Genomic DNA, 224,955 nt, shown 5'->3' on the forward strand with positions numbered 1-224,955 from the left:
CAGCTCGTTCACCGACTTGTCGAAATAGACCAGCGAAGCGGCCGCGATGCCGTAGGCGCCGAGGCCGAGATAGATCTCGTTCAGATACAGCTCGAGGATCTTGTCCTTCGAGTAGGTCTTCTCGATCCGCATCGCCAGCAAGGCTTCCTTGATCTTGCGGGCGAAGGAGACCTCGTTGGTGAGCAGGAAGTTCTTGGCGACCTGCTGGGTGATCGTGGAGGCGCCCTGCGGACGGCGGTTCGAGCCGTAATTCTGGATGTAGACCACGCCGGCGCGCGCCATGCCGGTGTAGTCGATGCCGCCATGCTCGTAGAAATTCTTGTCCTCGGCCGCGAGGAACGCGTTGATCACGAGCTTCGGCACCGCCTGGATCGGCAGATACAGCCGCCGCTCCTTGGCGTATTCGCCGAGCAGCGAGCCGTCGACCGCGTGCACGCGGGTCATCACCGGCGGCTCGTAATCCTGAAGCTGAGAGTAGTCCGGCAAGTCCTTGGAGAAATGCCAGATCAGGCCTGCTATGGCCCCGACACCGACAAGGAACACCACCGTTCCCGCGGCGAACAGGAAGCCCATGAACCGCACCAGCAAGCGCATTATCTGTTTATCCGTTCAAACTCTGGATCAGCCCCTTGGCACCCGAACCAAAACAGGCGCCAACCTCACGTCGCGAATTCACCGGCCGACTCAATACCATCCGTGCCGGACCTAAAGACGCTTGCCGAACGGGGATTCTCGTCGATTCCGGAACCCCCTGAGGCGTTTTTATAAAGCGTCCGCTGTGGCCAAACTAGGGCTTTTGCGGCGGGACGGAAAAACCCTTGATCAATTCGACGGTCCGGCCGTCGCCAGGCGCTTGGCGAGGAACCCGTCGATCGCCTGCGCCATCGAGCCGACGGCTTTCGACCGCCAGCCATCGGACACCAAATGCTCGAGGTCGCCCTTGTTGGAGACGTAGCCGATCTCGACCAGCACCGACGGTACGTCAGGCGCCTTCAGCACCCGGAAGCCGGCTGATTTCAGGGGATGCTTGTGCATCCGCACGGTCGACTTCATTTCGCCCATCAAGAGGCGGGCAAAACGGTTTGAAAAGGTGCGGGTTTCCCGTTGGGTGAGGTCGATCAGGATGTCGGCGACATCGGTCGGCTCCTCCGCGAGGTTGAAACCCGCGATTGCGTCCGCCCGGTTTTCCGCATCCGCCAGACGCTGCGCCTCGGCGTCGGAGGCCTTGTCGGACAGCGTGTAGATCGTGGCGCCCTGCGCATCGCCTTCCGCGCGCGGCAGCGCGTCGGCGTGAATGGAGACGAACAGCGCGGCCTTGAGGTTGCGGGCGACCTTGGTCCGGTCATTGAGGGGGATGAAGGTGTCGTCGTCTCGCGTCATCACCACACGGTATTTGCCGGCCTTTTCGAGCTTGTCGCGGAGCGCCAGGCCGAAGGCCAGAACCAGGTTCTTCTCGCTCTCGCCGCTCGACTGGGTGCCGTTGTCGATGCCGCCATGACCGGGATCGATCACGACGATGGGGCGGCCATCGGCTTTCTGCTGCGCCGCTTCGGCGGAGGCGGCGGGAACCGTCGCCGGCGGCGCGTCGGCGATGGCGGGCCTCAATTCGGGGCGGCTGTCCGGAGGCAGCGACTGCACGAAGGCGGCGCGATCGACCTCCTCGAGCTCGAGCACGAGCCGGGCCGGCTGGCCGTTGGCCGCCTCCAGCACGTATGAATTGGCGATCTTGGCCGGCCCGGTCAGGTCGAACACGATTCGGGATCCGCCGGGCATGACCAGCCCGTAGCGGAAGGCCTTGACCAGTCCCCGCCCCCCGGCCCCGGTGCCGGCGGGAAGCTGAAAATTGACCTGGGGAACGTCGATCACCACCCGGTACGGGTCGGCGAGCATCACCGCGCGGAAGGTGACGGCCTGATCGATGTCGAGAATGAACCGGGTCTGCTTGCCGTCGCCGGCCAGCCGGGCAGCTGAGGCGACGGGAAAATTGACTGCCGCAACAGAGGGTTGCGCCTGACTCTCCGCTGCCTTCAGGCGCGAAGAATCAGCACATGGCAATGCCGCGGCGCAGAGAAGCGCGCATCCCAGCAAAACCCTTTGATTTGCGCGGCTCGCCACCGATTCCGTGCCTCCGAGCAGCCCTTTTAAGGCAATAGAACCACAGGGTTAATCGATCCTTAATGACGGAGACGCGAAACTTGCCGACTGTGACCGTCGTGCGACGCTCCTTGCACGGATGGTCTATTCCACGTATGTACGGAGTGCTGACGGCCGATATTTCCGGTTGTGTCGCATTCAGCCTCCCGGTGCAGCGCCGGAACTCTCAAGGTTTGGGAATTCCAGCGTTTTCCGTTTCTCTCAAAGACCAGCGCGGTGCGCGGCAGCGAGATGGAGCGGGGCAAGTACCGGCGGTGGACGGTCCCCGGCTACCACTGTGTGTCCGGGACGGTTCTGACAGCGGCGTAACCCGTTACCCGGTCCCTTAATCCCAAGGGGGCGGTTCGTAATCCCAAGGCGAGCGCGCTCGCGCCATGCCTGGCCAGCAGCAACTGATTGAAGGGCGGCCTCGCCGCCCAGTGTTTCATACGGGCCGACGCTTGATGCGCCAGACTGTGCCGACGAATTCTGAAGGACCATTCGCGACGCTGCGGAGAGACAATCCCGCGCGCCGCTTCGGCCCTTCGGCTTCCGGTCCGGCAAGGCGCGAGAGACGGCGTTTCGGCCTTCCCCTCACCCCCGAATCAGGTGGACCGTCGCGTCACCCGGCAGCGCACATCATGGCGCCCACGGTGAATCGCGCCCGCCGCCGCCAAGAGCTAAGACATGCCCAACAAGATGTTGATCGATGCCACCCACCCGGAAGAGACCCGGGTCGTCGTGGTCCGCGGCAATCGCGTCGAAGAGTTTGATTTCGAGACCGCGCAACGCAAGCAACTGCGCGGGAACATTTACCTCGCCAAGGTCACGCGGGTCGAACCCTCGCTACAGGCAGCCTTCGTCGAGTATGGCGGCAACCGCCACGGCTTCCTCGCCTTCAGCGAAATCCATCCCGACTACTACCAGATCCCGGTTGCCGACCGGCAGGCGCTGATCGAGGCCGAAGAACAGGCCCATCGCGAAGCCGAGGAAGAGAGCGAGAACCGCTCCCACGGCCGCCGCCGCTCACGCCACCGCAACTCCCGCCGTCGCAGCCAGGGCGAACGCGTCCGCAGCGACATCGTCGAAGGCGCCGATCTGGCGGCCCAGCCGGTCGACGGCGAGGCCCGGCTGGAGCACGCCGAGGGCGCTTCGCACGAAGGCGAGCATCTGCACGCCGATGCGGAGCATCACGGCGAGCACGAAGGACACGATCATCACGACCACGACCATGGCGAACATGATCACGACCATCATCATCATGCCCATGATGACGATCACCATCACGCCCACGATCATGATGATCATGGTCATGACGGCGAGCACGATCATCACGACCATGATCATACCGACGAGACCCCCGCGCCTGTCGCAGCCTTTGGCGCCGAGCCCGTGGTTGCGACCGAGACCGCCGCCGAGCCGCGCGAAGCTGCCGCCTCCGAGGCGCACGCCGAGGCCCTGGCCGAAGCCGTGACCGCCGCGGCGGAACCGGCCGATACGGTGTACGCCGCCGGCGAGAGCAATGAGGCCCCTCATCACGACTCCGAAGAGGAGGATGATGACGAGGACGAGGATGACGAGGACGCCGAAGAGGAAGTCGTCGAATCCGTCGGCGGTGACGACGTGCTCGAAGAGGTGCCGGCACGCACCTTCCGCCCGCGCCGCCAGTACAAGATTCAGGAAGTCATCAAGCGCCGCCAGGTGATGCTGGTGCAGGTGGTCAAGGAAGAGCGCGGCAACAAGGGCGCAGCGCTGACGACCTATCTCTCGCTCGCCGGCCGCTATGCCGTGTTGATGCCCAACACCGCGCGCGGCGGCGGCATCAGCCGCAAGATCACCAGCGCGCAGGACCGTTCCCGCCTGAAGGAAGTGGTGCAGGACCTCGACGTGCCCGAGGGTATGGGCATCATCCTGCGCACCGCAGGCGCCGCCCGCACCAAGCCCGAGATCAAGCGCGACTTCGAATATCTGATCCGGATGTGGGAGACGGTGCGCGACCTGACGCTGAAGTCGCAGGCCCCGACCCTCGTCTACGAGGAAGGCTCGCTGATCAAGCGGTCGTTGCGCGACCTCTACAACAAGGAAATCGACGAGATCTCGGTTGCCGGCGAAGCCGGTTACCGCGAGGCGCGCGACTTCATGAAGATGCTGATGCCCGCCAATGTCAGCGCGGTGAAGCAGTATCGCGACGGCCAGCCGCTGTTCTCGCGGATGGGCGTCGAGAGTCAGCTGGACGCGATGTTCTCGCCGACGGTGCAGCTGCGCTCCGGCGGCTATATCGTGATCAACCAGACCGAGGCGCTGGTCTCGATCGACGTCAACTCCGGCCGATCGACCCGAGAGCATCACATCGAGGACACCGCGCTCAAGACCAATCTGGAGGCGTCCGAAGAGGTCGCCCGCCAGCTTCGCCTGCGTGACCTCGCCGGCCTGATCGTCATCGACTTCATCGACATGGACGAGAAGCGCAACAACCGCGCGGTCGAGCGCAAGCTGTCCGATTGCCTCAGGCAGGACCGCGCGCGCATCCAGGTCGGCCGCATCTCGCATTTCGGCCTGCTCGAGATGTCGCGCCAGCGCATCCGTGCCAGCATGCTCGAGAGTTCGACTGATCCCTGCCCGCATTGCGGCGGCACCGGCCATTTGCGATCGGTGTCCTCGGTCGCGCTCCAGCTCCTGCGCGGCCTTGAAGAAATCCTGATGAAGGGCGCGACCCATAATCTGGTGGTCCGCACCCGCACCGACGTCGCGCTCTATGTGCTCAACCACAAGCGCGGTCATCTGCGCGATCTCGAAAACGGCTTCAAGGTCTCTTTGTCGGTCATCGCCGACCCCAGCGTGAGCGGCCCGCAGGCCTATCTCATTGACCGCGGCGAGCAGGTGCACACGCTCGAAGCCGCCAAGGCGCTGCTCGTGGCGCAGGCGGCCGTTAGCCCGCCGCTGGCCGTTGAAGAGGCCTATGACGACGAGGAATTCGATCCAGAGACCGAATCCGAGGTCGAGACCGAGGAGACCGAAGGTCTCACCGAAGAGCAGGCTGCCGGCGACGCCGCGACCGAGCAGGACGGCCAGCGCCGCAAGCGCCGCCGCCGCCGCCGCGGCCGTGGCCAGCGCGACGGTGAGCTTCGCGAGGACAGCCCGCCCACCCTTCCCGAACCGGCCATTGCGGCCGGCGAAGGCGAGGAGGATACCGAATCCGAGCAGGATGGCGGCGAGGACGGCGAGGAGCAGGCAGCCCGTGGCGAGCAGCAGGGTAGCGGCGATCGCCGCCGCCGGCGCGGTCGCCGTGGCGGACGCCGTCGGCGCGGTGGCAACGAGGAAGGTCTCGCCGGCTCTATCGGCGACGAACTCGGCGGCAATGCGCCTCCGGAAGCGAGCGACGCCGTCGCCGATTTCGACGGGGCGAGCGGCGAGGCTGCGCCCTCGATCGCGCATTCCGAGCACGTCAACATTGTCGAGCCGCAGGTCGCTCAGCCTGAGCCACGCGTCGAGCCGCAAGCCGAAGCGCCGGCCCAGCCCCAGCTCCTGGTTGCAGACGAAGAGCCCGCCGACGATAAGGCCGCGCGGCGCCGCTCCACGGTCCGTGAAAAGGTGAGCTTCCTGTCGGGCAGCTCGAGCGAGCCCGCAGCACCGGTTGCATCGGCGCCGGAGCCGGTTGCTCCGCCTCCGCCTGCGCCTGAACCCGGACCGGAAGCGGCGACCGAAACATCGAGCGCACCGCGGCGCGCCGGCTGGTGGTCGCGCCGGTTCGGCGGCGGCGAATAAAAAGGGAATCCAGACGAAACCGCCCGGCCAAGCCGGGCGGTTTTGATTTGGCGAGGTCATTCGAATGAAAAGTGCGATCGTTCTCGGTGGCGGTATGGTGGGCGTGGGGGCCGCGCTCCATTTGCAACGGCGCGGCTGGTCGGTGATGCTGGTCGATCGCAGGGAGCCGGGCCGCGAGACCAGTTACGGCAATGCCGGCATGATCCAGGCGGAAGCCGTACGGCCCTATCCGATGCCGCGCGACCTCGCCACGCTGATGAAGATCGCGACCGGCCGCACCAACGACGTACGCTACAGCCTGTCCTCGCTTCACCTCCATATCGAGCCCCTGCTCCGCTATTGGTGGCATTCGGCGCCGAAGCGGCATCGCGAAGCGATCGCGGCGTGGGCGCGCCTGATCTCCTATGCGACCGGCGAGCACGACGTTCTCATTCGCGAAGCCCATGCCGACAATCTCATCCGGCGCGCCGGCTACCGCATGCTGCATCGCGACCCCGCAGCATTCGATCTCGCGATCCAGACGGCGGAGGAAAACCGCCGCGATTTCGGCGTGAATTTTCGCGTGCTCTCGGGCAGCGAACTGACAAAGGCCGAGCCGATCCTGCGCGACGATCTCCCCGGCGCCATTCACTGGCTCGACACCTGGACCGTGTCCGATCCCGGCGCGCTGGTCACGGCCTATGCCGATCTGTTCGAGCGCCTCGGCGGCACCATCCTGGTCGGCGATGCCCAGACCTTGCAGCAGACCGCGACCGGCTGGTCCGTCGACACGGACAGGGGCCGCATCGATGCCGCCGCAGCCGTCGTGACGCTCGGGCCGTGGTCGCCTGATCTGTTGCAGAAGTTCGGCTACCGCATTCCGCTGGTGCGCAAGCGCGGCTACCACATGCATTACAGCGGCGGCAATTCGCTCGACCTGCCACTGGTCGACACCGCACGCGGCTACGCCATGGGCCCGATGGCCAAGGGCATCCGCATCACCACCGGCGCCGAGTTGACCGGGCCGGACGCGCTCGCAACACCCGTGCAGCTCACCAGCGCCGAAGCCTCCGGCCGCGAGCTGATCGACCTTGGCATGCGCGTCGAGCCTGATCCGTGGTTCGGCACGCGCCCCTGCACGCCCGACATGCTCCCCGTGCTCGGCCCCGCCCCGCGCCACCCCGGCCTCTGGATGAATTTCGGCCACGGCCACCAGGGCTTTACGCTCGGGCCGGCAACGGGACGCCTGCTCGCGGAGATGATGAACGGCGAGACGCCGGCGATCGATCCGGCGCCATACCGGCCGGACCGGTTCTAGCGCTCGGCCATGAGCTTTTTGATCCGCTCGGCGTCCTCCGGCGTCGCCGGGTTGTAGACGATCATGCTGAGGTCGGAGCGGCCCTCGACGTTGAAGCTCGAATATTCGAACGACATGGTGCCGTGGACGGGGTGCCTCAGCCGCTTGGTGCCGTCGCCATGATGGCGCACGTCGTTGTCGCGCCAGAGCGCGGCGAATTCCGGGCTGGTGCGGCAGAGCTCGTCGACGAAATCGGCGACATGCGAGACGGCGCCTGCCCGCGCCGCGTCCGCCCTGAAGGCCGCCACCACGAAGCGGGCGACACTGTCCCAATCATATTGCGCAGCACGCACGCGCGGATCGCAGAAGATGAAGCGCAGGATGTTGCGCTGTCCCGGCGGGATCGCGCCATAGTCCGTCAGCACGACGCTCGCCGCCCGGTTCCAGGCGACGACGTCCCAGGTCGCGGTCCGCACCAGCGCCGGGCTGAAGGCGAGCGCATCGAGCACGCGCTGCAGCCGTGGCGAGACGCCTTCCGTGGCCTGGTAACGCACCTCGGGCGGGCGACCGAGCCCAATCAGGAACAGATGCTCGCGCTCGACGTCGGTCAGCATCAGCGCACGGGCGATGCGGTCGAGCACGTCCGCCGACGGCGCCCCGCCGCGTCCCTGCTCCAGCCACGTGTACCAGGTCGCGCTGATATTGGCGCGCTGGGCCACCTCCTCGCGGCGCAGCCCGGGCGTGCGCCTCCGGCTGCCGGCCAAGCCGAACGCGGCGGCATCGAGCCGGGTGCGGCGGTCCTTCAGGTAGGTCCCGAGCAGGTTTTCGGCGGTCGTGGTCTCGCTCATCCTGTTAGCTATTATACCCTGATAATATCACTACTTTACCCGGATAATCGTAGCGCAGATGGTTGCCGCCACCAACCCTCTGGAGATTGCCTCATGCGTGTATTCGTCACCGGCGCCACCGGCTTCGTCGGCTCCGCCGTCGTGCGGGACCTGATCGCCGCCGGCCACAGCGTCACCGGCCTGGCCCGCTCGGACGCGGGGGCCGCGACGCTCGCGGCCATGGGCGCCGGCGTCCATCGCGGCTCGCTGGAAGATCATGCGTCGCTGCGCAGCGGCGCGGCCGCCTCCGACGGTGTCCTGCACCTCGGCTTCAATCATGACTTCTCGAAATTCCTCGACAATTGCGAGCTGGACCATCGCGCCATCCTGGCGCTCGGCGAGGAGTTGAAGGGCTCCGAACGGCCGCTCATCGTCACCTCAGGCGTCGCCCTGCTCGCGCCCGGACGGCTCGCGACCGAGGACGACGATGCCGCCAAACACTTCCCGCGCGTGTCGGAATCGGCCGCGTTGTCGCTGGCCGGCGTCCGCGCCGCCGCGGTCCGGCTTCCACCGTCCACGCATGGTGAAGGCGATCACGGCTTCGTTCCGATCCTCATCAATCTCGCGCGCGAGAAAGGCGTGGCCGCCTATATCGGCGACGGCAGCAACCGCTGGCCGGCCGCGCATCGCATCGATGCCGCGCGCGTCTACCGCCTCGCGCTGGAGCAAGGTGCCACCGCGAAGCACTATCATGCGATCGCCGAGGAAGGCGTGCCGTTCAAGGCGATTGTGGAAGTGATCGGCCGGCGGCTCGGCGTGCCCGTGGTCTCGAAATCCGCGGATGAAGCCGAAGCGCATTTCGGCTGGTTCGCGCGGTTCGCATCCGTCGACGTTCCGACCTCGAGTGCGAAGACGCGCGCTTTGCTCGGCTGGGAGCCCAAGGAAAAAGGGCTGATCGAGGATCTCGACCAGCCCTATTACTTCAAGGTCTGACGGCGCGTTGCGCCGTCCAAGACAGCAGACATTCCCGTCACTCTGAGGTGGCCGCGCCAGCGGCCCTCGAAGGGCGACGGCCCGGCCGCATCTCGGCCGTGCATCCTTCGAGGCTCGCTCCGCTCGCGCCTCAGGATGACGGATCGAACAAGATCAGTCCGTCGTGATCGCGGTTTCCATGTCGGTCGGATCGATCTGCCTGGCGAGGGCAGCATTGAGCTTGTCGCGATCGAGCTCGCCCTCCCACCAGGCGACGATCACGCAGGCTACGCCGTTGCCGCAGAGGTTGGTCAGCGCGCGGCACTCGCTCATGAACTTGTCGATGCCGAGCACGATCGCCATGCCCGGCACGAGCCGCGGATCGACCACGGCCAGCGTGGCGGCGAGCGTGATGAAGCCGGCGCCGGTGATGCCGGAAGCGCCCTTCGAGGTCAGCATCGCCACGACCAGGATCGTGAGCTGCTGGGCGAAGGTGAGGTCGAAACCAAGTGCCTGCGCGATGAAGAGCGTCGCCAGCGTCATGTAGATGTTGGTGCCGTCAAGGTTGAACGAATAGCCCGTGGGCACCACGAGGCCGACCACCGACTTGGAGCAGCCGAGCCGCTCGAGCTTTTCCATCAGCGACGGCAGCGCGCTTTCCGACGACGAGGTGCCGAGCACGATCAGCAGTTCGTCCTTGATGTAGGCCAGGAACTTGAAGATCGAGAATCCGGCGAACCGCGCGATGATGCCGAGCACGACGAAGATGAACAGCGCGGCGGTGACGTAGAACGTGGCGATCAGCCCGATCAGGTTGAGGATCGCGCCGGTGCCGAACTTGCCGATCGTGTAGGCCATCGCGCCGAACGCGCCGATAGGCGCCGCACGCATCACGATGGAGATGACGCCGAACACCGCGTGCGCGGCGTCGTCGATGAAGCTGCGGATGGTGTGGCCGCGCTCGCCGAGGCTCATGATCGCGAAGCCGAACAGCACCGAGAACAGCAGCACCTGCAGGATCTCGCCCTGCGCGAAGGCGCCGACCACGGTGTCCGGAATGATATGCAGCACGAAGTCGACAGACTTCTGACCGGCGGCCTGCTTGGCGTAATTTGCAACCGCCGCCTCGTTGGCCGCCGCATTGCCGAAGCCTGCGCCCGGCTTCACCAGATTGCCGATGATGAGTCCGATCACCAGGGCGAATGTCGAGACGACCTCGAAATAGACCAGCGCCTTGACGCCGATGCGTCCGACCTTCTTGGCGTCCTGGATGTGGGCGATGCCCGAGACCACGGTGCAGAAGATGATCGGGGCGATCACCATCTTGATCAGCTTGATGAAGCCGTCGCCGAGCGCCTTGATCCACTCATTGGTGGCGACCGAGGGCCAGAGCCAGCCGACGATGGCGCCGAGCACGATGGCGATCAGCACCTGGACATAGAGGACCTTGTACCACGGCTTGGCCGCGCTTGGCGCGACCGGCGTTCCCGCCGTCATCGTTGTCGTCGTCATCGTCTCACTCCCCCCTCAAACTCAGAGGCCAGCCAAGATCAACTTGGCCGGCCCTGTCAATTGGAACTGGTCGGAATCGACGCCTTACCGGCGATCGACGATCCGGCGCGCCGCCGGCATCAGTGTCGCGCCAAGCGCGTTCTTGACCAGCGAGCCGGCGATGAACGGCAACAAGCCGACCTGCCAGGCCTTGGCCACGCCAAGACCGAGACCAAAGGCCAGCCAGCCGAAGCCCGCGGCCAGAATGACGACGTGGCCGACCGCCATCGCCGCAAACAGCCGCACGACGCTGCGATCCCAGCCGCGCTCGGCGAGCCAGCCGGTGACGAAGGCAGCACCAATGAAGCCGAACAGATAGCCGGCGGTCGGGCCGACCAGCGGTGCAATCCCACCGACCGGGCCGGCGAACACCGGCAGCCCCATCGCGCCTTCGGCGAGGTAGGCGATCATGGTTGCGCTGCCGAGGCGCCAGCCATAGGCGGCGCCGATCATCAGCACCACCAGCGTCTGCAACGTCATGGGCACATACGGCAGCGGCAGGTTCACCTTGGCCGACAACGTCATCAAGGCGGTGCCGAGCGCGATCAGCACCACGGCGCGCAAGGCGCCTACGCTTTCGCCCGGACGGGTCGGCCACATCATTGCGGCGAGAGGAGAATGAGGGACGACGGTGGGCGCGGAACGGTCAGACAAGATGCACTCCAGAAGGCTGTCGAAACTGGCGGCTATTTAAGCCAGTGAGCGATCCGGTCAACCGCCTCCCGCATCTCATCAGCCGAGCGTGCATAGGAGAGCCGTACGAATGAGCGGCCGTGGATGGGGTCGAAATCGAGCCCTGGCGTTGCCGCAACATGGGCCTGCTCGAGCATCTGCTTGGCGAACTCGAAACTGTCGGAGGTGAAGTCGGAGACGTCGGCGTAGAGATAGAAGGCGCCATCGGCAGGCAGGAACTTGCTGAGGCCAGCCTTGGGCAGTCCCTCGATCAGAATCCGCCGGTTTTCCTGATAGCCGTGCTTGATCTCCTCCATCTCGGCCGCACCGTCGAAGGCCGCTTCGGCCGCGATCTGCGACAGCGACGGCACCGAGATCGACAGGTTCTGCTGGAGCCGTTCGATCGGCCGCACCAGCACGTCAGGCACGACCATCCAGCCGACGCGCCAGCCGGTCATGCAAAAATACTTCGAGAACGAGTTGATCACGAGTGCGTGCTCGGACAGCGAGGCTGCTGTCACCGCCGGAAATGCGTAATCGAGCCCGTGATAGATCTCGTCGGAGATGAAGCGGATGCCGGCGTCCTCTGACGCCGCGATCAGGCCGGCGAGCGCCTCGCGGGACATCATCGTGCCCGTCGGGTTGGCCGGGCTTCCGACCAGCACGCCCTTCAGCGGCGCCTTGCGATGAGCGGCCAGCAGCGCCTCGCCGGTCAGCGCGTGGCGCGTCTCGTTGGTGGTCTCGATCAGCACCGGCTCGCAGCCGAGCGCGGTCAGGATATGACGGTAAGGCGGATAGCCCGGCACAGTCACGGCGACGCGATCGCCGGGCTCGAACATCGACAGGAAAGCGAGGATGAACCCGCCGGACGAGCCTGTGGTCACCACGATCCGCTCGGGGCTGACGTCGCAGCCATAGGCATCACGATAATGCTGCGCGATGCGTGCGCGCAGGCTGGGGATGCCGAGCGCAGAGGTATAATCGATCCGCCCCGCCTCAAGCGCCGCATGGGCGGCCGCAACCGCGGTCTTCGGAGCGCCCGTCGCGGGCTGGCCGACCTCCATATGGATGACATGGCCTCCGGCCGCCTCGATTCGGGCTGCCGCGGCCATTACGTCCATCACCATGAACGGGGGGACGTCGCTGCGGCGGGAGGGCTCGAGCCACTGCCCCAACCGGTTCCTCAATGTCGCATCGTGCATCGAATTCTGCTATTTCGCTGGCGAACCGGTCGGTTCCGGTCCGGGAAACGGGGCGCTTGCGCCCCAGACTGGCCGCATTGTACGGCTCATAAGGATACGGCTTGGAAGGGCATATCGCGTATCCGGTCCGCCGCCAATCGCCAAAACCAAACACCAAACCGCTTTTCAAGACCGTTTGACCAAGCCCCTTGTTGACCAAGCCCCTTGTTGACCATGTCCGCCTGATGTTGCTCCAGATCGCTTTGCGCAAGACGGCCACTGCCCTCACCGCCCTCGTCACCGCGGCGGCGATCGCGCTGTTACCGATGCCGGCGGCGCATGCGCAGGGCAAGGGGCCACCGGTCTTGCGCGACACCGAGACCGAGCAGTTACTGCGCGAATATACCCGACCGATCCTGCGCGCCGCCGGCCTGGAGAAGCAGAACATCCAGATGGTGATCGTCAACGATGGCTCGTTCAACGCCTTCGTCGCCGACGGCCGCCGCATCTTCGTCAATTACGGCGCGATCCTGCAGTCGGAGACGCCGAACCAGATCATCGGGGTGCTCGCGCACGAGACCGGGCATCTGGCCGGCGGCCATCTGTCCAAGCTGCGCGAGCAGCTCGCCAACGCCCAGACCCAGATGATCATCGCGATGCTGCTCGGCGCCGGCGCGATGGTCGCCGGCACCACACGTGGCAGCAGCGCCGGCAACAACGGGCTTGCCAATGCCGGCGCCGCCGCGATCGCGGGCCCCCAGGAGATGATCCGCCGGACGCTGCTGTCCTACCAGCGCCAGCAGGAGGAGAATGCCGACCGCGCCGGCGTCAAGTTCCTGACCGCGACCCAGCAATCGCCGAAGGGCATGTACGAGACCTTCAAGCGCTTCACCAGCGAGAGCCTGTTCGCCGCGCGCGGCGCTGATCCCTATCTGCAGTCGCACCCGATGCCCGCCGAGCGCGTCGCCTCGCTTCAGGAGTTCGCCAGCTCGAGCCCCTATTGGGACAAGAAGGACGATCCGGCGCTGCAGCTCCGCCACGACATGGTGCGCGCCAAGATCTCGGCCTTCATGGAACGGCCGGAGACCGTGTATCGCCGCTATCCGCAGACCAACGACAGCATGCCGGCACGCTATGCCCGTGCCATCAGCACCTATCTGCACGGTGATCTGCGCAGCGCGCTCGCCCAGATCGACGCGCTGATCCAGGTCCAGCCCAACAACGCGTATTTCTACGAGGTCCGCGGCCAGGCCCTGCTGGAGAGCGGCAAGCCTGCCGAGGCGATTCCTGCCCTGCGCAAGGCAGTGCAGCTCTCGAACAATTCGCCCCTCATCGAGATGTTACTTGGGCAGGCTCTGGTTGGAACTGATAATAAGGCCTACACGGACGACGCCGTTCGGATTCTCCGCGCCGCGGTGGCACGGGAGCCCGAGGCTGTGCTCGGCTATACCCAGCTTGCGATGGCCTATGGCCGGAAGGGCGACTATGCCGAGGCCGATCTGGCGTCCGCGCAGGCCGCTTACTTGCGCGGCGACAACAAGACCGCCCGCGAGCTCGCCACGCGCGCAAAAACCCGTTTCGCCGTCGGCACGCCCGGATGGGTCAAGGCCGACGACATCGTGGCGGCCAAGCCGTCCCGAAACTAGCTCGACCCGAACGACGCCTGACACCACGACGTCACGACCCAAGCTTAAGTCCCCCGGGACGTTTTCCGAAACCTGCTTTGGATAAGAGGATTTGCCTATGCCTTCGCTGCGCCTGCTTGCTCCCGCGCTGTTTGCGCTCGCCATGTTCGGTGCGACCGTGCCCGCGTCGGCCGACAGCTTCTCCGATACCCAGCGCACTGACATCGAGGCAATCGTCAAGAACTACCTCGTCACCCATCCCGAGGTGCTCGAGGAAGCGATGGCCGAGCTCACCAAGCGCCAGGCCGCGGCCGAGACGCAGAAGCACGAGGCCAGCATCGCGCAGAACTCGGATGCAATCTTCAACTCGACGCATCAGGTCGTGCTCGGCAACAAGGACGGCGACGTCACCTTCGTCGAGTTCTTCGATTACAATTGCGGCTACTGCAAGCGCGCGATGGACGACATGCTCAACCTCATGAAGGGCGATCCCAAGCTGAAGGTCGTGCTCAAGGAGTTTCCGGTGCTGAGCCAGGGCTCGGTCGAAGCCGCGCAGGTCGCCGTCGCCGTCCGCATGCAGGATCCCTCCGGCAAGAAATATCTCGACTTCCACCAGAAGCTGCTCGGCGGCCGCGGTGCCGCCGACAAGGCGCGCGCGCTTCAGGCGGCCAAGGAAGCCGGCCTCGACACCGCGAAGATCGAGAAGGACCTCGGCAGTCCCGAGGTGCGCGCCACCATCGAGGAGAACTTCAAGCTCGCCGAGGCGATGGGCATGAACGGCACGCCGAGCTACGTGATCGGCAAGCAGATCGTGATCGGCGCCGTCGGCCTCGAGGGCCTTAGGGAAAAGATCGGCGTCGCCCGCTGCGGCAAGGCGACCTGCTAACACGGCGGCGACCTGCTGATCGCATTCACGACATCGACCATCACAAAAGGCCGGCTGAGAAGCCGGCCTTTTCATTGCGCCGAAATCGGACGCGCGCATTCATCTGGCGTTCAAGAAACAAATGCCGCGGAACCGCAGATGTTCCGGAACTCCTGATACCTCCTTTCGTTGTTGGCGCGGGCAATGACGCAAAGAAACACGTGAGGAGAAATTTATGTCGAACCGCTTTATGATCTCGGTCGCCGCGCTCGCGCTCTTCGCCGGCACCGGTCTGGCGAACGCTCAGGGCACCATGAACCGCGACGGCGGCGGCGCCGCTGCGCAGCCGACGCAACATTCGCAGCCCGCCGGCGGCGCGGCTGAACGTGGCGCGATGGGCAAGGAATCCGCCGCTCCCGCCGAGAAGGGCACGGTCGGCCAGGCCGGCGGCGCCATGAAGCCCGGCGGAGCTGCCGAGGAGAAGTCGTCTGGTGCGATGGAGAAATCCGGCGCCATGGAGAAGTCCGGCGGGATGGAAAAGTCCGGCCCGATGAACAAGAACGCGGCTGACGAGAAGGCCGGCGCGGCGAAGGGCGAGCACGCTCAGGGCGCGCAGGACAAGTCCATGCAGGACAAGTCGAAGAGCACGATGGACAAGTCCCAGATGGACAAGTCCAACAGCACTCAGAAGAGCACCGAGACCGACACCAAGAGCGGCAACATGAACGCCCAGACCAAGGGCGCGGACAGCAAGGCTGCTGCCGACACCAAGGCTGGTGACACGAAGTCCCAGACCACGACCGGCACCGCCTCGGCGACCGCTTCCGCTCCGCCGCCCGAGAAGCGGACCGAAATCACCACCGCGATCAAGTCGACCAAGATCGAAGAGACCACCAACGTCAACTTCAACATCTCGGTCGGTGCCGCCATCCCGGCGTCCGTTCGCTTCCACCCGCTCCCGCCCCGGATCGTCGAGATCTATCCGGAATGGCGCGGCTATGACGTGATCTACGTTCGCGGCCAGTACATCATCGTTCGTCCGCAGACGCGCGAGATCGTGTACATCATCGAAGGCTAAGCCGCCTGGCTGACGCACCAATGAGCCCTTGCCGAGAGATCGGCAGGGGCTTTTGGCGTATTGGACGGCTCACCCGCCCGACAGCCATGCTTCGGACTGGTTAACAAGCAATTTCCGTAGCTTGCGCACAGGTTTTTGCACCCAGGATGAGGTGCCTGAAGGCCTCCGGGAGGCCCTTCAAGGCTTCCCCTCACGCGCTTTGTTACCTATAACCCCGCCACGCCGAAGCACCTCCGCCGGGATTTGAATGGCTGAACCTGCAACCGACACGATCCTCGTTCTCAACGGGCCGAACCTCAACATGCTGGGGACGCGCGAGCCCGAGAAGTACGGCCATGCCACGCTGGCCGACGTCGAGACGCTGTGCCGGGAGACGGCCGCGGCGTTCGGCCTCAAGGCCGACTGCCGGCAGTCCAACCGCGAGGGCGAGCTGATCGACTTCATCCACGAGGCGCATGCCCGCAGGATGAAGGGCATCATCATCAATGCCGGCGGTTATTCGCACACCTCGATCGCGCTGCACGACGCGCTGCTCGCGGTGCAGATTCCGACCGTCGAAGTGCACGTGACCAATATCCATGCCCGCGAAAGTTTCCGCCATCACTCCTACACCGCACGCGCGGCGTTCGCCTCGCTCTGCGGTTTCGGTATCGAGGGCTACCGCCTCGCCATTCAGGGCCTTGCCGCCAAGCTCGGCATCAAGCCCAAAGCCTGACGCTCCCTCTTCACACAGAACATTCGGATAAAGAACATGGCGCGCCAGCCAGACGACAAAGCAGCCGCAAAGTTTTCCAGCGAGGATTCCGCGCTCGTCCGCGAGCTCGCACTCCTGCTCGACGAGACCAGCCTCACCGAGATCGAGATCGAACGCGCCGGCCTGCGCCTGCGCGTCGCCCGCAACATCAGCGTCGCCGCGACGATGCCGGCGCCGATGGCGCACGCAGCGCCCGTGGCGATCGCCACAGCCGCCGCACCTGCGGCTGCCGCGCCCGACCTGTCGAAGCATCCGGGCGCCGTGACATCCCCGATGGTCGGCACCGCCTATTGGGCGCCGGAGCCCGGCGCAAAACCGTTCATCGAGGTCGGCAGCAAGGTCTCGGTCGGCCAGACGCTGCTGATCATCGAAGCCATGAAGACCATGAACCAGATCCCCTCGCCGCGCGCCGGCACGGTGACGCAGATCCTGGTCGAGGACGGCCAACCCGTCGAGTTCGGTGAGCCGCTCGTTATTATTGAGTGAGGGAGTGGCGAAGTGCGAGTAGCGAATAGCTGCTCCGCCCCATTCGCCATTCGCTATTCCCTATTCGCCCCCTGAGGCAAAATGTTCGACAAGATCCTCATAGCCAATCGCGGCGAGATCGCCCTTCGCATCCTGCGCGCCTGCAAGGAGCTCGGGATCGCCACCGTCGCCGTGCACTCGACCGCCGACGCCGACGCCATGCATGTGCGCCTGTCGGACGAAAGCGTGTGCATCGGACCGCCGCCGTCCAAGGATAGCTATCTCAACGTGCCCGCGCTGCTCGCGGCCTGCGAGATCACCGGCGCGGACGCCGTGCATCCCGGCTACGGCTTCCTGTCCGAGAACGCGCGCTTCGCGGAGATCCTCGGCGAGCACAATCTGCATTTCATCGGCCCCAAGGCCGAGCATATCCGCCTGATGGGCGACAAGATCGAGGCCAAGAAGACCGCCAGGAAGCTCGGCATTCCCGTGGTACCCGGCTCCGACGGCGCGGTCGGCCCCGAGGACGACGCGATGGCGATCGCCCGGAAGATCGGCTTTCCCGTGCTGGTGAAAGCGGCGGCCGGCGGCGGCGGACGCGGCATGAAGGTCGCGCAGAGCGAGGCCGACCTTCAGGTGGCATTGTCGACGGCGGCCAACGAGGCCAAATCCGCCTTTGGCGATGCATCCGTCTATCTCGAAAAATATCTCCAGAAGCCGCGCCACATCGAAATCCAGATCCTCGGCGACGGCCGCGGCGGCGCGATCCATCTCGGCGAGCGCGATTGCTCGCTGCAGCGCCGTCACCAGAAGGTCTGGGAGGAAGGCCCCTCGCCCGTGCTGGCCGCGGCGGCGCGCGCCAAGATCGGCGAGACCTGCGCCAAGGCGATGCGCGAGATGAAATATCTCGGCGTCGGCACCATCGAATTCCTGTTCGAGGACGGCGAGTTCTACTTCATCGAAATGAACACCCGCATCCAGGTCGAGCATCCCGTTACCGAGAGCATCACCGACATCGACCTCGTGCTGGAGCAGATCCGCATCGCCGCCGGCGGCGATCTGCCGGCCAAGCAGAACGAGATCCAGATCATCGGCCACGCGATCGAGTGCCGCATCAACGCCGAGAACCCGCAGACCTTCCGGCCTTCGCCGGGCCGCATCACGCAATACCACCCGCCGGGCGGGCTCGGTGTCCGCATCGATTCCGCGGTCTATCAGGGCTACACCATCCCGCCCTATTACGACTCCCTCGTCGGCAAGCTGATCGTGCACGGCAAGACCCGCGCCGAATGCCTGATGCGGCTGCGCCGGGCGCTGGACGAGATGGTGGTCGAGGGCATCGAGACGACGCTGCCGCTGTTCCGCGACCTGGTGCGCGAAGGCGACATCATCAACGGCGACTACCACATCCACTGGCTGGAGCAGTATCTCGCCGGCAAGGCAGCCCCCGCCGCGAAATAATTCTTCCCACGCATGGAACCCCTGGTCCCCGGCCGCGTTCTGGACGGTTGGGGACAGTTCCAAGGGGCTAGTTTGCACTTCACTCAGCGTTACAAGGTTGAACAATCGTGACGGCCGACGCACAGCGGCGGCGCACCGTGATGCAAATCCTGCTGCTTTCGGCGGGGTTTTTGGTGCTGGTCGCGATCAGCGTCGCGTCGATCCTGCTGGTCAACAAGGCGCGGGAAGACAATTCCTGGGTCGTGCATACGGTCGAGTCGGAGAACCAGATCTCGACCGTCCTGCTGGAAATTCGCCGGGCGGAAAGTGCCACCCGGGCCTATCTGCTGTCCGGCGGGCCCCAGTTCCTTGCGGAATACCAAACGGCGGCCGCCAACGTTCTGCCGGCCCTCGATCAGCTCGGCCGGCTCACGCGCGACAATGCGGCGCAGATCCAGAACATGGCCAAGCTGCGCAAGGCCGTCGAGCAGCGGCTGTCGGAATTCGCCCGCAGCATCGAGCGTGTCACCAACAACGATGTCGCGACCGCCGTGACCGCGCTGCGCAACGGCACCTCGACCGGAGCGGTCGAGACCATCGCCCAGGTCGGCCGCGAGATGCGGAGCGAAGAGGACCGTCTGTTCAGGGAGCGGACCGAGACCGCCGACCGGACCCAGAAGCTCGCCTCCTCCGTGACCATTGCCGGCTCGGGGATGGTCCTGGCCCTCGCCTTCGGGTCGGTCCTGCTGGTGCGCCAGTCCTCGCGCGCCCGCGACCGGGCCGAGTCACGCCTGCGCGACGCCAATCTCAACCTGGAGGCCACCGTCGACGAGCGCACGGCTGACCTGCGCGAGGCCAACAACGAGATCCAGCGCTTTGCCTATATCGTCAGCCACGATCTGCGCTCGCCTCTGGTCAACATCATGGGCTTTACCAGCGAACTCGAGGAGCTCAGCGGCGACATCTTCCGCCGCATCGGCGGCCTCACCCAGGCCGCGAACGGCGGGCCGCCGCCGGCCGCCGGCGAGATCGCGCTCGAAGGCCCCGACAAGCAGCTTTCGGCGGATTTCTCCGAAGCGCTCGGCTTCATCAAGTCGTCGATCGCCAAGATGGACCGCCTGATCTCGGCGATCCTCAATCTCACCCGCGAGGGCCGGCGCGAATTCGAGCCGGTGAAGATCGACACGCGGGATCTGATCGAGGCGATCGTGTCGACGCTGGCGCATCAGGCCTCCGAGGCGCAGGCCGAGATCCACGTCGAACCGCTGCCCAATATCGTCAGCGACCGCCTTGCGCTGGAGCAGATCTTCTCCAACCTGATCGACAACGGGATTAAGTATCTCAACAACGGCGTTCCCGGCGAGATCAGAATCCGGGGGCGCACCAAGCTCGGATACGCTATCTTCGAGATCAGCGATAACGGCCGCGGCATCGACCCGAAGGATCATCAGCGGATCTTCGATCTGTTCCGGCGTGCGGGAACCCAGGACAAACCCGGTCAGGGCATCGGTCTTGCGCATGTGCGTGCACTTGTACGCCGCCTCGGGGGCACCATGTCGGTATCGTCGGAACTGAATACGGGCAGCACCTTCACCATTACGCTGCCCATCAACTGGAACGCCAGCAACCGGAACTCGGACCAATGACTCTGCCTGTCAGCATCATCATGATCGAGGACGACGAGGGACATGCGCGGCTGATCGAGCGCAACATCCGCCGTTCCGGCGTCAACAACGAGATCATCCCCTTCACCAACGGCACCGATGCGATGAAGCACCTGTTCGGCGCCGACGGCAGCGGGCTTGCGCAGAAGGGCAACGCGCTGCTGATCCTGCTCGACCTCAATCTCCCCGACATGACCGGGATCGATATCCTCAAGCAGATCAAGGAAAACAAATATCTGAAGGCCTCGCCCGTGGTGGTGCTGACCACCACCGACGACTCCCAGGAAATCAAGCGCTGCTACGAGCTCGGCTGCAACGTCTACATCACCAAGCCCGTCAACTACGAGAATTTCGCCAACGCCATCCGGCAACTCGGTCTGTTCTTCTCGGTCATCCAGGTCCCGCCCGCCGCCTCATGAACCAGCGCACGCCCACATTGCTCTACATCGACGACGACGCGGCGCTGGCGCGCCTGGTCGATCGCGGCCTGACGCGGCGCGGCTACAAGGTCGTCCATGCCGCCAGCGGCGAGGAAGGCCTCGAGCGCATCCGTCGCGCGCTGATCGAGGGCGGCATCGACGTCGTGGCGCTCGACCAGTACATGCCCGGCCTCGATGGGCTGGAGACGCTCGAGCAGATCATGGCGATCGCCGGCGCGCCGCCCGTGGTGTTCGTCACCGCGTCGCAGGATTCCAGCATCGCGGTTACCGCGCTGAAGGCGGGCGCGGCCGACTATCTCGTCAAGGACGTCAAGGGCGACTTCATCCCGCTGCTCCACGTCGCCGCCGACGGCGCGCTGCGCCAGGCCGAATTGCAGAAGGCGCGCGAGGAAGCCGAAGCCGAGATCCACGCCTCGCGCGACCGCTACGCGGCGCTCGCCGCCGAACGCGAGCTGTTGCTGCGCGAGGTCAACCACCGCGTCGGCAACTCGCTCCAGATCATCGCCTCGCTGCTGCATCTTCAGGCAAGCTCCGCCGGCCAGGACGAGGTCAAGGCGGCGCTCACCAATGCGATGGGCCGCGTCGCCGCGGTGGCGCAGGTGCATCGCCGCCTATACACCTCCCAAGATCTGAAGAGCGTCGTCCTCAATCAATATCTGGACTCCCTGCTCGAGGATTTGCGCCGCTCGGCCGAAGGCAACCGGATGTCGCGCCTGACGGTGAAGGCCGAGGCGATCGAGATCGATCCGGACCGCGCGGTCGCCGTCGGCATCATCGTCAACGAGCTGGTGATGAACGCGGTGAAATACGCCTATCCCGACGGCGCCGGCCCGATCCATGTCGAGCTGACCTCGCAGGGCGACGATCTCCTGCTGTCGATCGCCGATGACGGCGTCGGCGACAAGGTCAAGGCCGATCCGCGCTCCACCGGCATGGGCCAGCGCATCGTCGCGGCGATGGCCACCAAGCTGGATGCCACCGTCGAGCGCGACCCCGCCCATTCCGGCACCCGCATTCTCCTCAAGTTCCGCCGCGTGCCAACGACGCTCGACCGGGCGAGCAGCGCCGCGGCGAGCTGACCCGCGATTGCACGGGGTTTCTCACCATCGCAACCCCACCGCGATCCTGCTATTGTTGCGAACCATGACTTCGCGCGACTCCGCTTCGTCTGAAATCACGCCGGCCGTGCTGCTGCGGGCCTATGCCTGCGGCATCTTTCCGATGGCCGAAAGCGCCGATGATCCGACCCTGTTCTGGGTCGAGCCTGAATTGCGCGGCGTGATCCCGCTCGCGGGATTTCGCGTCGCCTCGCGGCTCGCGCGCTCCGTGCGTTCGGATTTGTTTCGCGTGACCGTCAACACCGCGTTCAAGGCGACCATCGCCGGCTGCGCCGCGCCGCAGGCCGGACGCGAAGACACCTGGATCAACAAGCGCATCCGTGACCTCTATGGCGGCCTCTACGACCTCGGCCATTGCCACAGCGTCGAGGCCTGGCAGGGCGACGATCTCGTCGGCGGCCTCTACGGCGTCAGCCTCGGACGCGCTTTCTTCGGCGAGAGCATGTTTCACACCGCGCGCGATGCCTCGAAGGTCGCGCTGGTGCACCTGGTCGCGCGGCTCATCCATGGCGGCTTCGAGCTGCTCGACACGCAATACGTCACTGAGCATTTGAAGAGTTTTGGCGCGGTCGAGATTCCGCGGCGGCGCTACACCGTGCTGCTCGACAAGGCGCTCGCCGGCGAGCCCGGCGATTTCCTCAGGCTCGCCGACGGCGCCGCGATCCCGGGCGCACGCGCGCTCGAGATCATCGCTTCACGGCAATAATCGGCGACGGGACTCTGTTCACCTCTCCCCGTCGGGGAGAGGTTGACCAAGGGCAGCTTGCCGAACCCAATAAGGTGAGCCTTACCGGCCAAACCCGGGAATACCGAACAGACCCGGACGCTGCTCCGGCGGCGGAGGCGGTGGCGGCGCCGGTTGCTGCTGCTGGATCGGCGGCAAGGGCTGCGGCGGGCGCTGCTGCACGGCCTGCTTGGGCGCGGCCTTCTTCTGCGCGGGCGGCGGCGGTGGCGTGGCCGGCTTGTTCGCGGGATCGGGCGCCGCGGTCGCGATGGTTTGCTGCGGCTCTTTGCAGTCGGTCAGCCAGATGTCGTAGATCGGATGCTCGACGCCGTGCAGGCCCGGGCTTGCCGCATACATCCAGCCCGAGAAGATGCGCTTCACCTCGCCCTGCAAGGTGATCTCGTCGACCTCGACGAAGGCGTCGGTGTTGGTGGCCTCCGTCGCCGGCCGTGTGTAGCAGGCGTTGGTCTTGACCCTGAGCGCGCCGAACTGGACGGTCTCGCCGATATCCTCGTCGAAATTGATGATGCGCCCGGTGATCTTGTCGAGGCCCGAGAAGGTCGCCTTCTTGTTCACGATCTTCTGGGCCGGCGGCTCGGTCACGACCTCGTCGCCCGGCTGCAGGCTCGCCGGCGTCTGCGGCACCGGCCCGCCCTTCTGCTGGGGCTGGCGCTGACCGGGCGCACCCGGGGCGCCCTGCGGATTGGACGGCGCGACCGCGACGGGCGGCACCTGGTTTGGCGGCGCGGCGGTGGAGCCCGGCGGCGGCGCCAGCGGCTGGGTCTCGACCGGCCCCGGCATCACGTTACCCTGCCGTCCCGGCGGCGGCGCCATCGGGCGCGACGGCAGCACACGGCCCTGCGGCGGCAGTTCGGGGACCTCTTCGTCGTCGTCGGGGATCTGCGGCTGCGGCTGGCCACGCGGGATCGCGCCGGGCGGCCGCGGCGGCGGATCGGAGAAGATCGTGCCGATCTGCGCCTGCGCGGGAGTCGCAACCGTCAATGCGGTGGCGGCCAGAAGCGCCGCAAGACCTGTCAGGGTAAAGGTTCGAACCATTGTCTCGCGCGGCTTCAACAGCGAATCGGGCTTGCTGGACATTCTACAGGGGATACCGCCGCTCGCAGGCCATCCGGTTAACACGGCGAATACGGCGGGGAAAGGGCGGCATTCCTGCCCTGCCCGGTGCCATCTGGCCAGAGCGGCGGCCGAATGGGATAGTCGAGACGCTCCTCCCCGGGGCCGAGGCGGGCATCGCCCCCGAAGATTGCGTCCAACCATAACCAGAACCTCAAGGGTCCCCCGCCATGCCCGTCGTGCTCGATCCCGATGCCGCCGCCGTCTACAAGGCCTTCCAGGAGGCCGGCCGCCCCGCCTACGAGAGCCTGACCGCGGACGAAGCGCGCGCCTATTACGCGCAGGCGCGCTTTGCCACCAATCCTGACGCGCCGGAGTTGGCGCGCGTGGCGCCGCTTGCGATCCCGGCGCCGCACGGCACGATCCCGGCACGCATCTATGTGCCGAAGCAGCCACGTCTGCAGAACGGCCTGTCGCCCGCGCTGGTGTTCTTCCACGGCGGCGGCTGGGTGATCGGCGACCTCGACTCCCACGACGTCGTCTGCCGCCAGCTCGCCGTTTCAGGCGCGCTGATCGTGATCTCGGTCGACTATCGCCTCGCGCCCGAGCACAAATTTCCGGCCGCCGCCGATGACGCGATCGCCGCCACGACATGGATCGCCGCGAACGCGCGCGAGCTCGGCATCGACGCCGCGCGCCTCTCGATCGGCGGCGACAGCGCCGGCGGCAACCTTGCGGCCGTGGTCGCGCTCGCGGCGCGTGACGGCGATGGTCCGAAAATCGCCGGCCAGGTCCTGATCTACCCGGCGACCGATTTCGCCATGACGCACGGCTCGCACAGCGAGCCCGAGACCAGCGTGCTGCTGACCCATTCGGTGATCCGCTGGTTCCGCGATCATTATCTGAACGGCGTCGCCGATATCCACGACTGGCGGGCCTCGCCGGCGCGCGCGCAGAACCTTGCCGGCCTGCCGCCGGCCTATGTGCTGACCGCCGGCGCCGATCCCTTGCGCGACGAAGGCGACGAATATGCCGCGCGCCTCAAGCAGGCCGGCGTGCCCGTCACGACCAAGCACTATCCCGGCCAGTTCCATGGCTTCTTCACGATGGGCAAATTGCTGCAACAGGCCAATGTCGCCGTCAGCGAGATTGGCGCGTGGCTGAAGGGATTGGGCTAGATGCGTGATGGTCCGCGGGCGTTGGCCTGTCCCTTGACGAAGCCACCGGCGAGCTGCATATTTTAGCTAGAATTTCTAGCCAGAAAGACCAAGCATGTCCAAGCGAGTCTGGTCCGTGCAGGACGCAAAAAACCGCTTCAGCGAGGTGGTCAATGCGGCGCAGCGCGCGCCGCAGACGGTGACGCGGCATGGCAAACCCACTGTGGTCATCCTGAATGCCGCGGAGTTTGAACGCTTGCAGGAACTGCAACGCGCGCGGGCGCCCTCTCTTTCCGATCTGCTTCTTGAAATGCCGCAAGACGACGAGGAATTTCCACGCGCACGCATCGCAAATCGTGACATCGGCCTCTGATGTTTCTGCTCGACACCGTCACGCTGTCCGAACTGCGTCGGACCAGACGCAACCCGTCCGTGGTCGCCTGGATGGAGCGGCAGCGAACGCCCGATCTTTTCCTGAGTGTCGTCAGCATCGGCGAAATCGAACGCGGAATCGCGCGTCAACGCGCTGCGGATCCGAGCTTTGCAGATGCGCTCGCCGCCTGGCTGGATCGCCTTCTCGCTCTCTACGGCGCACAAATCTTGCCGTTTGATCTCCAGACCGCACGCCGCTGGGGGACTCTCAGTGCCGCGCTCGGCAACGAAAGCGCCGACCTCATGATCGCCGCCACGGCCCTCGAACACGGGCTGACCGTCGTGACGCGCAATGTGTCGGACTTCAAGCCGGCCGGAGTCCGCATCGTCAATCCATTTGAAGGCAAGTAGCCAGCCTCGCCCTCGCGTCGCTATCCCGGACACTCCAGAATGAACTCTGCTGTTTTGCGCGCCTTCCCCCTGCGCGCACTGACCTGGCTCGGCGGCCAGGGCACCCGCGCGGTCGCCGCCGTCGTGTTCGTCGCAGTCGCGGTGCCGCCACTGGGCGTGCTGCTGCGGCCCTACATCACCGAAGCGATCTTCGTTCTGCTCAGCATCTCCTTCATGCGGGTCGATCTCGCCGCGCTCCACCACCATCTGCGCCGGCCGGCGCTGGTCGCGACCGCGACGGTCTGGACCACGATCGGCGTGCCGCTGATCGTCGGGCTGATCGCCCATGCCACCGGGCTCACCAGCCGCTCGCCCGGCCTGTTCCTCGCGCTGATGCTGCAGGGCATGGCCTCGCCGATGATGGCAGCGCCCGCGCTGGCCGCGCTGATGGGCCTCGATGCCACGCTCGTGCTGGTCACGCTGGTGGCTTCGACCGCGCTGGTGCCATTCACGGCCTCGCTGTTCGCCGGCCTCTTCCTCGGCGACATGCTTAGCATCTCGCCGCCGGCACTGGGCTTGAAGCTATCAGGCATCCTCGCGGCATCGCTGTTGGCCGCGACCTTGATCCGATGGACCTTCGGCGCGGAGGCGATCCAGCGTCACAAGAAGCCAATCGACGGCTTCAACATCATCATCCTGCTGGTCTTCGCGGCCGCGATCATGGGTGATGTCGTGACCGACCTCTTGACTCAGCCGCTGTTCACGATCGGCCTCGCGGCGCTGTCCTTCGCGATCTATTTCACGCTGCTCGCAGTGACCACGCTGCTGTTCCGCCGCATCGGCTATGAGCGCGCGCTGGCGCTCGGCCTGATGGTGTCACAGCGCAATCTGGGCCTGATGCTGGCCGCGACCGCCGGCGCGCTGCCGCCCACCACCTGGCTCTATTTCGCGATGACGCAGTTTCCGATCCATCTGGCACCCTACATGCTGACGCCGATCGCGCGGCGGCTGACGGCACGGGCGGAGACGGCTAGAGCGTTTTCGAGCGAAGTGGATACCGGTTCGCGTGAAGAAAACGCGTCAAAACAAGAATCTAGAGCTTCAGTTCTGATTCAATCAGAACCGAAGCTCTAGCGCAGCCGCCGCGGGCAGTTCGCCGTAGGCTCTCTCGAGCCTGCCTACTTTTGAGGCGACGTACGAAAAATGGATCGTCCGAGGCTTGGGCTCGCCCCGCTACCTTAGACTGTAAATTCACAGGTGTGGCGAGCGCACAACAGCAAAGCCCAACGTCCCGTGATTTAATGTCCACGGCGATTCCATCAAGCCGTCGGCACGCCGTACCTACATTGGAATTATTCATATGAAGCTTGCTGGCTTCTCTACAGCGATTTTGCTCGCATCCTGTTGCGCAGCGTCTGCCGCCGACCTCCCCGTAAAATACAAGGCCCCGCCGCCGGCTCTCTGGAGCTGGAGCGGCCTCTATGGCGGCGTCAACGCAGGCTACAGCTTCGGACGGGATACGGTTCGGGAATATCCCGACCTCGCTCTGCCACCGGCGCAGGGGCGCGTCCTGCCATCGGGCGCCATCTTCGGCGCGCAACTCGGCTACAACTGGCAGATGGGCCGTTTCGTATGGGGTCTCGAAGGGGACTTGCAATGGAGCGGTCAGCGCGACACCGCCTGCGGAGGCGTGGAGTGCTTCCAGAACTGGAACCAGGAGAACGCCGCCAATCTGTATCAACACGACGTTCAATGGTTCTCGACGGCGCGAGGCCGGGTCGGTCTGGCGAATGCTGACACCTTGCTGTACCTGACCGGCGGTGCGGCTTGGGCTGGCGTCCGTGAGACGACAACCGTGGTGCGTGATGATCTTCCCTCGTCACTGATTCAACGGCATGTCCTGGGTGGCTGGGCGCTCGGCGGCGGCATAGAAGGACGCTTGTCCCAGGCATGGACTGTCAAATTTGAATATCTTCATCTCGAATTCAAACCCAGCACAGTGGCGGGACGCGTTTCCGCTTCCAGCGGCAACTTCGGCTTCGACTTCGTCGATCGTGTCGATAGCCGCGTCACCGACAACATCGTTCGCATCGGTCTGAACTACCGTCTGCTGGATGGATCTGGCACAGGCTTGCCTCAGCCCGATCCGGCCATGACGGCTTGGCGCTGGAGCGGACTTTACGCTGGCCTCAACGGCGGCTACGGCGCCGGCAACACATCGTTCAAGCAATTCTACTATTTCGACCCAGCCGCTGCTCCGCTTCCCGGCGAGCTCACGCATTACACCTCGTCTTATGCGCGAGATAAGGCCTCACTGCAGGGCGCGCTCGCAGGAGGCCAGATTGGCTATGCCTGGCAACTTGATCACATCGTGTTCGGCCTCGAGGGCGATGCGGCCTGGAGCGGACAGAAGGACACCGTTGCCTACGACACTCTTTCCCAGAAGTTCAACTGGTTCGCAACGGCGCGCGCACGAGTGGGCTGGGCGCAACGCGGCTATCTGCTGTATGTCACCGGGGGCGCTGCTTTCGCCGAGATCGGCGAGACCGACGTTGGACTGGGAACGGACGTCGCGAACTTCAAGCTGACCAAGACCGGTTGGGTGGCAGGCGCAGGCTTGGAAGCGTGGCTGACCGGACGGTGGACCGGCAAGATCGAATATCTGCACGCCGATCTCGGCAACATGAACAACACCTTCAATTATCAGGCCGTCGTGTTCGGGACCGCCGCGCAAGGAACGCAGTCCACTGTTCGCAACGATCTCATTCGCATCGGCCTGAACTACAAGCTGATGGACTGAGCTGTCGCTCCGCGAGCGCGAGCAGGCCCAGCCTGCGCCGGGACTAACGCACGACCTGCATTCTCCTACCCCGCCCGCGCCGCACGCCGCAGCGCCTGCGGCGGCTGGCCGAACGCGCGGATGAAGGCGCGGCGCATGCGCTCGGGGTCGCGGAAGCCGGTCGCTTCCGCAACCAGTTCAATCGCTTCGCGCGAGGACTGCACGCGCTCGCGCGCAACCTCGATCCGCAACCGTTCGATCGCCTTGGATGGCGTCGTGCCGGTCTCGGCGGCGAAGGCTCGGGCAAAATGCCGTGCGCTCATGCCGGCGCGGTCGGCGAGATCTTCCACGGTCAATCGCGCATCCAGATTCTCGCGCGCCCAGGACAGCAGCGCGCCGAAGCGGCCGTTCGGCGTCTTCAATTCCAGCAGCGAGGAGAATTGCGACTGGCCACCGCTGCGGCGATGATACAGCACGAGTTGCCGCGCGACCTGCTGCGCGATCTCCTCGCCATGGTCCTCAGTGACCATCGCGAGCGCCAGATCGATGCCCGCGGAGATGCCCGCCGACGTCCAGACGTTGCCGTCGTGCGTGAAGATCTGGTCCGGCTCGAACTTCACCTTGGGATAGCGTGCGACGAAGTCCCGCGTGCGTCCCCAATGCGTGGTGGCGCGGCGGCCGTCGAGCAATCCGGCCTCGGCCAGCACATAGGCGCCCGAGCAGACGCTGGCGACCCGCACGCCGCGCCTGGCCAGCCGCTGCACGAAAGCGCGCGTGACCTCGCAGCGGGCCGCATCCGCCACGCCCGCGCCGCCCGCGATGACGAGTGTCGTGATCGCATTCGCCGACTTGAAGTCCCGCGCCATCATCTCGACGCCGGACGAGCTGCGCACCAGTCCCGCGTTCAGCGCCAGCACCTTGATCCCGGTCGTCGTCTTGCCGCTGGCGCGCGCCGCGATCTCGAACACCGAGATGGGACCTGCCGCATCGAGCAACTGGAAATCGGGGAAGATCAGGATGCCGATCATGGTGATGTCCGAAAGTGAGGGAATTACGCCATTTCGGACAGAAGGGCATCATGCCAGGCTGCGTCCGTCAAGCTCATAGTTGGAGGCTCTCATGTCGTCACCGCTCCAGATCGGACTTCTGGTGTTTCCGCGCGTCACCCAGCTCGACTTCACCGGCCCCTTGCAGGTTTTCGCGATGGTTCCGGGTGCCAAGCTGCATCTGATCTGGAAACGGATCGAGCCGGTGCCAAGCGATTCCGTGATGACGCTAATGCCGACCACGACGTTCGCCGACTGCCCGCAACTCGACGTGATCTGCGTGCCCGGCGGCGGCCGCACCAACGATCTGCTCAATGACGAGGAGGTGCTGGATTTCCTGCGCAAGCAGGCCGAAGGCGCGAAGTACGTCACCTCGGTCTGCACGGGATCGCTGGCGCTCGGGGCCGCCGGTCTCTTGAAGGGCTATCGCGCCGCGACCCATTGGAGCGCGATGGAGATGCTGAGCCAGTTCGGCGCGACGCCGACCAAGACGCGCGTCTGCGTCGACCGCAACCGCATCACCGGCGGCGGCGTCACTGCGGGAATCGATTTCGCGCTGACGCTGGTGTCGATCCTGGTCGACCGCACCACGGCGGAAGCGATCCAGCTCCAGATCGAATACAACCCCGCACCGCCGTTCAACTCGGGCTCGCCCGACACAGCGCCGGCCGAAGTGCTGGCGCTGCTCAGGGAACGCGGCGCGCAAAACCAGGCGCGTCGCCTCGAGGCGGTGAAGCGCGCGGCCGAGCGGGTGAAGTAGTTTCTGCTCTCGTGTCCCGGACGCGGTGCAGCGTGTAACGCTGCTCCGCTGGGCCGGGACCCAGAACGCGGCCCCTGGGCCCCGGCTCTGCAGCGCAACGCTTTGGCGGCGCACTGCGTCCGGGGCACGTGACTCAACACAAAAGAAAAAGGCCGCCCGGTTTCCCGAGCGGCCTTTCCTGTCTTACGGCGGCTGCACATTTCATCGGACGATTTCGGAGCTTCCAGACCGGGGGCCTATCTCCCGATCGAGTCCTGGTCGGCGGCCGCTGCATCTCGGGACAGTCGCGAACTGTTGCCCGAACCGAACGCAATGGTCTCCCATCTCCGTAAGATCGGGCCATTGAGCCGCATCGCCTGCGGGGCGGCAATGGGCGCGCAGGCGCCATCCCCGCTGTTCCCGTTGTCCACAGCGGCGTGAGGCGGATGCTGGTGCATCCAGTCGGACGGTGAAGATTCGGCGGAGACCGGCAGCCTAGCCGGGCGTCCAGGGCTGGTAGTCGCCGGTCGCCTTCGGGCGCTTGCCGCTGGCGAGGGTCGAGCCCGAGGGCCGGTAGGCGTTGGCGGTGCCAGTGAGATTCGGCTGGTGCGGCTTTTCCCACTCGCGCGGCTGATAGTTGTCTTGCGTCGGCGGCACATCGACGACGTGATGCATCCAGCCGTGCCAGGACGGGGGGATTCGGCTCGCTTCGGCGTAGCCGTTGTAGATCACCCAGCGCCGCTCGAAGCCGAGCGTCGGATCGATCACCCCGCCGCGGGTGCGATAGTAGAGGTTGCCCTGCTCGTCCTGGCCGACCAGCTCTCCGTACCGCTTGGTCCAGAGCTGGGTGCCAAACGTCTGGCCACTCCACCAGGTGAAGAACTTGAGAAAGAACTGTTTCATGCGGCAAGGGCCCTGCTTCGTCTGGCCCTGATGCCATCCGGGCGGCGAAATGTCCAGTTCGGCCGCAGCGGCCTTGCCCCACGCAAACGCGTGCCCGCCCCAAATCGGACGCGATCCGTTCATGCCGGGTACAGCGACGACGTGAAAATCTGCCCCTTACACGCGCACAGCCGCGTGAACCCAGGAACTACAGCCCATTCGATGGGTTTGCTTCCGGGAAAAGGAGTTTGAATATGAACAGTCTGAAGGTTTTAAGCGCCGCTGCAGCGCTGGCGCTGGTTCTTCCGTTGGCGACGCCGAGCTTCGCCCAGGGCCCCGGCCATGGCGGCCGTGGCGGTGGTGGCGGCGCTCATTTCGGCGGTGGCGGCGGTGGCGCCCACTTCGGCGGCGGCGGCCCGCGCATTGGCGGGGGCGGCTTCGGTGGCGGTGCGCGGATCGGTGGCGGTGGCAATTTCGCGGCCGGCCCGGCGATGCGTCCGAGCGCCGGACCCGGCTTCGGTGGCGGTGGCCGTCCGGTCGCGACCGCGGGCAACAATTGGCATGGCGGCGGCGGTAACTGGCACGGCGGCGGCTGGCGTCGCCATGGCGGCGGTGGCTTCTGGCCCGGCTTCGCGGCGGGTGCCGCGATCGGCGGCATCGGCTCGTACGCCTATTACGGCGGCGGCTACTACAACGACCCCTACTACTACGGCGAAGACAGCTATTATGACGAGCCGACAGTTGCGGTGGTCCCCGACAGCGGCGGAGATTCGTCGGCCTATTGCGCGCAGCGCTACAGGTCCTACGACCCGGCCTCGGGCACGTATCTCGGCTATGACGGCCTGCGCCATCCCTGTCCGTAAGCTGATCGACAACATCTAGAGGAAGAGGCGTCGCATTCAAGCGACGCCTCTTTCGTTTGTCGCGCGCGCATCGCCCGTTACGCGCGTCGCGCGCGCATCATCCTTGCGACGTTCTCTACATTTTTATCGTCGATGGACCCGTATTCACGACACCGTGCATATCGACAATGATCCAATCCCAAATTGACCCATTGCTTGATTCGCCTATATCACCGACAGGTATGGGGACTTCGATCTACTGGGAAATGTCATGCCGCGTATCCTCGTGGTAGATGACGATCCGATGGTCGGCGCGACCATCGAGGTCCTGCTCCAACGTCAGGGCTTCGACGTCACGCTGGCCGACGGCGGAGAAACGGGGCTGGCTGCGCTCGAAGCGCAGACGTTCGATGTGATGCTGGTCGACATTTTCATGCCGCATATGCGCGGCTTCGAATCCATCCGCATCTTTCACGAGCGCGCGCCCGCAATTCCGCTGATCGCGATGTCAGGCTACGCGTTCGCATCATCCGCCTCGCCCTCTCCCGACTTCCTCCGCATGGCGCTGGAGCTCGGGGCTGCGCGCTGCCTGCGCAAGCCCTTCACACCGGACGCGCTGCTGGCCACGATCCGGGAATGCCTCGGCGGCTCCGGCGAGGCCGCACAGCCGAAGGACAAGAAAGAAGCACCTTGATCCCCTCGCAGCGTGTCATTCTCGGTGCTGGACTTGCAATCCTCCTGATCATCACCGCCGCCTCGATCGGACTCGACGTCAAGTCGCGGTCGGACGCTGCCCGCGTCAACCGCACCGTCGAGGTGTTGAAGAAGATTTCGGATGTGCACCTGCTGGTTCGCCGCGCCGAGAGTGCGGTGCGCGGCTACGACATCTACCGCACGGCCGGCTTTGCCGATGAATTCCAGGCGACCCGCAGCCGGATCGCACCGGCGCTCGGCGACCTCAAGCTCGCGGTCCGCGACAATTCCGATCAGTTGACGCTGTTCGAAGCCACCGAGCCCCTCATCCTCCGCCGCATCGAGGTCGCGGCCGAGGCGCTGCGGCTGCGCACGAATGGCGATGCCGACGGCTTCAATGCGCTGAGAGACCGCGCCGAGGGCCGCGGCCTGATGGAAGCGCTGACAGCAAATCTGGAGCGGCTTGCCGCAGGCGAGCAGAAGCTGCTTGCCGACCGCGAGGCCGACTCGCGCCGGACCGGCATCGTGCTGCTCGGGATCGACGTCATCGGTGCGCTGGTGATCCTGCTGCTGGTCGTCATGCTGCTGCGCGAGAGCCGGCGCACGACGGTTCAGCTCCAGAGCTGGCTGCACGCGACGCAGGCCGCCAAGGAGGCGCTCGAGGCGGCGGTCGCCGAGCGGACCGCGCACCTCGTCACCGCACATGACGAGCTGCGCCTGTCGGTCAACGTGCTGCAGAGCACGTTCCACAGCATGGCGGAGGCGGTGCTGGTGATCGACGCCGACAGCACCATCCTGTTGTCCAATCCGGCGGCGGAGCGCATGCTGTTGCATCGCACCGGCATGGGCCTCGGCAGTTTGCGCGCGATGTCGGACGTCTATCATGGCGACGGCGTCACGCCGCTCAAGCCCGACGAACTGCCGTCGGCGCGCGTGCTGCGCGGCGAGCAGTTCGAAGAGCTGGAGATGATCGTCCGCCCGCACAGCGGCAATGGCGTGCGCCATCTCATGATCAGCGGTCGTCCGATGCGTGACGGGCAAGGCAAGGTCACCGGCGCCGTGCTGGTCTATCACGATGCGACGACCTCGCGCGAGATCGAGCGGCAACTGCACCAGTCGCAGAAGCTCGATGCCATCGGCAAGCTGACCGGCGGCGTCGCGCACGACTTCAACAACATGCTGACCGTGATCTCCGGCAACACCGAGACGCTGGTCGCGAGCTTGAAGCAGCAGCCCGAGCTGCAGCGCGTGGCGCGCCTGATCGACGATGCCACCGAGCGCTGCGCCGAGCTGATCCAGCACCTGCTCGCCTTCGCGCGCCGGCAGCCGCTGCAGCCGCGTGATGTCGAGATCAACGGCGCGATCGCCGACATCGCAAAACTGCTGCGCCCCACCCTCGGCGAGCAGATCCAGATCGAGACCGTGCTCGAACAGGGGCCGATGACGGCGCATATCGATCCGTCGCGGCTGACCAATGCCGTGCTCAACATGGCGATCAACGCCCGCGACGCGATGCCGAACGGCGGCAAGCTGCTGCTGGAGACCCACCGCGTCGTGCTGGACGAGGCCTATGCGCAGGCCAATGCGGAGGTGCGGCCCGGCCCCTACGTGATGCTCGCGGTCAGCGACACCGGCAGCGGCATGTCGGCGGACATCCAGCAGAAGGCCTTCGAGCCGTTCTTCACCACCAAGGAGGTCGGCAAGGGAAGCGGCCTCGGCCTCTCCATGGTCTACGGCTTCGTCAAGCAGTCCGGCGGCCACATCAAGATCTACAGCGAGCAAGGCCACGGCACCACGATCAAGCTCTATCTGCCGCCGGGCGAAGGCATGATCGAAGCAGCCGCCGCCACGACGACGCCGGCCGAAGGCGGCGCCGAGACCATCTTCGTGGTCGAGGACGATGCCATGGTGCGCAACTTCGTCACCACGCAATTGCAGAGCCTCGGCTACAAGACGGTCGCCGCCGCCGACGGCCACGCCGCGCTGCAACTGATCGAGGCCGGCCAGGCCTTCGATCTCCTGTTCACCGACGTCGTCATCCCCGGCGGCATGAGCGGACGCGAGCTCGCCGACGAAGTGGCCAAGCGCCGGCCGGGCGTGAAGGTGCTCTACACCTCCGGCTACACCGACAACGCCATCGTCCATCACGGCAAGCTCGACGACGGCGTGATGCTGCTGACAAAACCGTATCGCCGCAACCAGCTCGCCGAGATGATCAGGAAGGCACTGGGCGGCGGGGGGATGGCGGCGGGCTGACGCACCTGCTTGCGTTGCGTCAAGGCGGCTCGCGACGTGCAGGCCTAGGGTCGTTTCCGCAAAAAGGGGCAAAGGGAAAGACCAGTCATTTTCATTTCGCCAGACGATTTCAGAATCAAAGCAGAGAATTTCGACCTCACGCGCATGGAGAACATCGTTCGCATCGCGTGCGGCGCCTTCTACCTTCCGCACGTCGCGGGAAAATTCGCCGGCTTCGGCGTTCTCAATCCGCCCATCGTCAAGTTCTTCGCCGCCGCCGGCCTGTCGCCGCCCGAAGCCTGGGTCTACATCGCCGCTGCCGCCGAACTGTCGGTCGCCATCACGTTGACGCTCGGCATCTGCACGCGTTTCGCCGCGCTCGGCTCGGCTGCGCTGATGGTCGTGGCGGTCTACTCGCTGCAGGTCGTGAAGGGTTTCGGCTGGACCTGGAACACGGGCGGATACGAATACCCGGTGTTCTGGGGCATCTGCTCGCTCGCCGTGGCCGTGCAGGCCTGGAGGGTCTGGCTGAACGCACGCCAGAGCGCCGTGCAGGCCGGCAGCGGCGCGGTGCGGATTGTGCCCGCGACATAGCGGCCTACCGCGTCGCCAGCACCACGGCCACCAGCGTGAACATCAGCGCCGCGATCTGCCCGGGCCCGAGTGGCTCGTGCAGCGCGATCGCGGAGGCCGCGACGCCGATCACCGGCACCGCCATGGTGCCGATCGCCGCCACCGAGGCCGGCAGGCGCGACAGCGCGGCGAACCAGCTGACATAGGCGATGCAGAACTGCACCACGGTCGAATAGACCAGCAGCCACCAGCCGACCGGCGTCACCAGCTCGATATGCGAGGTCTCGAAGGCGAGGCCGACGATCGCGATCGGAAAGCAGCCGAGCCCGATCTGCCAGGCCGCCGCCGTCACCGGCGGCAGGCGGATCGGGTATTTCTTCAGCAGCACCGTGCCGAGCGCAAAGCCCGCCGCGCCACACAGCGCCATGATGATGCCGGGCAGCTTCGCCGCGCTGGCGGCGATGCCGTTGCCGCCCATGATCGAGGCCAGCCCGACAAAGGCCATCAGCAGCGACAGCGTGCGCAACAGGGTCGGCCGCTCGCCCAGCACCGGCCAGGCGATGATCGAGGCCCAGACCGGCATGGTGTAGGCGATCAGCGCCGCCTCGCTGGCCGGCAGCCAGAGCAGCGCCAGCCCCATCAGCACCATCCAGCCGGTGACGTTGAGAAGCCCGGCCAGCACCAGCCGCGGCCAGATCTCGCGCGCGACCCTCAGGCTGTCGCCGCGGACCAAGGCGAGCGCGGCCAGCAGCAACGCGCCGAGCACGCCGGTGACCCCACGCAGGGTCAGCGGCGGCAGCTCGGAGAGCAGGAACTTCGTCACCGGCCAGTTGAAGCCCCAGCCGATCGAGGTGATGGCGAGGAACATCAGGCCGGCCGGGGCGATGCGCGGTCGCGCATCCCGGCGAGTCGAATCAAGCATGTGGGGACCCCGGCGGAAAACGGCGCCAGCTTGGCGCGGATTCGCCGGCACCACCACCACCTCGGCGGGCATGCCTGCCCTCACCGTCCGTAGCCCTACGTGAGTCCCCCCTGCGCAACCCCGTCGGCCAAAAATATACCTGCCCTGTGAAGAGCGGGAGGAAGCGTCCGGAACACCACGGGATGAAAATTTTTTCGGTTGGGAATCCCTGAGGACTCACTGATACTTGCTTCAACAACAGGCGCGGGCTTGCCCCCTGTTATCCCCCACAATCCACCATATTTAGTATTTGATTCAGGAACTCGCACTAGTTCTTGACGGGCTCAACGGAGAGTCCTAGCTTTCGAACCGTTCGGCGCGAGTGAGTTTGCGTCCCGCCGGCACTCCCCAAAGGGTCTCGCAAATCGCCACTCCGCCAGGCCAGCCAAAGGCAGCGGGATAAGGGCTTGTCTGCCCGGCGAAGCAGACTTTTCGGGCGCCAGAACGGGCCGGCAACAGGCTCGAATGGCACGGTAGACGTTGTGATGTTGTGGGGCGTTGAACGCATGTCACGCACATCCCCTTGGGGGCGGATGGGTGTGGGCATGCCGGCCGATGAAAGGTGCACGCACCGACCCATCGCGCCGGGAGAAACTGGGCCGGAACCACCGGCTGAACTGCGAAGCCTTTGGGCCGGCACGGCCGCTGGAGGACTCGCCAACCGAAATATCGACCCGGTCGCCTTGCGGAGGCGCGCCGGTTAAAAATAAGGACGGGGCAATACGATGCGGATTGAGCGGCGCCACACCACTTCGGGACAATCACCTTACGCCGGGATCGAATTCCGGCACACCACGTCGGAGATCAGGAATCCCGACGGCTCGGTCGTGTTCAAGCTGGAGAACGTCGAGGTGCCGACCGCGTGGTCGCAGGTCGCCTCCGACGTGCTGGCCCAGAAGTATTTCCGCAAAGCCGGCGTTGCCGCGCGCCTGAAGAAGGTCGAGGAGGAATCCGTCCCCTCCTTCCTGTGGCGCTCCGTGCCCGACACCGAAGCGCTCGCGGCCCTGCCCGAGAAGGAGCGCTATGTCAGCGAGCTCTCGGCCAAGCAGGTGTTCGACCGCCTCGCCGGCTGCTGGACCTATTGGGGCTGGAAGGGCGGCTACTTCACCTCCGACGCGGACGCCCAGACCTTCTACGACGAGCTCCGCTACATGCTGACCATGCAAATGGTCGCGCCGAACTCGCCGCAATGGTTCAACACCGGCCTGCACTGGGCCTATGGCATCGACGGCCCCGGCCAGGGCCATTATTACGTCGACCCCTTCAGCGGCAAGCTGACCAAGTCCAAGTCGGCCTACGAGCACCCGCAGCCGCACGCCTGCTTCATCCAGGGCGTCGGTGACGACCTCGTCAACGAGGGCGGCATCATGGACCTCTGGGTCCGCGAGGCCCGCCTGTTCAAGTACGGCTCCGGCACCGGCTCCAACTTCTCGCGCCTGCGCGGGGAAGGCGAAAAGCTCTCCGGCGGTGGCCGCTCGAGCGGCCTGATGAGCTTCCTCAAGATCGGCGACCGCGCCGCGGGCGCGATCAAGTCGGGCGGCACCACGCGCCGCGCCGCCAAGATGGTCGTCGTCGACGTCGATCACCCTGACATCGAGACCTATATCGACTGGAAGGTGAAGGAGGAGCAGAAGGTCGCCGCGCTGGTCACCGGCTCCAAGATCAACCAGAAGCACCTCAAGGCGGTGCTGAAGGCCTGCGTCAACTGCGAAGGCTCGGGCGACGATTGCTTCGACCCCGAGAAGAACCCTGCGCTCCGCCGCGAGATCAAGCTGGCGCGCCGCAGCCTCGTGCCTGACAATTACATCAAGCGCGTCATCCAGTTCGCCAAGCAAGGCTACAAGGACATCCAGTTCGACGTCTACGACACCGACTGGGATTCGGAAGCCTATCTCACCGTCTCCGGCCAGAACTCCAACAACTCGGTGTCGCTGAAGGACGACTTCCTGCGCGCGGTCGAGACCGACGGCGACTGGAATCTCGTCGGACGCACCACCAAGAAGATCACCAAGACGCTGAAGGCGCGCGACCTCTGGGAAAAAATTGGTTACGCCGCCTGGGCGTCGGCCGACCCGGGCCTGCACTTCAACACCACCATGAACGACTGGCACACCTGCAAGGCGTCCGGCGACATCCGCGCCTCCAATCCGTGCTCGGAATACATGTTCCTGGACGACACGGCGTGCAACCTCGCATCGGCGAACCTGCTGACGTTCTATGACATCGAGGCCAAGCGCTTCGACGTCGAGGGCTACGAGCATCTCTGCCGGCTCTGGACCATCGTGCTCGAAATCTCGGTGATGATGGCGCAGTTCCCGTCCAAGGCGATCGCCGAGCTCTCCTACGAGTTCCGCACCCTCGGCCTCGGCTATGCCAACATCGGCGGCCTCCTGATGACCATGGGCCTGCCCTATGACAGCAAGGAAGGCCGTGCCATCGCCGGCGCGCTGACCGCGATCATGACCGGCATCACCTACAAGACCTCGGCGGAGATGGCTGGCGAGCTCGGCACCTTCCCCGGCTACAAGAAGAACGCCGCGCACATGCTGCGCGTGATCCGCAACCACCGCCGCGCCGCCCACGGCCAGTCCAACGGCTATGAGGCGCTCTCGGTCAACCCGGTGCCGATGGACCTCGTGTCCTGCCCGCAGACCGATCTGGTCACCCACGCCCAGGCCGCCTGGGATGCGGCGCTCGAGCTCGGCGAGAAGCACGGCTATCGCAACGCCCAGACCACGGTGATCGCGCCCACGGGCACGATCGGCCTCGTGATGGATTGCGACACCACCGGCATCGAGCCCGACTTCGCCCTGGTGAAATTCAAGAAGCTCGCCGGCGGCGGCTACTTCAAGATCATCAACCGCGCGGTGCCCGCGGCGCTGCGTGCGCTCGGCTATCGCGAGAGCGAGATCGCGGAGATCGAAGCCTACGCCGTCGGCCACGGCTCGCTCTCCAACGCCCCCGGCATCAACGCCTCGACGCTGAAGTCCAAGGGCTTCACCGACGAAGCGATCGCCAAGGTCGAAAAGGCCCTGCCGACCGCCTTCGACATCAAGTTCGCCTTCAACAAATGGACCTTCGGCGAGGATTTCATCCGCGACCAGCTCGGCATCGGTGCCGAGGCGATCGCGGCCCCCGGCTTCGACCTGCTCCAGGCCGTCGGATTTACAAAACGCGAGATCGAGGCGGCTAACGTCCACATCTGCGGCGCGATGACGGTGGAAGGTGCCCCGCACCTGAAGGCCGAGCACTATCCGGTGTTCGACTGCGCCAATCCCTGCGGCAAGATCGGCAAGCGCTATCTGTCGGTCGAGAGCCACATCCGCATGATGTCGGCGGCGCAGCCCTTCATCTCGGGCGCGATCTCCAAGACCATCAACATGCCGAACGACGCCACGGTGGAGGACTGCAAGTCCGCCTACATGCTGTCGTGGAAGCTGGCGCTGAAGGCCAACGCGCTCTATCGCGACGGCTCCAAGCTCAGCCAGCCGCTCAACTCGCAGCTCATCAGCGATGATGAGGACGAGGACGATGCAGTCGAGAGCCTCTACGAGAAGCCGATGGCGGCGCGTGCCGCCCAGGTCTCGGAGAAGATCGTCGAGAAGCTGGTCGAGCGCATCATCGTGATGCGCGAGCGCGAGAAGATGCCGGACCGCCGCAAGGGCTACACCCAGAAGGCGGTCGTCGGCGGCCACAAGGTGTACTTGCGGACCGGCGAATATGACGACGGCCGTCTCGGCGAGATCTTCATCGACATGCACAAGGAAGGCGCGGCGCTGCGCTCCTTCATCAACAACTTCGCCATCGCGGTGTCGCTGGGCCTGCAATACGGCGTGCCGCTCGAGGAATATGTCGACGCCTTCACCTTCACCCGCTTCGAGCCGGCGGGCCCCGTGCAGGGCAACGACAGCATCAAGTACGCGACCTCGATCCTCGACTACGTCTTCCGCGAGCTCGCGGTGAGCTACATGTCGCGCTTCGACCTCGCCCATGTCGATCCCACCGAGTCCAACTTCGACGCGCTCGGCAAGGGCGTCGAGGAAGGCAAGGAGCCGGAGGAGCCGAGCCACCAGGCGAACAGGCTCGTGTCGCGCGGCCTCACCCGCTCCCGCACCGACAATCTGTTCGTGATGCGCGGCGGCTCCGCCGCTGTCACGCAAGGCAACGACAGCGCGCCCTCAGGCGGCAGCAAGGTCACAGCCTTGGCCGGCCACGGCGCGAGCGCCCGGGTCGGCGACGTCCTCGAAGGCGCGGTCGCGCTGAAGCAGGAAGTCCAGCACGACCTCTCCCCCACCGAGAAGCTGGAAGCCCTGCAGTGGAGCAAGTCCGGCAGCGCCGCGCAGGCAGTGCCCAGCAAGGCCGAGCGCCGCGCCGAAGCCAAGGCCAAGGGCTATGAGGGCGAGATGTGCAGCGAGTGCGGCAACTTCACGCTGGTGCGGAATGGGACGTGTATGAAGTGCGATACGTGCGGCAGCACGACGGGGTGTTCGTGAGTAGCGACCCACAATAGTCTGTGAATTCACGAAGGGCGGCCGGAAGGTCGCCCTTTTTGCCAATCTGATCTACAACTTTGCCGCGAGTTATGGTGATTCGCCAATAAAACGAAGGCTCTGGGAAGGATGCGGGCAATAGGTCTGAATTTCCAAAAAGGACGTATTCGGGTTTCGGTCATGGATCGAGACTCGAACGGATCGATAACTCTGCTTTACGCGCGACAGATAACAATCGATCCAGACCTCCCGCTGCCGGAACTCATGGAGCGTTATGCCAGCCAATTCCGAATTCTGATTGATGAATATGGCCCAGACTTAGTTGCAGCACGCCAAGTCTGGGACATAAACGGAGTCGACGCAGCCGTCAGTCAGGTAGCGCCGTTTGGAATAGCTGCGTATGTATGCAACGAGAGGGATATAAGGTTTTGCCATTATACGCCGCAGGCCCTCAAACAACCGACGCGGTTCAATCTCGCCAAGGGAGTCAATCCGCTGAGCGCGGTTGATGGGACTTTTGGATCGCACCCACCATACTGGGACGATATCCAGAAAACATCGCTGCTCGTTGCTTGGCGCGCCCCGTTGGATCATTGAAGCATGCCAATTCATCTCACGGTTGGTCAACAGATTGGAAAGTACACCACCTCCGACTTTCTCGGTGCTGGCGTCTTCGGTTCAGTATACCGGATGCGCGACAACCTCATGAATCGTGAAGTCGCCGTCAAGTTCGTTGAGAATCAGAACCCATCAGCCTTTGTTGCTCACTACGAGGCCCAGATACTCCATCAATGCCGGCATGATCGAATTGTCACGGTCAACTCGGTCGACGTTCTGCAAGACACTCAAGCTCGATACTATGCCGCGATTGATATGGAGTATGCTGCGAACGGATCTGCTCAAAGACTGATCGACACCTCACACATTTCTGTTCGCCAGGCGATAAAATTGACCATAGACCTACTGTTTGCGTTAGGGCACGCACACCGTCAGGGCGTATTGCATCGCGATGTCAAACCGGCCAACATCCTCTTGGCGGGTACGAGGGGCAAATTGTCTGATTTTGGCTTGGCCGCCAATGCATCTGCCTCCCTAACGGCAAGCGGAGCTGGCTCCCCTGTCTACTGCGCCCCAGAGGTAGTCAACGACGACAAAACTAACCCACGCACTGATATCTTTTCAGCAGGAATGACCCTCTTCCAACTGGTGAATAACATATCAAGCTTAGCTGCCTTGGTGCCGTCTTTGGACACCATCAAATTAGGTCGGGTTATTTCACACATTGGATACGCAAAATATGTCCCTCGACGTTTGCGATATATCTGCAACAAGGCGTGCGAGACAGACCCGACCGATCGCTACGAGTCGGCCGATCAGATGCGACAAGCATTGGAAAAGCTTCACGTCGAACAAGATTGGATCAGATCAAACGCGACCACGTGGAGCGCGACGGTAAATAGCCAGCAGCACGAAATGACGATCGAGCACTCTAGCCAGTATGAAATGGTGTACAGAGTAAATGGGCGAAGACGAAATGCGCACTGTACTTTGTGTGGCAGTCAGGCCTCCGCCTCACAGGCTCAAGAAGATTGGGTGTACAAAAACACGTTCTAGTTCGGTTACACACTGGCAAGTCAAACTGCCGGATCAATTCGCCGACCCAAGGTTCAAAGGGCGCGAAACGCGTACGGCACCGGTCTCCAATTTTGCGCGTTGGACTACAGATACTTCAAAGCGACGAATTTGACGCCAACCTTGTGGATGAGACTCTATTTTCAAGGGTGCATCAGGCCATGGCCAAGCAGCAACGAAAATTGTCGCCCCTCTTCACTTATAGTCCCGCATCTGACCCCGGCTATGTGAACGTTAGAGACGCGAGCGATGGTCCATTAAAGTCAGCTCGCTGGCTCTGCGAATATCTCTGGATCATTTATCAGAATCACGCAGACGAACAATTTCGTACCGAATTTCGCAGCAATTTCGACCAGCGTTTTTGGGAGATGTATCTCACGATGACTCTGATCTTTTCGGGGTATGAGGTGACTTGTCCTAATCCAGGCCCAGATATCGGGGTAATACATCGCGGTCGCCGAATTTGGTTTGAAGCGACGACACCGCACAAAGGCGCTCCAACCAATCCCGACAGGGTCCCTACCCCAGCGGGGGGAATGCTGGAAGATGTTCCAGAGGACAAGCTGGTTCTTCGACACCTGTCAGCAGTATCGGCGAAGTGCAGCGAACAACATAAGGCTTGGCTTGCTCGCGGGATTATTGCCAAAGAGGACGCATATATCGTTGCAATAAATACTCGTGAGCTAGGTTTTCATGATCCTAAGGCGGATCCACCCATTATTCTGCAGACAGCCTACGGGATTGGAAAGCCTTTCTTCGAAATAGATCGCCAAACCGGGACTGTAGTTGCAAAGAAATATGAGCAGCGATCACACATTTCTCGAACTCCGACTACACTGTCCACTAGCTCAGACAAGACCGCCCCCAGCAAACAGAAAGCACCAGTGGAAACCGGCGTTTTTCAGGATAAGCAATATGCTTTCCTCAGCGGTCTTGTATGTTCGCACGTTGATGCCGCAAACTGCGCTGGAGAGATGGGGTCGGACTTTCAAGTGGCTAGCAACCCGAACGCTGAGGTATTGTTGCCCGATGACATTCGCTTACGAGGCAATCACTACGAAGGAAGGCGACAAGGGAGCGAAATTCAGGTCGTCAGGAAGTTCCGATCATAGCAAGCACGTAAGGTAAGTGAATGAAACGTACCCACCACTTGCTTTCCCCCGTCGATCACGCCTTCAGCTAACCCCGCCGACATTACACTCCGCGTCCGTCGGTCGCGGAATCGCGGTAACAGTGCACATTGATACCTCGCTCCGTCCTACGGATCGGCGGCTTCGCTCGAGTTTGGTTCCGGCTTCGATGCTCACAATGCTCGACCGGTGAATTACCTTTGCGGCTGCGCCCTTCTCTCCTAAACTCCCAACCCCGTCGGCATCAGTTCCGACGGGCCCGGTAGAAGCGGAGTTGACGTTATGCCCAAACCGGAAAGCTTCCCGATCGAGAAGATCTTCGTTCCCACGAAGCAGAAGAAGGCCCTCAGGCCGGAGAGCGTCGCGGAGATCGCGGAAAGCATGCTGGACATCGGACAGCAGGAACCCATTTCTGTTCGGCTCGACGGAGACCGCCTCGTTCTGGTCGAGGGACTGCATCGGTTAGAGGCCTGCAAGGCGCTCGGCGAGACGACCATTCTCGGGGTCGTCGTCCCGGCCGAACTGGCTCAACCCAAGCCGCTGCTCGCGGAGCGACCCGAGGTCGAGGCTGAGCGCCTCAAGATGGCGCGATTGAAGCAGTTGCGCCTAGAGAAGGAAGCCGCGGAGGCATCGACGGCCGCCTTTAAGGGCGCTGGCGCAACGGAAGCGTCGCGCGCCCGTTCGGCGAAAGGCGTCCGCGACAATGCGAAGGCATCGCTGGGCCGGGCCGCGAAATCGGCGCCGAAATCATTGTCGGCCTGGATCAATCAGCAAAAGGGCAGCGGCGAACGCTATTGATGGCCGTCGAGGACCTATTCGACCTTCACGTTCGTCTCTTCCGCGATCTGTTTCCAAGATTACGGCGACAGTGCATAAAACCATGCACGATGGCTTGGCGGCAAGAGCCGGTCATGTGCGGCGGCTGGCGGTGAGCGATTCGTCCGCCAGTTGTCACGCCAGGAAACCAGGCATCGACGCCCTTCAAATCCGGGCCACTGTCAGGTAGCCTTGGCACCACTGCCCGATCCGTGATTGCCTGAAGGCCCGGAATGACCCTAGCGCCCACCAACGTTACCTTCGACGAAGCCACCATGCGGGTCGAACTGGCCGATGGGCGGACCATTGCCGTGCCGCTTGTCGCGTTCCCGCGACTGATGCAGGCGACGCCGGCCCAGCGCGAGCAGATAGAGTTCGGTCGTCACGGGCTGCATTGGGAGGCCCTCAACGAAGATATCTCGATTGCGGGCCTGCTTGCAGCATTCGGCGAGGACAAGAGAGCATTGCAGATCGACGATCTCGTGCTCGGCACGACCAACGCGCCTTATCGTCGGTCGATCGCGGCGATCGAGCTAGCGAACGCCGTGACCGGCGCTGACGTCAGCGATTGGCGGGTGCACGTCGCAACCTTCTTCACCGAAGTTCGTCCGGAACTCGTGGTCGCGTTCGCCCGGGCTCACGGCATCTCGCTGCCTGAGCTGACGCGCGCGTATCACACAATGAGGGGGGCGACCGGCGAAGCCAATCCCGCGCTGGAGAAGCTGATTGAGCAACTGGCGCCAACTGCTTGACCGGATGCTGCGGGGGCTCGACCAACTCGGGTGCCGCGGGCAGCCCGTGCCGGATTGGATCCTCGGCGGCGGCACCGCGCTCATGATCCACACGGATCATCGCCTGAGCAAGGACATCGATGCGTTCATCGACGATCCCCAGTATCTGGCGCTGCTGTCGCCCGACACAACCGACGTTTGGTCTTGCTCGGCTTGGGACTGCGCGGCCAACTATCTGAAGCTGAAATATCCGGAAGGCGAGATCGACTTCATAGTCACGGCGGCGATCTCGACTTTGCCAGCGATCGAGCAAACCATCGATCTGGATGGTGCGCGGCCATTGATCCGGTTGGATGCGCCGGCCGAGATCGCGCTCAAGAAGCTGCACTACCGCGCGACCATGCTGAAAGCGCGCGACATCTTCGATATCGCCGTGATCGACGCAACCAGCGGCGATACACTCAGCGCGCATCTTCATGAGGTCACCGACAAGAAGTCCGATCTGCTGCGTCGTCTGGACGGCATGAAGGAGGATTACCTCCGGGACGAACTCGCGGAGCTCGACATTCGACCGCGATGGGAAAAGCAGAAGCAGACTTGCCTGGAGACCGTCAAAGCTCTCGTCGCGCGGATACCAGATAGCGCCTAGAGCCACTCGAAGTGGTGCCGCGACCTTGCGTACTGCGAAATCGGCACCGAAAACAATGTCGGCCCGGATCACTCAGCAAAAGGGCAGCGGCAGCCGCTATTGAGTGCCGGCTCCAGAATTTATCGTGCCGACGCGTACGCGGTGCCGTAGGGTGGGCAAAGGCGCACTTGCGCCGTGCCCACGACCTGTCTCGATCACGTACACGGCGTGGGCACGCTTCGCTTTGCCCAACCTACGAGAGCATCGCGGACCTATTCGACCTTCACGCCCGTCTCTTCCACGATCTTTTTCCAGAACCCGGTCTCTTCGACCAGGATGCGGGAAAATTCGGCCGGGCCCTTGTTCACGACCTCGAAGCCGACCTCGGCCAGGCGCTGCTGCGCCGCCGGCTGTTGCAGGAACTCGGTGATCGCATTGTTGATGATCCCGACGACGCTGTCCGGCGTCCCCTTCGGCGCCATGACGCCGACCCAGGTATCGCCCTGGATCTCCGGGAAGCCCTGCTCGATCATCGTGGGAACATCGGGAAGCAGTTTCGAGCGCGTCTTGCCGGTGACCGCGAGCGCGTTGAGTTGCCGCCCTGATATCATCGGGCCGGCGGATGCCATGGTGCTCCACCCGATCGGCACATGGTTGCCGACCACGGCCTGAACCGCCGGGCCCGCGCCTGGAAACGGCACGCCGACGATATCGAGCTTCTGGCTCACCCTGAATCGCTCCGCGAGAAGATGCGCCTGGGTCCCGACGCCGCCATGCGCGTAATTCTGATTGGAACGCGCTTTCAGGTAAGCGACCAGCTCCTTCGCATCCTTGACCGGGACGGAAGGATTGACGGACACCACGTGGGTCGAGGAGACCGACAGGTTGATGGCGACGAAATCGGCGATCGGATCATATGGAATGTTGGTGAAGACCGACGCGTTGACCGCATGCGTGCTCAACGCGAACAGGATGGTGTAGCCATCAGGCTCCGACCGCGCCGCCTGGACCGTTCCGCGGTTGCCGGTCGCACCCGCGATGTTCTCCACCACGAAGCGCTGTCCAAGCTTTTCCGAAAGATACTGGCAGGCCAGGCGCGCATAGACATCGGCGGTGCCGCCGGGCGCGAAGGTGACGATGGCGCGAACCGGGCGATCAGGATAGGCCTGCGCCGATGCGATCCGCGGCGCGGCCAGCAGTGCTGCGGAGCCACCGACGATCCCCATGAACCGCCGGCGGCCGATCATGGTCTTCTGCTGTCCAAACGACGACGTCTTGCTCATCCTGCGCTCCATTGCGTATCGCGTGCGACACGCGTTGATATCCGTTCAACGCGGCAATCTCGTTCCGATGCCCTTGGCGCGTGCCGCTTCATAGATGAAGGCCGCAGCAGCGAGATCCGCGAGGCCCGCGCCCGAAAAGATCAATGCATTGCGCTCGTCGCGATGGGTGCGCCCGGCGATGCGACCGGACACGAGATCGGCGATATCGCCGGCGAACGGTCCGTCGTAATTCAGAATTCCGTTTGGACCGGCGGTGCTCTGCTCGCGGTCGTCGGTCACGGTGCGATCGAAGGCGGCAAGACTGTCGCGTTTCCAGCCGAAGCCGAGATCCACCGAAGAGACGAAAGTCCCCGGCTCGACCCAGTTGGCGTCGAGTTGTCTGTTATCCGCCACACCATGCGGAATGGAGCTGATGACGATGTCACAGCCTTCTATCGCCGCGCGCGGATCGGACACGGCGCGAGCTTGCAGGCCTTTCTCGCGGGCTTTGGCGGCAAATGCCTCTGAAGTCTCGAGGCGGCGGCTGAACGCAACGACATGGGTCAAAGGAAACGCCGCGGCAAATACGTCGAGATGGCTTCGCGCCTGGGCGCCACACGCCAGAAAACCGATCGTGCCCGCGTCAGTGCGCGCCATGGCGCGAGCCGCCACCAGCGAGATGAGCGCTGTGCGGATCGCCGAAATCCAGACACCGTCCATGATGGCCACCGGCCGTCCGGTTTCGATCTCGTTGAGAACGATCAGCGGCATGAAGTCCGGCACACCATTGCTGTTGCCGGGGAAATAGCCGAACCATTTGAAAGCCGCATAGCCCGGGCGATCCATCACCGCGCCTTTGCCGCGGAAGATGTTGGCCCCGCCGGCGCTGATCGTGACCTTGGGATGCGACCAGACCCCGCCTTCCGCGCGGCGAAGGAAGGCATGCCGGAGTGCTGCCTCCAACTCGCCGACCTGCGCATCGCATGCAACGACATCCGCCTGCGACAGGTACAGCAGCTCATCAGTCGCGACATTCAGCGTCATGGCGCAGCCTTCGCAGCGCTCAACCAATCTATCGCCATCGCCGCACGCATGTGATCCATCTCCGAACTATTCCTGTATTCAGACAAAAATTCAATGCTGTCTTCTAGGCAGTCACGTCCTGAAATCTTAGGGAAAGCGGGCACATCTGAAGGGAATTTGAGCGCTGCGACGTTTTTTTAGCCACGCCCGACGCCAACTGCGGAGACGTGAACGCCGGGACTGCTTCCGAGACGCGGGTGGGCTGGAGCGCGGGTGCCGGCGTTGCGAAGGCCTTCGGCAACTGAATGTCGGCGTCGAATATCTCTACGTCGATCTCGGGCGCTCGTCGTCGAAACCGCCCGCCTCACCGTCAACGACAGGTTCGGCGCCACGTCGCTCGTCGTGAAGTATTGGGTGCCGTAGGGTGGGCAAAGGCGCACTTGCGCCGTGCCCACCATTTTTCCATGACCATGACAGCGGTGGGCACGCTTCCGCTTTGCCCACCCTACGAATGATTGCCCGTCACCACCAATACGGCCACCGCCATCCCTCATAGCGAACATACGACGACACCAGCGGCGGGCCGTAGGGATCGACGCGGTCGTCTTCGGGGCGATAGCGATAGCGCGGAACGACGTTGTAATCCCACGGCGTCGGCCTGAGCACGGGGGCATCCACCCTGAGCCGCGGTTCGGAAACCACTTGCGCCCTCCGCGTCCGGGCTTCGGCATCGGAGGTTGCGAGATTGCCCAGCACCAGCGCGGTTCCCAGCGCGCACGCGACAGTCATGATTTTCATGCGTTTGTCTCCTTGGTCTGAGAGTGCAAAAGGACGCAAAGCAAGGCAAGCTATTTCGCTGACAACCGGGATCACATCCATGACGACAGTGCTCCGCATCGCCGCCTTCTCGGACGGCAATTCAGGCGGCAATCCCGCCGGCGTCTGGATCGGCGAGGCCTTGCCGGATGCAACGACGATGCAGGCGATCGCGGCGGAGGTCGGTTTCTCCGAGACGGCCTTCGCGGCGCCCGAAGGCGAGGCCTGGCGCGTCCGCTACTTCTCGCCGACGATGGAGGTGCCGTTCTGCGGGCACGCCACCATCGCCCTCGGCGCGGCGCTGGCGCACCGCCACGGCGATCGCAGTTTCGAGCTGCATCTGAACAACGCCGTCATTTCCGTATCGGGGCGCCGCGACTGCAACACCATCGCGGCGGCGCTGCAATCGCCGCCGACGCGCAGCGCTGCGCTCGAGCCCGCGCTGCGGGCTGCGCTTCTGCACCTGTTCGGCTACGCCCCCTCCGATCTCGACCCCGCGCTGCCGCCGGCGAAAATTCACGGCGGGGCCGATCATGCCGTGCTGGTGCTGCGATCGCGCGAGGCGCTGGCGCGCATGGCGTATGACTTCGAACGGGGCCGCGCCCTGATGGACGAGGCGGGGCTGGTCACCGTCGCGCTCGTCACCGTGGAGAGGCCGCAACTGTTCCATGTGCGCAATGCGTTTGCCGCCGGCGGTGTCGTCGAGGATCCTGCCACGGGCGCGGCAGCCGCCGCGCTCGCGGGCTATCTGCGCGACATCGGCTGGCCGCATGGCGGCGCCATCGACATCGTGCAGGGCGAGGAAATGGGGGCGCGGTCGCTGATCCGAGCCGAGATCGGTGAGGCCACCGGCAGCTCGATCCGGGTGTCGGGCACGGCGCGTTTCATGGAGGTGTGAAGCATAGCCGCCGCTCTTGCCCACCATGCCATCATGCCCCTGTTTTGCCCGACGGGTCAAGTCTTATTCGGTATTCCCGAAAGTCTGAAATCCCCAGCGATTTCTACTGTGCATGGGGTTGTTTTCGCGACTTTTGCCGGACGCCACCTCAATCGCCGCGCAAGCTCAGGATGTAGCTCGATAGCGCATCGGCCTGCGCCGGCGAGATCACCAAATTCGGCATGGTCTGGTGGCTGGTCTTCCAGAACACTTTCAGCGACAGCGCGGTGGTGCCGTTGCGCTCCGCGATGGCCTGGAAGCTCGGGGCGCGGTCGAACAGTCCGGCCATGCCGGGCTCGACGGTGTGACAGGTCTGGCACCAGGCCTGCGCGAGGCGATGGCCCTCCGCGGCCGCGCGCGAGGCGCCCGCGGCGGTGTGGACGACGCTGACGAGAAACAGCACCGACAACCCGATCAGCACGGCAAGGCCGAGATAGATTCGAACGCTGCGCGACATCACCCTGCCCTCGCCTTCGCTTCGCTGGCCTGATAAGCGTACGGCTGCGCGTGCGGGCCAGGATTGATCTGCATCAAGCGATCGGCGCAACGCTCGTAGGACAAGGCGCGCAGCCAGCAGCGGCGCGCCATCCCGCGGAAGGATCAGCATGAACGAGAATCGATATTACGGCGTCCGCGTCGAGGGCGCCAAATACGGCGTCGGCTTCGGCTCGGCGCTCGCCATCGCGATCTCCTACACCAACAACCATTCGATCCTGTGGGCGATCATCCACGGCATCCTCGGCTGGCTCTACGTGATCTTCGTCGCGTTGTTTCGATGACGCCTCGCCCGCGTCCAGCCTGACGCGGCGACCTCTTCCCCTTGTTGACTTGCGAAAGACTGGAACTGCCATGACCGACGCTACCAAATGCCCGAAATGCAATTCGGAGCATGCCTATCAGGATCGCGATCTCTGGATCTGCCCGGAATGCGCCCATGAATGGAGCGCCGCGGGCGATGCGGCGGCGGAAGCCACGCAGGAGGCCGGCGTGCGCGATGCCCATGGCAATGTGCTGACCGATGGCGACAGCGTCATCGTGATGAAGGACCTCAAGGTCAAGGGCTCCTCCTCGGTGGTCAAGGGCGGCACCAAGGTCCGCAACATCCGCCTCCAGGACGCCACCGACGGCCACAACATCGCCTGCAAGATCGACGGCATCGGCGCGATGAATTTGAAGTCGGAGTTCGTGAAGAAGGCCTGAGGCGCGCTGCGCGATCTGAACTTTTCGACGACTCGGCCGTTCTCTGTGTCAACAGAGGATGGCGAGAATGTTTGATTTGCGGACGGTCGTGATCGCGGCGAGTTTTATCCTGGCGTCGATCGCCGTTGCGGCCGCGGAAGGCGCGCAGCAGCAACCGCCGGCGCCCAGGGCGGAAACTGCCGGCGAGGCCCGTCCCATCCGGGTCGTACTCCCGGCCCCCTGGCAAACCGCCGCTCCGGAGGCCAGGTCACCGCTGCCTTTGCGCTAGGTAAAATCCGCACAGCACCGTCACCAGGCCCGCCGCCTGCAACGCCGTCGGCGGCTCGCCGAGCAGCAGCCAGCCGGTGAGCAGCGTCAGCGCCGGCACGCAGGCCGGGAACACGGCCGCGCGGGCGACGCCGAGGCGCTGGACCGAGACCACGAACAGATAGAGCGCGGCGGGGCCCGCGAGCACGCCCTGCGCCAGCGCCTGGATGGCGTTCTCACTGAGGCCGATCGCCGTGATGCGAGCGATCCCTCCGGTGAACAGATAGATCGGCAACAGCAGCAGCGACAGCACGTTGATGACCAGCGCGGCCGACACCGCGGAGACGCGCCAGTGCCGTAGCAGCGTGCCGAAGCCCGCGAACATGAAACCGGTAGCCACGAAGATCAGATCGCCCAGCACGCCGTCGGCGCCGATATGGCCGATCGACTCGATGCCGATCACGCCGAGGCCGCCGACGATCATGATCGCGCCGGCGAGGCGCGAGGGCGAGATCCTCTCCTTCAGGAACATCGCGGCGAGGAACAATCCACCGAGCGTCGCCGACGACGGCTGGATCACGCTGCCATGACCGAGCGGAACGAACAGGAACCCGCAGTAGGAGATCAGCGACATCACAGGGCCGCCGAGCACCATCAGCACGAGGCCCCTGCCCCAGCCGATGCCGCAGAGATCGGAGACTCCAGCGCGCAGCACCAGCGGCAGGAACACGATGCCGGACCAGACGAAGCGATGCAGCAGCAGATCGACCGGCGTGAAGCCGACCTTGAGGCCATGCCGCGTGCCGGCAAAGCCGAGCGCCCAGAACAGCGCAGCCGACAGGCCGCAGACGACGCCAAGCAGCGCCGGTGCCGTGTCATTCTTCTGAGTGAGAGCGTCAGCGCCGCTCGTCCGCTGATCCATGGATCAAGCGTTAGGGCGCTGGAGGCGTTGGCTCAACCCACGTGCCTGCAAGGCTGGCACGCGAAGGCTGGCACGCGGCGGTCGTATCGAAGCTGCGTGGGAGGGAGCGAGCAACCGCTCAGAAGAATCCGGGGCTGAGATCGAGCCCATAGGTCAGGCTCAGCACGAACACGAACAGCGCGGCGCCGGCGAACAGCGCCAGGTGCCTGACGATGACTTCACGCAGCGAGGTGGTTGCAACAACGACTTTTTGCGCAACGGGCATGACGGCCTCCATATGAAAACGATTCTTGGCCGCCAATCAGCGGCGCCCGCATCAAGCGCCGCGATCTGCAAAGCAACTATTAAAGAGATCACACTGGTCTTGAACGGCCGTACACAATGAAGGCTCCGAGCTGATCTTTTTCAGCATCGGCTTCTCGATCCGCGCACGAGCAACAAAAAAGCCGCGCCCCCCGAAGGGAACGCGGCCTGATGCGGAAACGGCGTCTTCTAAAAACCCGAATCCCGCGCTATGCACGATGCGCCTTTCGCCGGACGCTCGGGTTAGCGGGCGGAGCCCGTGGTCACCGTCGCGGTCTTCACCTTGCGCGGCGTCAGGACGCTGGCCTGCAGCACCGTCACGCTGGAGGCGGGCGCGCTCGCCTGCTGCTCGACATGGTTAGCGCCGAGCACGCGGACCTGCACGGGCGAAACGGTGATGCCGTTGGCCTCATAAGCCGGCAGCTCGGCGGCGAAGGTGGCAGTCGTGCCCGCGATTACGAGGGCGGCGGCTGCGATCGAAAGGATCTTCTTGTTCATTGGTGATGCTCCAAAGGAATAGCTCGGAGCAAATGTAATCCTGATTTGCTGCATTGCGACATGCATTGCTGCATCGCAACAACGCGTCCCGTGCATGGGGCAATCGTTAACTTTCACAACGAGTTACTCCGCCCGCCCAGGCGAGCGGAGCCACCCTATTTCAGCGCCGTCGCCAGCGCTTGCAGCTTGGCGACGAGATTGGTGCCAAGCGCATAGATCACTTCGATGATCGCAAGCGCGATCGCCGCTGCGATCAGGCCGTATTCGATCGCGGTCGCGCCGGATTCATCGGCGGCAAATTCGGCCAACAGGCATTTCAATTTCACAGTCCGTGTCCTTCCCAACTCTACCGGACGTTGCCGGCACGCGAGAAATGCCACGTCGCAATCCAAGATTGAGTAAATTCGGCTTTCTCAATTTGACGACAATCAGCGCCGCTTTTGCAGGCCATACCGGCTTGGAGAGCCCATGGAACCAGCGGGAACCCGCGTTGCAGATGCGCAACACCCGCGTGAAAAGCCCTGCCACGACGAATTGCGCCATTGCGCCGCCACACCGTCGTCCGAACAATTGACGCACCGCGTGCCTGACTATGCAAATCTGTTCCGACAAGGCTGGTTCAACCGAACCTTTTGGAGGCAGGGATCATGAACGATCGGCGGTCTCTTCTGGTGGCAGTCTCGTGCCCTTCGGCCGTGATGGCCGGCTGGCTGGCACTCTCTTTGTCTGCCTACGCGCCTGCCCTCATCGAGAACAGCGGCGCCAATGCCGCGGCCGTCTCCCGCGCGAAAGACCTCAGCCGGTTCGAGCTCGCCGACATCCCGCGCGCTGCGACGATCGAGGATGGCGTCGCCTTGACCGCCGACATCGCGGCGGCTGTCGCAGCGACGCCAGTCGTGGCGATCGCCGAGACCGCACCGCCCGAAATCCCCGCTCCCGCCATCAGGCTCGCCTCGGCCGATCCGGCGCTGGTCTTGCCGATGGAAGCGCCGCCCGCACCGCAGATTTTGCCGGACCTTACCGCCGCCGTCAGCGAAGCCGCGCCGACGCCGGAGCCCGCGATCAAGCTCGCATCCGCCGATCCCACCGAGATCGTGACGACGGACGCACTATCAGCGGCAGCGATCGCGACGGGTCCTGCGCCCGCCGCGAGCAAGGCCTCGCCGCCCGCCGACACCGTCGCCGTGCTCGACGAGTGCTTCGTCATGGACGCCTGCATCGACCGCTATCTCTGGGCGCTCTATCAGCGCACGCCCAAGGAAGACTCGGTCAAGGTCGAGGAGCGCCGGGCCGTTACCGTCAAGCGCAAGGGCAAGATGGTCACGGTGATGCGCAGCTTCACCAAGCTGGTCGACGAGGATTTCGGCTGGAAGGATCCGAAGGCGGCCGAGCACGCCGGCATGTCGATGATGGACTACGTCATCGGCGGCATGGACAAGAGCTTCAAGCGCAAGCTGTTCCGGACGCTGCTCGCGGCTGAAGCCGCCGGCCTCTCGCCGGGCATCACCAGCGCGTTCCGCGACGACTATCGCCAGTCGATCGCGAGCGGTCTGAAGGCGGCCTCGGACCGTTCCTATCACGGCGGCAGCACGCGCGGGGGCTACGGCCACGGCATGGCAGCCGACATCGTCAGCACCCAGGGCAGCAACCGCGCCCAGCGCTGGGTCTCGACCGAGATCCTGTGGAAGTGGGTCGACGCCAACGGCAAGCCGCTCGGCATCGGCCGGCCCTATCTCGGCCGCGATCCGCCGCATGTCGGCCCCGTCGACGGTCCGGAATACATCTCGCGGCGTGGCACCGCGGACCGCAAGGAAGCCGCCAACGTCAAGCCGAAGAAGGCGCGGGCGGTGGCCAGCGCGAGGCCGCCGAAGGCGCAGGCCGCGCGCGAGCAGAAGGTCTTGGCCAAGCCGCAGAAATCGGCGCAAACTGCCGCCAAGCGCGCGACCTGAGCGGTTACGGCTGCCGCCCCGGCGTCGGCAGCGGCACCAGGCGCATCTCGGCGGTGCCGGCTTCCAGCGTGCGCACCAGCACCGCAAAGACGGTCTCGACCGCAAGCCGCACTGCCGCTTCCATCGCCCTGCCCTTGGCCAGATGCGCCGCGATCAGGCCGGTCAGCAGGTCGCCGGTGCCGGAGGGACGGATCGGCAGGCGCGGCGTCGCAAAGCGCGACAATTGCCCGTCCGCGCAGAGGATCGTCTCCACCTGTCCGGCTGGTGTGTCCGCGAGCGTGCAGCCGGTGGCGACGACGTCGATGCGGCGCTGGCCCGCAAGCGCCGCGCACGCCGCGCGCAAGCCTTGCGCGTCCGCGATGGTGGTGCCCGAGAGCAGCTCGAGCTCGAACTGGTTCGGTGTGATCAGATTCGCTGCCGGCAGCAGGCGGTGGCGGAGCACGTCCAGAATGCCATCGGCAACATAGACGCGGCCGTCGTCGCCGATCACGGGGTCGCAGACATAGACCAGCTTCGAATTGCGCGTCAGCGCCCGCTCGGCGAAATCGGCGATCGCCGCGGCGTTGCCGGGCGAGCCGAGATACCCGGTGACAAGCACCGCGGCCTCGTCGACGAGATCGCGCTCCTCCACGCCTCTCAAGAGATCGGCAACGAGCTCTGTCTCCAGCACCCGTCCGCGCAAGGTCGGATAGCGCGGATGGTTCGACAGCAGTGTCGTCGGCACCGCCGCGACGTTCACGCCTTCCGCCTGCATCGCATAGGCGGCCGCGCTGTTGCCGACATGGCCGTGGACCACCTGGCTTTGAATGGAGATGACGAGCATGCAGAGGTCCGTAAGGTCAATCGCGGTGCAAGGCAAGCGTCGCCGGGATCACAAAAGATCGTATCCAAGCCCCGGCCGTAGCGCCTGCATCTTCCGCGCCAGCCGCCGGTGTCCGCTCTCCTCCGACTGCGCCAGACGGCCCGCCACCGCGATATGGTCCGCATCGCTCTTGTGTTGATTGAGCTTGGCCTGCCCCTCGACTTGATCCACCACGAGATCGACGACGCGGATCGCAGCCAGCATGCTCTCGCGTTTGCCCGGCTCCATCTGCGCGAGGTCCCAGGGCTGTTTCGTCAGCCGCGCCTCGGAGACCGCGAGCAGAGCATCGCCATGGCCGCGGTTGTCGTCGAGCTCGCGCAGATGCGCCACCCCGGACAGGTGCACGGCCTCGTACAGCCAGGTCGAGACGTTGTCGGGCGACGAATACCAGTCGTTGGAGATGTAGGCATCGTCGCCCGCTACGATCAGCAGGAAGCGCCTGATGCCGTCCGCGAGCGGAACGGGCGGATTCCTCGCCGTGAAATGGATCTGCACGATCGTCCGCCCGTCGCGTTGATCCAGCACGAACGGCACATGCGAGGCGCGCGGCCCGCGCTCGTCGGCCGCCACGATCATGCCGAAGCCGCGTTGCCTGGCAAACTCCAGCGCACGCTGCTCTTCGATGCGAAACTGCGGGCGAAGGACATGCATGGCGCGACACTCGAGCTGGATAAAGGACGATTCGAAGCTACCCCATCATCGGGCGAAACCCGAAGCGATATTGGGCCGAAAACGCAGATGTCAGGAATGATCTCGACGACGCGCAAGCTCACCGAGATAGGCGCACAACATGTCGGCAAGCGCGTCGGCATGACGCACGATCTCCACCTCGCTGCGCGGCTTCTCCGAGAATCGCTTGCCGACCTCGCTCAACGTCGTCTTGATCAATTCGCCGGCGAGCCCTCGCGTCGCATCCGAGGCTTTGGGCAGCGCCTCCCGCATGAAGGCCGCAACGATGCCCTCGCCGGCCGACCGCGCGTCCCGCGCCTCAGGCGCATCGCGATAGAGTGGCGCGGCGTCATCGAGCGCGCCACGGATCGCAGCCTCTTCGCATTCGGACCGAATGAACGCATGGACAAGCGCGCGCAGCCGCTCCAGCGGCGGCTTTACCCGGTCCGCAAGAAGGTCGCGCAACAGCTCGCTCGTGCGCCGCCACTCGTCGCTCTGGAGGCGGAACAGGATCGCGGCCTTGTTCGGAAAATATTGGTAGAGCGATCCCACGCTCACCCCAGCCCGCTCGGCCACCCGCGCCGTGGTGAAACGCTGTGCGCCCTCCTTCGCCAGGACCTGAACAGCGGCATCCAAAATGGCCGCCACCAAGCCGCTGGAACGAGCCTGCTGCGGCTGTTTTCGTGAGGAAACTGAACGGCTTCGGCGGTCTGCCATGGCGCCCCCATGCAACGCGAATAGCGAATGCGACGAAATAGTCGTATTTCGGTCCCCACGCAAGCACGCGCTTTGCGGCGAACTCTGGAGACACAAAATGACCACCCCAACGATCACCTTGCTAGCGCCCTTGCTGGATCGCCTGTTCGACCAGGACGAAGCATCACGCGGCGCAACGCGAGCTGCCTTTGCCGATGTGACCGACGCTGACCGGGTGCGGATGATGCGGAGCAAGACCGATTACCGCAACCTCTATGGGCGGCTGAAGGACGCTCCGCTCGCGGTATCCCGCGAGACCGGAGCACTGCTTTACATGCTCGCCCGCAGTTCCCGAGCCACAGCGATCGTCGAGTTCGGCACCTCGTTCGGCATCTCGACCCTGCATCTTGCCGCAGGCTTGCGCGACAATGGCGGCGGGCGTCTCGTCACTACCGAGTTCGAGCCGTCGAAGGCGGCGCGTGCGCGGGAGAATCTTTCGGCGGGCGGGCTGCTCGATCTCGTCGATATCCGCGAGGGCGATGCGCTGAAGACGCTCGGCGCTGATCTGCCCGATACGATCGATCTCGTCCTGCTCGACGGTGCCAAGGCGCTCTACCCGGAGATCCTGGATCTGGTCGAAAGCCACCTCAACCCGGGAGCGATCATCATCGCGGACAACGCCGACGACAGCCCCGACTATCTCGCACGCGTCCGCAAGCCCGGAAGTGGCTACATGTCCACGCCCTTCGCTGAAGACGTCGAGCTCTCCGTGCGGATCACCTAGCGCAACTCGGGACCGCACCCCTCCGGAGCCGCTGCGCGATCCATCGCACGGCGGCTTCACGAGAGTTCCTTCCTGTCGCAGGCTCGTCACGCACGCGTGATAGTAGCGTCTGGCAAAAGCCACGTTCTGAACATACCTACCGCGCGGTATCTTTCGTGCTTTTCCAGGTCCGCCATGACGTCCGCCTTCAACGCCTACGCCGCGCTCGCCCTCGCCATCGTCCTCGAGGTGACGGCATCCGCCTTCTTGCAGCAATCCGCCCAGTTCACCCGTCCCTGGCCGACGCTGGCCATGGTGCTGTTCTACGTCGCCTCGTTCTATGCGCTGTCGATCGCGATCCGGGTCATCCCGCTGAGCATCGCCTATGCAATCTGGGGCGGAGTCGGCATCATCCTGACCGCCACAGTCTCCTTCGTGCTGTTCCGCCAGATGCTGGACGCCGCAGCCTTCGTCGGGATCGCCCTGATCGTATCCGGGGTCGTGATCATCAACTTGTTCTCGGAGACAACGGTGCATTGATGCCGGCGAGCGCCTACACCCGCGCCAAGCAGCCCGAGCAGGTGCGACGCGCCCTGCTCGACCACGCCGCGTCGATCGCCATGGACCACGGCGTCGCCGGCGTCACGGTGCAGGCTGTCGCAGCGGCGGCCGGTGTCACCAAGGGCGGACTGTTTCATCATTTCGGCAGCAAGCAGGCGCTGATCGAGGGCCTGTTCGCCGATCTGCTCGCCCGCGTCGATGCCGAGATCGACGCCGCCATCGAAGCCGACCCCAGGGCGCGTGGCAGCTTTACGCGCGCTTATGTCAATGCGGTGTTCACCGGCAAGGCCTTCGGTTTTGCGACGCCATGGGCGGCGCTGAGCATGGTCGTCGTCACCGATCCGTCGCTCCGCCGGCTCTGGAACGACTGGCTGAAGGCACGCCTGAAGCGGCACCGCGCAACCGACGGCACGCCCGATCTGCAGATTGTCCGCCTCGCCGCGGACGGTGCCTGGCTGTCCTATGTCACGACGGGGCAGACACGCATGAGCGCGGATTTCCGCGCCGTGCGCGACCGGCTGATCGCGCAGACCCGTCGGCGCGGATAACGAAGCGCCGCGCGGTCACGCCGCCGATAGCTGATCGAATTCGGCGGGCGCGTAGTCCTTGCCATCCTGGTCGGTGATGACCACCCGCCATCCCTCGCTCGCCCACACCTTCGCCTTCGCCACGATGAGCAACCGGCTCTCACGGGCAAAGCTGCACTTCTCATTGTCGCGTTCTGCGATCATCTTGTACGCCAATTCGCGTCCCCTTGCGTTGCCCTGCACCCGTTCCCCTCGTGGCAGCGGGCTTTGGCGGCAATTCGCCGGGAGCATGGCAATTTGGTGCCATCCACGGCAGCATTGTGCTTTGGTGCCAACAGAGCGCCGGAGGTTGATCGTGCGACCCATCATGAATGCGATTCTGCTTGCGGCGGGCTTGCCTGGCGTGGCTCTGTTTGGCGCCGCGCCGGCAGATGCGCAAACCTATGATCCGCGCTATCCCGTCTGCATGGAGGTCTACACCATCGACGGCAGCACCATCGATTGCAGCTTCACGTCGATCGCGCAGTGCGCCGCGACCGCCTCCGGGCAATCCGCGCAGTGCTACGCCAATCCTTATGCCATGCAAAGCCGCCAGCCGGGCCCGGGTCCATCGCCGCCGCGAAGGAACCGCGAGCGCCCGTGATCTGCTCAGTGCACGCGGATGACGTGCGGGCGGCCGAGATCGATCAACCCCTGCACCGCCGAGAGGCGATCGTCCAGGGCTGCGATGGTGAGCAGCAGATTGTTGCGGCGTTCGTCGAGCACGCCCATCTCGGCGCCGGAGAGCTTCATGCTCGCCCGCTGCTTGTGAATGTCATCGAGCGATATGCGCAACCCGGCGATCAGACCGGTCAGCTGCTTGGCCTCTTTGGTCATCGACCGCTTCGCGACATTTTGGCGGCGCGACTCCGCCTGGCTCTGTCTCATCGTCATCCTCCGGTGCCCCGCTGCCCCGAGTGGATGCTTGCAGCTTTCGGTAGAGGTCTTACGATCGATGAAATGCGCCCGCGACGATCTATCTTAAATTGTAATTTCTTCAGCGTGCAGGCAGCATGATCCCGTCGAAATAGGCAGCGAGCCCGGCAAAATCATCGAGCGGCAGCACGTGTCCCACGTACTGATCCGGCCGCACGACGACCATGCAGCCGGCCTTGCGATCGATCCCGCGCATGGCGAAGACGTCGTGGCCGCTCTTGAAGTCGGGACAGAACATCTTCTCGTAGTCGAGCAAACCATAGCGGCCCTTGCGAGGCAGCAGCAGGACGGGCATTGCCGCGACGGCGAGCGCGCGATGATCCTGCTGGAAGACAGCGCGTAGGTCGATCACGCTGTCGACGTCGACGCCCAGGGGCGTGTAGCGCCTCAGCGGCGATTGCCGGGCTTCGCTCAGGAAATTGCACAAGGCGCGAATGGCTAAGCCGGCAGCCGCAGGATCTTCCGCGGGCGAAAACGCGTAAACTCGGAAGCGGCCGTCCGCCTGCCCTGCATGGCCGAGATGGACCGGCTTGGCGTCGCCAAGCCGAATGACCGGCGCGGAATGGAAGCGCTTTCCGATCACGAAGCCTTCGGCGAGATGCTGATGGGACGCAGCGCCCGTGAGGATCGATCGCGTGTAATGCGTCGCCGTGCCAGCCGTATAGCGGCCGTGCCTGACGAAATAGTCCTGCGTCCTGGCGGCATCGGCGCCGCCCGCTTTCGCTGCGGACGCCAAAATCCCCGCCCATTCGCGGTCGAAATCGATCAGCTCTTTCGCAACCGCCTGACGTTCCGCCGAATAGGAATGCAGCAGGCTCGGCGCGCACTGCTTGCGCAGCACGGCGGCGAGCTTCCAGCCGAGGTTGAAGGCGTCCTGCATCGAGACGTTCATGCCCTGCCCGGCCTTCGGGCTGTGGGTATGGCAGGCATCGCCGGCGATGAAGATGCGCGGCAGGCGCGTCGCGATCTCGGCCTCCGGCACGTCGTCGAACTTGTCGGTCAGGCGCTGGCCGATCTCGTAGACCGACCACCACGCAATCTCCTTCACCTCGAGCGTATGCGGCTTCAGGATCAGCCGCGCCTTCGCGATCACGTTGTCGGCGGTGATGTTGCGGTTGGCAACGCGCTCACCGACATCGAGTTTTGCAAGCTCGACATAGAGGCGGACCATGTAGCCGCCTTCGCGGGGAATGATGAGCAGGCTGCCGTCCTTCGCCGACTGGATCAGCGATTTGAACCGGATGTCCGGAAAATCGGTCACCGCCAGCACGTCCATCACGCCCCAGGCATGGTTGGCGGAATCGCCGTGCAGCTCACGACCTATCGACTTGCGCACCGTGCTGCGGGCACCGTCACAGCCGACCACATAGCGCGCCCTGATCGTTTCGAGCTTGCCCTCGCTTCCGGCATCGACGCGTTCGAGACGCACAGTCACGGCGTGATCGGCGGGACCTGCCGCCGGATCGGCCCGGACGTCGAGCAGGCGGCGGCTGTAATAAGGCTCGAGCTTCGCCTGCGATTTGCGCATGACGTCGAGAAAGCCGTCATGGATGCGCGCCTGATTGAGGATGACGTGCGGGAATTCGGACAGCCCGTCCTCGACGTCCTGCACCCGTCCGCTGCGGACGATCGTCTCCGGCGCCCGCTCGTCGGGCTTCCAGAACGTCGTCTCGTTGACCCAATAGGCCTCCTTCAGCACGCGCTCGCTGAAGCCGTAGGCGTGGAACATCTCCATGGTGCGGCAGGCGACGCCGTCGGCCTGCCCGACCAGCAGGCGGTCCGGCTTCTGCTCGACGATGCAGGTCTTGATGTCGGGGAATTGCGCAAGCTGCGCGGCGAGCGTCAGGCCCGCAGGACCACAGCCGACGATGAGGACATCGACCTCCTCAGGCACGGCGCCCGCAGCGCCGGATGCCTGAATGCGGTCGGCGGGATCGGCGATCTCGGGATCGCCCGGCTGAAATCCATTGAGATGGAATTGCATGCGCACCTCTCCCGTCAACGTCTTCTTCGATATTGCTCAGTATACTGACTATCAGTATACTTGTCAATAATGGCACACCTCCCTGCCGCGAGGAAAATTCGGTGAAAGACAACAACGACATGCCCGGGCATCTCGCGCGCCGGTTCCAGCAGATCGCGGTGGCGGTGTTTCTGGCCGAGGTCGGCGAAGCCGGCTTCGACCTGACGCCGGTGCAATTCGCGGCGCTCGCGACTATCAAGGCCAACCCGGGGCTCGACCAGGTCACGCTCGCGGGACTGATCGCTTACGACCGCACCACCATCACCGGCGTGATCGATCGCCTCGTGCAGAAGGGCCTCATTGAGCGCCGCGCCTCGAGCCGCGACCGCCGCGCGCGCGAGCTGGAGATCACCGACGCCGGCAAACGCACGCTGCGCAAGATCGCGCCGGCGGTGGAATCCGCCCAGCGCATCATGCTGCGTGGCCTGAGCGCCAAGGAAGGCGATGAGCTGATGCGGTTGTTGCGCAAGGTGATTGCCGCCGGCAACGAGCTCAGCCGCGCGCCCTTGCGCGAGGCGCAGGCATGAGGCGGTATTCCGGTGCGCAATTGTCGCAGTGCCGCGAAACGCGGAGCTAACTTTCGGCTGCTACGGTCTGCCCCATTCTGCGCTTAACGCGCGATTAACTTTGCCGTTCGGGAGCTTTCCGATGTTCAGGTGTCTCATCGTGGCCGCAGCCATCGCACTTTCGGCCGGCCATGCGCTCGCAAACGGCGGCCACGGCGGTGGCGGCGGTTCTCCTCCTCCGACGCCGAAAACCGAATCGCCGCCCGTACCGGCAAAGGTGATCCTGACCAAGCAGGGCCCCAAGCTCGTCGATCTCAAGGGCATGACGCTGTACCATTACGAGCGCGACACCACCGGCAAGACGTCCACCTGCAACGGCAAGTGCACTGAAAGCTGGCTGCCGCTTCCCGCGACAGCCGACGCCAAGGCCGTCGGCGACTTCACCGTGATCGACCGCGACGACGGCAGCAAGATGTGGGCCTACCGCTATCGCCCGCTCTACACCTCGCCCGCCGACAAGGCACCGGGCGACGTCAACGGCACCGCCACGACGCTGCAATGGCGCATCGCGCGGCCCGTGGAGTAGCGCGCGAAGCGCTTACCCGCGCCAGCTGGTGCCGGTTTCAACCCGTGCGTTCTGCCCGGGCGGCAGCACCACCACCATCGAGTTGAGCTTCACCCGGTCGTAGAGATCGATCACGTCCTCGTTGCGCATGCGGATGCAGCCGGACGAGATCGCCTGCCCGATATATTCGGGCTGGTTGGTGCCGTGGATGCGGTAGAGCGTGTCCTTGTTGCCGGCATAGAGATAGATGCCCCGCGCGCCCAGCGGATTGGCCGGGCCACCGGCAACGCGCGCCGGATACGGCCCGAGCCGCGCCTGGATGTCCGCGGTCGGAACCCAGTCCGGCCATTCCGCCAGGCGACCGACGCGCGCGACGCCCGAGAAGGCCATCGCCTCCTCGCCGACCGCGACGCCGTAGCGGATCGCCTTGCCGTCCGGCAGCACGAAATACAGATAGCGCGCATCGGTATCGACCAGGATCGTGCCCGGCTGCTCCTTGCGCGGATAGTCGACGATGTGACGCAGAAATTGATCGGGTACATCGGCCTTCGCATAAGGCGCGTGCGCCAGCAACTGACGGTCGCGGGCCGTCATGCTCGCATCCGTCGATGGCGATAGCGTCGTCTGCATGCAGCCGCCGAGCGGCAGCAAGGCAAGGAGGAACAAGGCGAATAAGGATCTTGGCACCACCGGCCCCCGATAGCGATTGGCAGCGCCCCCAGCAACGCGACATGTTGCCCAAATCGTGCTGAATGCAAGGCAATCCGGAACAATTCCGCGTGTTGGATGGAACGGGTTCCATCACCACAAACGGCGGACAAGCGTCGCACAGTCTCCATCCCCTCGCCTTGCTTTGGTCAAACCCGGCTGGACTCGTGCCCCCTGGGCTTGGGATGGGCCACGTCAACAGATCGGCTCGCGCCAATGCGGACGACCAGAGTGCAAGGAGCTGCGATGCTCGCGACGCTGAACAGCAGTCAAATCGTCGATGCGATCGTGAAGGACGCGGTCAGGGACAACGACCCGCACGACGCCGTGCAGATTTCGCCCGACATGGTGCGGGCCTCGCGTCCCGTCAGCGTCGCTCCTTCGCTGGCGCCGGAGATCGTGAGCCGTCCGGAGCCGACATTCGCACCGGATCCCCAAATTAATCCGGAGCCGACGTTCGGTCCTGCGGCCGAGCCCCAAGCGGCCGTTCCCTCCGTCGACACCGCCGTGCGCGTTGCGGCGAGCGATGGTCACGGCCCGCGCAAGCGATCCGCCGCGAGCAAATGGCTGCGCGGCGCGTTCCTCACGTTTCTGTTCGCGGGCGGCAGCGCGGCCGCCACCATCGCCTGGGAGCAACACGGCGACAGAGTCAAACCGATGCTCGCGCAATGGACGCCGGCCCTGGCATCGCTGCTGCCTGCGACATCGCAGACCGCGCCGGTCGCCGCAGCGCAAGCCGCCGCGACCGATCAAACCGGCGATCAATCTACGGCGGCCGCCCCCGCAGCTCAAATTGCAGCAGCCGCGCCCGCGGCGACGCAGCCCGATCCAACGCAGTCTGTGCAATCGATGACGCGCGATATCGGCTTGATGGCGCAGCAGATCGAAGCGCTCAAGGCCAGCATCGCCGAGTTGAAAGCCGGACAGGAGCAGATGGCACGCGAGATGGCGAAGCCGCCTGCACCGAAGCCCGTGACCGAAGCGAGACCGCCGATCGATCCGCGTGCGCGCGTGTCTGCGCTGCCGCCGCGAGCTTCGGCCCCGACACAGCCGCCGGTTCGCAAGCCGAAGCCTGTGGTGTCGCACACTTACGTGCCGGCCTATTCACCTGCGCCGCTCGCACCGCCGCCGCCTTCGCAGGCTGCCGCCGTACCGCCGCCAGCGGCACCCGTCACGACGACGCAAGCCGTTGCCGACGACGACGGTCCTGTCGTGCGCCCGCCGATGCCGCTGCGCTAAAGCGACGAGACAGCATCGCCACAGCGGCGTCGCGCGCGACGTCCGCGGTCGACATGACGCGTCGAGTCCGGGTTACTACGGGAGGCGATGTTTGATCGTCATCGATCAAGAGAAAAGGCCGTCGGGATCTATGCCGGCGGCCTTCTCTTGCAGCTGCCGGTTCCCGGAGCCCGGTTCTGCTGCAATTCCATGCCTAATGATCGCGCTGACATGCTTAATGAAATCTTAATGTGCTCGCGCGTTGCACATCATTTCTGCGCCATAAGCACAGAGATTGCGCGGCCCGTTCACCCGATAGACATCGACTCAGTGGTACCATCAAGCATGTTCTGAAGCCTTCCGTTGCGGGCTTCTTTTGGAAATTTGGGTCGTCACACCGGGAAATTCGGATGCCTTACTATTCCTTCGATCTCGTGGTCGGTGAAGAGTTCAAGAACCAGGGCGAAATCATCCTCGAAGACATCGAGGTCGCCTCCGATCGCGCCGTTCAATTGGCCAATGAGCTGTCGCAGGTGAAGCCTGAGCTGCAGCAGAAGGGCTGCGCAGTGCGCGTCACCGATCGCGATCACAACGAGGTCTATCGCACGCCGCTCGATCCCGTGCCCGCCTGGCAGCGCTAGGCCATAGCGTTTTCGAGCGAAGTGGACACCGGTTCGCATAAGGAAAACGCGTCAAAACAAGAATCGTGAGGCCCGTTCCGACCGGAATGGGGCTTTACGCATCCAGCACAGGCGCTTCGAACCAGTTCGTCAGCGACAAGCCGCCGTCGATCACGAAGGCTGCGCCGGTGACGTACGCCGAGAGATTGTTCGACAGCACCGTGAGCGCCATCGGCGCGAGATCATCGGCCGCGCCGAGACGCCCGAGCGGAATGTGTTTCGCCAGCGAAGCATCCGCGACGAACCCGCCCGCAGCGATCGCACCCGGCACCAGCGCGTTGACACGAATGCCGTGACGACCAAAGCTCTTCGCGAGCTCCTTCACAAGCATCGCCATTGCCGCCTTCGCCGTCGAGTAATGCGGCAGGTTTCGCGGCGTGCCCGCATGAAGCGAGGTGAGAAACAGGAACGAGCCGGGCTGCTTTGCCGCGATCAGCCGTTTTGCGATCTCGCGCGCCAGGTGAAAGCCGGCATCGAGATTGACGGCATGCATCTCCTGCCAGGTCTTGCGATCGACCGCGAGCGCGTGATCGGCCTCGCGCCGCGGCGGCGATGCGCTGTGCACGAAATGCGAGACCTCGCCCAGTGCGGCATGTGCGGCAACCAGCAGCTCGTCGCACGCCTCGAGCCTCGCGAGATCGCCAACCCACGGCACCGCCAATTCAGGCTTGCTGCTCGCGCTGATCGCGGCCCTCACACGCTCCGCATTGACATCGGCGAACACGGTCCGCACGCCCTCGCCGATCAGCGCCTGTGCGATCGCGCGGCCGATGCCTTTGCCGGCGCCGGTGACGAGCGCCGTGTCGCGTGCAGGATCGAACGGCGTGCTGAACAGGCTCATGTCACTCTCCTTGAGCAGGATGCCGGCCACGATAGCGCACCGCAGTGCGAAGCGACAAATGCGCCCCGGCACCATTGCGGAGCGGCCCGCCGGACGCTAGCCTCTCAAAAAAATGAAGGAGGACCCAAGGATGCGCACCGGTTTCCTGATGGCAGGCCTGTTGCTGATCGCCACATCGGCCCAGGCCGAGGACCGTCCACGCTCGACCTATGTGACACTGGTCTTGCAGGCCTTCGCGGCCAAGGTCGAATGCCCGGGCACGGATGTCGTCTACCAGGACCTGGTGCAGAAGGCGGAGCAGATGCACCTGCCCGACGGCACCACCGAGAAGGTGCGCAAGGCGATTGCCTGGATGCACACCGGCGGCAAGATGGGCGAGAAGCAGGACGACGATTTGATGGCCGAGGTCGCGGTGGCGACCCAGGCGACCGATCTCAACCAGCGCCGCCTCGGCATGCCCAGCTGGTGCGAGGCCCAGAAGACCAACCTCGCCGGTCTGATCCGCGCCAAGGGCGGCTAGTTCCTATCGGGTTGAGCACGCCGCGACGGAACCGCCGCCGCGGCAAATAATCGTCACATTCGTCGCCAGCATACGGGCTCTTTGAACAGGAGACCCCCATGCGGATTGCCCATTTCGTTTTCGCCGGTGCGCTCGTGGCCAGCGCCGCGCTGACCGTCCCCGTGCTGGCGAAGAATTCCGACGCCCCGAAGAGCGAGGACAAGTCGGCCTCGCCGTCGTCCTGCAGCGCCTATCAGCAGGCGCCGGACGGCTCGTGGGAGCCGCTTCCCTGCAAGGAGACAGGTGAGCGCAGCCAGCCGCAGACCCAGCACAAGTCCGGGGCACAGGGCGCCGATCAGGGGGAGCACTGAGGGAACCCGCAGGTTCCATCGACGTTGTCGCTGGCGGCTTGCCGCGATGCGTACGACCGCTAGAATGCCGTGCTAATACCTTGGGCAGGGCCAGAGACGGCCCCTGGAAACGCCAACACCGCGAGCGCTTGTGGATTCGATCGAGTTTGAGGACCTTCAACGCCGTCTGAGGACGCTGGAGGAGGAAAACGCACGCCTCAAGGCTCTCGGAGCGGCTGAGCTCACCGAGCGGCAGAACGCGGAGTCCGCCCTCGCCGAGCGCGAGGAGCGCTATTGGACGCTGTTCAACTCGATCGACGAGGGATTCTGTATCATCGAGTTCTTCGACGGCCCGCATGGCCCGCTCAGCGACTACGTTCATATCGAAGCCAATCCTGCCTACTCCAAGCATGCCGGCATTCCTGACGTCGTCGGCCAGAAGGTCCGTGAGATGGTTCCGGGCGAGGCCGGCGGCTGGGTCGAGCTCTATGGCGGCGTATTGCGGACCGGCCAGCCGATCCGCTTCGAGCGCGAGCTGGTCGCGACCGGCCGCTACCTCGAGCTTGCCGCGTTCAGGGTCGAGCCCGCCAGCCGCAAGCAAGTCGCAGTGCTGTTCCAGGACATCACCGCACGCAAGCGGGCCGAGCGAGAGCTGAAGCAGCTCAACGAAACGCTGGAAGCGCGCGTGCTCGCGGCGCTGGCCGAGCGGAAGCTGATGGCCGACCTCGTCGAGGGCACCGATGCCTTCGTCCAGGTCGTTGACACCGACTTCCGCTGGCTGGCCATCAACGGCGCCGCGGCCCAGGAATTTCATCGCATCTACGGCATCTTGCCGAAGGTCGGTGACAACATGCTCGAGCTGCTTGAAGATCAACCGGAGCATCGCGACGCCATCCGCACCGTCTGGTCGCGGGCGCTCACCGGAGAGGCCTTCGTCGAGATCGCCGGGTTTGGCGAACCCGGGCGTGCCCGCCGCTTCTACGAGATGCGCTTCAACGGCCTGCGCGACGGCGAAGGCCGGCTTCTCGGTGCCTACCAGTTCTCCTACGACGTCACCGAACGCCTGAAGGAGCAGGAGCGGCTGCGCGAGGCCGAGGAAGCACTGCGCCAGTCGCAGAAGATGGAAGCGGTCGGCCAGCTGACGGGCGGCATCGCGCACGATTTCAACAATCTGCTCACCGGGATCATCGGCTCACTCGAACTCCTGCAGACGCGCATCGGCCAGGGCCGCGTCAAGGAGATCGACCGCTACGTCTCGGCGGCGCAAGGCGCGGCCAAGCGCGCCGCGGCGCTGACGCACCGCCTGTTGGCCTTCTCGCGTCGGCAGACGCTCGATCCCAGGCCGACCGATCTCAACCGCCTCGTCATGGGCATGGAGGAGCTGGTCCGCCGCACCGTCGGCCCGGAGATCGCGGTGGAGGTCGTCACGGCCGGCGGCTTGTGGCCGACGCTGATCGATGCCTCGCAGCTCGAGAACGCCCTGCTCAACCTCTGCATCAACGCCCGCGACGCGATGCCCGGGGGCGGCCGGCTCACCATCGAGACCGCCAACCGCTGGCTCGACGACCATGGCGCCGGCGAGCGCGATCTCGAACCCGGCCAATACGTCTCGCTCTGCGTCACCGATACCGGCACCGGCATGACGCCCGAGGTCATCGAACGCGCCTTCGATCCCTTCTTCACCACGAAGCCGATCGGCCAGGGAACCGGCCTCGGCCTCTCCATGGTCTATGGCTTCGTGCGCCAGTCCGGAGGCCAGGTCCGGATCTATTCCGAGGTCGGCCAGGGCACGACGATGTGTCTCTACCTGCCGCGGCACTATGGCAAGGAGGCCGACAAGCCGTCCGCACTCGCGGCCAAAAGCGCGGCACGACCACAGGCGAGCCACACCATCCTGGTCGTCGACGACGAGCCCTCGATCCGGATGCTGCTGACGGATGCGCTGGAAGACATCGGCTTCAACGTCCTCGAAGCCCATGACGGGCCGACCGGCCTGAACATCCTCCAGTCCGACCAGGTCATCGACCTGCTCGTGACCGATGTCGGCCTGCCCGGCGGCATGAACGGCCGCCAGCTCGCGGACGCCGCGCGCACGACGCGGCCGGCACTCAAGGTGCTGTTCATTACCGGCTATGCCGAGAACGCCATCATCGGCAATGGCCAGCTCGCCCCTGATATGCAGGTGCTGACAAAGCCCTTCGTGGTCGAGGCACTGGCGAGCCGCATCCTCGACATGATCAAGGACGGAACCGGGCGCAACTGATACCGATCAGCTCTGGTGCGGCCCGCGCATGACCTTCATGGCATCGACGATATGACGCCATTCCCTGGCCTCGTCGGCCTCGCCGCGGCCTTCGCAGGCCTGCGCCTGTTCCGCGGCCTTCGCGATCGCACCAAAACCATGCTGTTCCAGCATTTGCCGCGCAACGGTGTGGACCTGGACCTCGGACATCATGGGCGCTCTCCCTCTTGAGGAAACCGCGTCGCCCGGCTCGGCGCTCCGCGGCTCCCAGACAACGATCTCGCTGCGGGCCGCGTTCCGCCAGCCGCCGATCACATCGCCTGGGACCGGTCCGGGTCTGGCCGTGCCCGCGCAAGACAAAGGCGGCCCGCTGTGCCCAGCGGACCGCCTTCTCACCCTCCCCAAACCCGGATGTATTCGGCCGCGCCCCCTACGCGACCGCCACTTTCTTGCGCTCGAAGTCGTTGGGCACCTCGATATCGACCTCCAGGGTCGACACCTCGTCGCCGCGCTCGAGCCGGACGATGACCTTGGTCGGATCCAGCGTCACGTGCCTGGATACGACGGCGAGAATCTCCTCACGCAGCACGCCGAGCAGATCGGGCTGGCCGCGCAGCCCGCGTTCATGGGCAAGCAGGATCTGCAAACGTTCGCGAGCGACCGGTGCAGAGGCCTTGTTGCCGCGGAGAAGCCGGAGCAGACCCATGCTCATGCAGCCCTCCGTCGCAGCAGGCGATCCATGAAACCCTTGCGCTCGGCCGGCACCTGCATGGCGACGGTCTCGCCGCACAGCCGGCGCGCCGCGTCGATATAGGCTCGCGCGGGTGCGCCTTCGGCGTTCGACAACGTCACCGGCGTGCCGACGTTGGAGGCGCGCAGCACGTCCTGGCTCTCCGGGATGATCCCGAGCAGAGGCGTCGCGAGAATTTCGAGGATGTCCTCGATGGTCAGCATCTCGCCGCGCGCGGCGCGGGAGGGATCGTAACGCGTGATGAGAATGTGCTTCTCGACGCGCTCGCCCTTCTCGGCTCGCACCGTCTTGGAATCGAGCATGCCGATGATGCGGTCGGAATCGCGCACCGAGGACACTTCGGGATTGGTGACGATCACGGCCTCGTCGGCAAAGCGCATCGCCATGGAGGCGCCGCGCTCGATGCCGGCCGGACTGTCGCAGATCACCCAGTCGAAACGGCTGCGCAGATCGGCGATGACCTTGCCGACGCCCTCTTCCGTGAGCGCGTCCTTGTCGCGGGTCTGCGAGGCCGGCAGCAGCCACAGATTCTCCAGCCGCTTGTCCTTGATCAGCGCCTGCGGCAGCTTGGCCACGCCCTGCACCACGTTGATGAGGTCGAACACGACGCGGCGTTCGGCGCCCATCACGAGGTCGAGGTTGCGCAAGCCGACGTCGAAATCGACCACGACGACCTTCTCGCCGCGTTGCGCCAGCGCAGCCCCCAGTGCGGCGGTCGTCGTCGTCTTGCCGACGCCGCCCTTGCCTGATGTCACGACCAGTACCTTGGCCATCTCGAAAATCTCCTTCTGGTCAGTTCAGCGCGGTAATTCGCATGGTGTTGCCTTGCAGCCAGGCCTGGGCCGGCCGGCCGCGCAAGGCGGCGTCGATATCGTCGGCGGTCTGGTAAAATCCATCGATTGCAAGCAGTTCGGCCTCGATCTTCTGGCAATAGATGCGAGCGCTCGTGTGACCGTTCACGCCCGCCATGGCGCGGCCGCGCAGCGCGCCGTAGATGTGGATGGAGCCGCCGGCAACGACTTCCGCGCCGGAGCCGACCGAGCCCAGAATGGTGACGTCGCCGTCGGGGAAGATCACGGTCTGGCCCGAGCGCACGGGGGCCTCCAGCAGCAGCGAGGTCGGCTTGGCCTCGGCCTTCGCCTCGGGCTTCTTCGGCGCGCTCGGCTCGACCACGCAGCTGCGTCCGCCCGACAGCAGCGGCGGCATCGCCGGCGTCAACCGCGCCTCCTCCACGCCCTCGATGCCGAGCACGCGGATGTTGCGGTCCTGAAGGCTGGTGAGCAGATGGTTGATGCCGGACTGGCTGAGATCGACCGAGGACAGGTCGACCACCACGGGGCGACCGGCGAAGAAACCGGGCGAGCGGGCGATAGTGGTGTCGATCTCCTGGAGCCAGTCCTGGATCGGAACCGTCGGCACGAACACGAAGGCCACATAGGAGCGCCCGCGCAGGCGCACCATTTGGCGTTGGACTTTTGCTGCAGCCTCCATAGCGGCCGACTCGTTCCCTGTTATTGAATGGTTAACGATGCGGCGGATTTGGTTAACGACTGGTTAACTCCTCCGTGGGGTTACGTGGGTGGGAGCTGGTTGGGCCAGCAGCGAATGCCGCCCCCCGTTCCGTCATCCTGAGGTGCGAGCCATAGGGCGCGCGCAGCGCCCTATGGGAAGCCTCGAAGGATGCACGGCCGAGCTGCAGCCAGGCCGTCGCCCTTCGAGGGCAGCTGAAGAAGCGGCCCCCTCGGGGTGACGGTGACGGATTGGCGCGCAACTACATCACCATCGTCATTGCGAGCGTAGCGAAGCAATCCAGACTGCCCCTACGGAGAGATTCTGGATTGCTTCGCTACGCTCGCAATGACGGAGGATGGAGCGACGGCCGCCCCCCTACTTCTTCACCTTGCTGGCATCCATCTTGACGCTAGGATCCAGCATCCTGGTCGAGAATGCGGTGCTCACGTCGAACGGCTTCTCCATGCCCAGATAGGTCTGGACCAATTCGTAGTCCTTCTTCATCCGCTCGCCGTCGATCCAGCCGAGGCCCTTGGTGGTCGTGAACTCGTCCGTCATCAGGTACTTGATGCGCTCCCACTGGCGCTCCTGGTTCGCCTTGTCGAGGCCGGAGACCTGGTCGAGCAGCGCCTTCAGGCAGGGCTCGACGTCGGCGACGCACGTCGCAAAGGCCTTCTGCGAGATGCGCACGAATTCCTCGACGAGCTTTGGATTTTTCTGCAAGTAAGCGCCGTTGACGATCAGCGAATTGCCATAGGGGTTGAGCCCGATGTCCTTCCAGTTGACGTAGCCGAGGTCGGGTCCGAACTCGATCACCTTCAAATCGTGCTCGTTGTAGAAGTCGCTGATGATATCGACAGTGTGGCTCTTGAGGCCCGCGATCTTCGCGGTCGGCCCGATATTGACGAAGCTGACCGCATCCGGCGCGATGCCGGCGGCCTTGGCGAAGGCCGGCCACATCACGCGCGAGGCGTCGCCGGGCGGGTTGCCGATCTTGTGGCTCGGAAAATCCTTCACCCCGTTCACGCCGTAGCTTTTCAGCCAATAGAACGTCTGGCCGGTGTTGGCGTAGATGCTCATCAGCGCGACGTCGTCGGCGCCCTTGCTCTTGGCGACCAGCATGGTGGCGAGATCGGCGATGCCGAAGGCCGAGCCGCCCGCGCCGACCTTGGCGGCCGAGACGCCGGAGCCCTTGCCGACCTCGATGGTCAGGTCGATACCGGCCTTCTCGTACCAGCCCTGCGCCTTGGCGTAATAGAACGGCGAATGGTCGGCCGTCGGCGTCCAGTTCAGGATCAGATTGACCGCCTCGCCCGCGCTGGCGGGTACCGCCGGCAAGCCGAGCATCAGGGTCACGACCGCCGCCTGCAAACGCTTCATCGCATCTCTCCTCGTTGCCGCGACCCGGCTTGTCGCTCTCCCCATGTGAGGATACCAATGCAACAAGGCCGCCCTCAACTTGTCAACTGTTTGGTTGGAAATGCCCGCAAAACGTTCAGGCGACACCGTGCCGCAGCGGCGCGATCCCGTCGCCACCCGCAAGAAGCTGCTCACCGCGGCGCGCCAGGAATTCGCCCGGCACGGCTTTGCGGGCGCCCGCGTCGACGAGATCGCGATGCGCGCCGGCGTCAACAAGCAGCTGGTCTACCACTATTTCGGCGACAAGGACGCGCTCTACCTCGCCGTGCTCGAAGTGGTCTACGAGGACATCCGCGAGCAGGAGCGCAGGCTCAATCTCGAAGGCCTGCCGCCGGAAAAGGCGATCCGCAAGCTGATCGAGGCTTCGTTCGACCATCTGGCTGCAAACCCTGATTTCATCGTGCTTCTGAACGACGAGAACCGCGGCGGCGCCCGCCACGTCCGCGGCTCGACGCGGCTGGAGGCGATGCATTCCCCGCTGGTCAAGAGCGTCTCCCACATCCTCAACGAGGGGGTGCGCTCGGGCGTGTTCCGCAAGGGCATCGATCCCGTCCAGCTCTATATCTCGATTGCGGGCCTCAGCTATTTCTTCTTCTCCAACACGCCGACGCTGTCGGCGATCTTCGGCAAGGATCTGTCGAGCCGGGCCCAGCGTCTCGCCCGCCGCCGGCACGTCGCCGATCTCATACTGCATTCGCTCCGGCCCTAATCAACCAACTGGTTGAAACTTGGATCGAGGCCGGTTAGGCTGGCGACCAGCGGCAAGGTGGCCGCCGGCAACAGGGAGCACTCGGTGACGGGAGACGGAGCACGCACCACGCGCAGCTTTGCGATCATCCTGGTCGTTCACCTCGCCGTGCTCCTGCTGTGGCAGGTGGCGGTCGATGCCTTCCATGTGCCGAAATTCATCCTGCCCTCTCCGCTCGCGACCATCCAGACGCTGGGAATCGCAAGCTATGCCTGGGGCGCCAACACGCTGGTGACGGCGGTCGAGATCCTCGGCGGCTTCGCGCTCGGCGCCTTCGTCGGGGTGGCGCTGGCGGTGATCTTCAGCTGGACGCCGCTGCTGAGCATGGCGCTGCTACCGCTGTTCGTGACGCTGAACATGATCCCGAAGGTCGCGCTCGGCCCGCTCCTGATCGTCTGGTTCTCCTACGGCATCGTGCCGAACATCCTGATCGCGTTCAGCATCTGCTTCTTCCCGATCCTGCTCACCACGGCGCGCGGCCTGCGCGAAGTCGAGCCTGACCTGCTCGATCTCGTCAAATCGCTGCGCGGCTCGCGCTGGATTCTGTTCCGCAAGATCCAACTGCCGGGATCGCTGCCTTACGTGTTCTCCGGCATGAAGGTCGGCGCAATCCTCGCGGTCGCCGGCGCCATCGTCGGCGAGTTCATCGCCTCCGAGCGCGGGCTCGGCTACCTCATGATCCAGGTGCAGTCCTCGCTCGACACGCCCGCGATGGTGATGGCGGTCGTGCTGCTGACCCTGCTCGGGGTCGCCCTCTACGGCCTGGTGCTCGTCCTCGAACGCATGTTCGTGGTCGGCGACGCAAGGCAGAACTAGGAACGGCAGACTTGAAGGATAGAACCATGCTGCTCACGCGCCAGACGCTGCCCAAGACCATCCCCGACATTGCGGCGCTCGACGATCTGCTGTGCCGGCCGAGCCAGGCGCTGATCGACGACCTCGCCAAGGTTGACGGCGACATCATGATTCTCGGCGTCGCCGGCAAGATGGGACCGACGCTGGCGGGCCTCGCGAAGGCCGCCGTGCCGGATCGCCGCGTCATCGGCGTCGCTCGCTTCAGTGATCCGGGCGTGAAGGAGTGGCTGCAGGCGCGCGGCGTCGAAACCATCAACTGCGATTTGATGGACGAGCGGGCAATCCAGGCGCTGCCGAAGGCGCCCAACATCGTATTCATGGCCGGCCGCAAATTCGGCGCCGAGGGCGATTTGTCCCTGACATGGGCGATGAACGCGCATGTCCCCGCGCTGGTCGCGCAGGCCTTCTCCTCGTCACGCATCGTCGCGTTCTCGACCGGCTGCGTCTATCCGTTCGTGCCCGTCGACGGCAAAGGCGCGACCGAGGACATGGCGCCGAACCCGCCCGGCGAGTACGCCCAGTCCTGCGTCGGCCGCGAGCGCATGTTCGAATATTTCTCGCGCAAGTTCGCAACACCGGGCCGGCTGTTCCGCCTCAACTATGCGATCGACATGCGCTACGGCGTGCTGCACGATATCGCCACCAAAGTGCTCACGGGCACACCGATCGACGTCAGCCTCGGCCACGTCAATTTCATCTGGCAGGGCGATGCGTCCGCGCAGGCGCTGCGATGTCTTGCGCGTTGCACGGCACCGACCTCGCCGATCAATGTCAGCGGCCACGAAATTCTCTCGGTGCGAGATCTCGCGGCAAGGTTCGGCGCCAGGTTCGGCCGGGCTCCGGTGCTATCAGGCAAGGAAGAGCCGACAGCGTGGCTCACCGACACATCGAAAGCGGTCGAGCTGTTCGGCCTGCCGGTCGTGGACACCGAGCAGCTGATCGCATGGACCGCGGACTGGGTCTCCCGTGCCATGCCGAGCCTCGGCAAGCCCACCAAATACGAGGTGCGCGATGGACGCTACTGACGGCCCGACCGTCATCAAGCTCGGCCTCGAGGATGCGATCGCCGGTCTCGCGCTCTCGACCGAAGCACACTGGAACCAGACCGAGGAGGACTGGCGCGTCTTCCTGCACGACGGCGTCGTGTTCGGCATCCGCGACGGGGCTCGACTGGTCGCCACCGCGGCTTTGCTGCCCTACTCCGGCAACAACGCCTGGATCAGCATGGTGCTGGTGTCTGCCACGCATCGCCGCCGCGGCCTTGCCACGCGCCTCGTCGATGCCTGCCTGGAGACGGCACGCAAGAACGGCCTCACCAGCTGGCTCGACGCAACGCCAGACGGCGCCGCCGTCTATGGCCCACTGGGGTTCACACCGACGCTGCAACTGCGCCGGCTGAAACTGGTGAAATCCGCGCCGGCGTCCGGGCAAGCTCCTCCTGCTGCGACGCTCGACACGCTTCGTGCCCGCGACCGCCGCGCCACCGGCCTCGATCGCATCGCTCTTCTCTCAGCCTTCGCACAGCGGCCGGGCTCGCGCATCGTCTCCGCCAACAGCGCCATCGCGCTGGTGCGCGACGGCCGAACCGCGCGCCATATCGGCCCGCTGTTTGCCAATCACGCCGCCGAAGCTCTGGCGCTGGTTCATGCGATCGCGCGATCCGAGACCCGCCCGCTCCTGCTCGATGCCGTCGCCTCGCAAGCTGCGTTCCTGGAAGGATTGACCGCCTCCGGCTGGACCGTCGAGCGGCCGTTCCAGCGCATGCGGTTCGGCGCCGCCACCACCACTGGCGAGGAATCGCCATTCGCCGTCGCCGGCCCGGAATTCGGATAGGACATCATGCACCACAGCCAGATCAACGCCGACATCCGCAAGCTGATTGCCGAGGGCACCGTGATGCCGGCGCATCCCCTCGCGCTCACGGCCGAACGCCAGCTCGACAAGACGCATCAGCGCGCGCTGACGCGCTATTACATCGACGCAGGCTCCGGCGGCCTCGCGGTCGGCGTCCACACCACGCAGTTCGCGATTCGCGATGTCGGCCTCTACCGCCCCGTGCTCGAGCTCGCCGCAGAGACCGCGGCCAGCTGGACCAAGCGTCCGCTGGCGATGGTCGCGGGCCTTGCCGGTCCCACCAGGCAGGCAACTACCGAAGCCCGCACCGCCCGCGACATCGGCTATCACGCCGGTCTGCTCAGCCTCGCCGCGATGAAGAGCGCCTCCGAAGACGAGATCATCGCGCATTGCACGGCGGTCGCCGCCGAGATTCCGCTGATCGGCTTCTACCTCCAGCCGGCCGTCGGCGGCGTCATCCTGTCCAGCCGGTTCTGGCAGCGCTTTGCCTCGATCGACAATGTCATCGCCATCAAGATCGCGCCGTTCAACCGCTACCGGACTCTCGATGTCCTGCGCGGCGTCGCAGCCGCCGGTGCGCTCGACCGCGTCGCGCTCTACACCGGCAATGACGACCACATCCTGCTCGACCTCATGCTGCCGTTCGATCTCCGTGACAACGGCGTCACCACGCGCACCTATTTCAAGGGCGGTCTGCTCGGCCACTGGTCGGTGTGGACCGCGAGTGCCATCAAGCAGTTCGAGCGCTGCAAGGCGGCGCGACACCAGGACAGCGTGCCCGCCGATCTGCTCGCACTCGATGCCCGCGTCACCGATTGCAACAGCGCCTTCTTCGATGTCGCCAACAATTTTCACGGCTGCATCGCCGGCTGTCACGAGGTGCTGCGGCGCCAGGGCCTGATGAAGGGTCTGTGGTGCCTCGATCCGGACGAAGGCCTCAGCCCCGGCCAGCGCGAGGAGATCGACCGTGTCACGCGCGAGCACGCCGACCTCAGCGACGATGCCTTCGTAGCCGCCAATCTGAGCAAATGGCTGGCATGAGCTCAAAACCCTTCATCAGCCTGCAAGGCGTCCGCAAGGTCTACCGCAGCGGCGGCGCCGAATTTCTGGCGGTCTCCGACGTCACCATGGACGTACAGGAAGGCGAGCTGGTCTCGCTGGTCGGCCCGTCCGGCTGCGGCAAGACCACGGTGATGAAGATCCTGGCCGGCCTGCACGGCGCCGACGGCGGCACGGTGAAGATCGGCAACGCCGAAAGTCCGTTCGATGCCACCCGCGACATCGGCATGGTGTTCCAGCAGGCTCTGCTCTTGAAGTGGCGCACCATCCTGGACAACGTGCTGCTGCCGGCCGAGATCGTCGGCCTGCCGATGAAGGCCGCGCGCGAGCGGGCGCGCGACCTGCTCAACCTCGTTGGCCTCTCAGGCTACGAGCAGAAATATCCGCAGCAGCTCTCGGGCGGCATGCAGCAGCGCACCGCGATCGCGCGCGCCTTCATTCACGACCCCAAGCTGATCCTGATGGACGAGCCGTTCGGCGCGCTGGATGCGCTGACGCGGGAGCAGATGAATCTGGAGATGCTGCGGATCTGGCGCGAGAGCGGCAAGACCATCATCTTCGTCACGCATTCGATCCAGGAAGCCGTATTCCTGTCCTCGCACTGCGCGGTGCTGACGGCGGGCCCTGCGAAGATGGCTGACTACTTCCCGATCGACCTGCCCTTCCCGCGCGACCTGCCGCTGAAGACGACCGACGCGTTCGGCGCCTATGCACGGCGCATCTATGCCAAGCTCGGGCTGGGCGCGGCGTGAGGCGCGCTCAAAATTCCCCACCAACCCCGACATAGGCGGTGTGCTCGGTGCCACCGCCATTGCCGTAGCCGCCCACGACGGTGAGCGGCATAGCGGTCTTGAGCCGGTGCGCGAAACCGACACCGAAGCCGCCTTCGCCGTGAAACGCCGAGCCGCGCACCTGCCAGGTCGTCTTGCCCGGCGCCGACGGCATCGGCGCGCTGGCCGCGGCAACCGCTGCGGCGATGCCGCGCCGCGCCTCGGTCAAATTGTTGCCGATCTGCGACTGCAGCGAGCCGATCTGCGACTGGAAGCCGGAGGTGATGCCGGAGATCTGGCTCATGTTGACGGCATCGGTCGCGTTGACGCCGGCGGCGACATTGGTCAGGCGCCGCTCGTTGCCGGCCGTGCCGAACGACACCGTGTTGGCGGCGGTCGCGACCGAGCCTGCGCCGATCGCGACGGAATTGGTCCCCGATACGGTCGCGCCTGCGCCGAGCGCGGTGGCGTTGGTCGCGTTTGCGTTGGCGGACGTTCCGAGCGAGACAGTCCCCTCGCCGGTCGCAAAGGCGAAGGTGCCGACCGCGGTCGCGGCGTTGCCGGTGGCGCCTGCGTTGTTGCCAACCGCGATCGCCAGATTGCCTGTGGCGTTGCTGCTGGCGCCGAGGGCCACAGCGTTGCCGCCTGTGGCGACGCTGCCCTGACCATAGGTCGTGGCAGCGGCGCCGTTGGCGCGGCTGCCCATGCCCGTCGCGGTCGCATACTGGCCGGTCGCGCGGCTATCCTGGCCGGTCGCGGTCGCAAAGTCGCCACTGGCAATACTGTTGGCGCCGGTCGCGGTTGCATTGTTGCCGAAGGCAAAGGCGGTCGCGCCAGTTGCGGTTGCCGCCGCACCGGACGCGATGCTTTGGAAGCCCGTCGCGGTAGCGGTCGCCCCGCTCGCGAAGGCCAGATTGCCGAACGCAGAGGCGCTCGCGCCAATGGCGCTGGCTTGCGCACCGGCAGCCGTCGCGGTGGCGCCGGTTGCGGTGGCGTTATCGCCAAAGGCACTGGCCGATAGCCCGGTGGCGGTGGCGGCGTTGCCGATCGCGGTCGCGTTGTCGCCGTTCGCGCCGGACAACGAGCCGACCGCAACGGCGGCATTGCCGGTGGCGTTGGATGAGTAGCCAAAGGCAGAGGCGAATATCCCCTGGGTCGACGAGCTTGGCCCCACCGCCGTGGCAAAGCCGGATGGCGCGTTGGTGACGCCGCCGCCTGCCGTGTAGTCGGCCGCCAGCGCGGAACCGGTGTGGAGGAATGTGGTCGCGAGGAGAAGAGCGAGGCAGGATGCGATCGGGCGGAGATTTCTCCTGCCGGCGGTTCCGCCAGTGCTGTTCCGTAAGGTCATTTTCGACTCCATTCCCTGCTGAGCAAGGTCTGGAGGAAGCACCGGGATCGCACATCAACCGGAAGGTTGAGAAGCATCACGGGCCGCATCGCTTTATCGCTTTTCGGCAGGATGTTGCCGCGATGCATCGCTATGTGCGAGCTACAGAACTCAGAACTCGTAGGGTGGGCAAAGCGAAGCGTGCCCACCACAACAAGCGAAGAGCTGGTGGGCACGGCGCGAGTGCGCCTTTGCCCACCCTACAAGCGATCAGCTCTTGTTGCGCATCTTGCCGAGCAGGTAGTTGTCGTAGAAGTTTTCCGCGATCTGCGTGTAGAACAGCAGTTCCTTCATATAGGCGTCGTGGCTGTCCTTGGTGCGCTTGAACAAATCGCTCTTGGCGGCGAGCTCGTTCAGATGCTCCTGGGTCGCGTTGTAGCAGGCTTCCATCACCGGCTGCGGGAACGCCTTCAGCTCCGCACCGTTGGCGATCAGCCGCTTGAGGGCCGCCGGGTTCACGCTGTCGTATTTCTCGAGCATCCAGGCGCCCGCCGCCGAGGCGGCCTGGTTCACCACCGCCTGATAATGCTTCGGCAGGCTCGCCCATTTCTCGTCGTTGACGATCATGTGCAGCATGGCGCCGCCTTCCCACCAGCCGGGGAAGTAATAGTACTTGGCGACTTTCTGGAAGCCGAGCTTCTCGTCGTCATACGGGCCGACGAACTCCACCGCGTCGAGCGAGCCTTTCTCCAGCGCCGCATAGATGTCGCCGCCTGCGAGCTGCTGCGGCACCACGCCGAGCCGCGCCAGCACATGGCCGCCCATGCCGGCGATGCGGAATTTGAGGCCCTTGAGATCGTCGACCGTCTTGATCTCCTTGCGGAACCAGCCGCCCATCTGGGTGCCGGAATTTCCGCACAGGATGGCGTGCGTCTTGAACGGCTTCAGCGCTTCGTTGGTGAGATCGGCGCCGCCGCCGAAATACCACCAGGACTCCTGATGGCGATGGTTCATGCCGAACGGCGCGCCGGTGGCATAGGCCAGCGCCGGCTCCTTGCCGATGTAGAAATAGAGCGGCGTCTGCGCCATCTCGACGGTGGCGACGCTGACGGCATCCAGTGCCTGCAGGCCGGGGACGAGTTCGCCGGCCGCGAAGGTCTGGATCTGGAATTTGTTGTCGGTAGCCTCGGCAACATATTTCGCAAAGGTCTGCGCCGTGCCGTAGATGGTGTCGAGCGACTTCGGGAAGCTCGATGTCAGGCGCCATTTGATCTCGGGCGCCGATTGCGCGATCGCAGGTGCAGCAACCAATGTCGTCGCGCCGGCAACCGCGCCGCCCTTGAGGAATGTACGGCGTTTCATGATGGGGTCTCTCCCTTGAAGTAAGTTTCAAATGAACGGCCTTGTACCCGGCGTCGGGCCACGGTCTTCGGAGACCGTTTGCCTGTTCCTATAGCGGAGTTCAAGCTGGCAGAAAGCCGCTTCAGAGCAGCTTCGCGCTCACGAACAGCGCGCGCACGGCGTTGGTCGCCTGCACCGCGAGCATCGCGTTACCGGCGGCGCCTTCGAGCGCCGCGACCGCGTCTTCATGCAGGGAGCGGAATTCCATCCACTCGACCGACTTGAAGTTGGTGAGGAATTGATAGGCCTGGCCGACGGTCGCGATCGCCAGCGTGTCGCCGTTCAACTTGATCTTGAACGTCGTACGCAGCGGGGTCTCGGAACTCTGGGGATCACTCATGGGCTGCTTCTGGACGAAGACGGCTTAACGAAGGGAAAACGGCAGCCCCGCCGTTCGGCGAATATCAAGAGTCGGTGCTCGCGCGCTGCGCGGCAATCGCCGATCCGCTCAGGCTCGGCACCACGACCAGACGGTTGAATTCGCCGTTGTCCCAAGCCTTGAGGAAACGATCATAGTCCTTGATCGAAACGCAGCCGTTGGAATCGCCGCGCGGCCCCAGCATGTAGTTGTGGGTGAGAAGGCCGACGCGGCCGAGCGCGCTGGTGCCCTCAGTCGGCGTCAGGCGCAGCGCCCGAATGCCGTGAAACAGTCTTTCGCGCGGCTTCAGATCGTAGGTCGCAGGCGGCGTCGCGCCCACCATGCGCTGGTCGACATGCTCCGGGTCGTCCATCAGCGCGCCCATGCCCGAATGTGCTTCCAACGCGACGCCGCTCGGCAGGTAGAGGGCCTTGGCCGAGATGTCATAAACGGCCGTCCGCGAATCGTAGCCGAGGGCGGCAAGATCCGGCGCCTTGCCGAACAGGCCGCTATCGGGCGTCAGCGAGGCCAGCCTGATCTTGTCGGTGAACTTCTCGAAGAAGTTGCGGTTGTCGACCCTGGGGTTGGTCTCCGCATAGGCCTGGCTGGAGGCGATCTGGGCGGAGAAATCCGCCTGGGCCGGGCGCGACCGCGGCATCGGAACCGCATCGGCACGTTGGGAAGGACGCCTCTCGTCAACCGCCGTCCGCTCGTCATCGGTCAGAGTCGAGCGCCAGTCGTCGCCCTGGAGTTTCTGGGCGAGCATCGCCTTGGCATCGCGCAGCTTGAGCTGCACGGCATTCAGGGCGGAGCGCTCCAGCGTTCGCAGGCCGAGGTCGCGGGCGGGCAGGCTGCCCGACAGCGACGCAAAACGGTCGTCGAACGAAGGGGCATTGGCGGGCGGCAACGCGGCAGACACCAGCGGGCTCGAATCGCCCGAATTCGACTCGCCGAGATTCAAACCGCCGAGGTCAGCGACCCAGGCAGCCGCGCCGAGCGCCAGCGCGACGGCAGCCAAAGACAGCAATATCGTCTCGGCTCGCCCGATACGGCGGCGCGACAACAGCCTTTCGGCTTGTGCGGCGTCGGAAACCATCAGATCCCCAAATCGACCCCCGGGGGACCCACCCCCACCCGAAGACTCTATACCAGCTACCACATTGGGTGCCAAAAGTTAGGCATAATCGGGGCCGGCGAGGCACCAAGAGGTATCCAATGACCGCCCCTTTCGATCTTGAACGCTTCGTCCAGGCCCAGAATCCGGTCTATCGCGACGTCCGGGGGGAACTGGCCCGGGGACGGAAGCAAAGTCATTGGATGTGGTTCGTTTTCCCGCAAATCGCGGGCCTCGGCTTCAGCGCCATGTCCCAGCGCTACGCCATCGCCTCGCGCGCGGAGGCCACGGCCTACCTCGCCCACCCCGTCCTTGGCCCGCGCCTGATCGAATGCACCCGACTCGTACTCGCCGTCGAGGGACGAACCATCAACGCGATCCTCGGCGCGCCTGATGACGCCAAGTTCCACTCGGCGATGACGCTGTTCGGGGCCGTGTCCGATGATCCGATTTTTGGCGAGGCGCTCGCCCGGTATTTCGCAAGCGAGCGCGACGGCGCCACGCTGGAAATCCTCGCCGCGCTTGATCGAAAGGCCTAGGGGCCGCGCCCCTCGCTGCAAGCAGCGTAAACCCGCGATTAACACGCGCCCCCTATCGTCCGGAGAATATCTTTCTTCCCAGCGCAATTGCCGGACAGATCATGAAAATCGGTACGCTCCTGACCACCGCCATCGTCTCGCTCTCGACCGTGGGCGGCGGCCTCGCCGTCTACGTCGCCGTGACGAAATACCAGACGATGGACAGGATCGCCGAAGCGCAAGGGCGGCTCGCGATCGTCCGCGCCGCCAGCGACATCCCGCGCTATCTCAACCCCGAGCGCGGCTTCGCCACCAACATCCTCTACGGACCCGCGACCGTCGATCCGGCCCAGCTCACCGAGCATGACAAGCTGCGCAAGCAGACCGACGGCGCCCGCGACAAGATGAACGCACTGCGCAAGGAGCTGCCAGGTTCGCTCGACGACGGCAACACCATCGGCAGCAACATCGACGGCATCAATTCGAAATTCACCGCGCTTCGCGACGCTATCGACAAGGCGATCGCCGGCCCCGCAGATGCGCGCAAGGATGCCGCCAGGAAGGTTGTTGCCGACAATGCCGTGCTCAACGCCGGCGTCACCGCGCTGCTCAACGAGCAGGTCCGCCGCATGGCGATCCTGAACGGCGATGCCTACCGCCAGTCCAACTACGCCAACATCGCCATGACATTGCGCGACATCGGCGGCCTCAATGCCAGCGTGCACAAGAACCTCGTCGGCGGCAAGAAGGTCGCGACCGATGCCGAGAAGGCCGACGTCGCCCGTATGCAGGGCCGCAACGACCAGATCGTGATGTCGCTGATGGAATTGCGCGGCAATCCGGCGACGCCCGCCAACGTCGCGGCCGCGCTCGAGAACATGAATTCGGTCTATGTCGAGGAGTTCGGCCGCGAGCTCAAGCTGGTCAAGGACGGCGCCGTCAGTGGCAAATACGACCATGACGTCGAGACCTACTACGCGGCGTCGCAAAAGGGCCTCGGCTCGATCATCGGCGTCCGCGACGCGCTCTACGACAACGCCGAGCAGATCCTCGCCGGCGCCTCCTCCGCCGCGCGCACCAGCTTCTCCATCGCGCTGGTCGGCCTCGTTGCGGTGCTGATCGCCAGCGCCGGCCTCATCGTGATGGTTCGCCGCCGCGTCTGTGCTCCGATCGTCAGCCTGACGACCCGGATGTCGCGGCTTGCCGACGGCGACGTTGCCGAGGACATCCCCGGCGCCGAGCGCGCGGACGAGATCGGGGCCATGGCTGCCGCCGTGAAGGTCTTCAAGGACAACATGATCCGCGCCGACCGGCTCGCGGCCGAGAAGCAGGCCGAGAACGATGGCAAGATGCGCCGCGCCCAGGCGCTCGACAGCCTCACCCGCGCGTTCGAAGCAAAGGTCACCGAACTGGTCGGCGGCCTGTCCCGCGCTTCGTCCACCATGGAGAACACGGCTCAGTCGATGACCACGACGGCGGCCCAGACCAACAGCCAGGCCGCGATCGTTGCCGCCGCCTCGCAGCAGACCTCGACCAACGTGCAGACGGTTGCCAGCGCGACCGAAGAGCTGACCTCCTCGATCTCCGAGATCGGCCGTCAGGTCGCGCAAAGCACCGAGATCGCGGCCCGTGCCGTCGACAACGCCCGCCGCACCGGCGACACCGCGCGCGCCCTCGCCGAGGGCGCCCAGAAGATCGGCGACGTCGTCACGCTGATCCAGAGCATCGCCGAGCAGACCAATCTGCTCGCATTGAACGCGACCATCGAAGCCGCCCGTGCCGGTGAAGCCGGCCGCGGCTTTGCCGTGGTGGCGTCCGAGGTGAAGTCGCTCGCCGGCCAGACCGCAAAGGCCACCACCGAAATCTCCGAGCAGATCACGGCGATCCAGGCCGCGAGCGACGAAACCGTGACCGCGATCCGCAACGTCGCCGACGTCATCGCCGAGATCGACCAGATCGGCACCGCGATTGCGGCCGCGATCGAGGAACAGGGCTCGGCGACCAAGGAGATTTCCCGCAGCGTCCAGGAGGCCGCCCGCGGCACCCAGGAGGTCAACACCAACATATCGGGCGTGCAGCGCGCCGCCGACGACACCGGTGCAGCCGCCCGCGAGGTGCTGGGCGCAGCCGAGCAACTCTCGACGCAGTCACGCGATCTCGCCGGCCAGTTCGACCGCTTCCTCGGCGAAGTCAGGGCCGCGTAGAAAAGCACATCAATACGGCGGCGTCTTGCGCGCCCGCTGCGCCTTGGCGGCCTCGATCCACCACGAGAGATCATCGGCAAAGCGCGGGAACGACCGCTCCAATGCCTTGCCGCCCTCGCCGATCGGCTCGCTCTCGGCCGAGAGCGTCTGCGCGATCGGACCGACGCCGATCGTGCTCGACACCACCACCATGCCCATCTCCGACAGCGTGCCGTGCCAGGCGGTGGATGCGCGCGCACCGGACAGGCGGCCGGCGGAATAGCTCACGATCGCGGCGGGGCGCCAGAACCACTCTTCGAGAAAATGATCGGTGAGGTTCTTCAGGCCGGGCTGGATGCCCCAATTGTATTCCCCGGTGACGAAGACGAAACCGTCGGCACCGCGGATCTGACCGGCGAGCTTCTCCAGCGCCTCCGGCGCGGAACCGCTGGGATATTCCTTGTACATGCGATCGAGCATCGGCAGGCCGATGGCCTTGGCGTCGATGAACGCGACGTCCTCGCCGCGGGCGCGCAGGCGATCGATGACGAAATTCGCAAGGCGGATGCCCATGCGGTCGGACCGGTAGGAACCGTAGAGGACGAGGATGCGATGGCTCATGCCGCGCAGCCTAGCACAAAACGACGCGGGCGGCCCCAACCGATCTGCCGCGCTATCGCCGCCGGCCATGCTCCAACGTCTGCGACGGCGCCTCGCCGAACTGGTCGCGATAGCTTCTGGAGAAATCGCTGAGATGCCAGAAGCCGAACGTCAGTGCGACGGCCTTGACGCTGTCGGCGCCGGCCAGCAGCCGCTTGCGGACCAGCCACAGCCGGTGCAGGCGCAGATAGCGATGCAGGCTCATGCCGCGATAACGGCGCACGACATCATGCATGGTGCGGACGGACAGGCCGAGCTTGCGTGCGATCTCCTCGCTGTAGATCGGCTGCGAGAGGTCGTCGGACAGCAGCGCGCGGATGTCCTGGAAGATCCTGAAGTTCCGCTCGTCGTTCGGACGCAGGGTCCATCGTGCCGGAACGACGCTTTGGAAGGCCTCGTCGACGGCTCCGAGCAGGGTCTCCCTCATGGCCGCGGCCTTCAACGGCACGTGCAATGGGTCGGCTGGCTCCGATGCCGCCGCCAGCACCTCACGAACCACGCTGCGAAGCCGCTCCAGGCCCGCGGCGGTCGTCTCGAAAATCTTGAAGCTGAAGGCCGCTCGTGGCCAGCCGCGATCCGTCACCTCCGGCCTGAAGACCACCGAGGCGATCTGTCGCTGGACTTCCTCGATCATCGTGTAAGCTGCGCCGCCGCTGCCCACGACGATGATCGGACGCGCGCGCTGCGTGCCGTTGAACCGGACCGGGACATCGAGGTCGTCCATCGTGAACCCGATCGCCGTGCAGTTCTCGACCAGCCGGGCGTCAACCACCCGGGGAAACGCCCGCGTCAAATTCACGTCGCAGCCCGGCAACGACAGAATGACCTGCTCGGCCGAAATCGTCCGTACGAAAGGCGTGAACTCGAAATCCAGGCCTCGTATGGCATTTCGATATTCGTCGACGTCCGAGAAGCGAAATACCTTTGGCGCCAGCGCTGGCGCATCATCACTGCTGTTCATGACAAATGAAAAACCGCGCCGGGAAACGACGCGTGTCCGGCGATATGCCGATCTCAATTCCCCCTTTCGGTTCGCGTGAGACCGAAAGACTCAAAATCCTGCTCCGCCTGGTCAGTTGGCGAGGGTCGAGCGCAAAGGACAAGCGACGGATCGCCCCCTGCCAAATTTCGATACCGTTTTGCGGTGAAAAACCGGTACGTTAATACCTGGCAGGTCGAGTTGTAAAATCAAAATTAACGCCTGTGGGTCGCAATGAAGGTCGTTGGATAGTCGAAATTCATTTTGATTACAGGCCCCTGCCATGATGGCAAATTCGCCTGCTGATATTCTGGTTGAGTTGGCCGAAGCGGTCGCAACGTGTCCGCTGGACCGCTGCACGCGCATCCTGTCCGGCATAGTGCAATTGCTCACTGGCAACCGCGACAGGTCCCAGGAACTGCTGGCCGGTGTCATCGACGGCGTCCTTTTGCGATTGACCGACCGGGTCGAGATCAGGGAGCTGATTCAACTCGGCACTACGCTGGCCGAGCTCAAGGTGGCCCCGCCGGAAACGTTGCGGCGCCTGGCCTTGCACGATGACCCGGACGTGGCGTGTCCTGTCCTGCTCACGTCTCAGGCGCTCTCGGCTGCGGATCTTGCCGCAGTCGCCGCCTCGAGCAGCGAGCGGCATCAACTCGCGATCGGCGCCCGCAACTGCATCGAGGCGGCCGTGAGCGAGGCGCTGATCGAGAGCGGGACTTCCGCCGTCTGCCTTGCATTGATCAAGAACCCGGGAGCCAAATTCTCCGAGGCGGCCTATGCCGCACTGATCGCCAGGGCCGACGAGGACGGCGAGATCGCCAAGGCGCTGGCGCTGCGGCCCGGCACACCCGACCAGGTCGTGCGAAAGCTGCTCTCCGTCTCCCCCGGCAAGCCCCCGCCGGCCAAGCCCACCGCGTCCGCCGTTTCTCCCGCGCAAGCAGCAGCGCCGAAGCCGCCCTCCCCGGCCGCCTATGCGAGCGCACGGCCGGAAATCGTCGCGCTCAACCGCGTCGGCAAGCTCAACGACTCCGCAGTGAACCGCTTTGCGATCCGCGGCGAGACCGCCAATCTGTACACGGCGCTGTCGGTACTCTCGGGGGCCCCGATCGCGATCGTCGAGCGCGTCATGATCGACGACGACTGCGAGGGCCTGGTCATGGCCTGCCGGGCGTCGCGCCTGAACTGGGCGACCACGCTCGCGATCCTGAGCAACCGCAGCGGCGCACGTCTCTCCTTTGCCGCGCGTGAGCGCGCGCAACACATATTCGAGACACAGCTTCTGTCGACCAGCCAATGGACCGTGCGCTGGGGGGAAATCGCGGCAAGAGCCGGCACAGGCGATCAGGGACATCGCGGCGCGAAAATGGGGGCTAACCGATGAAGTTCGACGGGCGAAAGGCGCTTCGCGTGCGGATGGATCACAAGCTGTCCGTCAATCTGATGGGCTCGGACGGGACCTGGCGCCGCAGCTGCGTCCTGCTCGACGTGTCGCAGAGCGGCGCCAAGATCGAGGTCGAAGGCACGCTCGACGTGCTTCAGGCCAAGGAATTCTTCATGCTGCTGTCCTCGACCGGGCTCGCTTACCGGCGCTGCGAGCTGGTCTGGATCGACGGCACCACGGCCGGCGTTCACTTCATCAGCGCGGACGGCAAGAAGAGGCCCGCGATCGGAAAAGCCATGACGGCTCAGAACTCCGTTCCGAGCAGGTAGGTCCGAACATTCGTCCCACGCATTGAAAGCCCAGTTGAGTAACGTCCAGGTCAGACCGTGCAGAACGCGCGAACCATCCTCCGCCCCGTCAATCGCAACGGCGACATCCGTGAAGCCGAAGCGGCCCGCCCCCTCGTGCAAGTGCTGGCCGACACGTCCGAACGGCTGTCCGGCGTCCGCTCGATCCTCGAGGAAAAGTTCACCGTCGCGGGCGAGCGGCTCGACGCCGACGCCAGGCTCACCCAGGTGCCGACGGCGATCGTCATCCGCGCGGAGCTGCGCGACGTCGACAACATCGCGGCCATCAAGAAGCGGGCCGGCAGGCTGGCGAAGGCCAGCAAACGCATCTTCATCCTCGAGCATACCTCTCACGTCGGCATCTCGCAGGCCTACGCGCTCGGCGCGACGCTTGTCCTGCCCGGTGTCATCAACCGGATCAAATTGCTGGCGGCGCTGAGCGATCCGGCCAACGAGGCCTCCGCTGCTTCGGGCGGAACGCCGCCGGACAACGCCGTCGAGACCGCGGCAACCGCGATCGCTTCGATGTTCACGTCCGTCACCCTCGGCCAGCCGCTCGATGTCGACGGCACCAGGGAAGCCGGCCGCCAGATCGCCGATCGCATCACCCAGCACGGCCTGTCGGAGTGGCTGACGACGGTGCGGCGCCACCACGAGGGAACCTATCAACACTGCCTGCTGGTCACAGGCGTCGCCATCGACTTCGGCCTGAGCCTCGGCGTCGGACGCGCCGACCTGGAGCGCCTCTACTCCGCGGCCATGTTCCACGACATCGGCAAGGCGCAGATTCCGCTCACCATCCTCGACAAGCCCGGCCGCCTCGACCCCGAGGAGCGCGCCCTGATCGAGACTCATCCGGCGGCGGGCTACGATTTTCTGAAGGGCCACGACAAGATCTCGCCGGAGATCCTGGACGCAGTGCGCCATCATCACGAATATCTCGACGGCAGCGGCTATCCGGATGCGCTTGGTGCCGAGAGCATCGGCGACATCGTCCGCATTCTCACCATCTCGGACATCTTCGCCGCGCTGATCGAGTACCGGCACTACAAGCCGACCCTCCCGCGCGCGGATGCCTACAACATCCTCTGCGGAATGAACGGAAAGCTGGAGAAAGCGCTGCTCGCCTCGTTCAAGCAGGTCGCGCTCACGCGGTGAGCGGGACAGCTCATCTCGAACACCGGCCTTCTCGACACGACCTAATGCGTGGCCCGGAATTTCGCGCGGCGCGGCATCGACCGGCAGGCCAAGCCTTCCGCGAGCAGCTTCATGTCCTCGCGTCTGCCGCTGCGGACCAGCCTGCTGAACTCTTCAGGGGTGAAGGGAAGACTTGGATCGTCATCGATCGTGTGCCGCAATCGCGGACCGAACAACCGCCGAACCAGGCTAGCCAGCCGCCGCATGTCAATTCCCTCGCGCCAGCAACAAACCTTTCAGTCCGCACATTGTTCCTCCCACGCGATCGAGATTGCAAGAGGCTGCCACTCCCCCGCACCAAAAATTTTCGCGAGAGAATAATCTGCTAGTCGGCGAAGCCGACATAGCGCACGAACGCGTCATTGCCCTCGCGATCCGAGCGCACCGCGTTCGCGGCAAAGCCGTCGTCGGGATAACCCATCGCGACGCAGGTCATGATGACCTCGTCTTCCGGTATGTTGGCGACCTCGCGCACGATATCGGAGCGCATGATGCCCTGCCCGTTGATGACGGAACCGAGTCCGCGGTCCCAGGCCGCCAGCACGATTCCGTAACAGAGCGCTCCGAGATCGAAATGGCACACCGCGCCGGGATCGAGCACGCGGTGTTCATCGACGACGATGCACGCTGCGGCGCGACTGGACCAGCGTTTCGAATTCCACGTCGATATCTCCCTGTTCACCCGGCGACATTGCGACCGACCGCCGGTTGCCGATGCGGCGCGCAAAATCTATGCTAACCGCAAGCAAGACCAAGAACCCCGGGGAGAACTCAACCATGCCCGCGCCGCTCGATCCCGTCATTGCCCAGATCATCCCGCTGTTGCCGCTGCGCGATCCCACCACGATGACGCCACAGAGCGCCCGCGATGCCTTGCGCGCACTGGCTGCCGCGCGCGCCGCCGTGCCGCCGCCGCCCGTCGACGCGGTCGCGGACATCAAGGTCAAAGGCGGCGCCGGGCCGCTCGATGCGCGGGTCTATCGGGTCGGCACCACGCCCGCGCCGACCGTGGTGTTCTTCCATGGCGGCGGCTGGGTCGCGGGCGATCTCGAAACCCATGACCGGCAGGCGCGCAATCTTGCGATCGAGACCGGCGCCGTCGTCGTCTCCGTCGATTATCGCCGTCCGCCGGAGGTGCGCTTTCCCTGCGCGTTCGAGGACGCCTTCGCTGCCGCGCGCGACGTCTTCAATCGCGTCGCGGAATTTGGCGGCGATGCCAGGCGTCTCGGGGTCGGCGGCGACAGCGCCGGCGGCAATCTCGCCGCCACCACCGCGATCGCCTGCCGCGATGCCGGCATCGAACTCGCCGCGCAGCTGCTGGTCTATCCCGTGACCGACGTCGTCGGCAGCTACGCGGATGCCGCCGAGAACGCGCGTTTTCCATCGCGCAGCGAGAATGCCGACGGCTACTTCCTGTCGCGCGCGGTGATGGAGTGGTTTTCCGGCCACTATCTCGCCGATCCCGCTCATGCCGCCGACTGGCGCGTCTCGCCGCTCCGCGCCGCATCGCTCGAAGGCGTCGCGCCCGCGATCGTGACCACCGCCTGGTTCGATCCCCTGCGCGACGAGGGCGCCGCCTATGCCAAGGCGCTGGAGGTGGCCGGCGTACGGGTCAAGCATCACGAGGGCGCCGGCCTGATCCACGGCTATTTCGGCCTTGGCGATGCCTCCGAGGTGGCGCGCGCCGAGGCGCAGCGTGCGCGGGCCGATTTCAAGGCGTTGCTGGCGCGCGGAATCTGAACCGCGGCTGAATGGAAAAATCTGCAACTGGCCCGATGGCGGATCGCGATCCTGCTTGATTGCGCCACGATTCGCGGCTCCAATCTGCTGGCAAATTTTCCCAGGGAGACACCCATGATGAAGCAGATTTTTCTCGCCGCGATCGTCGCCACCTTTGCAGCGGGCTCGGCCCTCGCGGACGACACCTGCGCGAGCAAGGCCGTTAGCAAGGACGGCAAGCCGCTCGCCGGAGCTGCCAAGACGTCGTTCATGAAGAAGTGCAAGGAAGACGCCTGCACACCGAAGGCCGTGAGCGCCGACGGCAAGCCGCTCGCGGGCGCCGCCAAGAACAGCTTCATGAAGAAGTGCGAAGTCGGCGCGTAAGGCGCGGCGACGAATTCTCCGCGTCTTTAACGAGCGGCTGCTCCACGAACTCGTCATGCCCGGGCTTGTCCCGGGCATCCACGTTCTTGTTCCCTGCGGCAGGGTACGTGGATGGCCGGGACAAGCCCGGCCATGACGGAAACACTCACCCCCGCTTGAACCGGTAGTCGAACGCCCCGTCCAGCGGTCTGATCAGCCCGACCGTCGGCGCCGGGAAATGGATCGGCAGGATCAGCGTGTCGGTGTCGGCCACCGAGGCGAAGAATTTTCGCCGCGACACTGCCGATATCTTCGCATCCCAGTCCGGCTTGGCCGACCAGTCCGGCTCGCGGCACTGGATCTGGTGATGCATGAGGTCGCCCGCGACCACCGCGCGCTGGCCCTTCGAGAAAATGTTCACGCAGCAATGGCAGGGCGAATGCCCCGGCGTCGGCGTCAGCGTGACGGTGTCGTCGAGCGCATAATCGTCATCCACCAGCAGCGCCTGCCCGGCCTCGACGATCGGCAGGCAATTGTCGCGAAACACGGTCCCGGGTGGATTATTGCCCTTGGCGTTCTCCGCCTCCCACGCCGCATACTCGCCCTTGTGGAAGACGTACTTCGCATTCGGAAACGTCGGCACCCAGCGGCCGTCGCGCAAGCTCGTATTCCAGCCGGTGTGATCGATGTGTAGATGGGTGCAGAACACATAGTCGATCTGCTCGAAGCCGATGCCGAGCGCGAACAGCTCGTTGCGCCAGCGCTCCTTGCCGGGAAAGTCGAACGGCGGCGGATGCCCCTTGTCCTCGCCGGTGCAGGTATCGACCAGGATGGTGTAGCGCGGCGTGCGCACCACGAAGGTCTGATAGGTGATCACCATCATGCCGCGCGCGGCATCGAACACCTCCGGCTCCATGGTCGGCAGATGGCGGGCGAACACGCCCTCGTCATAAGCCAGGAAAAAATCCTGCGGCCGCCGCCACGGCCCCTCCCGCTCGATCACCGCATCGATGGTGATGTCGCCTATCTGCAGCTGCTTCATCGTTGTTCACTCCCCTTTTTGTGGGAGCGTAACGAGAGGCGTCAGCGCGTCAAGGCGCGCCGCGGAATGCTAGCTCCGCAACCCCGGCGCTTCCTGACCGGTCCGCGCGACATATTCCGTGTAGCCGCCGCCAAACTGGTGGATGCCGTCCGGCGTCAGCTCCAGCACGCGGTTCGACAGCGTCGCCAGGAAGTGGCGGTCATGCGAGACGAACAGCATGGTGCCCTCGAAATCCGAAAGCGCGTTGATCAGCATTTCCTTGGTGGCGAGGTCGAGATGGTTGGTCGGCTCGTCCAGCACCAGGAAGTTCGGCGGATCGAACAGCATCTTCGCCATCACAAGCCGCGCCTTCTCGCCGCCCGACAATACGCGGCAGCGCTTCTCGACGTCGTCGCCGGAGAAGCCGAAGCAGCCCGCGAGCGCGCGCAACGAGCCCTGCCCCGCGGTCGGAAACTGGTCTTCCAGCGACTTGAACACAGTCTGCTCGCCGTCGAGCAAATCCATCGCGTGCTGGGCGAAATAGCCCATCTTGACGCTGCCGCCGACCGCCACGGTGCCCTCATCAGGTTCGCTCGCACCGGCGATCAGCTTGAGCAGCGTCGACTTGCCGGCGCCGTTGACGCCCATCACCGCCCAGCGCTCCCTGCGGCGGATCATGAAATCGAGACCGTCATAGATGCGCTTGCTGCCGTAACCCTTGTAGACGTTCTTGAGCGCGACGACGTCCTCGCCCGAGCGCGGCGCCGGCGGAAAGTCGAACGCCACCGTCTGGCGGCGGCGCGGCGGCTCGACCCGCTCGATCTTGTCGAGCTTCTTCACGCGGCTCTGCACCTGGGCCGCATGCGAGGCGCGCGCCTTGAAGCGCTCGATGAACTTGATCTCCTTGGCGAGCATGGCCTGCTGGCGCTCGAACTGGGCCTGCTGCTGCTTCTCGTTCTGCGCGCGCTGCTGCTCGTAGAACTCGTAATCGCCGGTGTAGGTGGTGAGCGAGCCGCTATCGATCTCGATCACCTTGGAGATGACGCGGTTGATGAACTCGCGGTCATGCGAGGTCATCAGCAGCGTGCCTTCGTAGTCGTGCAAAAACTTCTCGAGCCAGATCAGGCTTTCGAGATCGAGATGGTTGCTCGGCTCGTCGAGCAGCATGACGTCGGGCCGCATCAAAAGAATACGCGCCAGCGCCACGCGCATCTTCCAGCCGCCCGAGAGCTTGCCGACGTCGCCGTCCATCATCTCCTGGCTGAAGCCGAGGCCTGACAGCGCCTCGCGCGCCCGGCCGTCGAGCGCGTAACCGTCGAGCTCCTCGAACGCGTGCTGGACCTCGCCATAGCGCGCGATGATCTCGTCCATCTGGTCGGCCTTGTCGGGATCGGCCATCGCAACTTCGAGCTGGTGCAACTCGGCCGCGACCTCGCTGACGGGACCGGCGCCGTTCATGACCTCGGCCACGGCGCTGCGGCCACTCATCTCGCCGACGTCCTGGTTGAAATAGCCGATGGTGATGCCGCGATCAGTCGAGACCTGCCCCTCGTCGGGCAGTTCCTCACCGGCGATCATCCGGAACAACGTGGTCTTGCCGGCGCCGTTCGGGCCGACCAGCCCGATCTTCTCGCCCTTGTTGAGGGCGGCGGAGGCTTCGATGAACAGGATCTGGTGGCCGGCTTGCTTGCTGACGTTGTCGAGGCGGATCATGGGGTCTTTTCAAGGGGATTTTTGCGTTGCAGCGTAATAGGCCATGCCGCCCCCAGGGGAAGCCCGGCGGGGTACGGATTTCGCGCAGGAGCCGACGGGGACCCGGCTCAAAGTCTCGCTATTGGGCGAGGGGCGGCCGCGACAGGCATCACGGCAGGAACCGCGCGATGCCTTCGCGAATACAGGCCAGGATTTCGCCCTGCCGCTCTTCGAGACGGGAGACCGGCCCGCCGACGCCAAGGACCAGTTGGCGTCCGAAATCGCGTTTTGGCAGCAAAGCCGCAATCACCCCGGCGTCCTGGACGATGATGTGCTTGGAGAACATGTAGCCGTTGCGACGAATGCCGTTGATGATCTTCATCAAGGCCTTCAGTTCGAAGTGTTCCTCCGGCGGGCAGACGGCATTGATGCGGCGCAGGAGCCGGGCAATCTCGACGTCGGTGTGACCGCTGAGCAGCGTGCGCCCGATGCCGCTGATCGCGAGCGGCCGGACGTCGCCCGACCTGACTTCGAACCGCAGACGCTTGCTGGTTTGCAGACAGTGAATGTATTGCGCATGCAGATCGGACTGCGTGCTGATACTGACGAGCTCGTCCAGCTCCTCATGGACGAAGTTGACAAGCGCGAGAATTGCGCTGTCGCCGAACAGCCCGGCATCCAGCCACCGGCCCATCTGGGCGATGCGCATCGTCGGCATGTAGGTGCGATTGTAGCTGTCGTAGAACAGGTAACCCAGCATCGCCATGCTCTTCAGCAAGGCCGCGGCACTTGACGTCGGATAGTCGCACTTCGCCGCAACTTCCTTCAGCGAAATCGGTCGTTTCACGTCCTCAAAGTACTCGAGGACTTCGAAAATCCGCTGCGCCGACTTGATGGTGGCATTCGTCATTTTCACACATCTGGAAAGAGTATCGCGAGGGATCGGCTTGATACGCCCGACTTCAGGCGGGAGGCAGACAGCAGGCTCGGCACCGGGATCGACCATCCATCTTTTACACATATATAGAAATAGAACTACATATATGTAATCTATGGACACCCCAACGCGCCCCCTTTATTCTTCCCGGCGGCTGCAAGGCCGCGGCGCATAGCCGTCCAAAAAACAAAAGGCGCCCCACCAAAGGTGACGCGCGCTTACAGGGAGGCGTCATGAGGCCAGGATTCCATCTGTCTGCCACGACCGGCTGATGTGCTCGTTTCGACCCGCGCGCTGCTTGGGCGACCGCAGCTGAACTGAATCCCTCACCATCCTTCTTTTGAAGATCAACAGGCGCAATCACGCGTGATTTGCGCTCCTGGCCAGGCTCGGCAGAGCGACAACGAGATCTGGCGCCTCCTCCTCGGCCATCACCGAAAAACCAACAGGAAGTTGCTTGCATGGACTATCGATTACCCGAAGGCAGCTGCGATTGTCATTTTCACATCTACGGCCCTTTCGATCGCTTTCCGGCCGGAGACGAGGGACGCTTCACCGCCACGCGGCCGTTCACGATCGAAGACGCCTTTGCCATCTGGGACAAGCTCGGCATCACGCGCGGTGTCATCGTCCATGCGGTGGGATCGGGAGACGATAACGCCGTCACTTACGACGCACTGCGTCGCTACCCCGACAGGCTTCGTGCCGTCGCGATCCTGCGTCCCGACGTCTCGGATCGGCGGCTCGATGAACTCACCGACGCTGGCTTCAAGGCGGTGCGCGCCACCATGATCCGGCAGGACGGCAAGCCGGTTTCGACGCTCGGCACCAGCTACGATGATCTGGTCAGGCTCGCTCCCCGTATCGCCGAGCGAGGCTGGCATGCGCAGCTCTGGATCGAGAGTTCGGATCTTGCGGCTGCCGCAGCCGAACTCGAGAAGCTGCCACTGAACTACGTGATCGACCACATGTCGCGGACCATGGCCGACAAGGGACACGAGCATCCGGATTTTCGCGCCTTCACCGACCGGTTGAAGACGGGCCGCTACTGGACCAAGATCTCGGGCGCCGACCGCAACACGCGTGTCGGCCGTCCCTATGCCGATACGGCACCTTTCATGCGCGCCATCGTTCAGGCTGCGCCCGATCAGGTCGTGTGGGGCAGCGATTGGCCCCATGTCGGCCACAGCGCCGAGACGATGCCTGATCTTCAGGACCTGCTTCGTCTGCTGCACGAATGCGTCCCCGACGAAGCCATCCGCCGCAAGATCCTGATCGCCAATCCGGCGCGCCTCTACAACTTCTGACCCGCACCGAGGACACATTGGACAACGATAAGAGGTTGCCGCTCGACGGCGTGACCGTCATCGATCTCGGCCAGGTCTATCAGGGACCGTATTGCGGATTCCTGATGGCGCAGGCCGGCGCGACCGTCATCAAGGTCGAGCCGCCCAACGGCGAGCCGGTGCGTCACCGCGCCCGCATCAGCAAGGGCAACGCGGTCCCGTTCGCGATGCTCAATGCCAACAAGCGCAACATCAGCCTGAACCTGAAGTCGCCGGACGGGGTCAAGGTCCTGAAGGAGCTCGCGGCGAAGGCCGACGTGCTGATCGAGAACTACGCGCCGGGCGTGCTCGATCGATTGGGCGTCGGCTACGCTGCACTCAGCGCAGTCAATCCGCGGCTGATTTATGGCTCGGCCACGGGCTACGGCCTGTCGGGTCCCGATCGGGACAATCTGGCGATGGACCTGACCGTCCAGGCCATGTCGGGCATCATGAGCGTAACAGGCTTTGCCGATGGTCCCCCCGTCAAGGCGGGTCCGGCCATCACCGACTTCATCAGCGGCGTTCATCTCTATGCCGGCATCCTCACCGCGCTCTACGATCGCGAAAAGAGCGGTCGCGGCCGGCTGGTCGAGATCGCCATGGTCGAAACCGTCTATCCGGCGATGGCTTCGAATCTGGCCGATGTCTTCAACCGCAAGGCCGCTGCCCCTCGCACCGGCAACCGTCACGGCGGGCTCGCGGAGGCGCCCTACAATGTCTATCCCGCATCCGACGGCTATGTCGCCATCATCAGCGTCAACGAATCGCATTGGACCGGACTGACGCGCGCGATGGGGCGGCCGGAGCTGGCCGACGATGTCAGGTTCAAGACGGTGCTCGATCGTTTGAAGCACATCGATCTGACGGACCTGGTCGTGTCCGAGTGGTCCTCGCGACTTACGCGCAATGAGATCGTCGAGCTTTGCCGTGTCAACAGAGTGCCCTGCGCCGCCGTCCGCGACCTGCGTGAGGTAACCGAGGACAAACACCTCCACGCCCGCGGCATGCTGCGCGAGATCGCGCATCCGGAATATGGCGACATCCTCGTTCATCGCAGTCCGCTGGTGCTGCACGATACGGCGGCGCCGGAGTACATTCCGTCCGCGCGTCTCGGTCAGCACAATGGCGAGGTCCTGTCGGAATATCTCGGCCTGTCCAGCAGCGAGATCGATGCGCTACGCCGCTCCGGCGCCATTGCACAAGCATGACGAACGTCGAGCGGCAAATGTCCCGGTCCGCCAATTCAGGGGAAGATCACAATGGTCAAGCTGTTTGAAAGCATTGCATTCCGCGGCGTCGAGCTCGGCAACCGCATCGTCGTCTCGCCGATGGGGATGTATTCGGCCGAGAACGGCTACGTTACGCCGTTCCACCTGGTTCACTATGGCAAGTTTGCCATGGGCGGGGCCGGGCTCGTCTTCGTCGAGCAGACGTCGGTCAGCCGAAAAGGACGCATCACCAATGGTGATCCCGGGCTGTGGGAGGACGGCCAGATCGACGGCATGCGCCAGATCGTTCATGTCATCAAGTCGCACGGCGCAAAGGCCGCGATCCAGATCAATCACGGCGGACGCAAATCGAGCCAGCAGCGCGCGTTCCGGGGCAACAGCCATTTGACCGATCGCGATATCGAGATGGGAGAGGAAACCTGGGTGCCCACGGGGCCGTCCGATGTCGCATTCTCCGATGGCTTCCAGACTCCCATTCCTCTCAGCAAGGACGGACTCACCGGCGTGCGCGATGCCTTCGTCGCGACGGCGCGCCGGGCCGTGCTCGCGGGTTTCGACGTCATCGAGCTTCACATGGCTCACGGCTATCTCCTGCAATCGTTCCTGTCGCCGCTGGCCAACTTCCGCACCGACGAATATGGCGGCAGCCTCGAAAACCGAATGCGATTTCCGCTCGAAGTGACGCGCGCCGTGCGCGCCGCCCTGCCCTCGTCCACGCCGCTGTTCGTGCGCATCTCCGCCACGGACTGGATCGACGGCGGCTGGGAAATCGAAGACAGCATCGTCTTCTCCCGCAGGCTGAAGGAACTCGGCGTCGATCTGGTCGACTGTTCGACAGGCGGCAATCTCCGCGCCGGGTCGACCAATGCCAATCTCGGTCGCGGTCCAGGCTACCAGGTGCCGTTTGCCGAACGCATTCGCCACGAGGCCGACATCGCGACCGGCGCGGTCGGCATGATCCGGACCCCGGATTTTGCGGAGAAGATCCTGCAGGACGGCCGTGCCGACCTGATCTTCATGGCCCGCCAGATGCTGTTCGATCCGTTCTGGGCGCTCCACGCCGCAGAGCATTTCGGATTGACCGGCAATTTCGAAAAATGGCCCGAACAATACGCGTGGTGGCTTGCCAAATGGGGCGGTGCCCTTCGCGCCAATGGAGAAAGTCTGGACGGTTTGGAGCGCTATCGCGAGGCGGCCGAATAGAATTTTCGGATCGCGCCGTGACGCCACAACATCAATCGTAACCTCGAGCATCGATAAGAAACTTCATGGGGAGCTTAACAAAAATGAGACATGTGCTGGCAGCGTCGATGGTTTTCCTGAGCCTTGCTTCGGCTCACGCGCAGGCGCCTGCGTCGAAGCCGGTCAAGCTCGGCGTGCTCAACGATCAGTCGGGCCAATACGCGGATGCCGCGGGGCCTGCGTCGGTCGAGGTCGCCAAGATGGCGATCGCCGATTTCGGCGGCAAGCTGCTGGGACAGCCGATCGAGCTGGTTGTCGCCGACCACCAGAACAAGACGGACATCGCCTCGGGCATCGCCAGGCGCTGGATCGACACCGAGAACGTCGACGTCATTCTCGACATTGGAAACTCGGCGGTCGCACTCGCGCTGTCCGATCTGGTCCGCGACAAGAACAAGATGATGATCGTGTCGTCGGCCGGCGCCTCGACGATCACCAACGAAAAGTGCTCTCCCAACACCTTCCAGTGGACCTACAATACCGCCACGCTGGCGCGCAGCACGGCGAAGGCGTTGCTGGGCCAGGGCGGCAACGAATGGTTCTTCCTGACCGCCGACTATGCCTTCGGTCACGCGTTCGAAGCCGATGCGTCGGCCGTGGTCAAGGCGAACGGCGGCAAGGTCGTGGGGGCGGTCAGGCACCCCTTCAATACCAGCGACTTCTCGTCGTTCCTGCTGCAGGCCCAGAGCTCAGGCGCCAACGTGCTGGCGCTCGCCAATGCCAGCGGTGACACCTCCAACTCGCTGATGCAGGCTCATGAGTTCGGCTTGCTCGGCCTCAAGAGCAAGATGAAGGTCGCGGCGCTGCTGTTCCAGATCACGGATGCCAAGTCAGTCGGCCTGAAGAACATGCAGGGTCTCTACACGTCGGAAGCCTTCTACTGGAATCGCAACGACGCCTCGCGAGCATTCGGCAAGCGGTTCTTCGACAAGGTCGGACGCATGCCGACCATGGTCCAGGCCGGCATGTACTCGGCCACTCTGCACTATCTGAAGGCCGTCGAAGCGGCCGGAACGCTCGATACGGCCGCCGTGCTGGCGAAGTTCAGATCGATGCCGGTGAAGGATTTCTTCTCGGAGAATGGCTCTGTCCGCGAGGACGGCATGCACATCCACGACTATTATCTGCTGCATGCAAAGACGCTTGAGGAGTCCAAGGGGCCGTGGGACTTCTACGACGTCGTCTCGACCATTACGGCCGACGACGCCAACATTCCGCGCGAGCAAAGCAAGTGCCCGCTCATGAAGAAGTCCTGATCCTTCGGCGTCGGGAGAGAGCTGGAATCCGGGCGGCAGCCGTGGCTCTGCCGCCCGGGCTTTTCCGCAAGGGACTGGATCGGGGATGTCGCCCGCTGGCCTGAGAGACAGACGTGTCGCGCGCGATGGCAAGGCCGCACCAATTTCTGTTCGTCGCGCCAGTCCAAAGCCGGAAAGGGCAATCCGTCAGCACCAATGTCGGCGGGGACGCGGATCTCATTGCGCAGATCAAGAAGCTCGGCGACGACGTGGCAGGCATGAAGACCTGGAGCTACAGCAGCGCCAGCTTGCCCGATGGCAGGTCGACCGCCGCGGATGTCTATCAGCGAGCCAGCCTGGGCACGCAATACTTCGGCATGATGCCGGAGCCGGGAGGCGCTTTCTGAAGCAAGCAGCGCGTGGAGGTTCTGACGCGCCTACGCCCGCCGCATCAGCTTCAGCGACGCCGCCAGCCGCAAACTGCGCTTGCCTGCGAGCGCGATGCCCTCAAGCTCGCCGCTGGCTTCGGTACAGGTCCCGGAGAAACCGATCCCGACCTCATAGCCGCCGAACACCGGATTCTCGCCTTTCGCCGGCGTGTGCTCCTGGTTGAGCAGCTCGCCCTTCCAGCGGCCGTCCGCCGAGGAATAGGAGCCGAGATAGTAGAAGAACGCATCGCCGCCGAGGATGCGGCCGTCGATCAGCAGCATCACGCCGGACAGCCCGGCATCGACACCGTCGAGCGCGCGCAGGCTCATGCCGTAGAGCCCATTGGCGATGCCGCCCTGCCCGATCGTGCCACGCGACGGCAGCGCGCCGTCGTCGAGCCGCGTGAGGTTCGCCCAGAAATGGCCGCCCGGCATGGTGTCCGCGCTGCCTTCGAGGCGGATCTGGTCGCCGATCAGTCGGCCGCGTGCGCCGATGGTGGCGACATCGGCGCCCATCAGCGGCTTGTAGTGTGGGTCGTCGTTATGCCGCTCGGTGATCACCTCGGCGATGATCTCGCCGTCGCGCTCCTGATACGTTCCAAGGTGGGCGAACGCCGAATTGCCGCCGAGCATCTTGCCGTCGTGCAAGCACATGATGCTGCGGCCGAACGCATCGTGGATGCCGTATTCAACCTTGTAGAGCCCGTCCAGCAACGCAATCGACCCGCAACGTCAGAGGGAATTGCGGGCTACCTAGCACCCTCGCCGCACCAAGACCATCCGGCTTTTCCGCGCAGGGCCATTCGGAAAGACGCTCGCCGCAGGATGCCATCATGCCCCTGTTTTGCCCGACGGGTCAATCGATATTTCGTAAAATACGAATCAAGCGATTTCAACGACCTGGCTACTGTGCATGGGGTTGTTTTCGACGTTCTTCGTCGCGCGGCGTCGTCAGGGTTTGCCGGCCGGCGCAAACTGCTGGTTGGCGAACGGCTGCTGCTCGCTGGGGACCTTGATGACGACGAAGCTGCGCTTTAGCGACCGGTGGCAGGCATTGCAGCCATCGGTCAGCTCACCGAGGCCCTTTGCGAATCTGCGGCCGTCCTTCGCGTCGATCGCGTCGGACAGCGATTGCAGCGACGGCTCCAGCGTCGCGACATTGCCGATCGGAATGCCGGAATAGAACACGGCGGCCTCGACCAGGCTCGCCTTGAGCTGGCGTAGCTCGAAGGCGGCCAGTTCCCAGTTCTGCGCCTTGCCGGCCATCCAGAGCTTCTGGTGGCGGGTCTGCGCGGCGCCCATGATGTCGCCGAGTTGCGGCACGTACTGGTCCGAGGATGGCGTCTTCAGATCCTGCGCCGCCGCCATGGCGGTTGCCACACCCAAACCGGCCAACGCCAGCATCCAAGCTCGAAGCTTCATTGCAAGTCTCCATTCCCAGCGAAGGGAGTGTAGGCCTGCACGGCCCGGCGGCCTTGCGCTCGATCAAGGCCGCGTCGGCCCGCCGACGCGAGCGCCGTCATACGAGCTGGATCAGAAGCACAGCGTGGTGACGAGCTTGCCCGCCTTGTCCTTGATCGCATAGGGACAGCGAAGCCGCTCCAGCGCCTTCTTGGCGTCGTCGTCGCCGAGCACGGCAGCGCGCTCATAGTAGGCCTTGGCGGCGTCCTTGTCCTTTGGCCCGCCGCGGCCGTCCTGTGCAAAGGCGCCCATCCGCTCCAGCGCGCCGGGATGGTTCTGCGCGGCTGCCTTCTCGAACAGCGCGCGCGCCGCGACATCGTCCTGCTGGCCGCCGGTGCCGTTGGCAAGCATCAGGCCGAGCTGGTACTGCGCTTCCGCATTGGTCTCGGCGGCCCGGCCGAGCAAGGCGCGCGCCTGCGCGGGATCGGCGGGCGCGCCGCCGCCGGTGCCGCCGAGCGCGGCCAGGTTGCTGACGCCGCGAGGGTTGCCTGATTGCGCTGCCTTCTCGAACAGTTTTCGCGCCTGCGCTTCGTCCTTGGCAACACCGGAGCCGGTGCCGTAGGCGACGCCGAGCTCGACCATGGCGGCGCTCGAGCCCTTGTCGGCGGCCTTGCGCCAGGCGGCGATCGCTTCGCCTGTCTGCCGATTGGCCGCATAGGCGCGGCCGAGCGCGAACATCGCCCGCCGCGACGACGATGCGGCCTGCCTGCAGAACTTGATCGCGGTCGCGACGTCGGAGGCGGCGAGCTCCGCCACGCCCCTCACATCGGCCGGCTTGTCGGGATCACTGGGATCGGCCGCAAGGCGGTCGCACAGCACGAGGTCGGCCGATTGCGCCTGCGCCGCCGGCGGGCGTGGCAAGCGCGAAGAGGATAGCAAGGAGATAAGTCCGCATAAGCGCCACGTTGCGTCCGCGCATCGGCAAATTCAAGGCTCGAGTCCCGATTGGCGCAGAACCGGAACGACTTCCGGCGATGCCAGATAGCGCAGCAGCCGGTCGGCGGCTTCGGCATGTTGCGCGTTCGTCATGAGGCCGGCGGAGAACACGGCCGGGGTCTGCAGATCGAGCGGGATCGGCCCGACCACCTCGATGCCCTCGACCTGCTTCAGCTCGCTGATCTGCTGGACGGCCAGATCAGCCTCGCCGCTGACGAGCCGCTCGGCCGTGAAGCCCTGCTGCACGACCGTGGCCGTGGCGTTGATCTCGGCCGCGATACCCCACTGCTGGATCAACCGGGCGAAGTACACACCGCTCGCGCCGAGCCGCGAATAGGCGACGGAGCGCGCCGCGAGCAGCGCCTTGCGCAACGCGGCTTCGGTGGCGATATCGGGATGCGCCTGCCCTGCCCGCACGGCGATGCCGACATAGGAGCGCGCCAGATCAGCCGCGCTGCCCGCGACCACGCGGCCCTCGCCGATCATCTCGTCGAGACCCTCGCGCGTGAGGATCACGAGATCGGCGGCCTCGCCGTCACGCAACCGCTTGAGCAGCGCCAGCGTCGGCGCGAAGTCGGCATCGACATGAATGCCTGTCGCGCTTTCGAAGGCGGAGGACAGGCTGCGCATCGCGCCCATCAGGCCGAGCGTCGAGAGCATGCGAATTCTTTCCATGGGCATTTCCTGTCGCGATCAGGCGCGGTGCATCAGCTTGAGCGCGGCGGTGAGGCGCAGGCTGCGCTTGCCGGCCAGGGCGGTGGCCTCGAGCACCGCCTGCTCGCCGTCGTAGCTGCCGGAGAAGCCGATGCCGACCTCGTGGCCGCCGAAGATCGGATCGTCCTTGGCCGGCGTGTGCTCCTGGTTGAGGATCTGGCCCTTCCAGCGCCCGAGCGCAGCGGTGTAGCTGCCGAGATAGTAGAAAGAGGCATCGCCGCCGAGGATGCGGCCGCCGTTAAGCAGCATCACGCCGGTGAGGCCGCCGTCGACGCCATCGAGCATGCGCAGATGGATCGAATAGAGGCCGTCGGCAATGCCGGCCTCGCCGACACCGCCGGCGATCGGCACCTCGTCCTCCGTGATCGGCGTCATCAGCGAGTGGAAGGGAACGCCGGGCAGCTCCTTGAGCTCGCCCTTGAAATGATAGAGATCGCCGTCGGCCCGGCCCTTCGCCAGCAGCGTGGCATCGTCGGTGCCGGCCATCGCGCGATAGGCCGGGTCGGGATTGTGGCGGACGGTCTTGATGACGATGTCGACGCCGCCTGCGGTCTTCTCGTAGCTGCCGATATGGGCGAATGCCGAATTGCCGCCGAGCATCGTGCCGTTGCCGACATGCATCACGCTCCGGCCGACCGCGTCGCCGAGCTGAAATCTGACCTTGTAGAAGCCTTCAAACACCAGCCGTGTCCCCGGCCCCGCGCATCCGGCGACACTCTACTCCGGTTTCGGCGGCATTGGACAGACATCAAGCCGGCATGGCCGCCAGACCCACAACAACGGCCGTCATCGGAATGCAAAAAATCCGCCGGAGCTTGTCGCTCCGGCGGATTGAGAGCCAACCCGGGCCAGCCCCCAGCCCGGGCCGGGAGGATCTTAGGCGGCCGCCTTCTTGTCGGCGGGCACGGACGCGATCGTCTTCAGGATCTGCGAAGCGATCTGGTATGGGTCGCCCTGCGAGTTCGGACGGCGGTCTTCCAGATAGCCCTTGTAGCCGTTGTTGACGAAGGAGTGCGGAACGCGGATCGAGGCGCCGCGATCGGCGATGCCGTAGCTGAACTTGTTCCACGGCGCGGTCTCGTGCTTGCCGGTCAGACGCTTGTCGTTGTCCGGGCCGTAGACGGCGATGTGGTCCATCAGGTTCTTGTCGAAGGCCGCCATCAGCGCCTCGAAGTACTCCTTGCCACCGACCGTACGCATGTACTCGGTCGAGAAGTTGGCGTGCATGCCGGAGCCGTTCCAGTCGGTGTCGCCGAGCGGCTTGCAGTGAAACTCGATGTCGATGCCGTACTTCTCGGTCAGGCGCAGCATCAGGTAGCGGGCCATCCACATTTCGTCGGCGGCCTTCTTGGAGCCCTTGCCGAAGATCTGGAATTCCCACTGGCCCTTGGCGACTTCCGCGTTGATGCCTTCATGGTTGATCCCGGCCGCGAGGCAGAGGTCGAGATGCTCTTCCACGATCTTGCGGGCGACGTCGCCGACGTTCGAGAAGCCGACGCCGGTGTAGTACGGGCCCTGCGGCGCCGGATAGCCGGAGACCGGGAAGCCGAGCGGACGGCCGTCCTTGTAGAAGAAATACTCCTGCTCGAAGCCAAACCAGGCGCCGGCATCGTCGAGAATGGTGGCGCGCTTGTTGGTCGCGTGCGGGGTCTTGCCATCGGGCATCATGACTTCGCACATCACGAGCACGCCGTTGGTGCGCGCGGCGTCCGGGAAGACGGCGACCGGCTTCAGCACGCAATCGGAGCTGCGGCCTTCGGCCTGCTGGGTGGAGGAGCCATCGAAGCCCCAGAGCGGAAGCTGCTCCAGCGTCGGGAACGACGCGAATTCCTTGATCTGTGTTTTGCCGCGCAAGTTCGGAGTCGGCGCGTATCCGTCGAGCCAGATGTACTCGAGCTTATACTTGGTCATTGAGCCTCTCTGTAGATGATGCGAAAGGTGGGGGCCCGGGGGCCCCCGCACGATTGTTTACCCGGCCACCATCGGCCGGCCCTTTACAAGCATTTAACGTGCCAAAAGGCCGCAGCGCTTTGGGTTTTCCACGGCGCGCGAGATGTCCCAAGAGGTGGCAAACCGTCCACGGCGGCATGCGTCATAGCCGCGCACCGTTGCGTGAAGCTGCACTGCAAAAATCCCGCGGAAAACGCCTGATTCCGGAGCAGACGAACCGGTGCCGGAGGTTGCCGATGAAACGCGCATCAACGTCCAGCAATTTTCGTGAAGTCTCCGGCCCTGCTCAGCAACCTTTGGAATGGCCCAAGCGTTGGTCACCCACTGGCTGCCTTGGAGGATGCAGAAGGCTCATTGCCTACAAAATGAGCTGAAACTGATTTCCTTTTCAGCACTTTCAAATCCGGGATGCGCGGCCGATATGGGGATTCCAGTAACCACAATCGAACGAGTCGGGCGCACCATGGAGGCCAAGGCGCTTCGACCCGGGAGCAAATCGAAATGATGAACAACGGACTGAGTCACGGATCTGCGAAGATCTATCAATTCCCCGTCGGGGGCCGCGCGGCTCTCGCCGGACACCGCTATGGCGATCCCCGCTTTCCTGCCGATCACGCTTCGCTTCCCGCGAACGTCTCGATCTGCAGCGACAGCTGGTACCATCAGGACGCGGTCGACGAAGCCAAGCCCAAATGGGAACGCTAATGCCAGTGTTTGGTAAGATACCGCCGCGCTCTCGCCAGCGCCCGGCGGCAGTTTGAAAAAGGGTCGAAACAACGAGGTTTCGACCCTTTTTTGATTCTTGCAGCCCTCCCGCCTAGAGCCCGGCCTTTTCGACCACCGCGCAGGCCGTCACCGGCCGCTTGAGATGCTTGACCGTGGTCGCCCCGTTGTTGGGGATTCTCAACGTGATCCCAGACCCCGAATAGCGCGCGCCCGAGACCGTCAGCCGCTTGGCGAGAGTCGCCGGCTCGCCGTCGATCTGGACGAAGGCGCGCTTGTCGTCGTCATAAAATCCGACGATGAACTGCGTACCGTCAGCGCAGCGATAGGTCCGGAACGTCTGCGCGTCCACCTGGCGCAAACCGAGAATTCCGCCCGCAAGCATGGTGATCGCCAAAAGAATGGCCTTGTGCCGGCCCATGATCGCCCCCCTGTAATAGACTTCAAGGACGCCTCGAGTGCGTCCGGTGGAAACATAACCCAAGCTGAACCCATGTCAGACTCCCCTGCCCGCCATCTCAGCCTGCAAGGCGCCAGCAATTTTCGCGACCTCGGCGGCTATCCGACCGCCGACGGCCGCACCACACGCTGGCGGCACATCTTCCGCTCCAACCATCTCGGCCAGCTCACCGCCGACGACATCGAGGTCGTCCGTGCACTGGGCGTGCGCAGCGCATTCGACTTTCGCGGCGTCGAGGAGCGCGCGGCCGGGATATGCGTGGTGAACGAGATCGCCGTGCATTCGCTGCCGATCGAGCCCACGGTCGTGGCCGCGTTGCGCGCCGAGCTCGTCGCGGGCCGGCTGACCGCGCCGGTCGCGCTCGAGATCATGCGCGAATCTTATCGCAATTATGTCCGGCACAACACGCACAGCTTCCGCGCACTGTTCGCTCATCTGCTGGAAGATCGTGCCCCGCTCGTGATCCACTGCACCGCCGGCAAGGACCGCACCGGCTTTGCCAGCGCACTGATCCTGCATGCGCTGGGCGTACCCGACGAAATCATTGCCGAGGACTATCTCCTCACCAACCAGTTTTACCGGCGCGATGCGACGGCTGCCACCGATCTGCCGGCCGATGTGCGCGATGCCATCGGCAGCGTCGAGACATCTTACCTTGCGGCGGCCTTCGCAGCCATCGACAGCGAGTATGGCGATCTCGATATCTATTTGCGCGACGGGCTCAAGATTGGTCCGCAAGAGCGGGAGGCACTGAAAGAGCGCTATCTGCGGGCGTGATCAGGGCTTCGGTCCGACTGGGAGCCAGCCTGCCGACATGGTTGCATCGGTAATCGCTTTGCACAGTGCTTGGGAAACCTGAAGCGTGCTCCAGTCGCTCTGATGAAGCATGTCAGGGCGATCTGTGGGATCAAGCAATTGTTCGAACGAAACGCCGTTTTGCACATGCCAATGCCGCATCAGGGCCCAGCGCTGGAAAACGTTCACCTTTGCAGATGCCGCTATCCTGCGAATCTCCAGGACGATCCTTTCAGAAAGCTCGGCCTTATCGTCGCGAAGCATGGCGGTCACGTATTGCGGATCGATCAACACGACGTCCATTGGACGTTCACTCGGCCTCAGCAACTGGTTCACCCCGTCGGTGATTGCGCCGATGACATCCTCGAACTTGTATTGATCTCTGTGAAAGACCGCGTTGGTCCCGATTTGCCAAAGCACCAGGGAGGGGCTTTCGGAAAAGATGTCGGACTCGAAGCGTTTCAGTTCTTCCGGCGCTTCCTGCCCGCCCCTGCCCCGATTCACGACGTCGATCCGGGCGTCCGGTAGCGGTTCGGCATAGTGCTGCCTCAAATACAACTCGAGCCGATGAGGATACGGCACCACGTCCGCCCGACCGGCGGTCGAAGATGATCCCATCGCCACGATGCGAACCGGATCCGGTCGGCGCAGCGCGTCGAAGAAATTTCGCAGCGGGTGTTCGAGCTTGATGATTCCTTGGGGAACGTCCACCGCCGGCGGACTCTCGGACATGTCGACCCCTCCTGCCATCCAAGGTTGCAGCGATCATTCAGCCTTGAAGCCGCCGCCATTGCAAGTCCAATTCGGACTGCGCAATAGTCGGCGCGAATTGAACGACGGAGAGCATCGTGCAGGGAAAAGTGATCGTGGTGACCGGCGCGCTCGGCGCGCTTGGCAAGGTGGTTGCCGAAACCGCCCAGTCACGCGGCGCGCGTGTTGCCGGCGTCGATCACGCCCCCTCGCAGCTTCCGGCGACGCCGGAGCGCATCGAGATCGGCGGCGTCGATCTGGCCGATGCGGCGCAGGCGAAGACAGCGATCGAGGCGGCCGCAAAGCATTTCGGTCGCCTCGACGCGCTGATCAACATCGCCGGCGGCTTCGCCTTCGAGACCGTCGGCGACGGCGACATCACGACGTGGCAACGCATGCATGCGCTCAACGTGCTGACCGCCCTCAACACCTCGCACGCCGCCCTGCCGCATCTCGCCGCACCCAGGTCCGGCCGCATCGTCAATATCGGCGCGATGGGCGCGCTTCAGGCCGGCTCCGGGATGGGCCCGTATGCGGCGTCCAAAGCCGGCGTGCATCGCCTCACCGAAGCTCTGGCAAGCGAATGGAAGGGCAAAGTCACGGTGAATGCGGTGCTGCCGTCGATCATCGACACCAAGGCCAATCGCGCGGATATGCCGAAGGCGGATTTTTCCAAATGGGTGACGCCGGTGGAACTCGCCGAGGTCATCCTGTTCCTCGCCAGCGATGCTGCCAGCGGCATCACCGGTGCGCTGATCCCGGTCGGCGGGCGGGTGTAGTCGCAGTCCGACACGCAGTGATGAGCGCCGGCTCTGATTCAATCGAAGCCGGGAACGCTCTAGACTGTCCGCAACTGATTCTCCGATCGGACACGCCGTGGAAACCACGCTCTATCTGCCCGTCAAACGCTTCCTCGAAGAGCTCGGCTTCACGGTCAAGGGCGAGATCGGCGGCTGCGATCTCGTGGGCCTCAGCGCGGGCGATCCGCCGGTCGTGGTGATCGGCGAGCTCAAGCTCGCCTTCAATCTCGAACTCATTCTGCAAGCCGTCGATCGCGCGCCAGCCGGCGACGAGGTCTGGATCGCCGCAAGAATGTCGATCCGCGGCAAGGGACGCGAGAGCGATGCGCGCTATCGCAACCTCTGCCGCCGGCTCGGCTTCGGCATGCTCGGGGTCACCGACCGCGGCCAGGTCGAGGTGCTGGTGAAGCCGCCGACCGCGGCACCGCGCCGCGAGCCGAAGGTTCGCTCGCGCCTCGTCGCCGAGCATCAGCGCCGCCAGGGCGATCCCGTGCTCGGCGGCAGCACGCGCGCGCCGATCATGACTGCCTATCGGCAGCAGGCATTGGCGTGCGCCTCGGAGCTCGCGGGGGGCCCGCGGCGCGTGCGCGAATTGCGCGACCGCTGCCCTGACGCCGGCAAGATTTTGCTTAACAATGTGTATGGCTGGTTCGAACGCGCCGACCGGGGAATCTACGGGCTTACGGAGGCCGGGCACGCCGCGCTGAAGCGCTGGCCGCAACAACGGATTGAACGCGATGCCGGTGTCGTGTCAGCGCCTGACACCCGACCGGTGCATAGCTGAGATGCCACACCGATTTCATATTGCAATGCAACATTGGCGGCACTAGGTATCCCGGCATCGAAACGAGGCCGTTATGAGCGCAGACTGGAATACCAAATATGGCACGCGGCGCGTGCGCCACGATCCGCCGACCCTGGACGAGGCGATCTTCGCCGCCGTCGGCATCACCGACGACCAGGAGCAGCAGGCCGAGATCGCCGCAGCGCTGATGGGCATGCCGCTCGATGTCGTGCAGGCCGAAGTGAAGAAGCAGGCCCGGACCAACAGCCGCATCACCGCAACCCGCGTGATCGCCGGCGAACAGGGCGCGCAGCGCTCGGTGGTGGTCGAACGCCGCGTCGTGCGCCGCTTCGGCAACGACAAGCGCACCGGCACCTGAACGCTTAATTCCTTAGTCCCAATACGAAAGCGGACCGGTTTTGCCGGTCCGCTTTTTTGATTCCTGCCAGCTCTATGAGTCAGGCGGCGCGATTGCCGTACATGCTGGAAATGATCTTCCAGCATGTCGAGTTGAAGCTGAGCAAGGCGCGGCCGGCCGCGAATGGCGAGGCCGCGAGTTCAGCGAGCTCGGCCTCCGGCGTCTTGGCAAGATCGATCGTTCCGGTCGATTCGCCATGACGGAAAGCAAGATGCGCCCCGAACTTCCTGGCGAGCGCCCGCATCGCGTGATTCTCGGAGCCCGTGGTAATGCGCAGGCGCTTGTAGCCCTTCCAGCGCGCTTCCGCGATCAGCCGGCTGAACAGGATGGTCCCGACGTTTTGGCGGCGCGCTGATGCTTCCACGCTGAAGGCAACCTCAGGCAGCGAATCGCCCTCCGGCGGATGCAGCTCGGCCGCACCGCGGACCACGCCATCGACGATGTAGGCAACGATCACGGTGCCGTCCTCGGCGCAGCGGGCGGCGTAACGCTCGATGAAGCTGTCGTCGAGAAAGCCGTTGAAACGGTCATGCCGGCTTCCGGCATCGAGCCTCAGCAGATGATCGCGCAGGAGCGGCAATTCTTCCTGCTGGCTCAGGGTCCGTACATAGCCCGGAACGGACGCCGTGCGGACGGTCTCTTCTAATACCACGTCAAAACTCCTCTTGGTGTCCCTCGAGGAGGCGTTCGAATCCCTAGGCCTCCAATATTGTGCATCGCAACAAATTTTTCAAGACGGGAACCTGCCCAAGTTTCGAGCACCGCAAGCGACTAATTCGTTAACAAAATCAAAGTCCCGTAGTCATACGAGGACGAGCTGCGTCTGGGTGACCACGGCGACGAGCTTGCCGTCCTCGGTTTCCAGCCGGGTGGTCCAGACCTGGGTCCGCCGGCCCCGGTGGACCGGAGTCGCGGTGGCGATCACGATGGTTCCCTCCTTGGCCCCACCGATGAAATTAGTCTTGCTTTCCAGGGTAGTCGTGCCCTTGGCGTCCTCCGGCAGGTTGATCACGGTCGCCGCGGCGCCGACGGAATCAGCGAGCGCCATCACCGCACCACCGTGAATGGTGTGGTGGAGCGTGCAAAGGTCGGGGCGGACCGTCATCCGCGCCACCACGCGATCTCTCCCGGCCTCGATGAACTCGACGCCCTTGAGCTCGGCAAAGGGCATCTTCATCGCTTGAAGTTTCTCGAGCGGCGTCATCGGATCTCCTCCCAATTCATTGTTGTCTCAGCGTGAATTGCCTGGCGCGACAAAGCAATGACGTCAGAGGTAATCGCCAGGCTGACATCGCGGCTTTCATTTGCGCATATGCTTCTCCCATGCGCCATTTCCCGCCCCGCCGCATCGTCTGCCTGACCGAAGAGACGGTCGAAACGCTCTACCTGCTCGGCGAGCAGGACCGCATCGTCGGCGTCTCCGGCTACGCCGTCCGTCCGCCGCAAGTGAGGCGCGAGAAGCCGCGGGTGTCGGCCTTCGTCACGGCGGACATGCCGAAGATCCTGGCGCTGGAACCGGACCTGGTACTCGCCTTCTCCGATCTCCAGGCCGGTATCGTCGCCGACCTCGTCCGCGCCGGCGTCGATGTCCACGTCTTCAACCAGCGCGACATCGCCGGGATTTTGGCGATGATCCGCACGCTGGGCGCGCTGGTCGGTGCCGGCCAGCGCGCCGAGGAACTCGCGCACGGCTTCGAGCGGCGCCTTGCCGCGATCGCGGCAGCATCCCGCCCCTCACCGCGGCCAAGAGTCTACTTCGAGGAATGGGACGATCCGCTGATCTCCGGCATCGGCTGGGTCTCCGAGCTGATCGAGATCGCCGGCGGCGCGGATGTGTTTCCGGAGCTGCGCGCGCGCCAGGCGGCAAAGGATCGTATCATCTCGGCAGACGCGGTGCGCGAAGCGGCGCCTGACGTGATCCTCGCGTCATGGTGCGGCAAGAAGGTCGTGCCCGCCCGCATCCGCGCGCGCGACGGCTGGAGTGAAATTCCAGCCGTGCGCAATGATCGCATCGTCGAGATCAAATCGCCGATCATCCTGCAGCCAGGACCGGCAGCGCTGACGGACGGGCTTGATGCGATCGTCAAGGCGCTGTGGGGCGAGCGACCCTGAACTTTCAGCATCCACCTGCTTGATCCCGTCATCCTGAGGTGCGAGCTGCGGGGTGCAAAGCACCGTGCAGGGAGCCTCGAAGGATGAACGGCCCCAATGCAGCCGGGCCGTCGCCCTTCGAGGGCCGCTGAAGAAGCGGCCACCTCAGGGTGACGGTGATAGCTTCTCACGTCACCGCGTTGACGACCTGGTATTCCGGCCGGCGCCACACCTCGTCCGCTATCACTTCCTCGATGATCTCGGCGGCCCGCATGATCTCGCTCTCGCCGATATAGAGCGGCGAGATACCGAACCGCATGATATCGGGCGCGCGGAAATCGCCGATGACACCGCGGGCAATCAATGCCTGCATGGCGGCGTAGCCGCCGTCGAAGGCGAAGGAGACTTGCGAGCCGCGGCGCTCATGTGAGCGAGGGGTCACAAGCTTCAAGGACGGGCAACGGCGCTCGACCTCCGCGATCAGGAGATCGCCGAGCGCCAGCGAGCGGGCACGCACCTCCGCAATGTCGACACGATCCCAGATATCGAGCGAGGCTTCCAGTGCCGCCATCGCCAGCACCGGCGGCGTGCCCACCCGCATGCGCTCGACGCCGCCCGCGGCCGCATAGCCAAGCTCGAAAGCAAACGGCTTTTCGTGCCCCATCCAGCCGGACAGAGCTGCGCGCGCCGTGTCGGCGTGACGCGGCGCGACGTAGAGGAAGGCCGGCGCGCCGGGGCCGGCGTTGATGTATTTGTAGGTGCAGCCCGCGGCGAAATCGGCGCCGCAGCCGGCCAGATTGACCGGCAGCGCACCGGCGGAATGGGCGAGATCCCAGACGGTGACGATGCCGAGCGCGCGCGCCTTTGCGGTCAGCTTCGCCATGTCGTGGCGGCGGCCAGTGCGGTAGTCGACCTCGGTGATGTACAGGACGGCGACCTCCTCCGACAACGCGGACTCGATCTCCTCCGGCGCCACCAGGCGCAATTGATGGCCGCGGCCGAGCGTCGCGATCAGGCCTTCGGCCATGTACAGATCGGTCGGGAAATTGCCGGTGTCTGACAGGACGACCTTGCGCGCTGCGTTCATGTCGAGCGCCGCCGCGAGGGCCTGATAGACTTTCAGCGACAGCGTGTCGCCGACCATCACGGAGCCGGCTTCCGCACCGATCAATCGCGCGATGCGATCGCCGACATGGCGCGGCTGGACATACCAACCTGCGCTGTTCCAGGCGCGGATCAGTTCGTTGCCCCACTCCGTGGTGATGACGCGGTTGACGCGCTCGGCAACGCCAAGCGGCAGGGCACCGAGCGAATTGCCGTCGAGATAGATCACGCCCTCGGGAAGACGGAATAGGGCCTTGGTGTCGTCGTAGACGCGATATCTGGTCATGACATCTCTATAGAATGGTGCGCACACGCCAGAGCTCGGGGAACAGCTCGACCTCCAGCATGCGCTTGAGATAGCTGACGCCGCCGGTGCCCCCGGTGCCACGCTTGAAACCGATGACACGCTCGACCGTCGTCACATGGTTGAAGCGCCAGCGGCGAAAGTAGTCCTCGAAGTCGACCAGCTTCTCGGCGACCTCGTAGAGCATCCAATGCGTTTCCGGCGCCTCGTAAACCTGACGCCAGGCCTGCAGCACGCCTTCGTTGAAGCTGTGGGTCTCGCGGACGTCGCGCGCCAGCACCGCCGCGGGCATCTCGAGCCCGTTGCGATAGGCGAGCCGCAGCACTTCATCGTAAAGGCTCGGCGTCGCGAGTTCGGCTTCGAGCAGCTTGGTCGTTTCCACGTCGTGCGCGTGCGGCTTGAGCATGGCGTGGTTGCGGTTGCCGAGCAGGAATTCGATCAGCCGGTATTGCCGTGACTGGAAGCCAGAGGACTGGCCGAGCTGGGAGCGAAATCGCGTGTACTCGCTCGGCGTCATGGTGCGTAGCACGTCCCAGGCGCCGTTGAGCTGCTCGAAGATGCGCGACATCCGCGCCAGCATCTTCATGGCCGGCGCGACCTCGTCCTTTGCGATCGCGCGGCGCGCGGCGGTCAGCTCATGGAGGGCGAGTCGCATCCACAGCTCTGTCGTCTGATGCTGGATGATGAACAGCATCTCGTCATGGGCTTCAGAGAGCGGATGCTGCGCGCCGAGGATCGCATCCAGCGCCAGATAATCGCCATAGGACATCCGCCGGGCGAAATCGGTCTCGGCGCCTTCGCTGGTGGGATCGTAATCGCTGGACGTCATGACAGGCCCTTTCGATCGATCATCCCTCGCCTCGTCAGTCGAGGCCGATCAGGCGCGCGGTGATCGGCGATGATGGATCCTTCAGGGCGTCGATCACGGTAAAATGGTTCAGCCCGGGATCGACGACGAGGCGCGTCGGCACGTCGAAACCGGTCCAGATATTGGCCATCAGATCGGACTGGCGGATGAATTCCGGCCGCTCGCTGCCGCCGACCCAAGCGGTCACGGGCGAATGTCCGCGCGGCAGGTGCAGCGCCGCGCTTTCGAGTGTCGCCTCCTCCAGCGTCATGCGCAGCGTCTCGTTCATCTTCGTCTTCAGCAGCGGACGCAGATCATGCAGGCCGCTGATCGAAAGCGTGCCGGCGATGCGGTTGTAGACGGCGGGCTCCAGCCGGCTGTCGTCGCACAGCATGCGCGTGACGAGGTGGCCACCGGCGGAATGGCCGGCGAGACGGATCGGACCGGGGGCGAGCGAAGCGGCCTTGGCGATCGCGGCGGTGATCTCCGCGGTGATGTCGCAGATGCGCGCGGCCGGCGTCAGGGTGTAGCTCGGCAGCGCCACCGTCCAGCCGTGGTGCCGCGCGCCTTCGGCCAGATCAGTCCAGGTCGACTTGTCGAAGCGCATCCAGTAGCCGCCGTGCACGAACACGACGAGACCCTTGCTGTCGCCGTCAGGCAGGACGAGGTCGAGGCGCTGGCGCTCGCCCGAACCGTAGGCGACATCGGCGCGAAAATCCTTCAGTCCGGCGCGGTAGGCCGCCGCCCGCTCCGCCCATTGCGCCGGCATCTTGTCCGAGCCCGGGATATGGGCCGAATTGGCGTAAGCATCATCCCAATCGCGCATCGTGACTCCCAGGGACTCGTTCCGCGACACCAGTCTGCCACCGGCGCGGCCTGCCTCCTAGTCTTTATTTTAAGCTTAAAGTATTTCAGGAAGCCCGCGTTTCGAGCAACGATCCGGCAAGATATTTCTCCCGTCATTGCGAGGAGCGAAGCGACGAAGCAATCCAGACTGCTTCCGCGGAGGGATTCTGGATTGCTTCGCCACGCTCGCAATGACGGCGGAGAAGCTACGCCTTCTCCACCCCGCACCATTCCGCGATGAACAGCGCCGTTGCCTTGGTCGACTTCTTCAGCGAGTCCAGGTCGACGAATTCGTTGAAGCCGTGCATCTCGCCGCCGCTTGCGCCGAAGCACAGGCTCGGGATGCCATAATTGAGGCCGTAGAAGCGGGTGTCGGTGAGCGCCGTGAAGACGAGGTCTTCGACCGCGCCGCCATAGGCCTTGTCGAAGGCCTTGGCGAAGGCGGCCTCGGGCGCTGCTGCGTCGGTCAGCTCATAGCCGTCCGACAGGAAGCCCGACCATTCGATCTCCGGCGGGTTGTTGGCGAGGAAGCGGTGATTGCGCGCGGCCGCGGCAACGCAGGCCGCGATCTCCTTCTGGTGATCGGCGACCGACCAGCCCGGCAGAATCGCGATACGGCAGTCGACGTCGCACCAGGCCGGCACGCTGGAAGCCCAGTCGCCGCCCTTGATGATGCCGGGATTGAAGTTGATGGGATGGTTGAGGGTCTTGAAGTGACGATCGGCCTTGGCGCGCTCGTTCCATTCGATCTCGAGCTTCTGGACCGCCTGGATCAGATGATACGCTGCCATGATGGCGTTGGCGCCGGAACCGGCGAAGGCGACATGGGTCGGATGGCCCTTCACGCGCAGGCGAAACCAGATCACGCCGACCTGCGAGCGCACCATCTTGCCGTTGGTCGGCTCCGGGATGAAGCAGGCGTCCGCGCGGTAGCCGCGCTGCAGCGTCGAGAGCGCGCCGACGCCGGTGCTCTCCTCCTCGATCACCGACTGGAAGTGAATGCGCGCGGTCGGCTTGAAACCAGCGGCCTTGATCGCATCCAGCGCATGAAGCGCACCGATCGTGCCAGATTTCATGTCGCAGGCGCCGCGGCCGAACATCTTGCCGTCCTTGATCACCGGCGAGAACGGCGGCGTCTCCCACAATTCCAGCGGGCCCGCGGGCACCACGTCGCAGTGCCCCTGGAGGATCAGCGATTTACCGGCGTTGGTCTGCGGACGGTAGGTGCCCACCACCGAGCGCGCCTTCGAAAAATCGTGCTCGATCGGGCCGAAGCCGCGGAGGTCCTTGAGATCGTCGACATTGATGTGCCAGTCGTCGACCTCATAGCCGCGCTCGCGCAGGAGGTCACCGATCATGTCCTGGCACGGCCCCTCCGCCCCGCGGGTCGAAGGGATCGCAACGAAATCGCGGGTGGTCGCAAGCTGGGCTTCGAAGCCGGCATCGACGGCGTCAAGAATCCTCTGTTGCGTTTCGGCATTCATCAGGCTGCTCCAGGCGTTCAAACAAATCGAAGAGCCCGCAAGCTAGCCGATTTCAGCCGTTCGGGTACTCCACAAAATATGCATCCCGCAATGCATCTTCGAGCAGTCGGCCTTCCGAATAGCCATTCAGCGTCGCAGGACGGCTCACGCCGTCGAGCAGCCGCGGACACGGCTCCGGCGCACCCAGCACGGTGCGCACGGGAATACGCTCGGCATAGATCGGCAGCGCGTAGTCCTCGTCATCGTCCGCGACACCTTTGGCGCGAACTTTTGCCGAGGCCTCCTCGATCTCCATCGCGATGAACGAGGTCGCCTTGATCTCCTGCGTGTTGCTAGCCCGCAGGCTGGCGGTCCGATCGGGGAAGAAGCGATCGACCATCGCTATCACCGCGCGCTCTTTCTCCTCGGGATCGGTCACGAGATAGGCACTGCCGAACGCCATCACGGCGCGGTAATCGGCGGAGTGGTTGAAGCCGCAGCGCGCCAGCACCAGGCTGTCTAGATGGGCCACCGTCAGGCAGACGCGCTCGCCCCTGGTCTGGTTGCGCAGCATGCGGCTCGCGCTTGAACCGTGCCAGTACAGCTTGGTGCCCTCGCGCCAGAAGAAGGTCGGCGTGCAATAGGGCTGGCCGTCGATGAAATAGGAGACGTGGCACAGCATCGAGGAGTCGAGGATGCGATGAACGGTCTCGTGATCGTAGAAACCGCGGTCGTGGCGGCGCTTCACCTGGTTGCGCGCTGACGTCGGGTAGGAATTTTGGCTTTCAGTCTGGCTCACGGCCGCTCCTGTCGGGATTGGAGAACTTCCAGCGCAGTTGTAGCGGCCGATTTGGTCTGCGATAGTGCCAATTCCATGCAAAAAATTCCGACCAATTCCTCTGCGCCCGCCAAGGCCGAATTGCCGCTCGACCTCACCGGTCCGCACGTCACGGCCGGCGCCTCTGCCGCGCACCGGCTGTACCAGGCGCTCTGCGAGATGATCGTCGCCGGCCTCGTGAAGCCCGGCGAGCCGCTGCCGCCATCGCGGACGCTGGCGAAGCAAACGGGCTTTCGGCGCAATGCCGTCGTCACCGCCTATGAGCGGCTGATCGCCGACGGCTTTGCCGACGCCACCGTCGGCTCCGGCACGTTCGTCGCCGCGCGCATTCCGGCTCGCGCAGTCGAGCCGAAGAAACCAAAGGTCGTGATCGAGGCGCCACGACAAGGCGCGTTCTCGCTCGGCTGCACCCATATCGACGAGCGCGCCGTGCAGCGCTTTCGCGCCTTCGTCGGCCGGCGCATGCGCGCGTTCGGGGCCGAGCATCTGCACTATGGCGATCCGCGCGGCAGCCGCGAGCTGCGCGCGGCCATCGCCGATCATCTGTTGTCGGCACGCGGCCTGCGCTGTGATCCCGACCAGATCATGCTGACGTCAGGTACGCTGCATGCGCTGCGCATCGTGCTGAGTGCGATCCTGAAGCCCAATGACCAGGTCTGGTGCGAGGACCCCGGCTATCCCGCCGCGCGCAACATCATCGCGCATTGCGGTTATCGCGCCGTACCGGTTCCCGTCGACGAACACGGCATGCGTGTCGCCAAGGGGCGCAGTGCTGCGCCGTCCGCGCGCGCAGCCTATGTGACACCGTCGCACCAGTTTCCGCTGGGCGTGCAGATGTCGATGCCGCACCGGCTCGAGCTGCTGGACTGGGCGAGGCAAGCCGGCGCCTTCGTGCTGGAGGACGATTACGACAGCGAGTTCCGCTACGACGGCGCGCCGCTGATGTCGCTGGCCGGCATCGATCATCTCCAGCGGGTGATCTACATGGGCACGTTCGCCAAGACGCTGTTTCCGGGCCTGCGCATCGGCTATTGCGCCCTGCCCGAGCGCCTGATCTCCGACGTGACGGCCACGCGCGCCGCGCTCGACCGCTTTCCCGGCACGCTGATGGAAGGCGCAGTCGCCGACATGCTCAATTCCGGCGCGTTCGCCGCGAACCTCAAACGCGTGCGAAAACTCTATCGCGAGGCGCGCGATGCGCTGGCCGGGACGCTGGAAGCAGCATCCGATGGCGCACTGTCTGTGCCGGTGCCGTCGCAAGGGTTGCACCTGGTCGCCCGGTTCGATCCCTCGGTCGATCTGGCGGTGGCCGCAGCGGCGAAGCAGGCGGCCGGCGCGGAAGGCTGGCTGTTGGCCGACACCTATTCGCGGGCGCGTCCCCTGCCCGGGTTCGTGCTGGGATTTTCAGGGCACGCGGTTCCGAAGCTGGTGGCGTCAGCGAAGCGGCTCGCGCAGGAATCACGCGTCGCCTTGGGTGGTAAGAACAAATCGGCCCGGCGGGCGTGACGAAGCTCCGCTGTCAGAATCGCCGACCGCTCCCTACATTGCGGCATCGATTCCTGGAGCTCTCATCATGTCACTCCGCCGCGCAGCCTGCCTTTCGCTCCTGATCTCCAGCGCGCTGGCCTCGACGGCGCAAGCCGCCACGGTCGGGCGGGTCGAGGACATCACCGATCTCAAGCTTGGTCAGCGTGTGCTGGTGGATGACGGAACCTGCCCGGCCGGACAGGTCAAGGAAGTGCGCGGCGCCAAGATGACCGAGAACGGCGTTGCGCGAACGAGCGCCTGTGTGCCGCGGTACGGTCCGAAGTCGAGGTGACGCCTACGACTTCGCCGGATCGAACATGCACTGCAAGGTCGGCTTGGCGATCTTGGTGAAGGTCGGACCGATCTCGCTTTGCTTGGACGCCGGCACCCAATCGGTTTCGATGGTCGGCACACCGGTCTCGCTGATGCCGCGCAGCAGCGCCTCGCGCAGATCGCGGTCCTCGACGGCCGCGGCGGCATGATCATGCAGGCAGCCACAGACTTCCTCCGGATGCTCCCAGCGCCCGATCATGCGCGGCGCACACTGACGCACGAATTCGCTGCGGGGATCCGGTAGACGGGAGGGAGCACGCACCTGCGCCTGAGCGGCGCCGATCGTCAGAAGGGATACGAACGCGGCTGCGCAGAAACGAACAATCATGACGGCCCTTATCGGCTGATTTTTCTTGGGCGATCAGAAGCGCGCGGCAACTACGATCGGCTGCGCGGTCGTGACCGGCGAGCCGCTGTACTGGAAGGTGCCGACACCAGGCAGACCGCCGTCCGGCGCGCCCGCGAAAGATGAGCCGGCGAGCACAAAACCGAAGGCAAGGATGAAGCTGAGCGCGCGCATGGTCTTGTCCCTCAATCTCGCCACCGGCAATACCGCCGTCGTCGTTGTGAAGCTGATAACCATGGGCGGTTTCCCCCGTGATGCGCCAAAAGCCGAAAATGGTTTCGTCTTCGTGAGAATTGTTTCGCCGCCACCGGAGCGACGAAACATTCGGCGGAAAATCCCAATGTTTTCAGATGGGCTGCCCCGCGGCCTAGATTCCCCTGACAAGCTCTGGTCGAGCCCGGAACCTGCCGCGCACGGTGCGCCGTCATGTGTGCGCCTTCCACGCTTCACATGCATTTTACGTTTCTCTGCTGAAGAGAAACCCGAACGAAGGCTGGATCCTTTCGAACCGGGGGCGCTTCGGCTGCGACCCAAGCCATCGAAACCAGAAGCCCGGATCACCGGGCACGTTCACGTGAGGAATGGCCATCATGATGGCGCAAGATCGCGCAGCGGCGCGCGACGCGGACCAATGGACGGACCGCGCCGATCAAGGCGCCACATCGCCCGGCGCGATGGCGTTGCAATCAAGCCGCGGCTTTGAGGCCGCGCCGCAGGCCTTCGTGCGGCTGACCGGCTCGCATCTCGCGAGATCCCGGGCCAGCCGCATCTTCGCTACTGAGTGAAGAACTCGGCGCACTTCTGGACGTTGGCGTCGGCCGGTCCCCACGGCATGATCGGCACGGTCGAAGTCGAGTTCTTCGGCGAGCCCTCGATCAGCCTGTCCGAATAGACCATGTAGACCAGCACGTTGCGCTTGGCGTCACAGCCGCGCACGATCTGCATCTTCTTGAAGAACAGCGAACGGCGCTGGCGGAACATGTCGTCGCCCTGCTCCATCTTGGTCTTGAACTTGATCGGGCCGGTCTGACGGCAGGCGAGCGAGATGTCCGAGACCTCCTCGGCAAGGCCGAGCCAGCCCTTGAAGCCGCCCTTCTCCGGCACCGTGAAATGACAGGCGACGCCCTCGACCTCGGGGTCGTCGAGGCCATAGGTCGCAAGCTTGTCATTCGGGCTCATCCATTTGAACACGGTCGAGCGCCGGAAGATCAGATCCGGCTCGTCGGCGGCCGAGGCGGAAGCCATCGGCGCGGCCAGGGCCAGGAAGAATAAAGCGAGGCCTTTCAAGCGGATGCCGGAAAGACCGGGGAAACGAGATGACATGAAGTTCTCCGGAAACGAGTCCCCGCAATGTAGGGATGCGACAGCCGGACAGGAAGACGACGGGCAGCCGGGCGCGGCCGCCGTTTACCGCTCCGTGAGGCTTTTTTGCTACGGCTAGGACAAAAGTCGCTGATGGCAGAACCGCTCTGCTGGTGAACGCGTATCCCCTCTGCGAGACTAATCTTTGATTTGGATTGTGGATTCGAGGAATGAATAGCGTGAACGGGTTCCGGTTTGCTGCCACGCCGGCGCGGTTGTGGCAGGTCGCCATTCTGACGGCGGCAGGTGCGATCGGTACGGCAAGCCAGGCAGACGCTGCATTTTACTACTGGACAGACTATTCCGACGGGTCCTACGCCTCCCGGCAGGATCGCCATCCCGATTTCGCGCGTCAGAAGCCGCAGAAGCGCGGCGCGGCGGGCAAGAAGGATGTCGTCGCCGAGAAGGAAGTCGGCACCAAGCCGCAGGGCCCGCTTGTCATCGTCGTGTCGATCGAGCGGCAGAAGGTGACCGTCTACGACACCAACGGCGTGTTCGCGGAATCCCCGGTGTCGACTGGGATGAAGGGCCATTCGACGCCAATGGGTGTCTTCAGCATCATCCAGAAGCACAAATTCCACCACTCCAACATCTATAGCGGCGCGCCGATGCCTTACATGCAGCGGATCACATGGTCCGGCGTTGCCATGCATGCCGGCGTGCTGCCGGGCTATCCGGCCTCGCACGGCTGCATCCGCATGCCCATGGCGTTCGCTACCAAGATGTGGAACTGGACCAAGATGGGCGCGCGCGTGATTGTATCGCCCGGCGAGATGACCCCGCACAGCTTCCAGCATCCGCTGCTGGCCTCCGTGCGCGTGCCGCCGCAGCCCGCGGCGAGCCTGGAACCGCAGAGCAATGTCGGCGACAAGGCCGACAAGGGCGCGGCTGTTGCCAAGGTCGCTGAAGCGAAACCCATCGAGACCAGGACCGCCAGCGCCGACAGCGTACTCGAGCTGCGCTCGTCGGTCGGCCACACCGTGATGTCCGATGCGACCACCGGCTCCGCGGCGTCCCGCGCGGACGCTGCCGTTCCGACCGACAAGGCCGAAGCAAAGCCCGAGACCAAGACGGCCGAGACATCCGACGCCGCCAAGCCGCAGTCCGACGAGGCCGTCAAGCCCGCGAGCACCGAGGCGAAGCCTGCCGACAAGGTCGAGGCTGCCAAGACCGAACCCGCGAAGAGCGAGCAGGTGAAGACCGAAGCGGCTGACGCAGCAAAGAACCCCGATGCACCGGTCACAGCGCCGGCAGTCGTCGCCTCGCCCGATGTGAAGAAGGACGAGACCCGCGCTGCCGATCCCGCGCCTGCCGCAAAGCCTGACGCGCCCAAGCGTGCCGGCCAGATCGCCGTCTTCATCAGCCGCAAGGATTCCAAGCTCTACGTGCGGCAGAATTTCGCGCCGCTGTTCGAAGTGCCCGTCACGATTGCCGCGAGCGACCGTCCGCTCGGCACCCATGTCTTCACCGCCGAAGTGGACAAGACCGACACCAATGCGCTGCATTGGTCGGTGGTGTCACTGCCCGTCTCCGTCCGCTCCGCCGCGCGCGAAGACGACGGCCGCATCACACGCCGCAAGGGTGGCGCTGCCGTGATCCCCGTCGCCGCCAAGCCCGCGGTGACGCCGGACAGCCCGGGCGAGGCCCTCGATCGAGTCTCGATCCCCGCCGACACCTTGGCGAAGGTCAACGAGATGCTGACCACGGGCGGTTCGATCATCATCTCCGACCAGGGCATCAACCAGGGCGAGACCGGCGAAGGCACCGACTTCATCGTCCGCCTGTACTAATGTCGCCTCACCGCGTCCGATAACGCGGTATTGAGCAGGCGGGCCGCGGCGGCGGAGTAAGGTGCATCCTGGATCATTTCGGGGGACGCCGTCATGATGAACCGCAGGACAATGCTCGCCGCGCTTCTCGCGACGACCGCATCCGCGACACGTGCGCTGGCCGACGGCGGCATGAGCCGGATCCCGGCCTACGCCTTCTCGTTCCCGGCACTATCGGGCGACGACATCCGCCTTGCCGCTTTCACAGGCAAACCGCTGCTGGTGGTCAACACCGCATCGCTCTGCGGCTACACCCCGCAATATGCCGGCCTGCAGGAAATCTGGAGCCAGTTTCGCGAGCGCGGGCTCACCGTGATCGGCGTGCCGTCCAACGATTTCGGCGGACAGGAGCCCGGCGGCACCAGCGAGATCACGGAGACCGCGCACCACCAATACGGCGTTACCTTCCCGATTGCGGCCAAGGCCGTGGTGGTCGGTGCCAAGGCGCACCCGTTCTACAAATGGGCCGCCGAGGCACGGCCCCGGGACGTTCCGCGCTGGAACTTCCACAAATACCTGATCGGCCGGGACGGCTATATCGCCGAGGTGTTTCCGTCCACGGTCGAACCGGCGGACACGCGGGTCAAGACCGCGATCGCCAGGGCGCTCGCCGCCAGTTGATGCGCTCCGCCCAATCCGGTTGGGCACAATTGTGGCGAAGCGCCAAACAGCCGTTGCAATGGCGAGGGCCCACCATCTAGGCTAGGATCACACAAGGGGCAGGATGGTTTTGCCGCAGGCGAAAAGCCGCGGCAGAACAACGGGATCAATCTCGAGGACAACACCATGCGTGTGGCGGCAGGACTGATTTTGGCGAGCGCGATCTCTGTGGCGCTGACGGGCGCGGCGTGGTCGCAGACCCCGGCCGCAAAAGCTGCAGCCGCGACACAGGCTGCACCGGCTCCGACAGCTGCGGCTGCAGCGCCCGCCGCTGCACCGGCGGCAGCTGCCGCGCAGCCCGGCTTCGTCAACCCGCCGCCGCCGAAGCAGGCGCCACAGCCCGCCCGCGCCGCCTGCAACACGCCGGGCGCGCTCGGTGTCGCCCGCACCGTCGAGATCGACACCACCGGCGGTCCGGGCTTCGGCTTCGAGCATTTCAAGGAGCTCGACTTCCTGCGCGACAAGGAGGTGGTGCTGACCTTCGACGACGGCCCCTGGCCGCGCAACACGCCGGCCGTGCTGAAGGCGCTCGCCGACGAATGCACCACCGGCATCTTCTTCTCGATTGGCAAGCACGCCACCTACGAGCCGGAGATCCTGAAGCAGGTCTACGCGGCCGGCCACACCGTGGGCACCCACACCTGGTCGCACGCCAACCTCAACAACAAGAAGCTCACGGAAGCGCAGCGCAAGGACGAGATCGAGAAGGGCCTGTCCGCGGTGAAGTGGGCGCTCGGCGGCATTTCGCCCTCGCCGTTCTTCCGCTTCCCGGCGCTGCAGCATCCGCCGGAGATGGTCACCTATCTCGGCAACCGCAACACGGCGATCTTCTCCTGCGACATCGACTCGTTCGACTTCAAGGCATCCAAGCCCGAGAAGGTGGTCGAGACCGTGATGAAGAAGCTCGACACCAAGGGCAAGGGCATCATCCTGATGCACGACTTCCAGAAGCACACCGCCGAAGCCCTGCCCGAGCTGCTCAAGCGCCTGAAGGCCGGCGGCTACAAGGTGGTGGCGATGCGCGCCAAATTCCCGGCGTCGTCACTGCCGGAGTACGACCAGGAGCTGCTCAAGGACATCAAGCTGCCGACGGTCAGCAGCCGACCGGTCAACAGCGTCGTGACGACGGTCTCCGAATAGCCGCGCCATTGCCCTTCCGCATCGAAGGCTACGTCATCGTCTCCGCGGACGGCATGCTCGCCGACGCCGGTCACGTCATGCCCGACAGCCTGAAGTTCGAAGGCGACAAGCGCTTCTTCGAGCAGGCGCTCGATCGCGCTGCGCTGATCGTGCATGGCCGCAACTCGTACGAGCAGCAGCCGAACTCGCCGAAGCGCAAGCGGCTGATCCTGACCCGCAAGATCAAGGCGCTCACCGTCGATCCTGAAATGCCGAATGCGACGCTGTGGAATCCGGACCATGCGAGCTTCGAGCAGGCCTGCGCCTTCGCCGACGTCGCGTCCGGAACGGTCGCGATCATCGGCGGTCCCGTCGTGTTCGACATGTTCATGGACCGCTACGATACGTTCTGGCTTTCGGAAGCCCCGCGCGTGCGGCTGCCCGGCGGCGAAGGCTGCTTCGTCGGCGTGCCGGAACGGACCCCGCACGAGGTGCTGGCGTCGCATGGGATGAAGCCGGGCGCGCCCTATGTGCTCGACGCCTCCGATGACGTGACCGTCACCCCGTGGCGGCCGGTGCGAGGCTCCCGCTAAGACGGGCAAAACAACCCCATGCACAGTACCGGTACTATATTGCCCGGCACTAGCGCGCAGAATTACCACGCATAACGAACGACGCCCTTGCCCGTGTAGGACCGCGTCACGTTCGAGAACTCGCCCTCGAAAGCCGCCAGGGCCGACCAGCCGGTCTTCCATGTCCGTTCGATCGCGGCCGTCAGAAGCGCGGAGTCCGCAGACTGCGCGGCCCCGTTGACGACGAAGCTTGCGTCAGGCAGCGCCCTGAAGGTCGCGGCGATCGTCCGGTTTGGATTGAAATCGTGTCCCCATGCCAACCGTCCGCGCAGCGTCAGAACGCCGTCGCTCAGGCCGAGAACCCGGTCGGTGCGGATGCCGAGTTCGGTACGAGGATCCGTCACGCTCATGGCATCATACGACAGCACGAACGCGCCGCTGCCTGACAGCACGGACTCAGCATAGGCCGGCAGCGCGATGGTGGTGAATTGCCCCGCCGCATAAGGCGTGATGCCCAAGTTCATCCATGGCGGAGCGAAACGATAGCCGCCCTCGACACGGCCCGACCAGGCGTTTGCGTTGAACCCGGCGCGCAGGCGATCCGTGCCGGCAATGGTCACGATGCGATCGGTCGTGACTCTCGCTGCTTGCAGCCTGCCTGCGCAACGAGCTCGAGCGCATCGAGGCTGACGACGACCATTCGGTTACCGCCAGCCCATCCGCGATGCGGATCCGCCAATATATCGAGGCCGGCCTCGACAGCGACGAGCTGTCGGCCACTTCGGTCGCGGCCCATTTCGGCCTGTCCCGCGCCTCGCTGTACCGGCTGTTCGCGCCGGTCGGCGGCATCGCCGACTACATCCGCAGCCGCCGGCTGCACCGCGCCTTCTTCGACCTCGCCAATTCGGACGCACGCAGCCTGAGGATCAGCGAGGTGGCGCGACGCTGGCAGCTCGGCACCGATGCGCATTTCACGCGCTCCTTCAAGGCAGCCTATGGCATCACGCCCCGCGCGGCGCGCGAGGCTGCGCTGCTGGGCGTGCATCGCGGCACGGGGGGAGCGACCGGCGCGACGATTTCCCGATGGATGCGCGAGATCGCACCCCCGCGCGCGGTGGATTGAGGTCGGGGACCTGCTCCACACAGCTGTGTCCGACTGTGCGATTGAGCCGCATCAATGCGTGCCGTGCGGCTACACTTACAATTGAGAATGCCGGGACTTCAGTTGCGAAAGGCTGGTCAAATGTCCCACATCCTCGTTCCCGACCATCCCCGCGAGGAAACCGCTCGCTTGCTGGGTCAGGCCAGGCATTGCCGACAGCTCGCGACCGGCGTCGCGGAAGACGACCTGATTGATCAGCTCATGACGCTGGCGAAATCCTACGAGGCCAAGGCCGCCCTGCTTCGCGCGAGCTGCGGCGTCGGCAGCTAGCCGATCGGCTAGACGTCGCCGTAGGCCGTCTCGGCCGAGCGCGTGGCGCGGCCGAACCCCATGATCATGAACAGCGCCCCGATGATCGAGAGGTTCTTGAGCGCGTCGACCAGCACCTTGGCATTGTCGGGAGGCGTCTGGTTCCAGAAATCGGAGAACAGCACGGTTGCGACCGCAACGTAAACGATCATCAGCAACGCGAAGAATCGCGCGCCGAAGTTCAGCGCGATCATCAGCCCCGCGATGATCTCAAGCCCGCCGACCGCGATCGCCAGCAGTTGCGGCGTTGTCATGGCGGTCGCCGTCTCGATCTGCTGGGCATAGGGCGCAATGATTTCGGGCACCACGACCTTGGTGGCGATGAAATCGGCGGTCGCCTGGATGGCAAAGAGCTTGGTCGCGCCCGTGTAGATGAACAGCACGGCGAACAGGATTCGCCCGAAAGTCACGAACGCTGGCATGATCGGCCTCTTGGCAAAGCGCTAAGCACGGAACGCGCGGAGATTATGATGAGTCGTGCGCCGGTTTACAAACGGGGAAATGAAGAACTGCGAGTAATTCAAAACAAGCGACGAAGACGGTGCCCCTTCTCCCCTTGTGGGAGAAGGTGGCGCGAAGCGCCGGATGAGGGGTATCTATCCGCAAGCTCAATTGTGAGAGACCACTCGCGGATAGATACCCCTCACCCGTCTCGCCGCTCCGCGGCGAGCCACCCTCTCCCACAAGGGGAGAGGGAAGAGCGACGCCCTTACGTAAACAACGTCGGCTGCTGGCGCGCCGCGCGCTCCTGGGCTTCAACGACCGCAACAGCGGTCATGTTGAGGATGCCACGCGCGGTCACCGAGGGCGTCAGGATGTGCGCCGGACGCGCCGGGCCGATCAGGATCGGGCCGACGGGGAGCGCATCGGCCAGCGATTTGATCATCTGGTAGGCGACGTTGGCGGTGTCCAGCGTCGGCATGATCATGATGTTGGCCTCGCCCTCGAGCTTGGAGTGCGGCAATACCATCTTGCGTGCCGCGGCCGAGAGCGCGGTGTCGCCCTGCATCTCGCCGTCGGCCTCGATCTCCGGATGCTTTTCCTTCAACAGCTGGGTCGCGCGGCGCATCTTGCGCGAGGAATCGGTGTCGTAGCTGCCGAAATCCGAATGCGAGACGAACGCGATCCTGGGCTTGAGCGCGAAACGCTGGACGTGGACCGCCGCGAGCGAGGCGATCTCGGCAAGCTCTTCCGCGGTCGGATTTGGGCGTACCTGGGTGTCGGCGATGAAGAAGGCGCCCTTGCTGGTGATCAGCAGCGCCAGCGCGGCATAGTCGCTGACGCCAGCCTGGAAGCCGACGATTTCGCGGACATGACGCAGATGATGCATGTAGCGGCCCTCGACGCCGCAGAGCATGGCATCCGCCTCCCCGCGCATCACCGCGAGCGCCGCGATCACCGTGTTGTTGGTACGCACCACCGTGCGTGCCGCGTCCGGTGTCACGCCGCGGCGGCCGGCGACTTCGACGTAAGACTGGACATAGGAGCGATAACGCGGATCGTCCTCGGGATTGACGAGGTCAAAATCCTTGCCCGCCTTGATCAGCAAGCCGAAGCGCTTGATACGCGCCTCCACCACGGATGGACGACCGACCAGAATCGGCCGCGCCAGATTCTCCTCCAGCACCACCTGGGTGGCGCGCAGCACGCGCTCGTCCTCGCCTTCGGCGTAGATGACACGCACCGGCTGGGTCTTGGCCTTCGCGAACATCGGCTTCATGACGAGGCCGGAGCGGAACGCGAAGCGCTCGAGCAGCGCGGTGTATTCGTCGAAATTGGTGATCTGCCGCGTCGCGACGCCGGACTCCATCGCGGCCTTCGCCACAGCCGGCGAGATCCGCAGGATCAGGCGAGGGTCGAACGGGCTCGGGATCAGCGAGCCGGGGCCGAAGCCCTGGGTCTCGCCGCTGTCGAAGCCCTGCGCCACCGCGTCGGACGGCGCCTCGCGCGCAAGCTGCGCGATGGCCTCGACGGCGGCGTGCTTCATCTCCTCGTTGATCGCGGTGGCGCCGACGTCGAGCGCGCCGCGGAAGATGAAGGGGAAACAGAGAACGTTGTTGACCTGGTTCGGATAATCGGAGCGGCCGGTGCAGATCATGGCGTCGGGGCGCGCTTTCCGCGCCTCCTCCGGCATGATCTCCGGGGTCGGGTTCGCTAGCGCCATGATCAAGGGCTTGTCGCCCATCGCCTTGGCCATCTCCGGCTTGAGCACGCCGGGTGCCGAGAGCCCGATGAAGATGTCGGCGCCGCCGATGACATCGCCGAGCGTGCGCTTGTCGGTCTTCTGCGCATAGACCGCCTTCCAGCGATCCATCGTGGTGTTGCGGCCTTCGTGCACGAGGCCGTCGATGTCGCAGACCCAGATGTTCTTGCGCTGCGCGCCCATCGAGACCAGCAGGTTCAGCGTCGCGATTGCGGCAGCCCCCGCCCCCGACGCCACGATCTTGACGTCGGACAGCTTCTTGCCGTTCAGCCGCAGGGCGTTGGTGACGGCGGCGGCGACGATGATCGCGGTGCCGTGCTGGTCGTCATGGAAGACCGGGATCTTCATGCGCGCCTTCAACTGCGCCTCGATCTCGAAGCACTCCGGTCCGCGGATGTCTTCCAGATTGATGCCGCCGAAGGTCGGCTCCAGCGCGGCCACGGTCTCGACCACGCGCTCGATGGTGTCGGCGGCGATCTCGATGTCGAACACGTCGATGCCGGCGAACTTCTTGAACAGGACGGCCTTGCCCTCCATCACCGGCTTGGACGCCAGCGGGCCGATATTGCCGAGGCCGAGCACCGCGGTACCGTTCGATACAACGGCGACCAGATTGGAGCGGGCCGTCAGCGAGGCGGCCTCCGCGGGGTTCTTGGCGATCTCGGTGCAGGCAGCGGCGACGCCCGGAGAATAGGCAAGCGCGAGGTCGCGCTGGTTGGCGAGCGGCTTGGTCGCCTGGATCTCGAGCTTTCCGGGGCGCGGCAGACGGTGATAGGCCAGCGCTGCCTGGTGGAGATCATCGGAATAAGACGACATGCGGTGTCTCGCCTCGCGTTACCGGCCTCAAAAGGCATCAACCGGGGGGCCGCCGAAGCGGACGGTATTTCCGGCCGATGGAAACCGGATGAAGCACGCCGGGCGCCCCGGTGGCAACATCCGATTGCGCTCCCATCAACAAGGCACATAGTCAAATATTTGATAGCTATAGCTTTACCTGGACCACACGGCGTTTCGCGAATATGGCAGGTTGCGCAGTGCAAAACAGCAACTGGAGCTTGGAATGAAGCGAATCCTGATCGGCCTGATCTTGGCAGCCGTGCTCGCCGCGGGCGGATGGTTCGGCTTCAACCTCTACGCCAAGCATCGCGCCATCTCCCAAGTCGAGACGGTATTTGAGCAGATCCGCAGCAGTGGCGGCAAGGCGAGCCACGGCAAGGTCGAATTCGACTTGATGAGCCGCACGCTGACCATCGAGGACATCGCGGTCACACCCGGCGGCCAGCCGCAAGCGCAGATCAAGATCGCGGGCATCCAAGCCACCGGCGTTCGCCAGATCGACGACAGCAGGTTTTCGGCGGACAGCATCGACATCACCGGCTTCGACGTCGCGCTTGACCAAGTCGGTCAAGCCAAGGTGAAGGCGTCCTACAAGATCCCGCAACTGACGATGCGCGACTATGCCGGCCCCCTTCACACCGGGACGGCGCCAGCGAACGGCTCCCTGATCGAACTCTACCGCTATGTACTCGGTCAATACGCGAGCGTCACGGCGTCATCGCTCATGGCGCCGACGCTGACGGTGAGCTTCGATTCCGGCAGCGGTCCCGGCGGCAGCGGCGAGATCACCTATTCCGGATTGGCGATCCAGAATCTGAGGCGCGGCAAGATCGATGCGGCAAAGGCGGACCGCGCCGCCATCTCGATCGACGTGAAGCAGCCAGGCAAGCCGGACAAGATGACCGGCGAGGTGTCGAATCTCCTCGTCAATGATTTCGATGCGACCGCGATCATCGCCGCGCTCGATCCAAAGACCAGCAGTGACGAGACCTATCATCGCGTCTACCGGCAAGTCTCGGCCGGCCCCTATACGATCAAAACGGTTCAGGGGATGCGTATCGATATCGACGGCTTCGTGATGGAGGACATCGACGTGCAACCGTCGAAATTCCGGCTGGCCGACCGATTTGACGCGCTGTCGCGGGCTCAATCGTCTGTTCCGACGCCGGCACAGTCGCGCGAAATGCTGGAGAAGCTCGCCGGAATCTATGAAGGTGTCCGCATCGGCAAGGCCGAGGTCAGCAAGATCTCGATCGGCACGCCGCAGGGGACCGGCAAGGTCAACGCGATCAGATACCGCGAGGGCGAATTCGCGATCGAGGGCGTCGATACGCCGAGCCCGCAGGGGCAGTTCAAGATGGAGCGCTTCGCGCTGAAGTCGTTCAGCGCGGCAAACCTGATGCGCTGGGGGGCGGGCCTGAGCAATCCCGGACAGACGCCATCACCGGAGCAGATGCTGGGCCTGTTCAGCGTGCTAGAAGGCGCCGAGATCAAGGGCGTGGTCTCGCCTTTCAAGAACACGCGGCAGTCCGTCACCATCGACACCATCAGCCTGAACTGGGGGCAGCTGGTCGGGTCGATCCCGAGCAAGGCCAATCTGGTCGTGAAGATGGTGACGCCGACCGATCCCACCAGTCCGGCGCAGCGGACGCTGATCATGGCGGGCGTCGACAAGCTCGCGATCGACCTCGATCTCGGCGCGGCCTGGACGGAATCGTCAGGCGCATTCGCGCTCGCGCCGGCGACCATCGATCTCGGCAATCTCGCCAGGGCGCAAGCCCGCCTTGCGCTCGCCAACGTGCCGCGCGGCCTGTTCACGACCGATCCGGCGCAGGCGATGGGTCAGGCGGCGCAGATCGAGACCGGCGCGATCGAGCTCTCGCTGCGCGACAGCGGCGTCGTCGATCTCGTCGTGGCGCAGTTCTCGCGCATGCAGAACGTCAGCCGCGACGCCGCCCGCAGCGCCATCGTCGAGATGATCCGGGCGCAAGGCGAGAAGTTCACGGCGGGCAATCTCGATGCCAAAGCAGCGATCGACGCGCTCGCCGGCTTCGTCGAGACATCAGGGCAGACACTCACAATCAAACTGACGCCCCGCGCCAAGGTGCCGCTGATGCAATTGCTGCAGCTCACCCAGACCGCTCCGGAGAACGCGCTGGCACAGTTCAGGATCGAGGCATCGACGGGGCTTTAAGGAGAGACGGTCTCGTGTCCCGGACGCGCTGCAGCGTGTAGCGCTGCTGCGCAGAGCCGGGACCTAGCAAGGCCGCGATTCGCGGAGACATGGGCCCCGGCTCTGCAGCGCACCGCTGAAGAAGCGCTGCGCCGCGTCCGGGGCACGCGAATGAAACCGCCTCAGCTCACTTCTGCGGCAGGTTCACCTTCACATGCAGTTCGCGGAGCTGCTTGGTCGTGGCGTCGGACGGCGCGCCCATCAGCAGGTCCATGGCCTGCTGGTTCATCGGGAACAGCGAGATCTCGCGCAGATTGTTGGTGCCGCAGAGCAGCATCACGATGCGGTCGACGCCGGCGGCCATGCCGCCATGCGGCGGGGCGCCGTACTGGAAGGCGCGGTACATGCCGCCGAAGCGGTCGACCACTTCCTGCTCGCCGTAGCCGGCGATCTCGAACGCCTTCACCATCGCTTCCGGCACGTGGTTGCGGATGCCGCCCGAGGCGATCTCGTAGCCGTTGCAGGTGATGTCGTACTGGAACGCCTTGATGGTCAGCGGATCCTGGCCCGTCAGCGCGTCGAGGCCGCCCTGCGGCATCGAGAACGGGTTGTGCGAGAAGTCGACTTTCTTGTCGTCCTCGTTGTACTCGTACATCGGGAAGTCCACGATCCAGGCGAGCTCGAACCGCTCCTTGTCGGTGAGGTTCAATTCCTCGCCGACCTTGTTGCGGGCCAAGCCAGAGAACTTCCAGAACTTGTCGGGATCGCCGGCAACGAAGAAGGCGGCATCGCCCTCCTTGGTGCCGATCTGCGCGCGGATCGCAGCGGTGCGCTCAGGCCCGATGTTGTTCGCCAAGGGACCAGCGCCCTCGCCGCCCTCGCGCCACATGATGTAACCGAGGCCGGGCTGGCCCTCGCCCTGCGCCCACGAATTCATGCGGTCGCAGAACGCACGGCTGCCACCGCCCGGCGCCGGGATCGCCCAGACCTGGTTCCTGGGATCCTCGAGCATGCGCGCGAACACCTTGAAGCCCGAGCCGCGGAAGTGCTCGGAGACGTCCTGCATCTCGATGGGATTGCGCAAATCCGGCTTGTCGCTGCCGTATTTGCGCAGCGCTTCGGCGAACGGAATGCGACGCCAGTTCTTGCTGACCGGCTTGCCCTTCGCGAACTCCTCGAACACGCCGGTGATGACGGGCTCCATCGCCGCGAACACGTCTTCCTGAGTCACAAAACTCATCTCGACGTCGAGTTGATAAAATTCGCCGGGCAGACGGTCGGCGCGCGGGTCCTCGTCGCGGAAGCAGGGCGCGATCTGGAAGTAGCGGTCGAAGCCGGACATCATCAGCAGCTGCTTGTACTGCTGCGGCGCCTGCGGCAACGCGTAGAATTTGCCGGGATGGATGCGCGAGGGCACCAGGAAGTCGCGCGCGCCTTCCGGCGAGGACGCGGTCAGGATCGGCGTGTTGAACTCGAAGAACCCCTGCCCCTCCATGCGCCGGCGCATCGACTTGATGATCTCGACGCGCGTCATGATGTTCTGGTGCAGTTTTTCGCGGCGCAAATCGAGGAAGCGGTACTTCAGGCGGATGTCTTCAGGATATTCCTGGTCGCCGAACACCGGCAGCGGCAGGTCGCCGGCAGGTCCCAGCACCTCGATCTCGCTGACATAGATCTCGATCTTGCCGGTCGGCAGATCGTCATTGTCGGTGCCCTCGGGGCGGCGGCGGGCCTTCCCGTCCATCCGCACCACGAATTCCGAGCGCAGCTTCTCGGCCTGCGAGAACGCCGGCGAATCCGGATCGACCACGCACTGGGTCAGGCCGTAATGGTCGCGCAAATCGATGAACAGCACGCCGCCATGGTCGCGAACGCGATGGACCCAGCCTGACAGGCGGACCGTCTCGCCAATGTTGCTCTCGCGGAGCGCGCCGCATGTATGTGACCGGTAGCGATGCATGGTCGTCCCAAAATGATGTCTGAGGAAGCGAATCGAACGGCCGAAAACGGCCGGTCCGAAGTTGCGGCAGGGTTTACCCGACGAGCCCCAAGGCGGCAACCAAGGGAACGGCCTGTTTTGGGCCCGGACTGGCCATTTTTGGCCGATTGGGCCTCAAGCCTTTGCCGATCGGCGTTCGCCGCCTATCTTTACCTCCATGACCGTCCATATCCCGTTCCAGAACTCCTATTCGGCGCTGCCGGACAGCTTCTTTGCCCGGGTCGCGCCGACCCCCGTCGCCGCCCCCCGGCTGATCAAGCTGAACCGCCCCCTGGCGCTCCAGCTCGGGCTCGACCCGGATCTGCTGGAGACCCCAGAGGGTGCCGAGATCCTGGCCGGCAAGACGGTTCCATCAGGGGCCGATCCCATCGCCATGGCTTATGCCGGCCACCAGTTCGGCAATTTCGTGCCGCAGCTCGGCGACGGTCGCGCCATCCTGCTCGGCGAGGTCATCGACCGGCACGGCCTTCGCCGCGACATCCAGCTCAAGGGAAGCGGCCCTACCCCGTTCTCCCGCCGCGGCGACGGCCGCGCGGCGCTCGGCCCCGTACTGCGGGAATACATCGTTAGCGAAGCCATGTTCGCGCTGGGCATTCCGACGACTCGCTCGCTCGCCGCGGTCGTCACCGGCGAGCAGGTGTTTCGCGAGACCGCGCTGCCCGGCGCGGTGCTGACCCGCGTCGCCTCCAGCCATATCCGCGTCGGCACCTTCCAGTTCTTCGCCGTCCGCCGCGACACCGAGGCGGTGCGCCGGCTCGCCGACCACGTCATCGCCCGTCATTACCCCGAGCTGTTGAATGCGGAGCGGACCTATCACGGCCTGCTCGGCGCCGTCGTCGCGCGGCAGGCCGAGCTCGTCGCGCGCTGGCTGCTGGTCGGCTTCATCCATGGCGTGATGAACACCGACAACAGCTCCATCTCCGGCGAGACCATCGACTACGGCCCCTGCGCCTTCATGGATGCCTACAACCCCTCGCAGGTGTTCTCCTCGATCGACGAGATGGGCCGCTATGCCTATGCCAACCAGCCACGCATCGCGCTGTGGAATCTGACGCGGCTCGCCGAATGCCTGCTGCCGCTGTTCGGAGACGACCAGGACAAGGCGGTCGCGGAGGCCCAGGACATTCTCGGCGCGTTCTCAGAGACGTTCAGTGCGGCCTATCAGGCCGGCCTGCGCAGGAAGGTCGGCCTGTTCACGGAGCGCGAGGGCGACGAGGCGCTGATCCAGGACCTGCTCGACGCCATGGCCAAGAACCAGGCCGACTTCACCCTCACCTTCCGCAAGCTGGCCGCGGATGACGCGCGCTCGGAGTTCATGGACCCCGCGGGCTTCGACGAATGGGCCGGACGCTGGCACGCGCGCATCGCGCTGGAGCCGCAGACCGCAGTCGAGCGGCAGGCTGCGATGCATGCCGTCAACCCACTCTTCATCCCGCGCAACCACCGCGTCGAGGCCGTGATCCAGGCCGCGGTGAACGACGACGACTACGCGCCGTTCGATGAGCTGGTGAAGGTGCTGGCCAAGCCGTTCGAGGAGCAGCCGGAATATGCGGCCTACGCCGATCCGCCACTGCCGGACCAGCGCGTGTTGCAGACGTTCTGCGGGACTTGAGAGAATTCGTCCCTATTTCGTCGCCTTCCTCACCCCGCCGAATGAGGCCGCGTCGAACTTCTGGGGATCGACGGGATCGTAGCGGGACCATTCCATGTCGGGCATCTTGCCGTAGCGCTCGGTCCAGGCCTTGTCCGTCGTCGTCGTGCCGGGTGCGACGGGGCGGAGCTCGAAATGCAGCACCTTGTTCGGGCCGATCTCGCCGATCGTATCCTTCGCCTTGACGCTCGCGCCTGGCGCGAGCGTCGCGCCGTTCGGACCAATGATGCGGCCGAGCTGGACATAGCGGGTGTAGACGATGCCGCCGTTGGGATAGGTGTGCTTGAGCACGACGTAGCGGCCGCAACCACCGATCAAAGGCAAATCTCCAGGCGCCTGCTCGCTATTCTCGACCTTGACGACGACGCCGTCCGCCATCGCCGCCACCGGACCGCCGGCCTTGTCCATGGTGAAGTCGACCCCGGGGTGCTCGTCCTGGATCCAGCATCCGCAGGAGGTCATCGTCGTATTCTTCGGTTTGTCGGCGCGGGGAAAACTGCGCGGGGTCAGGAATTCATTGACGAGCAATCCCGGCCCCTCAGGGGACGTGAAGGCATGGATCGCATAGAGCGACAGCTTGTCCCCGACCGGCACCTCGCTCGGGAGAAACCCGTAGACCACATCTTGAATAAAGACCTTGAGTTCGCGCCCCTTGGCGGAGCGCACCGTGATGCAGTTGGTCGCCTGCAAGCCGTCGGCGTCCGCCTTGGGCATGCCGCTCATGATCAGCGACCGCTTGAGCATTCCGCTTGCACACGGCTCCCCGTGAGAGGCCAGCGTGACGTCGAGCTTCAGCGGCGACATCGGGTAGATGTCGAGGCCGCTCGCAGGCCGCGGTCGAGCCAGGAATTCGTCGAGATCGGTCTCCTTGTAACGGGCGAAGTTGAATTCCGCGCGGGCGACATCAGGGGCGGCAAAGGGCATGACGGTCAACAGAAAGGCCGCAACCCATCCCAGCTTGCGAAAAACATGGGGCGTCGACATGGGAAGATCTCGTGATGCAAATTCGATGAGCAGCCCGAGGAAACCACAGCCGCATTTTCGCGGCAAGGTAGACCTCACCACACTGCTCAATCGGGACAGGTCATCCCGCGGCAGGCGGGCAGCCAGACCTATCCACATCATCGGCACGCCACCGGAACCGCTGTCATCAAACTGAAACACACGCGCTCTAACGGCCTGTCAGGGCCGTCTTGCCGGAGGCGCCCATCCTCCAACGATCCTGACAAGCGCCATGCCCTTCAAATTCATCCACATCACCGACACGCATCTGGCGAACCCCGGGCTGAAGCTCTATGGCCTCGATCCGCGCGCCCGGCTGGATGCGGCGATCGCCGACATCAACACGCACCAATCCGATGCAGCGTTTGCGGTCGTGACCGGCGACCTCACCCATTGGGGCGAGCCCGAATCCTACGCCAATTTCGCCGACGCGATGGCGGCGTTGAAGATCCCCTACATCGCCATGGTCGGCAATCACGACAAGCGCGTGGCCTGCCTCGACGCCCTGAAGGCCGCGCCGCGCGATGCCAACGGCTTCGTGCAGGGCACCAAGACGACCGAGCACGGCCTGTTCGTGTTCCTGGACACGCTGGACGAGACCAGCCACGCTGGCGAGATGTGCGCAAAGCGCTTCGACTGGCTCGCGAAGACGCTCGCGGCCGCGCCTGCCGACCAGCCCTTCGTCGTCTTCATGCATCACCCGCCATTCCCGGTCGGCGTGCTCGCGATGGACGAGATCGCGCTGAAACAGAGCGCCGAATTCGCCGAGGTGATCGCGCCCTACCGCTCGCGCATCCGCCACCTGTTCTTCGGCCATGTGCACCGTCCGATCTTCGGCAGCTACGGCAAGATCCCCTTCTCTACCCTGCGCAGCACCAACCATCAGGTCTGGTTCGAGCTCGACGCCGACGCACCGCATCTGGCGAGCCACGAGCCGCCGGCTTATGGCGTGGTGCTGATCGACCAGGAGAACCTGGTCGTGCACAGCCACGACTTCCTAGACACCAGTCTGCGCTTCCCCTTCGCGCCACCGGCGGGAATGGACGGCCGCGACTATGCGCTCAACTTCCCGGCGCGGTGACATGAGCCTTGCTGAACCCGCGGCTCTCCCGGTCGCGGCATCGGCGCCGCCGCACCTGCACATCCTGAAGCGGCTTTCCACCCGCTTCAAAACCTCGCTGCCGGCCTATCTGCTGCTGCTTCCGTCGCTGATCTTCCTCGCGCTGTTCACCTACGGCGCGATGGGCCGCGTATTCATCGACGCGCTCTACCAGCGCGCCACGCCAAAGGCGCCGCTCCGCTTCGTCGGCCTCGACAACATCAGTGCCGTACTGGCCGATCCCGCCTTCACCGGCGCTGTTATCAACAACCTCGTCTACGCCGTCGGCACCGCGATCCCGAGCATCGGCCTCGCACTGCTGTTCGCGCTGGCACTGGCGCGGACCAACGCCGTGACCAGCGCGCTCCGCGCCGCGTTGTTCCTGCCGGTGCTGATCCCGATGGTCGCGGCCTCCGCGCTGTTCCTGTTCATATTCCTGCCCAATGTCGGGCTGCTCGACTACTACATCGGCCGGCTGCTTCCGGTGCTGCCGAACTGGCTCGGCGATTCCGACATCGCGCTCTATGCCATCATGGTCATCACGATCTGGAAGAACGCCGGCTACTACATGCTGTTCTTCCTCGCCGGCCTCCAGTCCGTGCCGGAGGATGTCATGGAAGCCGCGCATCTCGACGGCGCCGGCCCCTGGCAGCGCTTTCGCCACATCACCCTGCCGGAGCTCAAGCCCACCTTCCTGTTCGTCACCGTGATCGCGATCCTCAATGCGGTGACGCAGGTCGACCACGTCTTCGTCATGACCAAGGGCGGGCCGTCGAACGCGACCAATCTCGTGCTGTTCTACATCTACCAGCAGGCGGTCGAGCATTACGACATCGGCAAGGCCTCGGCGGCGACGCTGCTGACGCTCGCCGCGCTGATGGGCCTGACCGCGCTGTCGTTTCGCACGATGGCGAACCGCGAGGGCGGCGCATGAATCTGATCGATTGGCTGTTGAAGGACGCCCCGCTCGCCACCCGCCGCGAGATCACGCCAAAGCTCGGCTTCGTGCTGACAGTGCTGCTCGCGCTGGTCTGGCTGATCCCGTTCCTGTGGATGGGCGTGGCGACGCTGCGTCCGGCCTCCGACGGCATCAACCTGATGGCCGAGCTGATGCCGAGCGTGAAGCCCACGCTCGACAACATCAGGGATGCCTGGGAGATCGGCGATTTCCCGCGCTACTTCCTCAACACCACGATCATCTGCACCGGCATCCTGCTGGTGCAGTTCGTCACGATCACGCTGGCGGGCTTTGCCTTCGCGCGGCTCGAATTCGCCGGCAAGTCGCTGCTGTTCTATTTGTTCCTGATGCAGCTGATGCTGGTGCCGGTGCTGCTGATCGTGCCGAACCTGCGCATCGTCGCGCAATTCGGCCTCTACGACACGCTGGCCGGCGTGATGATGCCGTTCTTCGCCTCCGCCTTCGGCACCTTCCTGATGCGGCAGGCCTTCGAGGCCATCCCGACCGAGCTGGAAGACGCCGCGCTGATCGACGGCGCCAGCCTGATTCAACGCATCCGCCACATCTACGTGCCGCTGTCGCTGCCGAGCTTCTCGGCGTTTGCCATCATCTCCGTCACCAGCCACTGGAACGACTTCCTGTGGCCGCTGATGGTGATCAATTCGCCGGACAAGCGACCGCTCACGGTCGGGCTGTCGGTGTTCACCGCCACGGCGGAAGGCACGCAGGCCTGGGGCACCATCGCCGCCGGCACGCTGATGGTGATCGCGCCGCTGCTCATCACCTTCCTGATCTTCCAGAAGCGCTTCATCAGTTCTTTCGTCACCTCAGGCATCAAATAGGAGATTTCTCGATGCTGTTTACCCGCAGGCTCATGCTTGGCCTTGCCATGGCAGGCTCGATTGTCAGCGCCCTCGCCGTCCCGGCCATGGCCGAAGGTCCGACCGAGATCGACCTGTTCTTTCCCGTGCCCGTCGACGGCAAGCTCGCCCGCGACATGGGCACGTTGATCAAGGAGTTCAACGAGACCCATCCGGCGATCAAGGCCACCGCCGTCTACACCGGCTCCTACGATGACACGCTGATCAAGACGCGCGCCTCGATCAAGGCCGGCAAGCCGCCCGCCGCCGTGATCATGTCGGCGAACTTCCTGCTCGACATGCAGATCGAGAACGAGCTCACCAACCTCGATGGCCTGATTGCCGCCGACGGCACCACCAAGGAAAAGTTCCTGGGCCAGTTCTTCCCGGCGCTGCAGGGCAACGCGGTGATCGACCGCTCGGTCTATGGCGTGCCCTTCCACAATTCGACGCCGCTGCTCTACATCAACGCCGACAAGGCCAAGGAAGCCGGCCTCGACCCGAGCAAGCCGCCGCAGACCTGGGCGGAATTGACCGACTGGGCCAAGAAGCTCACCAAGCGCGAGGGCGACAAGGTCACGCAATGGGGCATCGCGATCCCCTGCGCCTATGATTATTGCGGCTGGATGATGGAAACGCTCACCATGACCAATGGCGGGCGCTACTACAACGAGGAGTTCGGCGGCGAGGTCTATTACGACACGCCCTCGATGCTCGGCGCGCTGACCTGGTGGAACGACCTCGTCTATAAGCACAAGGTCCACGCCCCCGGCGCCACGCCCGGCCCTGCCGTCAGCACCTCCTTCATCTCCGGCAATGCCGCGATGATGATGCTCTCGACGGGCTCGCTGACCTATGTGCGCGACAACGCCAAGTTCAACTACAAGGTCGCCTTCATCCCGCGCAACGTCCGCAACGCCGTGCCGATCGGCGGCGCCTCGCTGATCGTTCCGGCCGGCGTCGAGGCGGACAAGCAGAAGGCCGCATGGACGCTGATCAAGTGGATGACCTCGCCCGAGAAGAGCGCCTGGTGGAGCCGCGCCACCGGCTATTTCGCGCCGAACATGGCCGCCTACAAGACGCCTGACATGGTCGACTTCCTCAACAAGAACCCGGACGCCAAGACCGCGGTCGAGCAGCTCGACGTCGCAAAACCCTGGTTTGCGACCTACAAGACCGTCCCGGTCCGCAAGAACCTCGAGGACGAAGTCATGCTGGTCCTCAACGGCAAGAAGCAGCCGAAGGAGGCCCTCGTCGCCGCCCAGAAGGCCGCCGACGAGACGCTGAAGCCGTACAACGCGGAGACGTCGCTAAAGCTGCCGTAAGGCCGGCTGTGACGACGGCAAAAGACCATCGGCGCCCCGTCCTGCGGGGCGCCGAATTCGTCTGGACGACAGCGACCGTTAACCCCCCGTCCACCATCCGGCCGCCCCCGCTGCCGGTAACCATGACGCTTAACAGACCCTCAATTCACCCCAGACAAGTCTAGCAATGTTTCTGGGGAGATTTTTGCCGTGGATCTGCTGGTTGTCGAGTTCCTGGGTCTGGCGCTGGTCGCCATGTGCGTGGTCGTGGTGGCGCTGCCTTGCGCCCGCAAATCCTCGAACCGGGTTCGCTACGAATAGGAATTTCGTCGGAATCAGGCGATTCTAGCCCCATGCAAGGCTCGAATTCGCTGAGAGCCCCTTGACATCACAGCGCTTTCGGCAGAACGGCTGATGTACTTGTCATGGGCTGTTCATGGATTTGATTACCACCACCGCTGACCTCGCGGCTGCCTGCAGCCGACTGGGCAAGCACCCCGTCATTACCGTCGATACCGAGTTCCTGCGCGAAACCACCTATTACCCGCTGCTATGCGTGGTGCAGATGGCCAGCGCCGAGGAAGCCATCGTCATCGACACCCTGGCCGCGGGCATCGACCTCAAGCCGTTCTTCGAGCTGATGGCGAACGAGGCCGTGCTCAAGGTGTTCCACGCCGCCCGGCAGGACATCGAGATCATCTGGCACCAGGCCAACATCATCCCGCACCCGGTGTTCGACACCCAGGTCGCCGCCATGGTGCTCGGCTATGGCGACAGCATCGCCTATGACGCCCTGGTCGAGAAGGTCGCCGGTCATCGCCCGGACAAGACGCATCGCTTCACCGACTGGTCGCGCCGGCCGCTGACCAAGGAGCAGATGCATTACGCTGTATCCGACGTCACTCACTTGCGCGACGTGTTCGCCGCCCTCGATGCCGATTTGAAGAAGCGCCGCCGCAGCGAATGGGTCTCGATCGAGATGGAGGTCCTGACCTCGCCCAAGACCTACGACTTCCACCCCGAGCGGGCCTGGGAGCGGCTCAAGACGCGCGTGCGCAAGCCGAAGGACCTCGCCGTCCTGATGGAGGTCGCCGCCTGGCGCGAGCAGGAAGCCCAGAGCCGTGACGTGCCGCGCGGCCGCGTGCTGCGCGACGAAGCCGTCAGCGACATCGCGACCCACGCCCCGAACACGATCGAGAAACTCGCAAATCTCCGCTCGGTGCCGAAAGGTTTCGAGAAGTCGAAATGGGGCGCGGACATCGTCGCCGCGGTCCAGCGCGGGCTGGCGCGCGATCCCGCCACGCTGCCGAAGCTGGAGAAGCCGCGCAACAACAACAACGGCGCCGCCATCGTCGAGCTCCTTAAGGTCCTGCTGCGCATGACCGCCGAGCGCCACGCGGTCGCCAGCAAGGTGATCGCCACCGTCGACGATCTCGAGGAGATCGCAGCCGACGACGAAGCCGACGTGCCGGCGCTGCGCGGCTGGCGCCGCGAACTGTTCGGCGATGCCGCCTTGAAGCTGAAACGCGGCGAGCTGGCCCTCGCGATCGAGAAAGGCCGCGTGATCGGGGTTCAGCGGGTAGAGGCAGTTAAACCGTCATCCTGAGGTGCGAGGCGTGCGGTGCAAAGCACCGCGCGGGGAGCCTCGAAGGATGAACGGCCCCGCTGCTACCATCGGGACCGTCGCCCTTCGAGGGCCGCTTCGCGGCCACCTCACGGTGACGGTGATGGATTAGGGCCTCGCTGCTTCCACATCGTCATTGCGAGGAGCTCTTGCTACGAAGCAATCCAGACTGTTTCCGAGGAGGGATTCTGGATTGCTTCGCTGCGCTCGCAATGACGGAATTTGACGCAACAGCCTGCCTTACGCCGGCGTCAGCTTCGCCACTTCGCCCTTCATGTCGTTCAGCACGCCCGTGATCGCCACGATCAGCTCGTCGATCTGCGCCTTGGTGACGATCAGCGGCGGGCAGATGGCGATGGCATCCAGCATGTTGCGAGAGATCACGCCGCGCTCCTGGAGCATGCGGCTCGCCATGCCGCCGACGGCGCCGGGCGTCGCCGCTGCCGTCTTGCGGCCCTTGTCGAGAACGAGTTCGATCGCCGCGATCATGCCGACGCCGCGCACTTCACCGACCAGCGGATGGCTGGTGAGCTCGCGCAAGCGACCCTGCATATAGCCGCCGAGCTCGGCGGCATGCGCGACCAGGCCGCGTTCCTCGATGATCTTGAGGTTTTCGAGGGCGATGGCCGAGCCGACCGGATGGCCGCCCGCGGTGAAGCCGTGGCCGAGCACGCCGATCTTGTTGCTCTCGTCCGCGATCGGCTCGAACATGCGCTCGTTCATGATGATCGCCGACAGCGGGAAATAGCTCGAGGTGATCTGCTTGGAGACGACCATCGCGTCCGGCTTGATGCCGTAGGTCTCGCAGCCGAACATCTTGCCGGTGCGGCCGAAGCCGCAGATCACCTCGTCGGCGACCAGCAGGATGTCGTACTTCTTCAGGACCGCCTGGATCTTCTCCCAATAGGTCGCCGGCGGCACGACGACGCCGCCTGCGCCCATCACCGGCTCGCCGAAGAAGGCCGCGATCGTCTCGGGCCCTTCCTTCTGGATCAGCGCGTCGAGCTCCTCGGCCCGCCGCGTCGCGAAGGCCTCCTCGCTCTCGCCGGGGGCGCCGTCCTTGTAGAAATGCGGCGAGCCCGTGTGCAGGATGTTCGGCAGCGGCAGGTCGAACGAGCGATGATTGTTCGGCAGGCCCGTGAGGCTGGCGGATGCAATGGTGACGCCGTGATAGGCGCGCATGCGGCTGATGATCTTCTTTTTCTGCGGCTGGCCGAGCGAGTTGGACCGATAGGCGATCAGCTTGAGGACAGTGTCGTTCGCCTCCGAGCCGGAATTGGTGAAGAACACCTTGCTCATCGGCACAGGCGCCAGCGCCACCAGCTTCTCGGCGAGATCGATCGAGGGGCCGTGCGATTTGGCAGAGAAGGTGTGATAGAATGGCAGCGCCTGCATCTGCTTCTGCGCGGCCTCGACCAGCCGCTTCTCGTTGAAGCCGAGCCCGACGCTCCACAGACCCGCCATCGCCTCGAAATAGCGCTTGCCCGACGCATCGAACACGTAAGGCCCCTCGCCGCGCTCGATCACCAGCGGACCAGCCTGCTGGTGCGCGCGCGCATTGGTGTACGAATGGAGCTGGTAGGCCACATCGCGGGCTTCTTGCGAATTGGGCAGCATGGACATTTGCGGGCATCCCTCAGGTCGTCACGTCGCAGGCACAGCCGGCGCATTCACGTGATTATCAGGTCACTTGGCTATTGCGACGGGGCAAAACTTGCAACGCCAATTCGTGAGCAGCAAGCGCTCAGCAGCGATGCACAAAGCCGCATGCAGATGGCCGGCACATGCGGCGGCTCTCAAGCCGCGCCGTCGTCATCCCCGTCGGCAGCGGCGGCGGCTTCCTTCACCTCCACCAGCGCCATCGACAGCAGATAGACCGTCGTCGGCAGGCCGACGCGGCGGGCCGTCTCGGCGGCACGCGACAAATCGCTCGCCAGCTCCCTGAGCTGCTCTCCCCGTGACAATGTCCCACCCCATCCATCTGCCAGTCGCGGCCGCTTACACCGCGATGGCGCCGCTGGTTCTGATCAGTTCGGCGCTGGGATGGATTGTAGCAAAATTCCCGATGACATTCACTACCGCATCCCTGTACGCAGCCGCATCGCCCGCAACAGGCTGCCGGCAGGCCACGGCGTCGCCGATCACCTGGTAGCGATGGCTGCGGTGAAACCCGTCGACGGCGGTGGCGAGAATGGTCTCGTCGAGGGAAAAGCCGATCAGAATGCAGCGCACGCTGCGGATATTGGACATGTAGTCCACGAACCGCGACGCGCTGTAGGCCGAGGGCAGCGGGTGCTCGAACGTCATTTCTCCCGGCTGCGGCTTCGCTTCCGCGATCCAATCGGTCAGCCTGGATGCCGGATTGAACCAGGCCGCCTGGGCGATGCGCTTGAGATGCATCACCGGCCAGAGATTGGCGCGCCACAGCGCCAGGAGTTCCAGGCAGCGCATCGTGGCCGCCTCGCCATCCAGGATGACGTGGCGACGCCCGGGGGTCAGGTATTCGACCTGGAGATCCGCGCAGATCAGGATCGGCGGATCGTCATGGATGGAGGCCAGCATGGTCTTGCGCAGAGCTGCACCAGTTTCAACGATCGGCGAGTGCGAGGTCCCGTAGCGGCGAGGTCACCGACCGCCCCGCCGATGCGTCGAGCACGCCCGGCCGGTCCCAATCGCCCTCCGGACGAATGATCACGTAGGGATCGCTGTCCAGCGTGATGGCGTCCGGCCCCGGCTCGATCTCCAGCAGCATCTCCGTGTAGGAGAAATCCGAGAAGGTGATCTTGCGGTTGTGGCCGAGCGGCTTGGCGCCGAAATGAGCCCAGAAATCGACCAGCCGGTCCTGCGCCTGGCCGTAGATCTTGCGGAAGCCCTTGCGCTTCACATAGTCCACGCTCGCCTGCACCAGCTTGAACGAGATGCGCGAGCGCCGATACTGGTGTCGCACTGCAAGCCGCTCCACCTTGGCGAAATCGCCGAAGAAGCGCACCCGCAGGCAGCCCGCGGGCTCGTTGCCGATGTAACCGATGAAATGCGCCGCGACCATGTCGTTGCCGTCGAACTCCTCGTCGAACGGGCAATCCTGCTCGGCAAGATAGACCGCGGAGCGAATGGCGGTGACCAGCATGAGATCGCTGGGATCGCGCGCAAGGCGAACGGTGATGGCGCGGGAGTCGGGCTTCGCGAGAGGAATCCTAGTACCGTGCATCTGCATAGCTCCTTGCTTGGATGATCGCGCCCGGCATGCGCATTGGCCGCCGATGCCACGGGCGCTCGTAACACCACAGGTCCGGCTGAAAGCTCGCGATGGGCGCAAAGCCCGTCGCCTTCATGATCTCGCGTCCGGCCACCGTTGCCGGCTGCGCATAGCAATCGGCGCCGCGAAATCTTATCTGACGCAGATGCGCCGAGGCCTTGCCGAGACCGGCGATCCCGCGGCCCGTCGCCGCGATCGCCCAGATGTAGATTGCGGAGACGTCCTGGTCGGCCGACGCGAGATAGCGCGTCTGCGGCGCCGTCAGGCAGATCTCGTCGAGCAACAGCGCGTCGTGACCGAGATCGTTGAGAAACAGGAAGGCCATCCCGCCGAGCAGACGGCCCTTCCGGCTGAAGGTCAGGAGGCTCTGCGGATCGAAGGCGAAATAGCGTTCGAGCTCCGCAGCCCCGATCTGCACGCCCGGCACCAGCCGATGCGCCATCCCGGCCAATTCTGCGATTTCGGAAAATTGCGCAACGCGGACATCGACGTCCGGGCTCAGCGACAGGGCGTCGAAATCATGCCTTGCGGCAAACGAGCCCCTTTCCATACTCATGTCGTCCCTCTATCGTTCGGGGGTTTTATGTGCCGCTACGGCGAGAAGCTTAGCGGCTGGAGATCAGGAGTATGCAGCAAGTATTGCACCGGGGTGCTGCAATGACGCAGCACCATGAAGAAGCGCTAAATGCGTCATGGGACGATTTGAAACTGTTTTTAGCATGCGCAAAATTTAAAAGTTTTCGTAACGCCGCCGAAGAGCTCGGACTGACTTCCACCACCCTGATGCGCAGGATCGACCGGCTCGAGGAAAGCATCGGCTGCAAGCTGTTCCTGCGCGACCAGAGCGGATTGACGCTCAGCGACGAAGGCACCGCGATGATCGCCGACGTCGCGCACATGGAGCGCCACGCCTTCAACGTCTTCCGGCGCGCCTCGCGCTCGTCGAACGACACGTCGGGCACCGTGCGCGTCGCGGTGACGGAAGGCCCCGGCAATTTCTGGATCCTGCCGCGGCTGATCGACTTCCAGAAGACCTACCGCAAGATCACCGTCGATCTGCGCTGCGCGATGGAGCAGGCCGACGTCGCGCGACTGGAATCCGACATCGCGATCCAGCTCGAGCCGCCGACCAATCCCGACCTGATCGTCGCCAAGCTCGGCCGCCTCCACATCTACCCCTTCGTCTCCAAGGAGTACGAGAGCCTCTACGGCGTGCCGGCGACGCTCGCGGAATTGAAGAACCACCGCATCATCAAGCAGAGCGCGCCGCAGGTCGACGACAGCGCCTATGCCCGCGTGCTCGGACTGAAATCGCTCGAGGGCATCGTCGGGATCAAGACCAACTCTTCGGTCGGCGCGCTCTATGCGGTGGAGCGCGGCGCCGGCATCGGCTTCCTGCCGACCGTGTCGATCGCGCTCGGCGTGCCGCTGGTCGCCGTCGATCTCGGCGTCAGCCATCACGCCGATCTCTGGCTCACCTATCACAAGGAGTTCCGCTCCTCCGAGCGTCACAAGATCGTGGTGGAATGGCTGAAGAAGATCTTCGACCCCAAGACCTATCCCTGCTTCCGCGACGAGTTCATCCATCCAAACGCGCTGGTGCCGATGATGACGGCCGCGCGCGAGGGGTTTGGATTGACGGGATACGCCGCGGCGACGCCGATCTGAGCGCGCCTCACCACCGATATTCGAAGCCGACCGTGCCCTGGTGCGATGTCAGCTCGTTGCGGAACTTGCCGTCGTAATTGACGTAGAGCCGCGCGGTGCTGGTGAGGCTGAGCGAGGCCGAGGCGCCGGCATCCATGCCGTAACGGCTCTCGCCGATGCCGGGCACGACGATGTTCTGGGTGCCGAGGCTGACCTGCACCGATCCCAAATTCTGATAAAAATTGTCGACGAACTTGCCGTAGGCTGACAGGTCCAAAATCTTCCGGTCGAAGATGAAATAGCGCCCGATCTCGGCGCCGATCATGACGCGCGCGCGCGACAGCGCGGTGGAGCCGACGTTGAGCGGATCGAGCCCTCCCGCCTCCTGGAACGCGGCGCTGGTGGCGCGCACATATTCGAGCGCGCCCTTGGGCACGATGCGCATCTGGTCCCGGGTCCAGTAATAGCTGATCTCGGTCAGCGCGCCGTCGACGGCGGCGCGATAGCCGGCGGTCGCAAGGCCAAGGCCGGTGTCGCGGCTGGAGCGGACCTTGCCGAAACCGTGCACCACCGCGAACGCCCAGGTCCAGGGGCCCTTGTCGACCGAGCCGCTGAAGCCGAGTTGCGTCAGGTCGAGCGTTGCCGACTGGAGCGCCAGCGGCACGTCGATGTCGGTATGGCTCTGGTCGACGGAGAAGCCGAGATTGACGCCAGGGGCGACCCGCGCGCCAAAGCCGGCGACGCCTCCGAATGTCCTGCGCTTGTCGCCGACGAAATCGCCCTGCGCATCGGTCCGGACCGAGATGCCATAGCCTTCGAACCAGGTGCGGTAGCGCGGATCTTCCGTGGTCGCGGACGCACCGCCGCCGCCGGGATTGGTGCGGAATGCCCGGTTGACGCCGCCAGAGGCCTGGTTACCGAGCCGCTCCAGGAAATTCGAGCCGAGATTGAGCGCGCTGTTGCCGGCGGATTGGTCGTAATTGGTCGAGGTCGGCACCGGCGTCGGCGATGCTGTCGGCGTCGGGGTCGGCGTGGGAGTCGGGCTCTGCGCGAAGCCGGGTGTCGCCGCGCACATCGTCACGACGAACGCGACAGCCGTCATGATCCGGCGGGCGCGGTCCAGCCCGGTCGTCTGCCGTGTCCCGGAGGGCTGCGAGGTGCAGCGCATGACGATGAATCCCGAAGCAAAATGGCGGCGCGCAAAAATGCAACACGATGCTGCGGCACCCTGCTGCGATTTGTGCCGAACTGCCACTAAGGGTCAACCTGCGGGCATGTCATCGCCGAGGCTATTGCCCTGATTGTGGTTCCGCGGCCACAGGTCGTAATTTGCGCGCGGTGACATCCGAGCCGGTCTTGAAATCCGCACGCGGCTTGCTAACGCGCGCTTTTCATGTTGCAATATTGAACACAATCGGAATTGGCCGCTCGGCTGTGCGTTTCGCGACATTGAGACTCGAACAGACTTCCGGAAGCCCGTTTGTGGCGTGGCACGCGAAAAGCGGCCGCGTCGTTTTTGTATCCAGCGGAGGAGACTGAGGATGCCGCAAAAGGGCACCGTCAAATGGTTCAACCCGACCAAGGGCTATGGGTTCATCAAGCCGAACGGCAGCGACAAGGACGTGTTCGTCCACATCTCCGCCGTCGAACGGGCCGGACTCTCGACCCTCAACGAAAACCAGGTGGTTGAATACGACCTCGTGGAGAACCGCGGCAAAGCCTCCGCGGAAAACCTCAAGGTCTCCTGACTTCTCTCACGCCTGACAAACGAGAGATCATGACGTTGCCCCCGGCTCTGCCGGGGGATTTTGTTTGAGGCGGCGAAACGTGACGGCGCCTTCAGCCGACCACCGGCGCAACCAGAAAATTTTCCGACGCCGCGCTGCCCGCCGTCTTGCAGACATCGCCCTCGATCCGGACCTTGCCGGTCGCCAGCAGCCGCAGCGCCTCGGGATAGATGCGGTGCTCGACTTCGAGGATGCGCTCCGACAGCGTATCCCCGGTGTCGTGATCGCCGACGGGGACCGCGCCCTGCATCACGATCGGGCCGGCATCGGTCTCGGGGATGACGAAGTGCACTGTCGCGCCAGACAGTTTGACGCCGGCGCGCAGGGCCTGGCCGTGCGGGTCCAAACCGGGGAACGACGGCAGCAGCGACGGGTGGATGTTGAGCATCCGCCCGTACCAGGCTCTGGTGAACTCGGCCGTGAACAGACGCATGAAGCCGCCCAGACAAATCAGCTCGATGCCGTGCTGGTCGAGGGCTGCCTGCAGCAACTTCTCGAAACCGGCGCGGTCCTTGCCGAACGGCTTGCTCTCGATCACCAGCGTGTTGACGCCGGCCGCCCTCGCCCGTTCGAGCCCGGGCGCATCGGCCTTGTTCGAGATGACGAGCGAGATCTCCGCCGGAAAATCCGCAGCAGCGGCGGCCCTGATCAGGGCGGACATGTTGGAGCCGCGGCCCGAAATCAGGATGGCGACGCGGCGCTTCATCACAGCGCCAGATCGAGGTGGCCGTTATAGACGACGCGGTGCTCGCCCTCGGCCGGGATCACGGTGCCGAGCTGCGCCACGGTCTCGCCGGCATCGGTGAAGACCCGCACGACCTCGTCGACCTTGTCCGGCTCGACGATCGCGATCATGCCGATACCGCAGTTGAAGGTGCGCAACAGTTCGAGTTCCGCAATGCCGCCCTGCGCGGCCAGCCATTTGAACACCGGCAGCACCGGCAGGCGCGCAAGGTCGATGCCGACGCCGAGATGGTTCGGCAGCACGCGCGGAATGTTGTCGGTGAAGCCGCCGCCGGTGATGTGGGCGAGCCCCTTCACCGCGCCGGTCTCGCGGATCGCGCGCAGGCAGGATTTGACATAGAGCCTGGTCGGCGTCAGCAGCGCGCCGCCGAGCGTCATGACCGGCGCGAACGGCGCCTGCGCCTCGAAGCCGAGGCCCGACTGCTCGACGATCTTGCGCACCAGCGAGAAGCCGTTGGAGTGCACGCCCGACGAGGCGAGGCCGATCACGGCATCGCCCGCGGCGATGTTCTTGCGCGGCAGCAGCGTGCCGCGCTCGGCGGCGCCGACGGCAAAGCCGCCGAGGTCGTAGTCGCCATCCTTGTAGAGGCCGGGCATCTCGGCGGTCTCGCCGCCGATCAGCGCGCAGCCGGATTCGCGGCAGCCTTCGGCAACGCCGGCGACGATCGAGGCGGTCGCCTCCGGGTCGAGCTTGCCGCAGGCAAAATAGTCCAGGAAGAACAGCGGCTCGGCGCCCTGCACCACAAGGTCGTTGACGCTCATGGCGACGAGGTCGATGCCGATCCCGCCATGCAGGCCGGTCTCGATCGCGATCTTCACCTTGGTGCCGACGCCGTCGGTGGCGGCGACGAGGACGGGGTCCTTGAATCCGGCCGCCTTGAGGTCGAACAGGCCGCCGAAACCGCCGATCTCGGCGTCGGCGCCGGGCCGTGCGGTGGCGCGCACCATCGGCTTGATCAGGTCGACCAGGCGGTTGCCCGCATCGATATCGACGCCTGAATCGGCGTAAGTGAGGCCGTTTTTGCGGTCGGTCATGCCCGATTTCCAGTGGGTTTGCGGCTGGTTACGTCGAATTCCGGGGACGCGCAATGGCTCGCATGGCGCCCCGCCCTATACTATGTAGATATCAACCGGTTCAGCCTCACCAAGAGGCGGGATTCGAGGTCAGGCCGGGTGCCGGGAAGCGCCGTGTGAGTATTCCGAATATCATTACCCTGGGCCGCATCATGCTGGTCCCGATCATCGTCTGGGCCATCGTGTCGAGCCAAATGGAAGTGGCGTTCGCCGTGTTCCTCATCGCCGGCATCAGCGATGCCGTCGACGGGTTCCTGGCCAAGCGCTTCAACATGACGAGCGAGCTCGGCGCCCTGCTCGACCCGCTCGCCGACAAGGCGCTGCTGGTCTCGATCTACCTGGCGCTGGGCATCTGGGGCGACATCCCGCGCTGGATCGTCATCCTGGTGGTGTCTCGCGACATCATGATCGTCACCGCGGTGATCGTCTCCTGGCTGTTCGACAAGCCGGTCGAGATGAAGCCCTCGAAAGTGTCGAAGCTCAACACCGCAGCCCAGGTGGCCTATGCGGCCCTGGTGCTGGCCGCCCTCGCCTTCGGATTCAACGCGGCGCCCTATGATATGATCCTGATGGGTCTCGTGACGGTCTTCACGCTGTCCTCGGTGTCGCTGTACCTCGTCGAGTGGTTGCGGCACATGAGCACGATCGACGCCAAGTAAAGCGATCGAAGCCAAATGAGCCGGGAGGCGGCCCCGCAAAAGGCCAACTCCCGCTCGATACGTCCAGTCTCTAAAAACCAAGCCGGCGCGCCGGCACGGAGCACAGCAAGCGTGGCAGGCCGCGTTCACCCCCGACAATTGGCGTTCTCGCTTCCGCATGCGGAGAGCCTCAGCCGGGACAATTTCCTCGAAGGCCCGGCCAACGCCGCCGGTCTTGCCCTCGTCGATGCCTGGCACGAATGGCCGAACCGGATCATGTGGCTGGCCGGCCCGGAAGGAAGCGGCAAGAGCCATCTCGCCGCGATCTGGGCCGAGGACGCCGGTGCCCGCTCGACCACCGCCGACGGTCTGACCGCCGAAGCCGTCCCAGGCGCGCTCGCCACCGGCGCGCTGGTGGTCGAGGATCTCAAGGCCGGAGCGTTCGACGAGCGCGCCCTGTTCCACCTGATGAACCTTGCCCGCGAGGACGGCGCCTATGTGCTCTTCACCGGACGCGAGATGCCGGCATCGCTGCAGATCGAGCTGCGCGACCTGCGCTCGCGGCTGCGCGCGGTGCCTGTCATCTCACTGCTGCCGCCCGACGACCAGCTTTTCCGCGGCCTGATCGTCAAGTTCTGCGCCGATCGCCAGCTCGCCGTGGACGAGAGCGTGGTCAGCTATCTCGCCACCCGCCTGGAACGGTCCTCGGCGGCCGCCCGGCGGGCTGTGGAACTGCTCGACAGCGAGGCCCTGCGGCTCGGCCGCCCCGTGACAAGGGCGCTGGCCGCCGAGCTGCTCCGGGACACCTGACCTGATCGTCCAACCTTATGGCCGCTTGACGCAGGCCGGCGGCGGAACATCAATGTCATCGAAACGTCATCGGACTAACACATGCTCCCGCCGGTTTTGCGCATGGATCGCAAATTGGGGCGAACTGGATGGACCGACTTCTCATGGACTCCGCGCAAACTGTTGAAAACAAAGAAAAAGCCACGGAGACCGAGAGCCTGCCGGCGATCGCGTTGAGCCCCGAACGATTCATCAATCGCGAGCTGTCCTGGCTGCATTTCAACCGCCGCGTCCTCGAGGAATCGGTCAATCCCAGCCATCCCGTGCTGGAGCGGGTGCGGTTCCTGTCGATTTCAGCGAATAACCTCGACGAGTTCTTCATGGTTCGCGTCGCAGGCATCAAGGCTCAGATCCGCGAGGGCATTGCCGAGCGCGCCCCCGACGGACTGACCCCGTCCGAGCAGCTGGCGCTGATCAACCGCACCGTCTCCGAGCTGGCCTCCGACCAGCAGGCGATCTGGGCCGCCCTGCGCGGCACGCTCGCCGACGACGGCATTGCGCTGGTCGACGGCAAGGACGTCACCAAGGCGGAGCGGACCTGGATCGAGGACTATTTCCTCAACAACGTGTTCCCACTGCTGACTCCGCTGGCGATCGACCCGGCCCACCCCTTCCCGTTCATTCCGAGCCTCGGCTTCACCATCGCGCTGCAGCTCACGCGCGCCGCCGACGGCAGGCAGATGAACGCGCTGATCCGCATGCCCGGCAAGATCGACCGCTTCATCCGTCTGCCATCCGAAGGCAAGGTGGTCCGGCTGATCTCGCTGGAACAGGCGACCGGCCTGTTCATCAACCGGCTATTCCCCGGCTACAACCTTCAGGGCCAGGGCGCCTTCCGTATCCTCCGCGACTCCGAGCTCGAAATCGAGGAAGAGGCCGAAGATCTCGTTCGCCTGTTCGAGACCGCGCTCAAGCGCCGCCGCCGCGGTTCGGTGATCCGGCTTGAGATCGACGCCAAGATGCCGGAGCAGCTGCGCAACTTCGTCCAGCACGCGCTCTCGGCCGCCGACGACGAGGTGTTCCTGGTCGACGGCGTGCTCGCCATGAACGAGCTCTCGCAGCTCACCCGCCTCGACCGACCCGACCTCGAATTCACCCCTTACGTGCCGCGCCATCCCGAGCGTGTGCGCGAGCATGGCGGCGACATCTTTGCCGCGATCCGGCAGAAGGACCTCGTCGTCCATCACCCCTACGAATCCTTCGACGTGGTGGTGCAGTTCCTGCAGCAGGCCGCGCGCGACCCTGACGTCGTCGCGATCAAGCAGACGCTCTATCGCACCTCCAACAACTCGCCGATCGTGCGCACACTCGCGGAGGCTGCCGAAGCCGGCAAATCCGTCACCGCGCTGATCGAGCTGAAGGCGCGCTTCGACGAAGAGGCCAACATCCGCTGGGCGCGCGACCTCGAACGCGCCGGCGTGCAGGTCGTCTACGGCTTCCTCGAATTGAAGACGCACGCCAAGCTCTCGATGGTGGTGCGCCGCGAGGGCGGCAGCCTCACGACCTACGTCCACACCGGCACCGGGAATTACCACCCGGTGACCGCGCGCATCTACACCGACCTCTCCTATTTTACCTCGGACCCGACGATCGGCCGCGACGCCGCGCGCGTGTTCAACTTCATCACCGGCTATGCCGCGCCGAGCGATCTGGAAAAGATGGCGGTGTCGCCGCTGACCTTGCGCAAGCGCATCATCGAACACATCCAGGGCGAGACCGCACACGCCAAGCACGGCCGTCCGGGCGCGGTCTGGATGAAGATGAATGCGCTGGTGGACCCCGACATCATCGACGCGCTCTACGAGGCCTCGCAGGCTGGCGTTCAGGTCGAGCTCGTGGTGCGCGGCATCTGTTGTCTGCGGCCCGGCATTCCCGGCCTGTCGGAGAACATCCGCGTCAAGTCGATCATCGGACGCTTCCTGGAACACGGCCGAATCTACTGCTTCGGCATGGGCCAGGGCCTGCCGGGCGCCAAAGCGGCTGTGTATATCTCCTCGGCCGACATGATGCCGCGCAACCTCGACCGCCGCGTCGAGGTGCTGTGTCCGCTGCAAAATCCCACGGTGCATCAGCAGGTTCTCGAACAGATCATGGTCGCGAATCTCAAGGACAATGAGCAAAGCTGGCAATTGTTGCCGGACGGGTCCTCAACGCGTATGAAGGCCGCGAAGGGCGAGGAGCCTTTCAACGTCCACAACTACTTCATGACAAATCCGAGTCTGTCTGGCCGTGGAAAGTCGCTCAAGGAATCCTCGCCGCGCCGTCTCACGCGCCGTAATGAACGTCATCAATCCTGATCCGGGATCTCTGACGTGAAGCGGCCGCGCAAGCGCGGCTCGAGCGTCGCTGTCATCGATATCGGCTCCAACTCGGTCCGTCTCGTCGTCTACGAGGGGCTGGCGCGAAGCCTCATACCGATCTTCAACGAGAAGACGCTGTGCGGTCTCGGACGCGAGGTGCAGAGCACGGGCCTGCTCGCGCCCGATGCCGTCGACAAGGCGCTGACCTCGCTGAAGCGCTTCCGCGCGCTGTGCCGGGTGATGCAGGTCGGACGCGTGTTCGCGATTGCCACCGCGGCCTGCCGCGACGCCTCGAATGGCCCTGATTTCATCGCGAAAGCCGAGCGCATCTGCGCCGTGAAGATCGAGATTCTGTCGGGCCCGCGCGAGGCGCGGCTGTCGGCGCTCGGCGTCATCTCCGGCATCCATCATCCCGACGGCATCGTCGGCGATCTCGGCGGCGGCTCGCTCGAGCTGATCGACGTGCGCAGGAACAGCGTGCGCAGCGGCGTGACGCTGCCGCTCGGCGGCCTCGCGCTGCAGGACCTCGCGCACAAATCGCTCAAGCGCGCCGACCGCATCGTGCACGAGGAGCTCGACGACGTGCCGCAGCTCACCGCGGGCCACGGCCGCACCTTCTACGCCGTCGGCGGCACCTGGCGCGCGCTCGCGCGCATCCACATTCTCCAGAGCGGCTATCCGCTCCAGGTGATGCACGGTTACTCGATTTCGGCTGCCGAGGCGCTCGACTTCTCGCGCCGTCTGCGCCGCCTTGCGGCCACCGGCATGCTCGCAGACATCGAGGTGGTCGCCGACGCCCGCCGCCCGCTCCTCACCTATGCGGCGCTGGTGCTCGAGCACATCATCCGGGTGGCGAAACCGAAAACCATCGTGTTCTCGACCTTCGGCGTGCGCGAGGGCCTGCTTCACGAGAAGCTAACGGAGACCGAACGCAACAAGGACGGTTTGATCTGCGCGGCGGAAGAGCTGAACCAGTTGCTGTCACGCTCGGCCAAGCACGCCCGCGAGCTGATCGCCTGGACCGATCGCCTCGCGCGCGTGGTGAAGCTGCGCGAGACCGACGAGGACCGCAGGCTGCGCCATGCGGCGTGCCTGCTCTCCGACATCGGCTGGCGCGTGCATCCCGACCATCGCGGCGAGCAGACGCTGAGCCTCGTCGTCAACGGCAATTTCGGCGCAATCACCCACACCGAACGCGCTTTTGTCGGCCTGTCCGTGTTCTACCGCTATGCGGGCCTGAGCGAGGAAAACCAGCCGCCGCTGACGACGCAGGAGCTGCTGACGCCGGCCCAGCTCGAACGTGCCCGCCTGCTTGGCGCAGCGTTCCGCGTCGCGCACTTGATCTCGGCCGCGCGCCCGGGCGTATTGCCGGCAACGCATTTCCGCAACCAGGGCCGCAATCTGATGCTGGTGTTCGAGCATCGGCTCGGCGACCTCGTCGCCGACCGCGTCGGCAGCCGCTTCCGCCAGCTCGCCCGCCTGATCGGCCGCGCGGGCTCGATCGTCCGACGCTAGAAAATCACTCCGCCGACGCCTTGGCGTGGCGCTCGGACGCCTCGACCGCGGCTTGGCTCATACTGCGCCAGCGCCAGATATAGCCGACCACGATCACCACGACGACGCCGAGCGCTGCGCAGAGATTTTCACCGCCTGCGCCGCCATGAGTGAATTGCGGCGGGATGCGCAACGCGCCGAGCATGCTGTCCAGCGAGGCACCGAACGGACCCTCGAACAGCGTGTGCAGCTTCGGCGCGATGCCGGGATCGGTCGCGATCACTTCGCCCGCGACCCAGCCGAGCAGCGCCGCACCGGCCCACACCAGCACCGGCAGCTTCGCGAGCAGCGCCATGATCAGCGCGGCACCGGCGACGATCAGGGGGACGCTGATGGCAAGGCCGAGCACCAGCAGCGGCACGCTGCCATTGGCCGCGGCCGCGACCGCGATGACGTTGTCGAGACTCATGACGATGTCGGCGACGACGACGATCTGCACCGCCTGCCAGAGATGCGAAGCGGACTCGACGTCGTCCTCTTCCTCGTTCTCCGGCACCAGCAGCTTCGCCGCGATCACGATCAACGCGAGACCCCCGACCAGCTTGAGGTACGGCAGCTCCATCAGGCTCGCGACGATGCCGGTGAAGATGATGCGCAGAAACACCGCTGCGCCGGCACCGAAGATCATGCCCCACAACCGGTGCCGCGGCTTGAGACCGCGGCAGGCGAGCGCGATCACCAGCGCGTTGTCGCCGGAGAGCAGGATGTTGATCCAGATGATCTTGCCGACCGCGATCCAGAAGGTCGGTTCGGCCATCTCATTGCGGAACTGGGTGAAGAACGCCCCGATCGTAGCGGGATCGAAGATCTGCCAGAGCCAGTTCACAATCAGTCCTTTCGCCCCGTCGATATCAACTTATCGGCTGACGGATCAGCCGACGATCTCGTTGCCCGAGAAGAACTGCGCGATCTCGATCGCGGCGGTCTCCGGCGCATCCGAGCCGTGCGCGGAATTCTCGCCGATCGACTTTGCGTAGAGCTTGCGGATGGTGCCCTCGGCCGCCTTGGACGGATCGGTCGCACCCATCGCGTCGCGGTACTTGGCGACGGCACCCTCGCCTTCCAGAACCTGCACCACCACCGGGCCCGAGGTCATGAACTCGACGAGCTCGCCGAAGAACGGGCGAGCCTTGTGGACGGCATAGAAGGTCTCGGCCTGTTCCTTGGTCATGCGGATGCGCTTCTGCGCGACGATCCGCAGGCCCGCCTTTTCGATCACGGCGTTGACCGCACCGGTCAGGTTACGCGCGGTCGCATCGGGCTTGATGATCGAGAAAGTGCGTTCGATGGCCATAATCTTGTCCTTGAGAAGAAAGCAGTGGTTCGGAGTTGCCGGGCTTATATCGGCGCCGCCGCAATACGGCAAGCGACCGCGGGAATGGCTCTCACAGGCGCTTCGCCGCAGGCTGCCCCGCCAACTTAGGCATGGATTACCGAGATTTCACCCAGATGAACCCAATCTGAAGGCTCCGTTCAGGACTTGGTTCAGCCTCGCGGGCGTAAGGTCGGATCTATCGAAGCCAAAGCCTCCTCCCGAGGCAGACCGTTTCGAAAGGCCTTTCCATCGGCGCGATAGCCCCGCGCCGGCAGTTCTGAGGAGATCACGATGTTGAGGAAACTTTCGCTTGCCGCAGTTGCCGCGCTCGCGCTGGGCGCCGCGCTGGCGCCGACCTCCGCCTCCGCTCACTGGCATGGTGGCGGCTGGCATGGCGGCGGCTGGGGCCACGGCTACGGCTACGGCTACGGCTGGGGCGGCCCGCGCTTCTACGGCCGCGGCCCGGTCGTCTCCTACGGTTATGGCGGTTGCTATATGCGCCGGCTGGTCCCGACCCCCTGGGGACCCCGCTGGCGGATGATCAACCGCTGCTACTGAACCCGACAGCACCTTTCGAGAATACCGTCCAAAGGCACCTTTGCCCCAAGGTGCCTTCCAAGCGAAGCCCCGGCGTTCCCCTGCGCCGGGGCTTTGTATTTGGGCCGATACGACGCGGTCATGCAATCTTTACGAGAAAGCCGGGCAATCCCCATCAAATGCGAAACCATTTTGAGGGCCAATGACTTGATACCGTGTCGTTACCTTGCAAACACGGAACCCGGCGATGCCCAGCCTTTATGCCAATGACAGCGAACAGATCGACCGGCGCACCAGCCGCTCGATTTGCGATGCCGTGGGCGAGCGGCTCCAGCAACGCCTGCGCCCCGACCCCCGGCTCCCGACCCATCTCGAGCAGCTCCTCGACGAGTTGAGGAAGCGCGACCGCGATTCGCACTGACTCGATACGTCCTGGCCGGCGGACACACGGAAAAACGGGTTGCGTTTGCCCCCGGCTGCGGTGACAACGCCGCATGCTTGCTATCACCGACCTCTCCATCCGCCTCGCCGGACGCCTTCTGATTGACCAGAGTTCCGTGCAGATCACGCCCGGATCACGCGTCGGCATGGTCGGACGCAACGGCACCGGCAAATCGACCCTGTTCAAGGTGATCCGGGGCGAGCTTTCGGCCGAGCACGGCACGGTGACCCTGCCGCCGCGCTGGCGCGTCGGCAGCCTCGCGCAAGAGGCGCCGAATGGCCCCGAAAGCCTGATCTCCGTCGTGCTCAAGGCCGATCTCGAACGCGACGCACTGCTTCACGAATCCGAAAGCGCCACCGATCCGGACCGGATCGCGGAGATCCAGACCCGGCTGGTCGATATCGACGCGCATTCGGCCCCGAGCCGCGCGGCCGCGATCCTGTCCGGTCTCGGCTTCTCCGCCGCCGACCAGCTCCGCCCCTGCGCCGAGTTCTCCGGCGGCTGGCGCATGCGCGTCGCGCTCGCCGCCACCCTGTTCGCGGCGCCAGACCTGCTGCTGCTCGACGAGCCCACCAACTATCTCGATCTCGAAGGCACGTTGTGGCTGGAGGATCACCTTGCACATTATCCGCGCACGGTGATCGTGATCAGCCATGACCGCGACCTGCTGGAGAGCTCGGTCGACCAGATCCTGCATCTGGAGCGCAACAAGCTCACGCTCTACAAGGGCACCTACTCCTCCTTCGAGGAGCAGCGCGCCACGCGCGAACTGCTCGATGCCAAGGCGGTCAAGCGCCAGGAGGCGGAGCGGGCTCGCCTGCAAGCTTTCGTCGACCGCTTCAAGGCCAAAGCCTCGAAGGCGCGCCAGGCTCAATCCCGCGTGAAAATGCTGGAGCGCCTCAAGCCGATCAATGCGCTGGTGACCCAGGACGTCCGCGAGATCACCTTCCCGGCGCCGGAGAAGCTGTTGTCGCCGCCGATCATCGCCGTCGACAACGCCTCGGTCGGCTACGATCCGGCAATGCCGGTGCTGAACCGTGTCACCTTGCGTATCGACAATGACGACCGTATCGCCCTTCTCGGCTCCAACGGCAACGGCAAGTCGACGCTGGTCAAGCTGCTCGCGGGGCGGCTCGCGCCGTTCTCCGGCAAGGTGACGCGCGCGGACAAGCTGTCGATCGCCTATTTCGCGCAGCATCAGCTGGATGAGCTGAACGAGGACGCCTCGACCTACGACCATGTCCGCAAGCTGATGGGCGATGCGCCCGAGGCCAAGGTGCGGGCGCGCGCCGGCGCGATCGGCTTCTCCGGCAAGGCGGCCGACACCAAGGTCGCCAAACTGTCCGGCGGCGAGAAGGCGCGGCTGCTGCTGGGGCTGGCGACCTTCTTCGGCCCCAACATGATCATCCTGGACGAGCCGACCAACCATCTCGACATCGACAGCCGCGCCGCGCTCGCGGAAGCCATCAACGAATTCCCCGGCGCCGTGATCATGGTCTCGCATGACCGCTATCTGATCGAGGCCTGCGCCGACCAGCTCTGGATCGTCGCCGACCGCACCGTCACCAATTACGACGGCGACCTCGACGAATACCGCCGCCTGGTGCTGTCGTCGCGCAACGGCGAACCCGCCCCGCGCGAGCGCAGCACCGCAGCTGAGAAGCCGCAACGTCCGAAATCGGACAATCGCGGCTCGCTGAAGAAGCGCATCGCGGATGCCGAGAGCGAGATCGCCCGCGTCAGCGACATCATCGCCAAGATCGACACCGCGCTGTCGCTGCCCGACATTTTTACGCGAGATCCCAAGCAGGCGGCGCAATTGTCGAAGGCGCGCGCCAACGCGGCGAGCGCGCTGGCGCGCGCGGAGGAGCTGTGGCTGAAGGCGAGCACGCAGTTCGACGAGGCGGCGGGTTAGCTCATTCTCGTGTCCCGGACACGCTGCAGCGCTTGCGCGTCCGCTCAGAGCCGGGACCCATCGCACCACGAGCACTGGGCCCCGGCTCCGCAGCTCATCACTATCGTGCTGCGCAGCGTCCGGGGCGGAAGCACTTACGCCGACTTCTTCTTCGCTTTCGGCTTCGCCGCCTTCGGCATGACCGGCGCTTCCGGCGGGCCCTCGATCGAGGACAGGCGGCCGGAGGTGAAGGTGTAGATGCCCGCGCGCGGGCCGGTGGTCCAGGTCACGACGGCGACGCGGCGGCCGGCGGCATCACTGGAGAGGTTGACGTTGGAGGGCGCGCCGATGCCGCGCACCACGTCGCATTCGGTGTGGCCGAGCGCGACCGTGCCGCCGTACGAGACCGGTGCCGTGGTCGACGCGTTGGCGTCGGCAGGTCCAGGAGGCGGCGTCATGCCGGGACAGGCCCCGTCGGCACTGACCAGATCCTCTGCCATCACCGGCTTGTCGGGGGTCAGCGGCGGCGATTCGATCGAGATGCTCTTGATGAACAGGCGGCTCGGCGTGTTGAACCATTGCGCGTCCTTGGCTGACGCGAGCAGATCGGTCCCGCCGGAGCAGCCCGCAACCAGCGGTGCTACGGCAACCAACGCAACTATGAGCGACCTGGGAAGCTTTTGATGTCGCACGATAAACTAAATTCCCCGCGTCAAGGACCAGCCCTAAGCGATTGTACCAACATCACTTTGCGGCACGAAGGTGACAAAAACCATCATCGCCCGGAAAGTGCAAATTATCATTAATTGCGAAAGACGCTAATTCCGGCGTTGCCACCGGCCCCGTTCGTCGGCCTGCCAATAAGTGACATCAAATCCCCGCGCCTTGCAATCCGTCCAGGCGCTGCGGGCGAGCGCGAGCGCATCCGGATCGTCGCCGTTGAACAGCAGCACCATGCGCTCATAGCTCGGCGCGTCCTGCGGCAGCGCCGCGCCGTCGACCAGGAAGCGGACATTGGCGCCGTTGGGATTGTCCTCCTCGACCGCCAGCACGATCGGCTGATCGGCGACGTCGCTCACGCGCCATGTCGCGTGAGGCAGGAAGGAATCGTCGCGATAGGTCCATAAATGCGCATCCAGCGCATCGGCGCGCTCCGGCGAGGTCGCCTGCACCACGACGCGCCAGCCGCGCTCCAGCGATTTCTCGAGAAGCGGCGGCAACACGTTCTCCACCGTCATGTTTTGCAGATGGTAGAACAGCACTTCAGTCATCTTGGATCATTTGCGCTCGTAGTGATCTGCGACCAGTCGATCAAGCAGCCGGACGCCATAGCCGCTGCCCCAGCTCTGGTTGATGTCGGTCTTCGGCGCGCCCATGGCGGTGCCGGCGATGTCGAGATGCGCCCAGGGCGTGCCGTCGACGAAGCGCTGCAGGAACTGCGCCGCGGTGATCGAGCCGCCATGGCGGCCGCCGGTGTTCTTCATGTCGGCGAACTGGGAATCGATCAGCTTGTCGTAATCGGGGCTGAGCGGCATGCGCCAGACCTTCTCGCCGCTCTCGATGCCGGCCGTCAGCAGGCGTTCGGCGAGCTCGTCATTGTTGGAGAACATGCCGGCATGCTCGGTGCCGAGCGCGACCATGATCGCGCCGGTCAGCGTCGCCAGATCCACCATGAATTTCGGCTTCGTCTTCTTGGCGACGTACCAGAGCACGTCGGCCAGCACGAGACGGCCCTCCGCGTCGGTGTTGATGATCTCGATGGTCTGGCCCGACATCGAGGTGACGATGTCGCCCGGCCGCTGCGCATTGCCGTCAGGCATGTTCTCGACGAGACCGATGGCGCCGACCACGTTGGCCTTGGCCTTGCGCGCTGCGAGCGCGTGCATCAGGCCGACGACGCAGGCCGCCCCCCCATGTCGCCCTTCATGTCTTCCATGCTGCCGGCCGGCTTGATCGAGATGCCGCCAGTGTCGAAGCAGACACCCTTGCCGACGAAGGCGACCGGCGCCTCGCCCTTCTTGCCGCCGTCCCAGCGCATGATCACGGTGCGGCTTGGCCGCGACGAGCCCTGGCCGACGCCGAGCAGCGCGCCCATGCCGAGCTTGTCCATCGCCTTGACGTCGAGCACCTCGACCTTGACGCCGAGCTTGCGGAGCTGGCTGGCGCGGCGCGCGAATTCCTCGGGGAAAAGCACGTTCGGCGGCTCGTTGACGAGGTCGCGCGCGATGATCACGCCGTCGACGACAGCGCCGGCCGAGGCAAACGCCTTCTTCGCGGCGGTGACGTCACCCACCGCAAGCGAGATGTCGGCGCGCAGGCCGCCCTCCTCGCCCTCCTTCTTCTTGGTCTTGTAGCGGTCGAACTTGTAGGCGCGTAAGCGCAGGCCCGCGGCGATCCCGACCGCCTGCTCGCTGCTCATGGCGCCACTGGGCAGTTCGGCGATGATGGTCATGGCGGCGGCACTGGCCGAGAGCTTGCTCGCCGCCACGCCGCCGAATTTGAGGAAGTCGTTCGCCTTCAGCCCTGCCGCCTTGCCGGCGCCGATGACGACCAGGCGAGTGGCCTTCACCCCCTCCGGCGCCAGGATGTCGAGGGCCGCGCCGCTTTTACCTTTGAAGCCGGCGGCGGAGGCCGCCCGCTTCACCAGTTCGCCAGCGCCGCCCAGCGCCTTGGTCGTCGCCGGCCCCAGCTTCAGGCCGTCGTCACAGAACACCACGAGAATGCCACGGGCGGCTGATGACAGCGGGACAAAGCCGACCTTGATGGCATCGGACATGGGTAACTCCTCAAAATCATAGGGCTTTTGCCGATCGGCGGTCCCGGCCACGGGCCGGAGCTGAACGGCGATTCACTGGACTTTCCCCACTATGGGCCACCGGCCCGGCAGATGCCAAGCACCGCCGTGGCCGCCGAGCCACAACGAGGGAAATATTAACCATATAATGAGGGCGCCACGGGGCAGCCATTTTGTTGACGGATCAAAGGGATGGTAGTGAGAGAGTAAGCCGGTGGACGAGATGGCTGCGCGACCCTGGGGATCCCTTCCGGGATGGGTCGGACAGCCGGACATTCCCGGGACGAATGTTGGGGCTTTGGTGGGGATTCGTGCGGTAGCGCATGGGGTCGATCGATAAGTACATCTTCCGCACGACGCTGGCGTCGTTTGCGCTGGTCCTGGTCAGCCTCACCGGCGTGATCTGGATTACGCAGGCGTTGCGCGGCATCGACCTGATGACCAGCCAGGGTCAGACCATCCTCACCTTCCTCGGCATCACCAGCCTCGTCGTGCCTGCGCTGGTCCTGATCATCTCGCCGATCGCGCTGATGATCGCGATCTCGCATACGCTGAACAAGCTGGCGACCGACTCCGAGATCATCGTGATGAATGCCGCCGGCTTCTCGCCGTTCCGGCTGTTCTATCCGTTCTTCTATGCCACCTGCGTGGTCGCCCTGCTGGTGGCCTTCATCGCGGCCTATCTTGCTCCCGACGGCATGCGGCGGATCAAGCAGTGGGATGCCGAGATCACGGCCGACGTGCTCACCAACATCCTGCAGCCAGGCCGCTTCGCCCAGCTCGACAAGAACCTCACGATCCGGATCCGCGAACGCCAGCCGGGCGGCATCCTCGCCGGTATCTTCATCGACGACCGCCGCGATCCCAACGAGCGCGTCTCGATCGTCGCCGAGCACGGCGAGGTCGTGAAGAACGAGACCGGATCGTTCCTGGTGCTGAAGGACGGCAATCTGCAGCGCTTCGAGGCCGGCAAGCGCGATCCGGCGCTAGTGGCGTTCGGCCGCTACGGCTTCGACATGTCGAAGTTCTCGGGCCAGGGCCACGACGTCACCCTCGGCATTCGCGAGCGCTATCTGTGGGAGCTGTTCGCGCCGTACGAGGACGATCCGGTCTACAAGCAGATTCCCGGGCAGTTCCGATCAGCCCTGCATGACAGCCTGCTGGCGCCGATCTATCCCTTCGCCTTTGCCGTGCTGACCTTTGCCTTCCTCGGCGCACCGCGCACCACCCGCCAGAGCCGCAACTTCTCGATCGGCGGCTCCATCATCGCCGTGTTCGGCCTGCGCATGGCGGGATTTGCCTGTTCGGTGATGGCGGTGAAGTCGCCAGGCCCGGTGCTGTTCCAATACGCGATGGTCATTGGCGCCATCGGTGTCGGGCTGTGGATGATCATCGGCGGCGTCGTGGTCGAGCCGCCTGCCCGCCTCATGGAGGCCATCAACAGGTCGAACGCGCGCATCGCACGGCTGTTCAGACGGCCGGCGACCGCATGAGCATGCTCACCAACACACTCGGACGCTATTTCGCCGGACGCTTCGTCGTCGCGGCGCTCGGCGTGTTCGCGAGCATCTTCCTGCTGCTGGTGCTGGTCGACTACATCGAGATGGTGCGCAAGACCTCAGGGCTCGCGTCCGCCTCCGCGCTGATGGTCGCCGAGACCTCGCTGTTCCGGGTGCCGCAGCTGCTCGAGAAGCTGACGCCGTTCTGTATGCTGATCGGCGCCATGACCTGCTATCTCGCGCTCTCCCGCCGGCTCGAGCTGGTGGTCGCGCGCGCCGCCGGCATCTCCGCCTGGCAGTTCATCTCGCCGGCGCTCGGCAGCGCGCTGCTGATCGGGGTGATCGCCACCGTCGCCTACAATCCAATGTCGGCGAATCTGCGCGAACTCTCCAAGCGCATGGAAGCCGAGCTGTTCGGCTCCGCGCCCGGGGGCGGCATCCAGGATGCATCGGGCTTCTGGCTGAACCAGGTGACGAGCGACGGCCAGACCATCATCAATGCGGCGCGCAGCGAGCAACAGGGCGTCCGGCTCACCGGCCTCACGCTGTTCCGTTTTGACACGGAGCAACACTTCAAGGAGCGAATCGAGGCGCGCGAGGCGACGCTCGAGTCCGGCCATTGGCTGTTCAAGTCGGTGCGCCGCTTCTCGCTGGACCAGCCGCCCATCGACCAGGCCACGTTGGTGATTCCGACGACGCTGACCGAAGCCCAGATTCGCAACAGCTTTTCCACACCGGAGACTGTGTCTTTTTGGCAACTACCGAGCTACATCCGCTCCTCCGAAAGCTCGGGCTTCGCGACAGCCGGCTATCGACTCCAGTATCACAAGCTGTTGGCGCAGCCGTTTTTGCTTGCTGCCATGGTGATGCTGGCGGCCTCCGTGTCGTTGCGCTTCTTCAGGATGGGCGGCGTACAGAAGATGGTTTTGAGTGGCGTGGGCGCAGGCTTTCTGCTCTACGTTTTGTCGAAAGTGACTGAAGACTTGAGCAAGGCTGAGTTGATGCATCCGATCGCTGCGGCGTGGTTGCCCGTGGTGGTGGGCGGCCTCACCGGCTTTTTGGCCTTGTTGTATCAGGAGGACGGTTAGTGACTGCCGTCCATCGAGGGCTCGTGTCTCGTTTGACGCGCCGCACATTGGTGCGCGCGAACGGGTGCGGCTTGTCCGTGCGCAGGCTCTTGCTCGCCGTCGCCGCGGTGGCCTCGCTCGGCGGGCTGATGGATGCAGCCCTCGTGTCCTCCGCCTCCGCCCAGGCCTTCACCTACAATCCGCTGCCGCCGCGTCCGAAGCCGCCGAAAGCCGCCAACGACAACCAGATGCTGGTGCAGGCGACCGAGGTCGACTACGACTACAACAATTCGCGCGTCTCCGCGGTCGGCAACGTCCAGCTGTTCTACAACGGCACCAGCGTCGAGGCCGACAGGGTCGTCTACGACCAGAAGACCAAGCGCCTGCATGCCGAAGGCAACATCCGCATGACGGATGCCGACGGCAAGATCACCTATGCCGAGATCCTGGATCTCAGCGACGACTACCGCGACGGTTTCGTCGATTCGCTGCGCGTGGACACGGCCGACCAGACCCGCATGGCCGCGAGCCGCTCCGACCGCTCCAACGGCAACTACACGGTGTTCGAGAACGGCGTCTACACGGCCTGCGCGCCATGCAAGGACGATCCGAAGAAGCCGCCGCTGTGGCAGGTCAAGGGTGCGCGTATCATCCACGACCAGCAGGAGAAGATGCTGTATTTCGAGACGGCGCAGCTCGAGTTCTTCGGCGTGCCTATCGCCTACATGCCCTACTTCTCGACGCCTGACCCGACCGTGAAGCGCAAGACCGGCTTCCTGATGCCGGGCTTCACCTCCTACACCCCGTTCGGCTACGGCGTCGAAGTCCCGTTCTACTGGGCTATCGCGCCCGACATGGACATGACCTTCAGCCCGCGCATCACGTCCAAGCAGGGCGTGCTGTTCCAGGCCGAGTTCCGCCAGCGCCTGATGGACGGCGCCTACCAGATCCGCCTCTACGGCATCGACCAGCTCGATCCCGGCCAGTTCGCGGGCCAGCCGGGCGACCGCCAGTTCCGCGGCGGCGTCGAGACCAAGGGCCAGTTCGCGCTGAACGACAAATGGGTCTGGGGCTGGGACGGCGTCCTGCTCTCCGACTACTATTTCATGTCGGACTACCGCCTGTCGGCCTACCGCGATCCGCTCGGTTCGTTCCTGAACCTGCCGACCGACGCGCTGTCGCAGCTCTATCTGACCGGCGTCGGCAATCGCAGCTTCTTCGACGCGCGCACGATGTACTGGCTGAGCTTCTCGGGTAACCAGCAACAGGTCCCGATCGTCTATCCCGTGATCGACTATTCGAACGTGCTCAACTATCCGGTGTTCGGCGGCGAGTTCAGCTACAAGACCAATTTCGTGAACCTGTCGCGCGAGAGCGCGGTGTTCGATCCGATCACGACGCTCGCCAACACCAACAGCCTGTGCACGACGGCGTCGGCCGATCCGCTCGCCCGCACGCCGTCGCAGTGCCTGCTGCGCGGCGTCCCCGGCACCTACACCCGCCTGACGGCGGAAGCGCAGTGGCGCAAATCCTTCACCGACCCGCTCGGCCAGATCTGGACGCCGTTCGCCAGCCTGCGCGCCGACGCGATCAACTCCTCGATCTCAAACCAGCCGGGCGTGTCGAACTATCTGCCCGTCGGCGATACCCAGGCGCTGCGCCTGATGCCGACCGTCGGCCTGGAATACCGCTATCCCTTCATCAACGTTCAGCCCTGGGGCTCGACCACCGTCGAGCCGATCGCGCAGATCATCATCCGCCCGAACGAAACCTATGCCGGCAAGTTCCCGAACGAGGACGCCCAGAGCATGGTGTTCGACGCCTCGAACCTGTTCAGCGTCGACAAGTTCTCCGGCTACGACCGCGTCGAGGGCGGCGGCCGCGCCAATGTGGGCGTGCAGGCCACCACGCAGTTCGACAAGGGCGGCGCCGTCAAGGTGCTGTTCGGACAGTCCTACCAGCTGTTCGGCATGAACTCCTATGCGGTGCAGGACTCCATCAACACGGGCGTCGATTCCGGCCTCGACAAGCCGCGCTCCGATTACGTGGCGAGCGCCAGCTACTCGCCCAACAGCACCTACACGTTCAGCGTCCGCTCCCGCATGGACGAGCAGACCTGGAACGTGCAGCGCTTCGAGGCGGAAGGCCGCGCCAACTTCAATCGCTGGTCGATCAGCATGATGTACGGCAATTACGCGCCGCAGCCGGAGCTTGGCTATCTGACGCGCCGCGAGGGCATCCTGACGACAGGCTCGCTGAAGGTTGCGACCAACTGGGTGGTGACGGGCTCGGCGCGCTGGGACCTCGAGGCCAACAAGATCAACCAGTATGTGCTCGGGGCCGGCTATGTCGACGATTGCTTCGTGCTGGCGGCGAACTATGTAACTTCGTATAGTTATTCTGCGGGCACGACGCCGCCCGTGCTGAGCCACGCGTTCATGTTCCAGATCGGTCTGCGCACGCTGGCAACCTCGAGCGGTAGCAGCAGTTCCGCCGGCTTCCAGTAATCGTCTGAAGTACCGGGGGCGCGTTCCTGATCGCAGGCTCATCCCGGCTGACATCCGAGCGACAATCATGACGACCCCATTTCCTTTCCTCCGCCTCCTCCTCGCCATCAGCGCCGGGGTGATCCTGACCGGCCTGCCCTCGCCGTCGCGCGCGCAGAACATCGTCGTCATGGTCAACGGCGATCCCATCACCGATTTCGACATCGACCAGCGCTCCAAGCTCGACCAGCTGACGACACAGAAGACCCCGAGCCGGCAGGAGGTCATCAACGAGCTGATCGACGACAAGATCAAGATGAAGGAAGGCAAGAAGTACGGCGTCGATCCTGGCGTCTCCGACATCAACCAGTCCTACGAGGGCATGGCGCAGCGCATGCGCATCACGCCGGACCAGCTCACCAAGTCGCTCGAGGTCAAGGGCGTCCGCCCCGAAACGTTGAAGGGCCGCATGAAGGCCGAGATGGTCTGGACCAGCCTCGTGCGCGGCCGCTACAAGGAAAAGCTGATGGTCGGAGAGCGCGACGTGGCGCAGGCCGTGCAGGCCGAAACCGGCGACAAGCTGCAGATCGAGGGCACCGAATACAAGATGCAGCCGATCGTGCTGATCGTGCCGCGCGGCTCGTCTCCGGCCTTCCAGGAGACCCGGATGAAGGAAGCCGAGCAATATCGCTCGCGCGTCGGAAGCTGCGAGGAGGCCAACTCGCTGTTCCGCTCGACGCCGAACGCCACCATCCGCGACAACGTCACCAAGACCACCGCGGAGCTGCCGGAGGCGCTGCGCAAGGTGCTCGACGACACGCCGATCGGCCATCTGACCGCGCCCGAGGTAACCAAGGCGGGCATCGAGATGGTTGTGCTGTGCTCGCGCAAGCCGACCATGATCGACACGCCGAAGAAGCGCGAGGTCCGCGAGAAGATGTACCAGCAGAAATACGAGAAGACCCAGAAGACCTATCTCGACGAGCTCCGCAAGGCGGCGATGATCGAATATCGCAACCGCTGATGGCCACCCACCCTGCCAAGCCCCTCGCCCTGACGCTGGGAGAGCCCGCCGGCATCGGCCCCGACATCACGATCGCAGCCTGGCTCAGGCGCCGTGAACTGAACCTGCCCGCCTTCTACCTGCTCGGCGACGAGGCCGCGATCGCGCGCCGCGCCAAAGCGCTCGGTGCCGATATCAGGATCGCCGCGTCGAGCGCCGGCGAGGCCCCGGCCGTGTTCAATGATGCCTTGCCCGTCGTGGCCACCGGCGCGCAAGCCACGGCCGAGCCCGGCACGCCCGACGCATCAAGCGCACCAGCCGCGCTCGCCTCGATCCGCCAGGCCGTCGCCGACGTCCGCGAAGGGCGCGCCAGCGCCGTCGTCACCAATCCGATCGCCAAGAGCGTGCTCTACCGCGCAGGCTTCCGTCATCCCGGCCACACCGAATTCCTCGCCGAGCTCGCGGCCGTGGACGGCCGCGTGCCGCAGCCGGTGATGATGCTGTGGTCGCCGCGGCTCGCCGTGGTGCCTGTGACCATCCACGTCTCGCTGCGCGAAGCGCTGGCCCAGCTCACCAGCGAGCTGATCGTCTCGACCGTGCGCATCGTTGCCGCCGAGCTCAAGTCCCGCTTCGGCATCGCGACGCCGCGCATCGCGATCTCCGGCCTCAACCCGCACGCCGGCGAGGACGGCTCGCTCGGCCACGAGGAGCAGACCGTCATCGCGCCGGCGCTCAGGACGCTGCGCAACGACGGCATCGACGCCAGAGGGCCATTGCCCGCCGACACCATGTTCCACGAAGCCGCGCGCAACCTCTATGACTGCGCGGTCTGCATGTATCACGACCAGGCGCTGATCCCGATCAAGACGGTCGCCTTCGACGACGCCGTCAACGTCACGCTCGGCCTGCCCTTCATCCGCACCTCGCCCGATCACGGCACCGCCTTCGACATCGCCGGCACCGGCAAAGCCAATCCGGCCAGCCTGATCGCGGCGCTGAGGCTTGCAAGCCGCATGGCGGCCGCGACAAGCGAATGAGCGCGATCGACGACCTCCCGCCGCTTCGCGAGGTCATTCGCCAGCACGCGCTGTCGGCCCGCAAATCGCTAGGCCAGAATTTCCTGCTCGACCTCAACCTCACCGCGCGCATCGCGCGCGCGGCAGCGCCGCTCGAGGACGCCACCATCGTCGAGATCGGCCCGGGCCCGGGAGGGCTGACCCGCGCGCTGCTCGCGCTCGGCGCCAGGCGCGTCATCGCCATCGAGCATGACGAGCGCGCGATCCCTGCCCTGCAGGATATTTCCGCGCGCTACCCCAACAGGCTCGAGATCGTGCAGGGCGATGCCATGACCTTCGATCCCCGTCCGCTGCTCGCCGGCGAACGCGCGAAGATCGTCGCGAACCTGCCCTACAACATCGCGACCCAGCTCCTGATCGGCTGGCTCACCACCGAGCCCTGGCCGCCCTGGTACGACGTGATGGTCCTGATGTTTCAGCGCGAGGTCGGCGAGCGCATCGTCGCGCGCGAGGACGAGGAGGCCTATGGCCGCCTCGGCGTGCTCGCCAATTGGCGCTGCGAGACCAAGATCCTGTTCGACATTGCGCCGTCCGCTTTCGTGCCGCCGCCGAAGGTCACGTCCTCAGTCGTGCGTCTGGTGCCGCGCGCAGAGCCGCTTCCCTGCGATCGAAGATTGCTCGAACAGGTCGCAGCCGCGGCCTTCGGCCAGCGCCGCAAGATGCTGCGCCAGAGCCTGAAATCGCTCGGCGTCGATCCCGCGCGTCTTGCCGCCGCCGCCGGCGTCGATGCGACGCGGCGCGCCGAGACCGTGCCCATTTCCGGCTTTGTTGCCATGGCGCGTGAATTGGCGGATATACGCAGCGAGGCACGATAACAGGAATTTCGGAGGAAGGAATATGGCGTTGATGCGTCGGCAGTCCCTGGTCAAGTTCGATGCGCCGCTGTGCGAGACCATCGTGGACACGCCAAAGCCGCAGGGGCGCGAGGTGCTGGTGCGCATCGAGCGCTGCGGCCTCTGCCATTCCGACCTGCACATCCAGGACGGCTATGCCGATCTCGGCGGCGGCAAGAAGCTCGACACCACGCGCGGCATGACGCTGCCCTTCACGCTCGGCCACGAGATCGCCGGCGTCGTCGACGAAGTCGGATCCGACGTGCCGGCTGGCCTCGTCGGAGCCAGGAAGGCGGTGTTCCCCTGGATCGGCTGCGGCCAGTGCCGCGACTGCGCCAATGGCGACGAGAATCTCTGTGTGAAGCAGCGCTTCCTCGGCGTCTCCATCGACGGCGGCTTCGCCACCCACGTGCTGGTGCCCGACGCGAAATACCTGCTCGACTACGATCCCCTGCCCGTCAACCAGGCCGCGACCCTGATGTGCTCGGGCGTGACCGCCTATGGCGCGCTCAAGCGCCTGGTCGACCGTCCGCGCCAGCGCAATTTGCTGCTGATCGGTCTTGGCGGCGTCGGCATGATGGGCCTGTCGTTCGCGCAAGCCATGTTCAAGCAGCCGATCACGGTCGCCGACCTCTCGCCGGCCGCGCGCGACACCGCGCTGAAGAACGGCGCAGCCAACGCCTATGATCCGTCCGAGCCCGACGTGATCAAGCGCATCCTCAAGGAGACCGAAGGCGGCTTCGACGAGATCGTCGACTTCGCCGGCAATGAGAAGTCGATGGCGTTCGCGGTCGCCGTGGCCGCGCGCGGCGGCAAGATCGTGGTCTCCGGCCTGATGGGCGGGCAGTTCACGCTGCCGATGGTGCAATGGGTCTACAAGCGCATGACCATCGAAGGCTTCATGGTGGGCACGCTCGCGGAGGCGCAGGAACTGATGGCGCTGGCCCGCGCCGGCAAGATCAAGCCGACCCCGATGCGCGAGGAGCCGATGGGCGACGTCCAGAAATGGATCGACGAGCTGCGCGCCGGCAAGGTGGTCGGCCGCATCGTGCTGAAGAACTGAGTTATTCCCCGGTGGCGGGATGAATGTCCCGCCGCCGCGCACGGAACGGCTTCGGCCGCGCTGCGTTGGCAGCCCATGTCCATCCGTTGCACCGTCGAAAGCGCATTCTTCATCGCCTGGAGCTGTCTGGAGAAGAGCGGCGAGCTCGGTCCTCCGGATGCGACGGCGAACATGCTTCTCGATGCCATCGAAGCCCAGCTGCGGACCGGCGAACGCCGGCAGTTGATGCTCGCCAACAGGGCGATCGACGCCTATCGCCAGCAAATGGCGCAAGGCCACATCTCGGCCACGCACCGGATTCACCTGGGATGATCCGGCCCGGACAACGCCTTGCGGCGCGCAACGCGACGCGCCCATCCGTGCGCGCTCTGTGTTCACTCCTGAACAGAGCGGCCAGCGGATCTCGAATTCCGTAGTTCTCCGGACCAGAACAAAGTTCGCAGCGTGCCCCATGAGCAACGTCCGACCGATCGGGCGCGGCTTGCTCCGAGAACTTTTCGATTTCCCGCAAAGCCTTGTGTGCACTTTGGAACCGTCAGTTCCGCTGCGGAAACGTAGGGTTTTCCGAGCTGCCGATTCCCGGCCGAGCACCAGCCAAGATCAAGAACCAAGTGACGAGAAGCGTGACCGGCCGGCCCCAGAACGATCTGCTTCGCAAGCTCGGCGTCCAGGATTTCGAGTTGCTCGCCCCGCACCTGCAATCGGTCGAGCTCGCCGCGAGCCACATCCTGCATCACGCCGGCGACGACGTCGCCGCCGTCCATTTCCCCTGCGGCCCGACCTTCGTGTCGTTCGCGGTGCCGGTCGAGGACGATCGCGAAGTCGAAAGCCTGCTGGTGGGCCGTGAAGGCGCGATCGGGATCTCCGCGGGCCGCGGACCGTCGCTGGCCTATTCCCGCATCGTCGTGAAGGTCGGCGGGACGCTGGCGCGCCTGCCGCTGCGCGCGCTCGAACAGGCGCAGCAGCGATCGACCGGCCTGCAGGAGTTGTTCGTACGCTACGCCGCCTGCCAGTTTGCGCAGCTGCTGCAGACCGCGGCCTGCAACGCCGCGCATTCGATCGAGCAGCGCGCCGCCAAATGGATCATCGCAGCCCGGGAGCATATCGGCGGCGACGAGATCCCCCTCACCCACGAGCAGCTCGCCGGCATGCTCGGCGTCTCGCGCAGCTATGCCAGCCGCGTCATCCAGACGTTCAAGGCCAGGCGCATCCTCGCCACCCGCCGCGGCGCCATCCTGATCCTCGATGCCGCCGCGCTCGAGTCGAGCGCCTGCGCCTGCAACGGCACGGTGAAGAGGCATTTTCGCGAAGTGCTGGGACGAGCGGCCTCGGCGGGGTAGGACCAGCCGCACCGTCGGAACATAATCGCGTACCCCGCATTGCCCGGACATGCCGCGGTATTATTTTCACTTCGAGGGCCAGCAGCCCCACACCGACACGACAGGCGAATCACTCCTCGACGACGAGGCCGCCTGGCGCGAAGCGGTCCGCCTCTCTCGCGACGTCGAGCATGCGCTACGCCCCGGCGACAGCTGGACGCTCAGCGTGTTTGACGGCACCGAGCCGGTGTTCGTGCTGGCGATGGTGACGCGGCGGTTTCGGTGAGAGGCCAGTCCCAGAGACGGGCCGGACAAAGGGCGCCGATCGGTTCAGTTCCGCAGGGCGGGTTATGTGGTCGAACAGCGCCCCAATCCGCCAAATTCCGATAGTCATTGCGCTCCGAATCTCGCGCATCGCTTGCCGGCAGCCAAAGCACAACTTGCATTAACGAGCGAACCGCCGTTCAATACTGGTTTGAGCCGGCAGCACATTTATACTTTTCTGGTTTTGGAATGCGGACATTTCTCATCATCATCGGCATCTGGCTGCTGATCAACGTGCTTTTCGTCGTGATCATGATGCCGCCGCGAAAGCCGCGGAGGCCGGATCGTCCACGATCGTCGGCAGGTCTTGCACCGGCCGCCGTCGAGCACAACGCCTACCCCTTCGACGAAGACGAGAAGATCTCGCTGCGTCACACCATCATCGCCATCGCGATGGGCGCGCTGTTCTCGCTGACACCGCCGCTGCTCCAGGCGGCCGATGACATCAAGAGGCTGCTCGGAAGATGCCGCAGGGCGAAGCGCTCCGACACCGAAGCGGGCGAACGATCCCTCGATCCGGTCCTCCGAGACTCTCGCGCCGGGGACGAACGAACGGCGACCGAGGGATCGCCACCCGACGATCGAAACGCGTCGAAGCGCTAGCATCCGGTAGCGACGCGCAACCGATCACTTCAGGCCCCGCGGATGGAACGTCGCGCGCCTCACGCGCGTTTGCTTCTCGTCAAGAAGGAGCCACTCACTTGATTAGTCCAGGCAAATGGTACGATCCGATATCGGAGCGTTGGATCGCACCTCGACAGATGCGCCCGGACGCAACATCGCCGCCATCGAGCGCAAACCATGTCCTCGAGTTCGAGCGAACGGTCGAAGTCCAGCGCATCTGGCGCGCGCTGGTCGATTGCTGCGCGCGCGATTGAATGACTTGGCAAATGACTTGGCAAATGACTTGGCGAATGACTTGGCGAATGACTTGGCGAATGACTTGGCGCAGCCACGACGACGAAGGAACCCGCCGTCGGCCGCGCCGTTGTAACCCTGCATGACCGATTCCACCTCACCTGCAAGGCCGATCGCAACCGCGATACGCTATCTCGCGATTATCGTCGGCTGCGCCTGCCTGCTGCTGGCCGCGATCTGCGTCGCCATCGCCTGCCAGGTTTTCGTTCAGACTGGTGTGTTCGCACAATCCTATGCGATGGTCGCGCTCATCAGCGCCGTATTGGGGCTGCTGGCGCTGATGCTTGCGCGGGTATGGAAGTAGGCCGCATTCCGCAGGTCCGTAAGGATGGGTAGAGCCCTTGCAAAACCCATCACCTAACCGACGCCCGTCTTTCGAGACGCCTCCTGCGGCGGGCCCTCAGGACGGGGTCGCGTTTTGCGGCGGGATTTTAGCTTTCCGCCGCGCCGACGGCCCCACGGGAACCAAGGGCTCGGCCAAGCAATAACGCGCTCGATATTGCCTAAATTCGCGGTGGAACGAACGCGTCGCAGGCCCAATTCAAGCCACATCCTCTCCGGATTTGCGGCTCATTGCCACCCAAGTCTTTGACGAGAAAGGGAAGGTAACGAGTTGCGTCATGCGTAATCGGGAGACCAGGATGGGCAACCGCACCGCGAAATTCATATCTGCGCTGGTTGGCAGCATCATTGCCGGCGCGCCCCTGGCCGCCGTATCGCAGAATGCGCCGCCGGCAGCAGCCACTGCAGCTACAAGCACGGCAACCGCCGCTGGCGACTGCCTCGCCTCGCCGAAGGGCACCGCGCCGCAGGGCCAGCATTGGTTCTATCGCCTCGATCGCGCGACCAAGCGGCAGTGCTGGTACCTGCGCGCCGAAGGCGGCAAGGTCACGCAGAGCGCGCAGGCGACGGTCGACACGCCAACCCCGGAGTCGGCCGCGCCGAAATCGGTGCAGAATGCGCGCGCCGAATACATCGCGCCGCAAGCAAGCGCGCCGGCCGCAGCGAGCGCCCCGCCGGCAACTCCGCAGGCGGACAGCAGCGCGCAACAGCCCGCCGTCGCCGCACGCTGGCCGGACGCCACCACCGCCGCTCCCGCGCAACAGCCGGTGACCACACCTGCATCGACCGCCGCGCAGCCAAGCGCGAAGCCGGCAAAGGCCCCGGTGACGCTCGCTGCCGCCGAAATCCCCGCCGACAAGCCGGCCGGCTCGCTGCAGACACTGATGCTCGTCATCGTCGGCGCGCTGGCCCTGGCCGGCCTGCTGGCCAGCGTCATCTATCGCTTCGCCGGCGGACGCGTCCGCGTCCAGACGGGCGACCGCCGCGTGAACTGGGACCAGCGCGAGCCGCAGGATCACGACGACGGCCGCGCGCCCTGGCTCGAGGCAGCACCTGCCGCGGCGCCGCGCGCAGAGCGGCCGCGTCCGGTGGACTTCGATGCCGCGCGTCCTCAGGCCAAGCAGCTCGCCGCATTCGGCGACGCGATCGCCAGGGTCGCAAGCCAGGCCCAGCCTGCTCGGGCCGAAGCCGCAGAACCTGACGAGGCCGAGATCGCGATATTCGAAGGGGAATTCGAGATCGAGACCCCGGCGCCTCAGCTCGCCGTCAACGACGTTCACGACGAGGAGCCAGCCGATCGCGACGACGATGCGCGCGATGAGGCCGTCGACATCGACATCATCACGGCGATGCTGGAACGGCTGGCGCAGGAAGGGCCGCGGCTGGCGCAGCCTAGCCTTGAAGCTGGCCTTGAAGACCGCGCACGAAGCCCACGAGGCCAGTCCGCCGCTCGCGCTTGAGGCGTTCGGCCTTCAGGATCGACTGCACCTCGGCAAAGGCCTCGTCGACGTCGTGGTTGATCACGATGTAGTCGTACTCCGCCCAGTGGCTCATCTCGTGGCTGGCGCGGCTCATGCGATTGCGGATCACCTCGTCGGAATCCTGCGCGCGCGAGTGCAGCCGCTTTTCGAGATCGGCCGCCGACGGCGGCAGGATGAAGACGCGAACCACATCGACGCTCGCCTTCTGGTGCAGTTGCTGCGTACCCTGCCAGTCGATGTCGAACAGCACGTCCTGCCCGGCCGACAGTGCCGCCTCCACCGGGGCACGGGGCGTCCCGTAGAGATTATCAAACACGGTGGCCCACTCCAAGAGCTCGTCACCCTTCACCATCGCTTCGAAGCGAGGCTTGTCGACGAACAGATAGTCGCGGCCGTCGACCTCACCGGGGCGCTTGGCGCGCGTCGTCGCCGACACTGACATCTTCAGGCCGGGCTCCCGCTTGAGCAGCATCCGCGATAGAGTCGTTTTGCCCGCCCCCGACGGCGAGGACAGCACGAACATCAATCCGCGCCGCTCGACCCCGTCAGTTCCGTGACCGCCCGTCGTCATCGATCACTCCAGATTCTGGACCTGTTCGCGAAACTGCTCGACCACGTTCTTCATGGCGAGCCCCGTATTGGTCAGCTCGATGTCGTTCGACTTCGAGCAGCAGGTGTTGACCTCGCGGTGAAACTCCTGCGCCAGGAAATCGAGCCTGCGGCCAACCGGGCCGCCCTTGCCAATCAGCTCGCGCGCCTGCGCAATGTGCGAGGCGATGCGGTCGAGCTCCTCGCGGATGTCGGCGCGGGTCGCGATCAGGATCGCCTCCTGCATCAGGCGGTCGGAATCGAAGCGGTCAGAGGTGTCGAGCAGCGTTGCGATCTGCTCGGCGAGCCTGGCCTTGATCGCCTCGGGCTTGCGGCCGGGCGCGCCTTCCGCCTTCCTGGCCAGCTGCTCGACCTCGTCCACCCGCTGGATCAGGATCTGCCCGAGCGAGGTGCCCTCGCGCTTGCGCATCTCGACGAGTTCGGCGAGCGCCTTGTCGAAGGCTTCGGCCGCGGCCGTGCGCGCGGCCTTGTCTTCCTCCTCGTCGCCCTCGGGGTCGGCGACCTCGACCACGCCCTTGATGGCGAGCAGGCCGTCGACACTCGGCGCGACGGCATCGACCTTGCCGGCGATCATTGCGGCGGCCTTCAGGACGGCGTTGAGCACGTCTTCATTGACGCGGACGGAGGCAGCGGCGTTGGTGCGCTTGACGGTGAGATTGGCGTAGACGGTGCCGCGCGACAAAATCTCGCCGGCGCGCTTCTTGGCGTAGGCCTCGAGCTCGTCGAACCCCTGCGGCAGACGTACCCTGAGGTCGAAGCCCTTGGCGTTGACCGACTTCAATTCCCATTCGAACGTGTACGGCCCGCTCGCGCCGTGGCTTCGGGCAAAGCCGGTCATGGACGACAGCGCCATCAGATCAAATTCTCCAGGAACACAGGATTCGCGAGGCCATCAGGCCACGCGAATCTTAAGACTATTTTGCGGGAAAGTGTAATCCGCAAAGTCCGGCAGGCAGGTCTGCGCGAACCTAGCGCTGGACCACCGGCGGCAACGGCTGCACCGCGCCCTGGCGGGCCGGCGCGGGATTGGCGGGGCGCGCCGCCGGCGGCTTCTTCTGCTGGCTGGGCCGGGCCGGCATGGCCGCGGTCGGCGTGTCGGCTGCGCCGGGCGCTGCGGCGGCCGGCGGCTGAGCGTCCTCGGCCGGCTCGACCGTGTCGTTCTGGATCTGCTTCTCCATCGCGCGCAGCTTGGCGACGTTCTTCTGATGCGCGTCGTAGGTCTCGGTGAAGGCGTGTCCGCCGCTGCCGTCGGCGACGAAGAAGAGGTCGCGGGTGCGGGCCGGATTGGCGGCGGCTTCCAGCGAGGCGCGGCCGGGGTTGGCGATCGGGCCCGGCGGCAGGCCCTCGATCACATAGGTGTTGTAGGGCGAGGGCTGCGTGATCTCGCTGCGCTTGATCGGGCGTCCCAGCGTGCCCTTGCCGCCGACGATGCCGTAGATGATCGTCGGATCGGACTGCAGCTTGATCTTCTGCTTCAGGCGGTTGACGAACACCGCGGCAACACGGCTGCGTTCGTCGGGCTTGCCGGTTTCTTTCTCGACGATCGAGGCCAGCGTCACCAGCTGCTCCGGAGTCTTGACCGGAATGTCCTGATTGCGACGCTCCCAGATCTCGGCCAGCACGCGCTTGTGCGCCTGCTGCATGCGCTGGATCACCTGCTCGCGCGGGGTCCCGCGCGGGAACTTGTAAGTCTCCGGCAGCAGCGTGCCTTCCCGCGGCAGCTCACGGACGCTGCCGGTGAAGATATCGTTGTCGGAGAGCCGCGCCACGATCTGCTCGGAAGTCAGGCCCTCCGGGACGGTCACGGCATGCTGCACCACCTTGCCCTCGACGATGGTGGCGATGACGTCGCGCAAGGAGGCGTTCTTCTGGAATGAATACTCGCCGGGCTTCAGGTCCGAGCTCGCCTTCAGCGCCGCGACGCTGGCGATGAACACCCACGGATTGACGTCGGTCACGCCTTCCCGGTTCAGGGTCTCGGCGATGTCGCGCTTGCCCGCGCGCTGCGGGATGTTGACGATCTTGTCGTCCTTCAGCGGTCCCGGCGCCTCGAGCACCTGCCGGCCGTAATAATACACGCCGCCCGCGCCGATCATGGCGATCAGCAGCAGGGTGATGATGGCGTTGCCGACGATCACGAAGGGATTGCGGGCGCGGTCCGACCGCTTCGGCGGCGGCGGGACCTGCTCGGGCTCGAGCGCTGCCCGCGGACTCCGGGGCGAAATGGGCGGCCTTTCACTCATCGATGCAACCTGAATCCTGCCGGTTCAATCGCGGCCTGACAATCGTTTGTCCAGCCAATGCACGCGCCCACGGGGTATGACTATCGCCGAATACGGCAAAACGGTGGATTCGTTTCAAACGCAAACTAGTGAACCAGCCGCCGGAAGATCACCGACGCGTTGGTACCGCCAAAACCGAAGGAATTCGACAACGCGACGTTGACCTCGCGCTTCTTCGCCGTGTGAGGCACGAGATCGATCGAGGTCTCGACCGACGGATTGTCCAGATTGATGGTCGGCGGCACGACATTATCGCGAATCGCGAGAATGGCGAAGATCGCCTCGATCGCGCCGGCCGCACCAAGCAGATGACCGGTCGACGACTTGGTCGAAGACATCGCGACCTTGGAGGCGGCGTTGCCGAGCAGGCGCTCGACAGCGCCGAGCTCGATCTCGTCGCCGAGCGGCGTCGAGGTGCCGTGCGCATTGATGTAGTCGAGATCGGATGCCGTGAGGCCGGCGCGCTTGAGCGCGGCCGCCATGCTGCGGAACCCGCCATCACCGTCGGGCGACGGCGAGGTGATGTGATAGGCATCACCCGAAAGACCGTAGCCGATCACTTCGGCATAGATCCTGGCGCCGCGGCGCTGGGCGTGCTCGAGCTCCTCCAGGACGAGGACGCCGGCGCCCTCGCCCATCACGAAGCCGTCGCGGTCCTTGTCGTAGGGACGCGAGGCCTTCTCGGGCGTGTCGTTGAAGCCGGTCGAGAGCGCGCGCGCGGCATTGAAGCCGGCGATGCCGATGCGGCTGATCGGCGATTCCGCGCCGCCGGCGACCATGACGTCGGCATCGCCCAGCGCAATCAGACGGGCGGCGTCGCCGACCGCATGCGCGCCGGTCGAACAGGCAGTGACCACCGAATGGTTCGGACCCTTGAGCCCATGCTTGATCGAGACGTAGCCGGAGGCAAGATTGATCAGGCGGCCCGGAATGAAGAACGGCGATACCCGGCGCGGACCGCGTTCCTTCAGGAGGATCGCGGTCTCGGCGATGCCGCTGAGCCCGCCGATGCCGGACCCGATCATGGTTCCGGTCGCGCATTTGTCCTCTTCGGACTCGGGATGCCAATTGGCATCGTCGAGCGCCTGGCCCGCGGCCGCCATGCCGAAAATGATGAAGTCGTCGACCTTGCGCTGGTCCTTCGGCTCCATCCAGATATCGGGATTGAAGCTACCGTTGCTGCCGTCGCCGCGCACGACGCTGCAGGCGTATTTGGTCTGAAGATCGGAGACGTCGAAGCTCTCGATCGGGCGCGCACCGCTCTCGCCGTTGAGGATGCGTTTCCAGGTCGGTTCGACGCCGCAGCCGAGCGGCGACACCATGCCGAGACCAGTGACGACAACCCGCCTCATATCAGCAAACTCCGCATCGAAAGATTCACGGCCAATAACAAGAAACCGGCTGACCGCTAGTCAGCGGCCCGTCCGGTTTCAATGTTGTCCCCGCGAAAATTAAAGAGCCTTAGCTCTTCGCGTTCTTCTCGAGAAACTTCGTGGCGTCGCCGACGGTGAGAATAGTCTCCGCGGCGTCGTCCGGAATCTCGCAACCGAATTCTTCTTCGAACGCCATCACCAGCTCGACGGTGTCCAGACTGTCGGCGCCAAGGTCGTCGATGAAGCTCGCTGCGTCGACAACCTTCTCGGGTTCAACACCAAGGTGTTCGACCACGATCTTCTTAACCCGCTCGCCAATCTCACTCATTGCATAACCTCGTGTTGTTCCCTGTAGACCCGACCCCCCGGGACGATACGAGCCGTCGTGGTCGTTGACTGCCTTCGCTTACGAACTTTGATCTGGCCCCACCTTAACTGATAGAGGCCCGGCGAACGACGGCCAAGGCTCCGCATCGCCAATATACAGGGTTTCAAAAACCTGCAATGGCGTTCTTTGCCCATCCGTTGAAGGTCCGGTTATCATACTTCAACTGCCTTGACTACACGCCTCATTTCGCTCCGGAAACGGCCGTTTGCCGCATCCCGCACCGCCCTCGCGGGCGGCCCGCGGAACGAACGTCAGAACATGGCCATGCCGCCGTTGACGTGAATGGTTTGCCCCGTGACGTAGGCTGCTTCGTTCGAACTGAGGTAAACGGCGGCTGCCGCGATGTCCTCCGGCGTGCCCAGGCGGGCGGCCGGAACCTTGGACAGAATCGTTTCGCGCTGCTTGTCGTTTAGCGCATCGGTCATTGGCGTCTTGATGAAGCCGGGCGCGATGCAGTTGGCGGTCACGCCGCGCTTGGCGTATTCGGCACCGAGCGTCTTGATCATGCCGATCAGACCGGCCTTCGACGCGGTGTAGTTGCCCTGCCCGGGATTGCCGGTGACGCCGACCACCGAAGTGATGGCGATGATGCGGCCGAAGCGCTTGCGCATCATCAATTTGGTGGCGGCGCGCGCCAGGCGGAAGGTCGAGGTCAGGTTGACGTTGATGACCTCGTCCCAGTCCTCGTCGCGGAGCTGGACGAAGAGATTGTCGCGCGTGATGCCGGCATTGGCGACGAGAATGTCGACCTGGCCCATCGCAGCTTCCGCAGCGGGCACCAGCGCCTCGACCTCGTCGGCCTTGGAGAGATTGCAGGGCAGCACATGGGTGCGCTCGCCGAGCTTGCCCGCAAGCTCGTCCAGCACGTCCTTGCGCGTCCCTGAGATCGCGACCGTGGCGCCCTGCGCGTGCAGCGCCTGCGCGATCGCGCCGCCGATGCCGCCGGTCGCGCCGGTGACGAGCGCCTTCTTGCCAGTCAGATCGAACATTCGAAGACTCCTCTAGGCCTGCTTCGCAGCGGCCAATGCATCCTTGGCGGCGGCAATGTCATTCGGTCCGCCGACCGCAACGCCGACGGCGCCGTCCGCAATGCGCTTGACGAGGCCGGTCAGCACCTTGCCGGCTCCGATCTCGAAGAAGCGGGTGACGCCCTGCCCCGCCATATAGGCAACCGACTCGCGCCAGCGCACCGTGCCGGTGACTTGCTCGACCAGACGGCGGCGGATCTCGTCGGGATCGGTGATCGCGCTCGCCAGCACGTTCGACACCAGCGGAGCGGCCGGCGCCATGATCGTGACCTTGGCCAGCGCCTCCGCCATGGCATCCGCGGCGGGCTGCATCAGCTTGCAATGGAACGGTGCGGACACCGGCAGCAGCATCGCGCGCTTGGCGCCCTTGGTCTTGGCGATCTCGACGGCGCGATCGACCGCGGCCTTGTCGCCGGAGACGACCACTTGCCCGCCGCCATTGTCGTTGGCGGCCTGGCAGACCTGGCCCTGCGCCGCCTCGCTCGCGACCGCGATGGCGGTCTCGTAGTCGAGGCCGAGCAACGCGGCCATCGCGCCGACGCCAACCGGAACGGCCTTCTGCATTGCGAGACCGCGGGTGCGAAGCAGCCGCGCGGTATCGAAAATCGTCAAGCTGCCGGCGGCGGCCAGCGCCGAATATTCACCGAGCGAGTGACCGGCGACGAAAGCCGCGTCCCGCCCGACGGAAAAACCGGCTTCAGCCTCAAGGACGCGCAGGGTTGCGACGGATACGGCCATCAGCGCCGGCTGGGCGTTTTCAGTGAGCTGGAGCCTTTCGGCCGGACCATCCCAAACGATGGCCGTCAGCTTCTCGCCGAGCGCGGCATCGACCTCGTCGAACACGGCGCGCGCCGCCGGAAACGCGTCGGCCAGGGCCTTGCCCATGCCGACCGCCTGGGACCCCTGCCCCGGAAATGTGAATGCTGCCGTCATCGGCGCTCCCTGCTTGTCGGGCGTGATCCCTGCGAGAAACCGGCAACCGATGACGCACGGCCGAAGGCCGAGGTTCCTTGGGCCATGGTTCCGGATCATGCTCCAAAGGGGGCCGTAGACACTGTCCGGGGCCGGAATGTCAAGCCAAGATAGGAACTTCGGCCCCCATTCAACTGGGGATGCGGCCCCTCAAAATCCACCATTGGCCTGATTGGCATCGACCGCCGCGCCTGCCCGCGCGCGCCGCGCGCTGCTCACCAATTGCCCCGGACGGTCATCCCGGTCGGGCTTAGCGGTCGCGAGCCGAAGCACGGCGCCATAGCTCGGCTGCACTTCCATGCGGTCGGCATGTCGGCTCTCGCTGAGCAGGCGATGGACCTTGGGCAGATTGTAGCAGGGAACGTAGAACAGCAGGTGATGCTCGAGGTGATAGTTCACGTAGTAAGGCGCGATGAACAGACGCTCGAGAATATTGGCATGCGTGGTGCGGGTGTTGCGCAGGGGATCGCTGCTATCAGGGACGACAGCATGCTCGGCGATGTTGCGGATGCGGGTGATGACCATCATCCAGGTCAGGAGCGGCACCAGCCATAGCAGCGGATAGGCCCACCACACGCCGGCCGCCGCAAGCGCTGCGAACATCGCGGCGTTGACGAGACATTGCGGACCGAGCTTCTCCCAAAAATGCGCCGCGCGCTGCCGCAACGGCCAGTCGTTCGGTCCAAGCGCATTGAGCAATTGCGCCTTGCGCTGCTGGTAGCCGGTCTGCCCGGTGATGTCGCGGATGAACTTGCGGCGATAGCTCAGCTTCGTGATCGGAAACGGCGCCGACAGCACGAGATCGGGATCGTCTTCCTGCTGGGTGCGCGCATGATGCTGCAGATGATAGCGCCGATAGGCGCGGGTCTCGGCGAAAACCGGATAGGCGCAGAACCACTGGCTCAGCGCCAGATTGGTCTTCTCGTCGGCGGACAGACAGCCATGCGCGCCGTCATGCATCAGGATCGCAAGTCCGAGCTGGCGCGAACCGATGATTGCGACCGCGAAAACATAGGTCAGCGGATTGGGCCACCACGCGACCAAAGCGATCGCGCCTATGATCAGCGCCCAGGCGTGCGCGATCAACGCAACGCCCTTCCAGGTCACGCGCTGGCGCACGTCGGCGAGCTGGCCGTCGGTCAGGAAGTCGCGGGCACGCATGCGAAGCGCGGTCATGGCTCAACCCTCCTCATTCGAATTGCCTGATGCACCGCGCTCGTCGACGAGACGCAGGCGCGCAATGTCGCCGGCGGTCTTCGCCTGCTCGCCCAGCACGCGCAGCATCTCGGCACAGAGCGCCTCGGGCGAACGGCCCATGGCGTAGCCTTCGAGAATGATTCCGATGGCGACGGCCCAGAACCGCCGCGAGCTTTCGTCGGGCGCGCGCAGGGAGCGCCAGCCGTGGCGCGCGACCTGGCTCGCATAGGCGCGCGCGCCCTCGCTGTGCAGGCGCTCGATGGTGCGCTCGACCAGCGGCGCGAGATCCTGGCGGCGCCGCGTCAGCGCCAGCGCCTCGGCGAAGAAGGCGACCGAATCGCTCGCCGTCACGGTCTCGGCCAGCGCGCGCGTGTAGTCCCGTGGCGTATGCGCCTTCAGCGCCGCCTGTTCGGTCGCCCGCGCCAGATACAGCAGTTCGCGGCAGGCGCATTCCACGAACAGCGCCTCCTTGGTGCGGAAGTAATAGGTGATCTGGCTCGGGAACGCGTTCACGGCGGCCGCGATATCGGTGATCGCGGTCCCGGACAGCCCGCGCTCCCGGAACAGCGGGCTCGCCGCGTCCAGCAGCAGCGACCGCATCTTGCGACCGGCGGAGCGCGTGGCCCGCGCGGCATGCCTGGGGTCGCCAGCCGCCTCAAGCGGTTCATGGACCGGCTTTTTGGCCATTGTGTCCTCTACCTGATTTATTTGTATGCCGTACAAACAAATAAATCAAGCCGATGTGGTACTAGGGGATATAGGGGTGGCCGGGCCGCCGAGGGCGATCTGGACCGAAAACCCGCCCGGCAACCTTGCAAAGCCAGCCAAAATCCGTATAAGGCGCGCATCCGCAGACCCCGGCCGGGAGCTGAACGGACGGTCTCAGCAAATCATTCGTGATTTTGGTGTGGCAGGGCCAGTCGACCCGTCGTCCCGTGTTTCCGCCTTCTGAGCTTAATCCCAGAGTCCTTTCCGAAGGCCTCTTAAGGGCTTGACGCCGGGCGATGCGCCAACATGAGGAAAGGACTTCCATGGCTCTCTATGAGCATGTTTTTCTCGCGCGCCAAGACGCGAGCACGCAGCAGGTCGAAGAGCTGACTGCGCAGATGACCGGCATCGTCGAGGGTCTCGGCGGCAAGGTCACCAAGACCGAGAACTGGGGCGTTCGCTCCCTCACCTACCGCATGAACAAGAACCGCAAGGCGCACTTCGTGCTGCTCAACATCGACGCGCCGTCCGCGGCCATCGCCGAGATCGAGCGCCAGGAGCGCATCAGCGAAGACGTGATCCGCTATCTCAGCGTCCGCGTCGAAGAGCTCGAAGAAGGCCCGTCCGCGATGATGCGCAAGGCTGATCGCGACCGCGAGCGTGACGACCGCGGCGGCGGCTTCCGTGGCGATCGCGAAGGCGGTGGCTTCCGTGGCGACCGCGAGGGCGGTTTCCGTGGCGGTGATCGCGACGGCGGCGGCTTCCGCGGCGATCGCGGCCCGCGCCGTCCGCGCGACGAAGCTGAAACCACCACGACGACGGATGCGGAGTAAGATCAATGGCTGAAGCTGGTGCACGCCGTCCGTTTTTCCGTCGCCGCAAGAGCTGCCCGTTCACGGGCGCGAATGCTCCGAAGATCGACTACAAGGACTCCAAGCTCCTGATGCGTTACGTCTCCGAGCGCGGCAAGATCGTGCCGAGCCGCATCACCGCGGTGTCTGCGAAGAAGCAGCGTGAGCTCGCCCGCGCCATCAAGCGCGCGCGGTTCCTGGGCCTGCTGCCCTACGTCATTCGCTAAGGCGAATCCGGCCGGCGGCGACATCGCCGCCGGCCGCACACCAAAACGCGATGATGATTCATCGCGTTTTGGGTTGTCGTTTGAGCATGATCTATTCGGAAAACCGCTACACACTTTTCCGGATCATGCTTTGATCTCATAAGGCTTCCGGGTCGTCCGGTCGCCGATGGTTGGGGCGAGACGCCTCTAACCGCTCGAAGGGAGCGGGACAGCTGATGATGGCTTTTGGACTGATAGCCCTGATCGCCGGCGCTGCGTCGGCCCTGATGTTCGCCTCGATCGTTTCTGGCGCGCTGATCTCGCTCGTCCTGTTCTATCTCGCCCCGCTGCCGCTGATGGTCGCCGCGATCGGCTGGGGACCGCTTTGCGCCAGCGTCGGCGGCATCGCTGCCGCGATTGGCCTAGGCGCCCTGTTCGGCCTGCCCTACTGCATCATCTTTGCCGTCACCGTCGCACTGCCGGCCTGGTGGCTCGGCCATCTCGTGCTGCTGAGCCGGCCGGTAGGACCCGTCACGCCAGCCGCCGCCACCGAGCCGCCGGTGCAACCCGAGCTCGAATGGTATCCGGTCGGCCGCATCCTGCTGTGGATCGCGGGCTTCGCCACGCTGACCACGATCGCCGCACTGCTCACGCTCGGCACCGACGTCGAGACCATCACCGGCACGCTGCGGCGCGGGTTGATGCGCCTCCTCCGCGCCACCGATCCGCAGACATCAGGCGAAGTCAGCCAGTTCGTCGACGCGATGGTGCGCATCGCCCCGGGTGCCGCCACCATCGTCGCGATGATGACGCTCACGCTCAATCTCTGGCTCGGCGCCAAGATCACGGCGACGTCGGGCCGGCTGCTGCGTCCCTGGCCGGACATGATGACGGCGGAGCTGCCGCCGATGACGCTGGTCGGGCTCTGCGTCGCGCTCGCCTTCTGCTTCACCGGCGGGCTGCTCGCGATCGCCGCGCAGATCACCGCGGCGGCGCTGATGATGGGCTATGCGTTCACCGGCTTTGCCGTCCTGCATACGCTGACGCTGGCGCTGAAGAGCCGCACCTTCTGGCTCGGCTCGGCCTACGCCGTCGTCGTGGTGTTCGGCTGGCCGGTGATCGCGATGGTGATCCTGGGCATGGCGGACGCCGTGTTCGGTTTCCGCGAGCGCTTCCTGCGCAGCAGGCAGCCGCCGCCGCTGCCAACCGCTTGAGTTCAAGTTCGACAATCCACACTCAACACATCAAAGGAGAAAGAATATGGAAGTCATTTTGCTGGAACGCGTGAGCAAGCTCGGCCAGATGGGCGAAGTCGTGAAGGTCCGCGACGGTTACGCCCGCAATTTCCTGCTCAAGCGCGGCAAGGCGCTGCGTGCCACCGCCGACAACAAGGCCAAGTACGAAGGCATGAAGGCCGACCTCGAGGCTCGCAACCTTCAGTCCAAGGGCGAGGCGTCCAAGGTCGCCGAGAAGATCGAGGGCAAGAACATCATCGTGATCCGTCAGGCCTCGGAAGCCGGCCAGCTGTTCGGCTCGGTCAACGTGCGCGACATCGTCGTCGCGTTCGAAGCTGACGGCATCTCGCTGTCCCGCCCGCAGGTCCAGCTCGACGCACCGATCAAGGTCATCGGCAAGCGCTCCATCACTGTTGCCATCCACCCCGAGGTCGAAGTCCAGATCAGCGTCACGGTTGCGCGCAGCCAGGACGAGGCCGAGCGCATCAACCGCGGCGAGGACATCTCGACCCGCAACGAGGACCGCGATGCGGCCGCCGAGGCGATCGCCGCCGCCGGCGAGTTCTTCGATCCGGAAGCTCAGGGGGACGACGAGCCGGCCCCGGCTGCGGAAGAGACCGAGAAGTAAGCCTCGCTCAAACGCAGGCTGCGAAGCCCGGTCGCCTCAGGCGGCCGGGCTTTTCGTTTTGTCGGCGACGTCTTCGCTCAGCATCGCGATCGAGGCCAGCGCCGTTGCCGTGTGCTTCTCGACGCCGTCGCTGACGCAGAACACGTCCGCGGCGACAACGGAGACCTGGCGGCCCGGCTTGATCACCCTGGCCCGGCAGATCAGCTTCTCGCCCACCGCGGGCGACAACAGATTGAGCTTGTATTCCGCCGTCAGCGCCGGCTGGCCGCGCGAGGTCGCCGCTGCAATCGTCGTGGCGTTGTCGACCAGGAAGGCGGTGACGCCGCCGTGGAAAAAACCATGCTGCTGGAGCAGCTCCGGCCGGCGATCCACCGCGATCGTGCATTTGCCGCGCGCGAGGTCCGAGAGTTCGGCGCCGACCAAATTCATGAAACCTTGCCGGCCGACATTGGCGTGGATGCGTTCGGCTACGGCTGCGAATTCGGGATCAGCTTCGTTTCGCATGACACCTCTCCTTATCGTTTCCTGATGCGCTCGGGCGGCACCAGCGCGCGAGTGGCGCAGGCGACCAACGTGTCCGCTTCGGCACGCGGATCGGAGCGATCGCGCCCCGAGAGGAACGCGCGGCAGAAGATCTGCGCCGGGCCGATCAGCTGGCTGACGAACATCACGGGCGTCATCGGCAGCAGCTCGCCGCCGGCAACCAGCGGCGCGCGCCAACGCTCGATGCCCTCGGCGAGCCGCGCATTCTGCGCGCGCTGGGCATCTCGCACGTCCTCGCCCCATTCGCTGCGCGATATCTCGAAGAGATAGCGGGCCTCGCGCCGGCTCGAGGTGACCCACTCGAGATGTGCCCGGACCAGGCGATCAATGCCCTGCGCTGCATCAGGCACGGGATCGAGCGCGGCCAGTACCGCGGCGTGATAGTGCCTGAGCACCTCCAGGAAAAGCGCCCCCGCGAGCTCCTTCTTCGATCCGAAGGCATGAAAGAAGCTGCCGTTGGAGGCGCGCGCCCGGGTGCGGATCGCAGCCACCGTCGCGGCTTCGAAGCCAACGCGGTCGAATACGACAAGCCCGGCCGCCAACAGGTCCTCGCGCACGCTCGTCATCATCGATGCCTCCTAGAGTATTACTCTAGAGTAACACTCTACTCAGGGTCAAGACGATGCGAAGGCCGCGATCAGCGGCCCTCGCATTGTCGGTCGGAGAACGTGGCTTGGCCTAGAGCGTTTCATTTTTTGATGGAAGCGTATCCGGCGTTCGCGAAGTAGTTGCTGCATTCGCCGGGTAGAAGGCTTCTGACGAGATGGCCGATGTGGTCGCAGGCGTCGTCGATCGTGCGTTTCTGTGAGACGCGCATCCAATGCTTGATCTTGGCGAAGACTTGCTCGATCGGGTTGAGGTCCGGGGAGTACGGCGGCAGGTACCACAACCTTGCGCCGGCTTTCCGGATCATCTGCCGGACGGTCGGCGACTTGTGGCTACCGAGATTATCCATGACGACGATGTCGCCCGGTTTGAGCACTTTGACGAGTTGCTGTTCAACATAGGCGCGGAAGCTTTCGCCGTTGATCGGTCCGTCGAACACGCAAGGCGCAGTAAGCTGGTCAGAGCGTAGGGCACCCAGGAAGGTCAGGGTTCGCCAGTGACCGTGCGGCGCAAAGCCGCGTAACCGCTCGCCCTTGGATCCCCAGCCGCGCAGCGGGGCCATGTTGGTCTTGATCCAGGTCTCGTCGATGAACACCAGGCGGTTTGGATCGAGGCGATCCTGCAAGCTGCGCCAGCGCTGCCTGCGCCTCGCGACGTCAGCGCGGCCCTGCTCAAGGGCGAACAGTGTTTTTTTTGAAGCTGAGACCTTCGCGTCGCAGGAAGGTCCATACCGCATGGTGTGAGACCTTCACGCCTCGCGCGGCAAGTTCGTCCTTCAGCCCGTGCAGCGTTAGATGTGGCGTCTGCCTGATCCGCTCCACGATGAACGCTCGATGCGGCTCCAGAACCCGCTTACGGTGACCGCCCATCTTGCCCGGCGCCACCGAACCCGTCGCACGATAGCGCTGCCGCCACTTCACGACGGAAGACACTGCAACATCGAACCGGGCCGCCACAGCATGGCAACTCTCGCCGGATTCCACCGCCTTCACGGCTCGTTCACGAAGATCATTCGAAAGAGGTCGGACCATTCGATGCTGGCCTCCGATCCAGCCAACATCTTGAATCACAAACCGTCGCCCGACGGAATCCCTCCCGATTCAATTAATCGATGAACCGCTCTAGCGCGAAATCGGCGGCGCGGGTGGTCCCGACGACTCCGCCGGAGGCGAGGCTGCAGCAGTTGCCGGCGGCGCCGGTTCCGGCAGCTTGGCCGCCGGCTCGGGGGGCGCGACAGACGCGGCCGGCTTGGGAGCAGCCTCTTCCGCCGGCTTGGGCTCGGCGGGCTTGGGCTCGGCGGGCTTGGCGGCGGCCGGAGCTGCGGGCGTCACCTGCGGGACCGGATCGGGCCGCAGCGCGGGAGCTTCGCCGCTGCGCGGCTCGACCTTGGCGCTGTCCGGCTTGGTCTCAGCAGGCTTGGACTCGGAAGGCTTGGACTCAGCGGGCTTCTCGGCCGCCTTGGCGGTGTCGGGCTTGGCTTCGTCGCGTCCGGGCTCGACCTTCGCGGTCTCGGGTTTGGCCTCCGCCTTCGGCTCGCTCTTCTTGTCCTGAATGGCCGGCGCGGCGGCGTCGACCTTCGGCGCCTCCTCGGTCCCGGATTTGCCGCGGCGCTTGGCCTTGCGGCCTTCGGGCGCGGCCTCGGGCTTCGCGCCGTCCTTCAATCCTTCCTCGGCCGGCTGTGCAGCACGCTTCTGGCGCGCGCCCTCGGCGGCGGGAGCCGTGCCCTCGCCCTCCGGCTTGGCGGCGTCCTGCGATCGCTGGCGGCGGCCCTGATGCTCAGGCGCCTGCGCGGGATTGGTATTGGCTTCCTTGGCCCCGTCCTTCTTGTCCTTGCCGTCCTTGGCCTGGTAGCGGGTGTCGGTGGCGCCGTTGGAGACGAGGTAGGACGCCAGCACGCCGGCCATGTCGGAGCTGGTCGTGTAGTGCTGACGCAGGAAACCCGGCAGCGACCCAGGCGCGACTGTCTTCAGCAGCCCCCTCGGGCTCTTGTGGCAAACGTTGCAGGTCTGCGCGAACAGCTGGGATGGGGCCTTGCCGGCCTCGAGGTTCGTCGCTTGCGCAAGAGCGGAGTCGGTCGCGCCGAAGCCGATCAGAAGCACTACCGTCGCGAAGCTGAGCGCTCGGCTCGACATTCCCATCATCTCCATTGAACTTACGCGAATGCAGCCGGCATCCGGCGCGGCGGCGGTCACCTTTTAGCGGATTGAGCCGCGAATGGAAGCAGCCTCCATGCGCAAGGATGTGATTAAGCGGTTCTGGAATATCGGCTGTGAACACAGCGCAATAGCGCGGCAAATCGTTCGAGCGGCGGAAGCCTTACCCGACGGCGCGGCCTCGCCGGAAAGCGGCTCATCGTCGCTAGCCACGGTGCGGCGGCTGCCCAGCCGCGCCCGTTCGACGGCGGCTCCAAGCCGACGTGGGAAGGTAAATAAATCCCTAGTGACGTAGGGTGGAAAGCGGAAAAGACGCCGTCAGGGCCAAGTGCGCCCGCAACCGAACGAGGGTTTCGGCTCCAATCGGCTCGCGGCGGATCTCGGGCTGCTCGGCATATTGCATGGCAGCGATCAGCCCCGACAGCCAAAGCCGGCTGCCGGCCTCGCTTCGCCATATCTGGTGCTGCCGTTCTGGCCGCATTGCTTGCCTCGTCTCCCCGGTGGCGGGCCCTTTGGGTAATCCCCTGCCCACCTACCTGTTCCGACCGTACCCCCGAAAGAATCCGGGGAGATGTGATCTGTTTCACACAAGTCTTGTCGGGCCTGGCTTAGACCGTCGCCATGAGCAAGCAGAGCCAAACCTCATTCGACGTGCAGGACGACCTCCGCACCGATTACGCCCTGATCGCCACCGGCGTCGGAGCGGCCTTGGTCGCGCTGGTCTACCTCCTGCTGGTCTGAACCCGAGCCGAGAGCTCCCCGCGTGCGGCACTTCGCGCGCTTATCGATACGTCTGCGCGCCAATCCACCAGGTTCATGTCATCCGGATTTTTCCGCGGCGCGGTCGCGGCGCCTTGCGGCCGCGCGCGAGTTCCGTGAAAATCCGTCAAGCGTGGCGCGTGCTGCGGCTGCCAATCATCCACCATTTTAATGATCGGTTGATAGCGACCAGCTTTCACTTCCGCTTCGGCGTCAGTCGGCGCTTTATCCCGGCCCCGCATCCGCCCCAGAAAATTGCTATCGCTCGACCATGGCCCTCACTGATTCGAACGTCCTCAAGCTCGCGCCCGAGCCCGGAACTCCTGCCTACCGGAGTGCGCCGCATAATATCGAGGCGGAGCAGAGCCTTCTGGGCGCGATCCTGGTCAACAACGACGCCTTCTATCGCGTCTCCGACTTCCTGGAGCCGAAGCATTATTTCGAGCCATTGCATCAGACCATCTACGAGACCGCCGGCAGCCTGATCCGGATGGGCAAGATCGCCACGCCTGTCACGCTGAAGACGTTCCTCCCCGCCGACACCGACGTCGGCGGTATGACCATCGGGCAATATCTGGCGCGCCTCGCCGCCGAAGCGACCACCATCATCAACGCCCAGGACTACGGCCGCACCGTCTACGATCTGGCATTGCGCCGCGACCTGATCGGCATCGGCGAGGACATGGTCAATGTCGCCTATGACGCGCCGGTCGACTTCGCGCCGCGGGCGCAGATCGAGGACGCCGAGCGCCGGCTGTACGAGCTCGCCGAATCCGGCCGCTATGACGGCGGCTTCCAGAAGTTCTCGCAAGCGCTGGCGGTTGCCGTCGATCTCGCCGCAAAGGCGTTCCAGCGCGACGGCAAGCTGTCGGGCATCTCGACGGGTATGCGCGACCTCGACACCAAGATGGGCGGCCTGCAGCACTCCGATCTCATCATCGTGGCCGGACGCCCGGGCATGGGCAAGACGTCGCTGGCGACCAACATCGCCTACAACGTCGCGCAAGCCTATGTTCCCGAGATCCAGGCGGATGGCACCACGAAGGCCGCCAATGGCGGCGTGATCGGCTTCTTCTCCTGCGAAATGTCGGCCGACCAGCTCGCCACGCGTATCGTGGCCGAGCGCACCGGCATTCCCTCCTCCCACATCCGCCGTGGCGGCATCACGGAAGGCGATTTCGAGAAGATCCGCAACGTTTCGATCGAGCTGCAATCGCTGCCTTTCTATGTCGACGCGACCGGCGGCCTGTCGATCGCGCAGCTGATGGCGCGAGCCCGCCGGCTCAAGCGCCAGAAGGGCCTCGATCTCCTCGTGATCGACTACATCCAGCTGTTGTCGGGCTCGGGCAAGCGGAGCGACAACCGCGTCCAGGAAATCACGGAGATCACGACCAGCCTGAAAGCGCTGGCCAAGGAGCTCAACGTCCCTGTGATCGCGCTGTCGCAGCTCTCGCGTCAGGTGGAATCGCGCGACGACAAGCGGCCGCAGCTCTCCGACTTGCGTGAATCGGGCTCGATCGAGCAGGACGCCGACGTCGTGCTGTTCGTTTACCGCGAGGAATATTACCTCGCCATGAAGGAGCCGCGCCCGGGCACGCCTGAACACGAGAAGTGGCAGCTTGACATGAGTCTTGCGCACGGAAAGGCCGAAGTCATCATCGGCAAGCAGCGCCACGGCCCGACCGGCACCGTCGATCTGGCCTTCGAAGCCTCGGTCACGCGGTTCGGCGACCTCGCATCTGACGCTCAATTGCCGGATCGTAGCGGCAACGACTACTGAGTTCCTTGAACCAGGCCTGCCTCTTGCGTAAAACGGCGCCATGACAATGGCGTCCGACCCGAAAATGATCCCGCAATCCGGCCTCCTCTCCGCGGAGGCCAATCAGGCCGCCGCGCTCGCAGCCTATGGCGGCGTGCTCACCGTCGATCTCGACGCCATCATCGCCAACTGGCGCAAGCTCGAGAAGACGGCGGTGCCGGCCGAATGCTCGGCGGTGATAAAGGCCGACGCCTATGGCTGCGGCGCTGAGCAGGTCTCGCGGGCCCTCAGCAAGGCCGGCTGCAAGACCTTCTTCGTCGCCACCATCGAGGAAGCCCGCAAGGTGCGCGGGGCCGTGCCGGAAGCCGCAATCTATGTGCTCGGAGGCTATTTCCAGAACACCGGCGAACACTACGCCAGCATCAATTGCCGGCCGGTGATCGGCGATCTCAACGAACTCGCCGAATGGGACGTTTTCTGCCGCCGCACCGGCTGGAGCGGGGGCGCAGCGATCCACATCGACACCGGCATGAACCGGCTGGGGCTGACGCTTGCCGAAGCGCAGGCGATCATTCCCCGCATCAATGCCGGCGACCACGGCATCACGCTGGTCATGAGCCATCTGGTCTCGGCAGAACAGCTCAACAATCCCGTCAATGCCAAGCAGCTCGCAGCCTTCCGCAGCATCGCCAGCGAATTCTCCGGCGTGCCGGCAGCGCTTGCCAATTCGTCAGGCGTTTTCCTCGGCGCTCCGTTCCAGTTCGACCTGGTGCGGCCGGGCGCAGCGCTCTACGGCATCAATCCGACGCCGGAGGCTGACAACCCGATGCAGCCGGTCGTGGACCTCAAGGCGCGCATCGTGCAGATCCGCAACGTCGAGCGCGGCGAGACCGTCGGCTATGGCGGCACCTGGACGGCACGCAGGCCAACCAAGCTCGCGATCATCGCGGTTGGCTATGCCGACGGCTATTTCCGCGCCGCCAGCTCCAATGACGGCACCCGCGGCGCCGAAGTGATCGTCGCGGGCAAGCGCTGCCCGGTCGCGGGCCGCGTGTCCATGGATCTGATCGCGATCGACATCACCGACCTGCCGCCCAATGCGGCGCGGCGCGGCCATTTGGTGACGCTGATCGGAGAAGGCATCACCGTCGACGAGCTCGCGCATCATTTCGGCACCATCGGCTACGAGGTGCTGACCAGCCTCGGCCACCGCTACGCCCGAATCTACAAGGGCGGCAACGTGGTGGAGCCACTCGCAAAACCGGAGCCCGCGCAAGCCGCCGAGCAGCCGCCCGCCCCGCCGCCGATCGAGCAACCCGCGAACCCGCCGCCGCTGCCGTCCTGACGGAAGCGCGCGTGCCCCGGACGCAGCGCAGCGCTCCTTCAGCGGTGCGCTGCAGAGCCGGGGCCCATCTCTCAACAGTGTACAGTGTCGCCTTCTAGGTCCCGGCTCGCGCTACGCGCGTCCGGGACACGAGAGGGAAAGCCTACTTCTTCTTCCGGCCGTCGAGCGCCGTCTTGCAGGACTCGCTGAGCTGGTCGCGCTTGGCGTTGAGGCAGGCGATAATCTTGCCGCCGCCCGGCGCGATGCCGGCGCAGAATTTGTCATAGTCTGTCTTGCACGCACCGCGCGGATCGGACGATTGTGCCGAAGCCGCTCCGGAGATCGCGACAACGACGATGAAAGCCGCAAAGTTCAACTTGGACATTGGATCTCCGGTGACGGAAGGCAGAAGCGCTAGCTCTACATGAAGATTGCGACATTCAACATCAACAACATCAATCGCCGCCTGCCCAATCTGTTGGCATGGCTGCGCGCGGCAAAGCCGGATGTCGTCGCGCTTCAGGAACTGAAGGCAAGTGATGGCGAATTTCCGGCGGCCGCGATCGAAAAGGCCGGCTATGGCGCGGTCTGGTGTGGACAGAAAACCTGGAACGGCGTCGCCATCCTCGCCCGCAATGCGGAACCTGTGCTGACTCGCGATCGCCTGCCCGGAAAGCCTGACGATCACGAGGCGCGCTACATCGAGGCCGCGGTACGCGGAATCATCGTCACCAGCATCTATCTGCCGAACGGCAATCCGCAGCCAGGTCCGAAATTCGACTACAAGCTCGACTGGTTCGCGCGCCTCAAGCGCCACGCCAGGAGCTTCATCAAGCAGGACCTGCCCGTCGTGCTCGCCGGCGACTACAACGTCGCGCCTGATACGATCGACATCTATCCGACGCGCTCATGGGACAAGGATGCCCTGATCCAGCCCAAGAGCCGTGCGGCGTTCACCTCGCTCATCGAACAAGGCTGGTGCGATGCGATCCGCGAGCTGCATCCTCAGAAACGCATCTACACGTTCTGGGACTACAAGCGAAACCGCTGGCCGCGTGATGCGGGCCTGCGGCTAGACCATCTCCTGCTCAGCCCTGCCCTCGTCTCACGGCTGGCGAAAGCCGGAGTCGACAAGAAGGTTCGCGGCGAGGATGGCGCCAGCGATCACGCGCCGGCGTGGGTGGTGCTGAAGTAGCGTTGATCCTGCAGGGCTATCCCACCTCTTCTGTTTCTGCGGATACGACCGCGGTGGATTAAGCTCCGCTAATCCACCCTGCAAAATCTCGTACGGTCAACGCCCGCAATAGTCCTGCCCTACATGCTCACCACAAATTCCTGCCGTCGATCATGTTCACCGGCACGGCGTCGAGGTCGAAATCGTCGAACAGACGCGCGTTCACCGCGACCTTGGGATTGTCGAAATCGGGCTTGCCGCTCGACCAGTCCGGCGACTCCGAATAAGTGCCGCAGCCGCAGCTTGCGCAGAAATGATGTTTGACCGTGCGGCTGCCCCAGAGATAGGTCGCGACGTTGTCCGGCGGTGACAGCAGACGAAACTGCGCCGGGGTGTAATAAGCCCACAGCACGCCGCGCTTGGCGCAGAGCGAGCAGGTGCAGCGCGTCACGTTCGAAGGCGCCTCTGTCACCTCGAACACCGTCTCACCGCAATGACAGCTTGCCTCGATCGGCATGATCCGCTCTCCGTTTTGTCAGGAGATGGTCGTAGCCGGCCCCTGCTGCCAACATGCTGTCAGCAGCGACGGCTCGTCAGGAGGCCTCGTTCGCGGACAGCCGCTTGGCGTTCGCGGCGACATGCTCACGATAGCGCTGCACGACGGCCGCGGGCGTTGCGCCGGCAAGCAGGCTGGCGGTCGCCTCGAACGCCGCGGCGATCTTCTCGCTGACCATCAGCACGGCTTCGTGCCCGGCCGCCTCGTCGCCATGGCTGAGCTTCTCGCAGCGCAGCCGCACCACTTCGCCCGCCTCGAAAGCGAGCATCGCGCCGGCGTACCAGGGGAAACCGTTGTCTGATCCGCTCAGCACCGCATGGCGGTCGAGCGCGGAGAAGAACGAGTGATCGGGCATCGCAAGCTCACATTCTGACGGGCGCTCCGATCAATACGCTTCAAACTTGAAAGATCCGGCCGGGGAACCGGTCGGATTGGGCTCGCCTGCGACATCGGGCGTTAACCAAGGCCCTTGACGCGCCCGCTCTGGTTATCTTACTGGTCTGACCACGATCAGACCAAAAGAGACCGGGATGGAGCTCAAGCGAGCCGCTGAAGGCGAAAAGGGGTTCGAGAAGGTGTTCGCCTTCCTGCGCGAGCGCCTGCTTGCGGGCTCGCTGAAACCCGGCGACCGCCTGATCTCCGAGCGCGAGCTGGCAACGTTGCTCGGCGTCAGCCGGCCGATCGTCCGCGAGGCGCTGCGCGCCCTCACCGTGCTCGGCATCGTCGAGATCCGCGACCGCATCGGCACCGTGGTGACGCGGCCGGACGTCTCGGTGCTGAACGACTTCTTCACCTTCGCGCTCGCCCAGCAGGCGGACATGCTCGACGACGTCATGCAGGCGCGCGTCGCGATCGAATGCCAGGCGATCCGGCTTGCCTGCGAGCGCGCCAACATTGCCGATTTCGAACGGCTGCAGCGCGCGCTGGCCAAGATCGGCGACACCATCGACGAGGCCGACGCCGGCGGCATGGCCGACTTCGAATTCCACCGCGCCATCGTCGTGGCCTCGCATTCGGAGACCTTGACGGTCCTGCATGGTTCGCTGGCGGGTCTGCTGACGCATTCGCATCGCAGGCGCCGCGAACTGGTGCAGGCCTTCCCGTCGATGAAGACGTACCTGATCGACGACCACCGGCGCATCTTCGACGCGATCATCGCGCGCGACCCTGAGCGAGCGGATGCGACTCTGCGCAAGCATTTTGCCATCGGCGACGAATTCCGCAGGCGCGCCGTCGTCGGCGACATCGACAAGACCAGCGCTTCAGGCTGATCGCGGACTAACCAAAAAAAGTGGACGAACAACATGGGACGGAATGACAAGGGCAGCGTCGGCTTCATCGGCATCGGCACGATGGGCCGCGAGATGGTGCGCAACCTCCTGATGGCCGGCCACGCGGTTCGCGTTTTCGATCTGAACGAAGCCGCCCTGGCCGACAGCGTCAAGGAAGGCGCGGTTCGCGCCAACAGCCCGGCCGATGCCGCGCAAGGCGCCGACATCGTCATCACCATGCTGCCCGACACGCCTCATGTCGAGGCGACCGTTTACGGCGAGCACGGGCTGCTGAAGTCGCCGCCATCAGGCAAGCTCATCGTCGACATGAGCACGATCTCGCCGGTCGCGGTCCGCCGCATCCATGCCGACCTGCAAAAAATCGGAGTCAACTTCATCGACGCGCCGGTCTCCGGCGGCCCCGTGGGCGCCAAGAATGCCGCGCTCTCCATCATGGCCGGCGGCGATGGGAACGCCTTCGCGCAGGCCGAGCCGTTCTTCCGCGCGATGGGCACCACCATCACCCATGTCGGCGCGTCCGGCGCCGGGCAGACCGTCAAGCTCTGCAATCAGCTGATCTGCGGTATCAACATCCAGGCGATCTGCGAGGCGCTGGCGCTCGGGCGCGCGTCGGGCCTCGATCTCAATCTGCTGCGCCGGGTTCTGCTCGGCGGCTCCGCCGCCTCCTGGATGCTCGACAAGCTCGGCCCCGCGATGATCGCGGGCGACGTCTCCGCCGGCTTCCGGATCGATCTGCAGCTCAAGGACCTTCGCCTGGTGCAGGAGCATGCGCAGGCGCTGAGCGTGCCGCTGCCCGGCACGGCGCTCGTCACCAGCCAATATGTCGATGCCCGCGCGCATGGCGAGGGCAACAACGGCAACCAGGCGCTGTTCCGCGTGTACGACCGCATGACCAACCAGACCACCGGCTGACCCCGATACGATGAACCTCCAACTCGACTTCCCCGCAGTGCTGGAGCGTTGGCCGAATTTTCTCGGCGGCGCGGCGCTGACGCTGGAGTTGGCGGCTTTTGCGACCGTGCTCGGCGCCCTGTTCGGCACGCTCGCGGCCGTCGGCCGCGGCTCGCACAACGCACTGATCGCGGGCGCCTGCAAGGTCTACGTCGAAACGATCCGCAACACTCCGCTGCTGGTACAGATCTTCCTGGTCTATTTCGGCCTCGCCAGCCTGGGCCTGAAACTCTCGGCCTTCACCGTGGCGGTGGCCGCGCTGACAATCAATGTCGGCGCCTACACCGCCGAGATCATGCGCGCCGGCTTCGAGGCGATCCCGCGCGGACAGATCGAGGCCGCCGAAGGGCTGGCGCTGTCGCGCCTGCAGATCTACTGGCACATCATTTTGCTGCCGGCGATCGAGAAGGTCTATCCGGCGCTGACCAGCCAGTTCGTGCTGTTGATGCTGGCCTCCTCGGTCTGCTCGCAGATCTCGGCCGAGGAGCTCACGGCGGTCGCCAACTACATCCAGTCGGACACCTATCGCGCGTTCGAGACCTACATCATCGTCGCCGTGCTCTACATCATCCTGTCGCTGGTGATGCGCGCCGGCTTCTGGGGCCTCGGCCTCGTGCTGTTCCCGCGCCGTCGCCGGCTCGGCACGCCGTTGTGAGATGACCATGGGCGGACATCTCAACATCAATCATCTGATGTTCCTCGGCCAGGGCGCGCTGTGGACGATCGGGCTATCCGTGATCGCGCTGATCGGCGGCGGCATCGTCGGCTTCGGGATTGCGCTGGCCCGCATCTCGCCGCTCAAATCGGTGCGGATCGCCAGTGCCGTCTATGTCCAGCTCATCCAGGGCACGCCGCTGCTGGTCATCCTGTTTCTCGGCTATTTCGGCCTCGCCGCGATCGGCCTCAAGGTCTCCTCGCTCACGGCCGCTGGCGCCTCGCTCACGCTCTACGTCGCCGCCTATCTCGGCGAGATCTGGCGCGGCTGCATCCAGTCCGTGCCAAAGCCGCAATGGGAGGCCGCCGAAGGCCTCGCCCTGAGCCGGACCCAGCGCATGATGAAGGTGATCCTGCCGCAGGCCATCCGCATCGCGACGCCGCCCACCGTCGGCTTCATGGTGCAGATCATCAAGAACACCTCGCTCGCTTCCGTCGTCGGCTTCGTCGAGCTGATGCGCTCGGGCCAGATCGTCAACAACTCGCTGTTCGAGCCGTTCGCCATCTACGCCATCATCGCCGTCACCTATTTCGCCATGTGCTATCCCCTCTCCCTGTTCAGCCAGAAACTGGAACGGCGGATGGGGCGTGGCAGGTCCAACCTCGCACCAGCCTGATATGCAGCAAAACCCCTCCTCCGAACCGATCGTGTCGCTTCGCGACGTGCAGAAGAGCTTTGGCCCGCTCCTTGTGCTCGACGGCGTCTCCTTTGCCGTCGAACGCGGCGAGGTGCTGGCGCTGATCGGCCGCTCCGGGTCCGGCAAGAGCACGGCGCTGCGCTGCATCGACCGCTTCGAGAAGGTCGACGGCGGCGAGATCGTCGTTTGCGGACATCGCGTCGACCGCCCTGACGTCGACCTGCGCGCGCTCCGCCAGGACGTCGGCATCGTATTCCAGAGCTACAATCTGTTTCCGCATCTCACCATCGAGCAGAACATCACGCTGGCGCCCTGCGCCGTGAAGGGCATGGCGACGTCGCAAGCGAAAGATCTCGCGCGAAAAGTGCTGGCGCAGGTCGGGCTCGAGGAGAAGCTGCACGCCTACCCGGAGCAACTTTCCGGCGGCCAGCAGCAGCGCGCCGCGATCGCCCGATCGCTCGCCATGCAGCCGAAGGTCATGCTGTTTGACGAGGTCACCTCCGCACTCGATCCGGAACTCACCGGCGAAGTGCTCAAGGTGATCGAGCAGCTCGCCGCCGACGGCATGACCATGGTGATGGTGACCCACGAGATGGGCTTTGCCAAGGGCATCGCCGACCGGATCGTCTTCATGCATCGCGGCAAGGTTCACGAGACCGGGCCTGCCTCGATCCTGACGTCGCCGACGACCCCCGAACTCACGCAATTCGTGGGTACGGGAAACTTAAAATCATAACAGGGAGAGGAGAACCAAGGATGACAAAGAAGACATTGCTGGGAGCTGCCGCCGCGCTGTGCGGCCTCGTCATGATGGCCGCGACGCCGGCATCGGCCGATCTGCTCGACGATATCACGCAGGCCAAGAAGATCCGTATCTCGACGGACCTCGCCATCCCGCCCTCGGGCATGATGGACTCCAGCATGAAGCCGACCGGCTCCGACGTCGAGGTCGCACAGCTGCTCGCCAAGGACTGGGGGTTCGAGCTCGAATTCATCCAGACCACCGGCGCAACCCGCATCCCGAACGTCTTGACCGGCAAGGCCGACATCATCATCTCGACCCTGTCGGTGACGCCCGACCGCGCCAAGGTGATCGACTTCACCAAGCGCTATGCCACGCTGCAATCCGACGTCGGCTGCCTGAAATCCTCGACGGTCAAGGACTGGCCCGACCTCAAGGACAAGTCGATCGGCGTCTCGCGCGGCACCACCCAGGACACCACCCTGTCCAACATGAAGGACAAGGACCTCAAGATCTCCCGCTACGATGACGACGCCACCATGGTGACGGCGGCCGTGTCCGGCCAGGTCGACTGCGTCGCCTCGTCCGCGACGATCATCAACCAGATCGGCGTGAAGAATCCCTCGCGCGTGTTCGAGTCCCGGATTCCGCTGGCGACCTTCGACCTCGCCATCGGCCTGAAGAAGGGCGAGCAGCGCCTGATGGACAAGCTCAACGCCTGGATCACCGAGAACGTCAAGAACGGCAAGCTCAACGCGATCTACAAGAAATTCCACGGCGTCGAGCTGCCGCCCGACATGCGCAGCTGAAACCACCAAACATCGTGACAGCCGCACGCGGCTGTCACGACCCTGCAAAATCAAGAAGGAACTCACATGCGTCTCGTCATCGGATCCGACCACGCCGGCTGGCCGCTCAAGCAGACCGTCATCGACCATATCCGCAAGCTTGGCCATGACGTCGTCGACGTCGGCTCCTATGACGACAAGCCGGTGGACTTCCCCGACATCGCGCGCGCCGTGGCGCAGAAGGTGACCTCGGGCGAAGCCGCCCGCGGCATCATGGTCTGCGGCACCGGCGTCGGCGCCTCGATCGCCGCCAACAAGATGAAGGGCATCCGCGCCGCGGTCTGCCACGACATCCACTCCGCCCATCAGTGCGTCGAGCATGACGACGTCAACGTCATGTGCATCGGCGCGCAGATCGTCGGCGCGTGGCTTGCCGTCGATCTCGTCTCCTCCTATCTCTCCGCCGAATTTTCGACCGATGAGGATTTCCGCCGCCGCGTCGAGAAGCTGCGCGTGATGGACGAGCAAGGCTGATGGCCTGCCGAATAGCAGCCTGGAAATAGTTGTGCGCCTGAAGCCGCGGTCTCGTGCCCCGGACGCAGCGCAGCGCTCCTTCAGCGGTGCGCTGCAGAGCCGGGGCCCATGCTGCAACGGAACACGCGGCCTGCTGGCTCCCGGCTCTGCGCAGCAACGCTACGCGCTGCAGCGCGTCCGGGACACGGAGAGCGACCGTGGAACAAGGATACCGCCATTCACGCACGCCCCCTGCTCCGGCTAGACTGCTCCGATTCCCGGAGCCCCGCGCTTGGCCTTTCTGTTCGTCCTCACCGTCGGCCTGCTCGCCGGCACCATCTCAGGCATCGTCGGCACCGGATCGTCGATCATGCTGATGCCGGTGCTTGTCTATGCCTATGGGCCGAAAGAGGCCGTGCCGATCATGGCGGTCGCCTCCGTCATGGCGAATTTTTCGCGCATCCTGGCCTGGTGGCGCGAGGTCGACTGGCGGGCCTGCGCGGCCTATTCGGTGACGGGCATTCCAGCGGCGGCACTCGGCGCCCGCACCTTGCTCGCCCTGCCCTCGCATGCCGTCGATCTCGCCATCGGCAGCTTCCTGATTGCAATGGTGCCGGTACGGCACTGGCTGGCGCGGCACGATCTCAAGGCCAACCTCTGGCACCTCGCCATCGGCGGCGCGATCATCGGCTATCTCACCGGCATCGTGGTCTCGACCGGCCCGCTAAGCGTGCCGCTGTTCCTGTTTTACGGGCTCAGCAAGGGCGCATTCCTCGCCACTGAAGCTGCCTCTTCGCTCGGGCTCTACTTCGCGAAATCCGTGACCTTCGAGCGCTTCGGCGCGCTGACCGGCGACGTCTTCGTCAAGGGCCTGGTTGCAGGCTCCTCCCTGATGTCGGGCGCCTTCATCGCCAAACGCTTCGTGCTGCACCTGAAGCCGGAGATGTTCCGCCTGGTGATGGACGCGATCATGATCGCGGCCGGGCTGTCCATGCTCTGGAATGCGGCGCAGACGTAATCGCGGCGTGCTCAGGCGGCAAATTCAGGCGCGATCGGCGGGCTCTCCGCAAGGATGCGGCTTTCGGGCACCGCCTGTCCCTCGAGCCATTGCAGCACGGCCTCGAGCGGCTGCGGCCGCTGATAGAGAAAGCCCTGCCCGAGCGTCACGCCCATCTCGCGCATGGCCTGCGCCTGCTCGGCCCGCTCGATGCCTTCGGCGACCAGTGTCAGCCCCAAAGTGCCGGCGAGCGATGCTATGACAGCGACGATCGCCTGGTCTTCCGCGCTGCCTGGAATCTCGCTGATGAAGGCCTTGTCGATCTTGACCCTGTCCAGCGGGAAGCGCCTGAGATGGGCGAGCGAGCTGTAGCCGGTGCCGAAATCGTCGAGCGCGATGGTCGCGCCGAGGCGCCGCAGGCGGTGCAGCGTCTCGGAAGCGCTGGCGATGTTGTTTATCAGCGAGCCCTCGGTGATCTCGAGCTCCAGTGACGAGGGCGCAACATCGAAGCGCGCACAGGTCTCGCGCAGCTCGGTGGCGAGCGAATGATCGGCGAGCTCGGACGGCGGCAGGTTGATCGCGATCCGGATCTGCGGCCTGCCCGCGGACGCGAGGCGCTGCAGCGCGCGGCAGGCATCGGTCAGCACATAGCGCGTCAGCCGCGCATTGTTGCCGCTGCGCTCGATCAGCGGCAGGAATTCGCCGGGGCCGATCACGCCATGCTCGGGATGACGCCAGCGAATGAGCGCCTCGAGGCCGACGACGGCCTGGCTCTCCAGATCGACCAGGCTCTGATACCAGACCTCGAATTGCCCCTCGGCGAAACCCGTTGGAATGGCGAGTTCGAGATCGCGGCGACGGCGGTAGTCGCGCTGCAGCGCTTCGTCGAGCACCGCGACGGTGCCGGGCGCCTTGCTCTTGGCATGATAGAGCGCGATGTCGGCGAGCGCCGGCAGGTGCGAGAGCTCGGGATCGCCGGCGCGGCGCACCGCAAGGCCGATGCTGGCGCGCGGAATGACCTGCTTGTCGTGCAGCCGGATCGGCTCGGAGATGGCATCCAGCAACTGGCGCGCAAACGCCTGCGCGGTCGCTGCGTTGCTGACCTCGGGACGGATGACGACGAATTCGTCGCCGCCGAGCCGCGCGACCCAGTCCTGCGGCTCGACCGCCTCACGCAGGCGTTCGGAGATGTGCACCAGGAACTTGTCGCCGGCATCATGGCCGAAAGTGTCGTTGATGCCCTTGAAGTCGTCGAGATCGATGAAGCAGAACGCGATCAGGGAATCCGGCGAGCCGGCATCGTTGCTCAAGGTCACGAGCCGCTCGGACAGCGAGCGGCGATTGGGCAGCCCCGTGAGCGGATCGTGCGAGGCCATGTGACCGAGCCGGTCGAGCGCACCCGACGTGGTGTGCTGCATGGAATTGAAGGCACGCGCGAGCTGGCCGAATTCGTTCGAGGATTTGATGTCGGCCGGATAGGCGCGGCCGTCCTGCTTGCTGCGCTGGATCGCGGACATGATCGCGGCGAGCGGCTTGCCGATGAAGATGTCGGCCGAAATCCGCAAAGCGACCACGGTTGCGAGCGTTGCGAGCAGGCCGACGACGATCAGCAGCATCAGCTGGCTGCTGGTGTCCGTATAAACGGTCGCATAGGAATAGGCGATCGCGATGCGGCCGGCCTGAACGGCGATGTTGCCGTTGCGGTAGTTGATCGGACGCGACACTTCCGCGACGGACTGATCCGACGGACGCGCCACCACGCGAGCGATCGCGACGCCGGTGTCGTCGTAGACCGCAGCCGCGGCAATGGTCTCGTCGTGCATGATCTCGTTGAGCACGCTCGTGACCTGGTCGTAACGCATTTTCCAGAGCGGCTCGGCGATCAGCTCGGCGCGGCTCTCGGTGACGCGGGCAATGCGGGCGTCCAGCTGCCTGATCTGCGACCAGAAGCTCGAGACCTCGACGCCGGCGGAGGCGAGCAGCTGCACCACCAGCAGCACCGGCACCGTGGCCCAGATCATCGACCGGACCACCGAGCGGGGGCGCGAGGGCGCCGGCGGCTCGTTGCGACCCGGATCGGTCATGTCGTTATCGTTTCGCATCAGTCAGCCACACCTTCCAGGGGCGCCAACGACGAGATCAGCGCATCGCTGGAGAAATCGTAATGGCCGCAGCGTCCTGCCTTCGACCTGAACCGCGTGAAGTCGATCCGGTCGAAGGCACGGGTCTTGATGAGGTCGCCAACCGCGACAAGGTTGGCGCGGGTGACCGCAGACGTCTTGACCTCGATATAAGGAGAAGCCTCCGCGAAATCGCAGCCATCGGCATAGTCGCGCAAGAGCACGACCGACCAGCCGCCGAGCAGGAAGTGGCCGCCGTCGGTCGAGAGCAAACGGCCCGCCCTGATCGCGCGCAGCGCGTCCTCCGACCAGTTGAGGCCGACCACCTGGATGTCCTGACCGGGCGCAAGGCCCGCCGTCGTCGAGGCCTTGATCGCTCCCAATGCCATCGGGTCGTTTCCGGCCCAGATGCCGGCGGGCCGAATTCCCTTGCGCGAGGCCCAGCTCAGGTAATTCGCCGTGACCTCCTCGGCCTCGGATTGCGTCCAGTTGGCGAACAGCATCCGGTCCACCACCACATCGGGCGCGGCGGCGACCGCAAGCTGGAGGCCGGCATTGCGGGCGATCGATGCCGGCGTGATCTCGTCGCCACCGATGGCGAGGAGGTGGATCTTGCCGTCGGAACTCTGCCATTTCTCGGCACGCGCCGCGCGGATCAGGGCATTGGCCATTCGCGCGCCCGCGGTCTGAAGATCAGTCGTGATATCGCCGAGCCAGGTCTTGAGCGTCCGGCGTGGCGGTCCGAGACGCGCCGCATCATCGCCGATCAGCGTGCTCGACAGCAGCAGCGTCTTGACGCCGGCAGCCTCGGCCGCCTCCAGGATTTTGACGGCGGCGGATTCCTCGTTCACGAGAATGAGGAAGTCGGGCTTGTCGGCCCGTGCGATCACGCCGAGCCCCAGCTCCCGCATGTTGCGGTAATTGCGCTCGCTGGTAAGTACCTCGACATGCGCATTCAGCTTGCGGCCGGCCGCCTGCATGGTCTGCGCGACCATGTCCCAATGGACCTCGCCGGTCTTGCCGGGATTGACGAAGACGATATTGAGAGGCTTGGCATCGGCGGCAACGGCACGGCTGGCCGGCGCGAAAACGCCGCAGGCCATGCCCGCAGCGAGCAATATGCGCAAGAATGCCGTCATCGTCTTAGCCACCCTGTATTGGTTCCGAAACTGGACCCGCGTCCGCTAACATTTGGCAAAGTCCGGCGCGGCGCGGTGACGTAGACCTAACAAAAGGTGTATCTGCCGCACCGAATTGCGTTCATTGGGGCACCGTCGGATGCCCTCGCTGCCCGTCATTCCGTGCTATCAGCAACCCCGAGATTCCCGACTCGTTGTCCCCATGGCCAAGAACACGCTGTCTTTCGTCTGCCAGAACTGCGGCGCGGCCTATAACCGCTGGCAGGGCAAGTGCGAGTCCTGCGGCGAGTGGAATACACTCGCCGAGGAAGACACGACCGGCAGCGTGCCGGTCTCGATCCGCTCCAAGCGCAAGGGCCGGACGTTTGCACTGGAGAGCCTGTCGGGAAAGACTCAGGACGCGCCGCGCCTGTCCTCGGGGATGACCGAACTCGACCGCGTCACCGGCGGCGGCTTCGTCCGCGGTTCGGTGCTGCTCGTCGGCGGCGATCCCGGCATCGGCAAATCGACGCTGCTGACGCAGGCAACGAGCCTGATGGCGCGCGCCGGCCACCGCATCGTCTACATCTCCGGCGAAGAAGCCATTGCCCAGGTGCGGCTCCGTGCCGAGCGGCTCGGCCTGTCGGATGCACCGGTGCAGCTCGCGGCCGAGACCTCGGTCGAGGATATCGTCTCGACGCTCTCTGAAGGCGCGGTGCCGCGGCTGATCGTGATCGACTCGATCCAGACCATGTGGACCGACACGGTGGAATCAGCGCCCGGCACCGTCACGCAGGTGCGCGCCTCGGCGCAGGCACTGATCCGGTTTGCCAAGAAGACCGGCGCCGCCATCATCCTGGTCGGGCATGTCACCAAGGACGGGCAGATCGCCGGCCCCCGCGTCGTCGAGCATATGGTCGACGCGGTCATGTCCTTCGAGGGCGAAGGCTCGCAGCAATTCCGCATCCTCCGCTCGGTCAAGAACCGTTTCGGCCCGACCGACGAGATCGGTGTGTTCGAGATGACCGGCCTTGGCCTGCGCGAAGTCACCAATCCTTCCGAGCTATTCCTGTCCGAGCGCGATCTCGGCACGCCCGGCACCGCGGTCTTTGCAGGCATCGAGGGCACGCGGCCCGTTCTGGTCGAATTGCAAGCATTGGTGGCCCCGACCTCACTTGGTACACCGCGGCGTGCGGTGGTCGGCTGGGATCAGAGCCGGCTCTCCATGGTGCTGGCGGTGCTGGAGGCCCATTGCGGGGTCAAGCTGTCCGGCCACGACGTCTATCTGAACGTCGCGGGCGGCTTGCGTATCCACGAGCCAGCGGCCGATATGGCCGCCGCCGCCGCGCTGGTTTCCTCGCTGGTTAATGCGCAGTTACCCAGCGACGCGGTCTATTTCGGCGAGATTTCGCTCTCCGGTGTCATTCGTCCGGTTGCGCAGACCCCGGCTCGGCTGAAAGAAGCGGCCAAGCTCGGCTTCAAGCGCGCCGTGCTGCCCGAATCGGCCCGGGGCGGCGATGCCGGCGGCGACGCCGGACTGTCCCTGAACGCGGTCAACAGCCTGACGACCCTGGTCGCCGAGATCGCCGCCCGCGGCTCCCGCCGCGGCGAACAGAACCCGCCGGCAGAGAAAAATGCCACACCGGCAAGATTCCGCCGCGGAGAGGGTTAGCTGGAGGTGACGTCCCCCGTCCCCGCCGCTATACAGCCGTCACAAAAGCAGCATGGGATTGCGTGGTTGCGGCCTTGCCGGGAACGCCGTCTGGCCCTCAGTTAGGGCGGCGGCCAAGCACCGATTCGCTGAGCACCTTTGAGAGTACGAGCGGACCAGACCAGCCGATGCCAGTAACCATCCTCGACCTGATCCTGCTCGGTGTGATGCTGATCTCGGGCCTGCTCGCGATGGTCCGCGGCTTCATGCGCGAAATCCTGTCGATCGCGGCCTGGGGCGCGGCGGCGATCGTAACGCTCTACTCGTTCTCGAAGCTGCTGCCGACCGCAAAGACCTATTTCAACAACGACACGGTCGCCAGTGTGGTCGTGGTCGCCGGCGTGTTCGTCGGTACCCTGGTCGTGGTCTCCGTGATCACGGTCCGGATCTCCGACATGATCCTGGATTCGCGCATCGGCGCGCTGGACCGCACCCTCGGCTTCCTGTTTGGCCTCGCTCGCGGGCTTTTGATCGTCGTGGTCGCCTTCCTGTTCTTCACCTGGCTTGTTCCGGACAAGCAGCGCCCGGACTGGGTCACGGGGGCCAAATCCCGCGTGGTGCTGCAGGGAACCGGGGATTGGCTGCTGGCCCTCTTGCCGGATGACCCCGAGAACACCATCTTGAAGAGATTCAAGAAAAACAAACCAGATGATGATCAAGCTGATTCCGAGCAGCAGCCTTCGGGCACTGCCGACGGATACAGCAAACCTGCTCGTGACAGCCTGAAGAAGCTGATCGAGAAACCTGCGGCGCGTTGATTAGGCCCTAAAGAGAGGCGCGGACGAGATGCGACACCCTGACCAGGACGCCCAGCTTGATCTCGACTTGAACCGGCCCTCTGGCCCAGCCGCGATCGAGCTACAGGACGACCTGGAGGGGGATACGCTGCGCGAGGAATGCGGCGTCTTCGGCATCTACGGCCACCCCGACGCAGCCGCCATCACCGCCCTCGGCCTCCACGCTCTTCAGCACCGCGGCCAGGAAGCGGCCGGCATCGTCTCCTACGACGGCTCCCGCTTTCATTCCGAACGTCGCCTCGGCCTCGTCGGCGACACCTTTTCCCGCCGCGAGGTGATCGACCGCTTGCCCGGCACCATGGCGGTCGGCCATGTCCGCTATTCCACCACCGGCGCGACCATCCTGCGCAACGTGCAGCCGCTGTTCGCCGAGCTCAATGCCGGCGGCCTCGCGGTCGCCCACAACGGCAACCTCACCAACGGCCTGACGCTGCGCCGCGAGCTCGTGAAGAGCGGCGCGATGATGCAGTCGACCACCGACACCGAGGTGATCCTGCACCTGGTCGCGCGCTCCAGGCGCAGCCGCTTCATCGAGCGCTACATCGACGCCCTGCGCGAGATCGAAGGCGCCTACGCGCTGGTTTCACTCACCAACAAGAAGCTGGTCGGCGCGCGCGATCCGCGCGGCATCCGTCCGCTGGTGCTCGGCGACCTCGACGGCTGCCCGATCCTGACCTCCGAGACCTGCGCGCTCGACATCATCGGCGCGCGCTTCGTCCGCGACATCGAGCCCGGCGAGGTCATCGTGTTCGACGACAACGGCCAGGACATCCACAAGCCGTTCCCGCCGATGGCGCCGCGTCCCTGCATCTTCGAATACATCTATTTCTCGCGGCCGGATTCCATCGTTCACGGCCGCTCGGTCTACGAGGTGCGCAAGGCCTTCGGCGCGCAGCTCGCCCGCGAGAGCCATGTCCCGGTCGACGTCGTGGTGCCGGTGCCGGATTCCGGCGTGCCCGCCGCGGTCGGCTACAGCCAGCATTCCGGCGTGCCGTTCGAACTCGGCATCATCCGCAACCACTATGTCGGCCGCACCTTCATCCAGCCGACGCAGGCGATCCGCGAATCCGGCGTGCGCATGAAGCATTCGGCGAACCGCGCAGCGATCGAAGGCAAGCGCATCATCCTGATCGACGACTCGCTGGTGCGCGGCACCACCTCGAAGAAGATCGTGCGCATGATGCGCGATGCGGGCGCCAAGGAAGTGCATTTCCGTCTCGCCTCGCCGCCGATCCTCTATCCCGACTATTACGGCATCGACCTGCCCGATCGCGGCGGTCTTCTCGCGGCCACGCACTCGCTGGAAGAGATGCGCGAGATCATCGGCGCCGACTCGCTCGCCTTCCTGTCGATCGACGGTATGTACCGCGCCATGGGCGAACCCGGCCGCGACCCCGCCAATCCGAAGTTCTCGGACCACTGCTTCACCGGGGCGTATCCGACCCACCTCACCGACCAGACCCAGACTGAGCAGCAACCGCGGCAGCTGTCGCTGCTGGCGGAGGCGAGCTGACGCGGGGCCGCGACGATGCAGCTGATCATCGCCATTCTCTGCGGAATGATTTTGATCGGCTTCATCGTCTTCGCCTTCAGGCAGGGCATGAAGGTGACGCCCGATAGCTCGGGAAACGGACCCAATAGCAATAACATTCAATAGGGCGGCGGTAGCTGAAGCCCAGGGCAAAATTCCGTCACGGCCGGGCTTGTCCCGGCCATCCACGCCTGTAAAACCCCCGCCATGACAAAACCCCTCGCCGACCGCATCGCTCTCGTCACCGGCGCCTCGCGCGGCATCGGCTATGCCACCGCCATCGCCTTGGCGAAGGCGGGCGCGCATATCGTTGCGACGGCACGCACGCAGGGCGGGCTGGAAGAGCTCGACGACGAGATCCGCAAGGAAGGCGGCAGCGCCACGCTGGTGCCGCTGAACCTCACCGATTCCGACGGCATCGCCCGACTCGGTGCCGGCCTGCATGAGCGCTACGGCAAGCTCGACATCCTCGTCGGCAACGCCGGCGTGCTCGGCCCCTCCTCGCCGATCGGTCATATCGAGCTGAAAGCCTTCACCGACGTGATGGCGGTGAACGTCACCGCGAACTTCCAGCTGATCCGCTGCATGGAGCCGCTGCTCAGGCAATCCGACGCCGGCCGCGCCGTCTTCATCACCTCCGGCGCCGCCAACAAGGCCACCGCCTATGTCAGCCCCTACGCCGCCTCCAAGGCCGCGCTGGAAACGCTGGCGCGCGCCTGGGCGCAGGAAACCGCGAACACGCCTCTCCGCGTCAACCTGTTCAACCCCGGCCCGATCCGCACCCGCATGCGCGCAACCCTGATGCCGGGCGAAGATCCCGCGACGCTGGAGACGCCCGAGCAGGTCGCCGAGTTCATCGTCCCGATGTGCGCGCCCGAGTGGACCGAGACCGGCAAGTTCTACGACTACAAGACCCGCAGCCTGATGAGCTTCCGCTCCCCGGCCTGATTGACTTGAGGGCCTCCCCGCGTTTGACTGCCCGCGCTCAAGCGGCAGCAAGCCGCAAGCCAAAAGGGAGGTTGCCATGGCACCGTGGCATGATCGCGCCGGCCTCAACCGTACGCTCGCAAATGTCTCTCGCGCTTTCTCCATCCTGATTGCGGCCATCGCCTTCGCACTTCCGGGCGCAGCGACCGCCGGCGATGTCCCGGCCTTCGCGGTCGATTCCTCCTGGCCAAAGCAGCTGCCGAACAACTGGATCCTCGGCCAGGTCGGCGGCATCACCGTCGACTGGCAGGGCCATATCTGGGTGATCCATCGCCCGCGCTCGCTCACCGATGACGAGAAGGGCGCGAGCCTCAATCCGCCTCGTTCAAAATGCTGCGTGTCGGCGCCGCCCGTGCTCGAATTCGACGCCGAGGGTAATCTGCTGCGATCCTGGGGCGGCCCGGGCGAAGGCTATGAATGGGTCGGCCGCGAGCACGGCATCGAGGTCGACGAGCGCGGCTTCGTCTGGGTCGGCGGCAATGCGGACAACGACAACGCGATTTTAAAGTTCACGCTCGACGGCAAGTTCGTGGCCCAGATCGGCAAGATCGCACCGAGCCTCGGCAGCAACGACACGACGCAGCTCGGCAAGCCCGCCGAGACCGCGATCGACAAGGAGGCTAGCGAGATCTACGTCGCCGATGGCTATGGCAACCGCCGCGTCATCGTGTTCGATGCGACAACGCTTGCCTACAAGCGGCACTGGGGCGCCTATGGTAACAAGCCTGACGACGCCAAGCAGGCGGCCTATGATCCGAAGGCGCCGGTGTCGCAGCAATTCGGCAATCCCGTCCACTGCGTGAAGCTCGCCAATGACGGTCTCGTTTACGTCTGCGACCGCATCAACAACCGCATCCAGGTGTTCAGGAAGGACGGCACCTTCGTGAAGGAGTTCTTCTTCGAGAAGAACACGCTCGGCAACGGCGCGGTTTGGGACATCGCGATCTGGCCAGATCCGAAGCAGACTTATCTGCTGAGCGCCGACGGCGAGAACAACGAGATCCGGGTGATCAAGCGCGAGGACGGCAGCGTGGTCGGCAGCTTCGGGCACAGCGGCCGCAATGCCGGGCAATTCCATTGGGTGCATGCCATGGCAATCGACGCCAAGGGTAACGTCTATACCGCCGAGGTCGATACCGGAAAGCGCATCCAGAAATTCAGGCTGACGTCGGACGCCCTGAAATAACGTGCCAATAGCGCCTTGGCGCATTTTGCCCAAAAGTTAACCGACGGATGACGCTTCGACGCAGCGCCATCCGGCTTTAGGCGCATTGCCGCAGACCGCGGGACACGGTAGAGCCATCAGCCGGACCAGGGCTTCGCAAGAGAGCCGTCCGCATATTTGACAATGGAGGAAACCTTATATGACGACGACGTTCGCGCGCCGCTCTGCGGCCCTTCTGGCCTGTGCCGCTTTCGGTTTTGCCACATCCGCCTACGCTCAGGACAAGACCGTCACGATCGGCGTGCTCAATGACATGTCCAGCCTCTACGCCGACATCGGCGGTCCCGGCGCCGTTGTGGCGGTCAAGATGGCGGTTGAGGATTCCGGCCTCCTCGCCAAGGGCTGGAAAATCGACGTCATCAGCGGCGACCACCAGAACAAGCCTGACGTCGGCGTCAACATCGCGCGGCAATGGATCGACACCCAGAAAGTCGATGTGATCGCCGACACGCCGAACTCCGGTGTCGCGCTCGCCGTCAGCAACGTCGTCAAGGAAAAGAACGCGGTCCTGCTCAACAATGGCGGCGCCAGCGCCGACCTCACCGGCAAGGCCTGCAACGCCAACACCATCTCTTTCACCTACGACACCTACATGCTCGCCAACGGCACCGGCAAGGCGCTGACCAAGGCCGGCGGCGACAGTTGGTTCTTCCTGACCGCTGACTATGCCTTCGGTGCCGCGCTCGAGCGCGACACCAGCGCGGTCGTTACCGCGAACGGCGGCAAGGTGCTCGGCGGCGTCAAGCATCCGCTCAACACGTCGGACTTCTCGTCCTTCCTGCTGCAGGCACAGAACTCGAAGGCGAAGATCATCGGGCTTGCCAATGCCGGCGGCGACACCACCAACTCGATCAAGCAGGCGGCCGAGTTCGGCATCGTCGAGGGCGGCCAGAAGCTCGCCGCGCTTCTGCTGTTCATCAACGACGTCCACTCGCTCGGGCTGAAGACCGCACACGGCCTGACCTTCACCGAATCCTTCTACTGGGACCTCAACGAGGGCACGCGTGCATTCTCGAAGCGCTTCCAGGAAAAAGTGGCTAACAAGGCGATGCCGTCAATGACGCAGGCCGGTAACTATGCAGCCATTCTGCATTACCTGAAGGCACTCGATGCCCTCGGCGGCAATCCGCATGACGGCGCCAAGGTCGTCGCCAAGATGAAGGAGCTTCCGACCGACGATCCGCTGTTCGGAAAGGGCCCGCTGCGTGAGGACGGCCGCCGTATCATTCCGGCCTATCTGTTCGAGGTGAAGAAGCCTGAGGAATCGAAGGGCCCGTGGGACTATTACAAGCTGGTCGCGACCATCTCGGCGGAAGATGCGGCCAAGCCGCTCAAGGACAGCGAGTGCCCGCTGGTGAAGAAATAAGCCAGTTGACGCTGCCGTAGCTACATGGTGGGCAAAGGCGCGAGAGCGCATTGCCCACCATCTCTCCGCGGCCTGAGAATATCGGTGGGCACACTTCCGCCTACGCTCTTCGAGCTACGGCGGACAAGTCGCTTGCCCTGCCCCTACGACGGCCGCTTGCGCTTGTGGGCGAAGGGGTTGGCCTTCTCGCGCAAGGTGATCCGCAGCGGCGTGCCCGGCAGCTCGAACGCCTCCCGCATCGAATTGGTGAGATAGCGCAAGTACGATTGCGGCACCGCGTCCGCGCGCGAGCAGAACAGCACAAAGCTCGGCGGGCGTGCCTTGGTCTGCGTGATGTAGTTCAGCTTCAGGCGGCGGCCGGACACCGCGGGCGGCGGATTGGCCTGGACCGCTTCCTCGAACCAGCGGTTCAATGCCGCGGTCGAGACGCGCCGGTTCCAAACCGCGTAGGCATCCTGGATTGCCTGCATCAGGCGGTCGATGCCCTCGCCCATCAGGCCCGAGACCGCGACGATCGGCACACCCTTGACCTGCGGCAGCAAGTGATCGGCATCCCGGCGCAAATTGGAGATGGCGCCGCCGCCCTTGCTTTCCATCAGGTCCCATTTGTTGACGGCGAGCACGACCGCCCGGCCCTCACGCTCGATCAGATCGGCGATGCGCAGATCCTGCTCCTCGAAGCGGTTCTGTGCGTCCATCATCATCACGACGACTTCGGCAAAACGCACCGCACGTAGCGCGTCCGCGACCGAGAGCTTTTCCAGCTTCTCCTCGATGCGCGAGCGCCGGCGCAGGCCTGCGGTATCGAACACGCGAAATTCGCGGCCCTTCCAGTTGATCTCGACCGCGATGGAATCGCGCGTCGTGCCAGCCTCCGGGCTCGTCAGCAGGCGCTCTTCGCCGAGCAGATGATTGATGAATGTCGACTTGCCGGCATTGGGCCGGCCGACGATGGCGACCCGGATCGGACGCGTCGCCGCCTCTTCCTCGGTGAGCGGTTCGTCGTCCTCGGCTTCGTCTTCCTCGACGGGCTCCGGCATCAGCTCGCGGAGCGCATCGTAGAGCTCGCCCATGCCCTCGCCATGCTCGGCCGAGATCTGGATGGGATCGCCAAGGCCAAGCGCGAAGGCCTCCATCGCACCGGCATCGCCGTGCTTGCCTTCGCTCTTGTTTGCGACCAGCAGCACCGGCTTGTTGGCCTTGCGGGCGAAATCGGCGAAGGCGCGATCGGTGGGCGTCAGGCCGATGCGGGCATCGATCACGAAGAACAGCGCGTCGGCCTGCGCGATCGCGGCCTCCGTCTGCTCCTGCATGCGCGCGGTCAGCGAGCCCTTGGCGCCCTCGTCGAGGCCGGCGGTGTCGATGATGGTGAATTCGAGGTCGCCGAGCCTGGCCTCGCCCTCGCGGCGATCGCGGGTGACGCCGGGCAGGTCATCGACAAGCGCGAGCTTCTGCCCAACCAGGCGGTTGAACAGCGTCGACTTGCCGACGTTGGGTCGGCCGATAATGGCAATCGTGAAGGACATCGGTCATTCGTGCGCTGCGAAGGCCGCGCCTGTCAATGCAATGAAGTGATCAGCGCGAAAAGCTGCCGCTCGGCATCGGCGCCGGGAAAGCTCCCTGCGATTGCTGCTGCGTGGTCTGGGTCGGTTGCGCCTGCTGGGCGGGCTGATCCGGCGGCGGCGCGGTGGTGCGCCTGCGGACGATCTTCTGCTTGGGCGGCGGAGCGGCTGCGGCCGGTGCGGCCTCCGGCTGGGCCTCGCCATCGACTTCGCCCGCCGGGGCCTCAGCAGGAGCTGCCGCGGCGGCTGGCTGCCTGGCCTTCTTCGCCTTGGCACCCTTCGCCGGCTTGGCCTCGGGCGGCGGCTCCGCCGGCAAAGCCGCGACGGCAGGCGCGTTCGGATCCGGCTGCTGCTGAGCACCCTTATACATGTCGCGCGGCACGCCCTGCTCGAGGCCCGGCACACCCTCGGGGAAGACCGGCTTGCGGTCTCCCGGCAGCTTCTTCTTGGTGTCGAGGAAGTCGAGCATGTCGCTGGGATCGAAGCTGGAGCAGCCGCCCAGGACGCCTGTGAAGGCGATCAGGACGGCGGCTGCGATCAAGCGTGGCGTGCGGCGCATATTGGTGTCTCGTCTCAGCTCTCGGGACCGTCAGCTCTTGGCGACGGGCGGCAGCAGGGCCTGGAGCGCCTCGGCACGCGAGCGCAGGCCCGGCGGCGTTTCGCCGTCATCGGCGATCGCGTCGAGCCACTTACGGGCCGCGGTGGAGTCGTTGTTGCGCCAGGCCGACAGCGCCAGCATCTCGCGCGCGGTGTGGCGGAACGTCGATTTGGGCGCGGCGGAGGCCTCCAGCCGCTGCTGCATGTCGGCATAGGACGCGCTGTCGACCAGCAAGCCGGCGGCACGGATCCTCGCCAGATCCTGCCACTCACCGCCGACGCCGCGGTCGGCGGCAATGTCGTCATACATCTTGGCCGCGGCCTTGGGATCGCGAGCCGCCGCCTCGGCCGCAGCACGCAGCCGCGCCAGAGTGCGATAGCCCGAGGGCGCCTTGGTGGCGAGCTCGGCAAAGGCGGCCTCGGCCTCCGCATGCTTGTCCTGGTCGGACAGCTCGGCGGCCTTCTCGAAGGCGGCGCCGGCCTCGGCGGCCTTCTTGCCCTCCAGATATTGGTAGCCGCGCCAGCCGCCGACGGCGGCCACGACCAGCACCATCAGGGCGATGAACAAGAGGGAATACTTATCCCACAGCTTCTTGAGCTGTTCGCGACGTACTTCCTCGTCGACTTCGTCAAATAATTCAGACACTTATGCTAATCCCATACCCGTCCGGGTGCGCGCGCCAAAGCGTTCGCGTCAGGAATCCCGTCCCCCGTGTGGCGGCGAGGTACCCTAACGATATGGCGGTGGCAAGGCAAAGTGAGCCCAATCAAGGCGTTAACCACCCGAGAGCGCCCGGAACCGGCGCGCCCGGTTCAGGCTCCCAGCAGCTCCCGCAACTGCCGCTTCAGCACCTTGCCATTGGCGTTGCGCGGCAATGGATCGGCCGTGATCGTCATCGTTTCGGGGACCTTGTAGTCGGACAGCCGCTCGGCGCACCAGGCCCGCAGGGCTTCGCCGGCCACCGGCCCGCGCGTCACCACCACGGCATGGACGCGCTCGCCCAGCACCGGACAGGCCTTGGCGACGATCGCGCTCTCGATCACGGCGGGATGGCCGGCGAGCACGGATTCGACCTCGGCGGAATAGATCTTCAGGCCGCCGCGGTTGATCATGTCCTTCTGCCGGTCGAACACGCGGACGAATCCCTCGGCATCGACCGAGCCGAGATCGCCGGAGCGCCAGAATCCGCCGGTGAAGCTCTCGGCCGTGGCCTTCGGGTTGTTCCAATAGCCCTTGATGACGGAGGCGCTCTGGATCCAGAGCTCGCCGATCTCGCCGTGGGGCAGCTCGCGCCCGTCCGTCCCCATCGCGACGATGCGCGCGCCCGGACACGGCAGACCGACGCTGTCGATGTGGCTCGCCGTCAATTCGCCCGGCATGATCGTCGAGGGCGATGTCGTCTCGGTCGAGCCGTAGCAATTCGCGAGCTTCAGACCGGGAATCGTGGCCTTGAGCTTCTCGATGGTCGCGACCGGCATCGGCGCGCCGCCGAAGCCGCCGATGCGCCAACTCGACAGATCGTAGTTGTCGAAGTCGGGCTGGAGCAGGCAGAGATTGTACATCGCCGGAACCATCACCGTGTAGGTCACGCGTTCACGCGCGGCGAGCTTGAGATATTCGGCGGCCTTGAACTCCGGCATGATGATCAGCGCACCGCCGCAGCGGACCATCGTCGTGATGTTGGCGACGACGCCGGTGACATGACCGAGCGGCACCGCCGCGATCGACCGATCGGCTTGCGTCAGTTGCAGGCAGGACACGAACACCATCGAGGAATGCACGATGTTGCAATGGGCGAGCATCGCGCCCTTCGGCCTCCCGGTCGTACCCGAGGTGTAGAGGATCATCGCAGTGTCCTCTTCGCCGACCTCGACCGGCGCCGGTGCCGGTGGATTGTCAGCGAAGGCGGCAAAGCGCGAGAGAGCCGGATCATCGTCGATGGCGATGCGGTGGGTCACATCGGGCACATCCAGCGCGTCGGGCAGGCGTTCCGCGAGCGCGGCCTCGTGGATCAGGATCCTGGCGCCGCAATCGGCGAGCACATAGGCGATCTCCGGCTTCTGCTGGCGCGTGCCGAGCAGCACCGTGACCAACCCTTCATGCGCGGCGGCGAACAACAGCAGCGGAAATTCGATGCGGTTGCCGAGCAGGATCGCGACACGGTCGCCGCGCTGGAGTCCCAGCTTGCGAAAGCCCGCAGCGATCCGCGTGGCCTGCTCCACCGCCTGTCGCCAGCTCAGGCGAACATTGCCTGCGATCAACGCCTCGCCGTCAACATTGCGGGCGCACGCGTCCGCAATCATTGCCCACAAGCTTATCGGCCGGTCGCAGAAGGCCGGCACCACCCGATCGCCAAAGCGCGCCTCGAGTCGCATCGGCGGAATCGGAGAGTGCGACCAGTCCATCGGAATGCCTCGGCTCGTTGCTATTGCTATCTTCCGCGCACGGGCATGCGGTCCTGTCTTGCGCCGATCGGCTAGCCACCCATCACGGGAACACCGATCACGACCGGATGGAACGCGAACGCCAGCGCCAGATAGGCGACGACGCCGACCGCGACCGCGATCAGGTCGTTGGTGACGCCACCCACGGGGATCGGCGGGCCGCCGCCGTCGGTGCGATGCTTTAGCGAGATGCGGTCATAGACCGCCCAGCCCAGGAAGGATCCGAACAGGATGATGGAGCCGAGATCGCCGTTGGCGAGCAGATGCGCGGCAGCCCACAGCTTGATGCCGGCCAGCATCGGATGCTTCAACGTCGCGTAGATACGGCCACGCAGATAGGAGGCGACCACCAGGATGACGGCGGGGAGCATCAGCGCGACCGTGATGTGCTTCATCGCCTTCGGCGGATACCAGACGTCGATCCAGCCGGTCGCGCGATAATTGGCAAAGCCCCAGATAATGAGTGCCAGACCGGCGAGCGACACCACCGCATAGAGGATCTTGTAAGTCCCCTCACCCAGCCGCGCGATGGCCTGAGCTCGCGCGTCACGTTTCGTCGTGAAAATATGGGGCGCAAAAAACAGCACCAGCCCCAGGATCATGATCAGCAGACCCACGACATCCTCCCCTCAACCAGCACCCCGCCAATGGCGTATCATTGATTGGCAGATACCCGCAATGCGCTACTTGCCCAGCTCCCGATTGTCGACATAGCGGATCGCGATCGGCCGCCCGGCCAGCGCGCCGCCGAGTCCGCCAGTGAATTTGAGCGGCAGGCAGGCGTTCAGCGACGCATTGATCGCGTTGAGATAGGTGGTTCGGGTATCGGCGGGGACACCCGCGGTCGCAAAGGTCAGGCGCGGCGGACCAATCAGGCCGCCTGCCTTGTTGAAGCTGAAGCGCACCGACATCTGCATGCCCGCGCTGGCATGGTCTGATGGTGGCGACCAGCAGGTGCGTAGCTCGGCGAAGAGATCGCCGATCGTATCGAGATCGTGATCGGGCTTCTGGTATTTGGCGCGGTCGGAGTCCTTCGGCACACTCTCGATCGTAAGCTGGAGGTTCTCCCCATAGGGATAGTCGATCTCGGGAATGCAGGGGCCGGGCTCGAGCGGACTGCAATAGGACGGTGTGCAGGGCCGGTTATCGAGCACGCTGCATGGCTCGTGCGCAAACGGGATCGGGTTGATCTGCCGAGGGCGCGCCTCGGCAGCGACCGACGGGATCGACAGCAAGAGAAAGACGAGGATGCCGCGCCACATGATGCGAGCTCACGATGCCACAGGGCTGAAACGTGACATCGCCCAGGAGCGCGTCAAGCCCGCGGGCGTTCACATGCTCGCGCTCGACCGCAGGATGGAGCGTGCCTCACCCCTTCTTCTTGACGTCCTTGACGTTGGTGAACTCGATCCCCTCGGCGCGTTCCCTGGCGTAGCCGAGATAAAACTCGTTTCGCGCGAGATAGACGGGGTCACCGTCGACGTCGTCCGCAATGCTGGACGTGTTCGCGGCGAGGAAGGTGTCGAGCTTCTTGCGATCCTCCGAGGAGACCCAGCGCGCGAGCTGAAACTCGCTGACCTCGAACTCGACCGGCAGCGAATACTCGGCCTCCAGCCGCGCCTTCAGCACGTCGAGCTGCAGCGCGCCGACGACGCCGACGAGCGCAGGCGCACCATCGCGCGGGCGGAACACCTGCACCACGCCCTCTTCCGACATTTGCTGGAGCGCTTCCTTCAGCTTCTTGGCCTTCATCGCGTCGGTGAGACGCACCCGGCGGACGATTTCCGGCGCGAAGCTCGGGACCCCGACGAAGTTGAAATCCTCGCCGTCGGTCAGCGTATCGCCGATACGCAACGTGCCGTGATTTGGAATGCCGACGACGTCGCCGGCAAAGGCCTCATCCGCGACCGAGCGGTCCTGCGCGAAGAAGAATTGCGGGCTCGACAGCGGCATACTCTTGCCGGTGCGCACCAGTTTCGCCTTCATGCCGCGGGTGAGCTTGCCGGAACAAAGCCGCGCGAAAGCGATGCGGTCGCGGTGGTTCGGATCCATGTTCGCCTGGATCTTGAACACGAAGGCGCTCATGCGCGGGTCGGTGGCTTCGACCCTGCGCTGGTCGCTCTCCTGCGCCCGCGGCTCGGGCGCGAACTTGCCGAGGCCTTCCAGGAGGTCGCCGACGCCGAAATTACGCAGCGCGCTGCCGAAATAGACCGGCGTCAGATGGCCCTCGCGAAACGCGCCGAGCTCGAACGGTTTCGAGGCGGCGGTGACGAGCTCGAGCTCGTCCTTCACCGCTCCGACGTCGAGGTTGGCATTGAGCTTGCCAAGTTCGGCGATCTCGATCTGCTGTGCCGCGCCGGTCTTGGCACCGCCGCCTTCGAGCAGGCGCACGCCGCCATTGACCACGTCATAGGTACCGAGGAAGTCGCGGCCGCGGCCAACCGGCCAGGTCATCGGCGTGGTATCGAGCGCCAGCGTCTTCTCGATCTCGTCGAGCAGTTCGAAGACGTCGCGGCTCTCGCGGTCCATCTTGTTGATGAAGGTGATGATCGGGATGTCGCGCAGGCGGCAGACCTCGAACAGCTTTCGGGTGCGCGCTTCGATACCCTTGGCGGCGTCGATCACCATGACGGCGGAGTCGACCGCCGTCAGCGTGCGATAGGTGTCTTCCGAAAAGTCCTCGTGGCCCGGCGTGTCCAGCAGGTTGAACACGAGCCCCTCGAACTCGAAGGTCATGACCGAGGTCACGACCGAGATGCCGCGCTCGCGCTCGATCTTCATCCAGTCCGAGCGCGTGTTGCGCCGCTCGCCCTTGGCCTTGACCTGGCCGGCCAGATTGATGGCGCCGCCGAACAGCAGCAGCTTTTCGGTCAGCGTGGTCTTGCCGGCGTCCGGATGCGAGATGATCGCAAAGGTCCGCCGCCGCGCCACTTCAGCGGCAAGCGGGGAACGGGCCGGCGATTCGGCTGTGGTCGTGGCGATGTCGGACATGGCGGCAGCGTTTGGCAGGGAAAATGGGCTGGATCAAGCCTCATATGGTGATTGCGGAGCCTTCCGGCCAGCCCCATATCGGCTTTGGGAAGGACGACCCGCCCGCTCATCAGCATATCAGCCGCGGGGACGACCCTGCCTTGAATGGAGGGTCGCCATGGCCTGGAGCATCCTGTTCGTCGCCGGTCTACTGGAAATCGCCTGGGCGATCGGCCTCAAATACACCGAGGGCTTTACCAGGCTTGTTCCTTCGGTTCTCACGCTCGCAGCTATGGCCGGCAGCGTCATCCTGCTCGGCCTCGCCCTCAAATCGCTGCCGATTGGAACCGCCTATGCGGTCTGGACCGGGATCGGCGCGGTCGGCACCGCGGCGCTCGGCATCGTCCTGTTCGGCGAGCCTGCCACGGCGCTCCGCCTCGCCAGCATCGGATTGATCGTCGCCGGCATTGTCGGACTGAAGCTCGTCACCTGACGAAGATCTTGACCGCCCACCAGGTCAGAGCCGCGACGATCGCCGAGGCCGGCATCGTGATCACCCAGGCATAGACGATCGAGCTGGCGACGTTCCAGCGCACCGCCGAGAGGCGGCGGGCCGCGCCGACACCGACGATGGCGCCGGTGATGGTATGGGTGGTCGAGACGGGAACCCCGAGGAAGGTCGCCATGAACAGCGTGGCGGCGCCGCCGGTTTCGGCGCAAAAGCCCTGCATCGGCGTCAGCTTGGTAATGCGCAATCCCATCGTGCGCACGATGCGCCAACCGCCCATCAGCGTCCCCATCGCCATCGCCGCCTGGCACGACAGCACGACCCAGAATGGCACGAAGAATTCGCCGCCGAGTTGGCCCTGCGAATAGAGCAGTACGGCAATGATGCCCATGGTCTTCTGCGCATCATTGCCGCCATGGCCGAGCGAATAGAGCGAGGCAGAGGCGAACTGCAGGATGCGGAAGGCACGGTCGACCGCGAACGGCGTCGACCGTACCGACGCCCAGGACACGATCGCCACCAGCACCATCGCGAGCAGGAATCCGACCAACGGAGACAGCACGATCGCGATCACCGTCTTGGACAATCCGCTCCAGACCGCCGCCGAAACCCCGGCCTTGGCGACGCCAGCACCGAACAAGCCGCCGATCAGCGCGTGCGACGATGATGACGGGATGCCGAGCGCCCAGGTCACGAGGTTCCAGACGATGGCGCCGACGAGGGCTGCGAAGATCACCTGCGCATCGACGATCGCGGGATCGATGATGCCGGTGCCGATGGTCTGGGCGACGTGCAGCCCGAACACCATGAAGGCAACGAAATTGAAGAAAGCAGCCCAGAACACCGCAAATTGCGGCCGCAGCACCCGGGTGGAAACGATGGTCGCGATCGAATTGGCGGCATCGTGCAGGCCGTTCAGGAAATCGAACAGCAGCGCGACGGCAATCAATCCGACCAGGACGGGAAGACCCAACGCAGCATCCACGGCGCGGCCCCTGCCCTACACTTGCTCGATGACGATGCTGTTGATCTCGTTCGCGACGTCGTCGAAACGGTCGGCCACCTTTTCGAGGTGATCGTAGATCTCGACGCCGACGATGAAATCCATCGCGCTGCCGTCGCGATGCTTCAGGAACAGCTCCTTCATCCCGATGTCGTGGAGGTCGTCGACCCGGCCCTCAAGCTTGGTCAGTTCTTCCGTAATCGCGGTCAGCATGGCGACGTTCTTGCCGATCTCCTGCATCAGCGGCAGCGCGCGGCCGACCAGATTGGCGCATTCGATCAGGAGCCCGCCGATCTCGCGCATCGGCGGCTCGAAAGTGCGGACCTCGAACAGCATCACGGCCTTGGCGGTCTGCTGCATCTGGTCGATCGCATCGTCCATCG

General features: G+C 64.9%; 229 protein-coding genes and 5 pseudogenes (2 of these 234 running past the window's edge). 130 read left to right on the forward strand and 104 right to left on the reverse strand.

What is annotated here, in order from left to right:
• Both F8237_RS00240 and F8237_RS00245 read right to left on the reverse strand, forming a co-directional pair.
• On the reverse strand, positions 1–594 hold the 5' portion of the coding sequence (locus F8237_RS00240) for a penicillin-binding protein 1A (RefSeq protein WP_151641855.1). It extends 1,911 nt beyond the left edge of the window; only the first 594 of its 2,505 coding nucleotides appear in the window; the start codon lies at positions 592–594; its stop codon lies off the left edge, out of view.
• A gap of 228 nt (positions 595–822) precedes the next feature.
• Positions 823–2,115 carry an N-acetylmuramoyl-L-alanine amidase gene (locus tag F8237_RS00245; RefSeq protein ID WP_151641856.1) on the reverse strand — a complete coding sequence of 431 codons (1,293 nt, stop codon included), beginning with the start codon at positions 2,113–2,115 and terminating at the stop codon, positions 823–825.
• Between the two features lie 705 nt (positions 2,116–2,820).
• Between F8237_RS00245 and F8237_RS00250 the strand changes: the two genes are divergently transcribed.
• The gene (locus F8237_RS00250) at positions 2,821–5,898 is read left to right on the forward strand and encodes an Rne/Rng family ribonuclease (protein WP_151641857.1); all 3,078 of its coding nucleotides are present in this window, start codon (positions 2,821–2,823) and stop codon (positions 5,896–5,898) included.
• 64 nt (positions 5,899–5,962) lie between these two features.
• Complete coding sequence (locus tag F8237_RS00255) at positions 5,963–7,195, forward strand: NAD(P)/FAD-dependent oxidoreductase (protein ID WP_151641858.1); 1,233 nt, start codon at positions 5,963–5,965, stop codon at positions 7,193–7,195.
• On the opposite strand, the gene F8237_RS00260 is transcribed toward F8237_RS00255, so the two are convergent.
• On the reverse strand, positions 7,192–8,022 hold the full coding sequence (locus F8237_RS00260) for a helix-turn-helix transcriptional regulator (RefSeq protein ID WP_151641859.1): 831 nt from the start codon (positions 8,020–8,022) through the stop codon (positions 7,192–7,194). The two genes, F8237_RS00255 and F8237_RS00260, sit on opposite strands and share 4 nt — an antisense overlap.
• 93 nt (positions 8,023–8,115) lie before the next feature.
• On the opposite strand from F8237_RS00260, the gene F8237_RS00265 reads away from it, so the two are divergent.
• Entirely contained in the window at positions 8,116–8,994 is an 879-nt protein-coding gene (locus tag F8237_RS00265; RefSeq protein WP_151641860.1) for an SDR family oxidoreductase, read from the forward strand.
• 153 nt (positions 8,995–9,147) lie between these two features.
• On the opposite strand, the gene F8237_RS00270 is transcribed toward F8237_RS00265, so the two are convergent.
• From F8237_RS00270 to F8237_RS00280, 3 genes are all read right to left on the reverse strand, one after another.
• On the reverse strand, positions 9,148–10,485 hold the full coding sequence (locus F8237_RS00270) for a dicarboxylate/amino acid:cation symporter (RefSeq protein ID WP_151641861.1): 1,338 nt from the start codon (positions 10,483–10,485) through the stop codon (positions 9,148–9,150).
• A gap of 84 nt (positions 10,486–10,569) precedes the next feature.
• Entirely contained in the window at positions 10,570–11,124 is a 555-nt protein-coding gene (locus F8237_RS00275; protein ID WP_151650413.1) for a biotin transporter BioY, read from the reverse strand.
• Positions 11,125–11,210: 86 nt separating this feature from the next.
• Complete coding sequence (locus F8237_RS00280; protein ID WP_151641862.1) at positions 11,211–12,398, reverse strand: pyridoxal phosphate-dependent aminotransferase; 1,188 nt, start codon at positions 12,396–12,398, stop codon at positions 11,211–11,213.
• A 224-nt stretch (positions 12,399–12,622) separates the two neighbouring features.
• Between F8237_RS00280 and F8237_RS00285 the strand changes: the two genes are divergently transcribed.
• From F8237_RS00285 to aat, 10 genes are all read left to right on the forward strand, one after another.
• Entirely contained in the window at positions 12,623–14,023 is a 1,401-nt protein-coding gene (locus F8237_RS00285) for a M48 family metalloprotease (RefSeq protein WP_151650414.1), read from the forward strand.
• A 97-nt stretch (positions 14,024–14,120) separates the two neighbouring features.
• The gene (locus tag F8237_RS00290) at positions 14,121–14,888 is read left to right on the forward strand and encodes a DsbA family protein (protein WP_151641863.1); all 768 of its coding nucleotides are present in this window, start codon (positions 14,121–14,123) and stop codon (positions 14,886–14,888) included.
• 214 nt (positions 14,889–15,102) lie between these two features.
• On the forward strand, positions 15,103–15,945 hold the full coding sequence (locus tag F8237_RS00295; RefSeq protein WP_151641864.1) for a DUF1236 domain-containing protein: 843 nt from the start codon (positions 15,103–15,105) through the stop codon (positions 15,943–15,945).
• 247 nt (positions 15,946–16,192) lie between these two features.
• Entirely contained in the window at positions 16,193–16,660 is a 468-nt protein-coding gene (gene aroQ / locus F8237_RS00300) for a type II 3-dehydroquinate dehydratase (protein WP_151641865.1), read from the forward strand.
• A gap of 36 nt (positions 16,661–16,696) precedes the next feature.
• Positions 16,697–17,185, forward strand: coding sequence for an acetyl-CoA carboxylase biotin carboxyl carrier protein (gene accB, locus F8237_RS00305; RefSeq protein ID WP_151641866.1), 489 nt, complete (start codon positions 16,697–16,699; stop codon positions 17,183–17,185).
• An 81-nt stretch (positions 17,186–17,266) separates the two neighbouring features.
• Positions 17,267–18,625, forward strand: coding sequence for an acetyl-CoA carboxylase biotin carboxylase subunit (gene accC / locus F8237_RS00310; RefSeq protein WP_151641867.1), 1,359 nt, complete (start codon positions 17,267–17,269; stop codon positions 18,623–18,625).
• Positions 18,626–18,732: 107 nt separating this feature from the next.
• Positions 18,733–20,250, forward strand: coding sequence for a sensor histidine kinase (locus F8237_RS00315; RefSeq protein ID WP_151641868.1), 1,518 nt, complete (start codon positions 18,733–18,735; stop codon positions 20,248–20,250).
• The gene (locus F8237_RS00320) at positions 20,247–20,687 is read left to right on the forward strand and encodes a response regulator (protein ID WP_151641869.1); all 441 of its coding nucleotides are present in this window, start codon (positions 20,247–20,249) and stop codon (positions 20,685–20,687) included. The genes F8237_RS00315 and F8237_RS00320 overlap by 4 nt, the downstream gene beginning before the upstream one ends.
• Complete coding sequence (locus F8237_RS00325; protein WP_151641870.1) at positions 20,684–21,787, forward strand: sensor histidine kinase; 1,104 nt, start codon at positions 20,684–20,686, stop codon at positions 21,785–21,787. Before F8237_RS00320 ends, F8237_RS00325 begins: the two co-directional genes overlap by 4 nt.
• A 64-nt stretch (positions 21,788–21,851) precedes the next feature.
• Positions 21,852–22,532, forward strand: coding sequence for a leucyl/phenylalanyl-tRNA--protein transferase (gene aat / locus F8237_RS00330; protein WP_151641871.1), 681 nt, complete (start codon positions 21,852–21,854; stop codon positions 22,530–22,532).
• Between the two features lie 81 nt (positions 22,533–22,613).
• Here the strand turns inward: aat and F8237_RS00335 are convergent, their stop codons facing one another.
• A complete protein-coding gene (locus F8237_RS00335) occupies positions 22,614–23,648 on the reverse strand; it encodes a DUF2155 domain-containing protein (RefSeq protein WP_162005818.1) in 1,035 nt (344 codons plus the stop codon).
• A 206-nt stretch (positions 23,649–23,854) separates the two neighbouring features.
• Between F8237_RS00335 and F8237_RS00340 the strand changes: the two genes are divergently transcribed.
• The 5 genes from F8237_RS00340 to F8237_RS00360 all read left to right on the forward strand — a co-directional run bounded on the left by F8237_RS00340 (position 23,855) and on the right by F8237_RS00360 (position 28,343).
• Entirely contained in the window at positions 23,855–24,802 is a 948-nt protein-coding gene (locus tag F8237_RS00340; protein WP_151641873.1) for an alpha/beta hydrolase, read from the forward strand.
• Positions 24,803–24,896: 94 nt separating this feature from the next.
• Positions 24,897–25,154 (forward strand): type II toxin-antitoxin system Phd/YefM family antitoxin, encoded by a 258-nt coding sequence (locus F8237_RS00345; RefSeq protein ID WP_151641874.1) that lies wholly within the window; start codon positions 24,897–24,899, stop codon positions 25,152–25,154.
• Positions 25,154–25,564 (forward strand): type II toxin-antitoxin system VapC family toxin, encoded by a 411-nt coding sequence (locus F8237_RS00350; protein ID WP_151641875.1) that lies wholly within the window; start codon positions 25,154–25,156, stop codon positions 25,562–25,564. The genes F8237_RS00345 and F8237_RS00350 overlap by 1 nt, the downstream gene beginning before the upstream one ends.
• A gap of 39 nt (positions 25,565–25,603) precedes the next feature.
• Positions 25,604–26,677 (forward strand): Na+-dependent transporter, encoded by a 1,074-nt coding sequence (locus tag F8237_RS00355; RefSeq protein ID WP_244626050.1) that lies wholly within the window; start codon positions 25,604–25,606, stop codon positions 26,675–26,677.
• Between the two features lie 226 nt (positions 26,678–26,903).
• Positions 26,904–28,343, forward strand: a complete 1,440-nt coding sequence (locus tag F8237_RS00360) for an outer membrane protein (RefSeq protein ID WP_151641876.1) — start codon at positions 26,904–26,906, stop codon at positions 28,341–28,343.
• A 65-nt stretch (positions 28,344–28,408) separates the two neighbouring features.
• Here F8237_RS00360 and F8237_RS00365 read toward each other — a convergent pair whose 3' ends face one another.
• The gene (locus F8237_RS00365) at positions 28,409–29,350 is read right to left on the reverse strand and encodes a GlxA family transcriptional regulator (protein ID WP_151641877.1); all 942 of its coding nucleotides are present in this window, start codon (positions 29,348–29,350) and stop codon (positions 28,409–28,411) included.
• Between the two features lie 91 nt (positions 29,351–29,441).
• Between F8237_RS00365 and F8237_RS00370 the strand changes: the two genes are divergently transcribed.
• A complete protein-coding gene (locus F8237_RS00370; RefSeq protein ID WP_151641878.1) occupies positions 29,442–30,128 on the forward strand; it encodes a DJ-1/PfpI family protein in 687 nt (228 codons plus the stop codon).
• A 474-nt stretch (positions 30,129–30,602) separates the two neighbouring features.
• Here the strand turns inward: F8237_RS00370 and F8237_RS00375 are convergent, their stop codons facing one another.
• Complete coding sequence (locus F8237_RS00375; protein WP_151641879.1) at positions 30,603–31,010, reverse strand: NADH:ubiquinone oxidoreductase subunit NDUFA12; 408 nt, start codon at positions 31,008–31,010, stop codon at positions 30,603–30,605.
• 233 nt (positions 31,011–31,243) lie between these two features.
• Between F8237_RS00375 and F8237_RS00380 the strand changes: the two genes are divergently transcribed.
• From F8237_RS00380 to F8237_RS00395, 4 genes are all read left to right on the forward strand, one after another.
• A complete protein-coding gene (locus F8237_RS00380) occupies positions 31,244–31,852 on the forward strand; it encodes a BA14K family protein (protein WP_162005819.1) in 609 nt (202 codons plus the stop codon).
• Positions 31,853–32,102: 250 nt separating this feature from the next.
• Complete coding sequence (locus tag F8237_RS00385; RefSeq protein WP_151641881.1) at positions 32,103–32,525, forward strand: response regulator; 423 nt, start codon at positions 32,103–32,105, stop codon at positions 32,523–32,525.
• Positions 32,522–34,780, forward strand: coding sequence for a CHASE3 domain-containing protein (locus tag F8237_RS00390; RefSeq protein WP_151641882.1), 2,259 nt, complete (start codon positions 32,522–32,524; stop codon positions 34,778–34,780). The genes F8237_RS00385 and F8237_RS00390 overlap by 4 nt, the downstream gene beginning before the upstream one ends.
• An 87-nt stretch (positions 34,781–34,867) precedes the next feature.
• Positions 34,868–35,353 carry a DoxX family protein gene (locus F8237_RS00395; protein ID WP_151641883.1) on the forward strand — a complete coding sequence of 162 codons (486 nt, stop codon included), beginning with the start codon at positions 34,868–34,870 and terminating at the stop codon, positions 35,351–35,353.
• Positions 35,354–35,357: 4 nt separating this feature from the next.
• Here F8237_RS00395 and F8237_RS00400 read toward each other — a convergent pair whose 3' ends face one another.
• Complete coding sequence (locus F8237_RS00400) at positions 35,358–36,254, reverse strand: DMT family transporter (protein WP_151641884.1); 897 nt, start codon at positions 36,252–36,254, stop codon at positions 35,358–35,360.
• A 764-nt stretch (positions 36,255–37,018) separates the two neighbouring features.
• On the opposite strand from F8237_RS00400, the gene F8237_RS00405 reads away from it, so the two are divergent.
• The 7 genes from F8237_RS00405 (at position 37,019) to F8237_RS00435 (ending at position 45,741) form a co-directional block, all read left to right on the forward strand.
• Entirely contained in the window at positions 37,019–40,786 is a 3,768-nt protein-coding gene (locus tag F8237_RS00405; RefSeq protein WP_151641885.1) for a vitamin B12-dependent ribonucleotide reductase, read from the forward strand.
• A gap of 177 nt (positions 40,787–40,963) precedes the next feature.
• On the forward strand, positions 40,964–41,380 hold the full coding sequence (locus F8237_RS00410) for a crossover junction endodeoxyribonuclease RuvC (RefSeq protein WP_162005820.1): 417 nt from the start codon (positions 40,964–40,966) through the stop codon (positions 41,378–41,380).
• A 3-nt stretch (positions 41,381–41,383) separates the two neighbouring features.
• Positions 41,384–42,397, forward strand: a complete 1,014-nt coding sequence (locus tag F8237_RS00415) for a serine/threonine-protein kinase (protein ID WP_151641887.1) — start codon at positions 41,384–41,386, stop codon at positions 42,395–42,397.
• A gap of 179 nt (positions 42,398–42,576) precedes the next feature.
• Positions 42,577–43,527 (forward strand): hypothetical protein, encoded by a 951-nt coding sequence (locus tag F8237_RS00420; protein ID WP_151641888.1) that lies wholly within the window; start codon positions 42,577–42,579, stop codon positions 43,525–43,527.
• A gap of 300 nt (positions 43,528–43,827) precedes the next feature.
• Entirely contained in the window at positions 43,828–44,343 is a 516-nt protein-coding gene (locus F8237_RS00425; protein WP_151641889.1) for a ParB N-terminal domain-containing protein, read from the forward strand.
• 251 nt (positions 44,344–44,594) lie between these two features.
• Positions 44,595–45,113 (forward strand): DUF2442 domain-containing protein, encoded by a 519-nt coding sequence (locus tag F8237_RS37325; RefSeq protein WP_151641890.1) that lies wholly within the window; start codon positions 44,595–44,597, stop codon positions 45,111–45,113.
• On the forward strand, positions 45,088–45,741 hold the full coding sequence (locus F8237_RS00435) for a nucleotidyl transferase AbiEii/AbiGii toxin family protein (RefSeq protein WP_151641891.1): 654 nt from the start codon (positions 45,088–45,090) through the stop codon (positions 45,739–45,741). The genes F8237_RS37325 and F8237_RS00435 overlap by 26 nt, the downstream gene beginning before the upstream one ends.
• A gap of 251 nt (positions 45,742–45,992) precedes the next feature.
• Here F8237_RS00435 and F8237_RS00445 read toward each other — a convergent pair whose 3' ends face one another.
• The 3 genes from F8237_RS00445 to F8237_RS00455 form a co-directional block, all read right to left on the reverse strand.
• A complete protein-coding gene (locus F8237_RS00445; protein WP_151641892.1) occupies positions 45,993–47,003 on the reverse strand; it encodes a Bug family tripartite tricarboxylate transporter substrate binding protein in 1,011 nt (336 codons plus the stop codon).
• Positions 47,004–47,048: 45 nt separating this feature from the next.
• Positions 47,049–48,026 (reverse strand): ornithine cyclodeaminase family protein, encoded by a 978-nt coding sequence (locus F8237_RS00450; RefSeq protein WP_151641893.1) that lies wholly within the window; start codon positions 48,024–48,026, stop codon positions 47,049–47,051.
• Positions 48,027–48,527: 501 nt separating this feature from the next.
• On the reverse strand, positions 48,528–48,803 hold the full coding sequence (locus tag F8237_RS00455; RefSeq protein WP_151641894.1) for a hypothetical protein: 276 nt from the start codon (positions 48,801–48,803) through the stop codon (positions 48,528–48,530).
• 79 nt (positions 48,804–48,882) lie between these two features.
• Between F8237_RS00455 and F8237_RS00460 the strand changes: the two genes are divergently transcribed.
• Positions 48,883–49,719 carry a PhzF family phenazine biosynthesis protein gene (locus tag F8237_RS00460; RefSeq protein WP_151641895.1) on the forward strand — a complete coding sequence of 279 codons (837 nt, stop codon included), beginning with the start codon at positions 48,883–48,885 and terminating at the stop codon, positions 49,717–49,719.
• A gap of 148 nt (positions 49,720–49,867) precedes the next feature.
• Here the strand turns inward: F8237_RS00460 and F8237_RS00465 are convergent, their stop codons facing one another.
• Positions 49,868–50,215, reverse strand: a complete 348-nt coding sequence (locus F8237_RS00465; protein ID WP_201280171.1) for a c-type cytochrome — start codon at positions 50,213–50,215, stop codon at positions 49,868–49,870.
• Between the two features lie 148 nt (positions 50,216–50,363).
• Between F8237_RS00465 and F8237_RS36185 the strand changes: the two genes are divergently transcribed.
• Both F8237_RS36185 and F8237_RS00470 read left to right on the forward strand, forming a co-directional pair.
• Entirely contained in the window at positions 50,364–50,537 is a 174-nt protein-coding gene (locus F8237_RS36185; RefSeq protein WP_015686504.1) for a hypothetical protein, read from the forward strand.
• A 70-nt stretch (positions 50,538–50,607) separates the two neighbouring features.
• On the forward strand, positions 50,608–50,958 hold the full coding sequence (locus F8237_RS00470; RefSeq protein WP_015686505.1) for a zinc ribbon domain-containing protein YjdM: 351 nt from the start codon (positions 50,608–50,610) through the stop codon (positions 50,956–50,958).
• 247 nt (positions 50,959–51,205) lie between these two features.
• Here F8237_RS00470 and F8237_RS00480 read toward each other — a convergent pair whose 3' ends face one another.
• From F8237_RS00480 to F8237_RS00490, 4 genes are all read right to left on the reverse strand, one after another.
• Positions 51,206–52,126 (reverse strand): DMT family transporter, encoded by a 921-nt coding sequence (locus F8237_RS00480; RefSeq protein ID WP_151641897.1) that lies wholly within the window; start codon positions 52,124–52,126, stop codon positions 51,206–51,208.
• A gap of 118 nt (positions 52,127–52,244) precedes the next feature.
• On the reverse strand, positions 52,245–52,391 hold the full coding sequence (locus F8237_RS36190) for a hypothetical protein (protein ID WP_167527453.1): 147 nt from the start codon (positions 52,389–52,391) through the stop codon (positions 52,245–52,247).
• A gap of 281 nt (positions 52,392–52,672) precedes the next feature.
• A complete protein-coding gene (locus F8237_RS00485; protein ID WP_151641898.1) occupies positions 52,673–52,927 on the reverse strand; it encodes a hypothetical protein in 255 nt (84 codons plus the stop codon).
• A 155-nt stretch (positions 52,928–53,082) separates the two neighbouring features.
• Positions 53,083–53,247 (reverse strand): Flp family type IVb pilin, encoded by a 165-nt coding sequence (locus F8237_RS00490; RefSeq protein WP_041748933.1) that lies wholly within the window; start codon positions 53,245–53,247, stop codon positions 53,083–53,085.
• 327 nt (positions 53,248–53,574) lie between these two features.
• On the opposite strand from F8237_RS00490, the gene F8237_RS00495 reads away from it, so the two are divergent.
• Positions 53,575–54,876, forward strand: a complete 1,302-nt coding sequence (locus F8237_RS00495) for a hypothetical protein (RefSeq protein ID WP_151641899.1) — start codon at positions 53,575–53,577, stop codon at positions 54,874–54,876.
• Between the two features lie 4 nt (positions 54,877–54,880).
• On the opposite strand, the gene pdxY is transcribed toward F8237_RS00495, so the two are convergent.
• From pdxY to F8237_RS00510, 3 genes are all read right to left on the reverse strand, one after another.
• On the reverse strand, positions 54,881–55,699 hold the full coding sequence (gene pdxY / locus F8237_RS00500) for a pyridoxal kinase (RefSeq protein ID WP_151641900.1): 819 nt from the start codon (positions 55,697–55,699) through the stop codon (positions 54,881–54,883).
• A gap of 48 nt (positions 55,700–55,747) precedes the next feature.
• Positions 55,748–56,389 (reverse strand): FMN-binding negative transcriptional regulator, encoded by a 642-nt coding sequence (locus F8237_RS00505; RefSeq protein ID WP_151641901.1) that lies wholly within the window; start codon positions 56,387–56,389, stop codon positions 55,748–55,750.
• 90 nt (positions 56,390–56,479) lie between these two features.
• The gene (locus F8237_RS00510) at positions 56,480–57,124 is read right to left on the reverse strand and encodes a TetR/AcrR family transcriptional regulator (RefSeq protein ID WP_151650416.1); all 645 of its coding nucleotides are present in this window, start codon (positions 57,122–57,124) and stop codon (positions 56,480–56,482) included.
• A 97-nt stretch (positions 57,125–57,221) separates the two neighbouring features.
• Between F8237_RS00510 and F8237_RS00515 the strand changes: the two genes are divergently transcribed.
• The 3 genes from F8237_RS00515 (at position 57,222) to F8237_RS00525 (ending at position 58,975) form a co-directional block, all read left to right on the forward strand.
• Positions 57,222–57,887, forward strand: coding sequence for an O-methyltransferase (locus F8237_RS00515; RefSeq protein WP_151641902.1), 666 nt, complete (start codon positions 57,222–57,224; stop codon positions 57,885–57,887).
• 174 nt (positions 57,888–58,061) lie between these two features.
• Positions 58,062–58,406 carry a DMT family transporter gene (locus F8237_RS00520; protein WP_151641903.1) on the forward strand — a complete coding sequence of 115 codons (345 nt, stop codon included), beginning with the start codon at positions 58,062–58,064 and terminating at the stop codon, positions 58,404–58,406.
• The gene (locus tag F8237_RS00525) at positions 58,406–58,975 is read left to right on the forward strand and encodes a TetR/AcrR family transcriptional regulator (RefSeq protein WP_151641904.1); all 570 of its coding nucleotides are present in this window, start codon (positions 58,406–58,408) and stop codon (positions 58,973–58,975) included. The genes F8237_RS00520 and F8237_RS00525 overlap by 1 nt, the downstream gene beginning before the upstream one ends.
• Before the next feature lie 15 nt (positions 58,976–58,990).
• On the opposite strand, the gene F8237_RS00530 is transcribed toward F8237_RS00525, so the two are convergent.
• Positions 58,991–59,197, reverse strand: a complete 207-nt coding sequence (locus tag F8237_RS00530; protein WP_162006334.1) for a hypothetical protein — start codon at positions 59,195–59,197, stop codon at positions 58,991–58,993.
• A 112-nt stretch (positions 59,198–59,309) separates the two neighbouring features.
• Between F8237_RS00530 and F8237_RS00535 the strand changes: the two genes are divergently transcribed.
• Complete coding sequence (locus F8237_RS00535) at positions 59,310–59,597, forward strand: DUF3551 domain-containing protein (protein WP_201280172.1); 288 nt, start codon at positions 59,310–59,312, stop codon at positions 59,595–59,597.
• Between the two features lie 5 nt (positions 59,598–59,602).
• Here the strand turns inward: F8237_RS00535 and F8237_RS00540 are convergent, their stop codons facing one another.
• On the reverse strand, positions 59,603–59,881 hold the full coding sequence (locus F8237_RS00540; protein WP_151641906.1) for a hypothetical protein: 279 nt from the start codon (positions 59,879–59,881) through the stop codon (positions 59,603–59,605).
• Positions 59,882–59,990: 109 nt separating this feature from the next.
• Positions 59,991–61,913 carry an FAD-binding monooxygenase gene (locus F8237_RS00545; RefSeq protein WP_162005822.1) on the reverse strand — a complete coding sequence of 641 codons (1,923 nt, stop codon included), beginning with the start codon at positions 61,911–61,913 and terminating at the stop codon, positions 59,991–59,993.
• 101 nt (positions 61,914–62,014) lie between these two features.
• Here F8237_RS00545 and F8237_RS00550 point away from each other — a divergent pair, with 101 nt between their 5' ends.
• Both F8237_RS00550 and F8237_RS00555 read left to right on the forward strand, forming a co-directional pair.
• Complete coding sequence (locus tag F8237_RS00550; protein WP_151641907.1) at positions 62,015–62,479, forward strand: MarR family winged helix-turn-helix transcriptional regulator; 465 nt, start codon at positions 62,015–62,017, stop codon at positions 62,477–62,479.
• 121 nt (positions 62,480–62,600) lie between these two features.
• Positions 62,601–63,044 (forward strand): COG4315 family predicted lipoprotein, encoded by a 444-nt coding sequence (locus F8237_RS00555; RefSeq protein WP_151641908.1) that lies wholly within the window; start codon positions 62,601–62,603, stop codon positions 63,042–63,044.
• 12 nt (positions 63,045–63,056) lie between these two features.
• Here F8237_RS00555 and F8237_RS00560 read toward each other — a convergent pair whose 3' ends face one another.
• Entirely contained in the window at positions 63,057–63,653 is a 597-nt protein-coding gene (locus tag F8237_RS00560) for a L,D-transpeptidase (RefSeq protein WP_167527510.1), read from the reverse strand.
• Between the two features lie 324 nt (positions 63,654–63,977).
• Here F8237_RS00560 and F8237_RS00565 point away from each other — a divergent pair, with 324 nt between their 5' ends.
• Both F8237_RS00565 and F8237_RS00570 read left to right on the forward strand, forming a co-directional pair.
• Positions 63,978–64,970, forward strand: a complete 993-nt coding sequence (locus F8237_RS00565) for a hypothetical protein (RefSeq protein ID WP_151641910.1) — start codon at positions 63,978–63,980, stop codon at positions 64,968–64,970.
• 389 nt (positions 64,971–65,359) lie between these two features.
• Positions 65,360–65,590 carry a DUF6894 family protein gene (locus F8237_RS00570; RefSeq protein WP_151641911.1) on the forward strand — a complete coding sequence of 77 codons (231 nt, stop codon included), beginning with the start codon at positions 65,360–65,362 and terminating at the stop codon, positions 65,588–65,590.
• 94 nt (positions 65,591–65,684) lie between these two features.
• Here the strand turns inward: F8237_RS00570 and F8237_RS00575 are convergent, their stop codons facing one another.
• Positions 65,685–66,470 carry an SDR family NAD(P)-dependent oxidoreductase gene (locus F8237_RS00575; protein WP_151641912.1) on the reverse strand — a complete coding sequence of 262 codons (786 nt, stop codon included), beginning with the start codon at positions 66,468–66,470 and terminating at the stop codon, positions 65,685–65,687.
• A gap of 130 nt (positions 66,471–66,600) precedes the next feature.
• Here F8237_RS00575 and F8237_RS00580 point away from each other — a divergent pair, with 130 nt between their 5' ends.
• The 3 genes from F8237_RS00580 (at position 66,601) to F8237_RS00590 (ending at position 69,582) form a co-directional block, all read left to right on the forward strand.
• A complete protein-coding gene (locus F8237_RS00580; RefSeq protein WP_151641913.1) occupies positions 66,601–66,990 on the forward strand; it encodes a hypothetical protein in 390 nt (129 codons plus the stop codon).
• Positions 66,991–67,088: 98 nt separating this feature from the next.
• On the forward strand, positions 67,089–67,340 hold the full coding sequence (locus F8237_RS00585) for a hypothetical protein (protein ID WP_151641914.1): 252 nt from the start codon (positions 67,089–67,091) through the stop codon (positions 67,338–67,340).
• 130 nt (positions 67,341–67,470) lie between these two features.
• On the forward strand, positions 67,471–69,582 hold the full coding sequence (locus tag F8237_RS00590; protein ID WP_151641915.1) for a PAS domain-containing protein: 2,112 nt from the start codon (positions 67,471–67,473) through the stop codon (positions 69,580–69,582).
• A gap of 6 nt (positions 69,583–69,588) precedes the next feature.
• Here the strand turns inward: F8237_RS00590 and F8237_RS00595 are convergent, their stop codons facing one another.
• From F8237_RS00595 to F8237_RS00615, 5 genes are all read right to left on the reverse strand, one after another.
• Positions 69,589–69,774 carry a hypothetical protein gene (locus F8237_RS00595; RefSeq protein ID WP_151641916.1) on the reverse strand — a complete coding sequence of 62 codons (186 nt, stop codon included), beginning with the start codon at positions 69,772–69,774 and terminating at the stop codon, positions 69,589–69,591.
• Between the two features lie 217 nt (positions 69,775–69,991).
• Complete coding sequence (minE, locus tag F8237_RS00600; RefSeq protein WP_151641917.1) at positions 69,992–70,273, reverse strand: cell division topological specificity factor MinE; 282 nt, start codon at positions 70,271–70,273, stop codon at positions 69,992–69,994.
• Complete coding sequence (gene minD / locus F8237_RS00605; RefSeq protein ID WP_151641918.1) at positions 70,270–71,085, reverse strand: septum site-determining protein MinD; 816 nt, start codon at positions 71,083–71,085, stop codon at positions 70,270–70,272. The genes minE and minD overlap by 4 nt, the downstream gene beginning before the upstream one ends.
• A gap of 19 nt (positions 71,086–71,104) precedes the next feature.
• The gene (minC, locus tag F8237_RS00610) at positions 71,105–71,803 is read right to left on the reverse strand and encodes a septum site-determining protein MinC (protein WP_151641919.1); all 699 of its coding nucleotides are present in this window, start codon (positions 71,801–71,803) and stop codon (positions 71,105–71,107) included.
• A 396-nt stretch (positions 71,804–72,199) separates the two neighbouring features.
• Complete coding sequence (locus tag F8237_RS00615; RefSeq protein ID WP_162005823.1) at positions 72,200–73,204, reverse strand: ABC transporter substrate-binding protein; 1,005 nt, start codon at positions 73,202–73,204, stop codon at positions 72,200–72,202.
• Between the two features lie 100 nt (positions 73,205–73,304).
• Here F8237_RS00615 and F8237_RS00620 point away from each other — a divergent pair, with 100 nt between their 5' ends.
• The 6 genes from F8237_RS00620 (at position 73,305) to F8237_RS00645 (ending at position 78,511) form a co-directional block, all read left to right on the forward strand.
• On the forward strand, positions 73,305–73,952 hold the full coding sequence (locus F8237_RS00620; protein WP_151641921.1) for a TetR/AcrR family transcriptional regulator: 648 nt from the start codon (positions 73,305–73,307) through the stop codon (positions 73,950–73,952).
• An 84-nt stretch (positions 73,953–74,036) separates the two neighbouring features.
• On the forward strand, positions 74,037–74,807 hold the full coding sequence (locus tag F8237_RS00625; protein ID WP_151641922.1) for an ABC transporter permease: 771 nt from the start codon (positions 74,037–74,039) through the stop codon (positions 74,805–74,807).
• A 26-nt stretch (positions 74,808–74,833) separates the two neighbouring features.
• On the forward strand, positions 74,834–75,871 hold the full coding sequence (locus tag F8237_RS00630; RefSeq protein WP_151641923.1) for an NAD-dependent epimerase/dehydratase family protein: 1,038 nt from the start codon (positions 74,834–74,836) through the stop codon (positions 75,869–75,871).
• Positions 75,858–76,679: a GNAT family N-acetyltransferase gene (locus F8237_RS00635; RefSeq protein WP_151641924.1), complete on the forward strand. Its 822-nt coding sequence runs from the start codon at positions 75,858–75,860 to the stop codon at positions 76,677–76,679. The genes F8237_RS00630 and F8237_RS00635 overlap by 14 nt, the downstream gene beginning before the upstream one ends.
• Positions 76,680–76,685: 6 nt before the next feature.
• Positions 76,686–77,741: a dihydrodipicolinate synthase family protein gene (locus tag F8237_RS00640; RefSeq protein ID WP_151641925.1), complete on the forward strand. Its 1,056-nt coding sequence runs from the start codon at positions 76,686–76,688 to the stop codon at positions 77,739–77,741.
• A complete protein-coding gene (locus tag F8237_RS00645) occupies positions 77,729–78,511 on the forward strand; it encodes an ABC transporter ATP-binding protein (RefSeq protein ID WP_151641926.1) in 783 nt (260 codons plus the stop codon). The genes F8237_RS00640 and F8237_RS00645 overlap by 13 nt, the downstream gene beginning before the upstream one ends.
• Positions 78,512–78,518: 7 nt before the next feature.
• Here F8237_RS00645 and F8237_RS00650 read toward each other — a convergent pair whose 3' ends face one another.
• The 4 genes from F8237_RS00650 to F8237_RS00665 all read right to left on the reverse strand — a co-directional run bounded on the left by F8237_RS00650 (position 78,519) and on the right by F8237_RS00665 (position 82,642).
• Positions 78,519–79,877 carry a YadA family autotransporter adhesin gene (locus F8237_RS00650; protein ID WP_151641927.1) on the reverse strand — a complete coding sequence of 453 codons (1,359 nt, stop codon included), beginning with the start codon at positions 79,875–79,877 and terminating at the stop codon, positions 78,519–78,521.
• A gap of 249 nt (positions 79,878–80,126) precedes the next feature.
• Positions 80,127–81,218: a TRAP transporter substrate-binding protein gene (locus F8237_RS00655; protein ID WP_151641928.1), complete on the reverse strand. Its 1,092-nt coding sequence runs from the start codon at positions 81,216–81,218 to the stop codon at positions 80,127–80,129.
• Positions 81,219–81,339: 121 nt separating this feature from the next.
• Positions 81,340–81,597 carry a hypothetical protein gene (locus tag F8237_RS00660; protein ID WP_151641929.1) on the reverse strand — a complete coding sequence of 86 codons (258 nt, stop codon included), beginning with the start codon at positions 81,595–81,597 and terminating at the stop codon, positions 81,340–81,342.
• Between the two features lie 64 nt (positions 81,598–81,661).
• The gene (locus tag F8237_RS00665) at positions 81,662–82,642 is read right to left on the reverse strand and encodes a DUF2778 domain-containing protein (RefSeq protein ID WP_162006335.1); all 981 of its coding nucleotides are present in this window, start codon (positions 82,640–82,642) and stop codon (positions 81,662–81,664) included.
• Between the two features lie 188 nt (positions 82,643–82,830).
• Between F8237_RS00665 and F8237_RS00670 the strand changes: the two genes are divergently transcribed.
• The gene (locus tag F8237_RS00670) at positions 82,831–83,268 is read left to right on the forward strand and encodes a DUF1810 domain-containing protein (protein WP_151641931.1); all 438 of its coding nucleotides are present in this window, start codon (positions 82,831–82,833) and stop codon (positions 83,266–83,268) included.
• 101 nt (positions 83,269–83,369) lie between these two features.
• Positions 83,370–85,451 (forward strand): methyl-accepting chemotaxis protein, encoded by a 2,082-nt coding sequence (locus tag F8237_RS00675; RefSeq protein WP_151641932.1) that lies wholly within the window; start codon positions 83,370–83,372, stop codon positions 85,449–85,451.
• 9 nt (positions 85,452–85,460) lie between these two features.
• Here the strand turns inward: F8237_RS00675 and F8237_RS00680 are convergent, their stop codons facing one another.
• Both F8237_RS00680 and F8237_RS00685 read right to left on the reverse strand, forming a co-directional pair.
• Positions 85,461–86,051 (reverse strand): NADPH-dependent FMN reductase, encoded by a 591-nt coding sequence (locus tag F8237_RS00680; protein WP_151641933.1) that lies wholly within the window; start codon positions 86,049–86,051, stop codon positions 85,461–85,463.
• Positions 86,052–86,103: 52 nt separating this feature from the next.
• The gene (locus tag F8237_RS00685; protein WP_151641934.1) at positions 86,104–87,051 is read right to left on the reverse strand and encodes an AraC family transcriptional regulator; all 948 of its coding nucleotides are present in this window, start codon (positions 87,049–87,051) and stop codon (positions 86,104–86,106) included.
• Between the two features lie 301 nt (positions 87,052–87,352).
• Here F8237_RS00685 and F8237_RS00690 point away from each other — a divergent pair, with 301 nt between their 5' ends.
• From F8237_RS00690 to F8237_RS00700, 3 genes are read left to right on the forward strand one after another with little or no spacing between them, the layout of a single operon-like run.
• Positions 87,353–88,453, forward strand: coding sequence for a DUF2336 domain-containing protein (locus F8237_RS00690; protein ID WP_151641935.1), 1,101 nt, complete (start codon positions 87,353–87,355; stop codon positions 88,451–88,453).
• Positions 88,450–88,782: a PilZ domain-containing protein gene (locus tag F8237_RS00695; protein ID WP_151641936.1), complete on the forward strand. Its 333-nt coding sequence runs from the start codon at positions 88,450–88,452 to the stop codon at positions 88,780–88,782. The genes F8237_RS00690 and F8237_RS00695 overlap by 4 nt, the downstream gene beginning before the upstream one ends.
• Positions 88,783–88,839: 57 nt before the next feature.
• Positions 88,840–89,958: an HD-GYP domain-containing protein gene (locus F8237_RS00700; protein WP_151641937.1), complete on the forward strand. Its 1,119-nt coding sequence runs from the start codon at positions 88,840–88,842 to the stop codon at positions 89,956–89,958.
• A gap of 364 nt (positions 89,959–90,322) precedes the next feature.
• On the opposite strand, the gene F8237_RS00710 is transcribed toward F8237_RS00700, so the two are convergent.
• Positions 90,323–90,667, reverse strand: coding sequence for a nitroreductase family protein (locus F8237_RS00710; RefSeq protein WP_374761587.1), 345 nt, complete (start codon positions 90,665–90,667; stop codon positions 90,323–90,325).
• A 107-nt stretch (positions 90,668–90,774) separates the two neighbouring features.
• Between F8237_RS00710 and F8237_RS00715 the strand changes: the two genes are divergently transcribed.
• Together F8237_RS00715 and F8237_RS00720 are read left to right on the forward strand one after the other, a co-directional pair.
• Positions 90,775–91,737 carry an alpha/beta hydrolase gene (locus F8237_RS00715; RefSeq protein ID WP_151641939.1) on the forward strand — a complete coding sequence of 321 codons (963 nt, stop codon included), beginning with the start codon at positions 90,775–90,777 and terminating at the stop codon, positions 91,735–91,737.
• 114 nt (positions 91,738–91,851) lie between these two features.
• Positions 91,852–92,100, forward strand: a complete 249-nt coding sequence (locus F8237_RS00720; RefSeq protein ID WP_151641940.1) for a hypothetical protein — start codon at positions 91,852–91,854, stop codon at positions 92,098–92,100.
• 145 nt (positions 92,101–92,245) lie between these two features.
• On the opposite strand, the gene F8237_RS00725 is transcribed toward F8237_RS00720, so the two are convergent.
• The 3 genes from F8237_RS00725 to F8237_RS00735 all read right to left on the reverse strand — a co-directional run bounded on the left by F8237_RS00725 (position 92,246) and on the right by F8237_RS00735 (position 95,798).
• Positions 92,246–93,121, reverse strand: coding sequence for an MBL fold metallo-hydrolase (locus F8237_RS00725; RefSeq protein ID WP_151641941.1), 876 nt, complete (start codon positions 93,119–93,121; stop codon positions 92,246–92,248).
• Between the two features lie 69 nt (positions 93,122–93,190).
• The gene (locus F8237_RS00730; protein WP_151641942.1) at positions 93,191–94,813 is read right to left on the reverse strand and encodes an ABC-F family ATP-binding cassette domain-containing protein; all 1,623 of its coding nucleotides are present in this window, start codon (positions 94,811–94,813) and stop codon (positions 93,191–93,193) included.
• A 148-nt stretch (positions 94,814–94,961) separates the two neighbouring features.
• Positions 94,962–95,798 carry an IclR family transcriptional regulator gene (locus tag F8237_RS00735; protein WP_244626054.1) on the reverse strand — a complete coding sequence of 279 codons (837 nt, stop codon included), beginning with the start codon at positions 95,796–95,798 and terminating at the stop codon, positions 94,962–94,964.
• Positions 95,799–96,190: 392 nt separating this feature from the next.
• On the opposite strand from F8237_RS00735, the gene F8237_RS00740 reads away from it, so the two are divergent.
• From F8237_RS00740 to F8237_RS00760, 5 genes are all read left to right on the forward strand, one after another.
• Positions 96,191–97,036, forward strand: a complete 846-nt coding sequence (locus F8237_RS00740; protein WP_151641943.1) for an amidohydrolase family protein — start codon at positions 96,191–96,193, stop codon at positions 97,034–97,036.
• 17 nt (positions 97,037–97,053) lie between these two features.
• Entirely contained in the window at positions 97,054–98,265 is a 1,212-nt protein-coding gene (locus tag F8237_RS00745) for a CaiB/BaiF CoA transferase family protein (protein WP_151641944.1), read from the forward strand.
• A gap of 51 nt (positions 98,266–98,316) precedes the next feature.
• Positions 98,317–99,489, forward strand: a complete 1,173-nt coding sequence (locus F8237_RS00750) for an NADH:flavin oxidoreductase/NADH oxidase (protein ID WP_151641945.1) — start codon at positions 98,317–98,319, stop codon at positions 99,487–99,489.
• An 83-nt stretch (positions 99,490–99,572) separates the two neighbouring features.
• Positions 99,573–100,784: an ABC transporter substrate-binding protein gene (locus tag F8237_RS00755; RefSeq protein WP_015686562.1), complete on the forward strand. Its 1,212-nt coding sequence runs from the start codon at positions 99,573–99,575 to the stop codon at positions 100,782–100,784.
• Between the two features lie 113 nt (positions 100,785–100,897).
• Positions 100,898–101,170, forward strand: coding sequence for a hypothetical protein (locus F8237_RS00760; RefSeq protein ID WP_151641946.1), 273 nt, complete (start codon positions 100,898–100,900; stop codon positions 101,168–101,170).
• Positions 101,171–101,200: 30 nt separating this feature from the next.
• Here the strand turns inward: F8237_RS00760 and F8237_RS00765 are convergent, their stop codons facing one another.
• The 6 genes and pseudogenes from F8237_RS00765 to F8237_RS00790 all read right to left on the reverse strand — a co-directional run bounded on the left by F8237_RS00765 (position 101,201) and on the right by F8237_RS00790 (position 106,213).
• The gene (locus F8237_RS00765) at positions 101,201–101,905 is read right to left on the reverse strand and encodes a hypothetical protein (RefSeq protein WP_151641947.1); all 705 of its coding nucleotides are present in this window, start codon (positions 101,903–101,905) and stop codon (positions 101,201–101,203) included.
• A 237-nt stretch (positions 101,906–102,142) separates the two neighbouring features.
• Positions 102,143–102,613: a hypothetical protein gene (locus F8237_RS00770; protein ID WP_151641948.1), complete on the reverse strand. Its 471-nt coding sequence runs from the start codon at positions 102,611–102,613 to the stop codon at positions 102,143–102,145.
• Positions 102,614–102,724: 111 nt separating this feature from the next.
• Positions 102,725–103,547: pseudogene (locus F8237_RS00775) on the reverse strand (tetratricopeptide repeat protein).
• A gap of 32 nt (positions 103,548–103,579) precedes the next feature.
• Positions 103,580–104,263, reverse strand: a complete 684-nt coding sequence (locus F8237_RS00780) for a substrate-binding domain-containing protein (RefSeq protein ID WP_151641949.1) — start codon at positions 104,261–104,263, stop codon at positions 103,580–103,582.
• Between the two features lie 18 nt (positions 104,264–104,281).
• A complete protein-coding gene (locus F8237_RS00785; RefSeq protein WP_151641950.1) occupies positions 104,282–104,983 on the reverse strand; it encodes a GrlR family regulatory protein in 702 nt (233 codons plus the stop codon).
• A 195-nt stretch (positions 104,984–105,178) separates the two neighbouring features.
• On the reverse strand, positions 105,179–106,213 hold the full coding sequence (locus F8237_RS00790) for a glutamine synthetase beta-grasp domain-containing protein (RefSeq protein WP_151641951.1): 1,035 nt from the start codon (positions 106,211–106,213) through the stop codon (positions 105,179–105,181).
• Positions 106,214–106,753: 540 nt separating this feature from the next.
• Between F8237_RS00790 and F8237_RS00800 the strand changes: the two genes are divergently transcribed.
• On the forward strand, positions 106,754–106,957 hold the full coding sequence (locus F8237_RS00800; RefSeq protein WP_015686569.1) for a DUF2735 domain-containing protein: 204 nt from the start codon (positions 106,754–106,756) through the stop codon (positions 106,955–106,957).
• Between the two features lie 112 nt (positions 106,958–107,069).
• Here the strand turns inward: F8237_RS00800 and F8237_RS00805 are convergent, their stop codons facing one another.
• Positions 107,070–107,396, reverse strand: a complete 327-nt coding sequence (locus tag F8237_RS00805; RefSeq protein WP_151641952.1) for an MliC family protein — start codon at positions 107,394–107,396, stop codon at positions 107,070–107,072.
• Between the two features lie 72 nt (positions 107,397–107,468).
• Between F8237_RS00805 and F8237_RS00810 the strand changes: the two genes are divergently transcribed.
• The gene (locus tag F8237_RS00810; protein ID WP_151641953.1) at positions 107,469–108,212 is read left to right on the forward strand and encodes a tyrosine-protein phosphatase; all 744 of its coding nucleotides are present in this window, start codon (positions 107,469–107,471) and stop codon (positions 108,210–108,212) included.
• On the opposite strand, the gene F8237_RS00815 is transcribed toward F8237_RS00810, so the two are convergent.
• The gene (locus F8237_RS00815) at positions 108,213–108,962 is read right to left on the reverse strand and encodes an SGNH/GDSL hydrolase family protein (protein WP_151641954.1); all 750 of its coding nucleotides are present in this window, start codon (positions 108,960–108,962) and stop codon (positions 108,213–108,215) included.
• Positions 108,963–109,078: 116 nt separating this feature from the next.
• On the opposite strand from F8237_RS00815, the gene F8237_RS00820 reads away from it, so the two are divergent.
• The 3 genes from F8237_RS00820 to F8237_RS00830 all read left to right on the forward strand — a co-directional run bounded on the left by F8237_RS00820 (position 109,079) and on the right by F8237_RS00830 (position 110,943).
• A complete protein-coding gene (locus tag F8237_RS00820; RefSeq protein ID WP_151641955.1) occupies positions 109,079–109,759 on the forward strand; it encodes an SDR family oxidoreductase in 681 nt (226 codons plus the stop codon).
• 97 nt (positions 109,760–109,856) lie between these two features.
• Positions 109,857–110,564 (forward strand): DUF2161 domain-containing phosphodiesterase, encoded by a 708-nt coding sequence (locus tag F8237_RS00825; protein ID WP_151641956.1) that lies wholly within the window; start codon positions 109,857–109,859, stop codon positions 110,562–110,564.
• A gap of 73 nt (positions 110,565–110,637) precedes the next feature.
• A complete protein-coding gene (locus F8237_RS00830; protein WP_015686575.1) occupies positions 110,638–110,943 on the forward strand; it encodes a hypothetical protein in 306 nt (101 codons plus the stop codon).
• Between the two features lie 79 nt (positions 110,944–111,022).
• Here the strand turns inward: F8237_RS00830 and F8237_RS00835 are convergent, their stop codons facing one another.
• Both F8237_RS00835 and F8237_RS00840 read right to left on the reverse strand, forming a co-directional pair.
• On the reverse strand, positions 111,023–111,634 hold the full coding sequence (locus F8237_RS00835) for a GNAT family N-acetyltransferase (RefSeq protein ID WP_151641957.1): 612 nt from the start codon (positions 111,632–111,634) through the stop codon (positions 111,023–111,025).
• Positions 111,635–111,784: 150 nt separating this feature from the next.
• On the reverse strand, positions 111,785–112,186 hold the full coding sequence (locus tag F8237_RS00840; RefSeq protein ID WP_151641958.1) for a PaaI family thioesterase: 402 nt from the start codon (positions 112,184–112,186) through the stop codon (positions 111,785–111,787).
• Between the two features lie 119 nt (positions 112,187–112,305).
• On the opposite strand from F8237_RS00840, the gene F8237_RS00845 reads away from it, so the two are divergent.
• Positions 112,306–113,094, forward strand: coding sequence for a cobalamin-binding protein (locus tag F8237_RS00845; protein ID WP_151641959.1), 789 nt, complete (start codon positions 112,306–112,308; stop codon positions 113,092–113,094).
• 166 nt (positions 113,095–113,260) lie between these two features.
• Here the strand turns inward: F8237_RS00845 and kynU are convergent, their stop codons facing one another.
• The 5 genes from kynU to F8237_RS00870 all read right to left on the reverse strand — a co-directional run bounded on the left by kynU (position 113,261) and on the right by F8237_RS00870 (position 118,436).
• Complete coding sequence (gene kynU / locus F8237_RS00850; RefSeq protein WP_151641960.1) at positions 113,261–114,463, reverse strand: kynureninase; 1,203 nt, start codon at positions 114,461–114,463, stop codon at positions 113,261–113,263.
• Positions 114,464–114,470: 7 nt separating this feature from the next.
• Entirely contained in the window at positions 114,471–115,310 is an 840-nt protein-coding gene (gene kynA / locus F8237_RS00855; RefSeq protein WP_151641961.1) for a tryptophan 2,3-dioxygenase, read from the reverse strand.
• Positions 115,311–115,344: 34 nt separating this feature from the next.
• Positions 115,345–116,154, reverse strand: a complete 810-nt coding sequence (locus F8237_RS00860) for an alpha/beta hydrolase (protein WP_151641962.1) — start codon at positions 116,152–116,154, stop codon at positions 115,345–115,347.
• A gap of 226 nt (positions 116,155–116,380) precedes the next feature.
• On the reverse strand, positions 116,381–117,658 hold the full coding sequence (locus F8237_RS00865) for an ArgE/DapE family deacylase (protein ID WP_151641963.1): 1,278 nt from the start codon (positions 117,656–117,658) through the stop codon (positions 116,381–116,383).
• 52 nt (positions 117,659–117,710) lie between these two features.
• Positions 117,711–118,436, reverse strand: coding sequence for a pyridoxamine 5'-phosphate oxidase family protein (locus F8237_RS00870; RefSeq protein WP_151641964.1), 726 nt, complete (start codon positions 118,434–118,436; stop codon positions 117,711–117,713).
• 75 nt (positions 118,437–118,511) lie between these two features.
• Here F8237_RS00870 and pdxR point away from each other — a divergent pair, with 75 nt between their 5' ends.
• Entirely contained in the window at positions 118,512–119,981 is a 1,470-nt protein-coding gene (gene pdxR / locus F8237_RS00875) for a MocR-like pyridoxine biosynthesis transcription factor PdxR (RefSeq protein WP_151641965.1), read from the forward strand.
• A 67-nt stretch (positions 119,982–120,048) separates the two neighbouring features.
• Positions 120,049–120,294 (forward strand): DUF6719 family protein, encoded by a 246-nt coding sequence (locus F8237_RS00880; RefSeq protein ID WP_151641966.1) that lies wholly within the window; start codon positions 120,049–120,051, stop codon positions 120,292–120,294.
• 3 nt (positions 120,295–120,297) lie between these two features.
• On the opposite strand, the gene F8237_RS00885 is transcribed toward F8237_RS00880, so the two are convergent.
• Together F8237_RS00885 and F8237_RS36195 are read right to left on the reverse strand one after the other, a co-directional pair.
• On the reverse strand, positions 120,298–120,663 hold the full coding sequence (locus F8237_RS00885; protein WP_151641967.1) for a hypothetical protein: 366 nt from the start codon (positions 120,661–120,663) through the stop codon (positions 120,298–120,300).
• 33 nt (positions 120,664–120,696) lie between these two features.
• The gene (locus tag F8237_RS36195; protein ID WP_151641968.1) at positions 120,697–120,918 is read right to left on the reverse strand and encodes a hypothetical protein; all 222 of its coding nucleotides are present in this window, start codon (positions 120,916–120,918) and stop codon (positions 120,697–120,699) included.
• Positions 120,919–121,271: 353 nt separating this feature from the next.
• On the opposite strand from F8237_RS36195, the gene F8237_RS00895 reads away from it, so the two are divergent.
• Positions 121,272–121,466 (forward strand): hypothetical protein, encoded by a 195-nt coding sequence (locus F8237_RS00895; RefSeq protein WP_162005824.1) that lies wholly within the window; start codon positions 121,272–121,274, stop codon positions 121,464–121,466.
• On the opposite strand, the gene F8237_RS00900 is transcribed toward F8237_RS00895, so the two are convergent.
• Positions 121,456–122,004 carry a CreA family protein gene (locus F8237_RS00900; RefSeq protein ID WP_151641970.1) on the reverse strand — a complete coding sequence of 183 codons (549 nt, stop codon included), beginning with the start codon at positions 122,002–122,004 and terminating at the stop codon, positions 121,456–121,458. The two genes, F8237_RS00895 and F8237_RS00900, sit on opposite strands and share 11 nt — an antisense overlap.
• A 209-nt stretch (positions 122,005–122,213) precedes the next feature.
• Between F8237_RS00900 and F8237_RS00905 the strand changes: the two genes are divergently transcribed.
• From F8237_RS00905 to F8237_RS00920, 4 genes are all read left to right on the forward strand, one after another.
• The gene (locus F8237_RS00905) at positions 122,214–123,833 is read left to right on the forward strand and encodes a L,D-transpeptidase (RefSeq protein ID WP_151641971.1); all 1,620 of its coding nucleotides are present in this window, start codon (positions 122,214–122,216) and stop codon (positions 123,831–123,833) included.
• 93 nt (positions 123,834–123,926) lie between these two features.
• On the forward strand, positions 123,927–124,493 hold the full coding sequence (locus F8237_RS00910) for a glutathione peroxidase (protein WP_151641972.1): 567 nt from the start codon (positions 123,927–123,929) through the stop codon (positions 124,491–124,493).
• Between the two features lie 165 nt (positions 124,494–124,658).
• Positions 124,659–125,672: a polysaccharide deacetylase family protein gene (locus F8237_RS00915; protein ID WP_151641973.1), complete on the forward strand. Its 1,014-nt coding sequence runs from the start codon at positions 124,659–124,661 to the stop codon at positions 125,670–125,672.
• An 8-nt stretch (positions 125,673–125,680) separates the two neighbouring features.
• Complete coding sequence (locus F8237_RS00920; protein WP_162005825.1) at positions 125,681–126,244, forward strand: dihydrofolate reductase family protein; 564 nt, start codon at positions 125,681–125,683, stop codon at positions 126,242–126,244.
• A gap of 62 nt (positions 126,245–126,306) precedes the next feature.
• On the opposite strand, the pseudogene F8237_RS00925 reads toward F8237_RS00920, so the two are convergent.
• A pseudogene (locus F8237_RS00925) lies at positions 126,307–126,861 on the reverse strand (autotransporter outer membrane beta-barrel domain-containing protein); the annotation flags it as partial.
• Between F8237_RS00925 and F8237_RS00930 the strand changes: the two are divergent.
• Together F8237_RS00930 and F8237_RS00935 are read left to right on the forward strand one after the other, a co-directional pair.
• A pseudogene (locus F8237_RS00930) lies at positions 126,861–127,346 on the forward strand (helix-turn-helix transcriptional regulator); the annotation flags it as partial. The pseudogenes F8237_RS00925 and F8237_RS00930 sit on opposite strands and share 1 nt — an antisense overlap.
• Before the next feature lie 120 nt (positions 127,347–127,466).
• Positions 127,467–127,655: a hypothetical protein gene (locus F8237_RS00935; protein ID WP_151641975.1), complete on the forward strand. Its 189-nt coding sequence runs from the start codon at positions 127,467–127,469 to the stop codon at positions 127,653–127,655.
• Between the two features lie 8 nt (positions 127,656–127,663).
• On the opposite strand, the gene F8237_RS00940 is transcribed toward F8237_RS00935, so the two are convergent.
• Both F8237_RS00940 and F8237_RS00945 read right to left on the reverse strand, forming a co-directional pair.
• The gene (locus F8237_RS00940) at positions 127,664–128,116 is read right to left on the reverse strand and encodes a DoxX family protein (RefSeq protein ID WP_151641976.1); all 453 of its coding nucleotides are present in this window, start codon (positions 128,114–128,116) and stop codon (positions 127,664–127,666) included.
• Positions 128,117–128,403: 287 nt separating this feature from the next.
• Positions 128,404–130,713 carry an NADP-dependent malic enzyme gene (locus F8237_RS00945; RefSeq protein WP_151641977.1) on the reverse strand — a complete coding sequence of 770 codons (2,310 nt, stop codon included), beginning with the start codon at positions 130,711–130,713 and terminating at the stop codon, positions 128,404–128,406.
• A gap of 244 nt (positions 130,714–130,957) precedes the next feature.
• Between F8237_RS00945 and F8237_RS00950 the strand changes: the two genes are divergently transcribed.
• A complete protein-coding gene (locus tag F8237_RS00950; protein ID WP_151641978.1) occupies positions 130,958–132,928 on the forward strand; it encodes a hypothetical protein in 1,971 nt (656 codons plus the stop codon).
• Positions 132,929–133,094: 166 nt separating this feature from the next.
• On the opposite strand, the gene aspS is transcribed toward F8237_RS00950, so the two are convergent.
• Positions 133,095–134,867: an aspartate--tRNA ligase gene (gene aspS, locus F8237_RS00955; protein WP_151641979.1), complete on the reverse strand. Its 1,773-nt coding sequence runs from the start codon at positions 134,865–134,867 to the stop codon at positions 133,095–133,097.
• Between the two features lie 196 nt (positions 134,868–135,063).
• Here aspS and F8237_RS00960 point away from each other — a divergent pair, with 196 nt between their 5' ends.
• The gene (locus tag F8237_RS00960) at positions 135,064–136,518 is read left to right on the forward strand and encodes a protein adenylyltransferase SelO (protein WP_151641980.1); all 1,455 of its coding nucleotides are present in this window, start codon (positions 135,064–135,066) and stop codon (positions 136,516–136,518) included.
• Positions 136,519–136,530: 12 nt separating this feature from the next.
• On the opposite strand, the gene F8237_RS00965 is transcribed toward F8237_RS00960, so the two are convergent.
• Entirely contained in the window at positions 136,531–137,541 is a 1,011-nt protein-coding gene (locus tag F8237_RS00965) for a M23 family metallopeptidase (protein ID WP_151641981.1), read from the reverse strand.
• Between the two features lie 250 nt (positions 137,542–137,791).
• Between F8237_RS00965 and F8237_RS00970 the strand changes: the two genes are divergently transcribed.
• From F8237_RS00970 to rnd, 5 genes are all read left to right on the forward strand, one after another.
• On the forward strand, positions 137,792–138,640 hold the full coding sequence (locus F8237_RS00970; protein WP_151641982.1) for a phosphodiesterase: 849 nt from the start codon (positions 137,792–137,794) through the stop codon (positions 138,638–138,640).
• Position 138,641: 1 nt separating this feature from the next.
• On the forward strand, positions 138,642–139,592 hold the full coding sequence (locus tag F8237_RS00975; RefSeq protein WP_162005826.1) for a carbohydrate ABC transporter permease: 951 nt from the start codon (positions 138,642–138,644) through the stop codon (positions 139,590–139,592).
• Positions 139,589–140,458, forward strand: a complete 870-nt coding sequence (locus F8237_RS00980; protein WP_151641984.1) for a carbohydrate ABC transporter permease — start codon at positions 139,589–139,591, stop codon at positions 140,456–140,458. The genes F8237_RS00975 and F8237_RS00980 overlap by 4 nt, the downstream gene beginning before the upstream one ends.
• An 11-nt stretch (positions 140,459–140,469) precedes the next feature.
• Entirely contained in the window at positions 140,470–141,801 is a 1,332-nt protein-coding gene (locus F8237_RS00985; RefSeq protein ID WP_151641985.1) for an ABC transporter substrate-binding protein, read from the forward strand.
• A 415-nt stretch (positions 141,802–142,216) separates the two neighbouring features.
• Positions 142,217–143,386: a ribonuclease D gene (gene rnd, locus F8237_RS00990; RefSeq protein ID WP_151641986.1), complete on the forward strand. Its 1,170-nt coding sequence runs from the start codon at positions 142,217–142,219 to the stop codon at positions 143,384–143,386.
• A gap of 258 nt (positions 143,387–143,644) precedes the next feature.
• On the opposite strand, the gene F8237_RS00995 is transcribed toward rnd, so the two are convergent.
• The 5 genes from F8237_RS00995 to F8237_RS01010 all read right to left on the reverse strand — a co-directional run bounded on the left by F8237_RS00995 (position 143,645) and on the right by F8237_RS01010 (position 147,216).
• Positions 143,645–145,027, reverse strand: a complete 1,383-nt coding sequence (locus tag F8237_RS00995) for an aspartate aminotransferase family protein (protein WP_151641987.1) — start codon at positions 145,025–145,027, stop codon at positions 143,645–143,647.
• A gap of 173 nt (positions 145,028–145,200) precedes the next feature.
• A complete protein-coding gene (locus F8237_RS36200; protein WP_167527454.1) occupies positions 145,201–145,368 on the reverse strand; it encodes a hypothetical protein in 168 nt (55 codons plus the stop codon).
• Between the two features lie 34 nt (positions 145,369–145,402).
• Positions 145,403–145,966 (reverse strand): isochorismatase family protein, encoded by a 564-nt coding sequence (locus F8237_RS01000; protein WP_151641988.1) that lies wholly within the window; start codon positions 145,964–145,966, stop codon positions 145,403–145,405.
• A gap of 25 nt (positions 145,967–145,991) precedes the next feature.
• Positions 145,992–146,612, reverse strand: coding sequence for a GNAT family N-acetyltransferase (locus F8237_RS01005; RefSeq protein ID WP_151641989.1), 621 nt, complete (start codon positions 146,610–146,612; stop codon positions 145,992–145,994).
• Complete coding sequence (locus tag F8237_RS01010) at positions 146,599–147,216, reverse strand: hypothetical protein (protein ID WP_162005827.1); 618 nt, start codon at positions 147,214–147,216, stop codon at positions 146,599–146,601. The genes F8237_RS01005 and F8237_RS01010 overlap by 14 nt, the downstream gene beginning before the upstream one ends.
• A gap of 71 nt (positions 147,217–147,287) precedes the next feature.
• Here F8237_RS01010 and F8237_RS01015 point away from each other — a divergent pair, with 71 nt between their 5' ends.
• Positions 147,288–148,328: a LysR family transcriptional regulator gene (locus F8237_RS01015; protein ID WP_151641990.1), complete on the forward strand. Its 1,041-nt coding sequence runs from the start codon at positions 147,288–147,290 to the stop codon at positions 148,326–148,328.
• 7 nt (positions 148,329–148,335) lie between these two features.
• On the opposite strand, the gene F8237_RS01020 is transcribed toward F8237_RS01015, so the two are convergent.
• Positions 148,336–149,475: an autotransporter outer membrane beta-barrel domain-containing protein gene (locus F8237_RS01020; protein ID WP_151641991.1), complete on the reverse strand. Its 1,140-nt coding sequence runs from the start codon at positions 149,473–149,475 to the stop codon at positions 148,336–148,338.
• Positions 149,476–149,848: 373 nt separating this feature from the next.
• Here F8237_RS01020 and F8237_RS01030 point away from each other — a divergent pair, with 373 nt between their 5' ends.
• On the forward strand, positions 149,849–150,055 hold the full coding sequence (locus tag F8237_RS01030; RefSeq protein ID WP_007591938.1) for a cold-shock protein: 207 nt from the start codon (positions 149,849–149,851) through the stop codon (positions 150,053–150,055).
• Between the two features lie 91 nt (positions 150,056–150,146).
• Here F8237_RS01030 and purN read toward each other — a convergent pair whose 3' ends face one another.
• Both purN and purM read right to left on the reverse strand, forming a co-directional pair.
• Entirely contained in the window at positions 150,147–150,800 is a 654-nt protein-coding gene (gene purN, locus F8237_RS01035; protein ID WP_162005828.1) for a phosphoribosylglycinamide formyltransferase, read from the reverse strand.
• Entirely contained in the window at positions 150,800–151,873 is a 1,074-nt protein-coding gene (gene purM, locus F8237_RS01040; RefSeq protein ID WP_151641993.1) for a phosphoribosylformylglycinamidine cyclo-ligase, read from the reverse strand. Before purM ends, purN begins: the two co-directional genes overlap by 1 nt.
• Positions 151,874–152,028: 155 nt before the next feature.
• Here purM and F8237_RS01045 point away from each other — a divergent pair, with 155 nt between their 5' ends.
• The 4 genes from F8237_RS01045 to ppx all read left to right on the forward strand — a co-directional run bounded on the left by F8237_RS01045 (position 152,029) and on the right by ppx (position 157,214).
• Entirely contained in the window at positions 152,029–152,571 is a 543-nt protein-coding gene (locus F8237_RS01045) for a CDP-alcohol phosphatidyltransferase family protein (protein WP_151641994.1), read from the forward strand.
• Positions 152,572–152,682: 111 nt separating this feature from the next.
• Positions 152,683–153,360: a P-loop NTPase family protein gene (locus F8237_RS01050; RefSeq protein ID WP_151641995.1), complete on the forward strand. Its 678-nt coding sequence runs from the start codon at positions 152,683–152,685 to the stop codon at positions 153,358–153,360.
• A 143-nt stretch (positions 153,361–153,503) separates the two neighbouring features.
• Positions 153,504–155,696 (forward strand): RNA degradosome polyphosphate kinase, encoded by a 2,193-nt coding sequence (locus tag F8237_RS01055; RefSeq protein WP_162006337.1) that lies wholly within the window; start codon positions 153,504–153,506, stop codon positions 155,694–155,696.
• 15 nt (positions 155,697–155,711) lie between these two features.
• The gene (gene ppx / locus F8237_RS01060; protein ID WP_151641996.1) at positions 155,712–157,214 is read left to right on the forward strand and encodes an exopolyphosphatase; all 1,503 of its coding nucleotides are present in this window, start codon (positions 155,712–155,714) and stop codon (positions 157,212–157,214) included.
• Positions 157,215–157,218: 4 nt separating this feature from the next.
• Here ppx and F8237_RS01065 read toward each other — a convergent pair whose 3' ends face one another.
• Together F8237_RS01065 and ndk are read right to left on the reverse strand one after the other, a co-directional pair.
• On the reverse strand, positions 157,219–158,079 hold the full coding sequence (locus F8237_RS01065) for a TerC family protein (protein WP_151641997.1): 861 nt from the start codon (positions 158,077–158,079) through the stop codon (positions 157,219–157,221).
• 45 nt (positions 158,080–158,124) lie between these two features.
• The gene (gene ndk / locus F8237_RS01070) at positions 158,125–158,547 is read right to left on the reverse strand and encodes a nucleoside-diphosphate kinase (RefSeq protein ID WP_008130731.1); all 423 of its coding nucleotides are present in this window, start codon (positions 158,545–158,547) and stop codon (positions 158,125–158,127) included.
• Positions 158,548–158,859: 312 nt separating this feature from the next.
• On the opposite strand from ndk, the gene F8237_RS01075 reads away from it, so the two are divergent.
• The 3 genes from F8237_RS01075 to F8237_RS01080 all read left to right on the forward strand — a co-directional run bounded on the left by F8237_RS01075 (position 158,860) and on the right by F8237_RS01080 (position 161,462).
• Entirely contained in the window at positions 158,860–159,126 is a 267-nt protein-coding gene (locus F8237_RS01075) for a sulfur globule protein precursor (RefSeq protein WP_151641998.1), read from the forward strand.
• Between the two features lie 226 nt (positions 159,127–159,352).
• The gene (locus F8237_RS36205) at positions 159,353–159,526 is read left to right on the forward strand and encodes a hypothetical protein (protein WP_167527455.1); all 174 of its coding nucleotides are present in this window, start codon (positions 159,353–159,355) and stop codon (positions 159,524–159,526) included.
• Between the two features lie 73 nt (positions 159,527–159,599).
• Positions 159,600–161,462, forward strand: a complete 1,863-nt coding sequence (locus tag F8237_RS01080) for an ABC-F family ATP-binding cassette domain-containing protein (RefSeq protein ID WP_151641999.1) — start codon at positions 159,600–159,602, stop codon at positions 161,460–161,462.
• 134 nt (positions 161,463–161,596) lie between these two features.
• On the opposite strand, the gene F8237_RS01085 is transcribed toward F8237_RS01080, so the two are convergent.
• From F8237_RS01085 to F8237_RS01095, 3 genes and pseudogenes are all read right to left on the reverse strand, one after another.
• Positions 161,597–162,094, reverse strand: a complete 498-nt coding sequence (locus tag F8237_RS01085) for a hypothetical protein (RefSeq protein WP_201280173.1) — start codon at positions 162,092–162,094, stop codon at positions 161,597–161,599.
• A gap of 165 nt (positions 162,095–162,259) precedes the next feature.
• Positions 162,260–162,712 carry a DNA polymerase III subunit chi gene (locus tag F8237_RS01090; protein WP_151642001.1) on the reverse strand — a complete coding sequence of 151 codons (453 nt, stop codon included), beginning with the start codon at positions 162,710–162,712 and terminating at the stop codon, positions 162,260–162,262.
• A 6-nt stretch (positions 162,713–162,718) separates the two neighbouring features.
• Positions 162,719–164,217: pseudogene (locus F8237_RS01095) on the reverse strand (leucyl aminopeptidase).
• Positions 164,218–164,558: 341 nt separating this feature from the next.
• On the opposite strand from F8237_RS01095, the gene lptF reads away from it, so the two are divergent.
• The 13 genes from lptF (at position 164,559) to F8237_RS01160 (ending at position 177,625) form a co-directional block, all read left to right on the forward strand.
• Positions 164,559–165,728, forward strand: coding sequence for an LPS export ABC transporter permease LptF (gene lptF, locus F8237_RS01100; RefSeq protein WP_151642002.1), 1,170 nt, complete (start codon positions 164,559–164,561; stop codon positions 165,726–165,728).
• Positions 165,725–166,822: an LPS export ABC transporter permease LptG gene (gene lptG / locus F8237_RS01105; RefSeq protein WP_151650422.1), complete on the forward strand. Its 1,098-nt coding sequence runs from the start codon at positions 165,725–165,727 to the stop codon at positions 166,820–166,822. Before lptF ends, lptG begins: the two co-directional genes overlap by 4 nt.
• The gene (locus tag F8237_RS01110; RefSeq protein ID WP_162005829.1) at positions 166,822–169,308 is read left to right on the forward strand and encodes an LPS-assembly protein LptD; all 2,487 of its coding nucleotides are present in this window, start codon (positions 166,822–166,824) and stop codon (positions 169,306–169,308) included. The genes lptG and F8237_RS01110 overlap by 1 nt, the downstream gene beginning before the upstream one ends.
• Positions 169,309–169,375: 67 nt before the next feature.
• Positions 169,376–170,311, forward strand: coding sequence for a SurA N-terminal domain-containing protein (locus F8237_RS01115; protein ID WP_162005830.1), 936 nt, complete (start codon positions 169,376–169,378; stop codon positions 170,309–170,311).
• Positions 170,311–171,327, forward strand: a complete 1,017-nt coding sequence (pdxA, locus tag F8237_RS01120; protein ID WP_151642005.1) for a 4-hydroxythreonine-4-phosphate dehydrogenase PdxA — start codon at positions 170,311–170,313, stop codon at positions 171,325–171,327. Before F8237_RS01115 ends, pdxA begins: the two co-directional genes overlap by 1 nt.
• On the forward strand, positions 171,324–172,181 hold the full coding sequence (rsmA, locus tag F8237_RS01125; RefSeq protein ID WP_151642006.1) for a 16S rRNA (adenine(1518)-N(6)/adenine(1519)-N(6))-dimethyltransferase RsmA: 858 nt from the start codon (positions 171,324–171,326) through the stop codon (positions 172,179–172,181). The genes pdxA and rsmA overlap by 4 nt, the downstream gene beginning before the upstream one ends.
• Before the next feature lie 22 nt (positions 172,182–172,203).
• Positions 172,204–173,262 carry an alcohol dehydrogenase gene (locus F8237_RS01130; protein ID WP_151642007.1) on the forward strand — a complete coding sequence of 353 codons (1,059 nt, stop codon included), beginning with the start codon at positions 172,204–172,206 and terminating at the stop codon, positions 173,260–173,262.
• A 75-nt stretch (positions 173,263–173,337) separates the two neighbouring features.
• Entirely contained in the window at positions 173,338–173,574 is a 237-nt protein-coding gene (locus tag F8237_RS01135; RefSeq protein WP_151642008.1) for a hypothetical protein, read from the forward strand.
• 311 nt (positions 173,575–173,885) lie between these two features.
• On the forward strand, positions 173,886–174,602 hold the full coding sequence (locus F8237_RS01140) for a Crp/Fnr family transcriptional regulator (protein WP_151642009.1): 717 nt from the start codon (positions 173,886–173,888) through the stop codon (positions 174,600–174,602).
• Positions 174,603–174,651: 49 nt separating this feature from the next.
• On the forward strand, positions 174,652–174,867 hold the full coding sequence (locus F8237_RS01145; protein WP_151642010.1) for a DUF6894 family protein: 216 nt from the start codon (positions 174,652–174,654) through the stop codon (positions 174,865–174,867).
• A 227-nt stretch (positions 174,868–175,094) separates the two neighbouring features.
• On the forward strand, positions 175,095–175,508 hold the full coding sequence (locus F8237_RS01150; RefSeq protein WP_151642011.1) for a phosphonate metabolism protein PhnM: 414 nt from the start codon (positions 175,095–175,097) through the stop codon (positions 175,506–175,508).
• 397 nt (positions 175,509–175,905) lie between these two features.
• Positions 175,906–176,127, forward strand: coding sequence for a hypothetical protein (locus F8237_RS01155; RefSeq protein WP_151642012.1), 222 nt, complete (start codon positions 175,906–175,908; stop codon positions 176,125–176,127).
• 337 nt (positions 176,128–176,464) lie between these two features.
• The gene (locus F8237_RS01160) at positions 176,465–177,625 is read left to right on the forward strand and encodes a hypothetical protein (protein ID WP_151642013.1); all 1,161 of its coding nucleotides are present in this window, start codon (positions 176,465–176,467) and stop codon (positions 177,623–177,625) included.
• On the opposite strand, the gene gmk is transcribed toward F8237_RS01160, so the two are convergent.
• The 9 genes from gmk to F8237_RS01205 form a co-directional block, all read right to left on the reverse strand.
• Complete coding sequence (gene gmk, locus F8237_RS01165; protein ID WP_151642014.1) at positions 177,558–178,217, reverse strand: guanylate kinase; 660 nt, start codon at positions 178,215–178,217, stop codon at positions 177,558–177,560. The genes F8237_RS01160 and gmk overlap by 68 nt on opposite strands.
• Before the next feature lie 3 nt (positions 178,218–178,220).
• Positions 178,221–179,108, reverse strand: coding sequence for a YicC/YloC family endoribonuclease (locus F8237_RS01170; protein WP_151642015.1), 888 nt, complete (start codon positions 179,106–179,108; stop codon positions 178,221–178,223).
• A gap of 115 nt (positions 179,109–179,223) precedes the next feature.
• The gene (mltG, locus tag F8237_RS01175) at positions 179,224–180,498 is read right to left on the reverse strand and encodes an endolytic transglycosylase MltG (protein ID WP_151642016.1); all 1,275 of its coding nucleotides are present in this window, start codon (positions 180,496–180,498) and stop codon (positions 179,224–179,226) included.
• Positions 180,499–180,623: 125 nt separating this feature from the next.
• A complete protein-coding gene (gene fabF / locus F8237_RS01180; RefSeq protein WP_151642017.1) occupies positions 180,624–181,889 on the reverse strand; it encodes a beta-ketoacyl-ACP synthase II in 1,266 nt (421 codons plus the stop codon).
• 109 nt (positions 181,890–181,998) lie between these two features.
• Positions 181,999–182,238, reverse strand: a complete 240-nt coding sequence (locus tag F8237_RS01185) for an acyl carrier protein (RefSeq protein ID WP_006020277.1) — start codon at positions 182,236–182,238, stop codon at positions 181,999–182,001.
• Between the two features lie 311 nt (positions 182,239–182,549).
• Positions 182,550–183,287, reverse strand: coding sequence for a 3-oxoacyl-[acyl-carrier-protein] reductase (fabG, locus tag F8237_RS01190; protein WP_151642018.1), 738 nt, complete (start codon positions 183,285–183,287; stop codon positions 182,550–182,552).
• A 12-nt stretch (positions 183,288–183,299) separates the two neighbouring features.
• Entirely contained in the window at positions 183,300–184,259 is a 960-nt protein-coding gene (gene fabD, locus F8237_RS01195) for an ACP S-malonyltransferase (protein WP_151642019.1), read from the reverse strand.
• A gap of 189 nt (positions 184,260–184,448) precedes the next feature.
• Positions 184,449–185,474 carry a fatty acid desaturase family protein gene (locus tag F8237_RS01200; RefSeq protein ID WP_151642020.1) on the reverse strand — a complete coding sequence of 342 codons (1,026 nt, stop codon included), beginning with the start codon at positions 185,472–185,474 and terminating at the stop codon, positions 184,449–184,451.
• A 3-nt stretch (positions 185,475–185,477) separates the two neighbouring features.
• Entirely contained in the window at positions 185,478–186,182 is a 705-nt protein-coding gene (locus F8237_RS01205) for a TetR/AcrR family transcriptional regulator C-terminal domain-containing protein (RefSeq protein ID WP_151642021.1), read from the reverse strand.
• Between the two features lie 344 nt (positions 186,183–186,526).
• Here F8237_RS01205 and rpsF point away from each other — a divergent pair, with 344 nt between their 5' ends.
• The 4 genes from rpsF to rplI all read left to right on the forward strand — a co-directional run bounded on the left by rpsF (position 186,527) and on the right by rplI (position 189,123).
• Positions 186,527–187,036, forward strand: a complete 510-nt coding sequence (gene rpsF / locus F8237_RS01210) for a 30S ribosomal protein S6 (protein ID WP_151642022.1) — start codon at positions 186,527–186,529, stop codon at positions 187,034–187,036.
• 5 nt (positions 187,037–187,041) lie between these two features.
• The gene (gene rpsR / locus F8237_RS01215) at positions 187,042–187,281 is read left to right on the forward strand and encodes a 30S ribosomal protein S18 (RefSeq protein ID WP_007592020.1); all 240 of its coding nucleotides are present in this window, start codon (positions 187,042–187,044) and stop codon (positions 187,279–187,281) included.
• Positions 187,282–187,496: 215 nt separating this feature from the next.
• Positions 187,497–188,474, forward strand: coding sequence for a YybS family protein (locus F8237_RS01220; RefSeq protein WP_151642023.1), 978 nt, complete (start codon positions 187,497–187,499; stop codon positions 188,472–188,474).
• Between the two features lie 46 nt (positions 188,475–188,520).
• Positions 188,521–189,123 carry a 50S ribosomal protein L9 gene (rplI, locus tag F8237_RS01225; protein WP_151642024.1) on the forward strand — a complete coding sequence of 201 codons (603 nt, stop codon included), beginning with the start codon at positions 188,521–188,523 and terminating at the stop codon, positions 189,121–189,123.
• Positions 189,124–189,159: 36 nt separating this feature from the next.
• Here rplI and F8237_RS01230 read toward each other — a convergent pair whose 3' ends face one another.
• From F8237_RS01230 to F8237_RS01245, 4 genes are all read right to left on the reverse strand, one after another.
• Positions 189,160–189,627 carry a PaaI family thioesterase gene (locus F8237_RS01230; protein ID WP_151642025.1) on the reverse strand — a complete coding sequence of 156 codons (468 nt, stop codon included), beginning with the start codon at positions 189,625–189,627 and terminating at the stop codon, positions 189,160–189,162.
• Positions 189,628–189,638: 11 nt separating this feature from the next.
• Positions 189,639–190,235, reverse strand: a complete 597-nt coding sequence (locus tag F8237_RS01235; protein WP_151642026.1) for a TetR/AcrR family transcriptional regulator — start codon at positions 190,233–190,235, stop codon at positions 189,639–189,641.
• A 119-nt stretch (positions 190,236–190,354) separates the two neighbouring features.
• Positions 190,355–191,303, reverse strand: a protein-coding gene (locus F8237_RS01240; RefSeq protein WP_151642027.1) for an IS630 family transposase whose coding sequence is annotated in 2 segments (ribosomal slippage) — positions 190,355–190,966 and positions 190,968–191,303 — 948 coding nt in all. Because the reading frame shifts where the segments join, the coding sequence is not laid out codon by codon here.
• A 90-nt stretch (positions 191,304–191,393) separates the two neighbouring features.
• Complete coding sequence (locus F8237_RS01245) at positions 191,394–192,404, reverse strand: hypothetical protein (protein ID WP_162005831.1); 1,011 nt, start codon at positions 192,402–192,404, stop codon at positions 191,394–191,396.
• Between the two features lie 1,051 nt (positions 192,405–193,455).
• Between F8237_RS01245 and F8237_RS01255 the strand changes: the two genes are divergently transcribed.
• Both F8237_RS01255 and alr read left to right on the forward strand, forming a co-directional pair.
• Positions 193,456–194,964, forward strand: coding sequence for a replicative DNA helicase (locus tag F8237_RS01255; protein WP_151642029.1), 1,509 nt, complete (start codon positions 193,456–193,458; stop codon positions 194,962–194,964).
• Between the two features lie 46 nt (positions 194,965–195,010).
• Entirely contained in the window at positions 195,011–196,288 is a 1,278-nt protein-coding gene (gene alr / locus F8237_RS01260) for an alanine racemase (protein WP_162006339.1), read from the forward strand.
• Between the two features lie 142 nt (positions 196,289–196,430).
• On the opposite strand, the gene F8237_RS01270 is transcribed toward alr, so the two are convergent.
• On the reverse strand, positions 196,431–196,652 hold the full coding sequence (locus F8237_RS01270; protein ID WP_151642031.1) for a cysteine rich repeat-containing protein: 222 nt from the start codon (positions 196,650–196,652) through the stop codon (positions 196,431–196,433).
• A 39-nt stretch (positions 196,653–196,691) separates the two neighbouring features.
• On the opposite strand from F8237_RS01270, the gene F8237_RS01275 reads away from it, so the two are divergent.
• A complete protein-coding gene (locus tag F8237_RS01275) occupies positions 196,692–197,462 on the forward strand; it encodes an exodeoxyribonuclease III (RefSeq protein ID WP_151642032.1) in 771 nt (256 codons plus the stop codon).
• 127 nt (positions 197,463–197,589) lie between these two features.
• Here F8237_RS01275 and F8237_RS01280 read toward each other — a convergent pair whose 3' ends face one another.
• Together F8237_RS01280 and F8237_RS01285 are read right to left on the reverse strand one after the other, a co-directional pair.
• Positions 197,590–197,958 (reverse strand): GFA family protein, encoded by a 369-nt coding sequence (locus F8237_RS01280; RefSeq protein ID WP_151642033.1) that lies wholly within the window; start codon positions 197,956–197,958, stop codon positions 197,590–197,592.
• A gap of 76 nt (positions 197,959–198,034) precedes the next feature.
• The gene (locus tag F8237_RS01285; protein WP_151642034.1) at positions 198,035–198,352 is read right to left on the reverse strand and encodes a hypothetical protein; all 318 of its coding nucleotides are present in this window, start codon (positions 198,350–198,352) and stop codon (positions 198,035–198,037) included.
• A 175-nt stretch (positions 198,353–198,527) separates the two neighbouring features.
• On the opposite strand from F8237_RS01285, the gene F8237_RS01290 reads away from it, so the two are divergent.
• The 8 genes and pseudogenes from F8237_RS01290 (at position 198,528) to F8237_RS01325 (ending at position 204,653) form a co-directional block, all read left to right on the forward strand.
• The gene (locus tag F8237_RS01290; protein WP_151642035.1) at positions 198,528–199,268 is read left to right on the forward strand and encodes a FadR/GntR family transcriptional regulator; all 741 of its coding nucleotides are present in this window, start codon (positions 198,528–198,530) and stop codon (positions 199,266–199,268) included.
• A gap of 21 nt (positions 199,269–199,289) precedes the next feature.
• Positions 199,290–200,201 (forward strand): annotated as a pseudogene (locus F8237_RS01295) (NAD(P)-dependent oxidoreductase); the annotation flags it as partial.
• A 10-nt stretch (positions 200,202–200,211) separates the two neighbouring features.
• Complete coding sequence (locus F8237_RS01300; protein ID WP_151642037.1) at positions 200,212–200,895, forward strand: amino acid ABC transporter permease; 684 nt, start codon at positions 200,212–200,214, stop codon at positions 200,893–200,895.
• Between the two features lie 7 nt (positions 200,896–200,902).
• On the forward strand, positions 200,903–201,571 hold the full coding sequence (locus tag F8237_RS01305) for an amino acid ABC transporter permease (protein WP_167527456.1): 669 nt from the start codon (positions 200,903–200,905) through the stop codon (positions 201,569–201,571).
• Between the two features lies 1 nt (position 201,572).
• Entirely contained in the window at positions 201,573–202,328 is a 756-nt protein-coding gene (locus F8237_RS01310) for an amino acid ABC transporter ATP-binding protein (RefSeq protein ID WP_151650424.1), read from the forward strand.
• A gap of 20 nt (positions 202,329–202,348) precedes the next feature.
• Positions 202,349–203,143, forward strand: a complete 795-nt coding sequence (locus tag F8237_RS01315; RefSeq protein ID WP_151642039.1) for a transporter substrate-binding domain-containing protein — start codon at positions 202,349–202,351, stop codon at positions 203,141–203,143.
• A gap of 66 nt (positions 203,144–203,209) precedes the next feature.
• A complete protein-coding gene (rpiB, locus tag F8237_RS01320) occupies positions 203,210–203,656 on the forward strand; it encodes a ribose 5-phosphate isomerase B (protein ID WP_151642040.1) in 447 nt (148 codons plus the stop codon).
• A gap of 271 nt (positions 203,657–203,927) precedes the next feature.
• Positions 203,928–204,653 carry a sulfite exporter TauE/SafE family protein gene (locus tag F8237_RS01325; protein ID WP_151642041.1) on the forward strand — a complete coding sequence of 242 codons (726 nt, stop codon included), beginning with the start codon at positions 203,928–203,930 and terminating at the stop codon, positions 204,651–204,653.
• Positions 204,654–204,664: 11 nt separating this feature from the next.
• On the opposite strand, the gene F8237_RS01330 is transcribed toward F8237_RS01325, so the two are convergent.
• Positions 204,665–206,734 (reverse strand): putative bifunctional diguanylate cyclase/phosphodiesterase, encoded by a 2,070-nt coding sequence (locus F8237_RS01330; protein WP_151642042.1) that lies wholly within the window; start codon positions 206,732–206,734, stop codon positions 204,665–204,667.
• On the reverse strand, positions 206,734–207,891 hold the full coding sequence (locus F8237_RS01335) for an ABC transporter substrate-binding protein (RefSeq protein WP_162005832.1): 1,158 nt from the start codon (positions 207,889–207,891) through the stop codon (positions 206,734–206,736). The genes F8237_RS01330 and F8237_RS01335 overlap by 1 nt, the downstream gene beginning before the upstream one ends.
• A 202-nt stretch (positions 207,892–208,093) precedes the next feature.
• Between F8237_RS01335 and radA the strand changes: the two genes are divergently transcribed.
• The 7 genes from radA to F8237_RS01365 all read left to right on the forward strand — a co-directional run bounded on the left by radA (position 208,094) and on the right by F8237_RS01365 (position 215,487).
• A complete protein-coding gene (radA, locus tag F8237_RS01340) occupies positions 208,094–209,542 on the forward strand; it encodes a DNA repair protein RadA (RefSeq protein WP_151642044.1) in 1,449 nt (482 codons plus the stop codon).
• A 167-nt stretch (positions 209,543–209,709) separates the two neighbouring features.
• Positions 209,710–210,339 carry a CvpA family protein gene (locus F8237_RS01345; RefSeq protein WP_151650425.1) on the forward strand — a complete coding sequence of 210 codons (630 nt, stop codon included), beginning with the start codon at positions 209,710–209,712 and terminating at the stop codon, positions 210,337–210,339.
• 28 nt (positions 210,340–210,367) lie between these two features.
• Positions 210,368–211,891, forward strand: a complete 1,524-nt coding sequence (gene purF, locus F8237_RS01350; protein WP_151642045.1) for an amidophosphoribosyltransferase — start codon at positions 210,368–210,370, stop codon at positions 211,889–211,891.
• Positions 211,892–211,906: 15 nt separating this feature from the next.
• Positions 211,907–212,035 carry a hypothetical protein gene (locus F8237_RS37175; protein WP_258761995.1) on the forward strand — a complete coding sequence of 43 codons (129 nt, stop codon included), beginning with the start codon at positions 211,907–211,909 and terminating at the stop codon, positions 212,033–212,035.
• Between the two features lie 81 nt (positions 212,036–212,116).
• On the forward strand, positions 212,117–212,857 hold the full coding sequence (locus F8237_RS01355; protein WP_151642046.1) for an SDR family NAD(P)-dependent oxidoreductase: 741 nt from the start codon (positions 212,117–212,119) through the stop codon (positions 212,855–212,857).
• A gap of 76 nt (positions 212,858–212,933) precedes the next feature.
• The gene (locus tag F8237_RS01360; protein ID WP_151642047.1) at positions 212,934–214,082 is read left to right on the forward strand and encodes an NHL repeat-containing protein; all 1,149 of its coding nucleotides are present in this window, start codon (positions 212,934–212,936) and stop codon (positions 214,080–214,082) included.
• A 178-nt stretch (positions 214,083–214,260) separates the two neighbouring features.
• Positions 214,261–215,487, forward strand: coding sequence for an ABC transporter substrate-binding protein (locus tag F8237_RS01365; RefSeq protein WP_151642048.1), 1,227 nt, complete (start codon positions 214,261–214,263; stop codon positions 215,485–215,487).
• Between the two features lie 143 nt (positions 215,488–215,630).
• Here the strand turns inward: F8237_RS01365 and der are convergent, their stop codons facing one another.
• The 7 genes from der to F8237_RS01400 form a co-directional block, all read right to left on the reverse strand.
• Positions 215,631–217,013 (reverse strand): ribosome biogenesis GTPase Der, encoded by a 1,383-nt coding sequence (der, locus tag F8237_RS01370; protein WP_151642049.1) that lies wholly within the window; start codon positions 217,011–217,013, stop codon positions 215,631–215,633.
• Between the two features lie 49 nt (positions 217,014–217,062).
• Positions 217,063–217,608, reverse strand: coding sequence for a hypothetical protein (locus F8237_RS01375; RefSeq protein WP_151642050.1), 546 nt, complete (start codon positions 217,606–217,608; stop codon positions 217,063–217,065).
• A 30-nt stretch (positions 217,609–217,638) separates the two neighbouring features.
• Positions 217,639–218,292, reverse strand: coding sequence for a tetratricopeptide repeat protein (locus F8237_RS01380; RefSeq protein ID WP_151642051.1), 654 nt, complete (start codon positions 218,290–218,292; stop codon positions 217,639–217,641).
• 167 nt (positions 218,293–218,459) lie between these two features.
• A complete protein-coding gene (locus F8237_RS01385; protein ID WP_151642052.1) occupies positions 218,460–220,052 on the reverse strand; it encodes a class I adenylate-forming enzyme family protein in 1,593 nt (530 codons plus the stop codon).
• Between the two features lie 71 nt (positions 220,053–220,123).
• A complete protein-coding gene (locus F8237_RS01390; protein WP_151642053.1) occupies positions 220,124–220,708 on the reverse strand; it encodes an NnrU family protein in 585 nt (194 codons plus the stop codon).
• 66 nt (positions 220,709–220,774) lie between these two features.
• A complete protein-coding gene (locus F8237_RS01395; RefSeq protein WP_151642054.1) occupies positions 220,775–221,353 on the reverse strand; it encodes a hypothetical protein in 579 nt (192 codons plus the stop codon).
• A 106-nt stretch (positions 221,354–221,459) separates the two neighbouring features.
• A complete protein-coding gene (locus tag F8237_RS01400) occupies positions 221,460–223,082 on the reverse strand; it encodes a peptide chain release factor 3 (RefSeq protein ID WP_151642055.1) in 1,623 nt (540 codons plus the stop codon).
• A 157-nt stretch (positions 223,083–223,239) separates the two neighbouring features.
• Here F8237_RS01400 and sugE point away from each other — a divergent pair, with 157 nt between their 5' ends.
• Positions 223,240–223,554, forward strand: coding sequence for a quaternary ammonium compound efflux SMR transporter SugE (sugE, locus tag F8237_RS01405; protein ID WP_151642056.1), 315 nt, complete (start codon positions 223,240–223,242; stop codon positions 223,552–223,554).
• Here the strand turns inward: sugE and F8237_RS01410 are convergent.
• Positions 223,547–224,554: an inorganic phosphate transporter gene (locus F8237_RS01410; RefSeq protein WP_151642057.1), complete on the reverse strand. Its 1,008-nt coding sequence runs from the start codon at positions 224,552–224,554 to the stop codon at positions 223,547–223,549. The two genes, sugE and F8237_RS01410, sit on opposite strands and share 8 nt — an antisense overlap.
• 15 nt (positions 224,555–224,569) lie before the next feature.
• On the reverse strand, positions 224,570–224,955 hold the 3' portion of the coding sequence (locus tag F8237_RS01415; RefSeq protein WP_015686695.1) for a DUF47 domain-containing protein. It continues 259 nt past the right edge of the window; the window shows 386 of its 645 coding nt (coding positions 260–645); its start codon lies off the right edge, out of view — the gene reads right to left on this strand; its stop codon occupies positions 224,570–224,572.

The sequence above is a fragment of the Bradyrhizobium betae genome (assembly GCF_008932115.1).
Taxonomy (GTDB): Bacteria; Pseudomonadota; Alphaproteobacteria; order Rhizobiales; family Xanthobacteraceae; genus Bradyrhizobium; species Bradyrhizobium betae.

Coding starts and splice junctions, on each gene's coding strand:
- F8237_RS01115 (WP_162005830.1), top strand. CDS start 169,376: ATGACGACCCCATTTCCTTTCCTCCGCCTCCTCCTCGCCATCAGCGCC.
- F8237_RS00415 (WP_151641887.1), top strand. CDS start 41,384: ATGCCAATTCATCTCACGGTTGGTCAACAGATTGGAAAGTACACCACC.
- purM (WP_151641993.1), bottom strand. CDS start 151,873: ATGACCGACCGCAAAAACGGCCTCACTTACGCCGATTCAGGCGTCGAT.
- F8237_RS00295 (WP_151641864.1), top strand. CDS start 15,103: ATGTCGAACCGCTTTATGATCTCGGTCGCCGCGCTCGCGCTCTTCGCC.
- F8237_RS00450 (WP_151641893.1), bottom strand. CDS start 48,026: ATGACGCTGAATGTCGCGACTGATGAGCTGCTGTACCTGTCGCAGGCG.
- F8237_RS00410 (WP_162005820.1), top strand. CDS start 40,964: ATGGATCGAGACTCGAACGGATCGATAACTCTGCTTTACGCGCGACAG.
- F8237_RS00655 (WP_151641928.1), bottom strand. CDS start 81,218: ATGAAACGCCGTACATTCCTCAAGGGCGGCGCGGTTGCCGGCGCGACG.
- fabF (WP_151642017.1), bottom strand. CDS start 181,889: ATGAGGCGGGTTGTCGTCACTGGTCTCGGCATGGTGTCGCCGCTCGGC.
- F8237_RS01300 (WP_151642037.1), top strand. CDS start 200,212: ATGAACCTCCAACTCGACTTCCCCGCAGTGCTGGAGCGTTGGCCGAAT.
- F8237_RS00715 (WP_151641939.1), top strand. CDS start 90,775: ATGCCCGCGCCGCTCGATCCCGTCATTGCCCAGATCATCCCGCTGTTG.
- F8237_RS01330 (WP_151642042.1), bottom strand. CDS start 206,734: ATGCGAAACGATAACGACATGACCGATCCGGGTCGCAACGAGCCGCCG.
- F8237_RS00695 (WP_151641936.1), top strand. CDS start 88,450: ATGAAGTTCGACGGGCGAAAGGCGCTTCGCGTGCGGATGGATCACAAG.
- F8237_RS00800 (WP_015686569.1), top strand. CDS start 106,754: ATGATGAACAACGGACTGAGTCACGGATCTGCGAAGATCTATCAATTC.
- F8237_RS00735 (WP_244626054.1), bottom strand. CDS start 95,798: ATGGTCGATCCCGGTGCCGAGCCTGCTGTCTGCCTCCCGCCTGAAGTC.
- F8237_RS00895 (WP_162005824.1), top strand. CDS start 121,272: ATGATGGCGCAAGATCGCGCAGCGGCGCGCGACGCGGACCAATGGACG.
- F8237_RS00515 (WP_151641902.1), top strand. CDS start 57,222: ATGACCACCCCAACGATCACCTTGCTAGCGCCCTTGCTGGATCGCCTG.
- kynA (WP_151641961.1), bottom strand. CDS start 115,310: ATGACGTCCAGCGATTACGATCCCACCAGCGAAGGCGCCGAGACCGAT.
- F8237_RS36195 (WP_151641968.1), bottom strand. CDS start 120,918: ATGGTTATCAGCTTCACAACGACGACGGCGGTATTGCCGGTGGCGAGA.
- minE (WP_151641917.1), bottom strand. CDS start 70,273: ATGAGCATGGGTCTGCTCCGGCTTCTCCGCGGCAACAAGGCCTCTGCA.
- F8237_RS01400 (WP_151642055.1), bottom strand. CDS start 223,082: ATGTCCGACATCGCCACGACCACAGCCGAATCGCCGGCCCGTTCCCCG.
- F8237_RS00985 (WP_151641985.1), top strand. CDS start 140,470: ATGCTGTTTACCCGCAGGCTCATGCTTGGCCTTGCCATGGCAGGCTCG.
- F8237_RS01360 (WP_151642047.1), top strand. CDS start 212,934: ATGGCACCGTGGCATGATCGCGCCGGCCTCAACCGTACGCTCGCAAAT.
- F8237_RS00560 (WP_167527510.1), bottom strand. CDS start 63,653: ATGCAGACGACGCTATCGCCATCGACGGATGCGAGCATGACGGCCCGC.
- F8237_RS01270 (WP_151642031.1), bottom strand. CDS start 196,652: ATGTCCAAGTTGAACTTTGCGGCTTTCATCGTCGTTGTCGCGATCTCC.
- F8237_RS01365 (WP_151642048.1), top strand. CDS start 214,261: ATGACGACGACGTTCGCGCGCCGCTCTGCGGCCCTTCTGGCCTGTGCC.
- F8237_RS00935 (WP_151641975.1), top strand. CDS start 127,467: ATGTCCCACATCCTCGTTCCCGACCATCCCCGCGAGGAAACCGCTCGC.
- F8237_RS01315 (WP_151642039.1), top strand. CDS start 202,349: ATGACAAAGAAGACATTGCTGGGAGCTGCCGCCGCGCTGTGCGGCCTC.
- F8237_RS00575 (WP_151641912.1), bottom strand. CDS start 66,470: ATGAGCCTGTTCAGCACGCCGTTCGATCCTGCACGCGACACGGCGCTC.
- F8237_RS01155 (WP_151642012.1), top strand. CDS start 175,906: ATGACCGATTCCACCTCACCTGCAAGGCCGATCGCAACCGCGATACGC.
- F8237_RS00740 (WP_151641943.1), top strand. CDS start 96,191: ATGGACTATCGATTACCCGAAGGCAGCTGCGATTGTCATTTTCACATC.
- F8237_RS00570 (WP_151641911.1), top strand. CDS start 65,360: ATGCCTTACTATTCCTTCGATCTCGTGGTCGGTGAAGAGTTCAAGAAC.
- F8237_RS36205 (WP_167527455.1), top strand. CDS start 159,353: ATGCCCAGCCTTTATGCCAATGACAGCGAACAGATCGACCGGCGCACC.
- rnd (WP_151641986.1), top strand. CDS start 142,217: ATGGATTTGATTACCACCACCGCTGACCTCGCGGCTGCCTGCAGCCGA.
- F8237_RS00360 (WP_151641876.1), top strand. CDS start 26,904: ATGAAGCTTGCTGGCTTCTCTACAGCGATTTTGCTCGCATCCTGTTGC.
- alr (WP_162006339.1), top strand. CDS start 195,011: ATGGCGTCCGACCCGAAAATGATCCCGCAATCCGGCCTCCTCTCCGCG.
- F8237_RS00645 (WP_151641926.1), top strand. CDS start 77,729: ATGGCTGGCATGAGCTCAAAACCCTTCATCAGCCTGCAAGGCGTCCGC.
- F8237_RS01030 (WP_007591938.1), top strand. CDS start 149,849: ATGCCGCAAAAGGGCACCGTCAAATGGTTCAACCCGACCAAGGGCTAT.
- F8237_RS01235 (WP_151642026.1), bottom strand. CDS start 190,235: ATGATGACGAGCGTGCGCGAGGACCTGTTGGCGGCCGGGCTTGTCGTA.
- F8237_RS00445 (WP_151641892.1), bottom strand. CDS start 47,003: ATGAGCAAGACGTCGTCGTTTGGACAGCAGAAGACCATGATCGGCCGC.
- pdxR (WP_151641965.1), top strand. CDS start 118,512: ATGCAAAAAATTCCGACCAATTCCTCTGCGCCCGCCAAGGCCGAATTG.
- mltG (WP_151642016.1), bottom strand. CDS start 180,498: ATGAGTGAAAGGCCGCCCATTTCGCCCCGGAGTCCGCGGGCAGCGCTC.
- F8237_RS01020 (WP_151641991.1), bottom strand. CDS start 149,475: ATGCGCTGCACCTCGCAGCCCTCCGGGACACGGCAGACGACCGGGCTG.
- F8237_RS01135 (WP_151642008.1), top strand. CDS start 173,338: ATGTCCATCCGTTGCACCGTCGAAAGCGCATTCTTCATCGCCTGGAGC.
- F8237_RS00320 (WP_151641869.1), top strand. CDS start 20,247: ATGACTCTGCCTGTCAGCATCATCATGATCGAGGACGACGAGGGACAT.
- F8237_RS01355 (WP_151642046.1), top strand. CDS start 212,117: ATGACAAAACCCCTCGCCGACCGCATCGCTCTCGTCACCGGCGCCTCG.
- der (WP_151642049.1), bottom strand. CDS start 217,013: ATGTCCTTCACGATTGCCATTATCGGCCGACCCAACGTCGGCAAGTCG.
- purN (WP_162005828.1), bottom strand. CDS start 150,800: ATGAAGCGCCGCGTCGCCATCCTGATTTCGGGCCGCGGCTCCAACATG.
- F8237_RS00255 (WP_151641858.1), top strand. CDS start 5,963: ATGAAAAGTGCGATCGTTCTCGGTGGCGGTATGGTGGGCGTGGGGGCC.
- F8237_RS00755 (WP_015686562.1), top strand. CDS start 99,573: ATGAGACATGTGCTGGCAGCGTCGATGGTTTTCCTGAGCCTTGCTTCG.
- F8237_RS00485 (WP_151641898.1), bottom strand. CDS start 52,927: ATGAACAAGAAGATCCTTTCGATCGCAGCCGCCGCCCTCGTAATCGCG.
- F8237_RS01290 (WP_151642035.1), top strand. CDS start 198,528: ATGGAGCTCAAGCGAGCCGCTGAAGGCGAAAAGGGGTTCGAGAAGGTG.
- F8237_RS01385 (WP_151642052.1), bottom strand. CDS start 220,052: ATGGACTGGTCGCACTCTCCGATTCCGCCGATGCGACTCGAGGCGCGC.
- F8237_RS00470 (WP_015686505.1), top strand. CDS start 50,608: ATGACCGACGCTACCAAATGCCCGAAATGCAATTCGGAGCATGCCTAT.
- F8237_RS00325 (WP_151641870.1), top strand. CDS start 20,684: ATGAACCAGCGCACGCCCACATTGCTCTACATCGACGACGACGCGGCG.
- F8237_RS00860 (WP_151641962.1), bottom strand. CDS start 116,154: ATGCGCGATTGGGATGATGCTTACGCCAATTCGGCCCATATCCCGGGC.
- F8237_RS01280 (WP_151642033.1), bottom strand. CDS start 197,958: ATGCCGATCGAGGCAAGCTGTCATTGCGGTGAGACGGTGTTCGAGGTG.
- F8237_RS01375 (WP_151642050.1), bottom strand. CDS start 217,608: ATGCGCCGCACGCCACGCTTGATCGCAGCCGCCGTCCTGATCGCCTTC.
- F8237_RS01205 (WP_151642021.1), bottom strand. CDS start 186,182: ATGGCCAAAAAGCCGGTCCATGAACCGCTTGAGGCGGCTGGCGACCCC.
- F8237_RS01145 (WP_151642010.1), top strand. CDS start 174,652: ATGCCGCGGTATTATTTTCACTTCGAGGGCCAGCAGCCCCACACCGAC.
- rplI (WP_151642024.1), top strand. CDS start 188,521: ATGGAAGTCATTTTGCTGGAACGCGTGAGCAAGCTCGGCCAGATGGGC.
- F8237_RS00885 (WP_151641967.1), bottom strand. CDS start 120,663: ATGATTGTTCGTTTCTGCGCAGCCGCGTTCGTATCCCTTCTGACGATC.
- accB (WP_151641866.1), top strand. CDS start 16,697: ATGGCGCGCCAGCCAGACGACAAAGCAGCCGCAAAGTTTTCCAGCGAG.
- F8237_RS00910 (WP_151641972.1), top strand. CDS start 123,927: ATGATGAACCGCAGGACAATGCTCGCCGCGCTTCTCGCGACGACCGCA.
- F8237_RS00805 (WP_151641952.1), bottom strand. CDS start 107,396: ATGGGCCGGCACAAGGCCATTCTTTTGGCGATCACCATGCTTGCGGGC.
- F8237_RS01335 (WP_162005832.1), bottom strand. CDS start 207,891: ATGACGGCATTCTTGCGCATATTGCTCGCTGCGGGCATGGCCTGCGGC.
- F8237_RS00290 (WP_151641863.1), top strand. CDS start 14,121: ATGCCTTCGCTGCGCCTGCTTGCTCCCGCGCTGTTTGCGCTCGCCATG.
- kynU (WP_151641960.1), bottom strand. CDS start 114,463: ATGACCAGATATCGCGTCTACGACGACACCAAGGCCCTATTCCGTCTT.
- F8237_RS01150 (WP_151642011.1), top strand. CDS start 175,095: ATGCGGACATTTCTCATCATCATCGGCATCTGGCTGCTGATCAACGTG.
- F8237_RS00670 (WP_151641931.1), top strand. CDS start 82,831: ATGACCGCCCCTTTCGATCTTGAACGCTTCGTCCAGGCCCAGAATCCG.
- F8237_RS00725 (WP_151641941.1), bottom strand. CDS start 93,121: ATGAAGCAGCTGCAGATAGGCGACATCACCATCGATGCGGTGATCGAG.
- F8237_RS01395 (WP_151642054.1), bottom strand. CDS start 221,353: ATGTGGCGCGGCATCCTCGTCTTTCTCTTGCTGTCGATCCCGTCGGTC.
- F8237_RS00585 (WP_151641914.1), top strand. CDS start 67,089: ATGCGGATTGCCCATTTCGTTTTCGCCGGTGCGCTCGTGGCCAGCGCC.
- rpiB (WP_151642040.1), top strand. CDS start 203,210: ATGCGTCTCGTCATCGGATCCGACCACGCCGGCTGGCCGCTCAAGCAG.
- F8237_RS00810 (WP_151641953.1), top strand. CDS start 107,469: ATGTCAGACTCCCCTGCCCGCCATCTCAGCCTGCAAGGCGCCAGCAAT.
- F8237_RS00900 (WP_151641970.1), bottom strand. CDS start 122,004: ATGTCATCTCGTTTCCCCGGTCTTTCCGGCATCCGCTTGAAAGGCCTC.
- F8237_RS00460 (WP_151641895.1), top strand. CDS start 48,883: ATGACGACAGTGCTCCGCATCGCCGCCTTCTCGGACGGCAATTCAGGC.
- F8237_RS01005 (WP_151641989.1), bottom strand. CDS start 146,612: ATGCACGGTACTAGGATTCCTCTCGCGAAGCCCGACTCCCGCGCCATC.
- F8237_RS00285 (WP_151650414.1), top strand. CDS start 12,623: ATGTTGCTCCAGATCGCTTTGCGCAAGACGGCCACTGCCCTCACCGCC.
- F8237_RS01055 (WP_162006337.1), top strand. CDS start 153,504: ATGGACTCCGCGCAAACTGTTGAAAACAAAGAAAAAGCCACGGAGACC.
- F8237_RS01000 (WP_151641988.1), bottom strand. CDS start 145,966: ATGCTGGCCTCCATCCATGACGATCCGCCGATCCTGATCTGCGCGGAT.
- F8237_RS00730 (WP_151641942.1), bottom strand. CDS start 94,813: ATGATCCGCCTCGACAACGTCAGCAAGCAAGCCGGCCACCAGATCCTG.
- F8237_RS01230 (WP_151642025.1), bottom strand. CDS start 189,627: ATGCGAAACGAAGCTGATCCCGAATTCGCAGCCGTAGCCGAACGCATC.
- F8237_RS00635 (WP_151641924.1), top strand. CDS start 75,858: ATGGACGCTACTGACGGCCCGACCGTCATCAAGCTCGGCCTCGAGGAT.
- F8237_RS00250 (WP_151641857.1), top strand. CDS start 2,821: ATGCCCAACAAGATGTTGATCGATGCCACCCACCCGGAAGAGACCCGG.
- purF (WP_151642045.1), top strand. CDS start 210,368: ATGCGACACCCTGACCAGGACGCCCAGCTTGATCTCGACTTGAACCGG.
- F8237_RS00380 (WP_162005819.1), top strand. CDS start 31,244: ATGAACAGTCTGAAGGTTTTAAGCGCCGCTGCAGCGCTGGCGCTGGTT.
- F8237_RS00465 (WP_201280171.1), bottom strand. CDS start 50,215: ATGTCGCGCAGCGTTCGAATCTATCTCGGCCTTGCCGTGCTGATCGGG.
- F8237_RS00565 (WP_151641910.1), top strand. CDS start 63,978: ATGCTCGCGACGCTGAACAGCAGTCAAATCGTCGATGCGATCGTGAAG.
- F8237_RS00940 (WP_151641976.1), bottom strand. CDS start 128,116: ATGCCAGCGTTCGTGACTTTCGGGCGAATCCTGTTCGCCGTGCTGTTC.
- F8237_RS00660 (WP_151641929.1), bottom strand. CDS start 81,597: ATGAGTGATCCCCAGAGTTCCGAGACCCCGCTGCGTACGACGTTCAAG.
- F8237_RS00595 (WP_151641916.1), bottom strand. CDS start 69,774: ATGATGTCCGAGGTCCAGGTCCACACCGTTGCGCGGCAAATGCTGGAA.
- rpsF (WP_151642022.1), top strand. CDS start 186,527: ATGGCTCTCTATGAGCATGTTTTTCTCGCGCGCCAAGACGCGAGCACG.
- F8237_RS00540 (WP_151641906.1), bottom strand. CDS start 59,881: ATGAGACAGAGCCAGGCGGAGTCGCGCCGCCAAAATGTCGCGAAGCGG.
- F8237_RS00270 (WP_151641861.1), bottom strand. CDS start 10,485: ATGACGACGACAACGATGACGGCGGGAACGCCGGTCGCGCCAAGCGCG.
- F8237_RS01080 (WP_151641999.1), top strand. CDS start 159,600: ATGCTTGCTATCACCGACCTCTCCATCCGCCTCGCCGGACGCCTTCTG.
- F8237_RS00915 (WP_151641973.1), top strand. CDS start 124,659: ATGCGTGTGGCGGCAGGACTGATTTTGGCGAGCGCGATCTCTGTGGCG.
- F8237_RS00750 (WP_151641945.1), top strand. CDS start 98,317: ATGGTCAAGCTGTTTGAAAGCATTGCATTCCGCGGCGTCGAGCTCGGC.
- F8237_RS00965 (WP_151641981.1), bottom strand. CDS start 137,541: ATGTCGACGCCCCATGTTTTTCGCAAGCTGGGATGGGTTGCGGCCTTT.
- F8237_RS00370 (WP_151641878.1), top strand. CDS start 29,442: ATGTCGTCACCGCTCCAGATCGGACTTCTGGTGTTTCCGCGCGTCACC.
- F8237_RS37175 (WP_258761995.1), top strand. CDS start 211,907: ATGCAGCTGATCATCGCCATTCTCTGCGGAATGATTTTGATCGGCTTC.
- F8237_RS01170 (WP_151642015.1), bottom strand. CDS start 179,108: ATGGCGCTGTCGTCCATGACCGGCTTTGCCCGAAGCCACGGCGCGAGC.
- aspS (WP_151641979.1), bottom strand. CDS start 134,867: ATGCATCGCTACCGGTCACATACATGCGGCGCGCTCCGCGAGAGCAAC.
- F8237_RS00650 (WP_151641927.1), bottom strand. CDS start 79,877: ATGACCTTACGGAACAGCACTGGCGGAACCGCCGGCAGGAGAAATCTC.
- F8237_RS01285 (WP_151642034.1), bottom strand. CDS start 198,352: ATGCCCGATCACTCGTTCTTCTCCGCGCTCGACCGCCATGCGGTGCTG.
- F8237_RS00505 (WP_151641901.1), bottom strand. CDS start 56,389: ATGCATGTCCTTCGCCCGCAGTTTCGCATCGAAGAGCAGCGTGCGCTG.
- F8237_RS00335 (WP_162005818.1), bottom strand. CDS start 23,648: ATGTCCAGCAAGCCCGATTCGCTGTTGAAGCCGCGCGAGACAATGGTT.
- F8237_RS00905 (WP_151641971.1), top strand. CDS start 122,214: ATGAATAGCGTGAACGGGTTCCGGTTTGCTGCCACGCCGGCGCGGTTG.
- fabG (WP_151642018.1), bottom strand. CDS start 183,287: ATGTTCGATCTGACTGGCAAGAAGGCGCTCGTCACCGGCGCGACCGGC.
- F8237_RS00260 (WP_151641859.1), bottom strand. CDS start 8,022: ATGAGCGAGACCACGACCGCCGAAAACCTGCTCGGGACCTACCTGAAG.
- F8237_RS00520 (WP_151641903.1), top strand. CDS start 58,062: ATGACGTCCGCCTTCAACGCCTACGCCGCGCTCGCCCTCGCCATCGTC.
- F8237_RS01185 (WP_006020277.1), bottom strand. CDS start 182,238: ATGAGTGAGATTGGCGAGCGGGTTAAGAAGATCGTGGTCGAACACCTT.
- F8237_RS00630 (WP_151641923.1), top strand. CDS start 74,834: ATGCTGCTCACGCGCCAGACGCTGCCCAAGACCATCCCCGACATTGCG.
- F8237_RS00960 (WP_151641980.1), top strand. CDS start 135,064: ATGACCGTCCATATCCCGTTCCAGAACTCCTATTCGGCGCTGCCGGAC.
- F8237_RS00640 (WP_151641925.1), top strand. CDS start 76,686: ATGCACCACAGCCAGATCAACGCCGACATCCGCAAGCTGATTGCCGAG.
- pdxY (WP_151641900.1), bottom strand. CDS start 55,699: ATGCTCGTCATCTCCATTCAAAGCCAGGTGGTCCACGGCCATGTCGGC.
- F8237_RS00950 (WP_151641978.1), top strand. CDS start 130,958: ATGAAGCGAATCCTGATCGGCCTGATCTTGGCAGCCGTGCTCGCCGCG.
- F8237_RS00425 (WP_151641889.1), top strand. CDS start 43,828: ATGCCCAAACCGGAAAGCTTCCCGATCGAGAAGATCTTCGTTCCCACG.
- gmk (WP_151642014.1), bottom strand. CDS start 178,217: ATGACGACGGGCGGTCACGGAACTGACGGGGTCGAGCGGCGCGGATTG.
- F8237_RS00790 (WP_151641951.1), bottom strand. CDS start 106,213: ATGACCAAGTATAAGCTCGAGTACATCTGGCTCGACGGATACGCGCCG.
- F8237_RS00405 (WP_151641885.1), top strand. CDS start 37,019: ATGCGGATTGAGCGGCGCCACACCACTTCGGGACAATCACCTTACGCC.
- F8237_RS00525 (WP_151641904.1), top strand. CDS start 58,406: ATGCCGGCGAGCGCCTACACCCGCGCCAAGCAGCCCGAGCAGGTGCGA.
- F8237_RS00995 (WP_151641987.1), bottom strand. CDS start 145,027: ATGTCCATGCTGCCCAATTCGCAAGAAGCCCGCGATGTGGCCTACCAG.
- F8237_RS00720 (WP_151641940.1), top strand. CDS start 91,852: ATGATGAAGCAGATTTTTCTCGCCGCGATCGTCGCCACCTTTGCAGCG.
- F8237_RS00455 (WP_151641894.1), bottom strand. CDS start 48,803: ATGAAAATCATGACTGTCGCGTGCGCGCTGGGAACCGCGCTGGTGCTG.
- lptG (WP_151650422.1), top strand. CDS start 165,725: ATGAGCATGCTCACCAACACACTCGGACGCTATTTCGCCGGACGCTTC.
- F8237_RS00685 (WP_151641934.1), bottom strand. CDS start 87,051: ATGAACAGCAGTGATGATGCGCCAGCGCTGGCGCCAAAGGTATTTCGC.
- sugE (WP_151642056.1), top strand. CDS start 223,240: ATGGCCTGGAGCATCCTGTTCGTCGCCGGTCTACTGGAAATCGCCTGG.
- F8237_RS00355 (WP_244626050.1), top strand. CDS start 25,604: ATGAACTCTGCTGTTTTGCGCGCCTTCCCCCTGCGCGCACTGACCTGG.
- F8237_RS00340 (WP_151641873.1), top strand. CDS start 23,855: ATGCCCGTCGTGCTCGATCCCGATGCCGCCGCCGTCTACAAGGCCTTC.
- minC (WP_151641919.1), bottom strand. CDS start 71,803: ATGGAGGCTGCAGCAAAAGTCCAACGCCAAATGGTGCGCCTGCGCGGG.
- F8237_RS00970 (WP_151641982.1), top strand. CDS start 137,792: ATGCCCTTCAAATTCATCCACATCACCGACACGCATCTGGCGAACCCC.
- ndk (WP_008130731.1), bottom strand. CDS start 158,547: ATGGCCATCGAACGCACTTTCTCGATCATCAAGCCCGATGCGACCGCG.
- F8237_RS01090 (WP_151642001.1), bottom strand. CDS start 162,712: ATGACTGAAGTGCTGTTCTACCATCTGCAAAACATGACGGTGGAGAAC.
- F8237_RS00510 (WP_151650416.1), bottom strand. CDS start 57,124: ATGGCAGACCGCCGAAGCCGTTCAGTTTCCTCACGAAAACAGCCGCAG.
- F8237_RS00945 (WP_151641977.1), bottom strand. CDS start 130,713: ATGTCGTCTTATTCCGATGATCTCCACCAGGCAGCGCTGGCCTATCAC.
- F8237_RS00830 (WP_015686575.1), top strand. CDS start 110,638: ATGAGCGCAGACTGGAATACCAAATATGGCACGCGGCGCGTGCGCCAC.
- aroQ (WP_151641865.1), top strand. CDS start 16,193: ATGGCTGAACCTGCAACCGACACGATCCTCGTTCTCAACGGGCCGAAC.
- aat (WP_151641871.1), top strand. CDS start 21,852: ATGACTTCGCGCGACTCCGCTTCGTCTGAAATCACGCCGGCCGTGCTG.
- F8237_RS36185 (WP_015686504.1), top strand. CDS start 50,364: ATGAACGAGAATCGATATTACGGCGTCCGCGTCGAGGGCGCCAAATAC.
- F8237_RS01245 (WP_162005831.1), bottom strand. CDS start 192,404: ATGTCGAGCCGAGCGCTCAGCTTCGCGACGGTAGTGCTTCTGATCGGC.
- F8237_RS00880 (WP_151641966.1), top strand. CDS start 120,049: ATGTCACTCCGCCGCGCAGCCTGCCTTTCGCTCCTGATCTCCAGCGCG.
- F8237_RS00690 (WP_151641935.1), top strand. CDS start 87,353: ATGATGGCAAATTCGCCTGCTGATATTCTGGTTGAGTTGGCCGAAGCG.
- F8237_RS00400 (WP_151641884.1), bottom strand. CDS start 36,254: ATGCTTGATTCGACTCGCCGGGATGCGCGACCGCGCATCGCCCCGGCC.
- F8237_RS01075 (WP_151641998.1), top strand. CDS start 158,860: ATGTTGAGGAAACTTTCGCTTGCCGCAGTTGCCGCGCTCGCGCTGGGC.
- accC (WP_151641867.1), top strand. CDS start 17,267: ATGTTCGACAAGATCCTCATAGCCAATCGCGGCGAGATCGCCCTTCGC.
- F8237_RS01310 (WP_151650424.1), top strand. CDS start 201,573: ATGCAGCAAAACCCCTCCTCCGAACCGATCGTGTCGCTTCGCGACGTG.
- F8237_RS00615 (WP_162005823.1), bottom strand. CDS start 73,204: ATGAAGCGTTTGCAGGCGGCGGTCGTGACCCTGATGCTCGGCTTGCCG.
- F8237_RS00385 (WP_151641881.1), top strand. CDS start 32,103: ATGCCGCGTATCCTCGTGGTAGATGACGATCCGATGGTCGGCGCGACC.
- F8237_RS00845 (WP_151641959.1), top strand. CDS start 112,306: ATGCGCCATTTCCCGCCCCGCCGCATCGTCTGCCTGACCGAAGAGACG.
- F8237_RS00265 (WP_151641860.1), top strand. CDS start 8,116: ATGCGTGTATTCGTCACCGGCGCCACCGGCTTCGTCGGCTCCGCCGTC.
- F8237_RS00815 (WP_151641954.1), bottom strand. CDS start 108,962: ATGTCCGAGAGTCCGCCGGCGGTGGACGTTCCCCAAGGAATCATCAAG.
- F8237_RS00680 (WP_151641933.1), bottom strand. CDS start 86,051: ATGAGCCATCGCATCCTCGTCCTCTACGGTTCCTACCGGTCCGACCGC.
- F8237_RS01275 (WP_151642032.1), top strand. CDS start 196,692: ATGAAGATTGCGACATTCAACATCAACAACATCAATCGCCGCCTGCCC.
- F8237_RS01200 (WP_151642020.1), bottom strand. CDS start 185,474: ATGACCGCGCTTCGCATGCGTGCCCGCGACTTCCTGACCGACGGCCAG.
- F8237_RS36190 (WP_167527453.1), bottom strand. CDS start 52,391: ATGCCCGTTGCGCAAAAAGTCGTTGTTGCAACCACCTCGCTGCGTGAA.
- F8237_RS01255 (WP_151642029.1), top strand. CDS start 193,456: ATGGCCCTCACTGATTCGAACGTCCTCAAGCTCGCGCCCGAGCCCGGA.
- F8237_RS00580 (WP_151641913.1), top strand. CDS start 66,601: ATGCGCACCGGTTTCCTGATGGCAGGCCTGTTGCTGATCGCCACATCG.
- F8237_RS00780 (WP_151641949.1), bottom strand. CDS start 104,263: ATGGAAAGAATTCGCATGCTCTCGACGCTCGGCCTGATGGGCGCGATG.
- F8237_RS00675 (WP_151641932.1), top strand. CDS start 83,370: ATGAAAATCGGTACGCTCCTGACCACCGCCATCGTCTCGCTCTCGACC.
- F8237_RS01015 (WP_151641990.1), top strand. CDS start 147,288: ATGCAGCAAGTATTGCACCGGGGTGCTGCAATGACGCAGCACCATGAA.
- F8237_RS00480 (WP_151641897.1), bottom strand. CDS start 52,126: ATGGATCAGCGGACGAGCGGCGCTGACGCTCTCACTCAGAAGAATGAC.
- F8237_RS00350 (WP_151641875.1), top strand. CDS start 25,154: ATGTTTCTGCTCGACACCGTCACGCTGTCCGAACTGCGTCGGACCAGA.
- F8237_RS00280 (WP_151641862.1), bottom strand. CDS start 12,398: ATGCACGATGCGACATTGAGGAACCGGTTGGGGCAGTGGCTCGAGCCC.
- F8237_RS01220 (WP_151642023.1), top strand. CDS start 187,497: ATGATGGCTTTTGGACTGATAGCCCTGATCGCCGGCGCTGCGTCGGCC.
- F8237_RS00975 (WP_162005826.1), top strand. CDS start 138,642: ATGAGCCTTGCTGAACCCGCGGCTCTCCCGGTCGCGGCATCGGCGCCG.
- F8237_RS01010 (WP_162005827.1), bottom strand. CDS start 147,216: ATGAGTATGGAAAGGGGCTCGTTTGCCGCAAGGCATGATTTCGACGCC.
- F8237_RS00620 (WP_151641921.1), top strand. CDS start 73,305: ATGCCCGCAAAACGTTCAGGCGACACCGTGCCGCAGCGGCGCGATCCC.
- rpsR (WP_007592020.1), top strand. CDS start 187,042: ATGGCTGAAGCTGGTGCACGCCGTCCGTTTTTCCGTCGCCGCAAGAGC.
- minD (WP_151641918.1), bottom strand. CDS start 71,085: ATGGCCAAGGTACTGGTCGTGACATCAGGCAAGGGCGGCGTCGGCAAG.
- F8237_RS01160 (WP_151642013.1), top strand. CDS start 176,465: ATGGGCAACCGCACCGCGAAATTCATATCTGCGCTGGTTGGCAGCATC.
- F8237_RS00555 (WP_151641908.1), top strand. CDS start 62,601: ATGTTCAGGTGTCTCATCGTGGCCGCAGCCATCGCACTTTCGGCCGGC.
- rsmA (WP_151642006.1), top strand. CDS start 171,324: ATGAGCGCGATCGACGACCTCCCGCCGCTTCGCGAGGTCATTCGCCAG.
- F8237_RS00545 (WP_162005822.1), bottom strand. CDS start 61,913: ATGCAATTCCATCTCAATGGATTTCAGCCGGGCGATCCCGAGATCGCC.
- F8237_RS00770 (WP_151641948.1), bottom strand. CDS start 102,613: ATGAAGCTTCGAGCTTGGATGCTGGCGTTGGCCGGTTTGGGTGTGGCA.
- F8237_RS00375 (WP_151641879.1), bottom strand. CDS start 31,010: ATGAAACAGTTCTTTCTCAAGTTCTTCACCTGGTGGAGTGGCCAGACG.
- F8237_RS01345 (WP_151650425.1), top strand. CDS start 209,710: ATGCCAGTAACCATCCTCGACCTGATCCTGCTCGGTGTGATGCTGATC.
- F8237_RS00840 (WP_151641958.1), bottom strand. CDS start 112,186: ATGACGCCGCTCGAGAAACTTCAAGCGATGAAGATGCCCTTTGCCGAG.
- lptF (WP_151642002.1), top strand. CDS start 164,559: ATGGGGTCGATCGATAAGTACATCTTCCGCACGACGCTGGCGTCGTTT.
- pdxA (WP_151642005.1), top strand. CDS start 170,311: ATGGCCACCCACCCTGCCAAGCCCCTCGCCCTGACGCTGGGAGAGCCC.
- F8237_RS01130 (WP_151642007.1), top strand. CDS start 172,204: ATGGCGTTGATGCGTCGGCAGTCCCTGGTCAAGTTCGATGCGCCGCTG.
- F8237_RS37325 (WP_151641890.1), top strand. CDS start 44,595: ATGACCCTAGCGCCCACCAACGTTACCTTCGACGAAGCCACCATGCGG.
- fabD (WP_151642019.1), bottom strand. CDS start 184,259: ATGACGGCAGCATTCACATTTCCGGGGCAGGGGTCCCAGGCGGTCGGC.
- radA (WP_151642044.1), top strand. CDS start 208,094: ATGGCCAAGAACACGCTGTCTTTCGTCTGCCAGAACTGCGGCGCGGCC.
- F8237_RS00420 (WP_151641888.1), top strand. CDS start 42,577: ATGGCCAAGCAGCAACGAAAATTGTCGCCCCTCTTCACTTATAGTCCC.
- F8237_RS00345 (WP_151641874.1), top strand. CDS start 24,897: ATGTCCAAGCGAGTCTGGTCCGTGCAGGACGCAAAAAACCGCTTCAGC.
- F8237_RS01305 (WP_167527456.1), top strand. CDS start 200,903: ATGGGCGGACATCTCAACATCAATCATCTGATGTTCCTCGGCCAGGGC.
- F8237_RS00495 (WP_151641899.1), top strand. CDS start 53,575: ATGAACGATCGGCGGTCTCTTCTGGTGGCAGTCTCGTGCCCTTCGGCC.
- F8237_RS00275 (WP_151650413.1), bottom strand. CDS start 11,124: ATGTGGCCGACCCGTCCGGGCGAAAGCGTAGGCGCCTTGCGCGCCGTG.
- F8237_RS00865 (WP_151641963.1), bottom strand. CDS start 117,658: ATGAATGCCGAAACGCAACAGAGGATTCTTGACGCCGTCGATGCCGGC.
- F8237_RS00980 (WP_151641984.1), top strand. CDS start 139,589: ATGAATCTGATCGATTGGCTGTTGAAGGACGCCCCGCTCGCCACCCGC.
- F8237_RS00365 (WP_151641877.1), bottom strand. CDS start 29,350: ATGATCGGCATCCTGATCTTCCCCGATTTCCAGTTGCTCGATGCGGCA.